Below are 230686 nucleotides of genomic sequence, written 5' to 3' on the forward strand. Positions count from 1 at the left end.
ATTACCCGTAGATTTATTGCCTAATTATGGCACTCGACAGTGCAACTACGGTTGTCTCTTTGTGAACGTTTTTATCGATTTTTTATAAGCATTACGCTTTGAGCTATAAGCTTTATGCTTATGGCCTACAGCTAAAAGCTAATACCAATTTTAGGGTGGTTTTAGCAGAGGGGCTCACCTGTTCCCATTCCGAACACAGAAGTTAAGCCCTCTAGCGCCGATGGTACTGCGAAAGCGGGAGAGTAGGTCGCCGCCAGTTTTTTTAAACCTCATACATTTATTTGTATGAGGTTTTTTTGTGCTTGGAAATGAGAGGAAAGAACCACGAGTACAGGAGACAGAGGAAAGTAAGAAACAAAGGTAAAAAAGAGCTAAGGATTATATTAGTAAATAAATGCGCGATAAACTTGATACTGCTTTATTCTGGAATTGAAAATACTAAAATCCAAAAAAAAAAGCCTTTTAGCAGCGAATTTTTTCATTGAATCGAAGATATAAGAATTTGGTGGAATTTGTCATAACCTGCTGCGTTTACTTTTCTCAATTTAATGTTTTAAGCAAAAAGCAAAAAATCAGCTTTTTAGCAGCGAATATTTTTCCTACGGAAAATCATGCCGAATGTTTTATATAAGAAGCGGCAGCCAGACTTCTAGCCCCGATGGTAGCGGCATCCCCCGGCGAGGCCGTGTCCGAAGCCGGGGATATAGCGGACAGCGGGTTGTAATCTTCTACGAAGCGGAAAATGTGGTTGCTCCTAAAATCTGCTCAAAACGCCCCAATGGATCTTCGTGTCACTGAATTTTATTGGATTTCCAAATTGGTTGCCGTTCGAGATTTGAAAACTCATCAAGCCGATTGGTAAAACGAAATTAAAGCCCAGACCGAAACTGTAAATTTTTGGTTTCAGATTCAGGCTTCGGTTTTGGAACTCACCGTACTGCCCGAAAACATCGAAAAACGCCTGGTTTCCCACTAAATATCGGTATTCCGCCGTGCCGTAATAATAAAGGTCTGCAAACAGCGATTTTTCATTAAAGCCCCGAAAAGAATTCCAGCCGCCGAAGCGCAACAGCTCGTTGGCTGCAAAACCGTTTTTCGAATTCAAGAAAGCTCCTTCAGCATTTAGATTTAAATAATGATTGTCCTTTAGGTGAAAATTTCGCTCAGCCGAAACAAGAAAATGTGCCTGTGCACCAGCCAATTTTTCGCCGCCATATTTCGCTGAAACATAATCTGCTTCAAATTCTAGCCGCGATTTGTACAAAAACAAATCTATATCCGTCGGTTCCTGAAACTGATACCAAAGTCCAATCCCGTTTTTATTAAAATCTTTTCCTTGAACGTAGGTGGAATCAATGACAGTAGAAGTTTCAAAAGTACCACGAACGCCGATTTTCTGGTTATTTTTGAAATTCAAATAAAATGCTGGTGTCAGTTTTACTGTTGCGTAGGTGGAATCCTGACGGAAAATATTTAGCTTAAAATCTACGCCAATATTGCTTTTGAAAAGATAAGGAACATCGGTTTGCAAATCGAAAGTCTGTCCTTTGTCGGGATTTCTTTGCCAGAAAATATTTATGGTTTCAAAAGCGTTGAAAATATTTCTGAGATTTAAATTTAAGCTGCCATTAAAGGTAAATTTTTCGCTTTTGTCATTTCCAAAACCGATAACACCATCAAAGCTGTTGGATTTCTTCTTCTGTAAAAACAGGTAAATGTCTGTAGAGTCTTTGGTGAAAAGTGTTTGCGGTGGTTTTTCCAGCGTGAAAAATTCGTGGTTTTGCAGAGAACGGTTTAAATCAGAAAGTATTTTTTCATCGTAAACCTTACCAACATAATCATTTTCTAAATTTTTCACAAAGCGAGACGGCACATTTTCGTAGCCTTTCAGTACAATTTTATCAACTTTTCGCTGCGAATTTTTTAAAACAGAAATTTCCACCGCCGGAAAACCGTTTTCCATTCCCCGGAATTTCGATTTTACCCGATTAAAAATATAGCCCTTTTTTCGGTAATTTTCGCTGAATTCTTTTTTTAAAGAATCAAGGTTTTTAGTGAAAAATTCATTTTTAAGTTTTAAATCAGCTTGAATTTCTGGCGAAACCGAAACAAAAGCTTCATTAAAATTCTTGCCTTTATCGAAATATATTTCGGTATGATTTGATTCTTTTTTTACGTTTACAACTTTGGTAAAATAAAAATTATTTTGGGCTAAAGAGTCCAGGAAATTCACCGCAGCAGCTGAATCTTTAACCACAATTGTTTTCTGCGTTTGTACGTCAAGGAGCCGGAATTCCTTATTTTGCGCTTGAAGATAAGCACAGAAAAAAAGCACGAAAAAAGGCAGAATTTTTTTCAAAAAGCAGGTATTTTTACAAAACGGAAAATTGGCAATTTTAGTCGGTTTTGCGCGGAATTTTTTATCTTTATAAAATTAACTTTTTTAATTGAAAACGCGGTATTTTGGCGGCTGATCATTGTAAATGTATGAAGAAAATCGGTTTGTTTTTTGGCAGTTTTAATCCCATCCATATTGGTCATTTGATTTTGGCGAATTACATCCTTGAAAACACGGATATGGATGAACTGTGGTTTGTGGTGAGTCCGCAAAATCCTTTCAAGGAAAAGAAATCCTTGCTGAAAGATCATAACCGTTTGGATATGGTACAGCTGGCGGTAAAAAATTACCCGAAAATGCGCGCTTCAAATATCGAGTTTTCTCTGCCAATTCCGAGTTATACGATAGACACGCTGTCATATTTAAAGGAAAAGCATCCGGATTATAATTTTGCTTTAATTATGGGCGAAGACAATCTGAAAAGTTTAAGCAAATGGAAGAATGCGGAAACAATGATTGAAAATTATCAGATTATCGTATATCCGCGGCTTACCAGCGGTTTACCGGAAAACGCGCCTGTTCACCCGAATATCTCTTTAATTAAGGCTCCGATCATCGAACTTTCTGCCACCGAAATCCGAAATATGCTGAAAGACGGGAAAAATGTGCGACCGATGTTGCCGCCGGAAGTTTTCGAATATCTGGACGGCAGCAACTTTTACCGCTAAGGGTTTCTGGTGTGCTGATTTTTAATTTCTTAAGTTTGCACTTCAAGCTAAAACTGCTTTTTCTTATGAACTTTATCGAGAATTTTTTTGCCAAATATAGCCGCGAGCAGCTCATCAAATGGTTTAAACAGATTTGTGTTGCGGAAGCTATTTCCTGCTTTTTGCTGTATTGCGTCGCGATGGTGTGGAAGCGTTACGACCAGGATGGACTTTTGCCAACCATATTCATTATTATCGTAGGAAACATTCACGGATTGTTTTTCACGCTGTATTTATTTTTGATTATTGAAGCGCGAAAAATATATTCCTGGGATGATGAAGACACAGTTTTCGCTGTTCTAGCGGCATTCTTTCCATTTGCAACGATTTGGGTTGATAAAAAATTAGCACGTTTTAACCGCGAATAAATTCCAACTAAATTATATTTAAAAATATTTGCCGCTAAAAGCGGCTTTTTTTTGGTCTTATGTTACAGCAATTACCTTAAAAAATTCCGCTTGTTTCCTGGTTTTTTCTCAAAATGGCCTTTTTGGACAACTACATTTTGTTAAAACCTTCAGCAAAAAGCATAATTTTTTGACCGTTATTTCACCCAATTTTTCCTTTTTTCATTTTTGTTTAAAATTTAATTAAGTGATAAACAATTACTTAATTAAATTAAAAACATTTTATTACTACTTTGTATTGCATAATACTAAAAGTTTTATATATCTTTGCAATGTAAGATTCAAGAAAACTAATACCTGAAAGATAGAAGGAAGCAAAACTTATAACCAAATCGCAAAAACTAATACCACCGCTTCCTTCTTCTTTTTTTTTAAACTAAAACCATGAAAAAACTTATTATTTCACTTTCGTTGCTTACAGGTTTTGTCGCCTTTGCACAACAAAACCCGAAAAAAGACACCGTAAAAACCGAAAATATAAAGGAAATTACGATGACCAAAAAGATCTTCAAAAAAGAAAGCGACCGTTTTGTTTTCGATGTGGCAGCTTCGCCGCAGGCGAAAGGAAATACCGCATTTGGTCTTTTGAAAGAAACTCCACTTGTTTCGTCAACCGATGATAAAACATTGAAAATTGCCGGAAAATCTAATGCTGTAATTTTCATCGACGGTCGTGTAACCCAAATGGATGCGGAATCTTTGGTTGCTTTCCTGAAAAATACGCCTGCTGAAAACATACAGAAAATCGAGGTGATTACCGTGCCCGGAAGTGAATATAAAGTGGAATCTTCCGACGGAATCATCAATATCGTGCTGAAAAAGAAAAGCAGCAACGGGCTGAACGGAAATCTACGCCTAAATAACGAGCAAAATTATCACAATGCAGCGGCCGCCGGCATCAGCTTGAATTACCGCAAAGACAAACTTGGTGTAAACGCCAATTTTAACGGCAGCGAAAACATCCGCGAGCAATATTATATTTTGCGAAACGGAAATGCTTCTGCCGCAAACAGAACTGAAGGAAACCTTACCGACCCCAACCAAAATCTTGGCGGTTATTTGAATCTGGATTACCAAATTAATGACAATAACAGTGTGGGACTTACTTTCAATTCGCGCGCGAACAGAAGTTACGGTTCCAAAGCAAATCTTTTCAATACAAATACGGATCTTACCAGCGGTGAAACCGATTATTCTTTAACCAAAAGCGAAGAAAATGCACGTTCTTACAACAATTCCCTCAACTTAAATTACGAATTGAAAACCGATACTTTAGGAAGTAAATTAAATTTAAATGCCGCCGGTTTGCTGTACCGTAGATTCCAGACTTCAGAAAACTTTACCATTTTAGCCGATAAAAACCAAAACCAGGTTGAAAATTTATTGAAGATAATGCAGGCGCAGCCGCAGCTTATCGACAATTTTTCTGCAACTGCAGATTATATTCAGAAATTTAAAAAAGATTTCACAGTATCCGTCGGTGGAAATTTTAACAATACGAAAACTGATAACGACACGAAATACAATTCTTTTGATTACAGAAGCGGAAATTCTGCAAGTATGCCGAATCATTTTCTTTACGATGAAAGTATTTTCGGTGGTTACGTTACGGTGGACAAAGTATTTTCACCAAAATTTTCAGCGAAAGCCGGCGCCCGCTATGAGCTGACTACGAGCGAAGGTAGATCTGATAACGCGCAGGACGAAAATCTGCGAAACATTAAACGTGATTACGACAAACTTTTGCCATATTTAAGTCTTAATTACACCATCAACGAAAAAAATACACTTTCTTACGCTTTTTCCAGCAGAATGAGAAGACCAAGTTTTTGGGAGCTAAATCCGGTAAAAAATGTGCTGACGGAATTTAATTATATCCAGAACAACCCGTTTGTAAAAGCTTCTTCGGTTTACACGCACGAGCTGACGTACATGTTTAAAAACTCTTATTTTCTGATTTTAAACCACAGTTTAACCAAAGACCAAATCACGCAGGTGCCTTTACAGGGTGTAATTGATGGGAAAAACCAGCTCCGGTACATCCGCACAAATTTCGGTGACAAGCAGGAAATGAGCGCAATGATCGGTATGCAGAAAAGCTTTTTCAAAGGTTATCTGACTTCCAATTTCAACATCGGCGTTCAAAGAAATGTTAATGACGGAAATCTGGACACAGATCCACTAACCGGCGATGTTTTCCCGATGTATGAAAACCATATTGCGTCCAACAGCTTGCTGATCCAAACTAATAATAATATTCGCCTTGATGAAAAAAAGACCTGGTTTTTGGGAGTAAATTATTTTTATGTGGATAAGCAGCAAATAGAACTCGGTCAGCTGAACAGTTTGATGAGTTTAGATTTGAACCTGAAAAAACTGTGGAATGAGTGGACCTTTTCGTTGGGTGTTAATGATGTTTTGAAAACCAATAAAGTGGTTATCGAAGATTTGCAAAGCAATGGAAACTACAATTTCATCGACCAAAACCAGTATAACCAAGGCGTGGAACTTACCATCGTATATAATTTCGGAAACCAAAAGGTGAAAAAAGTACGAAACATTGAAAGCGCCGACAAAGACATTAAATCCAGAACTAATTAAATTATTTCCCTTTATTTAACTAAATTTTTTTCGCAAAAAAACCCTTAGAATTTTCTAAGGGTTTTTCGTTATTTTAAAAAAAATGGTCAATTCTTCGGCAAAAAAACTTCTGCCAACATGCAGCGTGCGCTTCCGCCGCCGTTAATTTCAATCGTACTCAAATCTGAATAGATGATTTCGCAATACTTTTCAATTTTCGCGATTTGCTGCGGTGTTAAGGATTTATACGCGGTTTCGCTCATCACCAAAAACTGTTTCCCCTCGATATTTTTCACCTGAAGCATATTTCCGGCAAATTGCTGCATTTGATCTTCAGAAATTTCAATCAGCTCTTTATTGGTTGTTTTAATGATTTCCTGCACTTTTTCACGCTCCATTTCATTGTCGATGCAGTCCAGGCAAATTACAACAAACTGTTCTGCGACACACATCATGACATTGGTATGATAAATCGGAAAACGCTCATTTTCAACGTTTTGATAGGAATGAAAAATTACCGGCTTATAGTCGTATTTTTTGCAAAATTCCCGGAACAGTTCCTCGTCAAGACGCAAAGAAACCGAGCCGTACGCGATTCGGTAATCGTGATCGAAAATCATGCTTCCGGTTCCTTCCAGAAATTTATTTTCGTTTTCAGCAGAAGACCTGTCATCGATTTCGGTAATGACAAAATTTTCGTCTTTTACAGCTTCCAAAACTTCTTTACGTCTTTCAACGCGGCGGTTTGGTGCAAACATCGGGTACAGCGCCACGCGGCCGTCCTGGTGAAAACTCACCCAGTTATTTGGGAAAATAGAGTCCGGCGAATGCGGTTCCAAAGTATCTTTTACCACAATAACATTCACGCCTTTTTCGCGGAGTTTTTCGGCAAAAGCATTAAATTCTTCCAAAGCTTTCTGCTGTGTAGAATCGTTCTCGAAATTTACCTGGAAATAATTATTTTCGGCGGTTTCAGAATTAAAACCAAAAGCAACTGGTTCGATCATCAAAACCGTATCGGTTGTCTGCATAAATATTTTAATTTTGAGCAAATTTAACATTTCAAAATGACTGGGCTCCATCCGTTTTGCAATATTTTGCGTAAATTAGTTAAATTCAAAAAAATGCCACAAAAAGCAGGGAATTTTTAGAAATCGAAGTTCAAAAAATTACCTGAAAAAGCACGGAATTTTTAAAGATGTAAACTTAAAAAATTACTGGAAATGCAGCGAATTTTCCGAAAGCTAAATTGAAAAAATTACCCGTTTAAACCCCGAAAAAATGCTGGAAATTGCCTGCTTTGAAATTACTTCCGCGGAAATCGCGCTTCAGTCCATGGCGGACAGAATTGAATTCTGTGCTGATATTTCGCGCGGTGGCACCACACCCGATTTTTATGAATTTCTGCATTTAAAGAAAACGTATTCCACACCAATTTATGTGATGATTCGCCCGAAAGGGGGCAATTTTTATTACACCGCGCACGAATTTTTGCAGATGAAAAACAGCATCATCAGTTTCAAAGAAGGTGGCGCCGACGGGTTGGTTTTCGGGATTCTGGACGCGCACAACGAGATCGATGAAAGGAAAAACCGCGAATTGCTGGAACTTGCGGGCGATACGCCGTGTACTTTTCACCGCGCTTTTGACCGGACTTCAGATCTGGAAAAATCCATCGAAACTTTAATTAAACTCGGTTTCCGAACGGTACTGACTTCAGGTGGAAAAAAAACAGCCTTGGAAGGGCAAGAAAATCTAAAGAATCTTATCGAGAAATATCAGCATAAAATCGAAATTTTAATCGGCGGCGGCGTGCGTTCGGAAAATCTCGCGGAAATCCGAAAATTTACGGGCGGCATGAGTTTTCATTCCTCCGCGATTTTGAAATACGATTCTTTTGTTTCCGCGGAAGAAATCAGCAGGTTGAAGCAGCTTTCTTCTTAATTATTCGCGTACAAGCGGCAAAGTGGAGCATCTTAAAAGTCCGCCCATTTTAGAAATTTCGCGATACGGGATTTCTTCAACCGTCATTCCCCATTCTTCGCGCAAATGCTTATTCATTCGCGTAAATGCTTTGTCGGAAACCACAACTTCCGGCGAAATAGAAAAAATATTGGGGCACATTTCGAACATTTCTTCATCGGTTACGTGGAAGCAATTTTCTTCACCGAAAATATCCAGAATCAACATGTAGTCGCTTTCGTCCACAAAACCATCTTTGTAGATAATGCATTTGTCCTTACCAACCGGATTAAAAGTGCAGTCCAAATGCAGAATTCCCTGGTAAGGTTCGCGGTCATTTTTTTTGAGTTCAAAATCGAGAATTCGTTTTTTCGGGAAATATTCCTTTAAAATTTCAATGGCGTATTCGTTTGTCCGCGCGGTTTTGAAATTGCGGTAATCCTGAGAGAAGCACGTTCCAATGAACAGGAAATCGTTCCAGACAATGACGTCGCCGCCTTCAACATGCGCGGTGTCCGGCAAATTAATGATGTCGCGCCATTTTACTTTTTCAAAAATTTTCCTATAGGCGTCCTGCTCATCAGCGCGGTCTGCAATTACGTTTGAAATAATCATTTTATCATCAATCACAAAAGCAACGTCGCGCGCAAAAACCTGGTTGTAATCCGGAATTACTTCGGGTTGAAAAACCTGGACATTGTATTTTCTCAGCACTTTTTCAAACTCCGACATTTCGTAAATAATCTCTTTTTCTGAGGGATAAATTCCGTTCAGAATAGAATGATAAGATTTTGCATCGTAACTATCATCAATAATTGGGACGGCGCCCAAGGATTTGGGTTGCCCTAGAACAACAGATTTCAGCGTGCCGGTTTCATTCTTTATATTGAGTTTCATCGAAATAAATTTGGATTTTGGTAATAAATTTTTTCTGCCAAGATGGTCCCAAATATACTAAGAATAGCGGCGTGGCACAAATGAGCTGAAAATATTTCAAAGCAGTTGTGACGAGAACTTCGATAAACTCTTAAAGAACATTTAAAATCCCTCAATTCCTGTTAAATAATGGTTAAAGTTGAAACAAAGGATTTTTTCCATATACTCATTTAGCATTAAATTTGTTAACCTTACAGGGAAAATTACATTCAAACAATTAAATGACAATGAAAAATACTTTTAAAAAACTGATTCCGTATGCTTTGGTTGGTGTAATGTCTGGTGCCACCACAGTTGGCGCACTTACTTACTTTAATGAAGCCAACGGGAATTCAGATTTCTCTTATTTTGCTCCGAAAAATTCCAATGCTCAATATGCTGCTTTCAACATGACAGGCGTGGGCGATGATTTCGTAAAAGCTGCCAAAATGACAGTTCCGGCGGTGGTGAGCATTAAAAATTTCTCCGCTGCAAAGGCTCGTGGAAGCGAGCAGGATTTATTCGACTTGTTTTTCGGTAATCCAAGACCGCAGCAGCAAACTCCACCACCGAACATGCCGACAGGTATGGGTTCGGGAGTTATTATTTCGCCAGACGGATACATTATTTCAAACAACCACGTGATTGCGGGTGCTAATAAACTGGAAGTTGTACTTTCTAACAAGAAATCTTATGTCGCAACGTTGGTGGGAACTGATCCGACAACAGACATCGCGCTTTTGAAAATTGAAGAAAAAGGTTTGCCTTATTTAAATTTCGCAAATTCCGATAATGTTGATGTTGGTCAGTGGGTGCTTGCAGTTGGAAACCCGATGGGATTAAATTCTACCGTTACGGCAGGTATTGTTTCTGCGAAAGGCAGAAGTATTGATTTGCTGAGCCAAAATTCCAGAACACCAATTGAAAGTTTTATCCAAACGGATGCTGCCATTAATCCTGGAAACTCCGGTGGTGCATTGGTAAATCCGAATGGTGAATTAATTGGAATTAACTCCGCTATTTCATCAAAAACAGGTTATTATGAAGGTTACGGATTTGCAGTGCCAGCGAATTTGGCCAGAAAAGTGGTAGAAGATATTAAGAAATTTGGTCTCGTACAGCGCGGATTTTTAGGTGTGCTTTCACTGGATTTATCGGACTCGCAGGCAGTTGCAGCTTATAACAGAGAGAAAAAAACCAATCTGAAAGAAGGTAACGGCGTTTACCTCATCGAAGTGGTAGAAAAGGGCGGTGCAGAACTGGCAGGATTAAGAAATGGTGACATCATTACCCAGGTTGATAATACACCGGTTTCAAGTTATTTCGACCTTTCTTATGCTGTAGGCAGCAAAAGACCTGGTGATAAAGTTCTCGTAACTTATATTAGAAATGGTAAAACCAATACCGTAAACGTAACTTTGCGTGACCAGCAGGGTGGAACGGCGCTGAGAAGTAAAGCTGATTTATCCGTTACCGAAAAAATCGGTGCTGAGTTTGAACCTTTAAGCGAAAAGTACAAGACCAGTTACGGCCTGAACAGCGGCGTCATTGCAAAAAATGTTCAAAGTGGAAGCGAAATGGCAAACATCGGTGTTGTAGATAATTATATTGTAATTGAGGTGAACGGCAAACCTGTAAATTCGCAGAAAGATATCGAAAAGCAGCTTCAGTCTTACAAAGGAAATGTACAGATAAAGTACGTAGACGAATATGGTAGAATTACCACTCGCGGTTTTAAAATGCCGTAGAGATAAAATATTCTTAAAACTAAAACGCAACAGTTATCTGTTGCGTTTTTTTATTTTAGTTTGAGCTTACGTTCGCGGCGTTTTTTCCGGTTATAAATAACTTCGGTAATTTTTCCACCAATCCAAGAAAAAGGAAAAAACGTAAGGAATATGAGAATTTTATAAAAAGTAGGGTGATACGGGAAAATAATAATATCAAGCATCGCCATAAATAACAGGATAAAACCGATTAAAATCGCATAAGCTACTTTCGCGTACTTTACGATAATTGCAGTAACCACGCCACCAACCGTTGCAGCAATTCCCGAAGATATCAGTAAAGCCACAAAAAAGTACGGTTTATGCTCCATTTTTTCCAGCAAAGATTTCCAGTGCTGAAAAGGCGCAAATTCGTCGTACGTGATCCACGCAGAATTCAGGCGGATGCCGATAGAGATTAATAATCCCGCAACAGCCAGCCCAGTGAGAACTGCAAATGTATTCCGAAGGAAATTCATTTAAAATTGATGTGCGATCATCGAAATTTCAATTTCTACATTTCTCGGAAGGCAGGAAACCTGAACTGTTTCGCGCGCCGGGTAATTGTCAGCATCAAGGTATGAAGCGTAAATTTCATTCATTGCTGCAAAATCATCCATATTTTTCAAAAAAATCGTAGATTTTACTACATTTTTAAAGCTAAGCCCGGCTTCGGTTAAAATGAATTCCAGATTTTTCATCACCTGATGTGTCGCCTTCTCAATTCCTTCTTCAATCTTTCCCGATTCGTTATTAAAGGGTATTTGCCCCGAAACATAAAGGATTCCGTTTATTAAATTGGCTTGAGAATAAGGCCCGATTGCCGCCGGCGCTTTATCAGTTGATATAATTTTTTTCATTTTTCTTTAGGCTTTTGGCAAATATAAAACTTATGTTTTATTAAATAAAATTAAAAAGGTGCGTTTGGTTGTGTAAAGCTGCGGTCTTTGTATTTCAGCGCATCACGTAGAATATTGGCTTTAATGCCGATAAAGAAATCATACACTTTGTATTGTCCGTAAGGAATCCAATTGAAGTTGATGGTGAAACTTCGTTGATCGCGCGAGAAGCCGATTTGCGTATTCGCAATTTCTTTGGTGATGATATCGTAATAAAGATTTCCGGTTAAATTCCAGTACGGTGTCAGGCGGATGCTACCATCTAAACCAAGCGACGCCACGTTATTCCCGAAACGGGTTAAACTTCTAGTATAGCCGTATTGCGCATTGATGTTTAAAGACCACGGCTGCAGAAACCGCGCATAGTTGTCCTCATCAAAATAGTAGCTTTCATTACGGATTTCTCCTTTCTTTTTGTACTTTTTTGCGGGTTCTTCGCGTTCACCAAAAATCGCTTCACTCAGCGGATAAGAAAGCTGCGCATTAAAGCCCTGAATGCTGAAATGTCCGAATCTTTCCGTCCGTATGCCCGTATCTTCACCTGGAGCAAATACAATCTGATAAGGTTCTAAGGTTAAACTCGTGTTCAGATTCAGTTTTTCAAACAAAGTAGTTTGCCCGTTGAAACTGAAAATTGACCATTTGTATTTTGGTGCTGCAAAATTATAGCTGGTGTTGAAAGTAAGACTTTCGAATATTTTTAATTTTTTAACGCCTGTAGAGTCCTTTTTTGACTTTATTTTCATCTCCAGATTATTGTTGATGGAAAAGTTCAAGGCTTGCACAAGTCCGGAGTTTGGTGAACCTACAATTCCGCGGTCAAAAATCGAGTAGGGCGTCATTTCACCTCTGTCGCTGTAATAATTTTTATAATATCCAAAAGACGGCGCAGAAAAATCCGGTGAATAACTGAAGCTGATCTGCGGCGTCATCATGTGACGGATTGCCTGAATTTTTGCATCTTTTTTAAAGTTCAGCATTCCGTATAAAACCGTCTGCAAACTCGCGCTGGTGGAAAATGAAGAATAACCTGCGATTTTATTATTTAAAACATCAACCACTTTATTACTGAGCGGATTGTAACTTCGGGTTAAAGTTTTGGTCGTTAAAGCATTATCAATATTTGCTGATACCGAAAAAGTGAAATACTTCGCAAGCGTGGTATTGGTGCCTAATGAGATATTGTTTTTAAGTCCGGTCTGCATTTTATCCCACATCGCTTTGGTGAAAAGTTCGCCCTCATCGGTCTGCACGTAATTATTTAAATTTAATCCGGTATTTACCGTAATATTTTCCAAAAGTCCCTGGCGGATTCCGTTTTTAGGTTTGAAAAGATAAAACTGGTTAATCGCTACATTCAAAACCGGTAATTTCAGATCAGCTAAACCGGTAGAAAAATTTTGGGAGTAAGAGGAAGTTCCAGTAATTGTAACCGGCAGCGTCAAAAATCTTTTAACAATACTTATTGATGAATTCTGCTGCGCGTTGAGGTTATTCTGGTTAAAAGCGTAATTATTATTTACGGTATTGTTGTAAAATTTACTGCTTACCACATCCACCGACGCGGAAAATGTTAGAAACGGATTGGCTTTAGAATCCTGCTGATGACGCCAGGCAATTCGATAGGTTCCGGTTTTCGAATAATCGCTTAAACCTTTGATGCCACGCACCGTGGTACCGATGTCTGCAGAAAAATTACCGGTATATTTATAGTTTTTTTTGTAATTAACTTCAGGCCGCAGATTCCAGCTTCCTTTGGTGTAAATGTCCGCCAGAATTTTCACATCGAAATGTTCACCAATCGGCTGATAATATCCGAGGGAATTCAGATAAAAGCCAACGTCTTCGCGCTCGCCAAAACTTGGAATTAAAATTCCGGCGCTTCTTTTATCCGAAAAAGGCAAAATAGCAAACGGCATAATAAGCGGCGTTGGAACCTGCTCTATATAAAGCTGAATTGGCCCGGTAATTACCTGCGATTTATTTTGACCTTTAATCAGCTTAATATTTGGCGCCAATAGATAATAATCGGCGATGGTATCTTTTTTCTTGATGAAATATTCGTCGGTTGTATATTTCCCGCGGCGCATAAAAAAAACCGAATCGTTATACTTTTTGGTTTTTTCAGCAACTATTACCCCTTCACTTTCCTCGGTTCGGGCATTGAAAGCAATTGCCTGACGCGTTTTAATATTATAAGTAAACTCGTCGTATTCGTAGGTTTTTCCACCCTGAACGGCAATAGCAGGTTTGGTGATTTTTCCCAAAGAATCAATCTCACCACGCGCGAAAACGAGTGATTTGTTCCAGTCAATTGAAATATAGTCAGCGGAAATGCTTAAATCCTGATAATTTACCTGCGCATTTTTGTTCAGGTAAGTCATCTTTTTCGGGATGTCGTTTCGTATTCTATCCGCCTTGGTTTTCACCACGGCTTCCAGTTGCTCTTTGGGCAAAACAATGGTGTCCTGCCTTGCAATGGTATCATTAACTATCTTATTTCCAGCCAAATTTTGAGCCCCAAGATGTGCTAAAAAATTGTTAAAAATTAGGATAATTAAAATTAGTGGTATATTTTTGAAGCCAGTTTTGACCAAAGTGCTTGATATAAGTTGGCGTCAAAATTAATATAATTTTTAAAATTTACAGATGATTACGTATAGTTTTTCGTTTAAAAAATATTTCCCCTTATTTTTCTGTTTTTTCTTTTTTCTCCCTCAAGCCCAAAAAAAATTCACCCTCGTACTGGACGCCGGACACGGCGGAAGCGATCACGGCGCAAACCGCTATTATAGCGAAACCGGCACGCTACGTGAAAAAGATGTGACCTTAGCAGTGGTGCTGAAATTAGGCAGAATGCTTGAAAAAAATAAAGACTTTAAAATAATTTACACCCGAAAAATTGATGAATATCCGTCGCTGACGGCGCGCACAACGCTTGCAAACCGCAGCAAAGCAGATTTATTCCTTTCAGTTCACTGCAATGCCAACGAAAGAACTTCGCCGTACGGAACCGAAACTTTTGTGCAGGGACCCGACCAGAACAAAACCAACCTGGAAGTTGCAAAAGCTGAAAACGACGTAATTTATCTCGACGAAAAAGACCGAGAAACCTTCGCTTCTTACGACCCAAAATCCATGGAATCGCTGATTGCGCTAAAAATTCAGCAAAGTAAATATCTCGAAAGCAGTTTGCTTATTGGGAGTTTCATAGAAAATAATTTTGAAAAGAAAGACAAACGTTTGTCCCGTGGTGTAAAACAGCAAAATTTGCACGTTTTAAGGCTGAATGCGATGCCTTCGGTACTTATAGAAACCGGTTTCATCAGTAATCATGACGAAGCGATGTATTTGGCTTCTGATAAAGGTCAGGACGAGATCGCGGAAAGTATTTACGATGCGATCATCAGTTATAAAAAAGCAATAGACAGAAACGGCGGCGGTTATAATGAACCGAAAATTGTAGAAAAACCTGCCGAAAAGCCGTTAAAAAATGATTTCCGGATTTTGCTGATGTCTTCACCGATGAAATATAACAGCGGAGATCCTGCGCTGAAAGGTTTGAATTACGTTCTTCCAATCAAAGAAAACAACCTGTACAAATATTATTACAGCGTCACCAATCTCGCTTCGGTACGCGATAATAACCTGGAAACAGCGAAAGATGCCGGCTTCAAAAACGCGACTTCCATTTCATTTGTTCCGAACCAGCGGCTGGGAATTGGCTCTTATACGCTGGAAGTGGCTGTAAGCAACCAAAAGCTCAGCGCAAATTCTTACCTGTTAAATACATTAAAAAATGTAACCCGTGTTAAGGAAAATGGTAAGTTTTATTATACCTACGGGAAATTTGCAACTTTGGAGGAAGCGGTGAAAACGCAGAAAGAACTGGAGGAAAAGGGAGTTAAAAATACCACGATCCAAAAACTTTCCAAATAAAGCCGAAAGAGTGTTGCAGGTTTAAAACATAATTAATATTTTTGCAGTCCTCAAAGCAAAGGCCTATTCGTCTAGTGGTAAGGACTCAAGATTTTCAGTCTTGCGACAGGGGTTCGATTCCCCTATAGGCTACAAAACTGAAATTTTGAAAAGTTTGTAAATAATATTTTGTAATCAAAAAAAGATTTTATATCTTTGCACCCAAGTTTTTAGAAAGATATGGCAAATCATAAATCAGCTCTGAAAAGAATCAGACAAAGCGAAAAGAAAAGATTAAGAAACAGATACTATCACAAGACTGCAAGAACAGCTTTGAAAGTATTCAGAAGTGAGGAGGATAAAGCTGCTGCCGCATTACAGTTGCCATCAGTAATTTCTTTGTTGGATAAATTGGTGAAGAAAAACATCATCCACAAGAACAAAGCTGCCAACTTGAAAAGCAAATTGACTAAGCACGTTAATAATTTAGCGTAAACAATATACAAGACGCACTGGCCCGTTCGTCTATCGGTTAGGACCTCAGGTTTTCATCCTGGTAAGAGGGGTTCGACTCCCCTACGGGCTACTTAACTTCCGAAATTAATTTTTCGGAAGTTTTTTTGTGTGCTATAAAGCGTAGAACTTAGAGTGTAAAGCAAGGAAAAAGTGCTAATTCTTTGCTGGAAAAAATTCCGTGCTAAAAGGGCATTTTTTTTTCGTTTTTCAATTATGCCGTTATATTTTCGGTTTCCTGCAGTGATTTCAGCTTTTCCATTTCCTTCTCCTTTTCTTTTTCGTAAAGTTTTGCAGCGCTCCATTTCGCGTGACGCGACGGTTTTATGGAATAACCTTTCTTCAGCGAATAAATTTTGGTGAATTCTGCCCCGAAAAATATCAGCATACAGGAATAATTAATCCACATCATAATCAGGATGATGGTTCCCGCTTTCCCAAAGGTCGACGTAGGCTTTAATTCTGCGAAATATAAACCAAGCAGAAATTTACCGATGGTGAACAGAACGGCGGTTAGAATCGCGCCCGTCCACACCGCTTTCCAGGAAATTTCCACATCAGGCAAAACTTTAAACATAAACGCGAAAACGGCGACAACCAAAAGGAAGCCCAGCACATAATCTATAACTTCCATTAAAAGATAGGTTTCAAGCCCGAGTTTCATCGTAATAAAATTATTCAGTAAACTGATGAGCGACGTCAGAATCATCGTAATCATCAGCAAAAAACCAATCACCAAAATCATCCCGAGTGAATTTGCGCGGTCAAGCAGAAATTTAATTAAAGCTTTTCTCGGCGCGGCTTCCACGTCCCAAAGTGTATTCAACGATCTTTGAAGGTGAAAGAAAATGGTTGTAGCACCGTACACCAATGAAAATATTCCCACGATTTTCATGAAAATATTTTCTTTGTCAATCAGCGCGCTTGCAATCATTTCTTCAATACTTTTAGCCGCGTCAGAACCCATCATTCCGCTGATCTGGTCTCCAATCTGCCCACGAATGGCTTCCTGACCGAAAAAATATCCCGCAATCCAAATGATGATAATCAAAAGTCCGGGAATGGAAAATATAGCGTAATACGCCAAACTAGCGGAATCGCTGGTTGCGTTGCTTTTGTTCCATTCGGTGAAGGTTTCCTTTAAAGAATCCCAGAAAAAACTTATATTTTTCATCTTTTTAATGTTTTAGAACCGAAAGCTGAGGTTCTGAATTGATAAATTTTCAGCTCACAGAGATTATTGAAGCAAAAATCGCGGCAAAGGCGTTGCCAAAATTGAAGTCGATATTATTTGAAAAAAATATTTTTAAAGTTTAAGTTTAGAAAATTCAAAAAAAAATGCCTTTAAAGCAGGTAGAATTTGCAAAGCGCAACGAGCTGTTAAACGATTTTGATGCTAAATCTGCTTATATTTGTAAAAAGCTAAAAATGAAAATTTTAATAGTAAACGGCCCGAATTTAAATCTTTTGGGCACGCGCGAACCCGATATTTACGGAAATGTTTCGATGGAAGAATATTTAAATCAGCTTGAAAACAAATTTCCGGAACACGAAATTTCCTACTACCAATCCAATATTGAAGGTGAGCTCATCGACCGTTTGCAAAAAGATGATTTTGAAGCTTTAATCATTAATCCGGGCGCTTTTACGCATTATTCTTACGCGATTGCAGATTGTCTGAAAAACATTTCGCGGCAAAAAATCGAGGTTCACATCAGCAATATTTATCAGCGCGAAGAATTTCGTCAGAAATCTGTAACGGCGGTCAATTCAAACGGAATTATCAGCGGTTTTGGACTAAAAGGGTATACGCTTGCGATTTTAAGTTTAAATTCAAATTAAAAAAATTGGTCATGAAAACGGCATTTTTTTTCATTTTAGCTTTTTCATTTTTCTTTCCTTTTTCGGGAAGTTCGCAAACAAAAGATCCGCGCTATCAGCCGAAAGAGTATGTGGAAATCACACATCCGGATTGGAGCAAAAATGCCACGATCTACGAAGCAAATATCCGCCAATACACGCCCGAAGGAACTTTTAAAGCTTTTGAAAGTCATTTGCCACGGCTGAAAAATATGGGTGTGGACATCATTTGGCTCATGCCGATTCATCCGATCGGTGAACTGAACCGCAAAGGAAAACTGGGTAGCTATTACTCGGTAAAAGATTTTAAAGCCATTAATCCTGAATTCGGAACGATGAAAGACTTTCAGCATTTGGTGGATAAAATTCATTCGCTGGGAATGTACGTCATCATCGATTGGGTTGGCAATCATTCCGCCTGGGACAATCCTTTAGCAAAAGAGCATCCGGAGTGGTATACGAAAACGCGCGAAGGCAAATTTCAGCCAACGCCGTGGTATGACTGGGATGATGTCATCGATTTTGATTACGACAATCCGGACCTGCGAAAATATATGACCGATGCGCTGAAATTTTGGGTGAAAGAAACCAATATCGACGGTTACCGCGCCGATGTTGCCGGTTTTATGCCGGTAGATTTCTGGGAAAATGCGCGCGCAGAATTGGATCAGATCAAGCCGGTTTTTATGTTGGCGGAATGGGAAAGCCGCGATTTGTACAAAAAATCGTTTGACATGACGTATTCCTGGTCTTTGTGGAATGAAATGAAAGTCGCCGTGAACCAGCAAAAATTAGGTGGTTTGGTGGAATATCTTGCGCACGATGTAAGCACGGTTCCGCGTAATGCGTATCGAATGACATTTACTGATAATCATGACAAAAATTCCTGGGAAGGAAATCCGTATCTGAATTTTGGACCAGGCTTAAAAACTGCAATCGTTATGACCGGCGTGGTGAACGGAATGCCGCTTTGCTACAGCGGTCAGGAAGCGGGTTTGAATAGAAGTCTGAAGTTTTTCGAAAAAGATCCGATTGAATGGAAGCAAGAAGAAAACGGTGAAATCTTCACAAAACTATTCCATTTAAAACACAAAAATAAGGCGCTTTGGAACGGAAAATTTGGTGGTGAAATGATTCGCGTGGTGAATGATCATCAGGACCAGATTATTTCTTTTTACCGAGAAATGGAAAAAGATGCCGTTTTGCCGGTATTAAATTTTTCCGACAAAACGATGGAAGTAAATTTAAACACCATTTATTTTCAGGGAAAATATAAAGAACTTTTTACCGGTAAAATCTATAATATTTCCGGAAATACCACTTTGAAGCTGGAACCGTGGGCATATTTGGTTTTGGTGAAGGAAAACTAACCGAATTAATTTGGATCTTCATCGTACTCGTTCCATTTCGTTTCATCGAAAGAGTTGGTGTCTTCCGCGAGTAATTCGGCTTCGCGGCTAAGATATTGGCTCATCGTGAAACTTACTTTATCTTTTACTTGCTCTTTTGCCAATTTTTTTGTCATCGCAATGTCGATCATGGTAAATCTCTTCCCGAGTCGTCGCGCAGCATAAGCGCGCATTCCCGTGGCTTGTAAAATATCCACCGCCATATTTACAGCAGTTCCCAAAGTTTCGCGGTAAATATGATCTACACCGTTATTGATGAAATCATAAGCATCAAGCCGGTTTTTCGCACGCACAAATATCTGAAGCTGGGGGAAATGCTCTCGGGAATAGTTTAAAATTGCTTTATTTTTTTCTGGGTTATCCAGGCATAAAATAAGAAGGTCTGCGGTTTCCGCTCCAGCGGATCGCAAAATTCCAGGTTTGGAAGCATCGCCGAAATAAACTTTGAAACCATTGGACCGCAGCAAATTCACACGTTCCGCATCATTATCCAAAATTGTTGCGCCAATACCGTTTACACGTAAAAGCCTGCCAACCGTACTTCCGAAATGCCCGAAACCAACAATAATGATTTTGTGTTTGATTTCTGGTGTTTCAAGTTCTTCCGGACTTTGTATAGCTTTATTCGTGTGTGGTTCAATAAATTTTTCGTTGATAATTAGTAGAATCGGAGTAATACACATAGAAATGGCGGTGATTGCCATAAGCTGAGCTTTCAGCTTCGGATCAACAATATATAAGTCCGATGAATAGTTGATGAGTACGAAAGCAAATTCACCTACCTGCGAAAGTCCTAAAGCCACAAGAAAGTTTTGATTCATTTTAAGCTTAAAAAACTTTCCGACACCGAATAAAACCCCAAATTTCACCAACAAAACCACGGCAGTTACGGTGAAAATAAACATCGGGTCCTGCATGATGACAAAAAAGTTAATTGTGGAACCGACGCTTACAAAAAATACCGCCAATAAAACGCCTTTAAACGGATCAAGCTGACTTTCCAGCTCGTGCCGGAATTCGCTTGTCGCCAGCATGACGCCCGCGATAAAAGCGCCAAGTGCGGCGCTTAAACCTACGGCATTCATCAGTTCTGAAACACCGATAACCAGGAATAGTGAAGTTGCGGTAAGAAGTTCATTCATTCCGGAACGCGAAACATAGCGTAAAAACGGAACGAAAGTATATCTGCTCAAAAAAATGAGCGCTATAATTCCGATTACAATTGAAAATGGCTGGAGCCAGTCAGGGAGGAGCTGAATGAGCTGTTGATTTTCGGTGTCTTTTGAAGTCTTGGCAATTACCGGTAATAAAGCTAAAAGCGGGATTACCGCCATATCCTGAAATAAAAGAATGGAAAATGACGCTTCACCAACATCGGTATGAAGTGTATTTTTCTCTTTTAAAGTCTGTAAAACAATCGCGCTGGACGACATTGCAAAACATATGGCCGCGACCAGCGCCTGATCGGTGCGCCAACCCGCAAAATAGAAGATCGGGAAAAGTATAGCGATGGTGAAAATCATTTGGCTGAAACCCATACCGAGAATTTTCTTCCGAATAATCCAGAATTTTTTCGGTTCAATTTCCAGACCCACCAAAAATAAAAGCATAACGACACCAAACTCTGTTGCATGCATGATATCATCGGAATCGCTGCCAGTTAGCTTAAAACCAAACGGGCCGATGATTATTCCACCCAGAATAAAGCCGATTACAGAACTTAACCCCAATTTCCGCACCAGCGGAACCATAACGATAGCCGCACCTAAAAAAATCAGGGCTGTTTGCGCTAAAGATTCGTTATTCATCTCGGGTTAAACTTTGTTTTATTTGTTTGGTCATATCCGCCAACTCTGGCTCTTCAAGGTCATCAGCGTTATATATAGAGATGATTTCTTTAACTTTAATACCTGTTACGGACAGTGAGAGAATCAGTGGTTTCATCAATTCCTCAACGGTGGTTTTGTATAAACCATCGGGGTGGTAACAATCTTCCGCAGCGCCCATCGTAACGACGATTATCGCATCTTTGTTCATCAATGGATGATCACTTTCTGCTTTCCAGCTCATGTCGAAAACCTCATCGATCCACAACCGAAGTAATGGTGGTAAACCAAACCAAATTAAAGGAAAATGAAAAATAAGGCGTTCAAATTCACGAATTCTTTTCCGTTCCCGGAACGTTGCGATGTGAAAATCCGGATATTCTTCATACAAATCCCGGAAAACCAGTTGCTCGGAATTCTCGTATGCTTTGATCAGCGCTACATTGGTGGTAGAATATTCAAAGTACGGATGCGCGAATATGACAAGCGTTTTTTTCACAAATAGGCTAATTGTTCGAAATTACAAAAAAAACGAAAAAAAGTACGTTTTATGCAGATAATGTTTTTATTTTTGGAGATATGAAGGTTATACAAGTGGCTTCAGCATCTACGATACGGGAATTTCTGGACTTTCCGGCAACCTTATTTTCGGGCGACAAAAAATACATCCGACCTTTGGATCAGGATATCGAAGCGGTTTTTGATCCAAAAAAAAATAAGTTTTTCAAACTTGGCATTTGCGAACGTTTCATCTTTAAAAATGGAAGCGAAAAAATTTTAGGAAAAATTGCCGTTTTTACCAGTAAAAAATATAAGCAGAGTCAGCCGACCGGCGGAATTGGTTTTTTCGACTGCGTTAATGACCAGCAAACCGCAAATTTTATTTTTGATTTTGCTAAAAACTGGCTTCAGGAAAAAGGAATGGAAGCGATGGATGGCCCGATAAATTTCGGAGAACGCGATAAATTCTGGGGTTTGCTAATTGAAGGATTTTCCGAGCCGCTGTACGCGATGAATTATAATGCGCCGTATTACAAAGAGCTTTTTGAAAATTATGGTTTCGAAATTTATTTCAACCAGTTGTGCTTTGGCCGAAAAGTGCACGGTCCGGTTGCGGAAAATTTCATGGAAATACACGCGCGCGTTTCGCGGAACAAAAAAATCAGCGCCAGACCTTTGAAAGTGAAACACCTGGAAAAATTTGCGAAAGATTTTACCGAAATTTATAATCAGGCGTGGGCCAGTCACGGTGAAGGAAAACAACTCACCGAAGCGCAAACTTTAAAACTTTTTACCACGCTAAAGCCGGTAATTAATGAACATATTTCGTGGTTTATCTACGAAGGTCAAAAACCAATTGCTTTTTGGATGAATATTCCGGACTTGAACCAATGGTTTAAATACTTCAATGGTAAGTTTGGCATAATCCAAAAATTAGCCTTTTTAGTGCTGAAAAAACTGAAAAAAAATAGGAAAATGGTCGGTTTGGTTTTTGGAGTAATTCCCGAATGGCAGGGACGCGGCATCGATGGATTTATGATTTGGGAAGGCACCAAGCATTTCCGCAAAACCACGGATTTCGAAGATTATGAAATGCAGTGGATTGGAGATTTTAACCCGAAAATGATGAAAATCGCTGAAAATCTGGACACCACGGTGACTCGAAAATTAGCAACTTACCGTTATCTTTTTGACCGTACGAAAGAATTTCAGCGGCACAAAATTTTATAAAAATTACCGGCTATTTTAGAGAAATTTTACGTCTCTGATGTTGAGGTAATACGTCACATTCCCTTTCCAGTGGTTTTCTTCTGCGGTAAAAGCCATGTCGAAACTTCTTTTTCGGAATTCATCAGCATATTTTCCCAATTTAAAACCAATGCATTCAATATTTCTGCCCGACGATTCCTGTCGGATGAAAAATTTGACATGGGAATTATCTTTGCCCATTGTTTTTACATAACCAGCAACTTTTTGGTTTTTCAGGACCAAATTCGGTTTCATATTGTGCGGACCAAATGGCGCAAGCTTTCGGTGAAAATTGAAAAAATCCTTGTTTAAATCTTCAATTTCTACCACAGAATCAATGGTGATGCTGGGCTCGATCTGATGTTCCCTAATTTTTTCACAAACAACCTGCTCAAATTTCTGCTTAAAAGCTTCGAATTTAGCTTTTTCCATTGAAAGTCCTGCAGCAGCCGGATGTCCGCCGAATTTCAGAAACAAATCTGAGCAGCATTCCAGCGCGTGGTGAACATCAAAATCAGCAACTGAACGTGCCGATGCCACCATTTCGCCATTATTACCATCGGTGAAAACCAAAGTCGGTTTGTAATGCGATTCAATCAATCGTGAAGCGACAATTCCGATTACACCTTTATTCCAGCCGGGACCGTAAACAATGGTAGAACGGTTGGTAATCTGACCCGAAGTTTCTACCTGTAAAAGCGCCTCGGTGGTGCTGCTCATATCCATTTCGCGGCGCGAATCATTCAGGCTTAAAATATCACCCACGATTTGATGTGCGTGTTTCAGGTTGTCGGAAACCATTAATTCCACCGCGGCTCTTCCGTGTGAAATTCTACCAGCCGCATTTATTTTTGGAGCGATTTCAAAAACAATATTTGAAATTTCGAAAGTTGCCAGTTTATCTTCTGGAATAAGCAACCGCAAACCGATGTTTCGGGTTTTTCGTAAAACTTTTAAACCCTGTTTTGCCAACACGCGGTTTTCACCACTCATTGAAACGATGTCGGCCGCAATGGAGATGGCGAGCAAATCGGTAAGTTCAAAAAGTTCAGCTTCCGGAATTTTGTAAATGCTGTTCAAGCCCTGACAAAGTTTAAAACCAACGCCGCAACCCGAAAGTTCCTTGAACGGATAACGGCAATCTTTACGTTTCGGATCTAAAACTGCAATCGCATCGGGAATTATTTCGCCTGGTAGATGATGATCACAAATAATGAAATCAACATCGAGGCTTTTTGCGTATTCAATTTTATCGATGGCTTTTATGCCGCAATCGAGCGCGATAATGAGGGAAAAACCATTGTTTTTCGCAAAATCAATTCCTTCGGTGGAAATTCCGTAGCCTTCTATATTTCGGTCCGGAATATAATAATCGAGGTATTTCTTTTCAACAATTTTGCTGAGGTAAAGATACATCAGCGCAACGGCGGTGGTTCCGTCAACATCATAATCTCCGTAAACCAGGATTTTCTCACCGTTTTCTATCGCGGTTGCAATTCGGTCCACGGCAACCTGCATATCCTTCATTAAAAAAGGATTGTGAATATCGCCGAGGTTTGGTTTAAAAAATTCGCGTGCTTTCTGATAATTGTCTATTCCGCGCAGAACCAGAATCTTGGATTCAAAGGTTCCGAAACCCAATGAGGAGCTGATACTGTCTACAATATCTTCATTTGGCTCGGGTGTAAAAATCCATTTTTGACTCATAATCTTACAAAAATAGGAAAAAATATCAGGTTATTTCGGGCAATTTTTCAGTGTTTTCTAGTTTAAAAAGTCGATAAGAAAAGCGTAAGCAAATGCTCATTTTCGGTAAAAAATTAGCTGCTTTATTGCCGTTTTTTTCCGATTTTGCAATAAAAATTTCATTAATGAAAAATAAAATCTGAAATTTTTTAACCTGGCTTTCAATGCTTTACATATTATTTTAAAAAATATTCTGCATTCCGAAATCTGAATTAAAAAGCTGCTCGTAATTATTTTATACAATCATTAATCATAAAAATCATTATTATGCAGAAAACAATTACTGTATCGAACAAAGGAGCGACTTTGGATACAAGCAGAAGAAATTTTTTGAAATTAAGCGGAATAGGACTCGCGGTCGCAGGTTTGGCTGTGGTGGGCTGTAGAGATGACAACATGGATATGCCGATGAACCAAAATGTATTCGATCTTGGGAAAGGCGATGTGGGTGTTTTAAATTATGCCTACGCGTTGGAACAGCTGGAAGCCGATTTTTACACCAAAGTAGTCAACAGTTTCTACGGTGGAATTTCTACGGTTGAAAAGCAACTTTTTACGGATATTTATAACCATGAGGTTATTCACCGTGATTTCTTTAAAGCTGCAATTACAGCGGCTGGCGCAACACCAACACCAACGCTGGAATTCAAATACGACGGAGTTGATTTCAAAAGCAGAAGTTCCATTCTCGCGACTGCAAAAGCTTTGGAAGATACAGGAGTTGCCGCATATAATGGTGCTGGTAAGTACATTACAAATTTAGATTACTTGGTTATTGCCGGGAAAATTGTTTCAGTAGAGGCGCGTCACGCTTCAGCGATCAGAGATTTGATCAGCCCCGGAACCGGTGCGTTTTCCGGTGACGATGTGGTAGACGCCAACGGTTTGGACATTGCCAAAGAGCCGAAAGATATTGTAATGGCGGCGGGCGGTTTCTTTAAAACACCGTTCACGTGGAAAGAACAGGGCATCGGTTAAGCACTTTACATCAATTTTAACTTAAATAACAGCAATATGAACTTACTCAATATATTAGATAAATTATCAGACGATCAATTTTTCACTAAAATGACCTCGAGGTCAGAAGGTCTTTCAGATATCGCCAATTTCGGACGAAAAGCCGCAATAGCGAGTATTCCTTTAGGATTAGGCTCTTTTATGGCGACGGATTCTAAAGCAGCAAAAACCACGGTAGCAAGCACATCTTCGGCAGCTTCCGCTTTAACCGACGCGTTACAACTGGCGCTTGTTTTAGAATATCTGGAAGATGAATATTACAGAACCGGCTTAGCAAGTACAGGATTAATTCCGACAGCTGATCGTGTAGTTTTTCAGCAAATCAGCAAACACGAAACAGCGCATGTCGCGTTTTTAAAAGCTGCCATTTCTTCACTCGGAACAACACCGGGCGCAAAACCAAAATTCGATTTTACCGCGGGCGGAAATTTCCAACCGTTTACGGATTATAAGACATTTATGATTTTGGCGCAGGCTTTTGAAGATACGGGAGTTCGTGCTTATAAAGGTCAGGCGGGAAATGTTGCATCAAATAAAGCAATTTTGCAGGCAGCGTTGCAAATCCATTCCGTTGAAGCAAGACACGCGTCACAAGTTCGCAGAATGCGGATGAACAAAGGCTGGATAGAACTGAAAGACGGCGGAAATATGCCGGCAGCCACAGATGCTGTTTATGCAGGCGAAGAAAATGTCATCCAGGCTGGTTATAATACTTCGACGAAATTTGGCGCGGCGGCAGGTTCGGCATCGTTCGATGAAACTTTAAGCGGAAGCGATTCAGCAGCAATTGCGGGATTATTCATCGCTTAAGTAGCAAATAAATTTTTTCTCATTCTATATATTTTGGTTAGGAAGACTTTGATTTTATCAAAGTCTTCCTGCAAAAAAAAACCGCCTTATTTGGCGGTTTTTTTTCATTTTATAAAATCGGTCGGTTAATACATTTGTTGCTGTAATTCCTTCACTTTTTTATCAGACAAATATTCGTCATAAGTCATTTCACGATCGATAATTCCTTTTGGAGTTAATTCAATAATGCGGTTACAGACCGTTTGCAGCATTTCGTGGTCATGTGAAGCAAGCAAGATATTTCCTTTAAAATTAACCAACGAGTTATTCAACGTGGTAATACTCTCAAGGTCAAGGTGGTTGGTCGGCTCATCTAAAAGCAAAACGTTCGCGCGCTGCAACATCATTCGGCTGAACATACAACGCATTTTTTCACCTCCGGAAAGTACGGTACAGGATTTTAAAGCTTCGTCGCCCGAAAATAACATTTTACCTAAAAAGCCGCGCATATATTCTTCGTGGCGTTCTTCATCATTTTTGGTAAACTGCCGAAGCCAATCAACCAAATTGATGTTTTCCTGGAAAAAACTCGCATTATCCAAAGGCATATACGATTGGTTGGTGGTAATTCCCCAATTGAAGGTTCCTTTGTCGGCTTCCGTATTGCCGCTTAAAATCTGGAAAAATTCCGTGATAGCTAAACTGTTTTTAGAAATAACCGCTACTTTGTCGCCTTTTTTCAGATTTAAATCGATATTGGAAAAAAGAAGTTCACCGTCTTTTGTTTTTTCAAGATTTTTAACCTCTAAAATCTGGTCGCCAGCTTCGCGTTCTGTATCGAAAATAATTGCAGGGTAACGTCTGGAAGAAGGTTTGATGTCTTCGATGTTAAGCTTGTCAATCATCTTTTTACGCGCCGTTGCCTGTTTTGCTTTTGCAACGTTGGAGGAGAATCTCGCGATGAAGTCCTGAAGTTCTTTCTTTTTGTCCTCTGCTTTTTTATTTGCCTGCTGTCTTTGTCTTGTAGCCAACTGCGAAGCCTGATACCAGAAAGAGTAGTTTCCGGTGTATAAGTTTAGTTTAGAATAATCTAAATCTCCGATGTGCGTACACACCGTATCCAGGAAGTGACGGTCGTGAGAAACAACGATTACTGTATTTTCGTAGGTCGAAAGGAAGTCTTCTAACCACGCAATGGTTTCAATGTCCAAATCATTGGTAGGCTCATCGAGAATAAGCACGTCGGGATTTCCAAATAAAGCCTGGGCAAGAAGCACTTTTACTTTGTTTTGGTTTTCCAGTTCGCCCATCATTTGGTAGTGCATTTCATCTTTGATACCAACGTTGGAAAGCATCGTCATCGCGTCGGACTCTGAGTTCCAGCCGCCCATTTCATCATAAATAACACCGAGTTCGCCTGCTTTTATACCATCTTCATCCGAAAAATCTTCTTTAGCATAAAGCGCATCCATTTCGGTTTTAATCTCGAACAATTTTTTATTTCCCCGTAAAACCGTTTCCAACACGGTAAAATTATCATAAGCGAAGTGATCCTGCTCTAAAACGGACATTCTTTTTCCCGGTTCAAGGGAAATTGAGCCCGTTGTAGGGTCTTGCTGACCGGTAAGAATTTTTAGGAAAGTAGATTTACCGGCACCATTTGCGCCGATAATACCGTAACAATTTCCCTTACTAAACATAATATTTACATCGTCAAAAAGCACTCTTTTGCCGAATTGTAAAGATAAATTAGATACTGTTAACATATAGTTTTGTAAATTTGGTGCAAAATTACGAAAACAAATTGGGTTTATAGCATTGCTTAATAGGTGCTGAAATTTTACCTGTTTTGGACCAATTTTTGACTGCCAAAAATTAATAGTTTCGTGTTAAAATTTTATAAAATTTAACGAAAAATTAAAAATGAAAAAATCATCAAAATGAAAATTGAAAAATCGATCGCTATTTACAACAAAAGAGCCCGCTTCGAATTTGAGATTTTTGATGAAATCGAAGCAGGCATGGTACTTACAGGCACAGAAATAAAATCTTTGCGCTCTTCAAAAGCAAGCATTACTGAATCCTTTTGCCAGTTTATTGACGGTGAATTGTATATCATAAATATGACAATTGACGAGTATAAATTGGGAACATATTACAACCACAAAACAAAAAGGGAACGGAAGTTGCTGTTGCACAAACGAGAATTACAGAAGCTGGAAAAGAAGCTAAAGGATGTTGGAAATACCATTATTCCTTTAAAACTTTATATCAATGACAAGGGGAAAGCCAAAGTTCTTATCGCCCTTGGCCGCGGTAAAAAACTCTATGATAAACGCGAAAGCATAAAAGATAGAGAAAACCGAAGAAATTTAGACAGATTATTAAAGAAAAGTTAAATAAAGCCTACAAATCTTTGTTTATAAAGAAAATTTATATTTATTTTGCATTATCAATTATTTAATCATTTAATTCTATGAAAAATCTAAAATTAGGAATTTCAGCATTGGCACTAACTGTTGCCTCTACTGTGTTCGCTCAGACTACCAACAACCCGTGGTTAATCGGAGTTGGTGCTCATGGGGTAAACCACGCTGCGGCTGGAGGAAAAGTTGGAGATGTTGTCTCAACTGCTTTCGGTGGTGGAGATCAAGGTCAGTTGTACAATATCAACAATTTTACAATTACACCTCCACTTTCCAAGTTAACTGTTGCTAGAAACCTGAACCAATACTTGGTTCTTGATTGGCAAACTTCTGTTGGAAATATTGACAATACGAGAATTGGTATGGGAAAAGAATTTTTCCTAATGACTGGTCTTGGTTTGCAATTCAAATTCAACGGACTTTGGGACGAAGAATCTTGGTTTGACCCATATTTAAGAGTTGGTGCTAACTATTTGAGACACGACTACTCAGGAGCTATGAACGCTGTTGACGAAGACGGTCAAAACATTGGAGCGAACCACTTTGCTTTAGCAACTGGTTTAGGATCTAACTTCTGGATCACTAAAGGTTTCGGTATTGGTGTTCAGGGTGATTACGTTTCTACTCCAGGAGACAAATCTACTGTAGCTAACTTCTTCCAGGCATCTGCTTCATTATTGTTCAGATTCGGAAACATGGATAGAGATAAAGACGGAATTTTAGATAAAGATGACAGATGTCCTGATACACCAGGTTTAGCTGAATTCCAAGGTTGTCCAGATACTGATGGTGACGGAGTTCCAGATATCGACGATCAATGTCCAGATGTTGCAGGACCAGTTGAAAACAACGGTTGTCCTTGGCCAGATACTGACGGTGATGGTGTAGTTGATAAAGATGATGCTTGTCCAGAAGTTGCTGGTCCAGCTGAAAACAACGGATGTCCTTGGCCAGATACTGATGGCGACGGAGTGTTAGATAAAGATGACGCTTGTCCTACAGTTCCAGGTCTTGCACAATATAACGGTTGTCCAAAACCAAAATCAGTTACTGCTTCTGAAGTAGAAGGAGAATTGAAAAACATCTATTTCGATTTCGATAAAGCTACAATTAAAGCTGAGTCAGGTCCAAGATTAGATGCTGCTGCAACCCTTATCAAAACTGACGGTGGTAACTACTTACTAGAAGGCCAAACTGATAAAAAAGGTGCCGAAGCTTATAACCTTTCATTGTCAAGAAGAAGAGCTGCTGCTGTAGTATCTGCTTTAGACAGCAGAGGTGTAGAAGCAAACGCTCTTAAATCAATTGGTGTTGGTGAAGCTAAAGCTGTAGTTCCTGAAACTGCTTCTAACGAAGAAAGACAACAAGACAGAAAAGTTGTTGTTAGAGCAATCGAAGATGCTGCAGAATGGGCTACTTACCAAAAATCTGATGTACCAGCTGCAAAAAAGAAAAAATAATCAATTATTTTTCTAAATAAATGACGCTCCCTGCAGAGGGAGCGTTTTTTATTGCCATATTTTATTATTTTTGCACACACAAAATAAACATTACGATGGGACGCGCATTCGAATACAGAAAAGCTTCAAAAATGGCCCGCTGGGACAAGATGGCCAAAACGTTTTCAAAGATCGGGAAAGATATCGCTCTGGCGGTAAAAGCCGGCGGTCCGGATCCTGACTCCAATCCAGCATTACGACGTTGCATCCAGAATGCGAAAGGCGCCAATATGCCGAAAGACAATGTAGAACGCGCCATTAAAAAAGCCAGCGGTGCAGATGCTGAGAGCTATGAAGAAATTACCTATGAAGGTTACGGCCAGGGTGGTGTTGCTTTTTTTGTAGAATGTACCACCAACAACCCAACGCGCACCGTAGCAAACGTGCGTGCGGTCTTCAATAAGTTTGATGGAAATCTCGGTAAAAACGGTGAACTCGCTTTTATTTTCGACAGGAAAGGTGTTTTTTCTCTGGACCGTTCACAAATTAAAACCGAGTGGGATGATTTCGAGATGGAAATGATCGACGGCGGCGCTGAAGAAATTGATCACGATGATGAAGAAGTTTTTATCACCACCGCTTTTGAAGATTTTGGAACACTTTCACACAAACTTCATGAGCTTGGAATTGAACCGAAAAGCGCCGAAGTTCAGCGAATTCCGAATAATACCAAAGAAGTATCTGAAGAGCAGTTTAAAATAAATATGAAAATGCTGGAGCGTTTCGAGGAAGATGATGACGTACAGAACGTTTACCACAATATGGAAATCACCGATGAGTTGATGGCTTCCATTTAAGCCATACTCATCAGTTTAGAAATTCAAAAAAAAGCCACTTTTAACGGCAAATTTTTTATAATTAAAAGACCAAAACAAACTAATGTTTTGGTCTTTATTTTTTTTCCGTGCTAAAAGCAGGTTTTTTTTAATTATATCTATAAAAGCTGCCGCAAATGTTCTTCATCAAATTCAAAAAATGCCGCTTTTAACGGCAATTTTTTTTAATCAATAGAACAAAACAAAGTAATGTTTTGGTCTTTATTTTTTTAGGTGCTAAAAGCAGGTTTTTTTTTAATTCTAGCTATAAAAGCTGCGGCAGGCGTTCTTCATCAAAATCAAAAAAAAGCCGCTTTAAACGGCAAATTTTTATAATCAAAAAAACCAAAACAAATTGATGTTTTGGTCTTTATTTTTCGGTGCTAAAAGCTGCTTTTATTTTAAAATACCAACTTCCAATGAGCTGTCGCCAAATATTTTAATGAAAGCTTTGGTGTAATCTTCTTTCGTCGCGAAGTTCGGATTATCCAAAAACTTCTGCGGATTCACAGCAAATAAAGGGAACCAAGTGCTTGAAATCTGAATTTGAATTCGGTGACCTTTTTTAAAGGTGTGCAAAACATCCTGCAGTTTCACATCAACCGAAGTGTTTTGGTTTGGTACCATAGCTTCAGGTTTTTCACGGGAGTTTCTAAATCTCGCCGGCATAATTTCGCTTCTCACCATTTGATGATAATTGCCGTAAACAACACCGTCTTTTTTCTGCGCCGGAACAAAATCCGGTGGATAAACATCGATTAATTTTACAGCGAAATCCGCGTCCGTGGAAGTGGAAGCCACTTTTAGTTTAGCTAAAATTTCTCCCGCGAAAGTCATGTCTTCTGTTAAAACATCGGTGGTGAAAGTAAGCACGTCTGGTCTGCCGACCGCGAAACGCTGGTCTTCGCTCATATAATTTCTCGGCGTAAAACCGTTGAAATCTTTCAGATTTTCAGAGCTGATCACCGGATTATTCGGGTCGCTGAAATATTCCGAAACACTTGCAGAAGCTTTATCTCTCAACGTTCCATCAGCAAGATAAAACTGTATTTTCTGTACATTATTCGGCGGATAAGCGGCAAATTCTTTCCATTCCATTTTACCGGTATCAAATAATGATGCTTCCGGTAAACCAGCGTCAATTTTAGAATTTTCCTTCAAATAGTGGCGAAAAAATGGTGTTTCCAAATTTCTTTGATAATAAGTCGCGATGCTGTCGCCGAAGTAGATTTCATTATGAAAATGCTTTCCGGTTTCACGCGCCCAGGCGCCGTGCGAAAAAGGTCCCATTACCAAAGTGTTTTTAGCTTTGGGGCTGGTTTTTTCGATGGTTTTGTAAATATTCAGCGGACCGGATAAATCTTCAGCATCAAACCAACCACCGACGGTCATTACCGCGTGTGTCACATTTTTCAGGTGTGGTAATAAACTTCTCTTTTGCCAGAATTCATCGTAATTCGGGTGGTTCATAATTTCAGTCATGAAGAAATTATTTTTGTAATATTTCTCGTAACCGTCTTTTAAAGTTCCCATGTCACGGTAAAACTGCAAACCGTCTTCAGAAGTCTGTTTTACGAAAGTATCCATATACCAGGCTTTATCTTCGGGTTTTGTTTTCTGAATTCCGAAAACCGGAAAAGTGCGGAAATAACCCAACATAAATTTTCCGTTGTGCAGAAAGTCGTCATTCCAGAAATCCGAAATCGGTGCCTGCGGCGAAGAGGCAACCAGCGCGGGGTGATCAGATAAAATTCCAGCTGCAGTATAAAATCCTGGATAAGAAGTTCCGTATTGCCCAACTTTACCATTATTGTTCGCGAAGTTTTTCAGCAACCACGCGATGGTGTCGTAAGTGTCGGTGCTTTCGTCCACATCTTTTTTGGTTTTATGATCAACCTGCGGTGTCATGTTGGTGAAAGTTCCTTCGCTCATGTATCGCCCGCGAACATCCTGATACACAAAGATGTACTTATCTTTCATCAGGTATTGGTTCGGGCCGAGACCGCTGCGGTATTCGTTTTCACCATACGGCGCCACGCTATAACACGTGCGCTGCATCAGGAACGGATATTTGTTGTTTTTGGAAATATCTTTTGGGACGTAAACCGAAGTAAAAAGTTTTATACCGTCGCGCATCGGAATGTAAACTTCTTTTTTGGTGTAATTTTCTCTAATAAAAGTATTGTCGGGCCGTTTTTGAGAAAAGGCCGTCACAAAATAAAAAGCCAGTAAAATCTGGAATATTTTTTTCATAGAATTTATTTTGAACGAATTTAGCAAAAAATCTGAGAAATTCTTACCAATTTATACCGAATGGAATTATTTGAACATCAACCCGATCCGCACGCCAATTTATTGCCATACGACGGAACCGTGAATTATTACGGTAAAATTTTATCCGTCGAAGAAGCCACAAATTTTTTCGAAAAATTAATGCAAAACGCCGCCTGGAAAAATGATGAGGTGATGATGTTCGGTAAACACATAGTCACCAGCCGAAAAATCGCTTGGTACGCCGATGCTGAAATGGATTACACTTATTCTCAAATTAAAAAAACCGCCACCGTTTGGTTGCCGGAACTTTTAGACCTGAAAAATAAGGTGGAAGAGCTGACGGGTGAAAAATTCAATTCCTGCCTTTTGAATTTATACCACGACGGTAGCGAAGGACTTGGCTACCACAGCGATTCCGAAGGCGACATCACTAAAAACAGTGCGATTGCTTCCCTAAGTTTAGGTGCCGCGCGGAAATTTGTTTTCAAGCATAAAACAACGAAAGAGCGGCTGGAATTTATTCTGGGAAACGGCAGTTTACTGCTGATGAAAGGTGAAACCCAAAGACATTGGCTACACAGTTTGCCACCATCAAAAAAGATTCATTCGCCACGCATAAATTTAACTTTCCGCTCACGAAATCCTACCAATTAAAAAACGTAAAAATTGGTCAGAATCGCCCCGAAAATTTATCAATTTCGAAAAAAATTCCTTAAACTTTAAGAAAATTTTATAATACTTTAAGGATTTAAAGGCTTATTAATTGTTAAATTTGAGAATAATTATTAACGTTAAACATTAAAACTATGAAAAAGACACTTGCTCTTGCCGCTTTGGCGCTTACGATTTCTATGGGTTCTGTTTCCTGCGAAAAGAAAGTAACCGACGCTGAACTTCAGACTCAGGCGACCACTGTAGTGACTTCTAACCCCAACGCTTCTGTGGAAGTTAAGGACGGTACCGCACATTTAAGCGGAACTTTCGAAGATCAGGCATCCAAAGACAATATGATCGCTTCGCTTAAAGCCATTCCAGGTATTAAAGATGTAATGGATATGTCCACCGTTGCCGCAACGCCACCACCGCCTGTGGTAGATACCGTCAGCGCCGTTGACCCGATGGTGAAACAGAAAGTTGATGACGCGCTGAAAGATTTCCCTTCCGTAAAAGCTGAAGTGGTGAACGGCGAACTTACCTTGACCGGAAATGTTTCTCCGGCACAAGCACGAAAGATTAAGGAATCTGTAGATGCACTACAGGCCGGCAAAATAAACTATAACTATACAGTAAAATAGAGATTATGAGTACATTACAGGATAAATACGCCAGTGTAATAGCGGCTGCCCAAAATGCAGGAATTTCCCATTTGCGCGTGGCGGAACAGAACGGCATTCTTTACGTTTCCGGCTACGCGGCCAACAGCGCCGCAAAAGATGCAGTATGGAACGCTCTAGGCACCATCGATTCGAACTATTCAGCCTCAGACATTAATTTAGATGTTCAGGTCAATGGCTTGGCTTCCGGCTCCACGTTAACGGTCAATACCGAGTCTTCTAATTTGAATATTCGTCAGCAACCATCCACCGACGCTGCGGTAATCGGCAAAGCCGCCAAAGGTGAAACCGTAACTTTAGTAGAACAGACTTCCGATGAATGGTGGAAAGTTCGCACTTCCGATGGTGAAGAAGGTTACGCCTACGCGCGCTATCTGCATTCTTAAAAGATTTTTGCAAAAAAGAAAAATTCCCTGTTTTAACGGGGAATTTTTTTTGGGGCCATCCCGCCAGAAAATTCTCCCATGCTTTTCCTCACCAATTTTTCTGCCGGGACCGCGCTTTCCGTTGCAATCTTTTGCCGCGGCGCAGCCGCGGCAAAAGGATTTCCACTTCAATCGCTTGTCCACGCAGAAATAACCCCAATTTTTGGCAAAAAAACATATATTTGTATTCTTACATTTAATAACTCCTTATGAAAGGTCAAAACAAACTGTTCATCGCCATTATCGTCGCTTTAATCATAGGTGTGATTATGGGTGGTGTCGTCCATACCCAATATCCGGATAGTGCTCCCGGCTTTGCAAAAAACATTAAGCTTTTAGGCACAATGTTCATCCGTTTGGTGCAGATGATTATTGCGCCGCTGGTATTCACCACTTTGGTGGTTGGTATTGCAAAGATGAGCGACATGAAAATGATTGGACGTGTAGGTTCCAAAGCAATGCTTTGGTTTATTACCGCATCTTTGGTTTCACTTTTCATCGGACTTGTATTTGTAAACTGGCTGGAGCCGGGCTTGGTAATGCAGCTGGAGAAACCTGCAGCAGATGCAGCGGGCGAGGTTTTGGCTACAAGCCAGGGATTGTCTTTAGAACAGTTTGTAAACCATATTATTCCGAAAAGTTTATTCGAAGCTTTCGCCACAAACGAAGTGCTTCAGATTGTGGTGTTTTCAATTATGTTCGGTATTGCTTTAGCAAATATGGGCGAAGAATACACCAAGCCCATTGTCCGCGCTTTGGATATTTGCGCACATGCGATCCTTAAAATGGTGGGCTACATCATGTGGTTTGCTCCATTAGGCGTTTTAGGTGCAATTGCAGCGACCGTTGCAACCAATGGTTTTGAAATATTTAAAGTATACGCGATTTACCTCCGGGATTTCTTCTTTGCGCTGGCGGTTTTATGGTTAGTACTGTGTATTGTAGGATATTTAATTCTCGGCAACCGTTTGTTTGAACTGATGCGCAGGATTAAAGCACCGTTACTCATCGCTTTTTCCACGACAAGTTCCGAAGCTGTTTTCCCGAAATTGGTAGAAGAGCTGGAAAGATTTGGCTGTAACAACAGAATTGTTTCGTTTATTTTGCCGCTTGGCTATTCCTTTAACCTGGACGGAAGTATGATGTATATGACTTTCGCAGCGATTTTCATCGCGCAGATATATGGTATTGATATGTCCATCGGTCAGCAGGTTATAATGCTTTTGGTATTGATGCTTACTTCAAAAGGAATTGCGGGCGTGCCTCGCGCGAGTTTGGTCATCATTGTCGCGACGTGTACCATGTTTGGTATTCCGCCAGAAGGTATCGCACTGATTTTACCAATCGATCATTTCTGCGATATGGGAAGATCCATGACCAACGTTTTAGGTAACGCTTTGGCAACTTCAGCAGTTTCGAAATGGGAAGGTCAGCTCGAAAATCACGGCGGGGATTTATAACACAGATCAGCTGAGAATATAGAAAAAACCGGTTAAAAACCGGTTTTTTTTCATTTTTGCCAATTGGTATTTATTTTAAATTATTCATCACATCTTGTGATGCTTTCAGATGTTTCTCCAAAATCGGTACTGTTTTCGAGGCGAATGATTTTAAATTGCCATCTCCACCAGCATCTGCCTGCTTTTTAAAGGCAGCAATATCTTTTTTATGATCAGTCACCAAAAAGTCAACATATGCCTTATCGAAATCAGCGCCCTTTGTGGCTTGCATATCATTGTATTTTTGCTGCATATCAGCTTTTAGCGTATTTGGTAAATCGTAACCGGCGCTTGTTGCCCAACTTTTAAGCTCATCGTTGGCTTTGGTGTGATCATCTACCATCATTTTGCCGAGCGATTTTACTTCCTGCTGAGTGCTGTTGGTTTCTGCCAACACCCCCAACATCACTTCCATCATTCCGCCCGTAGCAGCTTCATTGGCGAACATTTTATCCTGTTCTGTAAGCGTTTCATTGGTAGTGCCAGTCATCGTTGAATCTGTCATCATCATAGTTGAGTCGGCAGGCATGGTCATTATACTATCCGTCGTGGATGTGGTTTGCGTGTTTTCGTTTTTGTTACAGGCCATCAGCGCCGCAGCGCACAAGACCGAAAGCATTGCATTTTTCATAATAGTAATATTTTAAGATTAAACTGAGTTTAGCAGTCTGTCTATCAGAAAGTTGTGAAACATCAAGAATTTTGCCAATTCAACGGCTAATTTTTAATTTTAATAACTGTGCAATAAGTATTTAAGCATAACTTTATCTACAAAGTAACCGTGATGTAGATTTAACACAAACATTTATCATAAATTTTAATCATTCTAAATAAGAAAATATTGCTTAAATTTGACCATCAATTTTTTATAAAGAATTATGTTGACGAAAGCAAAAGTTCAGGATTTCCTGAAAGAGATAGAAGTAGATGATTTGGTGCACAATTTCCAGGTGATGGGAAATGATGTGTATATCGATATGACCGCGCATTCACCGGCAATGCACGAAAAGAAAAAGCTGGAAGCTGCCATGAAACAGGCGTTCGCTTCGCAGTTTGGTGAGGAAGTGGTTTTGAAACTGAAAATTGCCTCTCCGGAACCGTCGGAAGTTCAGCAAAATCAAATTAAAGGAAAACAAATTCCGGGCATCCAGAATATTATCGCAATTGCTTCCGGAAAAGGTGGCGTTGGGAAATCTACCGTTGCAGCAAATCTTGCGGTAACTTTAGCAACAATGGGTTTTAAAGTCGGTATTTTAGATGCAGATATTTACGGACCATCAATTCCAACGATGTTGGATACGGAAGGTTCAAAACCGATTACCGTGGAAGTTGACGGAAAATCACTGATGAAACCGGTAGAAAATTACGGGGTAAAAATGCTTTCAATCGGATATTTTTCCGGTGCAAACCAGGCGGTTGTTTGGCGTGGCCCGATGGCTTCTAAGGCATTAAACCAAATGATTCGGGACGCAGCATGGGGTGAACTTGATTTCCTTTTAATCGATTTGCCGCCGGGAACAGGCGATATTCATTTATCAATTATTCAGGAAGTTCCGGTAACCGGCGCGGTAATCGTAAGTACGCCACAACACGTTGCCCTTGCTGATGTAAGAAAAGGAATCGCAATGTTTCAGATGGAAAGCATCAACATTCCGGTTTTAGGTTTAATTGAAAATATGTCGTATTTTACTCCGGAAGAATTGCCGGAAAATAAATATTATATTTTCGGGAACCAGGGCGCGCAGTTTTTAGCTGAAGATTTAGGAATTCCTGTTTTAGGTGAAATTCCTTTGGTACAAAGTATCCGCGAATCCGGTGACGTTGGCAGACCGGCAGCTTTGCAGGAAAATTCTGTAGTTGCAAAAATTTATCATGAAACTACCCAGAAAATGGTAGAAAGCCTAGTAGAACGGAATAAAAACATGCCGGCGACCGAAGCGGTAAAAATTACCACAATGGCAGGCTGTTCACCAAAAAACAAAAAAAACGCCTAAAAAACACCTTTTATTCTTCGAATAAAGAATGAATCTCAAACGATGGAAAAACAATTAACACAGGAAGAAACGGTAACCAAAGTACTGTTGGCACTGGAAAGTATACGTCCGTTTTTGAATAAAGACGGCGGCGATATCGAACTGATCGATGTGCGCGAACACACCGTATTGGTAAAACTCCACGGCAACTGCAACGGCTGCCCGATGAGTTTTTCTACAATGAAACTTGGTGTGGAAAATACCGTGAAGCAATTTGCGCCGGAAATCACCGAGGTGCTTGCAGTAGAATAAAAATATTCCACCAAAAAATTAAAACGGGCAATTGTCCGTTTTTTTTATCTCCGCTTCGGCAAGACGGTAATTATGCGTAATTTCGCATAGTCTAAAATTTTGACGTTGAAATTAATTATTTTAGCACTTTAAACTAATGATTATATGATTGCCATTATAGACGGCGGTTCTACGAAATGTGACTGGGTTATCCTGGATAATTCCGGGAAACTTCACCTGCGGACTACAACTTTAGGCTTTAATCCAAATATTATCAATCCGGATTTTATCGGAAAAGAAATCGATCGCAATGAAGACCTTTTTTTCCTAAAAAATTATATCGAAAAGCTGTTCTTTTATGGTTCTGGTTGCGGCACCGCTGCGAATGCAAAAAAGGTGAATGACGAATTTGTAACCTCTTTTCCGCAAGCGGAAATTCGGGTGAAAGAAGATATGACCGCCGCGGCCTATGCGGCTTACGACGGTGAACCCGGTATGGTTTGCATTCTGGGAACCGGTTCTAATTCCTGCTTTTTTGATGGTGAAAAAATCCGTATTGATTTGCCTTCTTTAGGTTTCCTTATCGGTGACGAAGGAAGCGGCAGCGCTTTGGGAAAACATCTATTGCGCAGGTTTTTCATGAAAAAATTGCCCGTCGATTTGGAAAAGCAATTCAAAGAAAAATACCAGCTAACCATCGACGACGCCATTAAAAATATGTACCATAATCCTCGCGCCAATGCGTATCTGGGCGACTTCAACAAATTTATCGCTGAAAGAAAAGAGCATCCCTACTTTCAGAATATGGTTTTCGATGAAATGAAAAACTTTTTGGATTACCAGGTTTTACCATATCCGGAAGCACGGGAAGTAAATATAAATTTTATGGGTTATATTGCCTTTATTTATGAAGATATCCTGCGTTCTGCAGCAGCTGAACTCAATTTAAAAATCGGCAGAGTCGTACAAAAACCTATAGAAAGTCTGGTAGACTATCACAAAAAATACATTCTAAATCTGGACTAATTTCGGTCCGGAAGAACTTTAATAATATTTAGGTATTTGAGGAAAATTGCCTCAAAATACCGCTAAAAAATCAAGTCATGTCCACTACAAACAATCGAGACGAGCGCAATTTCAGACAAGCCGCTTTAGATTATCACAGCAATGAACCGAAGGGGAAAATTGAAGTAATTCCCTCTAAACCACATTCTTCGCAGCGCGATCTGTCGCTGGCATATTCGCCCGGAGTTGCTATCCCGTGTCTCGAAATTGAAAAAGATCCGAAACTCGCATATGAGTACACCGGAAAAGGAAATCTTGTTGCTGTAATCTCCAATGGAACTGCGGTTTTAGGTTTGGGCGACATCGGTGCTGAAGCTTCAAAACCGGTCATGGAAGGTAAAGGATTGCTTTTTAAAATTTTTGCGGACATCAATGTTTTTGATATTGAAATCAACGAAAAAGATCCCGACAAATTCATCGAAATTGTAAAAGGTATTGCGCCAACTTTTGGTGGAATTAACCTTGAAGATATTAAAGCGCCTGAAGCTTTTTACATCGAGCAGCGTTTGAAGGAAGAGCTTAATATTCCGCTGATGCACGACGATCAGCACGGAACAGCGATTATTTCTGCTGCAGCTTTGGTTAACGCACTTGAAATTGCAGATAAAAAAATCGATGAGATAAAAATGGTGGTAAACGGTGCCGGCGCCGCTGCAATTGCATGTACAAAGCTGTATGTTCAGCTTGGCCTTCGCATAGAAAATATTTTAATGTGCGATTCCAAAGGCGTTATCAATCAGCGTCGCGAAAACCTGACCCCAGAAAAACTAGATTTTGTTGCTAATACGGACCGAAATACTTTAGCTGAAGCCTTGAAAGGTGCGGACGTATTCATTGGTCTTTCCAAAGGAAATATTATGACGCCGGAAATGCTGATGCAAATGGCAGAAAATCCGATCGTTTTCGGTTTGGCAAATCCAGACCCGGAAATTGAATACGATGTTGCGATGTCGACCAGACCCGACACCATTATGGCAACCGGTCGAAGCGACTATCCTAACCAGGTAAATAATGTTTTAGGTTTCCCGTACATTTTCCGCGGCGCTTTAGACGTACAGGCAACCGGAATTAATGAAGCCATGAAATTGGCCGCAGTTCATGCGATTGCTAAACTAGCGAAAGAGCCAGTTCCGGAAGCTGTAATTCTCGCGTACAGTTTAAAAGGTTTGAATTTCGGACGCGAATATTTTATTCCAAAACCGTTTGATAACCGTTTAATTACAAGAGTTTCTGTTGCGGTAGCAAAAGCGGCAATGGAAAGCGGAATTGCCGGTAAACCCATCGAAAATTTTGACGAGTATGAAAATGCTTTGCTGGATCGAATGGGTCGCGACGAAAAACTCATCCGCATGATGCAAAATCGTGCGCGGTCGAATCCCAAACGCGTTACGCTAGGAAATGCGGAAGAATATAATGTGTTAAAAGCTGCTCAGATTCTCGTTGAAGAAGGTATTGCGCACCCGATTTTATTAGGTGAAAAGAAATACATTCAGCAGCAGATGAAAAAATTCGGTATTGAGCTGAACGTACCGATTATTGATCCAATGGACGATGATCAGGCAGAAAACCGTCTGGAGTACCGGGAAACACTCTGGAAAATGCGCCAGCGCAAAGGCATGAATGAATATAAAGCAAAAAGATATGTACGGCAGCGTGATTATTTCGGTCCCTTAATGCTTCATCATAATGACACCGACGCTTTAATTGTTGGTTTTTCGAAAAATTATGCGTCTACGATTAAACCTATTTTGAAAATCGTGGAAAAAGAAAAGGGTGTAGATAAAATTTCCTCCATGATGATGATTATGACGGAGAAGAAGCCCATTTTCTTTGCGGATACTTCCATTAATCAAAACCCAACAGCTGAAGATTTGGTGAATATAGCACGAATGTCTGAGATGACTGTGCGAACGTTTGCTGTAGAACCGCGAATAGCGATGTTGTCTTTTGAAAACTTTTCCAGCCGTTCGGAAACCTCAAAAAAAGTGGCTAAAGCAGTTTCTATCTTGCACGAAAAATTTCCCAAAATGATTGTGGATGGTGAAATTCAACCTGATTTTGCCTTGGATAGCGACCATCTTTCTGATTATCCTTTTTCAAAATTGGGAACAACGCCGGCGAACGTTTTTGTCTTTCCGAATTTAGAAAGTGCAAATATTTCCTATAAAATTATCCGTGGTTTAAAAGTAGCGCAAGTCGTTGGACCAATTTTAATGGGCTTGAAAAAACCAGTTCACGTCCTGCAAATGCGCGCCAGTGTCGATGAAATCGTGAATCTGGCAACAATAGCTGTTTTGGATGCGCAGCGCCGTGAAGAATCAAAAGCGTAATTATTAATTTTTAAAAATGATATATTCGCTTAAAGGAATTGTTCAGCAACTTAACCCAACTTCCGTCGTCGTTGATGTAAACGGTGTGGGTTATTTTGTTGGCATCAGTCTGCAAACCTCAGAAAAATTGGTCTTAGGAAAGGAAACTTTTTTAAACATCCAGCAAATCATCCGCGAAGATGCAAACCTGCTTTTTGGTTTTGATACCATCGCTGAAAAAGAGCTGTTTAATTTGCTGATCAGCGTGAATGGGGTTGGGCCGGTCTCGGCTTTAATCATGCTTTCATCGCTGTCTTTGCAGGAGATTGCTACCGGCATCCTATCAAACAACAGCATGATGCTGCAAAAGGTAAAAGGAATTGGTGCCAAGACTGCAGAGCGTATTATCGTGGAACTGAAAGATAAAATGCAAAAATTTGCCGTTTCAGCCGGTAATTTTTCACCGGCCGTAAATAATAAAGTGAAGGAGGAATCGTTATCAGCTTTAGAAGTTTTGGGTATTTCAAAAAAAATGAGCGAGAAAATTGCCGACCGTATTTTAAAGCAAAACCCGGACTTGACGGTAGAAGACCTGATAAAACAAATATTAAAAAATATTTAACATTTGGGAAGAAAAAGATTAATTCAACAGCGTTTTTTAGGTTTTCTACTTACGTTTTTTTCTCTTACGTCGGTTTTCGCGCAGGTTAAACCCAGCGATAGTGCCAGCGTACGACAGGATTTTTCTTTGCCCAATCCCACCCGCTACGAAGCATTTTATGATGTTTCCAGCGGCATGTACATTCTTTATCCCAAAATCGGTAATATGGTGGTGGGAAATCCCGTTTCCATGACGTCTGCAGAATACCAAAAGTATATGCTGACCAACGAAATAAGCGAATATTACCGTGAAAAATCATCAATTAATGATTTAGGTTATAGGAAAGATCAGACGGAAGCCATAAAAAAAGGTTTACTACCATCTGTAAAGGTTAAAAACAAACTTTTTGAAACCTTATTTGGCGGCAATAAGATTGAAATTATTCCGCAAGGGTTCGCTTCCTTTGACATTGGAGGTCTTTACCAAAAAATAGATAATCCGTTAATTTTGCCCCAAAACAGGACCAATTTTGCTATTGATATTCAGCAGCGAATCCAGTTGGGAATGATTGGTAAAGTAGGTGAAAATCTACAGTTAAAAGCCAATTACGATACCCAAAGCGGTTTTGCTTTTGAAAACCGCATGAACCTCATCTGGCAGGCAAAAGGAACCTGGCGCGATTTACAGACCAAAGGTTTAAATAACCCAACTGGCAGCGGCGAAGATAAAATCATCAAGCGCGTGGAATTCGGAAATGTAAATATGCCGCTTTCCACTAGTTTAATTCGCGGTTCCGAATCGCTTTTTGGACTAAAGACGGAGTTTCAGCTGGGGAAAACCTACGGAACTTTGGTGTTTTCGCAACAGCAAGGTGAAGCCCGAAACATCATTGCTCAGGGCGGTGGCGTTATGAACACTTTTAAGTTCAACGCGGTAGATTATGAAGATAATCAGCACTATTTTCTGGGACATTTTTTCTTAAATACTTACGACAAAGCGCTTCTTAATTACCCCCAGATCAATTCCCGTGTGAATATCAGCCGCATTGAAGCCTGGGTTTTAGATCAGGGTTCCGGAAATCTTCAGGACCAAAAAGGAATTCTTGGGATTCGGGATTTAGGTGATGGCACGTCAGGTTTTCCGGATAATTCACAAAATAATTTATACCAAAGCATCGTCAGTTTAGGTCCGGCAATTCGCGACGTAAATACCGCCTACAATGCTATAAATGGTAAATCTTTCCCGAACGCAAACGGTTCAGCAGAAAATTACGTGGACGGTGAGCAATTTATCTTCAACCGTAAAGCAAGAAAATTAAATCAAAACGAATTTACTTATCATCCGCAGTTAGGTTACGTTTCACTGAACCAAAGACTTAATGACAACCAGCTTTTGGCAGTTTCGTACAGTTATACTTTAAATGGTGACAATAAAGTTTATAAAGTTGGTGAATTTTCGGAGGAAAGTCCGGTGCTCATCACCAAAGTTCTGAAACCGAACAGCACCGTGAAAACTTCATCGCCAATGTGGGATTTGATGATGAAGAACATTTATTCATTAAATACCAATCAGATTAATCCAGACGGATTTTTACTCAACGTGTATTACCGCGATCCTCAAACAGGCGGAAAGGTAAATTATTTGCCAACAACTGTTAACGCGCCCGACCCTCAGGTTAATCCTAATTTACTGAAACTCTTCAACTGGGACCGTTTAAATATGAATAACGATTTGCAGGAAGGTTCAGGTGAAACAGGCGACGGCATTTTCGATTATGTTCCCGGCATTACGGTGAGTTCCGAAAACGGACGCGTAATTTTCACTAAAGCCAAACCTTTCGGCGCTTATCTGGAAAGTGTATTGGGAAAAGACGATCCGAATTTCGTTTTTAATGACCTTTACAATCAGCAAAAGCAGGTCGCTTCGCAGAACAATCTTGCGTTGCGATATACCATGGAAGGCCGTTATAAAGGCAGCCAGGGTTCGGGCATTTCATTAGGAGCGATTAACGTGCCGCAAGGTTCTGTAAAAGTTACCGCCAACGGCGTACAGCTTCAGGAGGGTATTGATTATACCGTCGATTATATGCTGGGAACGGTAAACATTATCAATGAAACCGTAAAGCAGTCGGGGCAGGCGATCAATATTTCATTGGAAAATCAGCTGACTTTCAATACCCAAAGAAAAAGATTCCTGGGTTTAAATCTCGAAAGAAGATTTAATGAACATTTAACCGTCGGTGCTACGGTGGTAAATTATGCCGAAACGCCGCTAACCCAAAAGGTAAATTTTGGTCAGGAAGCTGTGAATAATACAATGGCTGGCTTCAATATTTTGTATAACAACGAATTGCCTTTTTTAACCCGCTTAACCGATAAAATTCCGTTTGTAAATACCGAAGCACCATCGAATTTGAACTTTATGGCTGAAGGAGCCTATTTAATTCCGGGTCAAAATAAAGGAATTGGCGACCAGTCTTATATCGATGATTTTGAACAAAGTACCTCAAAAATTTCGCTGAAAGAACCTGCGATGTGGAGTTTGGCTTCAAAACCGGAAAAAAATCCGGAACCTATTTTTTCTACCGGTAATCTCAATGATAATTTATCTTTTGGAAATGGACGTGGTTTGTTAAGCTGGTACAATATTGATCCGAGATTTTATGGAATAGGAGGAAAAGCGCCGAGTGGAATTAATGCCGAAGCCGTATCAAATCACGCGTCCCGACGTGTGAAAACATCTGAACTGTTCAACAGCCGCGATTTCGTTGCCGGTGAACAACTGTATACCAACACGTTCGACCTTACTTATTTCCCGACGGAAAGGGGACCATATAATGTAAATCCAGCTTCTGAAACTACGCAGCAGCGCTGGGCGGGGTTAATGAGACCTATTTCGGTGTCCAATTTCACCAATTCAAATATCGAATATGTGGAGTTCTGGATGATGGATCCTTACGCAGACGGAAATCCGTTAGGTGCAACACCAAAACTTCTTTTACAATTGGGAAATGTTTCCGAAGACTTGCTGAAAGATGGTAAACTTATGTACGAAAACGGCTTGCCAACACCTGCCGTTCCTGCAAATACCACGACTACAAATTGGGGTGTTCAACCGAATCAATTCCCGGTGCTTTATGCATTTTCTTCGGAAGGTGCAGAGCGTACGGCGCAGGATTTAGGTTATGACGGTCTTGATGCTGCGGGAGAAACAGCCAAGTTCGCGACCAATTTTATTAATCCGGTTACCAATAATTCGGATCCGGCGTCGGATGATTTCGTATTTTATTTATCAGACCAGTTTCAAGGAAATCAAGCGGGTTCTGTAACCCAACGCTATAAATACTTCCGTGGTCCTGAAGGTAATTCGCAAAGCAATTCTCTGGAAGTTGCCACACAAACTCCGGATGCTGAAGATGTAAACCGCGATTACAACCTGGACCAAAGCGAAAACTATAACCAGTACACCATTAATCTCGATAAAAATAACCTGCAATTAGGGCAAAATTTTATTGTTGATGTTAAAGAAGTGGAAAGTAAATTTCAAAACGGACAAACCGGAACCAACAAATGGTATTTATTCCGTGTGCCGGTGGCGCAATATGATTATGATGCCGGCGAAGCAGATCCTTCCATTCTGAATAATGTACGGTTCGCAAGAATGCTGCTTACTGGATTCGACCAAACTTCTACGCTTCGTTTTGGAACTTTGGATTTGGTTCGAAGCGATTGGCGAAAATATACCAAAAACATCGCGACAAATGCTTCTGATACTGAAGGAATTGAGCTGGTAACCGACCAGAATTTAGATGTCGGAAGTGTAAATTTGGAAGAAAACGGTTTAAGCCAACCGCCTTATGTTCTGCCTCCGGGAATTGACCGTCAGGTTTTGAGCGGAAATGCCGGTGTACAGAGACAGAATGAAGCTTCTTTATATTTAAAAGCGGCGCCTTTAGAAAAAAATTCTTCGCGCGGAGTTTTTAAAAATGTGGCTTTGGATATGCGTCGTTACAAAAAGCTGGAGCTTTTCGTTCACGCTGAAGATTTAAAAGATGTTACTTCTTCGAACTACGATGAAGACGCTAAATTTTTCATCCGTTTTGGTAGTGATGCAACCGACAATTATTACGAGTATGAAGCTTCGCTGAAATATACTTCAAAAAATGCACGTTCACCGCTGGAAATTTGGCCTTCGGAAAATAATGTAGATTTAGAAATCCAGGATTTTGTGGATGCAAAACTGCGCCGCGACCAAAACTATCCGACCGAAATAGAACTTCGCCGCGAAGATGTGGAATACGGTTCACTTGATCCTAACAAAAAAATATATATCAAAGGTCGCCCGAGTTTAGGCAACGTAACGACCATTATGTTGGGTGTGCGCAATAAAAATTCCGTTGTTTCCAAAGAAGTGGTGCTATGGGTTAATGAAATCCGTCTTTCTGAAATTGAAAATAAAGGCGGTTATGCTGGGAATGCAAGTGTGAATTTTAACCTTGGTGATTTTGCTTTGGTTAATGCCAACGCTTCTTATTCAACCATTGGTTTTGGAGGTATTACCGAAAAACCCGCGGAAAGAGCCCAGTCTACATTAGCTGCTTATAACATCAATACGACCGTGAACGTGGATAAATTTTTACCGGAAAAATTTGGTTTAAAGGTGCCGGTAAATTATTCCTACACGCAAACGATTGAAGATCCGAAATACAATCCGCTGGATAATGATGTAACTTTTGAAAAAGCACCAAATAAAGAAGAGCTGAAAACCGTTGCACGAACTTACACGCAGCAACGCAGCATTGGCGTGGTAAATATGCGAAAGGAACGAATGAATCCTAATAAAAAACCGCGCTTTTATGACGTAGAAAATCTATCGGTGACCGCGATTTATAACGATGATTATTTCCGCGATGTTTATACCAAAAAGAATTACCGCCAATATCTGAAAGGTTATATCGACTATAATTATTCCTTCAAACCTTGGGTTTTAAGACCATTTAATAAACTGGTCAGCGACACGGCAAAATCGTACAAATATTTACGCTGGATTAAGGAAGTAAACTTTAATCCGGTTCCGACGAGACTTTCTTTCAGAACAGAAATCGACCGAAATTATAATGAGCTGGAATTCAGAAATATCGATGCAATTCTTGGCGGAAATGCGGCGCAGGATTTCGACGTAATCAAAAACCGGAATTTCTATTTTGGCTGGCAATATGGTATTGGTTTTAATTTTACCAAATCGCTCAAACTCGATATAAATTCCGCCATGCGGACTTTAAACGACAATCTGAGTGTCTATAATATGAACACAAAATCGATTTTCGCTGATCCTTTCCGAGCTGGTCGACCAGTTTTGTACAATCACCGCGTTCAGCTGAGTTATCGTTTGCCTTTTGAATATTTGCCTTATTTGGACTTTATTAATGCCGAACTAGGTTATGGTTTTACCTATAACTGGAACGCGCGCAGCACTGTACTTACAAATTTCAGAAATCCGGACACTGGACGTGAAGAAAGTTTGGGTAGTATCGGTCAAAATACCAATAATATTATTGCGACAGCAGCGGTAGATGTTCCAAAATTTTTCGGAAAATTTAAATATTTCCAGGCAATTAGTTCCACAATGCAAAAACGCCGTCAGGAAATCGATTCACTGAACAATGTTTATAATTTAGCCTGGCAGAAGAAAAACAAAAAGCGAAATTTCAAAAATTACAGATTCAAAAATAAATTAAATCCAATGCAGGCGGTTGCTTACGCATTAACCTCCGTGAAGCAGCTGGATATTTCTTACAACGAAAACAACGGAACTGTTTTACCTGGTTTATTGGCAGCGCCAAACTGGTACGGATATGGCCAAAATATCGGCGGACCAACTGTTGGTTTCCTTGTAGGTTCTCAGGCAGACATTAGACGAACAGTGATTGAAAACGGTTGGATTTCGGATTCCAATTATATGAACGATCCTTATTCGCAGCTGAAAAATCAAAACTTCCTCGCGAACGTCCAGATTATGCCGGTAAACGATTTCCGGATCGATATTAATTTCCTGAAAAATTACAACAGCAATTTCATTCAGGGCGGTTATAATGTAGATGCAGATTCCGATCCTAATAATGGTTTTCAGTTCTCCTTTGGCAGCGATTTAATCACCTATTCCAAAACGGCGTGGACCTTCGGAACTTCGTTTGTAGACGGCCGTACGATTTACGAAAATATGATCTCAAATGCCCGGGAAATTTCTCAGCAATTCGGTGGACCGCTTGATGCTAATGGCTTTACAGACGGACATTCATTAGCAAACGCTTACGTTTTGGTTCCGGCTTTTCAGGCAGCTGTTGAAGGTAAGTCGGCGGGTGGTCCGCTGGACAATCCGAAAAAATCCGGTTTCCCATTACCGAACTGGCGTGTGACTTATTCCGGTTTAAAAAATATTCCGCTTATAAACAGCCAATTTTCCAAATTTGATATTTTGCACGGTTACACTTCCACGTACACCGCCGCGGGAATCCAGTCCAGCATTGATTATTACAATGTTCAGAACAACGGTACTGACAACCGCGACGCGTTTGGCGATTTTTACAATCCTTACACGTTTTCGCAGGTTGGCTATGTGGAAGCTTTTGCGCCGCTGATCGGTGCTGATGTAACGATGCGAAATAATATGCAGTTCCGTGCGCAGTACAACACCGACCGTTTGTTTATGCTCGGTTTGATAAATCATACGCTGACAGAAGATATCGGGAAAGAATATATCCTCGGTTTTGGGTATATTTTGAAGGATTTAAAATTGAAGCTGAACTTCAAAGGAAAACAGCGCAACATTAAAAGTGACCTAAATGTTCGTGGCGATTTTGCTTTAAGAGACAGCCAAACCAGAATTACCAATATTTTGCAGGACGATTCTCAGGTAACGGGCGGCCAGCGGATGCTGAGCTTAAAACTTTCCGCAGATTATAATATGTCGCAGAATTTCAACATCCGGTTTTTCTACGACCAGCTGATGACGAAATATAAAATTTCTACGGCGTTTCCGCTTTCAACAGTACGTGCGGGACTTACAGCGACATTTACTTTCGGTGGCACCGGTGGGTTTTAATTTGGTTAAAAAATTCCCTGCTAAATGACCATTTTTTTCCGATTTGAAAACCTGAATAAAAAATCATTTGGTTTAAAAATTCGCTGCTAAATGACCGTTTTTTCTGATTTTAAAAAAAGCAGAATTAAAGTGATTTAATCTGAAAAAAATCCGGGCTATTTAAGCCTTTTTTCCTGAATTGAAAAAACATGAAATTAAATCCTTAATTTTGCTTTCATTATAACATTTTATGGATCAGGATATCGACTTTGACGACGATGTGTTCACCGGAAAAGAACATACACCGCTTCGCGCAGATGCTTTTGATAAATTACCGGCGGAAAAAATTCAGCTTATTCAGCAACATTTCCATGAAATTATGGAAACGCTTGGTCTGGATATGACCGATGATTCGCTGAAAGATTCCCCAAGACGCGTGGCAAAAATGTATGTAAACGAAATTTTCGGCGGTCTTCTGCCCGAAAATAAACCGCGGATTTCCACTTTTTCCAATAAATACAAATACCGCCAAATGCTTGTGGAAAAAGACATCACCGTATATTCTTTCTGCGAGCACCATTTTTTACCGATTATCGGCAAAGCGCACGTGGCGTATATTTCAAACGGCGAAGTGATCGGTCTTTCAAAAATCAACCGCATTGTGGATTATTATTCGAAACGTCCGCAAGTTCAGGAAAGGCTGACGATGCAAATTGTGGATGCGCTGAAAGATGCTTTAGGTACCAAAGATGTAGCGTGTATCATTGAAGCAAAACATTTGTGCGTGAACTGTCGCGGCATTAAAGATACTGCAAGCTCCACCACAACCGCCGAGCTTAGCGGCCTTTTCCGAACCAATCCGATTACGCGTCAGGAATTCTTGCACTACGTAGGAAACCACGCAAAACTGGACTAATTTCAAACTTAAAACAATGAATTTAAAAATATACAATTCCCTTTCCGGTGAAAAAGAAATTTTCACGCCTATTCACGAAAACAGCGTCGGGATGTATGTTTGCGGCCCTACCGTGTACAGCAATGTGCATTTGGGAAATGTACGAACTTTCATGTCTTTTGATTTTATTTACCGCACTTTGGTGCACCTTGGTTACAAAGTTCGGTACGTGCGAAATATTACGGATGCCGGACATTTGACAGACGACGGCGATGTTGATAATGACCGTTTCGTAAAGCAATCGCGCCTGGAAAAACTGGAGCCGATGGAAATCGTACAGAAATATACCGTAGATTTTCATAAAGTTTTAGAGATATTCAATTTACTTCCGCCAACGATCGAACCGACTGCGACGGGACATATTTTAGAGCAAATCGAATTGACGCAGAAACTTTTAGATAAAGGTTTTGCGTATCAAAGGAACGGTTCCGTTTATTTCGATGTCTTGGAATACAACCGCCGCGGTTTAAATTATGGTGAACTTTCCCGTAGAAATATTGAAGAACTTTTTGTAAACACGCGCGACCTCGACGGACAAAGCGAAAAGAAAAATCCGCAGGATTTTGCCTTGTGGAAAGCCGCTTCGCCTGCACATATTATGCGCTGGAATTCGCCGTGGGGTGAAGGTTTTCCGGGCTGGCATCTGGAATGTACAGCCATGTCAACTAAATATTTAGGTGAAAGATTTGATATTCATGGTGGTGGAATGGATTTGAAATTTCCACATCACGAATGTGAAGTTGCCCAGGGAAAAGCCTGCAATGGTGTAGAACCTGTTAATTACTGGATGCACGCAAACATGCTGACGATGAACGGTCAGCGCATGAGTAAATCTACCGGGAATTATATTTTACCGATGGAATTGGTTTCCGGAAGCAACGACTTTTTCGAAAAAGCTTTTCATCCGACTATCGTGCGTTTCAATTTTATGCAGGCGCATTACCGCAGCGTTTTGGATATTTCCAATGAGGCCATGATCGCAAGTGAGAAAGGATTTCAGCGTTTGATGGAAGCGCTGAAGGTGCTTTCAAATACAACTTTTTCCAGTGCTGAGGTTTCCAGTTTTGATGTTGAAGCCTGGAGAGAAAAATGTTATGCTGCGTTAACTGACGATTTTAATTCACCGATTTTAATAGCACATCTTTTTGAATCTGCTAATTTCATTTTTAAATTAAAAGAAGGAAAAGAAAGTATTTCCGCTCAGGATTTAGAAGAATTGAAAACCTTGCTGAAAAGCTTTATTTTCGATGTTTTAGGCTTGCAGAATATCGAGGAAAATAACAATGAAAAGCTTGACCAGACTTTACAGGTTTTAATTGAACTCAGAAATCAGGCGCGTAAAGCCAAAAATTTCGATCTTTCAGACCAAATCCGTGATCGTTTGCTTGCCGAAGGAATTGAGCTTAAAGACGGAAGAGACGGCACAACGTATTCGATATCATAAGGTTATCTGAAGCATTTTATTTTTTTTGAAAAAAATGCCCAAATAGCAGCTAAAATTTTTATTAAATAAAACCTCCGAAGAAATTTCTTCGGAGGTTTTTTTATTTCACCTGGCGGAAATGTTTAATCAAACATTTTTTCGTATCAGTTTGTATTGGTTCTGTAATAAAATGATTATCAATAGTTAAACTGAAAAATATCACCTTTAAAGCAGCTAAAATTTGGTATTCATTCTTGAAAAATTTGCTAAATTGCAGTCATTAAAAAATAAATTTGATGAAACTTTATCTTAATATAAATTTCCAGACGAAAGTTGGTGAAAATCTGCAACTTCTGGTTTTAAATGACGGAATTGAAGAGAAAATTTATCACCTTAATTATACCGATAATGGAAACTGGACAGGTGAAATAGATTTTTTTTCGAAAACCATTTCATATAAATATCGGGTTACCGGCCAGCACGGCAATATTATTAATGAAGAATATTCGGTGCACTATCTGGCTTTTCCGCATAATTATGATGAGTTTGTAATTTATGATTCCTGGAACGCCAAAAATTTCCCGGAGAATTACCTGAACAATAAAATTCTTAAGAATAAGCTTCAAAGCTTTACACCCGGTAAAGTTAGCGCGCTAAAAAAACACACCCATCTTTTCCGCCTGGAAGCGCCGGTGTATAATCCGGACTGGCAGATTGTCATGCTGGGAAACTGCGAAGTGCTGGGTAATTGGCAATATTTGAAAACTTTGCCGATGAATCAGACAGATTTCGGAATCTGGGAAGTCGCTGTGGTATTGCCGCAAAACCACATGATCGAATATAAATACGGTTTGATGAACATCGAGACCGGCGAAGTTTTCGGTGTGGAATACGGCCCGAACCGTTGGGCTTTGCCGAACGCTGAAAACAATGCACTTCAAATAAAATCCGATCATTATTTCCGTTTCAAGTCGCATGAAATGTACCATGCCGCCGGAGTTGCGGTGCCGGTTTTTTCGTTACGAACCGAAAATGGTTTTGGTGTTGGTGAATTTCCCGATTTAAAAAATCTGGCAGATTGGGCGAAAGAAACCAATCTTTCGATTTTGCAGATTCTACCGATTAACGACACGACTGCGAATTATTCGTGGACCGATTCTTATCCATATGCGGCGATTTCGGTGTATGCGCTTCACCCGCAATATTTGTCGGTTGAAAAACTAGATTTTCCTATACCGAATGATTTAGTTGAAGAATATAAAGCAGAAAAAGATGCTTTGAATGAACTTTCGCTCATCGATTATGAAAAAGTAATTTCCGGAAAATGGAAATATTTAAAAGCAATTTTTGCCGGCAATTTTGACCAAATTTTAAAAGACAGAAATTTTAAGAAATTCCTGAAAGAAAATGAAGAATGGCTTTTACCGTATTCAGCTTTCTGCGTTTTACGCGATAGATATCAAACGCCGAACTTCAATGAATGGAAAACGCACCGAAAATTTATTTTTGGTAAAGTTTCGCCGTTCTTTTCACCAAAAAACAAAGATTTTGCTGCTGCCATGTTGCAAGCCTGGGTTCAGTACCAACTTCATCTGCAGCTAAAAGACGCTATAGATTATACACACCGCTTGGGAATTTCGGTTAAAGGTGATTTGCCGATCGGTATTTACCGCTATTCCGTGGAAGCTTGGGCCGAACCGGAACTTTTCGGTATGGATTTTCAGGCGGGCGCACCGCCGGATCAGTTTACTGAACTCGGTCAAAACTGGGAATTTCCGACCTACAACTGGGAAGCGATGAAAGCCGACGGTTACCGCTGGTGGAAAAACCGCTTCAAAGCGCTGGAGCAATATTTCGATGCGATGCGCATCGACCATATTTTAGGATTTTTCCGAATCTGGAGAATGCCGATGAGCGCGACCCAAGGAATTTTGGGATATTTTTATCCTGCTGTTCCGGTTAAAATTGAAGAATTTCACGCGCGGGATATTCATTTTGATTATGAAAGATTTTGCAAGCCGTTCATTAACGACCAGATTTTGTGGGATTATTTCGGCGAGGAACGCGATGATGTTCAGGAGCATTTCCTGAATAACCATTTCGATGGAACTTACACTTTCAAAGAAGAATTTGATACCCAGCGAAAACTTGCTGATTACTTTAAAACAAGATCCTTTAACGGGGCAGAAGAACCACTGCTTTCTTTAGCTGCGAACGTATTGTTTTTACAGGAAGCGCTCGGCAATGATCAATATGTTTATCATCCACGCTTTAATGTGGAGAAAACAGATTCTTATAAATACCTAAACGACAGCGAAAAGTGGAAAATTTCCGAATTATACCGGGATTATTTCTTCCACCGACAGGACGGACTTTGGTATCAGCAGGGAATGGAAAAACTTCCGGTCATACTGAATTCTACCGATATGCTGATTTGCGGTGAAGATTTAGGTTTGGTTCCGGATTGCGTTCCCGAGGTGATGGACCGTCTGGGAATTACCGCTTTGAAAGTGCAGAGAATGCCCGCCGATGATTCGCTGTGGTACGATCCGCAAAATGCGACTTATATGAATGTGGTGACGGCGAGTTCGCACGACAGTTCTACCTTGCGGCAGTGGTGGCAGGAAGACCGTGAATTGACGCAAAAGTATTTTCAGCATCAGCTGGGGCAATACGGTACCGCGCCATGGCATCTGGAATGTGAGCTGGCGGAAATGATAATGCTTCAGCATTTGTACAACAACGCGATGCTGGCAATTTTTCCGATTCAAGAGTTTTTAGCAACCGATAATAAGCTGAAAAACCCGAATATGGAAGAAGAACGTATTAACCAACCGGCCGTTTTCCCGCATTACTGGCGCTATAGAATGCATCTGAACATAGAAGATATGGTAGCAGAGTCAGATTTCAATAAAAAAATAGCGTACTGGATTTCTGATTCAAATAGAATTTAAAAATAGTTCCCAAAAATAGCAGCTATATAAATCGCTAAAAAATAGCGTTTTAGCCCGGAATAAACAGAAGTTGAATCACTGCATTTAACTTCTGTTTTATTTTTATATCAAATAACCAGCTAATACAAAAAGCAGCTGATTATTTTTATACTGAATTTAATTATCACTGAAAATTATGGCACGTTTTTTAATTATTAGTTAAAGAATCAATACATAAATTGAAATTGAAATGAAAAAAATTATACTAGGTTTATCTGTGTTTGCAATGACATTGGTTTCCGCTCAAAATTATCCCGATTATTACCCGAACAGCAGCTATGGAAATGGCAACTACTACGGCGATGACGATGATGCGTTTTATTTCCCGGACGATTATTACTACGAATATCCGAGTGATTATTACAATAATGACCTGTACAGAAATTATTACAGCGACTACCGAAGCAGCATTAATAATGTAAACTGGAACCGCTTCTTTTCGATGTACCGACTTTCACCGTGGCAAATTCAGCAAATTATGATGTTGAACGACAGTTTTTCTTCATTCAGCGCGTGGAATTCTTACTACCGATATAACCCAGACAGATGGTATTACGACCGCTTCTATGCTTTGCAGAGAATTTTGGGACCGAATTTGTTTGTCGTTTTTCAGAACAGTTATTATAACGGGTACAACCCGGTAATTTATTACCAGAATTATAACCAAAGACACTACGCCAGAAATATTTACGTAGTACCGAGATACAGAAGTGTAAATGTGAATGTTTACCGTGTGGACCGAAACAATTATCACCAGAATAATTCGCGCAGAAATATTGGTTTTGAACAGCCGTCGCGCACCGGACAAACACAAACAGTTACTCCGAACCGCAACAGTGGTTTTAGAAATGACACCAATGAAAGTGCTTCACGTACAAGAACAAATACTTTTAAGTCTGAAACTGTGAAACCAAATGCATCCGCAAGAACTGATGCAGGAACAAGATCAAATTCCACAAGGAGACCGGCAGAAATGCCTTCGAATTCAGGATTTAGATCAGAAACAGCACAGCCAGACAGATCTATGCGAAATGCAACCCAACCTCGCAGAATGGAAAATTATTCCGGCAGTTCCACCCAGGACGCCGGCGCAGGAACCAGAAATTCCAGCGTAAGAAACTCGGGAGGCCGATTAACTTCCCGATAATTTTAGATTTTTAATGTTAATAATGATGGGAGAGCAGTTTAATTTTAAACTGCTCTTTTTTTAGCCGCTAAAAGCACTTTTTTTTCGATTTTGGCTTCGATGTTAAATTCAGAAAAAAAGCCCTGAAATGTGGGTAATTTTTATTTAACATAATTTTATGAAGAGCAGCTTTAACTCTCGGATTTATCTGGCATCAAAACCATATAAATCAACAATAGCAATATATACAAAATGAAAAAATTAATCTTAAGTGCTGCATTTTTAGCAGTTGGAACATTTGCCTTTGCACAACAAAACGGTCAGATGGCTAAAAAAGATCAGCAAACCATGGAACAGAAAAAAGCTGATCATTTCAAAAAAATGCAAACCGAGTTAAATCTTACTGAAACACAGGTTGCGCAGCTGAAAACGCTTCATGAAAAAAGAATGGCGGAAAGAAAAATGGAGGCACCACAAAGACAGGCGGAAAGAAAAGCCAAAATGGAAAAGATGAAAGCCGAACGCGCAGAACATCAGGCTGAAATGAAAAAAATTCTTTCTCCGGACCAATACCAAAAATGGATGGCAAGCAACCAGGAAAAAATGCAGAAGAAGCGCCAAATGATGCACAAAAAAGGTGATATGATGAAAAAGCACCAAATGCAAAAAGCGCAGTAAAAATAGTTCTTCATAGTTTTATTTTTTTAATGTTAGAGCGGAATTTATTTCCGCTTTTTTGCTGCCTTTTTTTTATTATATTTGAGAAAGAAGTAAAATTATGATAAGTACAAAAGTCGCTGAACTTTTAAATCAGCAAATTACCAATGAACAGTTCGCCGCCCAATATTACCTTGCAATGTCCGCATGGTTTTACGCGCGGGATTTAGACGGGATAGGAAATTATTTCCGCGTGCAAAGTAAAGAAGAGCTGATGCATGCCGACAAGATTTTCGACTACTTAAATGACGTGGGCGCCGCTATCGAAATGGGAACAATTGAGAAGCCGCCACACGAATTTGTGAACGCGGTCGAGATTTTCGAGAAAGCGTTTGCACATGAAAAACTGGTGACAAAAAGCATTTTTAATATTCTGAAAAATGCCAATGACGAAGGCGATTTCGCTACGGTGACGTTCCTTCAGTGGTTTGTAACCGAACAGATTGAAGAAGAGGCCAACGCTTCGCAGCTGGTTTCCAAGATAAAAATGGTTTCCGACAATCCGTCCGCGCTTTATCTTTTCGATCAGGAACTGGCGCAACGCACTTTTCAGCCTGAAGCCGGAAATTAAATTCACCTAAAAAATTTATATATGAATAAATTTTACCTGCTGTTTTGTGCTTTTTTTTCGATTTACAGTAGCGCTCAGGAGTATGCTGTTTCATCAATTCCACAAAACCTTCTTACGAACGCGAACGCCGTAGTCCGCGAACAGTCACAAGATTACATTTTGAAATCTGTGAACGAAATGACCATCACGAAAAAACAGGTGATAACGATTCTGAGCGCGGCGGGTGATCCATTTGCTACAGTTTACATTCCATATAATCCTACGACGAAAATCAGCAATATAAAAGTTGAAATGTTTGACGAAACCGGAAAGCTCAGCAAAACATTTTCGAAAAAAGACTTTTCAGATTATACGAACAATCCAAGTGCTGGCTTGTACACGGATGACCGTGTTTTGGTACTTCGGCCGGTTTCGCCAAAATATCCTTTTACATTAAAAACAACTTACGAAACCAGCACATCCAACACCATTTATTTAAGCAATTTCTCCCCTGTACGAAGCTATAATATGGCGGTGGAGAAAAGCAACTTCAGCGTTACGAATTTGTCGGGAATTACAATCAGAACGAAAAAGAGCGACAAACCTTTAGCTAAAGTTTCAGAAAATAAGCAAGGTAACGTCTGGAAATACTCTTATCAGAATATCAGCGCGTTTGCACCTGAAGATTTATCACCAAGTATTGATTATTTAGTGCCAGGAGTGGAGTTTTCACCGGAAAAATTCACCTTAGCAGGTAAACAGGGTGATTTAACAGATTGGAACAGCTTCGGTAAATGGTATTTTAATGATCTCATAACGCCGGTTTCGCAAATTACACCTGAAATTAAAGCGGAAGTTGCGGCACTGAATTTATCCGGCTCAACTTCGGAAAAAGTAAAAACACTGTATCAGTACATGCAGAACAAAACGCGCTATGTTTTGATTTCCATGGGAATCGGCGGTTGGCAACCGATGCCGGCGGCGGAAGTTAGTAAAAAAGGCTACGGCGATTGTAAAGCGCTTACCAATTATATGCGGACTTTGCTTACTGCCGCAGGAATTCCGTCGTATTATTCAGTGATTTACAGTGATGATTCTGTGATCAGTTTTGATAAAGATTTTCCTAAATTAGACGGAAATCACGTGGTTTTGATGGTCCCTACCGAAAAGGAGCAAATTTGGTTAGAAAATACTTCGCAACGCGTTGCGTATAATCACCTTAATTATTCTTCCTATAACCGAAATGTTTTGGCTGTGGATGAAACTGGGATTAAAATAATTGATACACCTGTTTATAAACCGGAACACAGCAAGGAATTGATGGTCGCAAAAGTAAAACTTGCAGAAGACGGCTCCATAATTTCGGATGCAAACTTTCAGTTCACCGGTGGTCAATATGACCACAATCTGAGTTTAATGACTTTAAAAACAGATGAACTTAAAGATGCACTGAAAAGCCGGCATTTCAATTTACAGATTGATGACCTAGCCATGCAAAACCTTGCCAACAACCGCGACGATGCAAAAATCAGTTATGATCTGAACCTGAAAGCGAAAAGTTTTGCTAAAAAATTGGGTGATGATTTGTTTTTCCCGGCAATGCCGTTCTACCTGCCGGTTTCTTTCACCACCAACACCGAGAGAATGCTTCCATTCGAAACTGCTTTTCCGTTTCAGGACGATTACGAAATAGAGTTTACGGCGCCAGCAGGTTATAAATTTGCGGATTTGCCGGCAACTTCAGATTTTTCCACGGAGTTCGGTTCTTATTCTCTGACCTATAAAATGGAGGGTGAAAAATTGCTGGTCCGAAGAATTTTAACCATTAAAAAGGGTATTTATCCGAAAGAAAAATTTAAAGATTATGTAGACTTCCGGAAAAAAACCGCAACTAAAGACAATACAAAAATTTTAATTTCCAAAATATGATTAAAAAATTACCCCTTTTAATTGGATGTTTTTTTGCGAGCATCCTTTATTCCCAACATAAATTTTTAAACGACCCGAAAATTTCTGCTGCAGATCTGCAAAAAACAAAATCTGAAATTGATGCCGACGCACCGGCAGAAATACTGTACCGTTCCGTTCATTTTATTGTTGATTATGACGGAAGCTTGAAGCAGGAAATTGTAAGCCGCGTTAAAATTTACAATAAAGACAATGCCGGAGAATACCTGGATTATGAAATCCCTGTTTTCAACAACGGAAAAGGTGATTCGGAGAAGCTCATCGACCTGAAAGTTGTAACTTACAACTGGGAGAATGATAAAATTACACCGACTAAAATTACGCGTGACGAAAAATTTAAATCTAAAGAAGATAAAAATTACACCATCACCAAATTTGCCTTTGCGAACGTAAAAAACGGTTCTGTGGTAGAGTATTCCTACACAATTTTCAGCCCTTTTTTAAATTCAACACCACGAACTATAATTGAATCGAAAATTCCAACGCGTTATGTAGAGTTTGTTTTTGACCACGCACTGCCGATTGGATATTCCATTAATTACAAAGGAAGTGTAGCACCTAAACACCGCGATGCCGGTCATAAAACGCTGTATGGAAACCAGTTTCAGACACACCGTTACGCTTACGAAGATCTGCCGGCTTTCAAGGATGAGCGATATGTTTTAAACAATGATAATTATAAGACGGGTGTTAGAGCAGAACTGAATTCCACGTTGTTTAACAACATATTCAAGTCGTATTCAATTTCGTGGAAGGATATCCAGAAACGCCTGTATGACCACGACGATTTCGGCGAGCAGCTGAAAAAAGAGAGTTTAGTTAAAAACCTGTCACCGAATGAAATTGCTGCAATGTCCACCAAAGTGGAAAAAGCTGCTGCTGTTTTAAAATTTGTTCAGAACAATTATACCTGGAATAAAGAAGATGAAGCTTTTACTGATAAAGGCATCAAAAATTTAATCACCACAAAAATCGGTAATACCGCAGAAATTAATTTGTTGCTGACAATGCTTTTGAGGAATGTTGGTTTAAATGCGGATCCTGTGGTGCTTTCCACCATTAATCGTGGGAAACTTACCACTTATAATCCGTCTATTTCACAGCTTAATTTTGTTTTAGCGTCATTTGACGACAATGGGAAATTTTATCTTTTAGACGGTACTTCAAAACTGACGGAGCTTAATATGGTTTCGCCGCGCGCCCTTAACGAATCGGGAATCATCATGTCGAAAGACGATGCAAAACTCATCAACGTTCTTTACCCCGAAGTTAGCAAAACCATACTTTCCATCGACGCTAAATTAAATCCTGACGGTACTGTTGAAGGGAGATTTGCCGACCTCGATACCAAATTGTATGCGATGATCGCCAATGAAGCCTTTACGGATGACCAAAAAACCTATTCGAAAAACTATCAGGATGAGTACAGGTTTCCGTTCACCAATTTAAAACATCAGCTGCACGAAAATAACGATTTCGAAACCACTTTCGATTTTTCCGCCGACAGTTTTGTGGATCATATCGGAAATAAAATGGTCTTTAACCCACTTTTATTTCTTTATTCCCAAAACCACAGCTACAACCAAACAGAACCGCGAAGATCAGCAATTGAGTTTTATTCGGCGTTTGACCGTGTGAAAAAAGTAACGATTACACTTCCGGATGGATACAAGTTTGAAAATGTTCCGAAATCGAAGAAAATCCGTACCGAAGACAGCGCGATACAATACACTTATCTTGTAACTCAGAAAGAGAACAAGCTGACCATTGAAACCACCGTGCAGATTGATGATTCATCGTTTCCGGCTGACTATTATCCGTTTTTCAAGCAGATTTACGACAACGTAACCAAGCTTGAATCGCAGGTAGTCACCGCGGTGAAAAAATAAAATAATTTAAAAAAAAGACTGGTTTTTCCTTGCAAAACCGGTCTTTTTTTTAAACATAAATAATTGCTGTTTCCGCAACCTGATGACCTAAAATTTCCAGCACAGCGCGGTATTCGTCAATTTGTTTCTGATGTTTTTCCTGCACATCGCCGGTTTTAAAATCAATGATGATGAAACCCTTTTCGGTAGAAATTAACCGGTCCGGACGATAAATTTTCGATTTTCCTTCAGCCGAAAGCATGATGTCTTTTTCATTAATCACCACCTGCTCCGGCAAAAAATACCGGGCGTAATCGGGGTTTTTTATGATTTTATAAATCCGTTCCGCGATATCTGCTTTTTCTTCACTGGTAATTGTTCCGTCTAAAAGGTAAGTTTCCAGCGTTTTTTCAACATCATTTTCAGCATTTATTTTTGCTAAAACTTCGTGCGTGAAAATTCCGGTGCGTACTTTTTCGATTCTGTTCTGGTAGTTTTTGGACGGCGTTGCAATTTTTATCGCATTTGGATTTTTCTCCTCGTTATTCCGGAAACTGATCGGCTGCGTGGTAAACTGCTCTTTTTGTGCCGTTTTATGCTTGCGTAAACCGTTTTCAGAAACTGGGTAAAAATCAAAAGATGTCAGTTCTTCCAACATTTCATTTCTCGGAATTTCATCTTTTAAGAAATCAAAAATTTCGAGGTAATTGGAGTTTTTTCCACCTTTTTCTACATAAAGAAAAAGCTGCTCTGCAGCGCGCGTGGTCGCTACATATTGCAGACAGAAATCATCAATTTTTTGCTGATACGAATTTTTGGCGTTAAAAGCGGAGATTTCTTCATCGTAAATTACAAGTTCATCCGAAAATAATTTTACGTTTACCGACGACAGTTTTTCTTCGGCGTTGGTATCAAACCAATAGCTGCTTTTTTTGCTCGGCGCTTTGTTGCGCATCGGCAGCAAAACCACCGGAAATTCCAAACCTTTCGATTTGTGAATGGTCATAATTTGTACGGCATCCACATTTTCTGACGCCTGAATTGTGGTTTTTTGCGCTTCTTCGTCCCAGAATTTTAAAAATTCTTTCAGTGTAGAACCAGCGTTTTGCGAATAAGCGTACAGCATTTCGAGGTAATTGAAAAGAAAATCGGTTTCCTTGCCTTCCACCGAAAATTCCTTTAAAAAGTGTTCGATGAAATTATAGAGATTAAGCTGCAATAATCCATCAGCGCTTAGGTTGAGGTTGAGTTTTTCCGAGATAAACTGCTCGATTTTTTCTTTTTTGCCCAAAGCCAAAATTTCGCTCATTTCGTGCGTAAAATCTTCGATTTTAATTCTGCCCAAAACATTGAGGTAGTATAACATTTTTACGGCAAACTGCAGGTTTTTCGGGTTTTCGTGCCAGCGCAGAAATTCCGTTAAAGCTAGCAATGTTACCGAAAGATTTAAGGTTAAACCTGACTCAGAAATGGTTTTGATGAAAACTTCTTCTCCATTGTAAGTCACTTTCAGATTTCCCAAATGTTGCGAATAGCTGAAAATATCGAAGTTTCCGCGGCACAGAATCGTGATATCTGAAAACCGAAAACCTTGATCCAAACACATTTGAATGTCGTTTTTCATTAATTCCGAAACGGCTTCATAATCTGTGGCTTTGTTACCGGTATTTTCCAACATATTAATGCGCACGCGACCTTCCACGGAAGATTTTGCGATTTGCTGTGAACCCGGACCGAAAATTTTCTGATGCTCCGGCTCCGTAAACTGCGACATATACAGGTAAAGCTGATTGTTGAAATCTACGATATTTTTCGCGCTGCGGTAATTGTATTCCAGGTTTTCAACTTTTGCTGAAGCCGCGGAATTGTCGGAATTATTAATGATATCCAGCATCAGCTGAGAATCGCCGCCACGAAAACGGTAAATACTCTGTTTCGGATCGCCCACCAGCGTAAAACTCATATTTTCCTGAGAATTTGCGTGGTCGCGCAGCGGAATCAAATTTTGCCATTGCAGGAAGGAAGTGTCCTGAAATTCATCGAAGAAATAATGGCTGAATTTCGTCCCGATTTTTTCATAAATAAATGCCGTAGGTTCTTCACGAAGATTTTCGTGAATCATAATATTGAACTTGGAAAGTAAAACCAAATCATTTTCAAGCTCTATTTCCGCGAGTTTATCCTGAATATCTTTGTTTACTTTCAACGGCAAAAGTGCTTCTAAAATTTTGGTTTTTTTCTCGATTTCAACGTAATTGGCGATAATTTTTTGCCGCTCAAAGAGCAAAAAATCCAGAATTTCTAAAATCTCAGACTGTTTTGCTTTTCCCTTTGCGGAAGCACCTTTCCTGATTCTTTCAATGCAGTTTTCCTCTTCCTGAAGGGTTGTGTAAAGCTTTTGTTTGTTGCTTAATGTTTTAAAAAAGAAGCCGCCAATACCGTTTGCACCTCCGGCGAAATCAGCAATCTCGATGTTTTTTTCTTCGAGCAAATTGAGCACATTTTTCGCAATTTCTAAAGATTCTTGCCGCAATTCGCGGATATTTTCCCGAAGTTTCTTTTTGGATTTTTCATACAAATCCCAATCAAAATCTTTGTTTTGTTTCAGCTGAAAATAATGTTTGTCTTGCACATATTCTTTCGCCGATTTATAAAGCGTTTGGTTCAAGTTCAAACGGTCATTGTTATCGAGCGAATAATTAACAAAATCCATAAAGGCGTGCGAAATATTATTTTCCTGGCCGATGTCTTCTAACATTTTATCGACTGCTTCAATTAGAAAAGGTTCGGCATTAATTTCTAAAGCGAAATTTTGAGCGAGACCCAATTCCTGAGAAAAACTGCGCACGAGTTTCGCGTTGAATTTATCGATGGTTCCAATGTTTAAAGTAGAGTAGTGGTGTAGCACATAATCCAACATTTTTCTGGAACGCAGGTGAAGATCGTCCAACGAGATTTTAAAACCATCTTTTTCGAGCTTTAACTGGATATTTTTTAAATCATCATTAGCAAGATAATTTTCCGCCGAGAAATCTTTTAACCAACTGATGATGCGGTGCTTCATTTCATTCGCGGCTTTGTTGGTAAAGGTAAGCGCGAGAATATTTTGGATTTTATCAGCTTGAGCGGGATGTTTTAGACAAATGGCGAGAAGGTTCTGCACCAGCGCGTAGGTTTTTCCGGAGCCGGCAGAAGCGTAAATAACTTTATAATCGGGATTCATTTAATTCTAGGAATAGATTTTAAAAATACTAAAATAATTTGTCAATTCAATAAAAAATCATACTTTTGCAATCCAAAATGAGATGTAAACTATGTTAATAATCCCGGTAAAAGATGGTGAATCCATCGACAGAGCGTTAAAAAAATACAAAAGAAAATTCGACAAAACAGGAACTATCAGAGCTCTTAGAAGTCGTCAACAATTCAACAAACCTTCTGTTGTAAACAGACAGGCGAAATTGAAAGCTGCCCACAAGCAGAGAAATATTAGCCGCGACGAGCAGGCATAATTAAATTTTCTTTCTGAAAATATTCAAATCACTTTTCAAATACATATATTTGAGGAGTGATTTTTTATTGCTTACAGGGGTATGATTGAGCGATTTTTGGACTTTATTGCAGTGGAACGGCGCTACTCGCCACATACCATAACCAGCTACCGTAAAGATCTTTCAGACTTTACGGACTTTCTCCTGAAAACCGAAGCGCATCAGGAAACCACGAAAGTGGACAAAAAAATCATCCGCAATTTTATGTCGGAATTAAGTTCCACAGGAATTGCAAAACGCAGCATTAACCGGAAGCTTTCGACGCTTCGGAGCTATTATTTATTTCTTTTGAAAGTGGGTGAAATTGAAATTTCGCCGCTGGAAAGCATCCAATCATTAAAATTTTACGCTGAAAAGCAAATCCCCTTTTCGGAAGATGAAATGCGCACATTGGAAACTTTGGAAAAAGCACCAAAAGACGGCGATTTTTTGAAAGAACTCATCATCGAAACACTTTACCAAACCGGTATGCGGCGCGCAGAACTTACATCATTGCTTCTAAATGATGTTGATTTCAGCAAAAACGAAATTAAGGTCATTGGAAAGGGGAATAAATCGCGCATCATTCCGGTATCGGAAAAACTCTTAGCAAATTTTAAGAAATATTTAACCATCAGGAAACCGTTGACGGAGAGCGAGATGTATTTTTTCGTGGGTAAAAAGGGTAAAAAACTAAATGACAAGTTTGTCTATTCTGCGGTTAATTCCTACCTTAGTCAGGTGTCTGTAAAAGCGAAAAAAAGCCCCCACATCCTGCGACATAGTTTTGCAACACATGTTTTGGATAACGGCGCGGAGATTTCGAAAGTGAAAAAACTCATGGGACACTCGTCATTGGCTTCCACGCAGGTGTACACCAATGCGAATATCGAACAATTAAAAAAAGTGTTTAACAGTGCCCATCCGCGGGCGAAAAAAAATCTAGATTATGAAAATTAACGTTCAGTCAATCGGTTTGACTCCACATGCACCATTAGAAGAATATTTAGACAAAAAACTCAATAAGTTAGAAACTTTTTACGACAAAATCCACGGCTGCACGGTTTTTCTAAAAGTGGAAAATACGGGCGAAAAGGCCAATAAAACGGCAGAGATTAAACTGGAGGTTCCGGGCGATGATATCATGGTAAAGAAAACTACAACCACATTTGAAGAGAGTATAGACCTGTGTGCTGAAGCTGCTAAAAAGCTGCTAATCAAGAAAAAAGAATTGGCTTAAAAAAAATTGTAAAAAAATATTAAATAATATTTGTAGATTTAAAAAAAACTCCCTTATATTTGCACTCGCAAAAAGAGATAAGAAGTTCTTTAAAAATCTTTGCCTCCGTAGCTCAGCTGGCTAGAGCAGCTGATTTGTAATCAGCAGGTCGTGGGTTCGAGTCCCTCTGGAGGCTCTGTTTTATAAAATATTGGGGAGATTCCAGAGTGGCCAAATGGATCAGACTGTAACTCTGCTGTCTTACGACTTCGTAGGTTCGAATCCTACTCTCCCCACGTTTTATAAAATACCTTGCAAATCTTAAAATTTATTTTAAATTTGCGCACCGTTTACCAACGTTTTTGGAAACAAAAATGCGGAAGTAGCTCAGTTGGTAGAGCGTCAGCCTTCCAAGCTGAATGTCGCGAGTTCGACCCTCGTCTTCCGCTCTAAATCACAACCAGTACAGCGGCTTGTGATTTTTTTTTAAAATTTCGCCGACTTAGCTCAGGGGTAGAGCGTTTCCTTGGTAAGGAAGAGGTCGTGAGTTCAAATCTCATAGTTGGCTCTAAAAAAAATCTCTCTGTTTAGGGGGATTTTTTTTATTTTCAATAATGAAAAATTCGACAAAATTTTCGAGGTTAAAATGGCAAATTTTTCCTTTTTAAAAGAAATTGAAGTTTTTATAAAAATTCGCCGAGATTTTCAGAAATAAATATTTTTCTGTAAATTTGCAGTCCGGTATTTTAGCTAATATCTAACGCAGTGTAAATCAATATCTTTGGTGGTGGCTTTTTTTTATCGAAAAAAGTTTTCAATATTTAAAAAATCACTATATTTGCGCACTGAAAAAAGGAATAATTAATTAATAAATAATTTATATCATGGCAAAGGAAACGTTTAATCGTAACAAACCACACTTGAACATTGGTACCATCGGTCACGTAGACCATGGTAAAACTACACTTACTGCTGCAATCAGCAAGGTGTTATCTGACAAAGGATTCGGAACTGCAAGAGATTTCTCTTCTATTGATTCTGCTCCGGAAGAAAAAGAAAGAGGTATTACTATCAATACTTCACACATTGAATATGAAACTGCGAACAGACACTACGCTCACGTAGATTGCCCTGGTCACGCGGATTATGTAAAAAACATGGTAACTGGTGCTGCGCAGATGGACGGTGCTATCCTTGTAGTAGCTGCTACTGACGGACCAATGCCACAAACAAGAGAGCATATCTTACTTTGTCGTCAGGTAAACGTACCTAACGTATTGGTATTTATGAATAAAGTTGACATGGTTGACGATGCTGAGTTGTTAGAACTTGTAGAAATGGAAGTAAGAGACCTTCTTTCTTCTTATGACTATGATGGTGATAACACTCCAGTAATCCAAGGTTCTGCTTTAGGTGGTCTTAACGGTGAGCCAAAATGGGTAGAAAAAATCGAAGAATTGATGGAAGCTGTTGATACTTGGATTGAACTTCCTACAAGAGATGTTGACAAAACTTTCTTGATGCCAATCGAAGACGTATTCTCTATTACAGGTCGTGGTACTGTTGCTACTGGTAGAATTGAAGCAGGTGTAATTAACACTGGTGATCCTGTAGACATCGTAGGTATGGGTGATGAAAAACTTACTTCTACCATTACAGGTGTTGAAATGTTCAGAAAAATCCTTGACAGAGGAGAAGCTGGTGATAACGTAGGTCTATTGTTGAGAGGTATTGAAAAAACCGACATCAAGAGAGGTATGGTTATCGCTAAAAAAGACTCTGTAAAACCACACAAAAAATTCAAAGCTGAGGTTTATATCTTGTCTAAAGAAGAAGGTGGTCGTCACACTCCATTCCACAACAAATACCGTCCACAGTTCTATGTAAGAACTACAGACGTTACAGGTGAGATCTTCTTGCCAGAAGGTGTAGAAATGGTAATGCCAGGAGATAACATTTCTATCACTGTAGAATTGTTACAGCCAATCGCTCTTAACGTAGGTCTTAGATTTGCGATCAGAGAAGGTGGTAGAACAGTTGGTGCAGGTCAGGTAACTGAAATCTTAGATTAATTTCTAATTAAATATTAAAGTTCCGTAGGGATTCTTACGGAACTTTTTTTAATCTACGGGCATCGTCCAATGGTAGGATACCGGTCTCCAAAACCGTTGATCAGGGTTCGAGTCCTTGTGCCCGTGCAAATAAAAGATAATGAGTTTAGTAGATTTTATTAAAGGTTCTTATACCGAATTTAAAGACAAAGTTGAATGGCCAAAATGGCCAGAGTTGCAGTCGTCTACGATTGTAGTTACCATTGCTACCATTATTTTAGCGCTTTTTACTTTTGGTGTAGATTCATTGTTCAGTAAATCTATTGCGAATACCATCTCGCTCTTTATCAATCTGTTCAATTAAAATTATTTTCCCAAAATGAGTGACTTGAAGTGGTACGTACTGAAATCCATCAGCGGACAGGAAAATAAGGTGAAAGCCTATATTGAGAACGAAATGAAACACCACGGTTTCGAAGATTACGTTACTCAGGTGGTCATTCCTATGGAAAAAGTGATCCAGATAAGAAATGGTAAAAAAGTACCGAAAGAAAAACCATACTACCCAGGTTATTTGATGGTTGAGGCCAATTTAGTTGGTGAAATCCCACACATCATTAAAAATATTCCAGGTGTAATTTCATTTTTAAGTTCTACTAAAGGCGGCGATCCTGTGCCGATGCGTAAATCTGAGGTGAACAGAATGTTGGGTAGAATGGATGAATTGTCTGAATTCGCCATGGAAACAGCAATTCCGTTCGTGGTTGGTGAAAACGTAAAAGTAATCGACGGACCATTCAATGGTTTCAACGGAACAGTAGAAAAACTACACGAAGAGAAAAAGAAAATCGAAGTATCCGTAATGATCTTCGGCAGAAAAACACCGATGGAACTCAGCTTTATGCAGGTAGAAAAAGTTTAACAGCTTTTTTCAAATAATAAATTAAAAGTCAACTTTCCCGAGTTGACTTTTTCTTTTTTAATTATCAATGGTAATTTATTGAAGTTAATTTTTAAACTCCAAAATTCCTTGCTTTAAAGGCAAATTTTCTCATTTTCCTTTTTTCAAAAAAAACACCGTTTTAGCACCGAAAAAATTCCTTTCGATATTGTAAAAAATTTCCTGCTTTAACGGCAAATTTTTCTGTTTTAAATTTTCAGAAAAAAACATCCTTTTAGCACCGAAAATTTCCCACCATGAAAATCATTTGAAAAAAATTCCTTGCTTTAACGGCAAATTTTTCTCTTTAAGCCCACGACGCGTTATTACGACACAACTATAATTTTTACCTGTTTATTTTAACTATAAACTGATCACTTTCCCCTGTCAACTTTCCACTGAGTAAAATTCTTTCTAAAAATCAAGACCTTACCACTTGTGTAATTAAAATTTATTCTTAATTTTGCAGTCCGAAATGTAGAGTAGTGATATGAGAACCTGCTCTGCAGATTTATAAATGCTTCCACATTCATAAATTACTTAATTTTTTAAAAAGAAAAAATGGCTAAAAAAGTCTTTAAAATGGTGAAGCTCCAAGTAAAAGGAGGAGCGGCAAACCCATCTCCACCGGTAGGTCCAGCTTTGGGTTCTGCAGGGGTGAACATTATGGAGTTTTGTAAGCAATTTAACGGAAGAACTCAAGATAAGCCTGGGCAAGTTTTACCTGTAGTTATTACAGTTTTCGAAGACAAATCTTTTGAATTCGTTATTAAAACTCCTCCAGCTGCTATTCAGCTTTTAGATGCTTCTAAGCAAAAGAAAGGTTCTGGTGAACCTAACCGCGCGAAAGTAGGAAGTGTATCTTGGGATCAGGTTAAAAAAATTGCAGAAGACAAGATGACTGATCTTAACTGCTTTACATTAGATTCTGCAATGACAATGATTGCAGGAACTGCCCGTTCTATGGGATTGAGAGTAACAGGAACTAAACCAACTAACGCTTAAAACCACAGAAAATGGCAAAATTAACTAAAAAGCAAAAGGAAGCTTTAAGCAAAATAGAAAAAAACAAAATTTACAGTCTTGACGAAGCTTCGGCTTTGGTGAAAGAAGTAAACTTTGCAAAATTTGACGCATCTGTTGACTTGGCTGTTAGATTGGGTGTAGATCCAAGAAAAGCAAACCAAATGGTAAGAGGCGTAGTTTCTCTTCCACACGGTACAGGTAAAGATGTAAAAGTACTTGCTCTTGTAACTCCAGACAAAGAAGCTGAAGCTACCGCAGCAGGTGCGGATTATGTAGGTCTTGACGAATATTTACAGAAAATAAAAGAAGGTTGGACGGATGTTGACGTTATCGTGACTATGCCTGCTGTAATGGGGAAATTAGGCCCGTTAGGTAGAATTTTAGGTCCACGTGGTTTGATGCCGAACCCAAAATCAGGAACTGTTACCATGGATATTGGTAAAGCAGTCTCTGAAGTAAAATCAGGTAAAATTGATTTTAAAGTTGATAAATACGGTATTATCCACGCAGGAATTGGTAAAGTATCTTTCGAGCCGGCTCAAATTAAAGAAAATGCAGCTGAATTAATTCAGACATTGATGAAATTGAAGCCAACTGCCTCTAAAGGTGTTTATGTAAGAAGCATCTACTTGTCTTCTACCATGAGTCCAGGTATTGCAATTGATACTAAATCTGTAAACTAATAATCTGTAAGACAATGACAAAAGAAGATAAAGTATTAGTAATACAAGAATTGAAAGACGCATTACAGGACGCGAAAGTGGTTTATGTAGCAAGTCTTGAAGGAATGAATGCTGCTGCAACTTCTGAATTCAGAAGACAGGCATTCAAGCAGAATATTACAGTAAAGGTTGTAAAAAACACTTTGTTACAGAAAGCTTTGGAGCAAATTGAAGGAGTAGATTACTCTGAAATGTTCCCAACTTTCGTAGGTAACTCCGCTTTGATGATTTCTGAAACAGCAAACGCTCCGGCTAAGTTGATTCAGGGATTCAGAAAAAAAGCTGAAATTCCTGCCTTAAAATCTGCTTATTTACAGGAAACTTTCTATGTAGGCGACGAAAACTTAGACGCTTTAGTAAGCATCAAGTCAAGAGAAGAAATGATTGGTGAAATTATCACATTGCTTCAGTCTCCACTTAGAAATGTACTTTCTGCGCTTCAGAACAAAGACGAAGCAACAGGATCTTCAGAAGAAGCTGCTCCAGCAACAGAAGAAGCACCGGCAGAAGAAACTCCAGCTGCAGAAGCTGCTCCAGAAGCAAGCACTGACGCTACAGATGCACCAAGTGCAGAGTAATTAGACTCAAAAAAAAATCAAAATAAATCGTTCAACAATTAAAACATTATTAAAATGTCAGATTTAAAAAACTTAGCGGAAACGCTTGTAAACTTAACCGTAAAAGACGTAAACGAATTAGCTGCTATTCTTAAAGAAGAGTACGGTATTGAGCCTGCTGCTGTTGCTGTTGCTGCCGGAGGTGGTGCTGCTGCTGAAGCTGTTGAAGAAAAAACAGAATTCGATGTAGTCTTGAAAGCTGCAGGTGCTTCTAAATTAGCAGTTGTAAAATTAGTTAAAGATTTAACTGGTGCAGGTCTTAAAGAAGCTAAAGATATGGTAGATTCAGCTCCGACTGCTATCAAAGAAGGCATCTCTAAAGACGAAGCTGAAGCTTTAAAAAAACAATTAGAAGAAGCTGGTGCTGAAGTAGAATTGAAATAATTCTTAAAGCAACTTTATAAAAAAACCGCCTATTTGGGCGGTTTTTTTTGTTTTTAAATCATTGATGAAAACTGAAAAATTAGCTGCAATAACGGCAAATTTTTCCGTTTTCTAAAATTGAAAAAAATGCCCGAAAAGCTCAATATTTTTCAGTTAAATATTTCCAGTAACGCTTCGGCAACGATTGCACATGAAGTTTTAAATTTTTCCGTTCCGGAATATTGGTTTTGAAGAAATAACGCTGCCAAAGTTTTTGATAGTTCATTTCCTCTTCGTGCAAAAGGCTTCCCGTTTTTTTCAACTGAAAATTTTCGTCGAAGTTTGGTTCAAAAAACTGCGCCTCTTCTAAATCATAAAAAACACCGTAACCGCGCCGAATATCGTAAATCATCCATTTCTGGTCCTGATAACGGTTTTTAAAATGGCTGATGATTAATGGTAAAACATTGAAATCCGGTTCAATCTTCGCAAAGTAAACTTCGTCCTGCAACTTTTCAAATCTTATGAAAGCATGCATCCGGTGCACTTCGCGGCTCATCGATTTGGTGATTTTGGCAATTTCCATCATATCCGGATGCGCAAAATTATTCAGTATATTTTCCTTAGGAAATTCCAGCGAAAGCGCAACCGCTGAAAGGATAAGTCTTTCCGCATGTTCCTTTTCTGAAAGGTAAACGCGCAGCAGTTGTGAAACGCCTTTTTTGCCCAGATTTGCCTCTAATTTTTGCAGAACGCGTTTTGCTTTTTTTTCATTGGTGATGACTTCATGCGTTTCCGAAAAAATCGATTCGGTTTGATGATTTTTTTTAGAAATAATTTCCGCAGGTTCGAACTTATATTCGTAAACTTCAAAAACTGCCGTGAAAAGGCCTTCGAAACTTCCGTCGTACAAAAGCGTCGTCATTTAAAAAAGCGTCAGTTGTTCCGAAAACGGATTCTGGAATTTTGATTTCATACCTTGCAAAATGATCTTCCGGAAGTTGAAATCATCGATGTATTTATTGAAGATATTTTGTGATTCAAATTCGATAAAATATTTGGCGCGGTTCGTCGCCACGCCCATTTTTTGCAAATGACCCAAATTCAGTTTCTGAAAAGTTCGCGCGCTTAAAATTTTAAACATTGATTTTCGCCCAATTCCGGGAACGCGTAATATCATTTCTTTCGTCGCGGTATTGATGTTCACCGGAAATTGCTCGCGGTTTCGCAGCGCCCACGCGAGTTTCGGATCAACTTCCAAATCCAGGAAAGGATTGCTTTTTTCTAAAATTTCATCGGCTTTAAAGCCATAAAATCGCATCAACCAATCGGCCTGATACAGCCGGTTTTCCCGCAACATCGGCACCTGCGAATCGATGGAAGGCAATCTTATATCTTCCAGCATCGGCACATAACCGGAATAATAGACGCGTTTCAGCTTGAAATTCTGGTAGAAATGATCCGCGACTTTAATGATTTTCAAATCGGTTTCGTCCGTCGCGCCTACAATCATTTGCGTAGATTGTCCGGCAGGAGCAAATTTTGGGACATTTTTGAAGATTTTTTTCTCTTCTTTATAAAGGATGAGTTCATTTTTAATGTAACCCATCGGTTTAATCATCTGGTCGTGCGATTTTTCGGGTGCTAATAGTTTCAAACCTTTTGTGGTCGGAATTTCCAGATTAATGGAAAGTCGGTCAGCGTACAAACCGGCTTCTTTCATGAGTTCATCACTAGCGCCGGGAATGGATTTCAGGTGAATATAACCGTTGAAATTGTGTTCTGTACGCAGTTTTTTCGCAACGCGGACCAATCTTTCCATCGTGGTGTCCGCATCTTTGAAAATTCCGGAGCTTAAAAACAAACCTTCGATGTAATTCCGCCGGTAAAAATTGATCGTTAAATCCACCACTTCTTCTACGGTAAAAGCGGCTCTTTTAATATCGTTAGATTTTCGGGAAACGCAGTAGGCGCAATCGTAAATGCAGTGATTGGTCAGCAGGATTTTTAGCAGGGAAACGCAGCGGCCGTCTTCGGTGTAAGAATGGCAAATTCCGGTGGCGTGACTGTCGCCCAAACCGCCTTTGGTATTTTTCCGGTTACCGCCGCTGGAAGAGCAGGAAACATCATATTTCGCGGCATCAGCCAGGATTTCGAGTTTTTCTTGCAGGCGGGGAAAATTCATAAATTTTGCGGTTTTGGAGCGTAAATTTACGAAGGAAAAAAACGGTGACAAAAATTTTAATACTTATTTAACATAATAATTTAAACATTGATAATCAGGTATTTAGCGTAAATTTTTTCCGTACTGTTTGGGCATTTTTTTCCAAAATTCTGCATTCATCGACTTTTAAAAATCAATTATTATTTTTGAAGTTTTAGTGAAAAATTTAACTTAAATTTATAACTTCGTAGCTGTTCTACAATTAGACAATATTTGCCAATCCCGCAAATAAAATGTATCTTTGCACTCTATTTTGGCGCAAATAATTATACATCAGACCTTAATTAATTGATTTTCAACTCTTTCATTTTTTGGAAGAGGATTTTCCGTTTTCTATAGTCAGCAAATAATAATTTAGCCGAAATACAGTGAAAATATTTTGCATTACGTCGTGAAAAGATATACCGATGTTGCAGTTAGAGAGAGCTTCGAGGAACTGTGAGTGATAATTCTACTGATTGCGCCAAAAATCACCTGTTAAATCACCCTTTTTTCCTGTTTTTCTTTCTGATATTTTGAAACAAAATATTTTTTAACCCTCATTCTTTAATTTTTTTATGAGTAAATCTAAAGCAGTCGCTAAAGCTCAGGCTAATCAAAGAATCAATTTCTCCGAAGCAAAAGGGAAAATTGTGACTCCTGACTTTTTGGACATTCAGATCCAATCTTTCAAAGATTTTTTCCAGTTGGATACCCTTCCGGAGCAAAGACTCAATGAATCTTTGTACAAAACCTTTCAAGAAAATTTCCCAATTACCGATTCCCGAAACAACTTCGTTTTGGAGTTTTTGGATTATTTGGTTGATTCCCCAAGATACTCGATCGACGAGTGTGTAGAAAGAGGTTTAACTTATTCAGTTCCTCTAAAAGCGAGATTAAAACTGTACTGTACAGACCCGGAACATGAAGATTTCCAGACTGTTGTACAGGACGTTTATTTAGGACCGGTGCCATATATGACGCCTTCCGGTTCATTTATCATCAACGGTGCAGAGCGTGTTATTGTAACACAGTTACACCGTTCGCCGGGTGTTTTCTTTGGTCAGACTTATCACGCCAACGGAACAAAATTGTATTATTCCCGTATTATCCCTTTCAAAGGATCTTGGATGGAATTTACAACCGACATTAATAATGTGATGTTTGCGTACATCGACCGTAAGAAAAAATTGCCTTTAACAACATTGTTAAGAGCGATTGGTTACGAGTCTGATAAAGATATCCTTCAGATTTTCGACCTTGCAGAAGAAGTTAAGGTTTCTAAAGCAGCTTTGAAAAAAGTAGAAGGCAGAGTACTTGCTGCGAGAGTTTTGAACACCTGGTTCGAAGATTTCGTGGATGAAGACACTGGTGAAGTAGTTTCTATCGAAAGAAACGAGATCATCTTAGACCGTGAAACTGTTCTTGAAAAAGAACACATCGATATGATTATGGATTCTGGTGTGAAATCAATTTTGATTCACAAAGAAAATGCAAACGAATTTTCTATCATCCAGAATACTTTACAAAAAGATCCAACCAACTCCGAAAAAGAAGCGGTGGAATATATTTACCGTCAGTTGCGTAATGCAGATCCGCCAGATGAGGAAACTGCACGTGGAATTATTGAAAAATTATTCTTCTCTGAGCAGCGTTACTCTTTAGGTGAAGTTGGGCGTTACCGACTAAATAAAAAATTAAACCTGAATATCCCGGAAAAAACTGAAGTTTTAACGAAAGAGGATATTATCGCAATTGTACGTCACCTTATCGAATTGGTGAATGCAAAAGCGGAAGTAGATGATATTGACCACTTGTCAAACCGACGTATTAAAACCGTTGGTGAGCAATTATCAGGTCAGTTCAGCGTAGGTCTTTCCAGAATTGCAAGAACCATCAGAGAGAGAATGAACGTTAGAGATAACGAAATCTTTACTCCAATTGATTTGGTGAATGCGAAAACTTTAACTTCTGTGATCAACTCGTTCTTCGGAACCAACCAGTTGTCACAGTTTATGGATCAAACCAATCCATTATCCGAGATCACGCACAAGCGTAGACTCTCGGCTTTAGGACCTGGTGGACTTTCAAGAGAAAGAGCAGGTTTTGAGGTACGTGACGTTCACCATACACACTACGGAAGAATTTGCCCTATTGAAACTCCAGAGGGACCAAACATTGGTTTGATTTCATCTTTAGGTATTTATGCGAAAATCAACAGTCTTGGTTTCATCGAAACTCCTTATAGAAAAGTAGAAAACGGTAAAGTTGACTTGAAGACTGCACCAGTTTACTTAAATGCGGAAGATGAAGAAGATCGTGTAATTGCGCAGGCGAATATCGAGATGAAAGACGACGGAACCATCAGCACTGACCGTGTGATTGCACGTTTGGATGGTGATTATCCGGTTGTTGAGCCGCAACAGGTTGACTTGATCGATGTTGCACCGAACCAGATTTCCGGTATTTCTGCGTCATTAATTCCTTTCTTGGAGCATGATGATGCGAACCGAGCGTTGATGGGATCGAATATGATGCGTCAGGCCGTTCCGTTATTAAAACCGGAAGCACCAATTGTTGGAACAGGTTTGGAAAAACAGGTTGCTACAGATTCACGTGTTTTAATCAATGCTGAAGGAACTGGTGTTGTAGAATATGTGGATGCAAATAAGATCACCATTAAGTATGACAGAACTGAAGATCAGGATCTCGTATCTTTTGATTCAGGAACTAAAACATATAAATTAACCAAATTCCGTAAAACCAACCAGAGTACAACCATCACCTTGAGACCAAACGTAAGAGTAGGCGACAAAGTAGAAAAAGGTCAGGTTCTTTGTGACGGTTATGCGACAGAAAATGGAGAATTAGCGATCGGTAGAAACCTTACTGTAGCATTTATGCCGTGGAAAGGGTACAACTTCGAGGATGCGATTGTAATTAACGAAAAAGTAGTGCGTGAAGACTGGTTTACTTCAATTCACGTTGATGAATATTCACTGGAAGTCCGTGATACCAAATTAGGTATGGAAGAATTAACTGCGGATATCCCGAACGTTTCCGAAGAAGCCACTAAAGATCTTGACGAAAACGGTATGATTAGAATCGGTGCTGATGTGAAGCCTGGTGATATTATGATTGGAAAGATTACTCCAAAAGGAGAATCAGATCCAACACCGGAAGAAAAACTTTTGCGCGCGATCTTTGGTGACAAAGCAGGAGATGTAAAAGATGCTTCGTTGAAAGCGGATTCTTCTTTAAGAGGAGTTGTTATCAACAAAAAACTGTTCTCCAGAAACATCAAAGACAAAAAGAAAAGATCCGAAGAGAAATTGAAACTTGAGGAAATCGAAAATACGTACAAAGCGAAATTCGATGAATTAAGAAATACACTTCTTGAAAAACTAGGAACTTTAGTTAACGGTAAAACTTCACAAGGCGTAAATAACGACCTTAACGAAGAAATTATCGGTAAAGGCGTGAAGTTTACTACAAAACTTCTACAATCTGTTGAAGATTATGTAAACGTAAGCGGCGCGGACTGGACTGTAGATGCAGAGCGTAACAGCTTGGTAAAACAGTTGATCCATAACTATAAGATTAAATATAACGACATTCAGGGGATTAAAAACCGTGAGAAGTTCGCAATTTCAATTGGTGATGAGCTTCCTGCAGGTATCATTAAACTTGCCAAAGTTTATGTTGCTAAAAAACGTAAACTGAACGTAGGTGATAAAATGGCGGGTCGTCACGGTAACAAAGGGATCGTTTCCAGAATTGTACGTGAAGAAGATATGCCATTCTTAGAAGATGGAACTCCGGTAGATATCGTTTTGAATCCACTTGGTGTACCTTCCCGTATGAATATTGGTCAGATTTATGAGACCGTTTTAGGCTGGGCAGGTCAGAAATTAGGATTAAAATTTGCAACGCCGATTTTCGACGGAGCAAGTTTAGACCAGATTACAGAGTATACCGACCAGGCAGGTTTACCAAAATATGGCAGCACTTACCTTTATGACGGAGGAACAGGTGAAAGATTCGCGCAGCCGGCAACGGTTGGAATTATTTACATGTTGAAACTTGGTCACATGGTAGATGATAAAATGCACGCACGTTCTATCGGACCTTACTCATTGATTACGCAGCAGCCGTTAGGTGGTAAAGCGCAGTTCGGTGGACAAAGATTTGGTGAGATGGAGGTTTGGGCATTGGAAGCGTTTGGCGCTTCAAATATCCTTCGTGAAATCCTGACCGTGAAGTCGGATGACGTGATTGGTAGAGCTAAAACTTACGAAGCAATTGCAAAAGGTGAAGCAATGCCTGAACCAGGTATTCCGGAATCCTTCAATGTATTGTTACATGAGTTACAGGGTCTTGGTCTTGATGTAAGACTTGAGGAATAATTTTAAATTTTAAATTCAAATTTTTCGGCCTTTTAGCCCGGAAAAAATCTAAAATCTAAAATCTACAATCTAAAATCTAAGAAATGTCAAACAAAAATAAAACAAGTAATTTTACAAAAATTACGATTGGACTTGCTTCTCCGGAAATCATTTTGCAGGATTCCCGCGGTGAAGTTTTAAAGCCCGAAACTATTAACTACCGTACGCACAAGCCGGAAAGAGATGGTCTTTTCTGTGAGAAAATCTTCGGTCCTGTTAAGGATTATGAGTGTGCGTGTGGTAAATACAAAAGAATCCGATACAAAGGAATCGTTTGTGACCGTTGTGGTGTAGAAGTTACAGAGAAAAAAGTTCGTAGAGAAAGAATCGGCCATATTGGTTTGGTTGTTCCTGTAGCGCACATCTGGTATTTCCGTTCTTTGCCGAATAAAATCGGATATCTTTTAGGATTGCCGTCTAAGAAATTAGACATGATCATCTATTACGAAAGATATGTCGTAATTCAGCAGGGTATGGCGAAAAAAGCCGACGGCGCTGACTTTGATGACAAAGAATTCTTAACTGAAGAAGAATATCTGGATGTTTTGGAAACTTTACCACCGGATAATCAATATTTAGATGATTCGGACCCGAATAAATTCATCGCCAAAATGGGTGCTGAAGCGGTTGAAGAATTATTGAAAAGAATTGATTTAGATGCATTGTCGTTCGATTTACGTCACAAAGCACACAACGAATCTTCAAAACAAAGAAGAACTGAAGCCTTAAAAAGATTAAACGTTGTTGAAGCCTTGAGAGGTGCAAACACACGTATGGTCAACCGTCCCGAATGGATGATTATGAGAGTGCTTCCGGTTATTCCACCCGAATTGAGACCTTTGGTTCCATTGGATGGTGGTCGTTTTGCGACTTCAGATTTAAATGACCTTTACCGTCGTGTAATCATCAGAAACAACCGTTTGAAGAGACTTTTAGAGATTAAAGCTCCGGAAGTAATTCTTCGAAACGAAAAAAGAATGTTGCAGGAATCGGTGGATTCACTTTTTGATAATACCAGAAAATCTTCTGCTGTAAAATCAGAATCCAACAGACCGTTGAAATCACTTTCTGATTCACTAAAAGGTAAGCAAGGTCGTTTCCGTCAAAATTTATTAGGAAAACGTGTGGATTATTCTGCGCGTTCGGTAATCGTCGTAGGTCCAAACTTACAGTTACACGAATGTGGAATTCCAAAAGATATGGCAGCGGAACTTTACAAACCGTTCATCATCAGAAAACTGATTGAAAGAGGAATTGTAAAAACCGTAAAATCTGCCAAAAGAATCATCGACAGGAAAGAACCTGTTGTTTATGACATCCTAGAAGGCGTAATGAAAGGTCACCCAGTACTTTTAAACCGGGCACCTACGCTTCACAGATTAGGAATCCAGGCCTTCCAACCAAAAATGATTGAAGGAAAAGCGATTCAACTTCACCCGTTGGTAACAACGGCATTTAATGCCGATTTCGATGGTGACCAGATGGCTGTTCACTTACCTTTAGGTCCGGAAGCTATATTAGAAGCACAGCTTTTAATGCTTGGTTCCCAGAATATCTTGAACCCTGCAAATGGTTCACCGATTACCGTTCCTTCTCAGGACATGGTTTTGGGTCTGTATTTTATGACCAAAGAATTATCTTCAACTGATGATATGAAAGTGAAAGGTGAAGGCCTTGCTTTCTATTCTCCGGAAGAAGTAGAAATCGCTTATGCTGAAGGACAGGTGTCTTTAAATGCAAAGGTAAGATGTAGAGTTCCTGTGAAAGAAGAAGGAGAATTGGTAACACGACTTACCGAAACTACGGTGGGTAGAGTTTTATTCAACCAGATTGTACCGAAAGAAGTTGGTTTTGTAAATGAACTTTTAACCAAGAAATCATTGCGAAATGTAATTGGTAGAATCTTGGCCGATACTGATTTCCCGACAACTGTACGCTTCCTGGATGATATGAAAGACTTAGGTTACTCCAATGCATTCAAAGGTGGTCTCTCATTTAGTTTAGGAGATATCGTAATTCCGGAAGAAAAGAAAAGCATGATCGCTACCGCTGTGGAAACAGTTGATGAGATCAAGGCCAACTATAACATGGGATTGATTACCGATACCGAAAGATACAACCAGGTAATTGACGTTTGGACCAATACCAACGCCGGATTAACCGAGATGATCATGAGCAGAATGAAAACCGACCAAGGTGGGTTCAATTCCGTGTACATGATGCTTGATTCCGGTGCAAGGGGTTCCAAAGAGCAAATCCGTCAGCTTTCCGGTATGCGTGGATTGATGGCAAAACCGCAAAAAGCGGGCTCTACAGGGGCAGAAATTATTGAAAACCCAATTGTGGCCAACTTTAAAGAAGGTCTGTCAATTTTGGAATACTTTATCTCCACTCACGGTGCTCGTAAAGGTTTAGCAGATACCGCTTTGAAAACTGCCGATGCGGGTTACCTGACCAGAAGATTGGTAGATGTGGCGCAGGACGTTATCATTACAGAAAACGACTGTGGTACTTTACGAGGAACAGAAATTACACCGCTTAAGAAAAACGATGAGATTGTTGAAAGACTTTCTGAAAGAATCTTAGGTAGAGTTTCTTTACATAATGTTTACGATCCCGAAACCGACGAAATTATTTTGGAAGCTGATCAATTAATTGATGAAGCAATCGCCAAAAAAATCGAAGCTGCGGGTATCGATATCGTAGAAGTTCGTTCGCCATTGACTTGTGAAGCGAAAAAAGGAATATGTGCCGCTTGTTACGGTAGAAACTTAGCAACCGGAAAACCAATTCACATGGGTGAAGCGGTAGGTGTTATCGCAGCACAATCCATCGGTGAGCCGGGAACTCAGTTAACATTGAGAACCTTCCACCAAGGGGGAACTGCAGGAAATATCTCCGAAAATCCTTCCATCGTTGCAAGACGTGATGGTATCGTAGAAATGGACGAAATCCGTACCGTAACTTCCGAAAACGAAGAAGGTAAAAAAGCGGAAATCGTAGTTTCACGTTCGACAGAATTCCGTTTGGTAGCAGACAATGCTGCCAGAACGCCATTAATGGTTGCGAATATTCCTTATGGATCTGAGTTGGCTGTAAAACCGGGTGACAAAGTGAAAAAAGGTGATTTAATCTGTAAGTGGGATCCGTATAACGCGGTAATTATTGCAGAATCTGCAGGTAAAATCGAGTACGAAGATATTATCCAAGGGGTTTCCTTCCAGTTGGAAATTGATGAGCAGACTGGTTTTGAAGAGAAAGTAATTTCTGAATCTAGAAACAAGAAAGCCGTACCAACTTTGAAAGTTGTAGACTCTAAAGGTGTTGAACAAAAAGCTTATAACCTACCGGTTGGCGCTCACATTATGGTAAATGATGGTGAGAAGATTAAAGCAGGTAAAGTAATGATCAAGATCCCAAGAAAATCAGCAAAATCAGGGGATATCACCGGTGGTCTTCCTCGTGTTACCGAATTGTTCGAAGCGAGAAATCCTTCCAACCCGGCGGTAGTTACAGAAATCGATGGTGTAGTATCTTATGGAAAAATCAAAAGAGGTAACCGCGAGTTGATCGTAGAAGCTAAAACCGGAGAAATCTCCAAATATTTGGTGAAACTTTCCAACCAGATTCTGGTACAGGAAAATGACTTCGTGAGAGCTGGTTCGCCACTTTCTGATGGATCTACCACACCGGATGACATCTTGAAAATCAAAGGACCAACTGCCGTTCAGGAATATTTGGTTAATGAAATTCAGGAGGTTTACCGACTTCAAGGGGTGAAAATCGATGACAAACACTTTGAAATTATTGTTCGTCAGATGATGACCAAAGTTTCAATTGTAGATGGTGGAGATACTCAGTTTCTCGAAGGTGCTTTAGAGCACAAAGGTGATTTCTTAGAAGAAAACAACCGCGTTTTCGGCCTTAAAGTAGTTGTTGAAGCTGGCGATTCGAAAGAATTTAAACCAGGTCAGATGATTACTGCAAGAGAACTTAGAGACGAAAATTCTAAACTGAAACGTGAAGATTTAGCCTTGGTAGAAGTTCGTGAAGCTTTATCAGCAACGGCAACTCCTGTTTTACAGGGGATTACCAGAGCCGCGCTTCAAACCAAATCGTTCATGTCGGCGGCTTCCTTCCAGGAAACTACCAAAGTTTTGAATGAAGCAGCAGTTTCCGGAAAAGTAGATTACCTGAGCGGTCTGAAAGAAAATGTAATTGTAGGACACAGAATTCCTGCAGGTACAGGTCTGAAAGATTATCAAAATGTAATCGTAGGTTCTAAAAAAGAATTCGAAGACATCAATTAAAATAAGACAAAAAGACATCAGATTTCAGAATTTTAATTTCTGAAGTCTGATTTCTGAAGTCTACAATCTAAAATTAAAAATTTAAAATATTTCAAAAAATGGACAACCAAGATCAAAACCAAAATCAAGATCAGAACAACATTAACATTAACTTAAACGAAATGGTTGCACAGGGCGTATATTGCAACCTTGCGTTGGTGAATAATTCACCTTCAGAATTCGTTTTGGATTTTATCCAGATGATGCCCGGAGTTCAGCAGGCAAACGTAAGATCAAGAGTAATTCTTGCTCCATTGCACGCAAAAAGAGTATTGGCAGCTTTGCAGCAAAACATCGCGAACTACGAGCAGCAGTTTGGTGAAATCAAAGAAGTTGAACCTTTCGTATTAGGTCAAAATAACGTACAGGCGTAATTAGTTTCCACGTTTTTTCAAACTAAATCCCGGTTCAGTAATGTACCGGGATTTTTCATTTGTGTTTTTGAGAGAAGCTCACAGCAAGCTGTTTTTGAGAAATTTTTTCTCCATCATTTGTGTACCTGCAAATATACATTCAATTAAGGTAAAGTTTTTGTACATTGCTGTACATTATTAACTGCCGGCAAGTGACACAAATAGAAATGTTAAATTCATGAATCGGAATACAGACGCACTTCTTCAGCTCCGTCTAAATGTAATTGATCAGTTTGGGAAGCAGATCGTAACTGCCACCGACTGCGAAAATCTTGCAGCTATTCTTGCAGAAAAACTTAAGACCAATATCAGTGCCCAAACTTTGCGGCGGTTTTTTGGATTGATTAAAGCATCTTCACAACCAAGCCTCTATACATTGGATATCCTGGCGAAATTTTGCGGATTTACCGATTTTCATCACTTTGCAGATTTTAAGACAAACAGCGAGCTGGAATTATTCTTCGGTTCTGCCGAAGATTCAGGAAATGATTATTGGCTTAAAAGTGAGCAACTTTGCAGGCAAATAGCTGATTCGCCCTTTCACCTTGCCACCATCCATCACCGAATGATGCCTTTTCCATTAGTTAGAAAATATTTCATGGAAAATCACCCGATGCGCGACATGCTTGGGACCGTGTATTCGCAATACTTCATGTCTTACCTTAAATTCAACCAAACAAACGAAGCCCGAATTTTTGCATATGGTTTCCTCTACCAAAGTGCTTTTTTACAAGGAAATCAGGAACTTATGCACCTTTTTTTTCAAAAAGTAAAGGAGACAGAACTTTCGCCGGAAGTGTTTGTAATTCCCGCCGGACTGAAATTCGGAATAACACTTCATTATGCCGATTATATCGGTGATGAAATTCTGTTCACTAAAACGTATTCAGCAATGAAAGCCAGTCGCGAACTATATATTTCCGCTTCAAAATCCTCTGTCTGCAGTTTTGAATACACGGTTCTTGAATCGCTGATTTTTACGGAACGTAAAAGTGAAATACGGTTATTACTCGAAAACAACACTTTCCAAAGCAGTGCTCAGCAAAATTTTATTCCGTCTCAAAGGAAATTAACACACGATGAGGTTTGGAAAATTCTCTCTGCAGTCGGCTATCACAAAATCGGCGACGAAGAAACTGCCAAAAAATTTGCAGAGCGTGTAAATCTGGAAAATCTCGGTTTTGGCTGGCAAAAATATTATTCAATAATCTATTACTTCCTGCTGCTTGAAATTGTAGAATTAAAAGAAAAGTCCAAAATTCTTAAAAAACTGCATCATCTAATTTCGGAAACGCATTTCACGCACTTTGAAGAAAAACTATCGTTATACAATTCGAAGAAGCAACAGTTTGCTGGAACCAACCAAGTTGAACCTTTAATGGGTAAAAACATTTAGTACAGCTTTTTTTAATCAATCCTGTTTCATTTAAAGGAATTGGGACTTTTTCCGGGCTAAAACCTCATTTTTTTATAAAATTCCCTACTTTAGAAAAATGAAATAAATTTATTCTAGCATGAAAAAAATAATTCAACTCTTTCTATTTCTATTCAGCGCAAATACTTTTTTTCCTGCTTCGCAGCCCTTTTTTCAGAAAACAGAACAGCTTATTTTAAAAGTCAAAGTTATCGGAATTAAAGACGGCGACACCGTTGAGGTTTTATATTATCAGCTTCCAATCGTCGTGCGGCTTGAACACATCGATGCGCCTGAAAAAAAACAGGCTTTTGGTTTTGTTTCAAAGCAAAAACTCGCTGAACTTGCTTTCGGAAAAACAGTAACATTAGTGAGCACCGGAAAAAAAGGAAATTACGATGCGCGCGGCCGCATAATCGCGGAAATTTATTTGAATGAAAAAACCTGCCTTAACAAAGAAATGCTGAAAGCAGGTTTAGCCTGGCATTATAAAAAATATTCCTTGAATCTGGAATATGCAAAGCTGGAACTTTTAGCACGCAGAAATAAAGTCGGTTTGTGGTCCGAAAAATCTCCCGTCGCGCCCTGGGAATACCGGAAATAATTTCAAAAAAATATCGCCTTAAAAGACGATATTTTTTATTTTTCTATAGCTGCACCATTTCGGTGACTTCCACATCATAGCCGCCTACCAAAGGTTTTTGGTGAATATTCTGCGAAATCACACGGAATTTATTAATTCCTAAATTTTTCAAAATCTGCGTTCCAATTCCGTAATCATGAAAATTCGAGGCTAAAGTCGGTCTTTTTTCCTGACCGTCCTGGAAGTCCAAAAACTGCTGAAGTTTGCGCATCGTGTTTTCTGAATTCGAAACGTTGTTGATGAAAATAATCGCGCCTTTTCCTTCAGCATTGATCATCGAAGTTACTTTTTCCAGCAAAGGTTTTTCACCACTTGTCAACCGGCTTAACACATCAAAATATGAATTTGAAGCCTGTACGCGCACTAAAATCGGTTCGTTTTCTGCCCATTTTCCTTTTGTTAAAGCAAAATGAATTTGGTCTGTACTTGTTTCTTTAAAAGCGAAAAAATCAAATTCGCCATAGAAAGTTTTTACTTTTCTTTCCTCGATACGTGCGATTAAATCGCCTTTTTTCAGCTGATATTCAATTAAATCTTCGATGGAAACCAGTTTCAGGTCATGTTTTTTCGCCAGCGCGTACAGTTCCGGCAGTCTCGCCATGGAACCGTCATCATTCATGATTTCGCAAATCACGCCGCCTTCCTGCAAGCCCGCAAGTTTAGTTAAATCAATGGCAGCTTCGGTGTGACCGGCCCTTTTTAAAACGCCGCCTTTTTTTGCGCGTAACGGAAAAATATGTCCCGGTCGCATAAAATCCGCCGGTTTTGTATTCGGATCCATTAAAGCTAAAATCGTTTTGCTGCGGTCGCTCGCGGAAATTCCGGTAGAAACGCCTTCACCCAACAAATCTACGGAAACGGTAAAAGCGGTTTCTTTCGGATCGGAGCTGCGCGTCACCATAATATCGAGGCCAAGTTCGTCGCATCTTTTTTCCGGAAGCGGCGTACAGATGAGACCGCGACCATGAATTGTCATGAAATTGATGATTTCCGGCGTCGTCAGTTCTGCAGCAGAAAGAAAATCTCCTTCATTTTCTCTGTTTTCATCATCAACTACGATGATGATTTTTCCGTTTTTTAGATCTTCAATCGCTTCAGCAATCGTATTTAATTGAATGTCTGACATTTTACTTTTAGATTTTTGCAAAGATACTGAGATTTAGCGCAATCGACAATTGAAATACGGCTTTTGCTAAAAGCGAAAAATTTGTTCTTTTAACGCCCAATTTTTCTGTTTGATAAAAGTCAAAAATTTGTTCTTTTAATGCCCAATTTTTCGAATTTACTGAACGGAAAAATTTGCCGCTAAAATGCCTAAAAAATTTCTTTTACCACTTCGCTGAAAATCTCGTACGATCTTAAACGCGCTTGCTGCTCGTAGATGTGTGACGTAATCATCATTTCATCCACACCGAAAGCGGCTTGAAACTGCTGCATTTCATTTTTAATTTTTTCCGGACCGCCCACGAAACTGTAGCGCAACATGCGCAGAACGTGTGTTTTTTCCATGTAATTCCAGACTTTTTCAATGTCGTCAACCGGCGGTGAATACGGTTTTCTGTCATTTCTAATGATATTCAGAAAAGCCTGATAAAGTGTAGTTGAAAGTTTTTTGGCTTCGGCGTCGGTCTCCGCGGCAATTCCGTTTACACACGCTATAATATATGGTGTCGGGAATTTTTCACTTGGCTGATAGTTTTGGCGGTAAATTTCAAAAGCGGCTTCCATCATATCCGGCGCAAAATGTCCGGCAAAAGCATAAGGTAAGCCCATTTCGGCAGCCAGCCACGCGCTGTCGGTGCTGGAACCTAAAATATAAATCGGGATATCACAGCCTTCACCCGGAATTGCGCGGACCAGGCTTTCCGAATTTTCCGTGGAAAAATACCTTTGCAACTCCTGAATTTGATGCGGAAAATGCTGATTGATATTCTGCGGATTTCTACCCAGCGCTTTTGCCGTTAAACCGTCGGTTCCCGGCGCGCGACCAACGCCCAAATCAATTCTGTGCGGAAAAAGACTTTCCAAAGTCCCGAACTGTTCTGCAATGACGAGCGAGCTGTGGTTCGGCAACATGATACCGCCGGAACCTACGCGGATTTTTTTCGTTCCGTTTGCGATAAATCCGATTAATACTGAGGTTGCGGAGCTTGCAATGCTCGCCATATTATGATGTTCTGCCAGCCAGAAGCGTCTGTAATTAAGATTTTCCACCTTTCTGGCAAGTTCTAAACTGTCATTAAATGTATCGTGTATCGTTTTATTCTGCTTTACCGGCGCTAAATCCAGTACAGAAAGTTCAAATTTTTTCATAAAAAGTAAGTTACCAAAATAGTTTTAAAATTTCCGGAAATTCTGCCTATCATTGTGATTGATTTTTTCGAGCAGAAATGGCAAATTTTTTCGTTTTATCAATTTTCCGCAATTTTGCGTTACAAAAAATAAACCTAATGAAGTATTTGTTTTCGATTTTATGGATTTTTACCGGTTTTGCTGTATCCGCACAAAGCTTAAATTCAGAAAAAGTGGCGCCGACGATATTTCCGAAAATAAAATCATCAGTGCTGATTCCCGTTCAGATTCCGCTCGCTGAAATTTCGAATATCATTAATGCTTCCACGCCGAACTTGCTTTTCGAGGATAATTCATTTACGGATAACGACAACGATCAGTTTAAAGTAAAAGTCTGGAAAACACGACCAATTCGATTGGTTGGCGGAACTGAACAGAACCTTTTAATAGAAGTTCCACTGAAGATTTGGGCGGAAAAAGGAATCGGAAAATTTGGGCTGTATAACTACCAAAATACCACTTTTGAAACGGTGATGTATTTCAGCACGCAAATTAATTTTCAAAATAACTGGACGGTCGCCACCAAAACTTCACAGCGCGGATTCAAATGGGTGACGAAGCCGGTGTTGGATTACGGTAAAATTAAATTACCGCTAACGTCTTTAATTGAAAGCACTTTGCAGAAACAGCAGGCTGAATTTTCTAAAACCATCGATGAAATGTTGGCGGAACAGCTGAATTTTCAAAAATATGCCGTTTTAGCTTGGAATAATTTTGCACAGCCCTTTAATATTTCGGAAGAATATGATACTTGGTTAAAAGTTTCACCTTTAAATATCAACATCTCGCCGCTGGTTTTTTACCGGGACCGGCTGGATTTTGGAATCGGTATTGAAACGTATTCAGAAACTTTTACCGGCGAAAAACCTGCCGCTTCACCGCTATTGAAAACTGTGGCAAACTTCAAAAAAGTGCCCGAATTGCCGCAAAAATTTGTGCTCCAAACCACCGCAAATATTCCGCTGAAAGAAGCTGAAGAAATTGCCGAAAAAATGTTTCTCGGAAAAGAATTTGATTTCCGCGAAGGAAAATCAAAAATCGTGGTTGATGACGTGAAAATTTCCAGCGTGGAAAACCGCATAATTATGGAAATATCAACGAGCGGTGCTTTAGAAGGAATTTCTACCATTTCCGGAATTCCGGTTTATGACGCGGAAAAAAGGAAAATTACGCTTTCGGAAACGACGTATAAATTATCGACCAAAAATATTTTACATAAAGCTGCAGCATTGCTTTTTAAAGGTAAAATCGTTCATCTAATCGAGACGGAATATGGGATTCCGACCGCTACGATTGAAGATGAGGCGAGAAAAAGCATCGAAGAAGCCTTTAACAAAGAATATTACAAAGGTGTGAAACTCACCGGAAAAGTCTTCGGATTAAAACCTTCCAAAATTCTGCTGAACGGCGAAGTGCTGACGGTTGTTATCGACACCGAAGCGAAACTTGTGTTGAAAATTAGCGGTTTCTAATTTAGACAGAATTAATTTCGGCAATTTTAATAAATTTTCTATATTTGCAAACCCAAATGGTTCTTTGGCCGAGTGGTTAGGCAGTGGTCTGCAACACCATCTACAGCGGTTCGAATCCGCTAGGAACCTCAAAACCCTATTATCTTTTTACGAAGATTTTAGGGTTTTTTATTTTAAGGTGGATTTTGACGCTGCCTGTAAACGTTATTTAAATTTCTAAATTTGTTCAATCCGTAAATTTATTATATGAATAATTATTTCAACCTTCAGGACGGCGAAGAGCAAAAAGAAAAAGTGCTGGCAAATGTGCAGAACAGCATTGTTTTCTCGGGCTCAAATGTTTGGGTTTTAGCCTGTGCTATTGTCATCGCTTCTGTAGGTCTGAATTTAAACTCTACTGCGGTGGTTATTGGCGCGATGCTTATTTCCCCGCTTATGGGACCGATTGTTGGTGCCGGTTTCGCGTTGGCAATGTTCGATTTTAAGTTACTGCGGAAGTCTTTAAAAAATCTCTTGGTATCAACTCTTGTAGGTCTGTTGTTTTCCTCGCTTTATTTCTTTCTGACGCCTTTCAAAGAAGCCCAATCGGAAATTTTGGCCCGTACAGCGCCTAATATTTATGATGTGATCATCGCCTTTTTTGGCGGATTAGTCGGCGTAATTGCTGTAACACGGGTTGAAAAGGGGAATCCAATTCCCGGCGTTGCTATTGCGACAGCGCTCATGCCGCCGCTCTGTACTGCCGGTTATGGTCTGGCAACGGGTAATTTTTCCTTCTTTGGTGGTGCTCTTTTCTTATATGCCATCAATTGCGTTTTTATATGTATCGCGACCTATCTCATCGCTAAATATTTAAAATATCCCGCCGTAGGATTTGTGGATGCAGCCCGCGAAAAAAAAGTACGGAACTGGATTACTTTTATTACCGTTTCCATGATTGTTCCAAGTATTTTCTTTGCGTATAAATTTATTCAGGAACAGCGTTTTAAAGAAAAAGTTTCAGAATACGTTCAAAAAGAATTTGAAAGAAAGAACAACACCATTGTTTACCAAAAAACAACTTATTCTGCCACCGGACAGCGCACCATTGAGCTCGCATTTCTCAACAGGAAATTTACCGCGAAAGAAATCGCAGACGAAAATAAGAAGTTGGAGGCGCTGGGTTTACCAAATACCCGCTTGATTATTCGCCAGGACAGCGCATTTCTTGCCGAAGCCTCCACAAAAAAAATTGCGAATAATGAAATTGAAAATGATTTTTCGAATGTCATTGCTGAGTTAAACGCTTCTGTTGACCGCTATTCTTTCAAAACCGATAACTTATTCAACGAAACCAAGGCGATATTTCCCGAGCTCAGCACCATTTCAGTGGCTAAACAGGAAATTTTCCTTAAAAAAGATTCAACACAAATTATTCCGGTGGCGCTTTATCAAAGTGAAAATGATCTGTCAGATGAGCGAAAAACGCTTCTCGCCGATTGGTTAAAAACAAAATTAAAGGTTGATACGCTGGAAATTTACCGCCGACCTTGATTTTTGAAAGCGGTTAAAAATTTGACTGTAACAGGTTTTAATACATTTTAAATAAATTAACATTTCCTTAACGCTACATTGGTTCCAATTTTGGCATTAGGCTATAACAATCTGAAAATGATTCTTAATTTATAAAAAGTACGTTATGGAAACTATAATTCAAACACCATCAATATTCAAAAAGTTATTTTTAACAGGTTCGCTTTCAGTGCTGATGTTAGCAGCCTGTACAAAGGACAATAAAGTAGCTGAAAAATCTGTAGAGCAACAGAAAATGGAATTCCAGGCAAGACAGCTGGAAATTGAAAAACAGAAATTAGCGATTGAAAAGGAAAAAATCGCCTACGAAACACAGAAAAAACAGGACAGTATTGCTGAAGTCGAAAAAGCGCGTGCTGCCGCTCCAAGACCTCAGGTCATCCGGGAAACCAAAACAGTTTACGTAAACAACACACCGCGACAATCGTCTTCTTCTGGTAATTATTCCAATGACGGCGCTGGTACTACTCAAGCTGCACAACCACAGGGAATGAGTAAAGCTGCTAAAGGTGCTATTATCGGTACCGTTGGTGGTGCTGCAGCCGGTGCGATTATCAGTAAGAAAAACCGTGCTTTAGGTGCCGTAATTGGTGGTGTTGCAGGTGGTGCAACAGGTTATACCATCGGTAGATCGCAGGATAGAAAAGACGGTAGAGTACAACCCCGATAATATTTACATATTTTAATTAAAAGATTGCTTATTTTTAAGCAATCTTTTTTTATGTTTTATATTTTATTGATGCTGATTATACTGCTGCCTGCCTTGGCGGGAATTGGCGCTTTTTCAGCTAAAATTTTTAAAATAACCGATCTTGGTTTGTCACTCACTATTTTAACCGGTGTTTTTTGCTGTACCATACTATGGACCGTGCTCGCGTTCTTTTTTCCACTGAATGTTTATGTGGAAATTCTAACCATAATTATCGGGATTTTTTTCTTTTTTCATTTAAAAAATTACCTGCTTTTTTGGCGATTTTTTTCTAAAAATGCAATTTCTTTTTTGGTGATTTCGTGCATCACCATTTTTTTTGGTTCCTATTATCCGTTTATTTTAGATCATTTCGGATATTACGTTCCGTCAATCAAATGGCTTTCGGAAGTTGGTTTAGTAAAAGGAATTTGTAATTTGGATTTGATGCTTGGGCAGATGTCGCTGTGGCACGTTTTCCAGGCAGGTTTTTCGCATTTTGCAGATCCATTTTTGCGCATCAATGTTTTGGTTTTAATCATCTACACCATTTACATTTTCGATAAAAAATTCTGGGTTCATTTGGCATTTTTTCCGGTTTTGTATTTATTGGTTCAGTCGCCAAGTCCGGATTTGCCGGTAATTGTGTTCTCGCTGATTATTTTAAATGAAATTTTTACCTCAAATAAAAATGCAGGCTTTTTGCTGGCTTATTCGGTTTTCGTTTTTGCTATAAAACCCACAGTTTTGTGGTTGCCGCTTTTTACTTTTTTGTACTCTTTTTTTATTTTAAAAGGTAAGCTGAAAAGCTTGTATTTCGCTGTGGCTGTAATGCTTTTGTTTTTATTTAAAAACCTTTGGACTTTCGGATTTCCAATATTTCCCGCACAATTTTTAGATTTTGGTCTTGCATGGAAACCAAATGATGAATTACTGAAAAATTCTGCAGAAGTCGCGGTTCGGAAAACATTCGATACAAAATATTCCTATGCTGAAATTCAGCACTTTTCAAATTGGGAATATTTTAAAAAGTGGCTGTTTTTAGGCGGAATAAAAGGTAATATTCATATTTTGTTTGTTCTGAGTTTGAGTGGATTTTTTGTTTTCGCTTTTCTTAAAAAATCGAGGTTAGTCTGGTTTCTTTTTATTTCAGTTTTAATTAAAAGTGTGGCGGTTTTTATTTTTTCGGCGCAGTATCGTTTTTTTATCGAAGTATTTTTTGTGCTCTTTTTTGTGCTTTTTTTCGAATTATTATCGAAAAAATTTGCACTGTTCATTTATGGCGCACTATCCATTTTTGTTTTTGCATTTCTCACTTTTCCATCATTGCCGAAGAGCTATTTCCCAAGTTTTAAGCTCGGAAATTACATCACGGGTTTTGATGCAAACCAGTTTTACAAACCATCTTATTTTGCTTTAAAAAAATATAAAACACATCAAATCGGCAACCTTAAATTCAACGTGGTGGATGGTTATATTTATAATTTTGAAACACCAATTCCCACAATTTCTCCGCAATATATCTATGAAGATTTAGAAGCCGGCATTTTCCCGCAGCTCAAAGGCAAAACCGTAAAAAATGGTTTTATATGGCGGAAAATTTCTCCGGAAGAAAAAGAAAAATTGCGAATTATACTCCAAGATTTTGAGTAAATAAATCTTTTCTATCATGCTGAAAGTGCTTAAAAATGCCAATTTATCTCCTTAACTTTGTGAAATGTTCAACTTAGGAAATTTTCTCACGCTTTCTACCTTTGGTGAAAGTCACGGCGCTGCGTACGGCGGCATCATTACCAATTTTCCCGCGGGTTTAGAAATCGATTTAGAAAAAGTTCAGCAGCAGCTGGACCGTCGGCGTCCGGGGCAAAGTGCCATCGTTACACAGCGAAAAGAAAGCGATGAGGTAAAATTCCTCTCGGGAATTTTCGAAGGAAAAACCACAGGAACGCCAATTGGTTTCCAGATTGAGAATGAAGACCAAAAATCGAAAGATTACAACCATATTGCTCAGGCTGCTCGTCCGAGCCACGCAGATTTTACCTACGACCAGAAATTTGGCATTCGCGATTATCGTGGTGGCGGCAAATCTTCAGCGCGCGAAACCGTAAACTGGGTGGTTGCCGGAAGCATGGCGCGACAACTTCTGCCTGAAAATGTAGAAATTTCAGCTTATGTTTCATCGGTTGGTGAAATTTTTTGTGAAAAACCGTATCAGGACCTCGATTTTTCTAAAATCGATTCCAACGAAGTGCGCTGTCCCGACGAAGAAACGGCCGAGCGCATGATTGCAAAGATAAAAGAGATAAAAAAAGAAGGCAACACCATCGGCGGCACGATAACGTGCGTAATTAAAAATTTGCCCATTGGAATTGGTGAACCGGTTTTTGGCAAACTTCAGGCTGAACTCGCCAAATCAATGCTGAATATCAACGCCTGCAAAGGTTTTGAATATGGCAGCGGATTTTGCGGTGCAAAAATGACCGGCATAGAGCACAACGATCTTTTTAATGCTAATTTTACCACCAAAACCAATCTTTCTGGTGGAATACAGGGCGGAATTTCAAACGGAATGGATGTTTATTTCCGCGTAGCTTTCAAACCTGTGGCGACAATTTTACGCCCTCAGGAAAGCTTCGATAAAGACGGAAATCCGATTATAATTGAGGGAAAAGGCCGTCACGATGCATGCGTTTTGCCACGCGCTGTACCGATTGTTGAGAATTTAGCAGCTTTTGTGCTCGCTGATTTGTTTTTGATCAATAAACTACGTAAATTCTCTGTGTGACAATAATCACATGCAAGTGCTATTAATTTCCGGAAATTTGGTAAAAATTTAAAATAATGAATTCAACAACAGTAGACCAAAAAAACAATACATTTCAAAACCTCCAAAATTACTGGCTTGATGCCCTGACTTTCGAAGAATACATGGCTGTTGCCGTGCAAAGAGCGACCAACAATATAATCGAAAACGATCCGTATCAGGAATATTACGATTTGGGTTTGCAGCGTACGAACAGAACGCTGAAAACTTTAAAATTAGATGCAGAGCAGCTTGAAAGAGCACAGGCAAAAAATTTTAACGGCAAAATCCTTATTATTTCTGAACCCTGGTGTGGCGACGCGAGCGCAACAGTGCCGGCAGTTGCCAAATTTTTCGAAGCTTTGGGAAATGATGTTCGTGTATTTCTGCGCGATCAGGACACCTCTCTAATCGATCATTTTCTAACCAACGACACACAGTCTATTCCAAAAGTGATTGTTTTAGATGAAAACTTCAACGTCACCGCAAACTGGGGGCCACGTCCTCAATTCGGAAATGATTTGCTGAAAAAATTCAAAGAAAATCCGGAAACGTATCCGCGCGAGGTTTTCTACAATGATTTGCAGGTGTATTATTCCCGAAACAAAGGAAAAGACGCCGTCGAAGAAATTATCACTTTGCTTTAAACTAAAAATTAATGAACTTTTTAAGGAAAAATGGCTTTTTTATCGTCGCCATGGCTTTCGTGGCGATTCTCTACCTTTTCCCGTCGGTAAAACTGAAACTGAAAGATTTGTTTTTTCCAATTGCCGAGATTGAAAATGCAATTACTTTAAGCGACGAAGATTACGATATTCAGCTGAAAGGAATTAACGTTCCCGATACCAATCTGAAAACTTTGAAAGGCGACAAGCTGGTTTTCCTGAATTTCTGGGGAACCTGGTGTCCACCTTGTCGTGAAGAATGGCCGACGATTGAAAAGCTGTATCAGTCCAGAAAGAATGATGTAGATTTCGTGCTGATAGCCATGCAGGACAAAGAAGAAGATGTGGTGGAGTTTATGAAAAAAAACAATTACACCACTCCCGTTTACATTGCGCAAAGCCCAATTACCAATCATGTTTTGCCCAAAGTTTTTCCAACCACTTTTTTGCTGGATAAAAACGGCAGAATTTTGCTGAAAGAAGACGGTACGAAAGACTGGAATTCCAAATCAGTCCACGAGTTTATCGACAATGTAACCAAATAAATTAACGAATATTTACGAATTCATGGTATAGTATTTGCGAAATACTTGGCGTTTAAAAATACACAAACAAAGATGAAATTATCAAAAATTCAGTTGGCCAGAGAGGCATTTAAGCACAAAGGATTTATCTCGAAAATCCCGGTTATCGTGCGGATGATAAAATCTGCCACCAAAAAAGGCGGTTACAAGCCTCATTTCAAAAACGTAATTGTTCCCGGCCTGGTGCTCGTATATTTAATATCCCCGATAGACTTTCTTCCAGACTTTATCCCTGTAATCGGCGTTTTAGATGATATTGCGCTCCTCGCATTTGCAATTCCGCTGCTGATTACCGAAGCCGAAAAGTTTGTCGCTTGGGAAGCTTCCCGAACCGAAGACAAAGTAATAGACGCCGAGATTATTCATTAAAAAATAAAAATTCCGCTTATTTAAGCGTTTTTTTTTGAAGCAACAAGATTTGTCAGGTGCTCGAAAGGTACAACCCGCTTTCCGTTACTCCCGAACTTTCGGGATCCACTCCAATCGGGGCTAGAAGTCCGGGTTTTCCTTCTTTCAAAAATTGGCCGTTTTAATTCGAAAAAAAACAGGAAATTTGCAGCGTGAAAACTCTCATCTCTATTGTCGGCACCACCGGAATTGGTAAAACAAAACTCGCCATCGATTTAGCAAAATATTTCGAAACCGAAATTATTTCCTGCGATTCGCGGCAATTTTTTCGTGAAATGAAAATCGGAACGGCCACGCCGTCCGCTGAGGAATTAGCTGCAGCTCCACATCATTTTATCGATAATCTTTCGATTCAGGATTATTATTCGATCGGGCAATATGAAAAAGACGCTTTGGAGAAATTAAACCAACTTTTCCAGACAAAAGATATTGTCATTTTAGTCGGCGGAAGCATGATGTACGAAAAAGCTGTGATCGACGGACTTCACGAGCTTCCCGAGGCAAATCCGGAAAATCAGGCCAAATTAGAGCAAATTTTTGCTGACGACGGTATTGAAAAACTTCAGAATATCCTTTCTGATTTTGACCCCGAATATTTCGCGAAAGTAGATATTGAAAATCCGCGCCGCCTTTTCCGCGCGATCGATATCATTTGGCAAACCGGGAAAACTTATACCGAAAACATTTCCGCACAAAGAAAAAACCGCGACTTCAACGTCATTAGAATCGGAATTGAAGCGCCGCGCGAAATCATTTACGACCGAATCAACCGTCGCGTCGACCAAATGCTGGAAAATGGTTTGCTGAAAGAAGCAGAATCTTTAATTCCATTTAAAAATCTAACCGCTTTGCAAACCGTTGGTTATTCTGAACTTTTTAAATATTTCGACAAAACCTGGACTCTAGATTTCGCCGTCGAAGAAATCAAAAAAAATTCCAGAAGATTTGCAAAACGCCAGCTCACCTGGTACCGCAAAGAAGAAAACATCAATTGGGTAAATTTTGAAAATTCCCTCGCGGAATCCTTATCTTTGCTTCAGACTTTAAACCTCAAAAAATAAAACCATGTCAGATACACTTTCAAATATGCTCAAACTCGGGACAAAAGCTCCTTTTTTCGAACTTCCGAATCCGTCGCAAAGCAACGAAATTCAGTCGCTTGAAGATTTAAAAGGTGAAAAAGGAACTTTGGTATTTTTTATGTGTAACCATTGTCCGTTCGTTCTTCACGTCATCGATAAACTGGCGGAACTTTACGAAGATTATCAGGAACAGGGCATTGAATTTATCGCCATTAATTCAAATAATGCCGAAAAATATCCGGCTGATTCACCGGAAAAAATGATCGAATTTCAACACGAAAGAAAATTTGATTTTCCGTATTTATATGATGAAAGTCAAGCAGTTGCAAAAGCGTACGACGCTGCCTGCACGCCGGACTTTTACTTTTTTGATGAAAAACTGGATTTGGTTTACCGCGGCCAAATGGACGATTCGCGGCCGGGAAATAACAAAGAAATTACCGGCGAAGATTTGGTAATCGCCTTTGAAAATCTTTTGGCTGGTGCGCCGCAGGAAGATTTCCAAAAACCAAGCATGGGCTGCAGTATTAAATGGAAATAGCTTTAAAAAATTCAAAAAATTGCCCCTAAAACGGCGATTTTTTTATTTTAAAAAGAGCATAGAATTAAAATTTTGCCCCAAATAACCCGGAATTTTTTAAATTTAAAATAAAAGACAAAGCATAAACTTTGTCTTTTTTATTACCTGAAAAACGGATTATAACTTTTTTCAAAACCAATTGTTGTCGGATTTCCGTGACCGTTGAAAACCTGAGTTTCCGGATCAAGCACAAAAAGTTTATCGGAAATGCTTTTTAACAATTGTTCCGCATCACCTTTATACAGATCGGTTCGGCCGATGCTTCCTTCGAAAAGCACGTCGCCGGAAACCAGAAATTTTTGCTCTTCAGAGTGAAATGTAATGCTTCCCGGCGAATGTCCCGGAACATGAAGAATATTAAATTCGTCACTTCCGAGGCTGATTTTTTCGCTTTCTTGCAAATATGATATTTCACCTTCAAAAGGCTTAAAGAAAAACCCAAAACGATTCGCGTCCATCGGATTTCGGTCCAGGATTTCTTTTTCAATTTCATGCATCAAAACCGGAACTTGGTACAAATCATACATTTTCTGCAAACCCAAAACGTGGTCGATATGTGCGTGCGTCAATAAAATATTCTGAATTTTCAGCTCTTTTTCCTCGATAAATTTCTTTAAAACTTCCGTTTCCTTTTCCGCGAAATTTCCCGGATCAATGATAAACGCCTGCTTTTTATCATTAAAAACAACGTACGTATTTTCAGAAAACGGATTGAAAACAAAAGACTGAATCTGCAACATAAAACTGGATTTTCTACAAAGTTAAACGCTAAATTCAAATTAAAAAATTCTGCACGCTACAATAACTTTCGCTTTCTGCTGTTTAGCAAATATCACCAAAAATATAACTGCTTAAAATTATTTATCTTCGTACAATGAAATTTTTCCACCTTTTTTTATTGCTTTTTGGGTCGCTTTTATTTGCGCAGGATATCCGCAGCATACAGCTTTTCAATCCGCAAACAAACGACGAAACGGGGGTCATTGGTTTTAATGAACAGTTGATTTTACGTTTTGATGATTTTTCGAATTCCAGCACGATTTACCGCTACATGATAAAGCATTTCGACAGAAATTGGCAGGAAGACAACCTTTTTTTTACAGAATTTGCCAACGGCAGTTTAAACGGCTTAATCGACCAGTTTCAGTATTCATTCAACACTTTGCAACCGTATACGCATTATTCTTTAACCTTTCCGAACGAAAAAATTCAGCCTAAAATCTCCGGAAATTTCAAATTGATTGTTTACCAGAATTCTCCGGAAAAACCACTTTTTACCAAGAGATTTTCTGTGGTGGAAAACGGCGCAAATGTCGCGCTGAATATTTCCCGGACTTCCGACATCAGAAATAAAATGGTGAACCAAAGGGTGGAAGTGCAGGCAATTGGTAACGGTTCTTCGATGAATTCAAACCTCAATTCGCTTTCCATCAACGTGCTTCAAAATAACAATTATGAAACCGGAATTTACAATCAGAAACCCAGCTCAACGTTAGGAAATAAGGTGCTTTTTCAGCAAATGAATTTGGCTTTTCCGGGAAATAATGAGTTCTATTATTTCGATAACAAAAACATGAATCAGCCGTTCGATATGGTGGCGCAAACCGAAACGCTGGAAGGTGTAAATTACACGTATCTGCATCCAGTTTGGGCTTTTCCGCTGAATTACCAATATCAGCCGGACGTGAACGGTGCTTTTTATTTCCGACGAAATGATCTTGGCATCGAAAGAAACGCCGACAAAGAAGCCGATTATTCCTGGGTTTATTTTGCCTTGGATTCTGAAAAAACCGACAAAGAAATATTCGTTTTAGGAGCTTTCAATGACTATCTGCCGAGCAAGGAAAACCAAATGTTCTACGATGAAGTTTCAAAAAAATACCTCGCAAAAATCTATTTAAAACAAGGTTTTTACAATTATATTTTGGCCACAAAAAATCCCGATAATTCGCTAAATTTTGGCGAAATCAACGGTAATTTCTGGCAAACCGAAAATTTGTATCAGGCTTTTCTGTATTACACGCCTTTCGGCAGAAACTACGATGGTTTGCTGGGCTACGGAGAATTTCGCGCGGCAAGAAACTAAAAATTCGGGGCAAATCACCCCGAATTTTTTAATTTTCTAAATGCAAATATTTGGCTCTTTCAGACCAAATAAAATTCATTAAGTTTTTCTTCACACAAAGTTTTCACCACTTCAATCCAGCGGTCTTCATCGTTCAAACAGGGAATATAGTGGAAATTTTCACCACCTCCGTGTAGAAACTGCTCTTTGCCTTCCACGGAAATTTCTTCCAGCGTTTCCAAACAATCCGACACAAAAGCCGGACAAACAATCGCCAGATTTTTTATGCCTTTTTTGCCCAAACTTTCCAGGGTTTCATCGGTGTATGGCTCCATCCATTTGTCGTTTCCCAAACGCGACTGGAAGGTTACCATCACTTTTTCTTTCGGTAAATCCAGTTTTTTAATAACTTCTTCGGTCACTTTAAAACACTGGTGACGATAGCAAAACTGATGACTCGGGTTTTGATCGCGCGAACAGCAATCGTTTAGGTTACAGGTATTTGTAGGATCGGTTTTATAAATATGCCGCTCCGGCACGCCGTGATAGGAGAATTGCAGCGCATCGAAATTTTTCGGAAGTTTTTCACGGATACTTTCCGCGAGACAATCAATATAAATTTCGCGGTTATAAAACGGCTGAATATAATTGATCTTAATGTCGGGGAAATGTTTTTTGCGAACTTCCTCGGCTTTGTCGATCACCGTTTCCGTCGTGCTCATCGCGTACTGCGGATAAAGCGGGAAAAGCACAATTTCGGTCACGCCTTGGTCGGTAAGTTTGCGGATTCCCGTTTCTATGCTGGGTTCCGCATAGCGCATCCCAATTTCTACCGGCACTTTGACCATTTTTTCGAGTTTTTTCTTAATCCTTTCGGTGATGAAAATCAGCGGAGAACCTTCGTCCGTCCACACGGTTTTGTAGGCTTCCGCAGATTTCTTCGGTCGCGTGTTCAAAATGATGCCGCGCACCAGCAAAGTCCGGAAAAACCAGCGGTAATCAATCACTTTCTCATCCATTAAAAACTCATCCAGATACTCCTTTACATCCTCAACTTTCGTCGATTTCGGAGACCCGAGGTTCACAAGTAAAATTCCTTTTTTAGACATTTATTTTTTTATTTGGGCGCCTTTTTCCGCCTTCCACTCCCGCTTTTTTATAATTTCCGCTCCGCTTCAATTATAAAAAGAGCTCCGTTCAAGTCGGGGCGCAGCACACATTTTATTTAAAAATTACCGGCTTTTTTGGCAAATTTTTCCACTTTCCAATTCCCACCATCAGCTATCAACCGTCAACTGATCTAACCATTCACCGCTTCCACTTTTTCCACCAGTTCAGGTACAAACTGTTTCAAAAGATTTTCAATTCCGCCTTTCAGCGTCGCGGTAGAACTTGGGCAGCCGGAACACGCGCCTTGTAAAAGCATTTTCGCGGTTTTGGTTTCCGCGTCGTATTCCATCAAAGAAATTTTTCCGCCGTCACCAGCTACTGCCGGAGCTACATATTCATCCAAAATATCAGAAATTTTCTGTTCCGTTTCGGTGTATTCGCGTTTTGCTACGGTCGCTGCGGCTGGACTTTCATGTTTTTGCGCTGCAGTTTTCGAAACTTCACCACCATTTTGCAGGTAATTCGCTACGAAATCGCGCACGGTCACCATTACTTCGTGCCATTCTACGGACACATTTTTGGTCACCGCCACGAAATTATCGGAAATGAAAACTTCTCTCGCGAAGTTGAATTCACCAAAAATGGCTTGTGCCAACGGCACTTCAGCAGCTTCCCTCGGAGATTTCACTTCGATAAAACCGTCAAGCAAAGGTTTGCTGGACACAAATTTCATGACCATCGGATTCGGCGTCATTTCAGCGTACACCAAATATTCCTCAGAATTTTTTTGCTGGTAAATGCGTGGATTTTGGTGTAATTCATCTTCGATGATATGCTGTAACGGTTCCGCGACATTTTCCCAGTCCACGCCGTCCTGTTTTGCCACCGCGATAAAATTTGCGGTGATAAAGATGCGTTCAACGAAAGGATATTTAAAAAGTTCGCGTGCTAAAGGTATTTCTGTAAAGTCTGAATCGCGGTCGAGTTCCAAAGAGCCGGGAATCAGGTTGTAATCTGCTACAAACTTCATCACTTTTGGATTCTCAGTTGGTTCTATAATAATTTGTCTCATTTAATTTGCTTAAATTTGAGTACAAAAATAGGGATTTAGAAGTTAGAAGCCGGCGGTTGAAATTAGATTTTATCAATTCGACATATATTTCTAAAATTCTAAAAATACCCAGTTTGAAACCAATTTATTATATTAACACATTTTGAAATTCCCAAATTGAATTATGGCAATTGTAAAAGAACTTTTAGGTAAAAAACCGGTAATCGGTGCTGATACTTTTTTAGCGGAAACCGCAACCATAATCGGCGACGTCACCATGGGAACGGAATGCAGCATTTGGTATAACGCCGTGGTTCGCGGCGATGTGCATTACATCAAAATGGGTGATAAGGTGAATGTTCAGGACAATGTGATGTTGCACTGCACTTATGAAAAATTCCCGCTGAATATAGGCAATAATGTTTCGATTGGTCACAATGCTATTGTTCACGGCTGCACGATTCATGACAATGTGCTGATCGGTATGGGCGCCATTGTGATGGATGATTGCTTGGTTGAAAGCAACTCCATTGTTGGTGCTGGTTCTGTGGTTACGCAGGGTACGCACATTAAATCCGGTGAAGTTTGGGCTGGCGCACCGGCGAGAAAAATCAAAGATATTTCCGCGGATTTGCTGGAAGGTGAAGTCAACCGTATTGCAAACAATTACGTGAAATATTCTTCCTGGTATAAAGACCCGGAAAAATACCCTGCTATTTAGGCAATTTTTTACTGAACAACTTCAACATCACTTTTAACCAAAACCGCTTTGCCGTTTTCGCAGCGAATTCCGGCTGGTGGCGGTACCATTGCGCAGTCAGACATCAGCTGATATTTTTTGTTAAATTCATCCTGGCGCGCCGTAAAAGTTTTTATTTTTTCCAAAATTTCGTCTTCCATTTTAATGGGATACGCGATGTAAGAACTCGGTCCACCACAAGGTTTTGCACCAATAGGAGATGAGCGCCATTCTGCTGGATCAGTACAAATTTCAATTCCCGCTAATGAATCAATTTCTTTTACTAAAACCGCCAGTCTTTCACGATCAAGCTGCTGGCTGTAATTGTTTTCAGGTTTCAGGGCGATGTCTTTTGGCAAAGTTTCCGGCGCTTTATCACCTTTTTTTGCTTTACAGGAAAAAAGTGTAAAAATGACGAGTGGAATATAAATAAGGTGTTTCATGGTTTTCAGTTGGTGTAAAAAACAAAAATAGCAATTTTTCAATTAAACTAAAACGCGGCTTTTGCTTCGGAGAGTCGGGGCAATTTGCTTAAATTTGGCACATGAATGAATCGCTGTTTAATTTAGCTGAACACACGAACCGCACTATTTTTCTTACCGGAAAAGCCGGAACCGGAAAAACCACTTTCCTGAATGATTTTGTAAAAAAAACACAGAAAAAACACATCGTGGTTGCACCAACCGGAATTGCGGCGATCAACGCGGGCGGCGTTACCATTCATTCCATGTTTGGGTTGCCGCTGCGGACATTTATTCCGACAACCGACCGGATCGACAGTAATTTGGGAAATAATATTGCCGATTTAATGCAGCATTTCAAATACCGGAAAGACAAGTTGAAGCTGTTGCGCGAAATAGAAATCATTATTATCGATGAAGTTTCCATGTTACGCGCTGATGTGCTTGATATGATGGATTTTTCACTGCGCTCCGTCCGTAGAAATCAGCAAAAATTCGGCGGTGTTCAGATGCTTTTTATCGGAGATTTGTACCAGCTTCCCCCGGTGGTTCGCGACGAACATTTTTTATCTAAATATTATAAATCACCGTTTTTCTTTGAAAGTTATGCTTTGAAAGAAATGCCGTTGATCACAATAGAACTTACCACCGTTTACCGCCAGAAAGATGAAAAGTTTCTGGACATTCTAAACGACATCCGCGATGGTGAAGTTGGTGACATCGATTTTGAAACACTGAATTCCAGATATTTACCCGATTTCGAACCGACAGACGAACCTTATGTTTATTTGACTTCGCATAACCGGATGGCGGACGAAATTAACCAGAAAAAGCTGCAGGAACTGAAAGGAAAACCGTATTTCTATTCCGCGGATATTACCGGAAATTTCAATGAAAACCAATATCCGAATGAAGAGGAACTTCAGCTGAAAGTCGGCGCACAGGTCATGTTTATTCGAAATGATGCCAGCGCAGATAAAAAATATTTTAACGGAAAACTCGCGGAAATCATGAGTTTAGACGAAAAGGAAATCACCGTTCTCATTGATGGTGATGACGAAGTTTTCACCTTAAAAAAGGAAACCTGGGAGCAAAAAAAATACGGTTTGGATGCCCAAAAAAATATTACTGAAAATGTGTTGGGGAGCTTTCAGCAATATCCGATCCGGCTCGCCTGGGCGGTAACAATTCACAAATCGCAGGGTTTAACTTTCGACAGGTTGATTATTGATGCCGGAAAATCCTTTGCTTCCGGTCAGGTTTATGTGGCGCTTTCGCGCTGTCGCACGCTGGAAGGAATTGTTTTAAAATCGAAAATCACTCCGAATGTTATTTTCGCGGACCGCCGCGTTTCGCAATTTCAGGATGAAACCAATGCAAATGAGAAAGTGGAAGAAATTCTGCAGGCTGAAAAATATGATTACAGCATTAAAAAAGTCATCCGAAGTCTGGATTGTTTGTGGTTCCGGCATTCGCTTGAAACCTGGTATCAATCCACAAAAACCAGCAAAGCACTCGACAAAAATAAAGCGACTTATCTCTACCAAACTTTAAAACCGAAGATTGAAAATTTCGCTGCGGTTTACCAGAAATTTGAAAAAATTATGGTTCAGAAGAACCAAAAATTTATTCAGGGCGAGGAAGATTGGGCTGAAATCGAAACAAAAGCAAAAGGCGCCGTTAATTTCTTTTTTACGAAAGTGAATTTGGAAATTTTTCAACCGCTTTTGGACTTTTATTCTGAAAATAAAGGCACAAAAGGTTTGAAACAGTATAATGAAGATTTTCGCGTTTTTCTCGATGATCTCGAGGATTATCTGAATGATTTAAAAAAAGTTCACCTTCTGGAAAAACCACTTTTCAATACCGAAAACAACGTTGCTATTTCGACAAAAGTAGCTAAGATTCCGTCGCACATCCTGACTTTTCAGCTTTTTGAAAGCGGAAAAACCATTCCGGAAGTGGCGAAAGAACGCGGTCTGGTTCCGGAAACCATTTATGGACATTTAGCAAAATTCGCGGAGCAGGGTTTACTCGATGTTTCCAGGATTTTTGCCAAAGAAAAGATCAAAATTTTCGAAAATGAATTCAAACAAAACCAGTTCGACTCGCTGAACGAATGGAAAAAAGCGTTACCTAATGACTTTGAGTTTAATGAAATCCGTTTGCTACTGAATCACTTTTTACACAAAAGTGGTCAGTAGTCAGTAAATCAGTAGTCAGTAATCAGTCGAATTTTTTACCGTTTTATCACGATTTTTTTCATTGGTTCCTGCGGCTTTTTGTTCTGGAACTTTTTAATCAAATTGTAAAAAACCAGAAAACCAAAGACAAAAATGCAGATTCTCGAAAGCAAATCACCGGCTCGCGTGTAGAAAGTCTGATGTTCGTACAGATTTATTTTCGCAAAAAGCGTCGTTTTATCGCCATAAAAAGTATCAGCCACCACATCGCCTCTCGCATTGATGTGCGCTGAAATTCCACTGTTTGCCGCGCGGGCAATTTCCCGTCGCGTTTCTATCGCGCGCATTCGTGAGTACGCCATCAGCTGCTTGTGGCCCTGCGTTTCGCCCCACCAGGAATCGTTGGTCATAATGGCGAGAAAATTCGCACCTTTTTTCACATAATCAGTTACGAATTCGCCGTAGATGCTTTCGTAGCAAATGATTGGCGCTAATTTTCCTTCATTAAAAGGGTTTGAAAATGCTTTTCTTTCAGCATCTACGCCCAGAGACGCTGTAGTTCCGCCCAAATTCAGCATTGCGTCACCCAAAAGTGGTTTTAAAACATTGATATACGGGAAAATTTCCACGCCGGGAACCAATTTTCCTTTATGGTAAACTTCCACTTTTTGATTCGGAATAATCTGCACCGCAGAATTATAACTGTCTACAAAAATTTCCTGCGAAGTTTGGTACGCGGTATTTGATTTCTGATTTGCGTCAGGATAAAAACGGTGCGAAGAAATGCCCGTCGCGAAAACGGAGTTTGGATGTTTGGTTAAAAATGACTTCACTGTATTTAAAAGTTCGCTGTCTTCAAATCCGGTTTCGGAAATGGAACCAAATCCAGGAATAGATGTTTCTGGACCGATATAATAATCGATTTTTCCTTTCGAGTTTTCTTCTGCTAAAGTGAGCAAATCGTTTAAAATTGTCAAACTGTCTTTGGAATATTTTTCGGTGTACGGGTTTAATTCCGGCTGAAGCATGAGCACGTTTACCGACCCGCTGGACTTTAAATCGATATTTTGGTATTTAACGCTGGAAATCAGCATGGGCAACAAAATTCCGGCTGCTAAAATTGCAGAATTAAGAATTAAAGATTTGCGTTTTCTGCCGGCTTCCCAGATTCTCAATGTGTAAAATGCGTAAACATTCACCAATAATATCCAGAAACTCCCACCGGTAGCGCCCAACGTATCGTACCACTGAATAATTTTCGGGTAATCGGCGAAGACGTTTCCTAAATTCAACCACGGCCATGTAAGTTCCCAGCTTAGATGAATTTTCTCAAAAACCATCCAAATTGCCACGAAAAAAACCAAACCGAAGTACGTTCCCTGCGAGTTTTTGTACCAATGGTAACATTGAAAAATAAAAGCATAAAACAAAGAATTCAGCACCACGGGAACAACAACTGCGAATAAAGAATTTGAACCATCCGGGTTTTTAGCGCCGTAAAGCCAACCTGTGGTGACGATATTCCAAATAATAAAAGCAAGATAGGAAAGCCCGAAAATCGTGAGACTTTTTTTCTTGAGGTTTGAAAACTTTGAAATGTCATGCTCCAGAATCAGAAGCGGAACGAGCGCAATAAAAATGAAAAACGGGATGCCATAAGTAGGCCAGGAAATGCTCAGCAAAACGGCTGAGAGTAAAGAAAGGATAATATATTTCATTGGTATTTTACGAATTGTATTGGTTTTCAAAGTTAAGATTACTTCGCGGGAAAACCTTAAAATTGAAGCAAATAAAAATCCGAAAAAAATGCTCGTGACGCAAGCAAAAAATAAAAAAAAGCGGTTATTTCCGCTTTTTATTTTTAATTTCTAAAATTTATAAAATGAAAAAATTACCGGTTTTAGCGGCAAATTTTTTTAAAATTCATTTTCAATCTGAATGCTGACGCCATGCATTTCGCCTTTCATCGGCGGGTTTGTTTTGGTTATTTTTATTTTTATGAATTTCACGTGCGAAAATTTCAGTTTGATGTTTTTCAAAATTCTGCCCGCAACATGTTCCATCAATTTGGAATTGATTTTCATTTCCTGGTGAATGATGCCGTTGATTTCAGCATAATTAATGGTATCTGCCAAGTCATCAGTGCCGACCGCTTTCCAAAGATCGGCGTGAACTTCGACATTCAAAATATAATAGGTGCCCAGAATGGTTTCTTCGGGTAAAACGCCATGATACGCGAAAATTTTCAGGTCTTCGATAAATATTTTTGAAGTCATTTACAAACATTTAAAAAATTAAAAAATTGCCTGATTTAACGTCTTATTTTTCATCTCCATCCTTCAACCTATGCGTTAGCCAGCAATAGGGATGGAAGTGGAAATCCCGGACCCGCTGCGGCGGGGAGGAATTGAAACGGACAGCCCGGCTTTTTTTTGCGAAGAGCAAAGAAAGGCAAAAAAGATTGCCCAAAAAATTTGCCCTTTTAAGCCCGAATTTTTATTTGATGGTGGTGGAAAGTTCCAGCATTTTTTCGATGGGCTTCAATGCTTTGAGGCGAAGTTCTTCGTCCATCGTAATTTCCGGAAGTTCATATTTCATGCATAAATAAAGCTTTTCAAGCGTGTTTCTCTTCATGTAAAAACATTCGGAGCAGTTGCAGGATTCGTCGAAAACCAGCGCGGGCATGAGTTTTTTGTGTGGCGCGCGTTTTTTCATTTCGTGTAAAATGCCTTCTTCGGTGGCGACGATAAATTCCTGTGCATCATCTTTTTCCACGAAATTCAACAGTGCGGAAGTGGAACCGACGAAATGTGCGAGATCCAGCACGGCGCTTTCGCTTTCCGGGTGCGCGATGAGTTTGGCGTGTGGATTTTCTGCGAGTTGCTGCGCGATTCTTTCCATGGAGAACGCCTCGTGCACGATGCAGGTGCCGTCCCACAAAATCATATCGCGGCCGGTTTTTTTCATGAGAAATCTACCGAGATTTTTGTCCGGTGCGAAAATAATCGGTCGGTCCGTCGGTAACGACCGGATGATGGTTTCGGCATTTGAGCTGGTGACGATAATATCGGATTCTGCCTTTGTTTCTGCGTTACAGTTGATGTAAGTTGCGATGAGCGCGTCGGGATGTTTGGCGCGCATGGCACGTAAACCTTCACCGCTACAGCCATCTGCAAGCGAACAACCGGCTTGCGTGTCCGGAAGTACGACTTTTTTGCTCGGATTTAAAATTTTCGCGGCTTCTGCCATAAAATGGACGCCACAAAAAGCGATCATATCTGCATCGGTATCTTTTGCGGCGCGCGCGAGCTGAAGCGAATCGCCAAGATAATCTGCAATATCCTGGATTGCCGGCGGCTGGTAATAATGTGCCAGAATAACGGCGTTTTTTTCTTTTTTGAGGTCCAGAATCGCCTGCACCAAATCGTCGCCTTGCGGAATGATGAGGTCATCAATTTTCAGAAATCCGCGAACGGGAAGATTTGCTTTGGCTTTATTTAAATTTTCGGTGCTCATGGTATTTAAAAATTTTTCGGATTTGGATGAATAAATTGATAGTTGAAATCGCGGATTAATTTTTCCGAAGAAATTATTCGCTGCTTCTCTTTGCTTTTTTTGGTTTTTTCCGGATTTAAGATCTCAGCAATTGTTGGATGTTCCGGCGCCACCAAATTATAGGTTTCACCTTTTCTTTCGGAATTGATGAAAAGTTCGACGACTGCTAAAATATCTTCGTAATGAATATAATTTGCGGCTTTATCTGGGTTTTCTGGCTCGCGGTTTTTGTAGATGTTTTTAAGCGAACGGTCGTCGCCCATCAAGCCACCCAAACGCAAAATATTCGTCTGTGGATATTGATTTCTGACCAAAGTTTCCGCTGCGCTGATGTCTGTCCGTAAATTTCCGGTGTTTTCTTCGGTGAAAACTTCTTTTTCCTGCGGATAAATCCCAGTGGAGCTGAAAAGTAAAGTTTTCGGGAATTGAGTTTCGAGTGTTTGAAAACCTTCAAACCAGGAATTGCGGGAAATCGGCATGCTGAAAATGGCCATATCAACGGAATCCAAAACGCTGAAATCCGGATTTTGTGCAAAATTTAACAAATGAACTTCACTCGCGACTTTTTGCAAAGGCAAAATTTTGTCCGCCGAAGTAGTGGTGGCGATGAGGTGGTAATTTTTTTTAGTCAGATAGTCTGCCAGTTTACTGCCAACCCAACCTGCACCTATTATTGCTATTCTCATGAGTTCAGAAAATTTTGCAGCAGTTGCTCTACTTTATGTTTTGCGACTTCCAGTTGGTCGTTTACTACAATTTCATCGAAGTCGTCTTTGAAGGAAATTTCTTCCGTCGCTTTTTCCACACGCATTTTTATGGTTTCCATATCGTCGGTTCCGCGCGCGATTAAGCGAAGTTCCAGATCTGCGACGGACGGCGGCATGATGAAAACGGAAAGTGCTTTTTCGCCGAAATATTTTTTCAAGGAAATTCCGCCCTGCACATCCACATCGAAAATTACGGTTTTTCCGGCGGCCCAAATTCTTTCCACTTCGGATTTTAAAGTTCCGTAAAATTTATCGGTATAAACTTCTTCAAATTCCACAAAAGCATTTTCACCGATTTTCCGGCGGAAAACTTCGGAGGTGATAAAATGATAATCGATGCCGTTTTCTTCAGTTCCTCTTGCAGCGCGCGTTGTACACGAAATGGAAAAGGCTAGCTCCGGAAAGCGCGAAAGGCAATGTTTAACCAAAGTTGTTTTTCCACTGCCGGAAGGTGCTGAAAATATGATTACTTTTTCTTTCAAACGGTATTTTTTAATTAAAATCTATTTTATGTAAAACGAAAAAAAATGCCTTTAAAGCACGTTTAAAGTTTGTTCTTTCACTTTTTCCAGGTCGTCTTTCATCATCACCACGAGTTTCTGGATTTCTGCGTGGCTGGCTTTTGAACCCAATGTATTGATTTCGCGCCCAATTTCCTGCGAAATAAAACCGAGTTTCTTCCCGTTGAAATTTTCCTGCTGCATGACTTCCTTATAATATTTAAGGTGTTGCGCGAGCCGAACTTTTTCTTCAGCGATATCCAGTTTTTCGGTGTAGTAGGCCATTTCCTGGTAAAAACGCGTTTCATCAAGCTGGTCAAATTCGCTGAGCGATTTTCGGTAACGTTCTTTTACACCTTCCATCCGGATTCCTTCATAAGGTTCCACCTGCGAGAGATAAGATTCGATATTATCAATATTTCTCGTGAGCTCATCCTGTAAAATTTTACCCTCTGTTTGGCGGAATTTTCCGAAATTTTCTAAAGCTTCTTCTACAAGCTTCACAAGGAAATTCCATTCTTCTTCGGTTAAATCTTCAGATTTTGAAGAAATGGCGTCCGGCATGCGGATCGCCATTTTCAGATATTCAAATTCTGGCCCGTCTGCGGCTATTTTTTTCAGTTCTGCCATGTAAGATTTTACCAAAGTTTCGTTCACTGTGGTTTCAGAAACTTCACTCAGCGATTCTACGTTGACGTAGCAATCTACTTTTCCGCGCTGTACACGGTCATTCAATAATTTGCGGAGATCGTATTCTTTTTCCTTGTAACGAAACGGAATTTTTATGTTGAGGTCAAATGATTTGCTGTTCAGCGATTTCAAGTCTACGGTAATCTTTTTACCTTCGAAAACGCCTTCACTTCGGCCAAAGCCGGTCATTGATAAAATCATGGAAATTCTTTATTAGACAAAGATAATTATTTCCAACCGTCTGCGCTTAGTAAGCGTCCTGAAAACTTTCCGCAGTTACGGAAAAGATTATTTTATATATTTGCACTTATTAAATAAAGACTCAAAAATATGCTAAAATCGCTTTTCCATTGGAAAGTTCTGGTTAATTTGCTGGTAGCGGCAGCAGTTTTCGTAGGATTGGTTTGGCTTACTTTCCGGTGGTTGGAAGTCCATACCAATCATGGCAAAGAAATTCCGGTGCCGAACGTGATGAACCGTTCTGTACACGAAGCGATTAAGATTCTGGACGATTCCGGTTTGGAATATGAGGTAGATAGCTTTAAATATGACCCAAAATACAGACCTTTTCAGGTTTTACAGATTTATCCTTCGGCGGGTTCACGCGTAAAAGACGGCAGAACCATCGTTTTGAAAGTGAATCCAAGAACGTACGCGCAGGTTTCCGTGCCGGATGTTCTAGACCGTTATAAAGGCCTAGCTTTCCGTCAGTTAGAACAGGTTGGTTTGAAAGTGGGCGATACGATTTATGAACCAAGCATTCAGCGCGATGCGGTTTTAAGGCTTATTTATAACGGAAATTCCATAAAACCGGGCGCTTTACTGCCACGTTTTTCTTCGGTTGACTTGGTTATTGGCGCTGGTCCGCAGCGAAATATTACCATACCAAATGTAGTTGGGCTGACGGTGCAGGAAGCGAAAGCGATTATTAAACAAAATCTTTTCGAAGTTGGTCTTGTAGAATATGAAGATGGCGTGGGAGATGAATCGGATATTGTCTATTTCCAGGATCCGGCGCCGGGCGATGTACGTGACCAGGGAATGCAGATGGATATTTGGGCGAGTAAAAAAACTCCCGCTGAAATGGGCAGAAAAATTTCGGAACTTACGTCGATGTACCGAATTAAAATTGATATGAACGCACCCGTTTATATTGACGAGGGAGCGGATTATATTCCGCCGGCACCACAAAGACGGGAACCTTCACAGGAGGTTCCAAGACCAACGATTCCTGCGGAAACAACACCGAAAGTGGAGACGCCGAAGCCTTCTACTGAAACAAAGCCGAAAGCAACAGACACTAAAACTACGACGCCAAAAACTTCGCCACCGAAAACCGAAGAAAAATCAAAAGCCAAAAAAGTGGTGGTGGAGTAATAAAAATTCCTTAAAGATTCTAAAGCTTCAACGGAAATGTTGGAGCTTTTCTTTACAATAATGATGACAGACGAACACGAAAACTTCCCAGATGAAGAATTAATAGGTCCCGAAACCGAAGCGGAAGCCGAAGGACTTTTTGAACATCTTTCGCTAAAAGTTGATAAAGGCCAGGCGCCACTGCGAATTGATAAATATTTGCAGATATTCCGGCAGAATTCTTCGCGGAATAAAATTTCCCAGACTTGCCGTGCAGGAAATGTCGTGGTAAACGGCAGTTCGGTAAAACAAAATTATAAGGTAAAACCAGGTGATGAAATTTCGGTGCTGTTAACGCATCCGCCGCGCCAAAATCTGATAATTCCACAGGATATTCCGATCAATATTGTTTATGAAGATGATGATGTGGTTGTGGTGGACAAAGACCCCGGCATGGTGGTTCATCCCGGACATGGAAATTATGACGGAACGCTGGTAAACGCGTTAGCTTACCATTTTGAAAAAAACGGAGTAAAATCTGATTTGGACCGCGTGGGACTTGTGCACCGCATTGATAAAGATACTTCCGGACTTTTAGTTATTGCAAAAACCGAATATGCATTGAGTTTTCTTGCTAAACAGTTTTTTGACCGAACTACGAAAAGACTTTATTGGGCTTTTGTGTGGGGAAATCTGGAAGAAGATTCAGGAACGATTACCGGAAATATTGGGCGCCACCTGAAAAACCGAATGCAGATGGCGGTTTTCGAAGACGGAAGTTTTGGCAAGCACGCCGTAACACATTATAAAGTTTTGGAGCGTTTCCGTTATATGACCTGGGTGGAATGTAAGCTTGAAACCGGCCGAACGCACCAAATCCGTGCACATTTTAAGCATATTGGTCATACATTGTTTAATGACGAACGATATGAAGGACACCAGATTTTAAAAGGAATCAATCTGCCGAAATACAAGCATTTCATCAAAAATGTTTTTGAAGTTTTGCCGCGTCATGCGCTGCACGCGCATACCTTAGGGTTTATTCACCCTACCACAAAAAAAGAAATGTATTTCGAAAGTCCCATGCCTAAAGACATGGAAGACGCTTTACAAAAATGGCGCAAATATTTAGAATCCTAAGTCACCAAACTTTTTTATATTTGATGAAAATTCAGCCTTTTAGCATGAAAAAATTTGGTTTTTTATTTTTCACCCTCGTTTTTTTCGCGACCGGAAAAAGCCAGGAAACCCTGCCGTATTACCAGCAATATTTGTTAGACGGGGATTTTCTATTCAATCCGGCGCTTTACGGAAAAACTGATGATGTGGTTTTGAACTTAAATTACCAGAAACAGTTTTCAAATTTCGAGCAATCGCCAAACGTACAATCCATCGGGCTTAATGCCAATGTTTTCGACCGTGTAGGAGCGGGTTTGTCATTTTTTAAGGATCAAAACGGTCCAATTTCATCAACCGGGATTTCTGCAGGTGCGTCATATTTTATTCCTTTGGATGATGACGGCGAACGTGCAAACCAGTTCTCTTTCGGTACCAACGTCAATTTTTATAATATGAATTTTGACTTGAGTATGCTGAATCCAGCCGAACCTGGAGATCCACTCTTAACCGCGGATTCCATTTTTCTCATTTATGCTAATCTCGGACTTGCCGTAACTTACCACAATTTTTTCGGTGGAGTTTCCATCAACGATATTGCTTTGAGCAACGACATCCCAATTGTCAACGGAATCGAGCCGGAACCAACGAAATATTTATTAAACGCGGGTTACGATTATTACTTAAGCGACGGTTTTTATATCAGTCCTTCGGTTTTGCTTAATTTAAATACCAATTCTTCGCGCTTTGTAGATATTAATTTGATGGCGACCGCCGAATCCGATGAAAATTCATTTTCGGCTGGTGCAAGTTTCCGCAGTGGGCTTAATAAATATGGTAACCAAACTCTAGCACTTTCGCCGGTGGTTAAAGCCACCGTAAACCGGTTCTTTTTCGGTGCGAGCTATAATTTTGGTATGTCGGATATTCAGCAATACGCAGGCAGCAGTTTTATGATCAGCATCGGTTATAAATTCGATAATTTCATCAATTCCAGAGGGTATCGTTATTAAAAATTTGCCGCTATTCGGGCATTTTTTTTCGATTTTCTAAAGTTTAAATTTCAGCCTTGATTTACCTTCACATTCCGTTCTGCAAACAGAAATGCAGTTACTGCAATTTTCATTTTTCCACTTCTTTAAAATATAAGGAAGAAATGGTTGCCGCGCTGAAAATGGAAATTTTTCTAAGAAAAAACGAGCTTGAAAACCAGAATTTAAAATCTCTGTATTTTGGCGGCGGAACGCCGTCGCTTTTAAGTGTTGATGAATTACAATCGCTAATCGATGAGGTTTTGAAGTATTTTTCATTCAATGAAAAAATAGAAATAACGCTTGAAGCCAATCCCGATGATTTGGATGGAAATTTTCTGAAAGCTTTAGCAAAAACGCCTTTTAACCGGCTTTCGATTGGGACACAAAGCTTTTTTAATGAAGATCTTCAGTTGATGAACCGCGCGCACGATGCCGGCGAAGCTGAAGATTCCATAAAAAGGGCACAGGATTTTGGTTTTGAAAATATCAGCATCGATTTAATTTACGGTTCACCCACTTCCAATCTGGAGATCTGGAAGAAAAACCTCGTAAAAACCATCGAACTTCAGGTTCCGCACATTTCTTCTTACGCTTTGACCGTTGAACCGAAAACCGCTTTAAATGCCTGGATTTCTCAGGGAAAAGTCGCGGCACCAAAAGAAACCGACCAGAATCAGGAATTTTTTTTCATGACCGAATTTCTGAAAAAAAACGGTTTTGAACATTACGAAATTTCCAATTTTGGAAAGCCAGGGTTTCATTCAAAACATAATTCCGCGTACTGGAAATATGGCGAATACTTGGGAATCGGCCCGTCCGCACATTCCTATAACGGACGAAACGAAAGAAGCTGGAATGTGGTAAATAATCAGCAATACATACAGACTGTAAATCAAAATAAGCTGGCAAAAGAAACCGAAATTTTAAGCGAAAAGGACCAGTATAACGAAATTTTGATGATCGGTTTGCGGACAAGCTGGGGCGTAGATTTAATTTCGTTAAAGGAAAAGATCAGCCCGGAATTATGGGAATATTTTCAAAATGTCATTCAGGAAAAACTACAGTCCGGACTTTTAGAAATTTGCGAAAATCACCTCAGAATACCGGAAAAAAACTGGTTTTTAGCCGACGGAATTGCGAGCGATTTGTTTTATGTGAATTAAACCTGAATTTATTTGCCGCTTTTTGGGCATTTTTTTTCATTTTTAAATAGTGCCTTTCCATGCTTTTGTTGCACATCATCAAATCATCACATTATCGCATCAATGTAAATTCGTATTTTTGCAAAAATTCTTACGCTTGAAAACTCCTGATTTCAGTCATCTCTCGGCAGACCAGCCTATTGGTATTTTCGATTCCGGTGTCGGCGGGCTGACCATCGCAAAAGAAATTAAACGCCTTTTACCACAGGAAAATCTGATTTATTTCGGCGACACGAAGCATCTGCCGTACGGTGAAAAATCGCGTGAAGCGATTATTGGCTATTCCACAAAAATTACCTCTTTTTTGCTGGAAAAAAACTGTAAAGCGATTGTTATCGCGTGCAATTCGGCGACCGCCAATGCGCTGAAAGAAGTTCTGGAACTGGTGAATCAGAAAGTTCCGGTCATCGATGTCATCAATCCGGTGGCGGAAAAAGTGTCGTATGAAATTCACAACAATGTCGGCGTGATCGCGACAAAAGCTACGGTTTCATCAGGTCTGTACAGGAAGACCATACGCAAGCACAATAAATTCATCAAGGTTGATGAGCTGGCGACGCCGCTTTTGGTTCCGGCGATTGAGGAAGGCTTTAAAAATCACCCGATTACGCATGCAATTGTTTATAATTATCTGAGCAACAGCAAGTTGAAAAATATTGAAACTTTAATTTTGGGCTGTACACATTATCCGCTTTTGCTGAATGAAATCAAGCAGTTTTACGGAAACCGCGTGCGTGTCATTGATTCGCCGAGTATTGTGGCGAACCAATTGAAAGTAATTCTGGAAAAACACCGTTTGCTGAACAAAGATAATAACGAAGCAACTTACCAGTTTTATCTTTCGGATATAACCAAAAATTTCGAGAAAATATCCCGAAAATTTTTTGGAAACTCCATCGATCTGGAGCTGAAAGTTCTTTAAAAAAAAGTTATTCAGCTGTAATTTCTGCAGTTTCGGGCGCAGTTTCATTAGCTTTAAAAAAAGAAAAGCTCACGTTCCCATACTTTCTGGTATCCAGTAAATTGGGATGTTGCAGCAAATTTCGGCTTTGATGTTCCAGCACGAAAATTCCGTCTTCTTTCAGATAATTATTGTTTAACACCAGCGAGAGCAATTCCTGGTATTTTTTATCGTCGGTATCAAACGGCGGATCAGCAACAATTAAATCAAAGGTTTTCCGGTTGCGGTTTTTCTTCAAATAATCATAAACATCAGCACGCTGCAGGCTGACCTGCAAGCTCATATCCAGCTCCGCAGCGGTAGAATTAATGAAAGCCGCATGTTTTACGTTCATCTCCACGGAAGTAATATCCTGGCAGGCGCGAGAGGCAAATTCCAGACTTAGGGAACCGATGCCGGCGAATAGATCCAGCACAGAAATCGAAGCGAAATCAATGCGGTAGCGGTTTTCAAGGATGCTGAACAGCGCTTCTTTAGCGAAATCGGTGGTTGGTCTTACCGTAAAATTTTTCGGTGCGGAAATTCGTTTGGCTTTCCACTGGCCGCTTATAATTCGATACATCGGATTTAGTTGATAGTTGTCAGTAATCAGTTGTCAGTAATCAGTTGTCAGTGACAGTGAGTAGTTTAAAGGTTTTAAAACGATAATGCTTTCGATTAATTGTAAAAGCTAAAAAATTTAATCATTAGTAATTAACCATTAACCATTCACAATTAACCATTCACAATTAATAGCTATTTAAGAATAAAATTCTTTTGCGGAATATTGTCGAAATTTATTTTGAGCTTTTTGACGAATTTTTTTAATTCTGAAATAAAAGTTTCATTTTCAGTCGTTTCGCCGTACACGAAAAACTGGGTTTCATCAATTCCGAAACCAATTTTGCTTAAGGTAAACATGATGAAATACAAAAAATCTACTTCGGAATTTACATCTAAATTATTGTAAAGTATAATTTTTTTATGATCAAACGCGAAAAATTCGCATTGCTGATGATACAAATTGATGTGAATTTCTTTCTGATTTTTCACCGAAATCCGGTTCAAAAATTCTTCACCTGAAAAATTAAATTTCGTCGGGATTGCCAGAGATTTTATCTGCTGATAGAAAACTTTCGGGAAAGCATAATAGAACTGAACACCAAATTTTTTGTTCAGCGCCAACATCAATTCTTCGTTTTCTTTGTCAACAGGCGCGTTGAAGGCAATTAAATAAAAACCAAAATCGTGTTGTGAAAAACCTTCGGGCATCATCGTGAAATGATTGAGCGCCGAAATGACATTTATTTCTTTAAATTTTTGCAGCTTTAAAATCCGCGTGAGCTGATCTGCACAAAATTCTTCCGGATTTTCGTCACCGCAAAGCAATATTTCTTCTTTCAGCACGTTTTTTTGCCGGTGAATCTGGTATTGGATGCCGCCTTTGGTAAAAAGTAGTTTGAGATTTTCCATGTTTAGAGCCACAAATTTATTAAAATTAATCGGCTTTCGAAATTCCGGATTTGAAGCGAGCTGAGCAATGTCATTGCGAATGCTGAATGAGATTTTATATCTTTGTCAGGAAATTAATTTTCAAAGAGATAAGCCGGAAAATTTCGATTTTGGAAAATGAAATTTCAATAATTTAAATATGAAAAAAAATGCCATTTTAAGCGGTAATTTTTTCATTAATTTAAACCAGAAAAATTAAATAAAATACGATATGAAGAAATTAATTATGATTTTTATGCTGATGTTTTCCGTGACGATTTTCGCGCAGAAAATTCAGAATCAAACGGTGGACGCGGCGTGCGGAATGTGCATGTTTAAAGTAAAAACCGATAAAGGTTGCGCAATGGCGGTGAAAATCGACGGCAAAATTTACCACGTTGACGGTCTTGACAAAAAGACTTTTGGTGACGCTCACGCTGCCGATGGTTACTGCAAAATCTTGAAAAAAGCGGTGGTGAGCGGCGAAATTAAAAAAGATAAATTTTACGCGACCAGCTTTAAATACGTGAATTAATTCCGAATTTTTTGCCCAAATAGCAGCGAAAAAATTATTTTAACGAAAATAAACCAATACTGTACCAGACTGATGGTGCAGTATTTCTTTGTTATGAAACTCCAGATTGGTCTGGCTTTCCAGCACGTCGTGAACCATTTGCTGCAGCACGCCGTCGCCAATTCCGTGGATGATTTCGAGGCGTTTTAAATTATGTTCGCGGCAGAAATCCAGGGTTTTCAGGAGTTTTTCTTTTTGCAAAAATAACCGCTCAAAAGCATCTATTTTTTCGGAATTCTTTTCAAAGTTTTCAAAATGTAAATCCAGAACTAAAGGATTTTTGTGATGCTTTTTTGATTTTGGTTTTGAAGTTTCTTCTTTCTGAACGGTTTGAAAATGCTTGTAAATTTCGGGATTTTGAAGCACGATTTCGTTTTCAGTAAATTCATGCGAAAAACCGTGTTCGTCCTCCACGATAATTTTTTTGCCGTTAAAAGCCGTAATTTTTCCTTTTACATTATCATCGATCACCGAAACTTTATCACCAATATTCATAAGTGCAAATTTAGCTTTTTGGAAAATCATTAAAACATTTAATTTTAAAATGAAAAAAAATGCCGGAAAAGGAGGATGTTTTTTAAACTAATTTGGTTCAGATTTTAATGAAATGTAATTTCAAAAAAAATGCTCAAATACATCGATATTTCTTTAATATTAATTTTCAGTGCAAAAAAATAAGATTTTGAATGCGCACGGAAATCTTCCCGAAAATTTCCATAAATTTGAATTTCAGAGAAATTGATATTAAAATAAAAAATATTAGATAAAGAATGGATCCTATTTTTGACCTTATTGAGCAGGAAAGACAGCGACAAACGCATGGAGTGGAGCTGATTGCGTCGGAAAATTTTGTGTCGGAAAACGTGATGAAGGCTGTAGGCAGCGTTTTGACCAATAAATATGCGGAAGGTTATCCTGGCAGACGTTATTATGGCGGATGCGAAGTCGTGGACGAGGTGGAGAATCTGGCTATTGATCGTGCGAAAGAACTTTTCGGTGTGGATTATGCGAATGTTCAGCCGCATTCTGGATCGCAGGCGAATGCTGCGATTTATCTTTCGATCATGAAACCTGGTGATAAAATGTTGGGTCTGGATCTTTCGATGGGCGGACATTTAACGCACGGTTCTTTCGTGAATTTTTCGGGAATTCAGTACGATGCGCATTTTTATGGCGTGGAAAGAGAAAGCGGATTGATCGATTACGAGGCGATGCGCCAAAAAGCGCTGGAAGTAAAACCGAAAATGATTATTGCTGGTTATTCGGCATATTCCCGTGATTTGGACTTTCAAAAATTCCGAGAAGTTGCGGATGAAGTAGGTGCTACTTTGTGGGCAGATATTGCGCATCCTGCAGGTTTGATTGCGAAAGGTCTGTTGAGTTCTCCGTTTGAGCATTGTCATGTGGTGACAACTACGACGCACAAAACGTTGCGTGGGCCGCGCGGCGGACTGATTATGATGGGCAAAGATTTCGAAAATACCTACGGCCACAAAACGCCGAAAGGAGATATTAAAATGATGAGCCAAGTTCTGGACAGTGCCGTTTTTCCGGGAATTCAGGGCGGTCCGTTGGAACATGTGATTGCCGGAAAAGCGGTTGCTTTTGCTGAAGCGCTTGATGACCGGTTTTTGGTTTATATGAAGCAGGTTGTTGCGAATGCGCGCGCCTTGGCGAAAGCAATGATCGACAATGGTTTTGATATTGTGAGCGGTGGAACGGATAATCATTTGATGTTGGTGGACCTTCGAAATAAAAACGTAAACGGAAAAGAAACTGAGAAAGCCTTGGTGAAAGCGGATATTACGTGTAACAAAAATATGGTGCCTTTTGATGATAAATCCGCGTTTACGACTTCCGGAATCCGCTTGGGTACCGCTGCAATTACCACGCGTGGATTGAAAGAAGCTGATATGGAAGTGCTTGCAGGTTTGATCAACGATGTGGTGATGAACATCAATGATGAAAATACTATTAATGATGTACGGAAAAAGGTAAATCAGATGATGGAAGGAAAAGCCTTGTTTAATTTTTAAAAAAAGTTGCTGATAATTTTGAAATTTTATTTTAAATTTGATAAGAAGTAAGCATTTTTTTAATTTAATTTTAGCATAACTGTTTGGAACACAAGTCTTACACGTTTTTGGAAATCAAACAGAAGATGGTTAATTACTGTGTTTATCAGGACCGATGCCATCAGGAAGTTGAGCAGAAAATGCGTGATTTTTTACTGGTGCTCGAGGCAAAGGAGGAAATTCTGCTTTATCTGATGCGGGAAAATTATCTGAATGAAGAAAGGTTTACGCGCAGTTATATACGAGGTAAGTTTTATATTAAATCCTGGGGACGGAATAAAATCCGTAATCATTTGAAATTTAAAGGTGTACCAGAAAAGTTGATTAATAAAAGTTTTGATGAAATCGATGATACCGATTATGAAAACACATTAAAAAAACTCTGGCACGATTATTATTGCAAGCAGAAAGGTTTTCAGGAATACCAGAAAAAGTCAAGAACGATTAAGTATCTTTTAGGAAAGGGCTTTGAATATGAAGTTATTCAGCAAACCCTAAGTGAAATTGGAAAATAAATTCATATATTTTAAAGAATAATTTCTGATTATTTTTATTTAAACTTATGGGCAACATAAATATAATATATAAAAAACGAATTAGTATATGATTGTCTTTCTGAGCCTTTGCGAGTCATTCAAATTACAAAAAACTTTCCAGTTCAAAAATTTTTAATTAATTTGCGGGATATTTCTAAAAACTGGGAACACATACTATTGAAAAAAACTACTTATGAAAAAAATAAATTTAATAATTGCACTCGTGCTTTTTATAACCTTAAGCGCTCAGAACTCTGGTGAAACCAGATTTGGTGTAACCGGCAATTTTCATAGAGGATCAATCGTAAATGTACATGACGAATCAGTTGGGCGTTATGGTGGTACCCTGGGGGTACTGGCAGAAATTCCAATGTTACGAAGTGATGTTACGGGCGGGGAATGGCTTTTCTTTGTTCCGATGGTGGAATACAGCATGCAGGGAGAAGTTGCAAAAGCAGATGTAGGTAGATATGGTCGTCAAAAATTCCTCCATGATTATATTGGAGCACAGTTCTATGTGAAATATTTTTTCCACCCGAATAATAATTTAAGTGATTATTTTGTTTTTTTAGGGCCACGTGTTGAGTTCCTTGTGAGAGAAGATAGACAGGTCAGTGAATTATACGATATAGACTATTTTAAGTATAATAATGACGATGAGTTGAATAAAATTGGAATTGGCTTATCGGTAGGTGCTGGTGCACGTGTAACCGATGACTTGGAAGCTGTAATAAGGTTTGACCGCGGATTTTCCAAAGTTTATCCCAACAATACCAATGGGGTAACCTATAACCGACAGTTAAGCGTTGGGGTTAATTATTATATAAGAAATAATAGATAGGTGAATCTTTAGGAGTTTAAAAACTTCCAAATTTTTATTCTGAGTCGAAAAACACAAAAATGAAGAAATACGTAACGGTATTTATTATATTCGCTATTTTTATACATTCCTGCAAACCCAAAGAAAACATTGTTTACCTTTCGAATGATAATTTCGAGCAGGAAGTTTCGAAAGCAAAATATGAAGGCCTCCATATTCAGGAAGGCGATCGATTGCAAATCTTGGTATCTGCATTAGACGAAATTGCAGTACGGCCCTTTAATATTTCTACGATGTCCAGAACAAGTTCTGCTAGTTCTGGGGATGCGGGTACAAATCAAGTGATAAGTCCAGCTGAATACATGGTTACCTCTGAAGGAACCATTACCTTTCCCGTTTTAGGGATTATTTATTGCGAAGGCATGACCAAGAAACAGTTGCAGCAGGATTTGGAAAACCGTTTACTTCGTTATCTTACAGATCCCATGGTTACCGTAACCCTGGCCAATTTTAATTTCAGCGTTTTGGGTGAAGTGAAAAGCCCGGGCCAGAAGACCAGTACCACCGAAAAACTCAATATTTTCCAGGCATTGGCTCTTGCTGGTGATGCCACGTATGATGCTAACAGAACCAACGTGAAATTGATTCGCTATTCTGAGCAGGATGAAAAAGATAAAATCGTCTCCTTAGACCTTTCTGAAGCTTCTATTGTGAACTCACCGTATTACTACATCCAGCAAAATGATATTCTCTATGTAGAACCGGACAAAAATAAACAGGTAGCGGTTAAAACCAATTCAGCCGTCGATCAGTGGATAAGATATGGGGGTGTCGCCCTTGGTCTTGTCACCTTAATTCTTACCTTAACCCGATAATACTGGCTATGGAACTTCTGGAAAATTCTTCACCTTCAAAGCCGGTACAGCCTATCAATCTTAAAAAGGAAATAGGAAAATATTTCCGCTATTGGCCTTGGTTTCTTTTAAGCATGGCTTTATTTTATGCTGCTGCAAAAACTTATCTGCGCTACGCAGAACCCCAATATTATACAACAACTTCACTTAAACTTCAGGAAACCAAAGGAAACAGTACTGCTGCCCTCAGTGATCTTAAAACGTTGGGGGTAGGAATAAGTGGTGATACAGAATTGCAAGGTGAAACGACCATTATTGTTTCAAAACCAATCCTAACTGAAGTTGTAAAAAATCTTGGCCTAAATGTTAGTTTTTTTAGTATTGGAACCATCAAAGAAATTGAACTTTATGATGACTCCCCTTTAAATGGTAAGATTATTTCTCTCGACAATCCGGCTAGATTCCACGAAAACAGCTTCATCGTAACACCTGTCGGTAGAAATTCTTATAAACTTAGCGATTCCGACAAAGTTTACCGCTTTGGCAGTCCCGTCAGGTTAAACTTTGGAATAGTACAACTAGATGCCAAACCTGGCGTTGCTTTAAATTCACCTTTAAAGGTCGTTTTTCGCTCCCTGGGAAATGCAATCGGTAATCTGGAAAATAGAATCAGCGTTTCATTACCTCCTGAAAAAGGTTTGCTTATGGAACTTTCCTTTGTAGGTCCTACTCCTCAAAAATCTGAAGATATATTAAACGAGCTTTCTAAACAGTATATTATTGACGGGATTAACGATAAAAATCAGGAGGCCCAGAACACTCAAAACTTTATCAATGATCGTCTGGCCATTATTACTGATGATCTGTCTGGTATTGAAGGCGAAAAAGAAACATTCAAACGAACCAACCAGATTACGGATTTGGAAGCTCAGGCGGGTATTTCCCTGACAAATGTTGAAGAAAATACAAAAGCCATTCTTACCAATACCATGCAGCTGGATTTAATAAATTCAGTTTTAGCTGCTAGCGCAGGAAACCAACTTATCCCTTCCGGAATGGGCCTTCCCGCAGGTTCTGAAACTGCCATTTCTGAATATAACAATCTTGTTATTAACCGGAACAGGGTTTTGAAACAGGCAACGCCTGAAAATCCTGCCGTAATCGAAATGAATAAGCAGATCGCTTCTCTAAAGAATCTCATCCGTCAGAATTTGATGGAATCAAAAGAAACATTGCAGCTCCAAGTGGCTCAGGCAAAAGGACAACTTAATATCGCGAAAGGTAACATTAGCAAATTTCCAACCCAAGAAAAGATATTTCGCGGTATTGATCGACAGCAAAATTTAAAGGAACAACTCTATCTTTATCTTTTACAAAAAAGGGAAGAAAACGCTATAACACTTGCTGTTACAGCACCTAAAGCTAAAATTGTCAATCCTGCTTATACCACTGGTGTGGTTTCGCCGAATAGCACTCAAATTGTCTACGGTGCTTTAGCTGCAGGTTTTTTACTTCCTCTTTTATTTCTCGTAGGAGCAAATGTTTTGGATACACGGGTACATTCCAAGCTTCATATTTTGAACCAAATACCTGAAGCGTCTGTTGTCGCGGAAATTCCTTTCCATAAAGAAGAAAATTCGATGGTACACCCGAATGATTTTTCAGTTTTCGCCGAATCCTTCCGTATATTAGCGTCCAATCTTAAATATATGCTGCGTGCTAAAGAGCAGTCACACGGCGGCGTAATTCTGGTGACTTCCTCCGTGAAAGGCGAAGGAAAGACCACCATTTCAATGAACTTAGCGTTAACGCTTGCTGGTAAAAACAAAGTTATCGTGGTAGGCGCGGACATTAGAAATCCACAACTGCATCGTTTCATTTCAGGTGAAAATATTGGTTTAACCGATTTTCTGGTCTCTGAAGATACTGATCCCAATTCTTTTATCATACCTTCTAAAGTAAATGACAACCTGGATGTTTTTTTTAGTGGACAAATAGCTCCAAATCCTAACGACCTTTTGGATATGACCAAGTTCGATAACCTTATTGACTATCTAAAAGGTCGCTACGATTATGTCGTACTTGATTCCGCGCCAGTGATGCTCGTGAGTGATACTTTACATCTAGTTGAAAATTCAGATGTCGTACTTTACGCCGTAAAATCAGATTTTACTGAAAAAGAGATGATAACTTTCGCTGATGGCTTCCAAAAGGAAAATGGAATCAAAAACTTAGCATTTGTTCTCAACGGCGTAAAACCAGAAAATACCCGTTATGGTAAAAGATACGGTTATGGCTATTATTCTTACACTCACGAAGAAAAACTGCCTTGGTATAGAAAATATTTGTAAGTTCCATAGATGGGCAGCCTGAGACAAACAAAAACGGTTCTTGCCACCAAATTTCACCTGCCCTACTATTTGTACAAGCAGCTGGGAAACAAATTCTGGATTGTTCTGCTCCTTAACTCCCTACTTGTTTTTTTGGATGGCATAGGTATCGCAATGTTTGTACCTCTGCTTCAGTTGACCGAATCAAATGCCTCACGAGGTGACACACCAAATGAGGTAATGGTTAAGCTCCAAACGCTTTTCCAGTCCGTTTCTGTTGAGCTTACGCTTACTAATATACTCCTCCTAATTTTTCTCCTCTTTACTGCCAAAGCGCTCCTTTATTTTGGATCTCAATTTTATCAGAATAAAATCATGATGAACTTTGTGCATGCCATGAGATACCGAAACAACGAGGCATTGCGCACGCTCTCGTACAAAAGTTTTTTAAAAAAAACTTTTGGTGAATTTCACCGTACACTGGCGGAAGAACCCGGACATGTACAACAAGCTGCAGGTTCTTATATTGATACGCTTAAAAACATTCTGGTGGTCCTTATTTATCTGTCACTTTCTACATTTTTCGATTTTAGGTTTACTGTACTAGTCATAGTGTGCGGTGGGGTATTTTACTGCATCTACTACTTCATTAATAAAAAAATTAAAATATTTTCGAGAGAAATTACAGCCATCACGCAGAAACACTCAAGTTATACGGCAGAAAAAATTTATAATTTCAAATACCTGAAAGCGACGGGTGCGCTCAATTTTTTTGTGACGAGGATGGAAAAGTTCGATGAATTCGTCTACTCCAAGTTTTACAAAATGGCACAACTGAATATATTCAGCAATGTCATCCGGGAACCTGTTCTTATTTATATGATTTGTATCCTGATTTTGATCCAGGTACGCATTTTAGGAGAATCGATGGCTTCCATGGTTGTCGTCCTTCTTCTTTTTTACCGAACAATTGGTTATATTTTATCTGTTCAGGGTGCCTGGAGCAGTTTCTTGCGGAATACTGGTGCTGTGGAAAACATGAGAAATTTTGAACATTACCTTGCCGTTAGCAGGGAGTCTTTTTCAGGCGAAAGAAAAATAAACCATATTGAAGAGTTGCGTCTTCAAAATGTTTCTTTACATTTTGACAATCAACCTGTGCTGACCAATATAAACCTACATGTTCCAAACCGCAAAATTCTTGCATTGGTCGGTGAGAGTGGCAGCGGAAAATCAACCCTTGTTAATATTTTGTGTGGACTCTATCTACCTGATAAAGGAAAATTTATAGTAAACGGAAATTCGGTTCAGGACCTGGATTTAGATTCTTTTCAAAAAAGAATCGGCTACATCACTCAGGATTCTACCATTTTTGCGGGTACCATTTATGAAAATGTAACCCTTTGGCAGGAAAAGACGCCTGACACTTTGAACAAATTTTGGCTAGCCATTAGGAGCAGCCATTTGGAAGAGTTTACAAACTCATTGCCTGAGCAAGAAAATACTATTCTTGGTCATAATGGTATAAACCTCAGCGGCGGACAAAAACAACGAATTTGTATCGCACGTGAGCTTTTTAAAGAGGTCGATCTTCTCGTAATGGATGAAGCGACCTCTGCTTTAGACGCACAGACTGAAAGTGACATCCAGAAAAGCATCGAGGAGGTCGGCGGCAAGATGACGGTCATCATTGTGGCGCATCGTCTCGCTACCATTCGTGCAGCACATCATATTGTTCTCCTCGAAAAAGGCCAGATTACGGCATCCGGAAATTTTGCAGACCTAAAAGAGCAGTCGGCTTACTTTGCCAAAGTAGCTTCACTTCAGGGACTTTAAATTGTCTTAAATTTTACTTATCTTTATTAATGTAAGTTCTTGCCTTTAAGGGGAGGAGCTGACCTGCTCATATGTCATGACCAACATAAATCTTAAATCCAATGGAAATAAGCCCTAAAATATCCCTCCTTATTGCCCATTATAATTCCGGTGTCTATTTTGAAAAGGCTTTCGAAAGTCTCTTACGCCAAAGCGAATTAGCCTGGGAAGCCATTATTGTGGACGATGCCTCAACGGATGGCAGTCTGGACCTGGTAAAATCTTTGATTAAGGAGGACCCCAGGTTTAAACTTTTTGAAAATAAGACGAACCTGGAAACTGCAAGCACTCTTAAAAAAGCCATTGAGTTATCTTCCGCTCCCCTCTTCGCCCGCCTGGATCCCGATGATACTTTGGAGCCCCATGCACTGGAAAAATCAATCAGAGCGCACGAAAAATATCAAAAAGTAGGTTTGGTATACTCCAACCATCTTGTCTGTGATGAAAATCTTAAAATAAAATGGGTTCATCAAGCAAAACCAGTGGATGATCTAACAAGCGAAAACTCTTTTCTTTATGATAATGAAATTTCCCAGTTTGCCTCTTTTAAAAGAGCCTTCTATGATCGCACATCCGGCGTCGATACATTTAATAAACGTGCAGAGGATGTGGACATGTACCTTAAAATGTGTGAGGTGGCACCTGTTTTTCATCTGAATGAGACGCTTTATAACTACAGAATACGACCTGGAAGTCGCCGGCAGTTCGACAATGCAGATAGGGCGAAATTCTGGTATTGGGTGGCACTTATAAAAATGGCAGAGCGCCGTAATTTAAATATTGAAGATTTTTTTGTGAAGCACTGCGCCAGGAGAAGTGAACTGCAGGCTTATATTGATAGGGAAGCACGCCTCAGGAAAATTGTTAATGGTAATATTTTCTTCAAGTCGGCATTGAGTGTTGGCCAAAAATTGAGGCTTTTCGATTTTAAAAAATACCTGGATAATTAACAAGCGATGCACCCGGAGATTTCAATATTATTAGCCAATTTTAATAATGGACATTTTTTCAAAGAAGCCTTCGACAGCCTTCTGCACCAAACCTTTAAAAATTGGGAAGCAATAATTATCGATGATTGTTCAACCGATAATTCGGTGGAGGTAATCCAAAACTTAATTAAAGGTGATGACCGTTTTCTTTTTTTTAAGAATGAGGTAAATAAAGGCTATCAGGAGACTATTGTTCGCGCAGTATCACTTTCACGTGCAGAAATCTTTGGCCGCTTGGATCCCGATGACACATTATCCCCTGATGCTATCGAAATATCAATGAATGCACACCGAAAAAATCCTGAGGTTGGCCTGGTTTATTCGGACCTTGCTGTTCGCGGTAAAGAGATGGAGTTTTGGTGGAAACACAGCAGCAAACAAATTGATCATCTGGACGAAAAATATTATAATTTAAATGGCGAGATTTCACCCTTTGCAACTTTTAAGAAATCTGTCTATAACCGAACTTCAGGTCTTGACCCCTGGATTCGCAGAGCTGAAGATAAAGATATTTACATGAAAATGTGTGAGGCTGCCCCTGTGATATATATTCCGCGGATGCTTTACAATTACCGACAGGTAGAAGGAAGTCTTTCAACAAATTCGAATGAACTGAAAGCCATTTTTTGGCATTGGGTAGCTCTTACCAGGATGATGGATCGACGTAAAATTAACCTTGAGGATATTTTTGTTGAAAAATTTGTTGATCGGCAGCGTGTGAATGATTCCGTTCGGGAGAGAGAACAACAAATCAAATGGCTTAAGAATAACTGGTTTGGACGCTTATTGGGTAAAACATGGGGTAAGAATTTTTAAAAATATTATGGAACATACGGTTAAAATATCAGTCCTTATCGCCAATTACAACAACGGTCATTTTTTTGAGGAAGCTTACCATAGTCTGGTGAACCAAACTTTTACGCAGTGGGAAGCCGTTGTAATTGATGATGCCTCTACAGACAATTCCGCAAAAATTATTCAGAATCTTATTCGTGGAGACAAACGCTTTCGATTCTATCAAAATAAAAAAAACAAAGGTTATCAGCGTACTGTCACCCGCGCTATTATGCTGTCGCAAGCCGAAATCTTTGGCCGTCTAGATCCAGATGATGTTCTTTACCCCAAAGCGCTGGAACTGTCTCTAAAAGAACATGAAAATCATCCAGAAGTGGGGTTGGTCTATTCAGATGTCTCCATATGTGATGAAAATCTTCGCATTTTATATCATCATGAGAGCTTCCAGATTGAATCTCTAAATGAAAAATATTACTTACTAGCAGGGGAAATTGGGGCCTTTGCCACTTTTAAAAAAGAAATTTACCACCGCGCTGGCGGTATAGACCCGTGCATAAAAAGAGCAGAGGATATTGATCTCTACATTAGGATGTGCGAAACAGCGCCGGTAAAAAGGATTCCGGAGCCCTTATATTATTACCGTATTTTAAAGAACAGCCTTTCTAAAGGAGAGAATGGGGAACGGTCCTATTTTTGGCATTTTGTTTCCCTCATTAACATGGCCGAACGGCGAAACTTAAATATTGAAGATCTGTTTGTAGAACATTTTATAGAAAGAGAAGAAATAATTCCCTACAGAATTCGCCGAAATAATCTGATTAAACTGGTTAAAAACAGTAGAATGCTTACAAAAATATGGCTTAAAACCGGCCGGGAGCTTTAAAAGTATGGTGCCTAAAATATCAATAATAATTGGCAATTATAATAACGGTCACTATTTTATTGACGCGCATCGAAGTCTGGTGGAACAAACTTTTACGGAGTGGGAAGCCATTGTGATTGATGATGCCTCTACAGATGATTCCGTCTCAGTCATTCAGCAACTTATTTCGGGAGAAAGCCGCTTCAGGTTTTACCAAAATCCGGAAAACAGAGGATATCAGCGAACCGTAATTCGAGGGATTGAACTTGCACAGGCCGATATTTTTGGTCGGCTGGATCCGGATGACGTTCTTTATCCCAAAGCTTTGGAACTCTCCATAGAAGAACATTTGAAATATCCGGAAGTTGGCCTGGTTTATACTGATTTAACGGTGTGCGATGAAAGTCTCAGTGTCTTATACCACCACGAAAGTGTTCAAATTACCGACTTGAATGAGAAATATTTTCTCCTTGCGGGTGAAGTCGGTGCTTTTGCAACCTTTAAGAAACATTTTTATCAGAAAGCCGGCGGCTTCGACCCATCGGTAAAACGGGCTGAGGACATTGATATTTATATGAGGATGTGTGAAGTCGCGCCCGTAAAACGTCTTCCGCTGGCTTTATATTACTACCGTTTTCACAATACCAGCCTCTCAAAAATGGGTAATGGAGACCGCGCTTATTTTTGGCACTGGACGGCACTCATTAAAATGAGTGAACGCAGAGATCTAAATATTGAAGACACTTTTATAGAGCATGTTGCCTCGCGAGCTGAATTGGATTCATTCAGGAACAGAGTGAGTTCCCTTAAAAACTGGGTCGATAAAAATTACCTCCTCTCATTTTTAACAAATATTGCGGCCCGTTTCGGTTTTGATTATAAGAAAATGTAAGCGAAGATCAGGCGCATAATATCATACATAGCCTCTTTGCTTAGCGACTCCCAGGCATTATTCTTAATGGCTTTACATCTTACAATTTAGTTTGTTTAATTAATAAAATTTAATTCCTATATTTGTTTATAAGCGCTTCATTATCATAGGTCTTTCAGAATTAAAAAAAGGGATTCAAACATCCAGTCATTCTAAAATATCGCATGTGATGGATCGCTCCTAACACAAAATGATCGAAAATGAAAAAAAATTACTCTTTGCAGAAAGATCTGCAGTATAATGCTGTGCACCCCATTCTCAATTTAAGATTTGACAATTTGACGAAGGTGCTATGCCTTCTAGCTATCAAAAGGCAGGCTCTTATTCTTTAACGGAATTTAAATCCTAGTTATGGAAAAAGTTTCCGTCATTATCCCTATTTTTAATGCCGCCGCAACCTTGCACCGTTGCCTTGATTCTGTGCTCGCACAGGATCATACGTACTGGGAGCTCCTCCTTGTCGACGATGGTTCTACCGATGAATCGGCAGAGATATGCCGTACCTATGCTGCAGGTGACAGCAGGATTCGGTGTATCGAAAACGTAAATTCCGGTCCGTCAGTGGCGCGTAATCTGGGTCTGCAGAAGGCCACAGGTGATTATGTGTGTTTTGTGGATGCTGATGACTATGCACGGCGTGATTACATTTCAAAATTGTTGCTCCCTTTCCGCACCCTGCCCGTTCAAATGTCTGTCAGTGGCTATTACGAGGTTTCCCACCGGAATCCTTCTCCACGTCCAATTCACGATTTAAAAGCGATTAAAGATTTGTGTGTAGTTGAATCCTCTTTTTTTCAGCAGAAAGTGCCCTACGGTACCACCGGTGTCATTTGTGGCAAAATGTTTCTGGGGGAAGTCATCAGGACGCACAATTTGAAATTTAAATGCGATTTATTTCTCCAGGAAGATCTTATTTTTATATTAAAATATGCAAATATGATCACCAATGTCGCAATAATAGATGATTACCTGTATTATTATGACCGTTCCAATCCAAACAGTTTGAGTGCGGTGCGCGACGAAAAACTTTTAAAAAATTCCTTCCGCGCTGCGGAATATATAAGCCAAATATACAAACATGATGATGCTTCACTTATTCTAACATCACACCGCAGGTCAGCCATGCTGACGTTTTTTGATCACATAGCTGTAAAAGAAATTCCGGTCAGCGAAAAAAGAGAGGTGATAAGAAAGCAGTACCTCCGTCACCATCAGAAACTGACCTCCTTGCCTTGGGATTCATCAGGGATGAAGTTTACCCTTTTTCTTTTACATTATAATTTTGTGTACCTCTATATTATCTTCCGCAAAATACTGCGAAAAGAAAGGCGAATACGAGGGGTAATTTAAGAGCTTTTGTTTTTACGGTCAATTCCCGTCGAATAATTGAAGGATGAAGAGAAAATATTTAACTTTAGAGACTTAAATAAGGTAAAATTGATAATTAAAATTTCCGCCTTCTTCTGTCCTAAATTTTGAAATAATGAATACGTCTTCAGTTCCCGTTAGTGTCGTAATTATGACCCACCGCCACGAAAAATTTATAACTGAGGCTCTGGAAGGGGTTTTCCTACAACACTATGAGGGGCCACTGCAGGTAATTATTGTCAATGATGCTTCACCCGATGAAACGCATGAAATTATAGTGAACTTCTTAAAAAAAGAGCTTCCCCGCAATATCACCGTGGAGTACACGCGCCATGAGGAAAACAAAGGCATGATGGCAAATTTTGCCTGGGCTTTAAGGCAGACACGGGGTAAGTATACGGCATTTTGTGAAGGTGACGATTATTGGACAGATCCTCTTAAACTCCAACACCAGGTTGATTTTTTGGAAAATCATGCGGACTATTCTTTGGTATTTTCCAATACACGGATATTTCCAGAAACTAGCTGGACACATGCAGATATGGAAATGGAAATAGTGACTGAGGATCGACAATACCTACCGGAAGAAATTTTCGAGAAGTGGATAGTTCCTTTAAATACGGTGCTGTTCCGCAACGATTTAGAGGCTAAATTTTATGATCTCATTCTACACAATAAAAACCTTCTTTTTGGTGATATCGTTTTACTGCTTCATCTGGCTGAAAAAGGAAAAATTTTTGGTATGGCTGCATATACGGCGGTTTATCGGCGACATACAGGCAATGTAACTTCAAGTACTCAAAGCCACAACAGGCGGAATAAATTTAACCATTTGCAAGCGGTTATAAGAGCTTTCGGCAGTCGATATAAAACGCCCTTGGTTAAGAAGACGCTGGGTCGATATTCTAGATCCATAGCCACTCAATCTTATCACCAAGGTAGTTTCTCTGATGTGGCGAAATATCTTTATTGGGCTTTCCGGTATAATTTTAAAGAGGCGGCTCGACTGCTAAGAAATAATGTGCGACAACAAAAATCTTCAAACACGTCCACGCTTTAAAAGGAAGTCACTTGATTGCAACAAAAAAAATAGCTTTCAATTCTATTTCATCTACAGTTTATAAACACTATTTTTGCACTGATTTTTACATATGTTCTATAAGGTATTAATTTCGGATAAATTCAAAACAATTTCTCGACCTGGCAAAAAGGGATTCGTTCTAAATTTTTCCTCTTCCTTACTGGAAAACAAAAAAGGTCGAAAAATATAAAATCATAAGTCAGTAATTTCATGAAAAAAATACTCATTACCGGCGGCGCCGGCTTTATCGGCTCCAATTTGTGCGAATACTTTATTAACCAGGGCGCTCAGGTGACCTGTCTGGATAACTTTTCCACAGGCTTTCATCATAATATCGACCAATTAAAAACGAATCCCAACTTTAAACTCATTGAAGGTGATATCCGTAATTTTGAAACCTGCAAAAAAGCCGCTGAAGGACAGGATTATATTTTACACCAGGCGGCTCTTGGTTCGGTTCCACGGTCGATTAATGATCCTATTACGAGCAACGACGTCAATGTAGGCGGATTCCTCAATATGCTCGTGGCGGCGCGTGATGCGAAGGTCGAACGTTTTGTCTACGCGGCGAGTTCCTCAACTTATGGCGATTCAGAAGCTTTGCCAAAAATAGAAGATGTCATTGGTAAGCCACTTTCTCCCTATGCCATTACCAAATATGTGAATGAGCTCTATGCAGATGTTTTCAGCAAGACTTATGGTCTTGAAACGATCGGTCTGCGCTACTTCAATGTTTTCGGTCGCCGCCAAAACCCAGAGGGTGCCTACGCCGCGGTCATTCCTAAGTTTGTCATCCAGCTTATGAACCACGAAAGCCCTGTAATTAATGGTACAGGGGATTTTTCTCGTGATTTTACCTATATCGATAATGTAATTCAAATGAACTCGCTTGCCCTCTCTTCTGAGAATCCAAAGGCGGTCAATACGGTATACAACACTGCGGTTGGCGACCGTACCACTTTAAATATGCTGATTGAATATCTTAAGGAATTTTTATCGCTATACGATCCGGAAATTTCCGGGATTGAAAGCATCCATGGCCCTAATCGTGTGGGTGACATTCCGCACTCATTGGCTTCCGTGGAAAAGGCAAAACAACTTCTCGGGTATCATCCTTCTCATGATATTAAATCCGGTCTGAAAGAAGCGGTGAGTTGGTATTGGGATAATCTAAGATAAATATTGAAGAAGTTTACGTCCAGAAATAATAGTGACGCAGCTTTTAGCGAAAAGATGTTGAAGAAAATCGCAATGCTCTATCAGATTATTAGAAACAGTGGCAAACAGTGCAGATTTTTTGCCTGCTAAATCACTGTTTTTTCTGTTTTTCATTTATCCTCTGACTTAACCCATTTAACATAATAATTTTAAAAAAAAGGAAACAAATAGCACGAAAAATTTGATTAAAAAAAAATATGCGTACTTTTGCACCACTTTTAAAACAAGTTTACTTCATTTTTTTTGAATGAGTACTTGTAAACAGCAATACTGATGAAATACAAAATCGCAATAATTGGCTTAGGATATGTAGGCCTGCCTTTAGCCCGTCTCTTCGCCACCAAATATCCGGTCGTCGGCTTCGATATTAACCGAAAAAGAGTGGAGGAGCTGAATAATGGACATGATGATACTTTGGAAGTTTCCGACGATTTATTGACATCTGCTCTTGTTAATTCAAATCCGACATTCGACCAAAAAGGACTTTTTTGTTCCAGTGAGATGCAGGATATAGCAGATGCCAACATTTATATAATTACAGTCCCAACACCGGTGGATAAAAATAACCGCCCTGTGCTTACACCTTTAATAAAAGCAAGTGAAACGGTAGGGCAGGTTTTGAAAAAGAGAGATATCGTAGTTTACGAATCCACCGTTTACCCTGGTGCAACCGAGGAAGATTGCATTCCTGTCGTAGAAAAAACCTCCGGTCTCGTATTTAACGAGGATTTCTTCGCCGGTTATTCTCCGGAACGCATCAATCCGGGCGATAAGGAACATACCGTTGAAAAAATACTAAAAGTCACGGCTGGATCCACCCCAGAAATTGGAAAAATTGTTGATGCTTTATACAAATCGGTAATTACCGCCGGAACGCATTTGGCACCGAGCATTAAAGTGGCAGAAGCTGCAAAAGTCATTGAAAACTCCCAGCGAGACATCAATATTGCTTTTGTGAACGAACTTGCTAAGATTTTTAACTTGATGGACATCAATACCCATGACGTCTTAGAAGCTGCGGGCACCAAATGGAATTTCCTTCCTTTTAAACCTGGATTGGTGGGCGGACACTGCATCGGTGTCGACCCTTATTACCTGGCACAAAAAGCACAGGAATACGGCTACCACCCTGAAATTATTTTAGCAGGCAGACGGTTAAATGATTCTATGGGACAATATGTGGCGTCTCAAGTCGTAAAAAGCATGATTAGGAAAAACATTAATGTTAATGGAGCAAAAGTCCTCATGCTCGGTATTACTTTTAAGGAAAACTGCCCCGATGTTCGAAACACCAAGATCGTTGACGTTGTGTCTGCATTGAAAGATTACGGCATGGAAGTAACCATTTATGATCCCTGGGCGAATCCTGCAGAAGTGCTGCATGAATATGGCGTGACATGTCATTCTTACCTTGGCGAAGGACAAAAGTATGATGCCGTAGTTTTAGGAGTTGCGCACAACGAATTTTTAAAGTTAGATATCAATTCTTTAAAAAGTGAAAATTCGCTGGTGTTCGATGTAAAAGGGATATTGAAAAATGCAGATGCCACTCTATAGTAGTGTCGTCAGTATTAATTTTTCTCAACTAGAAGCTATTTTCGTAAGACTAGCTCGTCTATGAATTTATGTCATTAAAAAAGCAAGCCGTTTCCGGGCTGATCTGGACCTTTTTTGAACAGTTTGGTAGCGCTCTAGTTTCGTTCGCTATTAGTGTTTTACTCGCCAGGTTATTACAGCCATCAGATTTTGGTGTGATTGCACTTTTCCATGTAGTTACGGGCTTAGCCACAGTAATTATCGGTGGAGGTCTGGCAAGTAGTTTAATAAGAACAAACCTTGCAGATGAAAAGGATTATTCCACGGTTTTTATATTTAATATTGCATCAAGTTTTGTGCTGTATATTATAATCTATTTAACTGCGCCGTTTGTAGCAATGTTTTATAAATTAGAAATACTAACGAATATAATAAGGGTATACTGCATTATTTTAATTATTAATGCTTTTGTTACGGTTCAGAAAACTCATTTTATAAAAGAATTAAATTTTAAAATGGCATTTAAAATTCAATTGCCCTCACTTATTGTTGGTGGTGGTACAGGTGTTTTTTTAGCATACATAGGATTTGGAGTTTGGTCCTTAGTATATTCTGCAATTATACAAAGTTTAGTTTTTATGCTTCAGCACTGGTTTTATAGTGATTGGCGACCTAAAGTTATATTTGATAGGGAAAAATTTAAATACCATTTTAATTATGGATATAAAATTACCCTTGCAGCTATTCTGGAAATTCTTTTCAGCAACGTATATACTATTATTATTGGAAAGTACTTTTCAATACAACAGTTGGGTTATTATAATAGGGCGGATTCTTTAAAACAATTACCAGTTAGCAATTTATCTACTGCGCTCAATAAAGTGAGCTTTCCTTTGTTTGCAAAAATCAGTCATGATAATGTAAAATTAAAAGAAGTTTATCAGAAAATGATGGGTGTTGTAATATTTGTTATTGCACCGGTTTTAGCGTTAATGGTCGTTGCCGCAGAACCATTAATTCGGTTTCTGCTAACCGAAAAATGGCTGCCTGCCGTACCCTATTTTAAAATTCTATCTATTGCAGGGTTACTATATCCAATTAATGCCTACAATATGAATGTATTAAAGGTTAAGGGAAAAACAGATCTTTTTCTAAAATTAGAGATTATAAAAAAAATTCTAACCGTCGCTGTAGTATTTATTGCTTTAAAATTTGGTATTTATGGTTTGCTGTGGGGACAGGTATTTCTGTCAGTATTAGCATTATTTGTTAATTCTTTTTACACCGGAAAAATTTTAAAATATAATGTCTGGGCGCAAATTAACGATTTAGTGAAACCAATGTTTTTGGCAACTTTAGTAGGGGGATTGCTTTATTTAATAGATCAGATTTTATTATCAGATTTAAATGATCTTTTTAGACTGATTTTACTTACAGCAACTTACACGAGTATATACGGTGGCATCGCTTTCCTCTTTAAGTTCAAAGAAATAAGATTTATTAAAGAATTAATTGAGAAATGATCTGATCCAGCAAATATTTTTTACAATGACCACAGCTATCAGATGTTATATTTCTGACAAATTTTAATAGAAAAAGTTCATTAAAAAGGTATGTGAGCGTGGATGTAGTAATGCAATTTTCCTTGATTATAATCGTAAATAATCATATGCCGGTTGTAAACATAAGTGTTTGAAATTAATTAAAAAAAATTAGTGTTATGAAACCAAAAATTATAAATTTACCTAAGATCATTGATCCGCGAGGTAATCTATCATTTTTTGAGTACCCTAATCAGCTTCCTTTTGAAATCGCTCGCACGTATTGGATTTACGATGTGCCGGGGGGGGAATCACGAGGTAGCCATGCGTTTAAAGAACAACAGGAGTATATTATTGCACTCTCTGGAAGTTTTGATATTGTTTTGAATGACGGAGAAAAGGAAGAGCGTTTTACCTTAAACCGTTCCTATTATGGTTTATATATTCCTAAAATGCTTTGGCGTACAATTGAGAATTTTTCAACCAACTCACTGGCATTGATTGTTTCAGATAAAAATTTTGATGCAAACGACTACATTAGAGATTTTAGAGAATTTAAAAAGGTTAGAAATGGGAAATAACCCCAACGTTTTTGAATGTTCCGTTGTGGATCTGGCAAAAATAAATTTCAATGAGGGTAATCTTACGGTTATTGAAAATAACTCCAAATTTCCTTTTGCAGTAAAGCGGGTATTTTATTTATATGATATTGCGGGCGGTGAAAGTCGTGGCGCGCATGCGCATAAGGAATGCCACCAATTTCTTATTGCTGCATCAGGAAGTTTTGAGGTATCATTAGATGATGGTAAATTTAAAAGACAGGTTTTCTTGAACCGGCCTGATGTAGGGCTGCATGTTCCGCCTGGCGTCTGGGCTTCTGAAGTTAATTTTTCTTCAGGTGCAATCTGTTTAGTTTTGGCTTCGCATACCTATAATGAAGCGGACTACCTTAGAAACTACGATGATTTTTTAAATTATATTGATGAGTGAAATTCATCATTTATCTGACGTCACTCTCAAAATATAGGACAAAAAGCTATCGTCTGGCAATATACGATTATTTTAAAAGACGCGGTGATTGGTGACAATTGCAACATCAATTGTCAAGTATTCATTGAGAATGATGTTATTATCGGTGATAATTTAACCATTAAACCCGGCGTACAAGTTTGGGATGGCTTAAGAATTGAAGATAATGTTTTTATTGAACCTAATGTAACATTTACCAATGATCGATATCCTCGTTCAAAACAGCATTTTGTTGATTTTCAAAAAACGTTCATTAAAAGAGGTGCTAGTATTGGCGCAAATGCAACAGTCTAAGGTGGATTTATCATTGGAGAAAATGCCCTTATTGGAGCAGGAAGTGTGGTAACTAAAGATGTTACACCAAATGAATTATGGATCGGTAATCCTGCAAAAAAAATTAGAAATATATAAATATGATTAAGTTTTTAGATTTACAGAAAATAAATTTAGTTCATCAACAGGAAATTGAAGAAAAACTTATCCAAGTTTTCCGCAGTGGTTGGTACCTACTAGGTAATGAAGTTAAAAACTTTGAAACCAGTTTAGTCAACTATGTGGGTTCACCACATGCAATTGGCGTAGCAAATGGTTTAGATGCTCTTCGATTAATTTTTAGAGCTTATTTGGAAATTGAACAATTAAAAGAAGGAGATGAGGTCATTGTTCCTGCCAATACATATATCGCTTCGATTCTAGCCGTTACCGATAATCGGTTAAAACCTGTATTTGCAGAGCCAGAGATTCGAAATTATAATCTCAATATTTCGAAAATTGAAGCGTTAATCACGCCGAAAACAAAAGCCATCATGGTAGTGCATTTATACGGGCAGGTTTGCTGGTCACAAGAATTGGAAACTTTGGCAAAAAAATACAATTTAAAAATTATTGAAGACAATGCCCAGTCGATAGGTGCAGAATGGAATGGCATTAAATCTGGAAATTTAGGAGATGCGGCGGGTTTTAGTTTTTACCCAGGTAAAAATTTAGGCGCTTTAGGAGATAGTGGAGCGGTAACTTGTAAGGATTCGCTTTTGGCTAAGACCATTCGGACTTTAGCTAATTACGGCTCACAGGAAAAATATGTGAATGAATTTCAAGGCTTGAATAGCCGCTTGGATGAAATACAGGCAGCAGTTCTAGATATCAAAATGAAATACATCGATTCTGAAAATGACAGAAGGCGGGATATTGCAGAAAAGTATATTTCAAACATTACGAATTCGAAAATTATTTTACCCCTATTGCCAACGGCGTCCAAAGAACATGTTTGGCATCTTTTCGTTATCAGGACCGACAAAAGAGATGAATTGCAAAAATATCTTTTAGAGAATAGAGTGCAGACATTAATTCATTACCCCATTCCTCCCCATAAACAGAAGGCATATACATATTACAATCATCTTAGTTTTCCCGTTACGGAGCTAATTCATAATGAAGTTTTAAGTTTACCAATAAGCCCAGTAATGGATATTGATGAGGTGCAAAGAGTCATTAAGATGGTAAATGAATTTTAACTTTTACGGAATTAAAGTATCTAATTCGTTATGGAGAAAATTTTACAAACGGTTTGCATAGCGGGGAAAAATAATATCGCTGTTAATATTGCTAAACATATTCTTGTCAACTACAAAGAAATTGAGCTTGTCGCAATCTTTAATATAAATGATACTGGGGAAAATACCTTCCAGAGGTCTTTCAAACGATTCTGTGCGCAAAATAATATTAAAGAGGTATCATTAGATATGATTTGTGACGATAGTAATTTATTATTTCTGAGTCTAGAATATGATAAGATTATCAGGCCACAATTCTTCGCCAGTGATCGGTTGTTCAATATTCACTTTTCGGCTTTACCTAAATATAAAGGGATGTACACTTCAGCTTTACCAATTTTACATGGAGAGCAAGAATCTGGCGTCACTTTACACAAAATAGAGCGAGGAATAGATACAGGAGACATTGTTTGCCAACACATTTTTAAAATTGATCCTCAATTAAATGCTGAAGCGTTGTACCTCCTTTATATAAATTATGGAACTGAATTAATTTTAAATAAATTAAATGAATTAATTGCAAATACCTGCTCTGCTCTGCCGCAACCTGCTTTTGATTCTACTTATTTCTCTAAAAAAGTTATCGATTACAATAATATTAAAATTAATTTGTTTAGTACCGCCAGCCAAATTCTCCGACAAGTTAACGCTTTTGCATTTCCTCAATACCAATTACCTGAGATTAATAGCGTGAAAGTTTATAAAGCGAAAATTTCTGAAGAGAAAAGTATGCACAAGTGGGGATTTGTCGAAGAAGAGAACGATTTTTATTTTAAGATCGCCACAATGGACTATGATGTTTTTTTATTCAAAGACCGTCGTGAAAAATTGTTTGAAATTGCAGAACATGGAAATATTGACGCTTTTAATAAATTTTACTGTAGTGGTTATGATATCCGGCAGCGTTCCCAAAGGGGTTGGGATATCGCTATAATTGCAGCTTATTACGGTAAATTTGAATTTCTTGATTATTTAGTTCGTAATATAGGTTGGGATATAAACACTTATAATAATAACGGTACTACTTTATCGATGTACATCATGACCGAGGTCTCAAAATCTGATAATGTACTTTATTTAAAAAAATTCATTACTGAAAATCAGATTGATGTAAATCATGTTGATTTTGATGGAGTATCACTGATGACATATGCGAAGAAATACGGAAATAATAACGTAATAGAATTATTGAATAGTTTTAGCAATCGGATTTCTGAAATTACCTAAAATATTGATAACCGATCATAATCTAATGGAAAGAGAGAATTAAATAGGTAGCAAAAAAACTAGAATATTTATTTAAAATACCTGTTTAAAAAAAATCTAATATTAATGGAAAATTACCGCAAAAAAATTTAATTTCCACTCTGTGCCATTAATTTTTAGAAGGAATTGGATAAAATGTTAACTATAGATAAAATTTGTATGATGTATAAAATAAGATTAAAAATAAATTAAATTTATAGAAAATTGAAAGACGCCTTAGTGACAATAATTGTAATAACTTACAACTCTGAAAAATACGTTTTGGAAACGCTTGAAAGTGCACGAGACCAGACCTACCAGAATATTGAACTTGTTATTGCGGATGACGGGTCCACCGATAACACTATTGAAATATGCAGAAAGTGGTTATTAGACAATAAACAAAGATTTTTAGGATCTAAAATAGTTACCACACCAGTGAATACCGGAATTTCCGCGAATTGCAACAGAGGATTGCAGGCATCGTCCGGCGATTGGATTAAGTTTATAGCCGGAGATGATATGTTGCGCACTCATTGTATTCGGACCTATATAGATTATATAGCGGCTCACTCCGATTGCAATTTTCTACATTCAAAAGTTCAGAAATATATGGAAGTCTTTTCTGAAGAGACTATAATACCAAAAAAAAATACTGAAAAACTGCAGCTTAATCGCAATGATATTTCTGCGGAAGAACAATTCCAGATATTATTGCGATTTAATGGAGTGAACGCTCCATCGACTTTTATTTCTAAAAAAGTGTTCGAGATTGTTGGAAATTTTAACGAATGTTTTAAAATGTGGGAAGATAGACCGATGTGGTTAGCGATAACAAACGGAGGGATAAGATTGGATTTTATGGATACAATAACGGTAAACTATCGTGTCCATATGGATTCAGCGACTTTTTATAGAAGACCCAATACTATTTTTACGGACTCCCAAATTCAGAAAGAAATGTTTTTATTAAAATACTCTAGGAATTTTGGTCTGATAGAAAGAGTATTGAAATGGATAAATTTTAAAAGAAAAATACTCTTTCAAAAAATAGGTTTAAATAATTCATCTAATTTTGCAAAACGGCTCAATTTACTAACAGGATTTATACTGGATTATAGTATTGCAAGGATTAACGAAAAGTATAAATAAGGTCAATAATTGGCATTTAACTTAAACTTTATTTATTCCATATTCGTGAATCATCGAGTATGTTTACAACTATAATGCATTAATGACGCAAAAGCACCTTGTCATTATTGCGTAAAGATTAAATATTAAAAATTTCGTTAAACGTACGATGAACTAAATTCTATTTGGGGGATAGGAAGTTCGCCAACATTTATAATATAAATGAAATGCATTTTGGACACTACATATTTTAAATATAAAAGCAATGAAAATAGGTATACAAAGTAGTACAAAAGGATTTTGTAAAAAATGGATTGAATATTGTGAAGATAACGATATTCATTATAAGCTTATAAATGTTTATCAAAATAATGTAATTGACCAATTAAAAGATTGTGACGCTTTTATGTGGCATCATGATCATTTAAGCAAAAAAGATAATCAACTCGCAAAGCGCATGCTTACTGCTTTGGAGCATTCGGGAAAAGTATGTTTTCCCTCTATTTATGAAAATTGGCATTATGACGATAAACTTGCCCAAAAATATTTGTTGGAAGCGATTAATGCGCCTCTCATTCCTTCTTATTTATTTTATGAAAAACGAAGCTTTAGATTGGGCTAGGGCGAGTACATTTCCTAAAATCTTTAAATTGACTGGAGGTGCCGGTTCCAGCAATGTTAAGTTGATCAAAAACCAACAGCAAGCTAATGAAATTATTCGGAAAGCGTTTGGAAAAGGTCATAGTATTTTTGACCAAAGAAAATATATTCTTCAAGAAGGTATTTCAAAATATCGAAAAAATAAATCTGTGATTTCTTTATTTAAAAGTTTTTACCGTTCATTAAAACCTGTAAATAAAGATTGGGTTAATCATATAGAAAAAGACTATGTGTACTTTCAGGAATTTATGCCTGGTAATGATTATGACAGCAGAATAATTGTAGTGAATCAAAATAAAGTATTTGGTTACAAAAGATTTAATAGGGAAAAAGATTTTAGAGCTTCTGGGAGTGGTAATTTTGAACATTATCACCCTCAAAATGTAGATGAAAGAGTATTGAAGATTGCTTTGGAAATAGCTCGAAAGCTTAAAATGAATAGTGTTGCGTATGATTTTATTTACGATAAAGATGATCAACCTATTATTATTGAAATAACTTTCGCATACGGTACGAAAGGTGCCAACAAAAGTCCAGGTTATTGGGATGAGAATTTGGAATGGCATGACGGAATTTTGGATAAATTCCCATATTGGATGGTCGAACAGATTATAAAAAAAGTTAACAATAGAAAGTAAGGCATGCAAATCAAAACAATCACCTGTCATGAAGTATATAATCACGGGGCTACACTGCAGGAATACGCTTTGCTTAAGCATCTAAATAAGTTGGGACATGATGCGGAAGTGATTCATTATAAACCACCGTATCTTTCCGCTCATTTCAACCTTACAGCTATAGGTAATTCTAAGTTCAACCTACCTCTCATTAAAGAATTGTATGTCCTGGTAAAACTCCCTAAAAGGGTTAGAATGCTGAAACGTAAAAAAGCCTTTGATGCATTTCATAGCAAATATATTCCTACAGCAAAGCAATTATATACTTCGAACGAAGAATTGAAGAATGATTTACCCAATGCAGATGCTTTTATTTGTGGTAGTGACCAAATTTGGAACTCTTTTTTCCAAAACGGAAAAGATCCGGCATTTTATCTCAATTTCGTGCCGGATGAAAAATTGAAAATCTCTTATGCTGCTTCCTTCGCTATTGATGAATTAGAAAATGAAGTAAAACCTTTGGTACGGGATAATGTAAAACGTTTAAATGCGGTTGGAGTACGGGAAACTTCAGGAATCCGTATATTAAATGATTTAGGAATCACCGCGGCAACACAGGTTCTTGATCCTGTTTTTTTATTGGATAAAGACCATTGGGAAAAATTTACTTTCCCCATAAAAGAAAAATTTATATTTGTTTATGATTTTGACTCTAATCCGTTAATCAAAGAAATCGCCTTAAAACTTCAGAAAGAAAACGGTTACGCCATTTACTCTGTTAACTCAAATGTGGATTATGCCGACAAAAATTTCTATTTAGAAGGGCCAGAGACATTTTTAAGTCTCGTCTCGCAATCTCAATTAAATATTACCAACTCTTTCCATTCCGTGGCATTTTCTTTAATTTTTAATCAGCAGCTGGTGGTTGTAAATCGGGAGGAAAAAATCAATACGCGTATGCGGGATTTACTAGGGTTGTTTGATTTGGATGACTATCTGATTTCCAGTTACCAGGATTTCACATTATGGAAAAAAATAGATTACAGTGTATCCAATCCATTTATTCAGCAAAAGATAGAGGAGTCTAAACAGTTCTTAATTCAATCATTACGATAATGATTAAAATACTTTTTTTTATCGAGTCGCTTGAACATGGTGGTGCTGAGAAGAGTCTTGTAACTTTACTGAAGCATTTAGATTTTTCCAAATATGAAATTGAAATCTCTACGATAAAAAAAGAAGGGGCACTGAAAAATCAACTGCCTCCCGAGGTAACTTTTACCCATATGAAATTTAATTTTAGTATGATTAGCAAATTAAAATTTCAATTATATAAAAAATTTTTAACAAAACGCCACAATGCCCAGTACTTTTGGAAAGCGTATCAAAGTGATATACCAGCTTCCCAAAAGACCTATGATGTCGCGGTAGGGTGGGGACAAGGGTTCGCCACCTATTACGTTGCTGAAAAGGTTCCTGCAAAAAAGAAAATCGCTTGGGTAAATACCAATTATGATGAAGCAGGCTATATATTTTCCCACGATGAACCGCTCTATTCCACTTATGATAAAATTAATGGAGTTTCCTCTTTTGCAGTGGATATAATGCGAAATTATATCGATGGTGATAAATTGATACAGATTAATAATATAATTGATGAGGCCGAGGTTCTTGCAAAAAGTAAATTAAAATGTCCAATAGAATTTGATAATACTATATTTAATATTGTTTCAGTTGGGAGATTAGCTAAACCAAAAGCTTTCGAAATCAGTTTACAGGCCGCCAAATTATTGAAAGATCGAAAGGTGAAATTTCAGTGGTATATTGTTGGTGATGGCTCGGAAAGAGAATTTTTAGAAACTTTGCGAAGAGATTTATCAGTAGAAAATGAAATTACTTTTGTAGGATTTGATACAAATCCCTACACATATATGCAACAGGCTGATCTATATGTTCAAACCTCTCGCTTTGAAGGTTTGGGCCGCACTTTAATTGAAGCTGCAATTTTGAAAAAACCAATTGTGGTCACAGATTTTGATACGGCTTTTTCTTTAGTAGATCAATACAAAACAGGGATTATTACTCAAAAGGACCCTGCTGCCGTCGCTGACGCAATTTATAAATTATATGAAAATAGACACCTCTATTTAAAAATGGTATCAGCTCTCGACTCCAGGGCTGAAAATAGGGCAGATTCAGTAACCAAAAAGTTCGATGATCTAATTGTAGATTTATGCGAAAAATAAAACTTCTCTACATTACGAACGGCATTAACGGCGCAGGCGGCCTCGAGCGGGTGCTCTCTATAAAAGGCTCTTACCTCGCGGAGAATTATAATTATGAGGTCACCATTCTATCCTTAAATGATAATCACCAAAATCCGTTTTATATCTTCAGTAACCGGATTAAAATGCATTCGATTTCCGTTAAAGGCAATCCAATTCAATATCTTTCCGCCTATAAAAAAGGCGTACAAAATATAGTGACGGAATTGCACCCTGATATTATTTCGGTTTGCGACGACGGTTTAAAAGGGTTTTTTGTTCCAAGTCTAATCAAAACACCTGCAAAAATTATTTATGAACGGCATGCCTCCATTCGATTAAATACAGGTAAAGGAATAATTGGTAAGATTTCGGCCTGGATAATGAAAAAACAATCATCCAAATTCGATCGGTTCGTCGTCTTAACTCCCACCAACATCAACGAATGGTCAGGCAGTAATATTATTGCCATTCCCAATCCGCTGAGTTTTAATCCCACGGCGAGCAGCTCCCTGGATCAGAGGAAAATAATTGTGGTGGGTTCTCATTCTTACCATAAAGGATTTGATAGTTTAGTCGAAATTTGGAAAAATATAGAATTAAAATTTCCCAAATGGGAATTACATGTGTACGGGAAAATAGATGAGGATCAGACCTATGTTAAACAGGCTGAAGCTTTACATCTCCAGCATGTTCATTTCCATAATCCGGTGAAAGATATTCAAAAAGAATATTTAAACTCCTCCATCATGCTGTTGCCTTCCCGGTCGGAAGGATTCGGCATGGTGCTGATTGAGGCGATGGCCTGTGGCGTTCCCTGTATTTCTTTTGACTGTCCTTCAGGGCCCAGAGATATTATCACAGACGGCGAAGATGGTTTTATTATTGAAGATCAACACAAATTTGCTTTTGAACAGGCAGTTGAAAAGCTCATTAAAGATGACCAGCTGCGGAAAAAATTGGGCGCTCAGGCAAAAATTAATGCGCAGGAATATACAGTTAATCTGATAGTAGAAAGATGGAATAATCTCTTTCAATCTCTTCTAAACAAGCAGAGTAATCAACTCCAATAAAAAATCTCTATTTTTGCCGAAGTTAATTTAAAATCTACCTCACCTGATGAATATCCTTATTAGTACTGACCAAATTTATCTGCATGGCGGCATCGAAAAAGTAATGGCAACAAAGGTGAATTATTGGGCAAACCTGCCGGACACTAAGGTATTTATTGTCACCACAGAGCAGCGGGAAAATGCGCCCTGTTATGTTTTGGATTATAAAGTAAAGTTGATCGATTTAAATATCAATTACGACCGGTCAAAATCTTATTTTTCTGCGCATAACCTGAAAAAGTCCTTATCTCATTTCCGCAGACAGAAGAAACTATTTAAAGAATTAGAACCTGATGTTATTATCTCGCCCAATATTAATTTCGACCATTACTGGTTGCCCTTTATTAAAGAAAAATCAAAGCTTATTAAAGAACGCCACTCCTCTAGATATCAGGAAGCTGATAGACGAAAAAGTGCCTCATTTTTAAAAGGAATAAAATTCAGGCTGGATGACTGGATCGATTCCCGCTACGATCATATTGTGGTGCTCAATGAAGATGAAAAAAAATATGTAAAGTCAGATAATGCGGTGGTGATTCCCAATCCGGTAGCATTAACTGATCTTCGGGCAGATCTTTCTAAAAAACAGGTGATTGCAGCGGGTCGATTATCTCCGGTGAAAGGATTTGATGACTTAATAAATGCCTGGGCGGAGGTACACGCAGAATTTCCGGACTGGCAGCTGCACTTTTACGGTCAGGATTATTTGGGTACGCAGGCACAGCTGCAAAAGCAAATAGAGGTGCGGGGCTTAAATCGGTCAGTTTTTTTTAAGGGAAATGTGGATAATCTGCCTGAAACTATGACCCACTACAGTATTTATGCAATGACGTCGGAGACGGAATGCTTTCCTATGGTTTTACTAGAAGCTTTGTCGGTGGGGCTACCGGTAGTTTCTTATGATTCTCCACATGGACCGAAAAACATTCTTCTAAATGAGCAAGATTCTTTTCTCATTCCTTACAAAAAAATTGATATTTTTGCAGTGCACTTGAAAAAGCTTATAGCAGATGAGCGACTTCGCCGAAAATTTGGGCAGGAAGCAATCAAAAATGTACAAAGGTTTGATCTGTTAAATGTAATGAAGAAGTGGGAAATTGTTTTTCATTAACCCTAATTTAATTTATATTTTTGTTCGACTGGATACCCTTACCATTATATACTCCCACTTACTTTAATACTTTATTGTTGGTGGCATTACTTATTTTACTTCATGCCTCTCAGTATGATATAAGAGATCGAACAAGTATCGATTTTTTTAATATCACAGGTTATTTTTTGGTTGTTTTAATAATTTTGTTTATTGGATTACGACCTATTAGTGGTCGTTATTTTGGTGATACATCCACATACAATCAAATATATAGTTTAATGGAGAGTGGCCAAGAGGTGGAAATACGAAAAGATTTTGTATTCAATTACTTTATGAAATTCTGTTCTAATTTTATAAATATACATGGTTTCTTTCTACTGGTTAGTATTATTTATGTAACGCCCTGTTTGTTGTTTTCGAAAAAATATTTTGGACAATACTGGTTCTTTGCCTTCTTTATGTTTATCGCTTCCTATTCTTTTTGGTCATATGGTACAAATGGTCTACGAAATGGTTTGGGTACAGCATTTTTCATTCTTGGTCTCTATTTTTATAACAGAAAGAGAGTAATGTATATTTTCTTCGCAACAGGTTATTTTATGCATGCTTCAATACTAATACCGATTGCAGCATTTCTCGTTTCTGGATTTTATAAAAACCCAAAAGCTTACTTTTATATTTGGCTGGCAAGTATACCACTTTCTCTTGCGGGAGGAAGTGCATGGATCTCATTTTTTGGTTCTCTCGGCATAGCTGAAGATAGAACGGCAGGTTATCTTACTGACGCGGAAATAAATCTTGAACAATTTTCACAAACTGGTTTTCGATGGGATTTTTTGCTGTACAGTGCGTCTGCCGTTTTTGCAGGGTGGTACTTTATTTTTAAGAAGAATATCACTGATAGGTTTTATATACATCTTTTTGGCATATTTTGTATTTCCAATGCCTTTTGGATTCTTGTTATTACAGCTGCTTTTAGCAACAGATTTGCCTACCTCTCTTGGTTTTTAATGCCGGCTGTTATTGCCTATCCCATGTTTCGATATAAAATCTGGAATGATCAGTACAAAATATTTGCACTTATTTTATTCGCCTATTTTATGTTTACTTACTTCATGAATGTTATCAAATAATGAAAAGAATTACCGTTTTCACTCCAACGTACAACAGGGCATATCTCCTACCACGACTCTATGAGAGTTTGTGTAACCAAACGTCAAAAGATTTCCTTTGGCTCGTGATCGACGATGGTTCTTCTGATGATACCGGAAAACTCATTCAAAAATGGCAATCTGAGAAAAGAATTGAAATTCAATACCATTATAAAAAAAATGGCGGCATGCATACGGGTCATAATGCAGCCTACAAAGTCATTGCTACGGAATTGAATGTTTGTATCGATTCTGATGATTATATGCCGGATGATGGTGTTGACAAAATTCTTACATGCTGGTCGAATATAAAAAATAAAGACAAAATATCTGGAATAGTCGGGTTAGATGCAACTGCCAACGGACAAGTTCTTGGCAGTAGAATGCCGGCAGACATTACGCAGGGATCATACCACGACCTTTACACAAAATACAAGGCTACAGGTGATAAAAAATTTGTTCTTAGAACTGCAGAAGTTAAAAGATTCCCTCTTTATCCCGAGTACAAAAATGAAAAGCTGGTACCCTTAGGTATTTTATATATAATGATGGGTGAAAAAAAACCATTTGTTTTTTTAGATGATGTACTGTGTATTGTGGAATATCAGGAAGGTGGATCTTCAAATACTATATTTAAACAATACATGCAATCTCCCAGAGGTTTTGCCTATGCCCGACGTATTGGTAAAAAATACAGTGATAATTTGTTTCGAAATCTGATCCAATCCATGCATATCGGCGTATCTGCAATATTTGCAAATGATTTATCCCTACTCCTCAGTGGTCCTAAACTTTATCAAAACTTATTGATGTTCCCTTTTGCTATACTATTGGCTATTTTTATAAAGTTAAAATAATATGAAAAAAATTTATAACCGATATATTCGTATAATCGAAAATTTTCTAGGCCAAAATCAGTATTTGAAAATGTGGGTTGCGGAGCATTATGCGCTACGGAAAAAAAGAAATTTGACCAAAAATGTGAGATGGAGCAAAGATCAGGAAAAAGAGTTTAAAAGTTTTTGGAAAGACAATTATAAAGTTATCAATAGTGATGGGGTAAAATTTTTTCAGGCGTTTAATGATCAGTTCAATGCTGAGTACATTCCAGACTATCTCTATGCTACTGAAATAGAATCAAAATTTAATTCTTATCTCTATTCAAAAATTTATAGCGATAAAGGCTTGCTGGATATATTATATAAAAATAAAACCAAAGCACTTACTCCCAAAACTATCCTTTTAAATAGCGAGGGAATATTGTATAATTCCGAGCGCCACATTATAAGCAAAGAAGAAGCGAAAGATATTTTATCATCAGTAGAGTCCGCCGTCATAAAACCTACCGTTGGTGGTAATTCAGGAAAGGGAGTGATTGTAGGTACATTTAATAAGGACGGATTCGATACAAATGAAGATTTTAGCATTTTTTCCCTATTATCTCAAGAGCAGAAAAATTTTATTGTGCAGGAAAAGATTACACAATCTGATGAGCTAAACAAACTTTATCCCAATTCGATTAATACATTTAGAGTAATAACCTTTGTTGCCGACTCGGCAGTTCATTTAGCTCCTATAAGTTTACGGTTAGGAAGTGGTGGGAATGTCATCGATAATATCCATGCAGGCGGCTTAGTAGTCGGATTAGATGAAAAAGGTGAGTTGATGAAATACGCTTTTCAACTGGGATACTCCAATACGAAAAGAAGATTCACCGAACATCCTGATACCAAGGTAAGCTTTCAAAATTTTAGAATATCTGGACTATCAGATGTAATAAATTCTGCTAAAAGACTGCACGAATTTACACCCAATGCTAAAATAATTTCTTGGGATTTTACAATAAATGAAAAATATCAGCCGATTCTAGTTGAAGCTAATTTTTTAGGACAGTCAATTTGGTTCAGTCAAATAACTTCGGGTGAAAGTATTTTTCGGAAATATACGTCGTCAATTTTGAAACAACTGTAAATGGAGTTGATAAGAGTATTACAAGTAGTCGTAAATATGAATTCAGGCGGCATCGAAAATATGTTGATGAATTTATATAGGGAGATGGATAAAAGTAAAATTCAGTTTGATTTTCTCCTTCATTCAGAAAGCAAAAGTTTCTTTGAAGATGAAATCGTAGCACTTGGTGGTAAAATACATCGGATAAAGCCGCTGCGAATTCATAATTTAATGAGTTATCAATCAGATCTGGCTGAATTTTTTCAACAAAATTCTTATAAAATTGTTCATTCTCATATTTCAGTATGGAGCTATATTGTTTTAAATGTAGCAAAAAAAAGTGATGTACCAATTAGAATTGCCCATTCACATGAGGCCCATGATTCCATATGGGATCACCGCTTACATCGTGTTCCTTTAATATTCTCTCTAAAAAAAGTAATTAATAGACCCCTAACGCACCGATTTGCATGTGGTCAGGCAGCTGGAAAATGGCTTTATGGTAGGGAGAATTTTAATGTGATAAATAATGCAATTGATGCGAAAAGATTTACTTTTACAAAAGAGGATTCTGTATCGATTAAAGAATCGATGAATCTAAAAAATAAATTTGTATTTGGCAATGTGGGAAGGTTTAATACCCAAAAAAATCATTCTTTTTTGCTGGAGGTTTTTAAAGAGCTTCTCGCAAAAATTCCAAATGCATACCTGCTTTTAGTGGGAGAAGGCACACTGAAAGAATCTATGGAAAAATATATTAATGAAAATAATTTAAGTGATCATGTTATGTTTTTGGGAGTGAGGAGAGACGTAGATAAGATTCTTCTTGCAATGGATTATATTTTAATGCCGTCTCTTTTTGAGGGATTGCCAGTGTCACTCGTTGAAGCACAGGCGAGTGGTATCAAAGTGTTTGCATCCGACAAAATCTCATCCGAAACCGATTTTACCGGTCTGGTTGACTTTATTAGTATTGAAAATAAAAATATATGGGTTGATCATATTTGTAAAAATTTGGAATATGACCGAGAAGATACTTTTATAAAAGTGGTTAATGCCAATTACGATGTTAAAGCGAATGCCGCTGTTTTGACGAAAATTTATGTGGATGCAGTAACTAATAGTGAAAGTAATGAAAGATAAAATTTTTCGCCTAATCCCCGTTTTTATTCAGGAATTATTGATTGCGATCTTTAACTATAAAGCTTATAAGTTAAGGTATGGTTCGAAATACAAAGAATACCGCAAACTTTTTCGTAAGAACCGAACCTTGACGAGAGGTGAATTAACAAAATTTCAGTCTCGCCGTTTTGACAAGATTTTAAAATTTGCAAAGGAAAATACCAAGTATTACCTGGAATTTCAAACAGTAAAAATTCAAAACCTCGTTACGCTGCCTCTTCTTTCCAAAGAAAATCTTCGCAAGGACACCACTGACTTCTTCACAATTTCTAAAAAAGCAGGCATCGTTTCAAAAACGGGTGGGACTACAGGGAAATCATTAGAGATTCTGTTCACACCAGATAATATGCAGGAACGTTTTGCTATGCTTGATGATTTTCGGTCCAGGTTCGGATATGAACTGGGCAAGAAGACTGCATGGTTCAGTGGCAAGAGCTTGCTCACAGAGCGGGATTTGAAAAAAAACAGATTTTGGAAAACAGACCACTGGCACAAGGTGCGATATTATTCAACCTTTCATATCAGTCAGAGGTATCTGAAATATTATGTAGAAGACTTGATAAGGTATCAACCTGAATTTTTGGTTGGTTTTCCGTCCACCATTCTTGAAATTGCAAAATATGGTGCTGAAAATGGCTATCAGTTTCCGGAAAATACAACTAAAGCTATTTTTCCCACCGCAGAATCCATCAATGAAGACATGCGGAGCATTATTGAAAGTTTCTTTAAAACAAAAATGTATAACCAATATGCTTCCTCGGAAGGAGCACCCTTTATTTTTGAATGTTCCGAAGGGAGATTACATTTGGAATTGCAAAGTGGTATTTTTGAAGTATTGGATGATAATGATCAACCAGCAAAATCTGGTCGATTGATCGTCACTTCTTTTACCACAGAAGGTACGCCCCTAATCCGTTACGATATTGGCGATTCGATTTCGCTAGAAAACGAAGAAAAATATTGTACTTGCGGCAATAACAATCCGCTTGTGAAAGAAATTTTAGGGCGTATTGATGATTTTGTTTATTCCCCCGAAAATGGGAAAATTAATTTGGGAAACGTTTCCAACACGCTTAAAGATACGCACGGTATTAAAAAGTTTCAGGTCATTCAGGATGAATTAAATAAAATTAAAATCTTACTCATCATTGATCAAGCAGTTTATTCTGAAAAAACTGAACGCACTTTTCTTCACAACTGGCGCGATAGGGTGGGTGCCAATATGACGATCGACCTGGAGTATGTTGGAGAGATTCCCGGTGAAAAGAGCGGAAAATTCAGAATGGTGAAGAATAATATTAAGCATCTAATTTCTTAATATTTTTCTTTCCCTTCCTGTCCCTTCCCTTCTCTATTGAAAAAATCAATTACCGTTAAAGGTGCTTTATATACATCTTTCAAATAATAAATATCTCATTTCTTGAAAAAACTCCTCCGCCTCACCACCGTTCCCATTTCCCTTGACAAACTTTTAGGAAAGCAACTGTCTTTTATGAGTCAATACTATGAGGTAACGGCCATATCCGCCGATGCACCAGAACTTGCGCGTGTGGCGAATAAATATGGTGTGAAGCATCATCATATTGAAATGACCCGTCAGATTTCGCCACTTCGGGATGTAAAAGCCCTCTGGCAGTTTTACCGTTACTGTAAGGCAGAAAAACCTTTCATCGTGCATTCGCATACCCCAAAAGCAGGAATTGTCGGAATGCTCGGTGCTAAACTTGCCGGGGTGCCCAACCGTCTTCATACCGTAGCAGGTTTGCCGCTCATGGAAGCTACTGGCGTCAAAAGAACAGTCCTCAATTTTGTGGAGAAGCTTACCTACGCCTGCGCCACCAAAGTTTACCCAAACTCACAGGGGCTTTATGAATTTATACTTAAAGAAAAGTTTGCGGAGCCTTCTAAATTGAAAGTTCTGGGGAAGGGCAGCAGCAACGGTATCGATACGGCTTTTTTCAGTCGATCTCAAGTCCCGGAAAAGCAACTGCAGGAACTCCGACAGTCTTTGAGTATTCTTCCTGACGATTTTGTATTTATATTTGTCGGCCGCCTCGTGGGCGATAAAGGGATCAATGAACTGGTGCACGCTTTTAAGGAAACCAACCTTCCTCAAACAAAACTTCTGCTTGTAGGCCCTCTGGAAACTGACCTGGATGCTTTACTTCCGGAAACATTAAAAGAAATCGAAAATATCAAATCAATCATCAGCGCCGGATATCAGGATGATGTCCGACCATATTTTGCCATCAGCGATGCCCTTGTATTTCCGTCGTATCGTGAAGGTTTTCCCAATGTGGTCTTACAGGCCGGCGCCATGGAACTTCCAGCTATTGTTTCTGACATTAATGGTTGTAACGAAATAATAATCAATGGAGAAAACGGTCTAATTATTCCCCCAAAAAATGTAGACGAGCTCAAAGACGCCATGTTGAAATTGCTTAATGATAAAGAACTGTACAATAAACTTAAAAAAAATACCCGTCCGAGAATCGTTAAAAATTACGAACAGTCTGTGGTATGGCAGGCAATTTTGGAAGAATATAAAACATTATAAATGGATAACAAAATACTTTTTCTCCCTGGCTTAAATGGAATTAGAGCATTTGCCGCAATGGGAGTCTTACTCTCTCATATAAATTTATCATTAAATAATTTTGGCCTTAAAAATGCCTCTTTTTTTGGATATTCTGCTAATGGTAAGCAAAAAGGATATGTTCTTGGGGAGCATGGAGTGACAATGTTTTTTGTATTAAGTGGCTTTTTGATTTCTTTTCTATTATTGAACGAATACAAAAAAATTAATACGATTAAGGTTAAGGAATTCTATATAAGGAGAATTTTACGGATTTGGCCCCTGTATTTTTTGTATATAATTTTAGTGGGCATCTGCTACTATTTATTTTTAAATCTAAGCTTTAATTATAATCTAGTTTATTATTTGTTTTTTGCAGCTAATGTCCCATTTGTAAATGAGGTTGCTTTACCCGCTATGGATCATCTGTGGTCAATTGCCGTAGAAGAACAATTTTATCTATTTTGGCCCTTTCTTTTTGTATTCTTGGTGAAAAACGGTAAATTCAGTACCTATCTCATAGGTGGTATTATATTTCTCTCCATTTTCAGAATTTTCATATGGTATATTGCTCCTTTCTCGATAACTGCTTTGTATTCAGTAGTCAACAGATTCGACTGTATGTTCTTTGGAGCAATGGGTGCATACGCTCTCTATAAAAATTTTCGAATAATTGATTTGCTGGGTAGCAGATTAAATCAATTATTTTGCTTAATAATATTAGCATTGCTGATATTAAATAAATTCTGGTTTATAAACTCAATTATAGAAATTTTTATTGTAGAATATATAACCTTGGGATTAATAATTGGACAAATAAAGGTTAAAAACAGGATAATAAATCTTGAAAATAAACCATTAAATTATTTAGGTAAAATATCTTTTGGTGTTTACGTATATCATCCTCTAATAATTCTTATATCTTCACATTTTATTAAATATAATAATCAGATCAACGGAGTTTGGTTTTTAATTTTTATTTTTTTCATTGTGATTAGCGCAACACTTGTGGTATCTCATCTGAGCTTTTTTTATTTTGAGAAGAAATTCTTAAAATTAAAACATAGGTTCTCGATTGTTAAATCAACTAACGACCCACAAGGTAAATAACCACACTAAATAATTAAAATTATTTTGCAAAAGTAAAATGTATTTTCTTTGAGTTAAAAGAATTAAGTATATAAGGTATGCATATTTATAGAAATCATATTAAAAGATTCATCGACTTCCTTGCTGCCTTGCTTGGACTCATTTTGCTCAGCCCATTTTTTTTATTCGTGATGATCGGCCTTTTTTTTGCGAACAAGGGCAAACCCTTCTTTTTTCAGCTTCGGCCGGGCAAAAATGAAAAACTTTTTAAAATCGTCAAGTTTAAAACAATGACAGATGAGAAAGACTCCCACGGAAATTTATTGCCAGATGAAAAACGCCTGACCAAACTCGGTCAGTTTGTACGCAAAACATCCTTAGATGAAATTCCGCAACTTATCAATGTTTTGAAAGGTGATATGAGTCTTATCGGACCGCGCCCGTTGTTACCGCAATATCTGCCGCTTTATAATGCTTTACAGCGCCGTCGCCATGAGGTCCGTCCTGGAATTACCGGCTGGGCACAGGTCAACGGACGGAATGCTATTTCCTGGGAAGAAAAGTTTAATTTTGATGTCTGGTATGTGGAAAATGTCTCCTTTTTTCTCGATATAAAAATACTCTTTTTAACGGCGAAAAAAGTAGTGGTCCGAGAGGGAATTTCGGCTTCAGGTGAAGCGACCATCACTCCTTTTAAAGGTTCAAACATTGAGTGAAATTATGGAAAAGGTAATCATTATTGGCGGTGGCGGACATGCAAAAGTACTTATCGATTGCATTGAAAGCGAAAATAAGTTTGAGATCATTTCCGTGCTGGATGATAATCCGGATTTGCATGAAATCTTAAATTATAAGGTTCTGCGCCGTACTGAATTAAAATCTCAGAATAACGTAAAAATCATCTTGGGGATCGGTAATAATATCACCCGAAAAAAAATTGCAGAGGAATCAGCAGCCGATTATATTACAGCTGTTCATCCTTCCGCTATAATTTCGAAATATGCTAAAATAGGCAAGGGTACCGTAATTTTCGCCGGAGCCGTAGTGAACGCTGGTGCTGTAGTCGGCGATCATTGCATCATCAATACTGGGGCGATCATAGAACATGACTGCATTATCGAAGATTTTGTACATATCTCACCAAATGTCGCATTGAGCGGCGGCGTCAGGATTTGTAGCGGCACGCATGTCGGAATCGGGGCTAATGTTATCCAGAATATAACTATAGGTTCCAATGTCACCATAGGCTCCGGCGCTGTCGTAATCGCCGATATACCAGATAACTGCACCGCTGTTGGCATTCCCGCAAAACCCATAAAATCCCACTGAATACTTGCTCCTAAAACGCCTCTTTGATCTTGTTTTTTCCCTCCTCGGACTTTTACTTTTAAGTCCGCTTCTTTTTTTTATGGCCTTGCTTGCCGCCTGGGATACCAATTCAAATGGTTTTTTTCATCAGGAAAGAGTCGGGCAGTATGGCAAATTTTTTAATATTATCAAACTGCGCAGTATGGATGCAAAGACCCATTCCATTTCTTCCTTTGGCAGATTTCTGCGGAAATCGAAAATCGATGAGTTGCCGCAACTTTTTAATGTGCTGATTGGCGATATGAGTTTTGTAGGACCGCGACCGGATATTCCGGGTTATTATGATTTTTTGACGGGTGAAAAGCGCAAAATTTTAGAATTAAAACCGGGCCTGACGTCCGAAGCGAGTCTGAAATATTATGATGAAGATGCTCTTCTCGCGCAGCAGGAAGATCCTTTGCGCTACAATGACACGATACTTTTTCCGGACAAAGTGCGCATGAATCTGGAATATTATTACAATCGCAGTTTTCTAGGTGATTTAAAAATTATCGCGAAAACTTTTTTCCGGCAATTTTAGCCCTTTTTTTGCCAAATTTTTCATTTCATCTTTTCCTTAAAAATGAAAGATGAAGTATTTTAAAATACAAAATGAAAATCTCACACAAACAACTCCCGAATTTCCTCCACAGTAACTTTACCGAAATATGCCGTTAAATCAATACTTTTTAGCAGATTTTCTATTTCAGAAACGTCATGCTTTTTGCCGATAAGCTGGCTTTCGAAATCTTCAATAGGCTGCGAGGCGAAAAAATCACCGAAAATCTTGGCTTTCTCAATGATGCCGTGCACCACATCGAGGTGAATTTCAATAAATCCAGCCGGAATCTTAACTGCTTTTTGAAAATTATACTGCGGCGAAAAACCAAAATTCCAGTCCCAGGTCTCGTATTTTTCTTTTTGAAGTTTTTCAATTCCTGCAATATCTTCCGGCGTTAAAGTGTATTTTTCTGCCTGCGGATTGTTTTCCAGGATTTCTTCGCGCAACCAATCTTTCAATTGCTCGGTCGTGGTTTCTGCTGGTAAATACTCGATGAGGTTCGTCACGCGCGAGCGCGTTGATTTGATGGCTTTATCAATGAATTTTAGCGGATTTACCTTCAACGCATCAGCTAAAACTTCCATTTCAGAGTCCAGCAAAATGGTGCCGTGCTGGATCATTTTTCCGTGTCTTGCAAGTTTCGCGTTGCCACTGAATTTCTTGCCGTCCACCAGCAGATCATTTCGCCCTTTCAGTTCTGCCGGCACACCCAGCTTATTCAGCATGGTAAGAACGGGTTTTGTAAAAACCGAAAAATCGCCGAAATCATTCTGACCCAACAGCGTGTGGAAAGAAAAATTCAGGTTTCCCAGATCGTGATACACCGTGCCGCCTCCAGACATGCGCCGCACAACTTTAATTTCCTTTTCGCGCACATAATCCAGATTGATTTCCGCCAGGGTGTTCTGAAATTTTCCCACGATGATCGAAGGCGCGTTTACATAAAGCAGAAAAATATCTTCCGTGGGGAAATGCGTGAGCAGATATTCTTCGGAAGCGATGTTGAAATACGCATTGGTAGAAGGCGAGTCGATGAGAAGCATAAAAAAGATTTTTCCCAAAATTACAGCATTTTTGTGTCATATTTTTTCCGTGTGTTGCGCTTTTTCTGAACAGTGAAAAAAATTGCCACCAAAAGGCAAAAAAATTCATTTTGTATTTTAGGCGCTTTCGGTAAAAAGCAAAAAATAGGGCAAATAGCACCGAATTTTTCTCTGGCGCTGATAGACTTTTAAACATTATAAATTGCAAGCTGAAAGTCATTTGCAGAAAAAAATGCTGTTTGAACGGCAAAAATTTGAGTTTACCTTTTAAAATTGTAACTTATTGTAAGGGATATTAAAGTCGATGATAAAACATTCAAGGTAAATGTAACGATTGCAGATTCACAAAAAAATGTTAATTTAAGGTCGAATTTTTCAGGTATCTTAGCAATGAATGATTTCTAAATATCTCATTTTCTTTAGATAGAATATAAAATTTAACAGTTTGTCTTCGGAAAAATTTTAGTTTGTAAATTATTTTAATGTAACTTTACGCCAATTATTACGCTGTTTTCTGACCAGTATTCTTGAGCTATTCCGCGTGCAAACTCCAACACGCCTGCAAATGGAGATTCATCCGTAAACAAGGTAATAATCTTAGCATTTTTTTGAAATTATTAACAGTTAACAATTAAGTAAAAAACACAAGGATTAAAGGTTCTTTCAGGTAAAGTTATAATTTGTAAAGCACAGGAGTACTTTATAATGGAAAACAGAACTGAAAGGTTTTTAATTAAATCTCTAAAAAAAATTTATTATGAAAGTAAAATTACTTACTAAAAGTTTAATGCTCCTCTTAATGACATTTTTTATGTCGTTCGGCATGGCAGAACTACCCGCCGGGCCAAAGGGTGAAATTACAAATCTTGTAGTGTCCGGACCTATTTGCGCTGGCGGTACAGTTGCGGTTACTTTTACTGCACAAAACGGTAACGGTGTACCGGAATATTTTACAAGCGGTACTATTTTCCGACCGTATATTAGTGAAGTGGGTGGTGCAGGAACATTCACCGCATTGCCGATATTTACTATAGCAACTTTGCCCGCAGATGGTTCTAATCAAGTCATATATAACCTGACCGCACAGATTAGCATACCCTCAGGGTTAACGGCTGGTCAATACAAGATATCTTTAGGATCTGGCGGACCTGGTTCAGCTTCAGCTGATTATCCTTATATCATTGGAACACAAAGTCCCGCTAACACAACCATTCTTTCTGGTACATTTACAGTAACGGATCCACCAAAAGGCGGCACCATAACGCCAGCAAATACAGCTATTTGTTCAGGTGGAAATAGTGGGCCGTTAACCGTATCCGGTAATATAGGCACTGTAGTACGTTGGGAAAAAACAGTAAGCCCTTATACAACATGGGTTACGGCTGATAATACTACTACCAGTAACACGTTTACCTCTGGTACAATTACTCAGACAACTCGTTATAGAGCGGTAATTAGTAATGGCAGTTGTGAAACTTTCAGTTCGGTTGCAGAAATAAGAGTAAAACCTTCTGTAGTAATTACAAAGCAACCCGTTTCAAGTTCTTATTGTCAGGGTAGCACCCCGCCAACTTTGTCAGTTGAGGCAACCGGAGAAGGCGTAAAGTACCAATGGTATAGCAATACGACAGCAAATAATTTCGGCGGCACGCTAATTAGCGGCGCAACCAATGCTCAATTTGCAGTGCAACCATCTGGTACAACTCCACGGTATTTTTATGTAGTTGTGTCTGATACATGTGCACAACCACAAACTTCTGATGTTGTTACTGTAACAGCGTTTTCGCCACCGGTTATCAACACGCAGCCAGTTTCTCCGGGATCATATTGTGGAAATTCACCGGCGACTACTTTAAGTGTAAGTGCGACAGGTGCAGGAACTTTAACTTATCAGTGGTATAGCAATACTACTAATAGTACTACAAATGCTACGCTAATTCCGAATGCCACTTCTGCAACGTATACAACACCGGCTGCGACAAACCAAACCGTATATTACTTTGTGACAGTCACTGGACAATGCTCATCTACAAACTCTAATATTGTAGAAGTAGGAGTGGGCGCTGAAAACGTTTGGAACGGCTCAACGTGGAGCAAAACAGGAAACGACCCAAATATGCCAGGTTACACTGCGGTGATCAGAGGTGCATATAATGCTGCTGTTCGCGGCAATATCAACGCTTGTAATATTACGGTTGATCCTAGTTACACCTTAACAATTGGTGCTAATAGCAGTGCTACAGTTCAAAACGCTATTGTAAATAACGGAGAATTGATCGTTGAAAGTGATGGTAATCTTAAACAGATTAACCCAAGTGTGGTAAACTCGACGTCTATTAAGGTTAAACGCGCTTTCACTCTTACAGATGCTAGACAGGAATTTATCTTCCTTTCTTCGCCTGTAAAAGGGCAGAATATGTTTAATATTTTCGGGGACACTCAGGGAAAAATTCCTTACGTATTGGTATACAATGAAGCCACCGATTATTTTGTGAATGCTAAAGAAGCAGATTGGGCTATTCCAGGACGTGGTTTTGCCATTCAGGAACCGGCAATACCCGCGATAAATCCTACGAATAGCGCTACGGCAACTTACACCGGAATTCCTAACAATGGATCGCAAACAGTTGCTTTGCCGTTCAAGGAACAGTATTATGGTTTTAATGTTGTAGGAAACCCATATCCTTCGAATATTGATTTGCTTAAATTATATGCCGCTAATGAAGATAACATTGATTCCGATTTCAAATTTTGGGATAAAACGGTAAATAATATCTATGAGCAGCAAGGTGCAGACTATACACAGAATGCTTATGCAATTTATAACGCCTTTTCAGGGGCAGGTTTAAAGGCACCGGGTTATTCGACTACAGTTGGTACAAAAACACCAACAAATATTGTAAAAGTTGATCAGGCATTTATGATTCAGGCCTCGAAAGTAGGACAAATTGTTTTCAACAACGATATAAGAACAGTTGAGAATACAGGTGAATTCTTTGGTAAAGAAGTGGGTCGCGATATTTATTATCTAGAAATGACTACACCTGCTGGTACGGGTATGCAAAACGCCATCGCTTATATGCCTGAAGTCGGAACTACGGCTTTTGGTAAAGAAGACAGTGAAGTTCTGGGCTATAATGCGTCAGATGCTTTATACAGTATTTTAGATGATGTGAACGTGGTGATTAATGGCCGTGGCGCTTTCAGAGCAGATGACGTTATCAAATTGGGAACTGCGCATTTCAACAAGGGTTCGCACACCATCAGAGCGATTGACCTGCAAGGGATTTTTGCTACCGGACAGGCGATTTACCTGAAAGATAAAGTAACCAATATCATTACTGATATTTCTAAAAAAGCATACACTTTTGATGCTGCAGAAGGCGAATCAAACAACCGTTTCGAAATCGTTTACCAATCTGAAGCGCTTGCAACCGACAACGTAACAAAAGGCGGTCTGGTAGTTTACAAAGAAGGAAACAGTTTCTTCGTACGCGGCGGCAAAAAAATGCGCACCGTAGAAGTTTATGATGCAACAGGCAGAATGGTGAAAACATCGCCTGCGTCTTCGGATAACTTAGAGATTGTTGCTGACTCATTTACGCGCGGACTTTATGTCTTGAAAGTGAAATATGACGATGGAACAGTACAGACTAAAAAAGTACTTAAATAATTTTTAAACCCTCTTCGGAGGGTTTTTTTTGAAATGTATTTTGAAAAAAAAGCGGCTTAAAAGCCGTTTTTTTTGTTTTTCCTGAAGTCAATATTTTAAAAAATATGCCCTTTTTACAGCATAAATTTAAATGGTAATATTTCATCATCTTTTTCACAATTAAACGATTGTTTCATTATTATTAATGATGAATTATATTAAATAAACATATATCGTTAAAAAAAATGTAAAAAAGGGCTAAAACACCCTGTTTTTTCATAATGGTAATTCTTTAGTTTTGCTTTCAAATATTATAAGATGAAAACATTACTACTTACGAGCTATACCTTTCTAACAGAATCCGTTGTAAAACGCAAAAAGAAGTTCCTTTGCCTTCATTTATTTCTGCTCCTGCTGGCGCCGGTTGAGTGTTACAAGGCTGAAACTATTTTGACCCAACCAACCTCCTTCTCCCTAAATGATTACCGCACTATAGGCGGCAACGGCCAGCTTTGGTCTAATCCTTTAATTTGGCAAAAATTCAACGGTACATCCTGGAACGCAGCTGGCGCTGATGGACTTCCACCTGCTACAGCTTCTGTTTATATCTTTGGCTACGTCGATACCAGCGGAACGCGTACTGCCGACAAAATATTCGTGGAGGCGAACGCAACTTTAACTGTTTCGGAAGCAACGGTCTCTACCACGCAGACATTAGTGAAATCGGGTGGTGTACTGAAATTAAATGCTTCTTTCACCAACAGGGGAAGTTTTGAACTTGAAAACAACGCCACGCTTTTCATTAATTATTCCGGCGCGAGTGGCACCGCACCGCTTTGGGATGGAAGTGAAAAATTCAACGCCGGCTCTACGGTACATATTCAGACCTGGAATTATACCGCAGCTAATCCTGCGAATCGTGTGGTGCAGAATCCGAGTCAGATCACACCGAATGCGGACGGTTATTATTTTGGAAACCTTGTAGTTTACGCAACGTCCACCGCGGCTTTCTATTTAATAAAAGGTGATCAGGAAGTGAATCTTTGCCAAAATGATTTTACGCTGACCGGTACGGGCAAAAATGTAGTTTTAATGGATGGTTCTGCGACAGTTCGCATTGCTGGTAATTTCTATGTAAACGGTTCGCAATTAAGCCTGGCTGCCACAGCTTTAGGAACTCCGACCGTTTTTGTTGGTGGAAATCTTTCCGTGCTTTCGGGAATTCTTGATTTAAACCAAAGCAAATCTGACCAGGCTGTATCTACTTTGAATCTCCGGGGAAATCTTTTCGTGGCTTCCGGCGCCCTAATAACAAGTACGGATAACAACAGCAAATTTATTTTCAGCGGAACTGGTGATGGTGTTGCTTCCGCACAAACAGTTGATGTTTTCGACAGTTCAAATGCAGGCAACAGCTACATCGATTTTATGGTCAATTCCGGCGCTTATCTGAAATTAGTGAACAGGAATTTTGGTTTGGGTACCAATTCCTCTCTGGTTCTCAGCAGTGGTGCAACGCTGGATTTCAGTTTTAAAGATGCGGTGGCGCTTAACGTGGTGCGGTCTACGACTACTGGCGGCGGTGCAACATCGCTTCAGATGTTCGAGGCGCAGGCGGGAAGTACTTTAAAAATATCTTCACCCGAAGGAATTATTGCAGGAAGCACTGTTTATACGGGGAATGTGCAAGTAGGTGCGGCAAAAGCAACCAGAATTTTCAGTCCTGGCGCGAATTATATCTACGTGGGTAAAGCCAGCGCGCAGCAAGTGGCAAGTACGGGTGCAGATCAGCTTTCAGGGAACGGTTTCCCCGCCCGTTTTCTTTCCGGAAATATTTTAATCGATCTGGATACCAAATCTTCAGGGAATGATGACGTAAGTTTTATGGCGCAGGGCCTCCATAAGTTAATGTCTACCGGCACATTGAAAATTTTGAAGGGAAAAGTTATCGACAAAGCTGGAAATGGTTTTGAGGATGAAAGTGGTGAAAACGGGAATTTTATGATGATAGACGGTCGGTATCAGACCTTGCGGAGCGGCACACAACCTCCATGCGGCGGAATTTATACGCTCAGTGGCGGTATAATTGAATTTGCCGGTGATGCGGATCTAATCATCCGCGATAAATCCTATTTAAATGTAGAAGTCTCCGGCTCGAATGTGTCAATCGGTGCAGCTGCGAAAGGTTTAGAGTTAATGCCGAACGGAAAATTTACGGTCAAAAAGAATGCAACGCTTAAAATCGGGAATGCTGAGGGTTTTAGTGGCGGTGAAAAAACAGCAATTAATAAGACCAATAATCCGGCGATTGTTTTAGAAGATTTTTCCACCATCGAATATAACAAGGCCGCAAATCAGACCATAACACCTTTTAATCCGTTAACCAGTGACGAAAGCAATGTTTCGACAGGCGGGTATTATAACCTGAAAATTTCAGGTAACAATGGGAATTTGGAAAATGGCACCGCAAAAAGATTGTCGGGGACTAATGCAGTTTACGTCCGGAATGATGTTGAAGTGGCCACAGCTGCACGTTTAATTATTGAGGCTGGACAAACGCTGACGGTTCGGAACGCAATTGCAAACTACGGCGGCTCACCGACCAACTTCATTGTAGAAAGTGACGGGAATTTGGTACAACTTAATGCTGCCGAAAACATTACACCAATTTCCGTGCGCAGGATGCATACACTTTCTAGTGAACGGAAAGAATTTATGTTTCTTAGCTCGCCAGTGAAAAATCAACATATGAAATATATTTTCGGAAACACGCCTTCCAATATTCCGTACGTAACTGTTTATAATGAAAAGACCGATTACTTCGTCTATGCCAAAGAAAGCGATTATAAAATACCCGCAAAAGGATTTAGCATCCAGGAGCCAGTTAAAACATATGCCGATAATGTTGCTGAAAGCCTTGCTTATAATGAAGCAGAATATAAAGGAATTCCGAATAATGGTAATATCGACTTGCCTCTGGCGTGGACCGACCTTAATCATGGGTATAATGTCGCAGGGAATCCTTATCCTTCTGATATGGATATAGTTGCTTTGTATAATAATTCGGTGTCAAATAACAATATTGATCCTACCTTTTATTTTTGGGATAATACCGTGAATGATATTTATACGCAAATGGGCAGCGATTACAGTGGTTACAGTTATGCACTGTTTAATACTGCCGCGGGACCCGCTGGGTATGGAATAGCCGCTCCAGGCCGGAAAGAAAAAGAAGGTGATGTAGCAGGGACAAAGATTCCCAGCCGTTATGTAAAAGTTTCACAAGGTTTTATGATTCGTGCGTTAGATGCCAATGCATCTTTGAAATTCAATAATACCATGCGAAAAAAATCCCCTAATAACACAGAATTTTTTGGGAAATCATCAGCCACTGATAGTTTTCGTCTGGAAATGACTTCCTCTGGCGGAGTACAACTTCAAAACGGATTTGTCTATTTCGAAGCTGGAACTAATGACCTTGGAAAAGAAGACAGTTTCCTGCCAAATACTGAAGCGTCTGACGCTGTTTTTAGTCTTGTGGAAAATGAAAAACTGGTAATCAATGGAAAAGGTCGTTTTACTGCTGATGATAAAATCGCGTTGGGAACCAAACACTTCGCTGCGGGGAAATATACCTTCAAAACGCGTCATAAAGAGGGTGTTTTCACCAGAGACCAACCGATTTATTTAATCGACAAACATCTGAAATCAGTAACTAATCTTAGTAAAGAACCTTATGAATTTTTCAGTGATGAAGGCCAGTTTCTGGATCGGTTTGAACTCGTTTACCGTTTAGAAAAAACATTAGGTACTGGCGAGAAAGAAAAATCTGGTTTACTTATTTATAAAGATGGACAGGAAATGATAGCACGCCTTTCCACTGAAAAAATTAAGATACTAGAGGTTTTTGATATCACTGGGCGAAGTATTTATAAAAAGGAAGATTTAACGAATGAAATTCGCTTTAACATAAGTTCCTTAGTTAAAGGCATATATATTGTAAAAGTAGTAGCAGGTGCTGGTAAGATATTTTCTAAAAAAATCAGAAATGATTAAGGAAATAATCAAAATTTAAATTAATGTTATATATTTGTAAAAAATAAAATGATGCGTACATTCTTAATAATCTTCTCACTTTTCGTTTCTACGGTAATGTTTAGCCAAGCCAGTACGAATCCGTTTGCAGGTGAAAATACAAATACTACTTCCGGAAATCGATACTCTAGTCCTCAAGGATTAAAACCGAGCGATGATAAAATTCAAGCTCTTGGGAGACCTGAAAATCCTGGTGAAAATCCTCCGGGTGGTGGAAAAGGAAGAGGTGGGAACCCGGCTAAGCCGTTGCCCATAGATGATTATATACCTGTTTTTCTTGTGGTAGCTGTTGCTATAATTGTTTATAAAGGCCGAACACTTTCAAAGTTGCATGCTTAATTGGTAGAGAATCGTTTTTTACTCCTTTTCACTTGACGGTAAAATATCAAGCCTAATTTCCTACAAATAAATAATGAAAGAAAAAATTTGGTTGTCGTCTCCACATATGGGAGGACGGGAGATGAAATATATACAAGACGCTTTCGCTGAAAACTGGATTGCGCCTTTGGGTCCTAATGTAAATGGATTAGAAAATGATCTCGAAAAATTTTTAGGTCAGGACTTACATGTTGCAGCGCTCAGTTCCGGAACTGCTGCACTTCACTTATCACTTATCTTACTGGGAGTTGAGCCTGGCGATTACGTAATCTGTCAAAGTTTAACATTTTCCGCTTCAGCTAACCCTATCGCTTATATTGGTGCAAAGCCAATTTTCGTGGATAGTGAAAAAGAGACGTGGAATCTTTGTCCAAACGCCGTTGAAGAAGCCATAAAATTTGGTATCGCCGAAGGCAAAAAGCCCAAAGCGATCATCGCTGTTGCTTTATACGGCATTTCTTATAAAGTTGATGAAATTACCGCGTTATCAAAAAAATATGACATTCCTGTAATTGAAGATAGCGCCGAAGCACTCGGTAGTATGTATAAAAATCAGAAATGTGGCACCTTTGGTGATTTAGGGGTATTGAGTTTTAATGGAAATAAAATTATAACGACCTCCGGTGGTGGCGCATTGACCTTAAAGGATAGGGAATTTAAAAAGAAAGCAGTCTTTCTCTCCACCCAGGCAAAAGATGATGCGCCACATTACGAGCATACGAGTATTGGGTACAACTACCGCATGAGTAACATCTGTGCCGGCATCGGGCGAGGCCAAATGGAGGTTTTAGAAGAAAGGGTTGCGCAACGCCGTGCCATGCATGCCTATTATAAGGGTCTTTTCAAAGATAATCCTCACGTTACACTGCACGAAGAGCCAAACGAAGATTATTTCGCGAACTACTGGCTGAGTGTTGTACAAATCAATCCGACTTCGCCGGTAACGGTCGCGGAAATGATACACCGCTTCCAGCAGGAAAATATTGAAACCCGCCCAATTTGGAAGCCGATGCACTTACAGCCGATATTTCATGATGAAGCATATTTTGGGGGTCAGTTAGCCGAAAAATTATTTAATAATGGTCTGTGTTTACCTTCCGGGTCTAACTTAAGTGACGCGGACCGAAATAGGATAGCACAAGTTGTTCATCAAATATTTGCTTAAATCTCCCAATTTAATTTACTTATATAGAATTGCCAAAAAACACATTAATAACCAAAGCTTCTCACTGATCAAAACTACGACCAGGTTTTAAAATTTTTAATTGTTTTTCTTAATGAGCATTCGTAAACGCATTCACGACAAAATATACAGCGGAGACAACTTAGTAAACATTTCTGATATCAGGTATTTACCCCGCTGGGTAATTCTTGTTTTGGACGTCTGCATTTTAGCGGTAGCAATATATTTTTCTTGCTATATAATTGAACGGCTTACTTTTGGGGCAGAAGACGTCTTTTACAATGATGTGCATATGTACCTGCTCATTATTTCTATTGCCGTCTTTTTTATGTTTACGTTTCGCACCTATGCGGGAATTATTCGGCACTCTACTTTTATAGATTTATTTAAGCTTTTTCTAGCTATTTTTTCCACCACGCTTGTGGTAGGTTTGGTTACTTTCGGATATTTTCTCCTGGAAGGTCAGCGGCTCATCTATATGTCTATTCCGTTTCTTGTACTTTTTTCCGCAAGTTCTTTTATCCTGCTATTTCTTTTCAGATTATCAGTTAAAGAATTCTTTCATATCGTTCGGGAGTTTCGTCGTAGCAGTACGAAGAAACGAATCCTCGTGCTTGGCATCAGCGAACAGTCTGTTGCAATTGCACGTGCAGTTCTGGACAATCCAAACCTTCCGTACCAAATTGCGGGTTTTGTCACACAACGTACCGATTCTAAAAGAGCAAGCCTTTTGGGAAAACCAATTTATAGCCGTGACCGCATCGAAAACAGCACAAAACAAGCATTAGTTATCGATGGTATTTTGCTGATGAAAGAAATGCTCAGCAAAGAGGAAATGAATTCCTGGGTAAACCTTTTTTTAGAAAAGGACCTCCAAATTTTTAAAGCTCCGACTTTACAAAAACTCCGAAACAATGAAGACGGAAATTTAAAGGCGCTTCAGATTGAAGATTTACTGAACCGTAAACCGATAAAAATCGAAAACGAAGATGTAAAAAAACGACATTTCGGAAAAACAATCTTGGTAACAGGTGGCGCCGGTTCCATCGGTAGTGAAATTGTGCGTCAGGTTGCGTTGTTTGAACCTGAACTGATCGTAGTTCTCGACCAGGCAGAAACTCCTTTGTATGAAATTGAGCTGGAAATGCGCGAAACCTATCCGATGCTTGCTTTCAAATTCGTATTAGCAGATATTTCGAATAAGCACCGCATAGAACCATTGTTTCAGAAATACCATTTTTCAATGGTTTATCACGCGGCAGCTTATAAACATGTTCCGCTGATTGAAGAGAATCCACACGAAGCGATTTTGGTAAATATTTTAGGAACAAAAAACCTTTGTACTTTAGCATCGCAATACAAGGTGAACCGTTTTGTAATGGTTTCCACCGACAAAGCGGTAAAGCCAACCAATGTAATGGGAGCCAGCAAACGTACTGCAGAGTTGCTGGTACAGGCACTTCAGAATACGAAAAACAACGAAACTAAATTTATTACCACCAGATTTGGAAATGTTTTAGGATCGAACGGGTCGGTTATTCCACATTTTAAAAGGCAAATTGAAAACGGAGGTCCGGTTACGATCACGCATCCCGAAATCGTACGTTATTTTATGACGATTCCTGAAGCTTGCGACTTGGTTTTACAGGCTGGAACCATGGGGCAAGGTGGTGAAATTTTCGTTTTCGATATGGGCGAACCTGTAAAAATCATCGATTTAGCAACCAGAATGATCAAGCTTTCCGGCTATGAGCCAAATATTGACATTAAAATTATTTACACAGGTTTACGACCGGGCGAAAAGCTTTATGAAGAACTGTTAAGCGACGACGCGAAGACAATGCCGACGCATCACGAAAAAATCATGATTTCCAAAGATCCGACCATGGAATTTGCCACAATTGACCGATTTTCAAACCAAATTATCCGCGCTACAATGCGGAGAGAAAAAGTGGAGGTTGTACAAATTTTAAAAGACATTGTGCCAGACTATAAGAGCAATAATTCAATTTACGAAGTATTGGACAAGTAATTTAGAATTGTATATTTGCATAAATTGGTAAATTTAATGATGAACAGGAAATTTTGGTTGCTATTTAGCGGTATTTTACTCTTTTTACATTCATGCAAAACAAGGGATAAAGCAGATGATCTGAATTATATGCAGAATGCAGAACAAATTGCTACTGCAGCTGCCTCCTCGCAACTTAACACTGTTCAAAAAGGTGATCAACTGGTTATTTTCGTGACAGCGAAAAATATGGAGGTGGTAAAACCCTTCAACCAGGCTTATTATTCCTCGCAGAATTCTATTTCTACTACACCTTCAAGCTCAAATTCTACCGAAAAAACCTATCTGGTTAATTCCGAAGGAGATATTGATTTTCCGATTCTGGGTGCCATCAATACCACCGATAAAACTTTAGAGGAAGTAAAAAACGATCTTACGCAGCGAATCACTGCATACGTTAAAAATCCTACTGTAACGGTGCGTTTGGCAAACTTCAAGGTTACTGTACTTGGAGAGGTAACCCGCCCAGGACAATACTCGCTGCCGGAAGTAAATCCTACTTTGTTAAGCGCGATTGGTATTGCAGGTGATCTTACCATGTACGGTAAGCGAGAAGATATTTTAATTGTTCGAAATGTAGACGGCCAGCCAACAAAAGAAAGACTGAATTTATTAGATGCTAATTTTGTTAATTCTCCTTATTTTTATTTAAAACAAGGCGACGTAATTTATGTTTCTTCCAATGAAACAAAAGCAAAAATTGCACGTCAGGACCCGAACACAAGCATCTATCTTGCGGTAGCAGGTACAATCATCGGTCTTGCAGGTATTTTCATTACGATTTTCAAAAAATAAATAATGAGTCAGAGCACAAACCCCGACGTGGATGCTTCGGATGATATCAACATTAATGAACTTATAAAGCCTTATACGCGCCGCTGGCCCTGGTTTTTGCTTTCTGTACTTCTGATGGTTCTGGTGACTTATATTTACCTGAAAATCACCGAGCCTTCTTACCAAATTGAATCCACCGTTCTTATAAAAGATGCCAAAAAATCTCCCAGCAGTGGGCTAGGTGCGCTCTCGGACCTGTCGGCGTTCGGTAATATGGCAACTAACAGCATTGAAAACGAAATTGAAGTTTTCAAATCCAAAAAGCTTCTGAAAGATGCATTGTCGCGTTTAGGTTTGCAAACTACGCTTTACGCTGAAAAAAACTTCCGCAAAACTGAATTGTATGGTGAAACCGCGCCAATAATCATTCAGGTAATTAACGAAAAACAGTACGAAGAGCCGGTAAAAAATCCTGTCGAAATTACTTTGGAAGGTGACAAAATTACCCTTACTTCGCCGGAAATTTCTGCACCGATTGTTACCACTTTTAACAGGACAATCAGCTTGCCATATGCCAATATTTTAATTCGGAAAAATATGGCTGCAGAGCCGTCAAAAATTAAAGATTTAGGTAAAATGTTTTTCACCTATGAAACTTTGGAAGCGGCGGTAAACAGGTTTCAGGAAAATATGGTGGTTGACTTGGTGGACAAAGATGCGACTGTCATCGGTTTATCAATGAAATATCCGGTAAAGGAAAAAGCGAAAAATCTGCTCAATAAGCTGATAGAATCTTATAATAACGATGCGACAAACGATAAAAATTCTGAGTCTAAAAAAACAAAGGATTTTATCGATGACCGTATCGCGATCATCGCGAATGAATTAGGCGACGTTGAGTCTCAGAAAGAAAACTTCAAACGTGCGAATAACATTACTGATATTTCCACCGAAGCTTCTTTAAACCTGGAAACTTCCGCAAAAGGCCGTCAAAAACTTTTAGAAGCTGAAACGGAATTAAGTCTGACTAACGATCTGATTTCTTATATGTCGAGATTGGGAAGTAACCAAACTTTGCCATCAAGCGTCGGCTTGAGCAACCCAACGGCTTCTGTGAACATTAATGCTTATAACCAGTTGATTTTAGAGCGCAACAGTCTTTTGGAAAACGCTACGCCGCAAAACCCGGTGATTGGTGATCTCACGAAGCAAATTAATAATCTGCGCGCTTCTGTAATGGACGCTTTGGTGAAATCGCGCACAGGATTGCAAACTTCCATTAATGAAATTCAGGCGGAGCAGAATTCCATTTCCGCGAAGATTTCGAAAGTACCGGCGCAGGAAAAAATGTTCCGGAGTATTGAAAGACAGCAGCAAATAAAGGAAAATCTCTATTTAATTCTTTTAGAAAAAAGGGAAGAAACAGCCATAAATTTAGCAATGACTGCGCCTAAAGCCCGGGTTCTGGACGCGGCGTATGCTTCTGAAAAACCGGTTGCTCCGAAAAAAATGCTGATTTTAGGTGGTGCAGTAGCACTTGGTCTTTTACTTCCGTTCGCATTTATTTATGTAAAAGAACTTTTGGATAATAAGATCCGCTCGAAACACGACCTTGAAAAACTTTCTTCAACGCCTGTGGTGGGTGAATTGCCACGCGTTTTAAAAGGCCAGAGCGAAATTGTACAATTGAACGATCTTTCACCGATGTCGGAAGCTTTCAGAATTCTTATTACCAATATGAATTTTATGCTGCCGAAAAAAGAAAAGGGAAAAGTGGTTTTTGTTACTTCCACCATTAAAGGTGAAGGTAAAACTTTCACATCTGTAAACCTGGCGCTGACACTTGCATCGTCGCGAAATAAAGTGGTGATTATTGGTGCAGATATCCGGAATCCACAGCTTCAAAGGTATAACCCAGAAAGAAAAGGATTGGACGGCTTAACCGAATTTCTTTACAATCCCGACGAAAAGATAGAGGACATCATCCACGTTTCTACCTTCAATCCGCATTTGGATATAATTTATTCCGGAAGTATTCCGCCAAATCCGACTGAATTATTATCGAACGGCCGTTACGAAGATCTTGTTGATCAGCTGAAACCTCACTACGATTACATTATTATCGACACCGCGCCGTTGATGCTTGTTACTGATACCTTACTTTCAGCTGATATGGCTGATGCGACCATTTATGTCACCCGTTCAGGCTTTACCGAAAAGCCACTGATTGATTTCGCCAATAAGCAAGTTGCCACTAAAAAAATCAAAAACGTTGGTTTTGTTTTAAATGACGTTGATAAAAACCATTTCGGCTACGGCAACAAGTACGGTTATGGTTACCAGGCGGAAGAAAAGGGATTTTTTGACCGCTTAAAGAGCAAATTTTAAGAAATTTCTTAAAGTTTTCTTTATCATTTTAGTTTTAATTTTTTTTCTTTGTCAAGGGAAATCGCTGCGAATTATGAAACCAACGCTTATCAATTTACCAAAAATAGTGGATCCACGCGGGAATCTTTCATTTTTCGAGAATAGCCATCAGATACCGTTTGAAATTAAGCGTACTTATTGGATTTATGACGTTCCCGGCGGTGAAAAAAGAGGAAGCCACGCGTTTAAAGAACAGCAGGAATTTATTGTCGCTCTGTCTGGAAGTTTTGATGTGGTGATTAATGACGGAAATGAAGAGCAGTGTTTTACACTGAACCGTTCGTATCACGGTTTGTATATACCACGAATGTACTGGCGAACTTTACAAAATTTTTCTACCAATTCTTTGGCGCTCATTGTTTCCGACAAATCATATTCTGAGTATGATTACATCCGGAATTTTGATGATTTTAAAAGGTTGAAATATGAAAAATAAATCTGTTTTTGACTGTTCTGTCGTTCATTTAGGAAAAATAAATTTTGCGGAGGGTAATTTAACTGTGGTAGAGAATTCTTCGGATTTCCCGTTTGAAGTGCAACGCGTTTTTTATTTATATGATATTGCGGGTGGTGAAAGCCGCGGCTCGCACGCACATGCGGAATGTCACCAGTTTTTAATTGCCGCTTCCGGAAGCTTTGAAGTTTCACTGGACGATGGTAAGTTTAAAAGGCAGGTTTTTTTAAACCGCCCGGATTTTGGTCTTCATATTCCGCCTGGTATCTGGGCTTCCGAACTTAATTTTTCCTCCGGTGCAATTTGTTTGGTTTTAGCCTCCACAACTTTTGATGAAGCGGATTATATCCGTGATTATGAAACATTTTTAAAAAATATTAATGAGTAAAATCCATCCATTGGCTGAAGTACAGTCCTCATCCGTTGGTGAAGGTACTTATGTCTGGCAATTTTCAGTTATTTTAAAAGAGGCAGTTATTGGCGCGAATTGCAACATTAATTGTCATGTTTTTATTGAAAATGATGTGGTGATCGGCAATAATGTCACGGTTAAACCTGGCGTTCAAATTTGGGACGGCTTAAGGATTGAAGACAATGTTTTCATCGGACCCAATGTAACTTTTACCAACGATCATTTCCCGCGTTCTAAGCAATATCAGGAGAATGTTTTACAGACAAATATTAAAAAAGGTGCAAGTATTGGCGCGAATTCCACAATTTTAGGTGGTATTACAATTGGCGAAGACTCATTAATTGGTGCCGGAAGTGTCGTGACGAAAGACGTTCCTGCAAACGAATTGTGGCTGGGCAATCCTGCACGTAAAGTAAAAAATATTATTGATGATAAAATTTCTTGATTTACAGGCGATAAATCTTGTTCACCAAAAGGAAATTGAAGATAAACTACTGGAAGTTTTCCGAAGCGGCTGGTATCTTTTGGGAAATGAAGTCAAGATTTTCGAGGCTAAACTGGCAAATTTTATCGGAACTTCACACGCGATAGGCGTGGCCAACGGCTTGGATGCTTTGAGGCTCATTCTTCGCGCTTATATCGAAAACGGTGTGATGCAAAAAGGGGACGAAATTATCGTGCCGGCAAACACCTACATCGCATCCATATTGGCGATTTCCGATAATGGCTTGGTTCCGGTTTTGGTTGAGCCATCGCCCGAAACTTTCAATATCGATGTTTCTGAGATCGAGAAGAAAATTACCCCGAAAACTCGCGGAATTTTAATAGTTCATCTTTACGGTAGAGCCATCTGGTCTGAGGAATTACAAAAAATTGCCGCAAACAACGGCTTAAAAATAATTGAAGACAACGCCCAGGCCATCGGTGCGAGCTGGAACAGCATTAAAACCGGAAATCTTGGCGATGCGGCTGCCTTCAGTTTTTACCCTGGAAAAAATTTAGGTGCTTTGGGTGACGCTGGAGCTGTTACAACCAACGATGAAAGTCTTGCGGATACCATTCGTGCTGTTGCTAATTACGGTTCCAAAGAAAAATACGTTAATCTTTATCAAGGTTTGAATTCCCGTTTGGATGAAATTCAAGCCGCAGTTCTTTCCGTAAAAATTGAATATATCGACGCGGAAAATGGGCGGCGCCGTGAAATTGCAGAGAAATATCTGGCCGGAATAAAAAACCCGAAGCTGGTATTACCGGAAAATCCCTCGGATAAAAACGAACACGTTTGGCATCTTTTCGTGATCCAAACTACGGAACGGGAAAAACTTCAGAAATATCTTCTCGAAAAAGGTGTTCAAACGTTGATCCATTATCCTATACCGCCACACCAGCAGGCGGCCTACAGTGATTGGAACGAATTATCTTTTCCCATTACGGAAAAAATTCACCAAGAAGTTTTAAGCCTGCCGATTTCACCTGTTTTAACCGATGAGGAAGTTGAAAGTGTAGTTGCTGCGCTCAATGATTTTTAAATGATTAAAAAAGCTAAGAATCTGCTACAAACCGACCTGGTAAAAGTTTTCTCATTAACAGGTTTATCTACGGTAATTAAGCTTTTAACAAGTTATATTACTGTGAAAGTGGTGGCAGCTTTGGTTGGTCCGGGCGGCATCGCACTGATCGGGCAACTCCAAAATTGTACGGCAATTTTTACCACATTTGGTTCAGGAGGCATCAATAATGGTGTCATCCGCTATGTTTCAGAGCATAAAACTGATGAATCTTCATTCAAAAAATACGTGCAGAGTGGCTTAAAAATAACCATTTATTTGTCGCTTTTTTCAGGTTTTTTACTGGTTTTTCTCAGCTCATATCTCAGCCAGTGGATTTTGCTAGATGCGCAATACTATTACGTTTTCATTTTTCTGGGCATCAGTCTGCTTTTTTTGTCTTTAAACAATTTTTTACTTTCGATACTCAATGGTTTACAGGAGTTTCGAAAGTTTGTCATCATAAATATTATCACCAGTATAATCGGTCTCTTACTGACGGTTTTTTTGGTCATTAATTTCAAACTAGAAGGTGCACTGATCGCGACCGTCACTTATCAAAGCGTTGTTTTTTTTGGAACAATTCTTTTTTTAAAAAAAATTGAGTGGTTCAGCAAAGCCTTTTTGTGGGGTAAAATGAATCGTGAAATTGTAAGAAAATATTTTTCGTATTCGTTGATGGCGGTGGTTTCGGCGGCTACCGTTCCTGTTTCACAGCTTTTGGTTCGCGGTCATTTAATACAGAAATTTACTGTAGAAAATGCGGGCTTTTGGGAGGGCATGAACCGTATTTCCGGTTTATATTTAATGTTATTTACGACATCGTTCAGTGTTTATTACCTTCCGAAATTATCTGAAATAAAGACCCAAAATTTATTACGCAAAGAAATTTTGACGACTTACAAAATCATAACACCCATAATTATTGGCAGCTTATTAGGCATTTTTTTGCTAAAAGATTTGGTAATAAATATACTTTTTACCAGTGAATTTTACCCGATGAAAAATTTATTTTTTTGGCAGTTATTGGGCGATTTTTTTAAAATTATGAGCTGGATTCTTGCTTTTCTAATGGTTGCAAAATCGATGACTAAAATGTACATTATAACGGAAATTTTATTTTCGCTTCTTTTAGTTGGCTTGTCCTATTATTTTATCGATAAAAACGGCGTAATTGGGGCGACGCAATCTTACTGTTTAAATTATTTTATTTATTTTGTGGTGATGGTTATCATTTTTAGAAAACTATTATTTAAACCTCATTTAAAATCAGCTGCTTTATGAGAATTATCATTCCACTTGTCGGAACATTTGGGAAAGCGGGTGGCTGGCGTGTAATTTCCGAACTTGCGAACCATTGGATTGATGCAGGTCATGAAGTGGTTTTCTTTTCGCATATTAAATCTGAAGGACCTTACTTTCCAACCAAAGCGAAAACTTTTTATTTTGATAATTCAGGAAAACTGTTTGATAGCTTTAATGCAATTCATCCGAAAAATTTTTTAGGACCTTTCGGAATTCGCAGAACTTTAAGAAAAATTTTGGATAATGAAAAGGCGGATGTGGTTTTGGCAACGCACTGTTTAACCGCGCAACCTGTGAAATATTCCACCATCAAGGCCAAAAAATTTTATTATGTGCAGGCCTATGAACCGGAATATTATTATAAAAACGACATTAAAAGCCGAGTATATAAGCAGATCAGCATTAATTCCTACCATTTAGGTCTGGACATCATCGTGAATGCGCCAATGTATCTAAATTACAAAGATATTAAAGCCGATAAGTTTGTTTTTCCGGGCGTAGATTTCAGTATTTTTAAGCCGGAAGAAAAGAAAAAAAATGGTAAAATAATTTTGGGAACCATCGGCAGGCTTGAAGCATACAAAGGAACTTCCTATGTGGTGGACGCTTTCAGATTACTGCGACAGGAATTAGGCGAAAAAGTAGAACTTCATATCGCTTTCGGTGATGAATCGCTGAAGAACGAAGATGGAGTGGTCTTGATAGTACCACAAGGCGACCGTGAATTGGCTGAATATTATAACAGTCTTTCGATGTATATCTGCGGCGGACTGGTCCAGCTGGACGCTGTGCATTATCCGGTAATCGAATCGATGGCGTGTAAAATTCCAGTGATTACAACCGGTTATTTGCCATCCAGTGACGAAAATTCCTGGAAAGTTCCTATTAAAAATACAGACGCAATTAAAGCAAAAGTGTATGAAATTCTTGAAGATGGCGTAGCGGCAAATAAGAAAGTGGAGCGCGCATTTCTTGATGTACAGCAGTTTGAAAACAAAACTGTTGCTGAGAAAATGTTAAACTATTTCCAGGATTAAATGGTTATAAGTATAGTTTTCGGTTTTATTTTACTCGCGTTTATCGCGATATTCCAACCGGTTGCTAAATTTGAAAAATACGTGGTTATTTTTTTCGGCCTTGTAATGGCACTTTTTGCGGGTTTTCGGGAAGACAGCTATGATTATATCATCTACGAACTGCTTTACGAAAATTATGAGGAAGTGAGCGTGGAACCGTCCTTTAAAGCCATTTCTTATCTCGTTTCCCATCTTACGGACAACATCCGGTATCTCTTTCTAATCTTCGCCTTTTTGGGCGTTGCTGTAAAGCTTACAGCGATCTCTACTTTAAGCAAATTTGTTTTACTGTCGCTCGCGGTGTACGCCAGCAATTTTTATCTGTTGCACGAAATGACGCAGATTCGTGCAGGCGTGGCGGCTGGATTTTTACTCCTTTCCATAAAACCTAATGTAGAGCGCGATCTAAGGAAGTTCTTAATTTTTGCGGTGCTGGGTTTCCTTTTCCATTATTCTGCCATTCTTATTCTTCCGCTGTGGTTTTTGCCGAAAAAAATTAATGTCAGAGTTCTCGCACTATCAATTTTATTTGGTTATGCATCCTATTTTATAGGTTTAGATTTTGTGAAAATTATCCCAATCCCGGGTATTCAGGAAAAAATAGAAATTTATATGAGTATGCAGGAAGTGAATGATGATAAAATTAACGTATTCGGGTATTTATACCTACTGCGTATTGCTGTTTTTTATGTTTTGCTTTTCAATTATAAAAAATTGGCGCAGAAAAGCGAATATTTTCCGCTGCTTATCACTATCTACGCCATATCGCTCACGCTTTTTACGGTTTTCGGCAGCATTCCGGCTTTTTCCAGCCGTCTTAGCGAACTTTTCGGTGTGGTAGAAATTATTCTGATTCCGCTTTTGGCCTACCTTTTCAGACTCCGCATTTTAGGCCGGTTAGCGGTCGTTTTGGTCGCGCTCGTATTTTTACTCATCAACCTTTATTACGTTGAATTAATTATCGACTAATGATTGCCGCAGTTACCGTTCTATATAATCCGAAAGTGGATGTTTTGGAAAATCTCAAAAGTTATTTGCACAAGGTTGATAAGGTTTTCCTTGTAGATAATTCGGACACGTCCAACCAGGAAATGTTTTCGGAATTGAAAAATCCGGCACAAATCGAATATATTTCCAACCATGAAAATTTAGGCATTGCCACCGCTTTAAATACTGGTTGCAAAGCTGCGCTAAAAGACGGTTTTAAATGGGTCTTGACGATGGATCAGGACAGCAAAATCATGGAACTTCCGGAAGCTTTTCGCCATAAACTCGATGAAAAGAACAAAACTGCTTTATATTACCCAACTTATATCATTAATGGCGAACCGTACAAATATCACATCTGCGAAAACGGGAAACCGCTCGTGGTGATGACTTCCGGCAACTTTATCGATTTAGAAGCTTTTTCTGTCGTCGGTGGTTTTGATGATAAACTGTTCATCGATTATGTAGACTTTGATTATTGTTTAAAACTGAAAAATTACGGCTTTGAGCTCGAAAAAATTGAAGGATATAAAATCGCACATGAACTTGGGAAATCAACCGTAATGCAGAACTTTTTATTTAAAGTTTTATTGACAAATCATCCGGTTTTGCGCCGGTATTACATTACGCGGAACAAACTTTATATGCTTAAGAAGTATAAAAATGTCACTGCATTTTATGACAAAGAAAAATTTACCCTGCTGAAGGAAATTGCTAAAATTATCCTTTTTGAACAAGGGAAGTTTCAAAAGCTCAATGCCATGTACACAGCGTATCAGGATTTTAAAATGAATAATTTCGGTAAAAAGCAATGAAAAATTCAGTGTGTATCGCGACTTATAATGGTGAAAAATATATCCGCGAACAAATTGCGTCGATTTTACCTCAGCTTCAGGCAGGTGATGAAATCATTATTTCTGATGACCATTCCACCGACCAAACTTTGGAAATCATAAAATCTTTTAAAGACAACCGGTTAAAAATTGTTTTTAATGAAACTGAAAAAGGTTATACCAATAATTTCGAAAACGCCATAAAACACGCGTCGGGCGATTTTATTTACCTTTCCGACCAGGATGACGTTTGGCTTCCAAATAAAGTTGCGGTTTATTCGCAGGAGTTTCAGAACTATGATTTTCTCGCCAGCAATGCAAAAATCGTCGGTGAAAACTTAGAAAGTACTGATAATCAAACCTATTTTGATCTGCGTGGAACAAGCAGTGGGTTTTTAAGTGATTTAATAAAAGCAAAAAGTTTGGGTTGCTGCATGGCTTTTAACCGAAAAGTTTTGACGAAAATTTTGCCTTTCCCGAAAAATAAAGACCTTTGTCCTCACGACCTTTGGATTTTGCTGATGTCAGAGTTTTACTTTAAGTCAAAAATCATAAAAGAACCTTTAATTTTATACCGAAGACATGAGCAAACTGCTTCTACGGGCGGAAAACATACCAACAACACCCTGCTTTTTATGCTGAAATTCAGATTGTATGCGCTCTTCCAAGTTTTAACCAGAATGTAAAAATATGCTTGAAAATTACGGTTTTTTTGGTTCTTTTAGGATGTTCATCAATTTAGTGCGAACAAAGCTTACTTTTAAAGACGCACGAATAATACGCTTTCCCATTGATATCCGCGGAAAAAAATTCATTCAGATTTCCAAAGGTTTTACCACGGGCGTTGGCTGCAGAATTGAAGCTTATCCGCGAAATAAGGAAAAAACCTTGTTTATCGGCGAAAATTTTCAGATGAATGATTACGTACACATCACCGCCACGCAAAAAGTAATAATCGGAAAAAATGTGCTTTTGGCAAGCAAAATTTATATTTCAGATTCTTCTCACGGCAATTATGCCGGCGACGAAAAGGACAGTAGCCCGAATTCCGCTCCAATGGAAAGAGTGGTGGTTACCAAACCGGTAACTATCGAAGATAATGTCTGGCTTGGCGAGTTTGTTTCGGTGCTGCCCGGTGTCACCATTGGAAAAGGAAGCATCATCGGTGCAAATTCTGTGGTTTCCAAAAGCATTCCACCTTATGTCATCGCGGTAGGTTCGCCGGCAAAAGCCATTAAAAAATATAATTTCCAGTCCCAAAGATGGGAGAAAATTTAATTATGAAAAATATACTCATTACCGGCGGTGCGGGTTTTATAGGCTCAAATTTAGCTTTGAAATTACTTTCGAAAGGTTATCACGTTACCGTTTTAGACAACCTTTCGCCGCAAATCCACGGTGAAAATCCTATGGAAAATTCACCACTTTTTCTCAGCATCAAAGATTACGTAAAATTCATTCATGGAACCGTAACTAGCGTCGATGATTGGAAACAAGCCCTTGAAGGACAGGATGCCATCGTGCATTACGCCGCAGAAACCGGCACCGGACAATCAATGTATGAAGTGCAAAAATATGTGGATGTCAACATCACCGGAACTTCATTAATGCTGGATTTTTTGGTGAATGGCGATTACCAAATTCAGAAAGTGATCGTTGCATCTTCACGTTCTATTTATGGTGAAGGAAAATATCTCAGCAAGGAATGGGGAGCAGTTTACCCTAAACACCGACTTTCGGAGGATATGGATCAGGGAAACTTTGAACCCACTTTTCCAAATTCCTCGGCACTCGAAGTTGCCGCCACGGACGAAAATTCAAAAATTCATCCGTCTTCCGTTTATGGAATTACGAAACAGAATCAGGAACAAATGGTGCTTACGGTTTGTCCAACCATCGGTATTGCGGGTGTCGCCTTCCGATACCAAAATGTTTACGGACCGGGGCAATCGTTAAAAAATCCGTACACCGGAATTCTTTCTATTTTCTCAACGCAAATAAAAAACGGGAATCCCATCACCATTTTTGAAGACGGAAAAGAAAGCCGTGATTTTGTTTTCATTGACGATGTGGTAGATGCTACAATTTTAGGTTTAGAAAAAAATGAGGCAAATAACGAGGTATTTAATGTTGGAACCGGCATAGCGACGGATGTGATGACCGTGGCAAAGGAACTTTCTAAAAATTATGGTGTGGAAGTTCCACTTAATATTTCGGGAAATTACCGTTTGGGCGATATCCGCCACAATTTTGCTGATCTTACTAAGATTAAAACTGTGCTGGGTTTTGAGCCGAAAGTCAGCTTTGAACAAGGTCTGAAAAAGTTCACAGCCTGGGTAAATACGCAGGAAATCCAGAAAGATCAATTCGGGAAATCCATCGAAGAAATGAAATCCAAAGGTTTGTTTAAATAAAGCCTTTTACCAAAGAAACAGCCTGTGCTACTAAAAGAAAAAATATCCGGAAAAAAAGTACTTTTTTTCTCTGTGCAAACTTTTAACATCGAAAAGGAGATCAAAAATAAGCTCGAGGAAAATGGTGCGCTCGTCACTTATTTTGATGAAAGACCTTCGAACAGCAATTTTGCGAAAGGCATTATCCGCTTAAAGCGCGGCGTTTATCAGAAAAAAATTGACCGTTATTACGACCAAATTTTAAAAAATTTAGAAAAAGTAAAATTTGATTTTTTGTTTGTGAACCGCGGCGAAGTGATTACTGCAGGCTTTCTTCAAAAATTTAAAAAGCAGCAGCCGCAGTGCGAGATGATTTTCTTCACCTGGGATTCTTTCACAAATCACGCGCATCCTACCACGATTCTAAAATATTTTGACAAAAGATTTACTTTCGATTTGGAAGATGCGGAAAAATATCAAATCGGTTTCAGACCGCTGTTCTATCTCGACCCGTACAAAGAAATCCGCGGAAAGAATACCGGAAGTTTCGACTTTGATTTGCTGTTTTTGGGTACGGCGCATTCCGACCGGTATTTGATAAGTTCGCGCATAAAGGAGTGGTGCAGCAAAAATAATTTGAAAATGTTCACCTATTATTACATGCACAGCAAGGCGGTTTTTCTGTTTCAGAAAATTTTCGATAAAAGCTTCAAAAAATTTGATTATAAAAAATTAAGCTTTAAAAGCCTGAAAACCGCGGAAATTATTACGCTTTATAAGAATTCAAAGGTAATTCTGGACATCAATCATCCAGGGCAAAAGGGTCTAACGATGCGAACTTTTGAAGCCATTGGCGCGGGTAAAAAAATGATAACCACCAACGCCGAAATCAAAAAATACCCCTTTTATTCGCCGAAAATTTTCCACGTTATTGACAGAAATGCGATTCATCTCAGTAAAGAATTTTTTGCTGAAGATGCGCCGGCTCTTTCAGAGGAGATGTATTGCCGGTGTTCCATTGAAGGTTGGCTCAGTGACTTGTTTTTGAAATCGGAAAGTAATGACTGGAAAACCCTGATGACGCAAGAATGAAAAATATATTTATCACCGGAAAAGAGGGTTTCGTTGGAAAAAATCTGGCTTCATACCTCTCGGAAAACCAATTTTGTGTAAAGCGAATTTCGCTCCGAAATTCCTGGGAATATCCTGACTCTTCAGATGCAGTCATTCATCTGGCGGGAATCGCGCATGATCTGGCTAAAACTGCGGACGATGAAATTTATTTTAAAATTAATCGCGATTTAACCATTCAACTTTTCAATGAGTTTTTGAAATCATCAACTAAGGATTTTTTCTATTTCAGCTCCGTGAAAGCTGCCGCCGATAGCGTTGAAGGTCATTTAGATGAAAATTTCGCTGCAAATCCTGCGACTCCTTATGGTAAATCAAAGCGTGCAGCTGAAGAATACTTGCTTGCTCAAACATTGCCGGAAGGCAAGCGGGTATTTATTATTCGCCCCTGTATGATTCACGGGCCTGGAAATAAGGGTAACTTGAACTTGCTCTATAAAATTGTAAAAAAGGGAATTCCCTGGCCGCTGGCAGCGTTTGAAAACCAAAGGTCATTTTTAAGCATCGACAATCTGAATTTTTTAATTATAAAGATGATCCAAAATGCGGATATTCCCTCGGGAATTTATAATTTCGCGGATGATCAAAATTTATCAACAACAGAGGTGGTGAAAATTATCGGAGATTCAAGTGGAAGGGGCGTGAAACTATGGGAAATCCATGCGTCTTTAATTAAAAATTTGGCCAAAATAGGCGATATTTTTTCTTTGCCGCTAAATTCTGAGCGTCTGGAAAAACTGACCGAAAATTATATTGTTTCTAATCAAAAAATAAAAAATGCCCTGCAGATTGATCACCTGCCGGTAACTGCAGAACAAGGTTTACGGAAAACCATCAAAAGTTTTCAAAAATAATGGAGTACCTCATAGTCACCGGGATTTTATTCGTGCTGTTGCAGCTTTATTTCAGGATCGCAACCCGGTTTAATATCATCGATCAACCCAATCATCGGACCTCACATTTTTACACCACGGTTCGTGGGGGTGGAATTATTTTTCCCATTGCATATCTTCTTTTTATTGGCGCTGAAATGTATTTAAGTCCCGAAACCATGCAGCAAGGCAAAGGTGAACCCAATTTCTTTATTTTTGGTGCCGGATTTTTAATCCTAACCATGCTAAGCTTTGTCGATGATTTAACAGATCTTTCCACAAAAACACGTTTGCTTTTTCATATAATTTCGGTATCGCTGCTGCTGTACTTTTTAAATGGATTTTCCCTGTTGCCTGTTCTTGCAATTCCGTTCGTATATATATTGTTTATCGGCATCTTAAACGCCTATAATTTCATGGACGGCATTAACGGAATTTCCGGCATCTACAGCTTTTTCCTGCTCACTTCATTGTGGTACGTCAATCAGCAGATTATACCTTTCGTAGTTGAGGATTTTATTGTTTATCCCACATTAGCGTGTTTGGTTTTTCTATTTTTTAATTTCAGAAAAAGAGCAAAATGCTTCCTCGGTGACGTCGGAAGTATAGGTCTCGCATTCTGGATTATCTCATTAATTTCTTTGCTCATCATCAAAACCGGTGATTTTAAATGGCTGCTTTTCCTTAGCCTATATGGTGTTGATACGGTGATGACGATTATTGAAAGGATCCGCCGCAAAGAAAATATCCTGGAAGCTCATCGTCGGCATTTGTACCAACTTTTTGTTAATGAAAAGAAGCAATCACATTTAGCAATTAGCTTGCTTTATGGCTTCATTCAGCTGTCGATGAATATTTTCGTAATATTATCACCACTGCCAAACTGGATTATTTATATAGTTATATTGGTGCCAACCACAGTGCTTTATATTTTTATAAAGCTAAATATTTTGAAGAAAGTCCGTAACCACGAAGCTTGATGAAAATAAAAAATACACCATTACAGGATTGCTATATCATTGAACCCACCATTTTTAACGATGAAAGAGGATATTTTTTCGAAAAATATAATGAGAAGAGGTTCAAGGATTTAACCGGTTTAAACGGGCATTTCGTTCAGGATAATATTTCCAGATCTACCTACGGCGTTTTACGCGGATTGCATTTACAAAAAGGTGAACACGCACAGGCAAAACTTGTTTCGTGCTTGGAAGGCGCCGTTTGGGATGTTGCTGTAGATTTACGCCAGAATTCACCAACCTTCGGTAAATGGTTTGGCGTAGAACTTTCCGCGGAAAATAAATTGCAGTTTTACGTTCCGCGAGGTTTCGGGCATGGTTTTTCGGTCATTTCCGAAACAGCAGTTTTTGCCTACAAATGCGACAATTATTACAATAAAGAATCAGAAGGTGGTGTAATTTACAGCGATGAAGAATTGAATATCGACTGGAAATTACCTCAGGCAGATATCGTGCTTTCAGACAAAGATAAAATTCAACCTATCTTTGCAGCGCGAAATTTTTAGAATTACAATTATGAAAAATATAATTATTACCGGTGGCGCCGGCTTTATTGGATCTCACGTCGTGCGTGAATTTGTGAAAAATCACCCCGAAACACGCATTATAAATTTGGACGCGTTAACCTACGCCGGAAATCTGGAGAATTTAAAAGACATCGAAAACGAACCCAATTACGTTTTCGAAAAAGCCGACATCACCAATGTTGAGGAATTACGCAGTGTTTTCGAGAAATATAATCCCGACGCAATCGTGCATTTAGCGGCTGAAAGTCACGTGGATCGAAGCATTACAGACCCGAACGCTTTTATCAATACCAATGTAATCGGCACCGCGAACTTATTGAATTTAGCCCGCGAATTCTGGACTTTAAATCCCGATCATCAACACGGAAATTTCCCTGATGAAACGCGAAAAAATTTATTCTATCACGTCTCAACTGATGAGGTTTACGGAAGTTTAGGTGAAACCGGCTTTTTCCTGGAAACTACCGCGTATGATCCCCAATCACCATATTCTGCGAGCAAAGCAGCTTCCGACCATTTGGTGCGCGCGTATGGTAACACGTATGGAATGCCTTTCATTTTGTCAAACTGTTCAAATAACTACGGACCGAATCATTTCCCGGAAAAATTAATTCCGCTTTGTATTTCAAATATCATCAATGAAAAGCCGCTTCCAATCTACGGTGACGGAAAATACACGCGCGACTGGCTCTACGTAATCGATCACGCCAAAGCAATTCATCAGATATTTTATGAAGCAAAAACCGGTGAGACCTATAACATCGGTGGTTTTAATGAATGGCAGAACATTGATTTGGTGAAAGAACTCATCAAGCAAATGGATGAAAAACTTGGCAAACCAGCCGGATATTCTGAAAAATTGATCACTTACGTGAAAGACCGTCCGGGACATGACAAGCGTTACGCCATTGATGCTACGAAATTAAACCGCGATTTGGGCTGGAAACCCAGCGTAACCTTTGAACAGGGATTAGGAAAAACCATCGATTGGTTCCTCGAAAACAAAGAATGGCTGGACCATGTGACCAGCGGAGATTACCAGAAATATTACGAAAAGCAATACAACTAATATGAAAGGAATTATTCTTGCTGGCGGCTCAGGTACACGCCTTTATCCTTTAACCATCGCAGTAAGCAAGCAACTGATGCCGGTTTACGACAAACCGATGATTTATTATCCGCTTTCTACCTTACTTTTGGCGGGAATTAAAGATATTTTAATCATTACGACACCACACGATCAGGAAGGTTTTATCAAACTTTTGGGCGACGGTTCTTCCATTGGCTGTACTATTCAGTATAAAGTTCAGCCAAGTCCGGACGGGCTGGCGCAGGCCTTTATTTTGGGTGAAGAATTTATTGGTGATGATTCTGTGGCATTAGTGCTTGGCGATAATATTTTTTATGGAACCGGTTTGGCTCAGCTGCTGGAAAGCAAAGCTGCAGTAAAAGGTGGTTGCGTTTTTGCTTATCAGGTTTCTGATCCCGAAAGATATGGTGTGGTGGAGTTTGATGAAAATCTAAAAGCGATTTCTATTGAAGAAAAACCCGAAAATCCAAAATCAAATTTTGCCGTTCCAGGACTGTATTTTTACGATAATTCAGTGGTGGAATATGCTAAAAATTTAAAACCTTCGGTACGCGGAGAACTCGAAATTACCGATATAAACCGCATTTATCTTGAGAAAGGTGAGCTCGAAGTCGGCGTCATGTCGCGCGGAACAGCCTGGCTCGACACCGGAACTTTCGATTCTCTGCACGAAGCCTCGGAATTTGTCAAGGTTCTGGAAAAAAGACAGGGTTTTAAAATTTCCTGCATCGAGGAAATCGCTTATAAAAAAGGCTTTATCGACAAAGAACATCTGTTGGAATCCGCCAAAAAATATGGTAAAAGCGGGTACGGCGATTATCTGAAAAAGCTGGTTGAATAAAAATTAGAAAATTAAAAAAAAGCATCTTTTAGGTGCTTTTTTTAGTTTAAAACTTTCTGCTTAATAAGTCGTGCAGTAACTTTTGAGCATTAAACCAAACAATTTTAAAGTACCGAATTTGTGGTGCTAAACCTGGTATTAATTTTTAACCAAAGTGCTATTGATGCTTTAAATTATATTTTTAAAAAATTCCGAACTAAAACACCTGATTTTTTCAAAATTTAAAAAACAGCATGATTTATCTGAATAATTTTTCGCTTTTATATCCTTATCTTTGCGCCCAATAAATTTTATAATGCGCACAAAATCAGTCGGAAAAAAGAAAATAAATATTGTAACCTTAGGATGTTCCAAGAACGTCTATGACTCTGAAGTCCTCATGGGTCAGCTTCAGGCAAACGGAAAGGAAGTCGTTCACGAAGATAAAGGTGATATTGTGGTCATCAACACTTGTGGATTTATCGATAATGCGAAAGAAGAAAGCATCAATACCATTTTAGAATTTGTAGAAGCTAAAAACCGCGGTGAAGTAGAAAAAGTTTTCGTAACCGGATGTCTTTCCGAACGTTATAAGCCGGATTTGGTGCGCGAAATTCCCGATGTGGACCAATATTTCGGTACTCGCGATTTACCTCTTTTGCTAAAACAGCTCGGCGCAGATTATAAACACGAATTGGTGGGCGAACGCATGACAACCACACCAAAACATTACGCATATCTGAAGATTGCGGAAGGTTGCGACCGACCGTGCAGCTTTTGTGCGATTCCTTTAATGCGTGGTAAAAATATTTCAACACCAATTGAAAATCTCGTCATTGAAGCTGAAAAACTGGCAAAAAAAGGCGTTAAAGAACTTATTTTAATCGCGCAGGATCTGACATATTATGGTTTGGATATTTATAAAAAACGTGCGCTTGGCGATTTGCTTCTACGTCTCGTAAAAGTGGACGGAATCGAATGGATTCGTCTGCATTACGCTTTTCCCTCAGGCTTTCCGGAAGACGTGCTGGAAATCATTAAAAATGAACCAAAGGTTTGTAATTATATTGATATCCCGTTGCAGCACATCAATTCGGACATTTTGAAAGACATGAAACGCGGCACAACCAATGAAAAAACCAATGCTTTACTCGCGAAATTCCGCGAAAAAGTTCCCGATATGGCGATCCGCACCACGCTGATCGTTGGTTTTCCAGGCGAAACTAGAGAAAAATTCGAGGAAATGAGAGAGTGGGTGCGTGAGCAGAGATTCGACCGTTTGGGCTGTTTCACTTATTCGCACGAAGAAAATACCACTGCATACGTTTTAGAAGACAATGTGCCTCAGGAAGAAAAAGAGGCCCGCGTGGAAGAAATTATGGAGCTACAGTCGCAGATTTCCTGGGAAAAAAATCAGGAAAAAATCGGCAAAATTTTCCGTTGTATTTTCGACCGTAAAGAAGGAAATTATTTCGTTGGCCGGACCGAATTTGATTCGCCGGATGTAGATAATACCGTTTTGGTTTCTGCAAAAAATACCTATTTATCACTCGGAGAATTTGCGGATGTGAAAATTACAGCCGCCGAAGAATTCGATTTATACGGCGAACTCGTTTAAAAATTAGCAGTTAAAACGGCATTTTTTACCGATTTAGCAAAGACAAATTATATAAAAACACCACTGGAAATTCCGGTGGTGTTTTTTATGCTTAAAATGCTGGAAGTCAGCATTAAATCTGTGTTTTTCGGTAGGTGCTATGCAGTGTTTAGTTAATAATATTAACATTTAGACCCTGATTTTAACACAATTTAAGAATCTGTGGGAAATCGCGATACAACGGCGTTCGCGGGTATCGTTAACAAATAATTAACAATTCTTTAACGCAGTTTAACACTTGAATAGTTGCGTAATTCAATTTCGGAATAAATTTGCAGAGTCAAAACCAATAAAAATAATTCAAAATGATAAAAAGAGGAATACTCCTGATCATCATGATGATTTCAACATTTGGTATTTATTCTTTCACCAAGTTTAATGCCAATGATGCCAAAACAAGTTTTGCATCGTTCTACCATGATAAGTTTAACGGTAGAAAAACAGCCAGCGGAGAAATTTTCAATAACCGAAAACTTACCGCAGCGCACCGCACGCTTCCTTTCGGAACACTTGTAGAAGTAACCAACCTGAGAACCGGCAAAAGTGTCGAAGTTAGAATTAACGACCGTGGACCTTTCCATTCATCCCGCTCGTTAGATCTTTCAAAAGCAGCGTTTGATTCCATAGGAAATACCGCCCGCGGTACAATGCCTGTAGAATATGAAATTATCAGTTACGATTTATAATCGAAATTGTAGAAATAGAAAGCCGCCTGGTATTGTACCGGACGGCTTTTTTTTGGTGTTTTATTTTTCGGGCGACTTTTCCGCCCTCCGTTCCCGCTTCCGCCACGGCGGAGAGCTCCACTCAGGTCGGGTCGCGGTGTACGCCATTTAGCAAAAATTTGCCGTTAAAACAGCTAATTTTTTGCTTTTAGCTAGTTCAAGCAAAGACGAGATCAAATCAGAAAAATATGCCGTTAAAGCAGCTAATTTTTTAAGAAAATTCCACCATTACAGGACAGTGGTCAGAATGCATCGCCTCTTTTAAAATAACTGCACGCGAAAGTCTTTCGCCCAAAGTGGTGGACACAAAATTATAGTCCAAACGCCAGCCTTTGTTCCGCGCCCGCGAATTCTGGCGATAACTCCACCACGAATAATGGTCCGGCTCGTCATTATAATGCCGGAAACTGTCGATCAGTTCACATTCATCAATAAATTGCGTGAGCCATTCTCTTTCCATCGGTAAAAATCCCGAAACGTTTTTCAAACCAACCGGATTGTGAATGTCGATTTCTTTGTGGCAGATATTGAAATCGCCGCAAATCACCAGATTCGGCAGCGTTTTTTTTAGGTCTTTAATATAATTCAGAAAATCAAAACAGAACTGCATTTTAAAATCCAGCCGCTCGATATTTGAAGCTGACGGGACATATACGGAAATCACGGAAAATTCCTCGAAATCAGCCCGAATAATTCTACCTTCAGAATCATAATGTTCAATTCCGCAGCCGTATTCAACATGTTTTGGTTTCACCTTTGACGCGATTCCAACACCGGAATAACCTTTGCGCTGCGCGCTGTGCCAGTAGCTGTAATAACCCACTTTTTCCAGGCTTTCAATATCAATCTGGTCGTTACCGGCTTTACTTTCTTGAATGCAGATGACGTCCGGATCTGCCATTTGCAGCCAGCCCAAAAAATCTTTGGTAAAGGCGGCCCGAATTCCGTTGACGTTATAAGAGATGATTCTCATCAGATTTTTAATTTTTGCAAAAATACAATATGTTTATGGTTTGGTAAAAACGGCTTTTTAGGCAAAAAAAAGCGGGAAAAATCAAAGATTTTTCCCGCCTCGGAACCCAAACTAAATAAACTATGAAAAACTATTTGGGCTCCATTACGCAAATCGGTATGATGCACTCTTCCAGAGAAATGCCGCCGTGCTGATAGGTTTCTTTATAATAATTTACAAAATGGTTGTAATTTTTCGGGTAAGCCAAAAAAGTGTTGTTTTTCGCGAAAATATATTTCGAACTGAGATTTCCTTTTGGTAGAAAAAGTTTTTCCGGGTTTGAAATTGCCCAGACATCATTTTTCTCGTAGGTTAAACTTCGTCCGGTTTTATAGCGGATGTTGGTAGAAGTTTCTCGGTCGCCAACAACTTTGCTCGGTTTTTTCACGTAAATCGTTCCGTGGTCGGTGGTTAAAATCAGTTTGAAACCGCTTTCTGCAGCTGTTTTAATGATTTTCAGCAATGAAGAATTTTCAAACCAATTGTACGTCAGCGAACGGAAGGTTTTATCATCTCGAATTAATTGATTGACAATGACATTATCGGTTTTTGCGTGCGATAAAATATCGATGAAATTGTACACAATAACGATCAAATCGTTGTTTTTATGCTGATTGAAATCTTCCAGAATTTTCTTTTCGAAATCTGAATTTAGGATTTTCAGGTATTTCATGCTTTTTCCGGATAAGCCCAATCTTTTCATCTGATCTTCCAGAAAGTCGCGCTCGTGCTCATTTTTATTTCCTTCTTCGTTGTCATTAAACCAAAATTCCGGGAATCTTTTTTCAATTTCAGAAGGCATTAAGCCGGCGAAAAAGGAATTCCGCGCGTATTGCGTGGCGGTAGGCAAGATGCTGTAATAATAATCTTCCGAGGTTTTTTGGTAAAATTTAGTAAAAAGAGGCTCAATAACTTTCCACTGGTCGTAACGCAAATTGTCTACCATCAGCAAAAGCACTTTTTCTTTTTCCATTTCCGGTTTCACCTTGTCTTTAAATAAAGTGTGGCTCATCATCGGTTTGTCGGAAGAGTGCAGCCAGTCTTCGTAATTATTTTCAATGAATTTAGAAAACTGAATATTGGCTTCTTCTTTTTGAGATTGCAGAAGATCCGAAAATTCACTGTCGAAAACTTTATCGAATTTTATTTCCCAGTTCAGAATTTTCTTATAATATTCTGCCCATTCCTGGTAGGTTTTCAGGTAAGAAAGCTCCATGGATAGATTGCGGAATTCCTGCTGATATTCCAATATCGTTTTCTGTTCCACCAAAGTTTCTTCCTGAAGATTTTTTTTCAAAGACAATAAAACCTGATTGGGATTGACGGGTTTCAGAATATAATCAGCGATTTGTGAACCAATCGCCTGTTCCATAATCAGTTCCTCTTCATTTTTGGTCACCATCACAATTTTTATGGCCGAGTCGATGTTTTTAATCATCGGGATGGCTTCCAAACCGGAAATTCCGGGCATATTTTCATCCAAAAGCGCGAGCTGAAAATTTTCTTTTTCAATCATTTCCAGCGCTTCGTTTACGTTATTTACAGGCGAAATTTGGTAGCCTTTGTTTTCTAAAAATACAATATGAGGTTTTAGTAAATCTACTTCATCATCAATCCAAATAAGTTTTGACATACATTTTTTTGTTTATTAATTTAAAGGAAACCGCGTAAGTCACTTATTTAAAGCAATTCGCTTTGGTCTCGCCGTCAAAAATACAACCATAAAATGCCAACTTTTCTTTAAAACCACGTTAAACTTGCGTTAATTTTTTTAAAAAATTCCGGCCTTTTAGCGGCTTTTTTTTGATTTTTATTAATGATGACTTTATCTTTTATTAAAGCCATTAGTTAAAAGCTTCAAAAACAAATATGTAAATTTGTGCCGTTCCAGCGGCAAATTTTTCGCTTTTGAAGGCAGCTTATGACCAATAAATTTAAAATCATCAACGATCCGGTTCACGGGTTTATCAATATTCCGCACGAAATTCTTTTCGATGTTATCGAGCATCCGTATTTTCAGCGTTTGCGTAGGATTTCCCAGACAGGACTTTTAAACCTGATTTTTCCCGGCGCCACGCACACGCGTTTCCACCACGCTCTGGGCGCGATGCATCTCATGTTTACCGCGCTGGAAACTTTAAAACTGAAAGGTGTCGCGATTTCTAAAGACGAAGAAAAAGGTGCGATGTTGGCGATTTTATTGCACGACGTAGGTCACGGACCGTTCTCGCACGCGCTGGAAAATATGTTGATGGATGATTGGCATCACGAAAAACTCTCCTTATTATTAATGCGGAAAATGAATGAGGAATTTAATGGCCAGCTTTCCACTGCAATTGAAATGTTTCAGGGAAAATATCACCGCAAATTCTTCAACCAGCTTATTTCCTCGCAGCTTGATGTGGACCGTCTGGATTATTTAAAGCGAGACAGCTTTTACACCGGTGTTTCCGAAGGTAGTGTGAATACACAGCGCATTATTTCCATGATGAATGTTTCACAGGATGAGTTGGTGATTGATGCGAAAGGAATTTATTCCATCGAAAATTTTCTCACCGCCCGCATGTTCATGTACTGGCAGGTGTATTACCACAAAACCGCTGCAATTGCAGAATTTCTCTTGGTGAAAATTTTAGCGCGCGCAAAAGTTTTGGTTTCACAGGGTGAAAATCTGCCGGCATCGGAAAATCTGAGTTATTTCCTCAATAAAAATAAATTTGAATGCGCGACCGCCGAAGATTTACAGCGCTTCACGGAACTTGATGACAATGATGTGATTCAGGCCATGAAATTTTGGTCGAAGAATGAGGATATTATTCTTTCTTATCTGTGCAAATGTGTCATTCAGCGAAATTTTCCGCGAACCATTATTTCTTCGCAGCCTTTTTCTGCGGAATTCATACAGGAAAAAATTAATCTCACGGACGAAAAATATGGTTCTGGCGCCGGCGCTGAGTTGGTGAATCAGCTTGCGCGGCACCTTTTACCTTATAATCAGGAAGAGCAACCGATATTTCTATTGCAGAAAAACGGTGAAAAAATCCGTTTGGACCACTCAGAAAATCAGATTCTGTCTTCGTTCATCAGCCAGCAAAACACGAAATATATTTTGGCTTTTCCGCGCGAAATTTAATTTAGAAAAATTCGGTGCTTTAAGGGCAAATTTTTTCACTTTTTAGCGCTAACCATTTGGTGTCATAGATTTTTCACGTAATTTATTTGACTATAATCGCCTCCGCTGGAAATCCATAAAAATCATAAAAAGATATAAAATATTTCATAATTTCCTATCTTTGCCGGATATGGAGTTTACCGCGTCGCAGATTGCAAGTTTTATTAATGGTCGGATTATCGGAGATGACCAAACCATCATCACGGGAGTGGCGCCCATAGAAAGTGCGGAAGAAGGACATCTTTCCTTTGTCGCACAGGCGCGATTTGTAGATTACCTGCGCGATGCGAAATGCGCGGTAATTATAGTTTCCGAAAAATTATTAACCGATATCCCGTACAAACCCACGATTATCGCGGTAGAAGATGCTTATCTTTCCTTTCAGATTTTAATGAATCTGTACCAGGAAATGCAGGGCCGCAAATCCGGTATTGAAGATGGTGCTGTTTTTCATGAAAGTGCAACGATTGGCGAAAATGTCTACATCGGCGCTTTTACCTGCGTGAGCGAAAAGGTAAAAATTGGTGCCGGAAGCCAGATATATCCGCAGGTTTTTATTGGTAAAAACGTGAAGATCGGTAAAAACTGTGTTCTGTACAGTGGCGTTCGCGTTTACGATTATTGTGTAATCGGCGACAACTGTATCGTACATTCAAACACCGTGATCGGTTCTGATGGTTTTGGGTTTCAGCCGACAAAAGATGGTTATCAGAAAATTCCACAATTGGGGAATGTAATTTTAGAAGATAACGTGGAAATTGGCAGCAACTGCAGCATTGACCGCGGAACGCTCGGTTCGACGATTATCGGACAGGGCACCAAAATCGATAATCTCATCCAGATTGCACACAACGTAAAAATCGGAAAACATAATGTTATAGCGGCGCAAGCTGGTATTGCTGGTTCTACGGTGATTGGCGACTGGAACCAAATTGGTGGTCAGGCCGGTATTGTGGGTCACATCAACATCGGAAACCAGGTAAAAATACAGGGACAAAGCGGCGTAAATTCTTCCGCAAAAGATGGCGAAATATTGTACGGTTCCCCAGCGATCAATGCGGGCGAATACCGACGAAATTACGTGCATTTCCGCAATTTTACCGATATTGTAAAACGTATAAATAATCTTGAGAAAAACTCAAAAGATAATACTAATGAGTGATAAGCAAAAAACTTTAAATGAAGAGGTTTCCCTTTCCGGGATCGGACTTCATACCGGTCGCGAAGTGACCCTGACCATGAAACCTGCAAAAGAAAATACAGGTTTCGTTTTTATTAGGACAGATCTTGAAGGCCGGCCGCATATTGAAGCAGATGTGAATTATGTGACGACGACTGAGCGGGGAACAACTTTAGAAAAACTGGGCGTTCGAATACATACCTGTGAACATCTTTTAGCAGCATTAGTTGGTTGCGACATTGATAACGCGATCTTGGAAATGAACAGCGCAGAGCCGCCAATTTTAGACGGCTCTTCTAAATTTTTCGTGGAAGCTATCGAAAAAGCCGGAATTGTAGAGCAATCTTGCGCGCGAGAATATTTAATTGTTAAAGAAGTGCTCAGCTACAGCGATCCTGCAACAGGTTCAGAAATTACAATTATACCTTCAGATTCTTACGAAGTGACGACTATGGTGGATTTTGGAACTAAAGTTTTAGGAACTCAAAACGCAACACTTAAAGATATTTCGGAGTTTAAAGATGAAATTTCTGCGGCTCGTACTTTCAGTTTTCTGCACGAGCTAGAAATGCTTCTGGATGCCGGATTGATTAAAGGTGGTGATATTTCAAACGCTATCGTTTATGTTGATAAAGAATTAACTCAGGAAACTTCTGAGAAATTAAAAAAAGCCTTCGGAAAAGATGAAGTTTCAATTCGTCCGAATGGAATCTTAGACAACCTGACTTTAAATTACCCGAACGAAGCAGCGCGTCACAAACTTTTAGATGTGATTGGTGATTTGGCTTTAGTAGGTGTGAAAATAAAAGGTAAAGTAATTGCCAACAAACCCGGTCATTTTGTGAACACTCAGTTTGCGAAAAAACTGAACAGACAGTGGAAATTACAGAAAAAGAAAAATGTTCCGGATATTGACATCAATAAAGAACCGGTTTACGACATTAACGGAATTATGCGTTTGATGCCGCACCGTCCACCATTTTTATTGATTGATAAAATTTTAGAACTTTCTGATTCTCACGTTGTCGGTCTAAAAAATGTGACGATGAATGAACCTTATTTCGTAGGTCACTTTCCGAAAGAACCGGTAATGCCAGGTGTTCTTCAGGTAGAAGCTTTGGCGCAGACAGGTGGAATCCTGGTTTTGGCCAGTGTTCCTGATCCTGAAAATTATTCAACTTATTTCATTAAAATTGATAAAGTAAAATTCAAGAAAAAAGTGGTACCTGGTGACACCATGGTATTTAAAATAGAACTGATTTCGCCTATCAGAAGAGGTATTGTACATATGCAGGGCTTCGGTTATGTTGGCGACAGCGTTGTCGTAGAAGCAGAACTGATGGCTCAGGTAGCTAAAAATAAACCGGACTAAATGATTCACCAATTAGCTGCCGTAGACAAACGTGCAATTGTTCATAAAAACGTGACTATCGAACCTTTCACCACCATCGCGGGCGATGTGGAAATAGGCGAGGGCACATGGATAGGTCCGAACGTGACCATTATGGATGGTGCAAGAATTGGCAAAAACTGCCGCATTTTTCCGGGCACTGTTATTTCTGCCATCCCGCAAGACTTAAAATTCGATGGTGAAGATACTCAGGTGATTATTGGTGATGGTACAACTTTGCGCGAATGCGTGACAGTTAACCGCGGTACCAAAGCTTCAGGTCAAACCATTCTCGGTAAAGACTGCCTTATTATGGCAACATCTCATATTGCACACGACTGCATCCTTGGAAATAATGTAATTATTGTGAACGGCTGTGGCATTGCGGGACACGTGGAGATTGGTGATTATACGGTTATGGGCGGCCTTTCAGCTGTGCATCAATTTGGTAAAATTGGGAAACATGTCATGATTTCCGGTGGAACTTTAGTTCGAAAAGATATTCCGCCTTACGTAAAAGTAGCGCGTGAACCCATGACTTATGCCGGAATTAATTCCATCGGTCTTCGCAGACGTGGTTTTAACAATGAGAAAATTTTCGAAATTCAGAAAATTTACCGCGCTATTTTTCAGATGAAAATGAACGTTTCTCAAGCGGCAAGTTACATTGAAAAAGAAATGTTACCAACCGTAGAACGCGACGAAATTCTGGAATTTATCCGCAATTCTCCACGCGGCATCGTTAAAGGTTACGGAACCGGAAAAGATTAAAACAATAAAAAAATAAACAACAACCGTTAAGCAATAATCTTAACTTTTTATCCAAAGATTTAAATGGCAACAAGCAACGATATTAAAAAAGGAATGTGTATCGAATATAGCAACGATATCTTCAAAATTATTGAATTTTTACACGTAAAACCAGGCAAAGGACCAGCTTTCGTAAGAACAAAAATGAAATCGGTGACCAACGGAAAAGTTTTGGACAATACTTTTTCTGCGGGACACAAAATTGACGAAGTAAAGGTAACAACGCGCAAATTCCAGTATTTATACGAAGATGACAACGGCTTCCACTTTATGAATAATGAGGATTTTTCTCAGATTTATTTAGACAAGGAAATGATTGAAAACGCACAGTTTATGAAAGCTGGTGAGGAAGTTACTATCATTTTAAAAGAAGCTGATGAATCGCCGTTGTCTGCGGAAATTCCGCCAACAGTATACCTTGATGTTATCGAAGCTGATCCGGGCGTAAAAGGAAATACAGCGACAAATGCCTTAAAAAATGCGATTGTAGAAACCGGCGCGCGCGTAATGGTTCCTTTATTCATCGAGGCTGGTGACAAAATTAAAGTAAACACCGAAGACGGTTCTTATTTGGAAAGAGTAAAATAATGCCGTTTTAGCGGCGAATTTTTTTGGGCAGCTTTTTCCGCCTTCCGCTCCCAATCTTTTGCTCGTTCCTCGCAAAAGGATTTCCGCTCAAGTCGGGCTGCAAAATCCGCAATAAATATTTATAAAATGACATTTGCACAACCTCAAACGCTGCAATCAATTGCTGAATTAATCGGCGCCAAAATGATAGGCGACCCGGATTTTCCGGTGCTCGGTACCAATGAAATTCACCGGGTAAAAAGTGGAGATATTGTATTTGTAAATCACCCGAAATATTACGAAAAAGCCTTAAAATCTGCGGCGACCATCATTTTGATCGACCAAAATGTGGAATGTCCCGAAGGCAAAGCGCTTTTGGTTTCCGATGATCCGTTTGGCGATTTCAATAAAATCAATCAGCATTTCACTAAAATCACCAATTTTGGTGAAACTCTGCATGAACTTGAAGTTGGTGAAAACACACAGATTCATCCATCAGTCGTTATCGGAAATAATGTGAAAATTGGCAGCAACTGCATCATTTTTCCCAATGTTGTGATTGGTGACCGCACAGAAATTGGCGATAATGTCACCATTCAATCAAACACTGTTTTGGGTGGAGACGCCTTTTATTACCGGAAAAAAGACGGAAATTTTGACCGTTTAATTTCGGTGGGAAATGTGGTGATTGCTGATAATGTTGAAATTGGAAATAACTGTACCATTGATCGTGGAGTTACCGATTCTACAGTAATTGGCGAAGGTTCGGTTTTAGATAATCAAATCCAGATCGGCCACGATACCGTCATTGGAAAAAAATGCCTGATTGCGTCCCAAACCGGCATTGCCGGCTGCTGCATCATCGAAGATGAGGTGACGATTTGGGGACAGGTTGGTATGGCGTCTGGCGTTCGTGTGGAATCCGGAACGGTACTTTTAGCAAAATGCGGCGTAAACCGCGATTTAAAAAAAGGAACTTATTTCGGACCGATTGCAGAAGAATTCAAGCAGTATTTGCGCAAGGAAATCAAACTCAAAAATTTGAAATAACGCCTGCTGTTCCTCTTTAATTCAATATTTATTGAGTAATTTTGTAAGCATTAAAAAATAAATAAATTTAAAAAATAAAAAATGTCAGTATTAGTAAACAAAGATTCTAAAGTAATCGTACAGGGATTTACCGGAAACGAAGGAACTTTCCACGCAGGTCAGATGATTGAATACGGAACCAACGTTGTAGGCGGTGTAACTCCGGGAAAAGGTGGTTCTGAACATTTGGGAAAACCTGTTTTCAACACGGTAGCTGATGCTGTAGAAAAAGCGGGAGCCAACGTAAGTATTATTTTCGTTCCGCCTGCGTTTGCTGCAGACGCCATCATGGAAGCTGCTGAAGCTGGAATCAAAGTAATCGCATGTATTACCGAAGGAATTCCTGTTGCTGATATGGTAAAAGTTAAAGAATATTTAGCCGGCACAAGCTCACGATTAATCGGACCGAACTGCCCGGGAATTATTACTTCTGACGAAGCAAAAATCGGTATTATGCCAGGTTTCGTTTTCAAAAAAGGTAAAGTAGGTATCGTTTCCAAATCCGGAACTTTAACTTACGAAGCTGCTGACCAGGTGGTGAAAGCCGGTTACGGAGTTTCTACTGCGATCGGTATTGGTGGTGACCCAATCATCGGAACTACAACCAAAGAAGCTTTGGAATTATTCATCAACGATCCGGAAACTGAAGCGGTTGTTATGATTGGTGAAATCGGTGGTAACCTTGAAGCTGAAGCTGCGCGTTGGTATAAAGAATCAGGTTCTACTAAACCAGTTGTAGGTTTCATCGCCGGACAAACTGCGCCAAAAGGCCGCACAATGGGTCACGCGGGAGCAATCGTTGGTGGTGATGATGATACCGCACAGGCGAAAATGGCAATCATGAGAGAAAACGGAATCAACGTTGTGGATTCTCCGGCTGAAATCGGTTCTACTGTAGCGAAAGTTTTAGGATAAGACACAAAAAACACAAGTGGTATGAAAAAAATTCTTTTAACTTCAGCCTTGGTCGCTTCCGTTGCTTTATCGGCGCAAATCGATTTAAGCAGCACGCGTTTCGGTATTACGGGCGGTGGAACGTATTCGCGGATTACCAATGCACACAATCCCTCCGGAGCGTTATTTTCCGGTTATGGTGGCGTTTTGGCACTGATTCCGATTGACAGCCGCGACCAGTTTTACCTGCAACCCGGCGTGGAATATTTGGGCGCTGGTGAAACCGGTAAAAACAAAGATTTCAAAGGTGCAAGCGGTTACGACGCGATTTATGCGAATAATTACATTAGTGTTCCGTTGTATTTCAAAGGATTTTTCTCCGAAGCTGAATCAGAATTTTTTGCCCTTGCAGGCCCGAAATTTAATTTTTTAGTCAGCCAGAAAGTTTCAGATGTGCCGGCTTCACGGCCATATTATGGCATTGAAGAGCTGCCGCAATATCCGGGCGTAAACGGCAAGGCCAGCAGCTTTAATATGGCACTGGGCTTCGGACTTGGTTTTTCCTACCTCCGAAAATTGGAGATTACAGCGCGCTATGATCTGGGACTTTCCAATACCTACAAAGGTTTGATGAACGAGCCGGGAACGGATCCAAGTATCGCGAAGAAAAAAACCGAACAGGTTGTAAGCGCCGGAGTAAGCTATATATTTAATTAAAATTAAAATTAAAATTAAAATTAAAAATTCCATCAAATCATTTTGATGGAATTTTCTATTTTGGGAAAATTGGGCGTTTTAGCGGCATATTTTTTCGAAATTATGAAATAGTTTTGATGCTAAAACATTTAACTACAACATTGAAAACATTTACGCTCGCTTCGCTCGCGCTTTTCTACTTCGAAAAAGTTGCCCTTTTAGCGACATATTTTTAAAAAAAACTTTGTCAAAGTTTTGAACTTTGACAAAGTGATGCGTCAAAACATTTTGCTGAAACTTTGATAACATTTGCGCTCACTTCGCTCGCGGTTTTCTACTTCGAAAAAATTGCCGTTTTAGCGGCATATTTTTAAAAAAACTTTGTCAAAGTTTTGAACTTTGTCAAAGTGATGCGTCAAAACATTTGCTGAAACTTTGAAAATATTGGCGCTCGCTTCGCTCGCGCGTTATCTTCTTATGAAAAATTTGCCGTTAAGAGAGCAAATTTTTTTAGCTTATAAAAACATTCAGAAAATTCATTTTCAGTTTACAATAACCTTTTGTATATTTCCCCATAGTAAAGTTTGCTTTATAACCACATTCTGAAATACACGATCACTGCTTATTATTATGATAAAAATATTTTTTATTTCAATATTCCTTTTTCCAGTTCTTAGTACTGCGCAAGTATGTAAGTGTAGATGATTTACGATCTAATTTTAGAGTGCAGGAATATACCTTAAAAACGGCTAAATTATATGAATTCAATAGTGAAGTAAAGATTTATAATGTATTTTTTTCCGAAACTGTAATTCTGCTTTTTTCCGTCCTTCCAGATTTGGAATCTGCGGAAAATTGGGTAAAAATACAGGAATCTGCTTTCAAAGATAAATTAGTTTCAAAAAGTAAAATTCGGTCGCTAGCTTTCAATTGGTTGGGGGATAATAGACCGAGCAATAAGACTTTCGAGTATAATTTATTAAAAAAAGAAAACGATGAATTTTATGTGTCAAAAGTATGTTTAACGGAGTTATTCCAAGTTCAAAAAACAAAATATCCCATCGTACTTTCGTATGGCGTAATTAATATTAATGAACAGCGGTTAAAAATAAAAGGAATGAAAACACTTTTTTAGCGACAATTCCCTAACGCTGATTTCTTTTTGGACCCTAGAAATAATTCTCGTGTAAATAATCTTGATAACTCATATTTGAAAAAATATTACCTATCAAAAGTCTTAAAAATAAAGAATCAACATGCATATCAATTTTGGACATTAGATGATTGGAATGTATGGGATGGATATAATATCAAAAGAGGAATTGATCGATTTGTTTATACAGAAAAGTTTGGGATAATCGGCGGCTCCTATGATTTTTATTTTGAGCTTAAGCCAAAAAATTCTTCGAATAGTTATTATACGGCGGGCGAAAATTTGCTATGGGATAATATTTGCCATGAAAAAGTAATGATTGCTGAGGAATTGAAGTAATTAAACTAAAAATTTTTTTTTGCAAAAATATGCCATTTTAGCGGCATATTTTGCAAGAAAATTCTCGACAAGGTTGCACTAAAAAATCTCTCTAGACCTTTGAAAATATTGGCGCGAGCGAAGCGAGCGCCGAAAAATCCATCAATAAAAAATTCCACCAATCAATTTTGGTGGAATTGTTATTTTAAAAAAATATGCCGCTAAAAGGCCATATTTTTTAGCTTCTGATCCATTTCCAAAGTTCTTTTGCACTGGCTTTATTTCCATACATCAAAATCCCAACGCGGTACACTTTCGCCGCGATAAAGACCATTAACAACGTCGAAAGCAAGAGCAAAAGTACAGAAACCAAAATCTGCCACACCGGAACACCAAACGGAATCCGCGCAATCATCGCCACCGGCGACGTAAACGGAATCATCGAAAGCCAGAAACCCAGCGGACCTTCCGGATTATTCATAATCGTAAAGCTGCCGTACATTCCCAACATGAGCGGAATTATGGCAAATAAAGTAAACTGCTGCGTTTCCGTTTCGTTGTCGACTGCCGAGCCAATTGCCGCGTACATAGAGCTGTAAAAAATATAACCCAACAAAAAGAAAACGATGAAAACCGCGATAATAAGCGGGAAATTCATGTCGAGTAAAATGTGAGAAATTTCGCCTGCAGTTTGCTTAAAATCGAATTTGTCAATCATCTCTGCTGACTGTTCACCACCAGGAATTTGGTTTTTCATCGCGCTAAAGCCGGTGTTTAGTGAAATTGCACCTAAAACCGCCATCGTAATCCAAATGCTGAACTGCGTTAACGCCACCAAAGTAACACCTAAAATTTTTCCCATCATCAGCTCAAAAGGTTTTACCGAGGAAATAATGATTTCTACGACGCGGTTGTTTTTTTCCTCCAGAACGCTGCGCATCACGCGGACGCCGTAAATGATGATAAACATGAAAACTGCGTACATCAGCACCAGCGCGAGGCCCGATTTTACACCGAAAGACAGGTCACTGTCGGTGCTTTTATTATCGACGACATTTTTGGTGTTCAGCTCGAAATTCTTTTCCAGATCCGTCATTTGACTTTCGGAAATGCCGAGCGTTTTTATTTTTTCTGTTCTGATGATTTTTGCTAAATCTGAGGCGACAGTTGTTTTCGTATCAAAACCAATTTTTTTGTTGATCAGCAGTTTTGTGTCTTTTTGTAACTGCTCATAATTGTTATTTTGCAGCGCCGGAATCACCAGTAAACCTTCAATTCCGTCCATGTCTTTCAGTGTACTTTCCAGCGATTTTTCATTTTCCGCGGGTACAAAGACATATTTTATCTGCGAATTTCCTTTCAGTTTAGTTACAAAAAGTCCGCTTTTATCAATTACATTGAAAGTGCTTGAACTTTCATTTGCTTTAAACATAAACGCAATCAAAAGACCGAAACCAATCATCAAAAGCGGGCCCAGAAGCGTAAGAATAACGAAAGATTTTTTCTTAACCTGCGTTAAATATTCTCTTTTCGTAATCAGAAATATATTTCTCATGGATTTTTTTTGTTGGATGGCTTAAAGTACAATTTCCGAGTTTTGGTTTCCGCTTACGGCATTGATGAACACTTCGTTCATACTCGGAATTTTCTCGTCAAAAGACCGTATTTTTCCGACTTTCATTAACTCATTTAAAAGCAAATGCTGGTCACGGTCGTTTTTCAAATCAAAAGAAATCAGCTCATTTTCTGTAGAAAAATGCTGAATATCAAACTGGTTTTTAAACTGCTCAAATTGCTCCAGATTCACTTCAGCAAGGGTAACATTAAAGATATTTTTCTTGAATTGTTCGCGTACGTCGAATACTTTTCCGTCCAGCACTTTTTTTGCCTGGTTAATGAGCGCCACGTAATCGCACATCTCCTCCACACTTTCCATGCGGTGCGTGGAAAGGATAATGGTGGTGCCGTTTTTCTTTAAATTTAAAATTTGGTCTTTGATGAGATTGGCGTTCACCGGATCGAAACCCGAAAATGGTTCATCCAGAATCAGCAGTTTCGGTCGGTGCAAAACCGTCACTACAAACTGTATTTTCTGCGCCATTCCTTTGGAGAGTTCACTCAGCTTTTTCTTCCACCACTGGTCGATTTCCAGCTGTTCAAACCAAAATTTTGCCTGCTGCAGGGCATCATTTTTAGACATTCCTTTCAGCTCACCAAAATATAAAATTTGGTCGCCAACACTCATATTTTTGTACAGACCGCGTTCTTCCGGCATATAACCGATCTGGCGAATGTGCTCCGGATTCAGCTTTTGATTATTGATAAAAACTTCGCCGAAATCGGCCTGCGTAATCTGGTTGATGATTCTGATGAAAGTGGTTTTTCCGGCTCCGTTCGGACCGAGAAGTCCATAAATGCTCGCCTCCGGAACATTGATGGAAAAATGGGAAAGGGCAAGTTTTTTTCCGGCGTTGTAGGTTTTGGTTACATTTTCAGCTTTCAGCATCGATTCAATTTAACTGAATTAGTCCTTTAAGTAGGATAAAAGTTACGGAATTGCGAATTAATTTAGTTTTAATTATTGGCAGCAATTTTTACAAATTTTCCCTTACGAAAGTTTCACAATAATTTTTGATTTCTTGCCTTACTTTTCTAAACTCTTCTTTAATTTCTTCCTTCGTGCCTGTTGCTTTTGCGGGATCCGAAAAATTGTAATGAAATTTCACAGCTTTTGTGGGGAAGAAAGGGCAACGTTCTTTGGCGTGGTCGCAAACGGTAATTACAAAATCAAAATCGATGTCCCGGTATTCATCAATGTTGTTTGAAGTGTGATTTGAAATGTCAATTCCGTCCTCTTTCATGGTCGCGATTGCCTGGGGATTTACACCGTGCGTTTCGATTCCGGCGCTATAAATTTCGGCTTTTTCGCCGGCAAAAAATTTTAAATATCCTTCCGCAATCTGACTTCTGCAACTGTTTCCGGTGCAAAGTACTAAAATGTTTTTTTTCATTTTGAATAAAATTTTTGTTTGAGATATAGACTTATTTTGACCAAAAGTATTAATACCGGAACTTCTACCAACGGACCGATAACGCCTACAAATGCCTGCGGCGAATGAATGCCAAATACAGAAATTGCCACGGCTATTGCCAGTTCAAAATTATTTCCGGTGGCAGTAAATGAGATGGAAGCGTTTTTATCGTAAGGAATATTCATTGATTTATTAATGAAAAAACTCACGAAAAACATTAATATAAAATAGATGATTAAAGGAATCGCGACTTTTAAAACATCCATTGGCAATTCTATAATTTTATCGCCTTTCAGACTGAACATCAATACGATAGTAAACAACAGAGCGTATAAGGTAATGGGTGATATTTTAGGAATAAACTGATGATTGTACCAATTTTTTCCTTTGTGTTTTACTAGAAAATATCTTGTTAAAAAGCCCGCTAAAAATGGAATTCCCAGGTAAATCAAGACACTTTCCGTAACATCGCGCATTGGAACAGAAACATTGAAATTTCCTAATCCTAATTTTTGCGGCAATACATTGATGAATAACCACACAAAAAAGCTGTAGGAAAAGATCTGAAAAATGCTGTTCAAAGCTACCAAAAGTGCGGCATATTCGCGGTTTCCTTTCGCCAAATCGTTCCAAACAATAACCATTGCGATGCATCTTGCCAAACCAATGAGAATTAATCCAATCATATAATCGGGTTCGTCTCGCAAGAAAATTAGGGCCAAAATAAACATCAAAACAGGGCCAATAATCCAGTTTAACAGTAACGAAATTGATAATACTTTTTTGTCTTTCAAGGCCATTGGCAATAAAGAATAATCCACTTTTGCTAAAGGTGGATACATCATCAAAATCAATCCGATTGCTAAAGGAATATTGGTCGTCCCGAGAGAAATTGCATTGATGTAATGAGGAATATCCGGAAGAAAATATCCTAAACCTACACCGATTGCCATTGCAAGAAATATCCAGAGCGTGAGATATCGGTCGAGAAACTTGAGTTTTGATTGCATATTCAAAGTTTAGCAACAACCGGAGTTTGGTGCACAAGAATTTTGATTAGCCTTTAATTCTACCAAATTTTTCTTTTGTTCCGGAACAAAAGTTCCGTTTTCTAACTGAAATTCAACATTTTCTAACGTTGGTAAAATCTGTTTTACATCTGCTAATTTCATCTCGTGATATTTTTGGTTAAAATTTAATAGGTAATATTGCGATATAGGAAACAAAAGTTTAACAGCATTTGGCCTGGGAAACAGTTTGTATAATTTTCGAGAAATAAGTATTTAAGATTTCAATCGTTTTTTCATCGATGCAGTAACAGACTGAATTTCCATCAATGTTTCCTTTAATGATTCCTGCATTTTTCAGTTCCTTTAAATGTTGCGAAACGGTGGGTTGAGCTAATGGAAGTTCATTCACAATATCGCCACAGATACATTCGTTTACTTTCATTAAATATTCAATAATGGCGATTCTTGCAGGATGCCCAAGCGCTTTTGCGATGGTAGCCATTTGGTTTTGTTGTTCCGTAAAATGTTCTGTTTTAGTAGCTCCCATAATCTTATAGTGTTTAATATTGCAATATTACGATAATTATGCTTTTGTATCATATTCTTTCTGTTAAAAACCAAAAATTACCTCATTTAGCTGGAAAAAAATTTGGTAAAAATTGCTGGTAGCTTTAATCTTAAGTCTAATGTTAGAAGAAACAGAAAGAATTGCTGGATTTTTAAAAATAAAAAAAACGGCCTTTTAGCAAGTGATTTTTCGAAAATTTGAAAAAATTTTTATGCGTCGAAGCTGTATTGGGAATAAAACTGATCTGCTTTTTCAATGACCTCGTCCATTTCTTCCAAAGTAAAAACCTCTAAAAACTGGCGCCGGAAATCTTTAAAATGCGGAATTCCACGGAAATAATTGCTGTAATGCTGGCGCATTTCTATTAAACCCAATCTTTCACCTTTCCAGTCTTTGCTCCATTCCGCGTGTTGACGAACAGCTTCAAGCCTTTGCGTAATCGTAGGTTCCGGTAAAATTTCACCCGTCGCGAAAAAATGTTTCACTTCATTAAAAATCCAGGGATAACCGATGGCGCCACGCCCGATCATAATGCCGTCGCAGTCGAATTTATTTTTGTATTCCCACGCTTTTTGCGCAGAATCGATGTCACCGTTTCCGAAAATCGGAATTTCGATATTGGGATTATTTTTTACTTGGTGAATGTAATTCCAGTCGGCGTCGCCTTTGTACATTTGGGCGCGTGTTCTGGCGTGAATGGTCAGCGCTTTTACACCAACTTCCTGCAGCCTTTCCGCAACTTCCATAATATTGATGCTTTCCGTATCCCAACCCAAACGCGTTTTTACGGTAACCGGCAAATGTGTTGAATTTACAACAGCTTTCGTGAGGCGAATCATTAAATCAATATCTTTCAAAACTCCGGCGCCTGCGCCTTTGCACACCACTTTTTTCACCGGACATCCAAAATTAATGTCTACAATGTCAGGATTTACCGTTTCCACAATTTTTGCGGAAAGTGCCATGGCTTCTTCATCACCACCGAAAATCTGAATTCCGACCGGTCTTTCATAATCGAAAATATCGAGTTTTTTGCGGCTTTTCATCGCATCGCGAATCAAACCTTCCGAAGAAATAAATTCCGAATACATCATATCTGCGCCGTGCATTTTGCACAGTTTACGGAAAGGCGGATCCGAAACGTCTTCCATTGGCGCAAGTAACAACGGAAATTCTGGCAGCTCTATATTGCCGATTTTTATCATGGTGCAAAGGTACTGGAAAAAGTAAAAAGGAAAAAGCAGAATTCGGCCCAAAAAATTTCCCGTTAAAGCAGGTAATTTTTTCGATTTAGCTTTTAATCAAAATCGTGGTGCGTGTCGTCTTTTGAATTTTTGTAGACAAACCACATTCCGATGGTAAGTCCGATAACGCCGGCAACCGCTGTCATCAGGGCGCGCTCCAGTTTGTCTGGCTGATCGTTTCCGATGTAATTAAAAAGAAATAAGATAATGAAAGTGATTGCCGCAATGACAGCAAATTTTTTAGATTTTATATTCATGATTTTAATTTATAGGCAATCATTACGCCGCCGCGGTAGATCAGCCATTCTCCGCTTCGGTTGTAATTTCTCGTCGGGTCTGTATCGTACCGGATTCCCAATTTTTTGTGCATTCCTTTGTAGAAACTCTGCACATTTCCGCCGCCCAAAAACAAATCCATATTCCAACGGTCGTTGAACTGAAACTGGTAGCCCGCCGTCGCGCCGAACATCGTGGAAAAACCAACTTGGTAAAGATCGGAAGCAATATAAACCGGCGAGTCGGGTGTGTACTGATAAGGGCCGTCGCTCCAGTAGTTCCATTTTTGCATGATGTAGCGCGAAGCGGCAATATTGGCGCCGAGATACCAGTTTTTAAAAGCTTCTTTAAAATAGTGTCGCGCATCTAATCCCACAATATAAATTTGCATGGGTCTTCCGTTGAAAGATTTCCAGGGTGAAATAAGCAAATCTGCCTGAAGGGTAACTTTGTCTTTTAACTGATATTCCGCGCCGGCATTAAGAATTCCGACAGGCAGAAAAAGCGCATTTGCTTTAAAATAAATTTGCGGTGACTGCGTGGAATCTGAAATTTGAGCTTTAGAAAGGAAAGAAATAAACACAGCGAAAACGAGGGGAAAAATTTTCAAAGCAGGATTATTTTAAGCTTTGTAAAAGTTCGGTTGCCATGCTCGCGTCTTTTCCCTGGCTTTCAGAAAGGTTTTTTGAAAGCTCGGCGTAAGTTTTTGCTTCAGTTATTTTGCCGTTTTTTGCGTAAATTCTTGCGAGAATATAAGTGTTTTCCGGTGTTTCACCTTTCATCACCGATTTTTCCGCCCATTCCTGAGCTTTTTTCAGTGATTCTTTATTTTCCACGTGCTGTGCGAAATTCCACGCTGGTTGTAGCAATTCCTGCGGATCGAAATCTTCAGAATTTTTATAATAAGTGAGAGCCGCTTTTTCGTATTCGGGGAAATTTCCGACATTTTCATAATAAATGACTTTCATTCTGGCCAAAGCAGTTTCCGCATCTTTTTGTCCGATGAGCGGCACGGCGTTTTTGTAAAAATAAGCATCGTCGATGAGACCTGTTTTTTGGTTTAATGAATTTTCCATGACTTTTGAAATCTTAATATTCGCATCGAACTGCTTATAAATTTCTTCCGATAGAATTTTGGAAATTTGGTCTTTTTTAGCCCTAAAAATCTGGTAATTCGGATCTGCTGGAGATTTTAAAAAGTACAGAAGCAAACCAACTTCGTCGCGCGTAAATTCCTCAGATTTTTTATTTGCAAAATATCTTTCAGAACCTTTTTTCGCGAGTTCATAATCGCTTTCCGCGTAGCGTTTCATAAAATTCAACAAAAAATCCGGGTCTTTTTCACCTTTTATAAAAAGCTCTTTCATCGAAGAATCGGTGAGTTTCGGATTGTTGGCTTCTTTGCCGATGGTTAAAAAATCTTCTTCGCCCATATAACCGAAGTTTTGCATCACCAAATCGCCGTCGCCATTTAGAAAGAGAAAAGAAGGGTAGGAGCGCACGGAATATTTTGCGGCGATGTCGCGACCTTCACCTTTTTCCATATCAATACGCGCATTGATGAAATTCGCATCGTAATAAGCTTTCACCGCCGGAAGTGTGAAAATGTTTTTTTCCATTAATTTACACGGCCCGCACCACGAAGCGTACGCATCTAAAAAAACCAGTTTTTTTTCTTTTTTAGCTTTGGCTAAAATTTCTTTAAAAGAACCGCTTTCAAAAGAGATTGACTGCTGCGAAAACGTAAACAAAAAGGACAGTAAAAAGAGCGTCGAAAATATTTTTTTCATAACCTAAAATTCGGTGCAAAGATAATTAAAATAAAAAGGTGGTTTTTCCGGTAAAAATTAAAACCGAAAAATTCGGTGCTCTTTGACCTGATTTTTTGCTTTTTGTTAAAAGAAGAAAAAATGCCGTTTTTACCCCAAAAAAAACCTTTCGGCAAAGTAGAAATTGACCGGAATTTTGGTGTTGAGCTAAATCGCAAACAAATGCCGTTTTACCTCAGAAAAAATCCTTTTCCGGAGAGCAGAAAAGGATTTTAAATTTATTCCGGTTTGTAGCCGTCTTTTAAAGTTACCGTGCGATTGAAAACCGGCTTTTCCGGCGTGGAATCGCGGTCTTTAGTGAAATATCCAATTCTCTGGAACTGATACGGATGACCGATTTCAGCATCTGCTAAGCTTGGTTCCGCGAAACCTTGCACGAATTTTAAGCTGTCCGGATTAATAAACTCCATAAAGTCGGTTTCTTTTTCCGCATCGGGTTGTGGTGTGGTAAACAAACGGTCATAAATTCTGACTTCAATTGGCAACGCGTGCGCCGCAGAAACCCAGTGAAGTGTACCTTTTACTTTTCTTAAGCTTTCTTCGGTACCGGAGCCGGATTTACTTTTCGGATCGTAGGTCGCGTATATTGTCTGGATTTCACCATTTTCATCCTTATCAACGCTTTCAGCTTTAATGATATAAGCTGATTTCAGGCGCACTTCGCCACCCAATTTCAGACGGAAGAATTTTTTATTGCCTTCTTCTTTAAAATCTTCTCTTTCGATAAAAATTTCCCGTGAAAACGGGACTTTTCTGCTTCCTGCATTTTCATCTTCCGGATTATTTTCGGTTTCTAACCATTCTTCTTCATTTTCCGGATAGTTGGTAATCACCAATTTCACAGGATCTACAACTGCCATGACGCGCGTTGCAACTTTATTTAAATCTTCGCGCACGAAGAATTCCAAAAGCTGAATGTCTATCAGATTTTCGCGTTTTGCAACGCCAACTCTTTCAATAAAATTTTTAATGGAAGTGGGCGTAAAACCTAATCTGCGCATTCCGGAAATGGTCGGCATTCGCGGATCATCCCAGCCGGTAACAGCTTTTTCTGCCACCAAACGCTGTAATTTTCTTTTTGAAGTAATCATGTATGAAACATTCATCCGCGCGAATTCGCGTTGCTTATTTCGCGTGGTATTTTCTTCGTAAACCTGGTCAAGGTACCAGTTGTATAAAGGACGGTGATTTTCAAATTCCAAAGAGCACAATGAATGCGAAATTTGCTCAATATAATCGGATTCGCCATGCGCCCAGTCGTACATTGGATAAATTTTCCATTTGTCGCCGGTGCGGTGATGTGGTCGCTTCAAAATTCGGTACATCACCGGATCACGCATATTCATGTTGGGTGAGGTCATGTCTATTTTGGCGCGGAGAGACATGGCGCCTTCCTCAAATTCGCCTTTTTTCATTTTTTCGAAAAGTTCCAGGCTTTCTTGAACAGGACGGTTTCGGAATGGAGATTCAACTCCGTTTTCAAACGGATTTTTCCGCTGTTCAGTAATCACTTCCGAAGGTTGTTCATCCACATACGCTTTTCCGTCTATAATCATTTGAACAGCCCAATCGTATAGCTGGTCGAAATAATCCGAAGCATACAATTCCTGATCATATTTAAAACCCAGCCATTCTATATCTGCTTTAATGGAATCCACAAATTCCTGTTCTTCTTTTTCAGGGTTGGTATCATCAAAACGAAGATTAACCGGCGCGCCGTATTTTTCGCCCAGACCAAAATTAATGCAGATCGCTTTGGTGTGACCTACATGTAAATATCCATTGGGTTCCGGCGGAAAGCGGAAACGGAGTTTATCTTGAGGCAAGCCGGCGGCGAGGTCATCTTCTATAATTTGTTCAATGAAATTGAGGGATTTTTTTTCGTCGTCCATAGGATTGTTCATGACGCAAATTTAGTTAAAAGAGCGGAATAGAAAAAAGGTTTGAGGTCTGCCAAATACATGCAGGTAGCAATCATTGATAATTTTTTATTTTTACCGAAAATGCATGCATATATCAGATATGGTTATTTTTCCATAGAAAAATGTTATTTTCCTAATGGATGCGAATTAAGCATTTTGTTTTTTTTCTTGAAAAAAAATGCATTAAAAAAGCAATTAAAAAAATAAAAAACGTAATTTGCCCCCGAAAAAAAATAAAGGTAGGAGTAAAATCCTGCGGTAAAAAAACACAGATGAAGAGGAGGTTAACGAACAGAAAAATTACTGTACAAGATGGCGAAGAAAGTATTTTTTTTATATACCATATTGCTTTTCACCTTTCAGGTTTCGGCACAACAAACTAATACCGCACCCAAGATTACCGATTCCCGCGGAAATCAAGAGGCGAAAATCGATTGTAATTATCCGCTGACGGGCAATTGCCTTGAGCTTCAGGTGAAAGATGTTCCGGTGTTATCCGAGACCACTTCCTATAATGTTTCCTCGATTCCATATTCACCGCCCGCCCCGTATAATTCCGGCACAAAACTGAATGCTGGTCAGGTGGCTGATGATAGGTTTACCGATCAAATTTCTTTACCTTTTGGTTTCTGTTATTTCGGAAACAGTTATAATCAGGTGGTGGTTGGTAACAATGGGGTAGTAAGTTTCGATGCAGTACCAGTTGGCAGCCAAAATTATCCGAATGTTGTTAATAGTAACCCAAGTAAAACGTTACCTCAGAATAGTATTTTTGGCATTTATCAGGATCTTATCTTTTCTAAAAATGAAGATTCCGAAATTTATTACCAAACTATAGGCTCAGCACCAGCCAGAAAATTTATCGTAAGTTTTTATCGCGGAACAATTTGGGGCTGCGAAGGTTACACTTCAACTACTCAAATTGTACTTTCTGAAGGAACAAATACAGTTGAAATTTTTGTAGAAAATAAACCTGCACCTTGTAACGGGGCGAAATTTAAAAATTCGCTGTTGGGAATCATTAATTCCGATGGTTCTCTTGGTTATTCTCCGCCGAATAGAAATACGGGTATATGGAGTGCACAAAAGGAAGCATGGAAATTTACTCCTGCTGGATCACCGGTGGTGCCGACACTTTCCTGGTACAATTCCGCCAATGAAAAAATTGGAAATGGCGAAAAAATATCGGTTTGCCCGGTTAAAAATGAGATTTATACCGTAAAAATTGAATATCCCGTTTGCGGCACCATTGCCAATATATTACAGGATGAATTTCCTGTAACTTTTGCCGCAAATTTTCCGGTTTTAAAAGATTACACCAACGTTTTTTGCGGCGCAGCTTCTCAGGTTGTGAACTTAGATGATTATGCTAAAAATCTTACCACACAAGATCCAACTAAATTTAAATTTAGTTTTCATCCGACACTGCTGGATGCACAAAATGGCACTAATCCTTTGGCGAAAACCTACACGGTGGGCAATTCTCCCGTATATGTGCGCGCTGAAAATAAAGATGACGCAAGTTGTTTTCAGACTGCTGTTTTAAGTCTATCACTTATAGCCACCAGTATTCTTACCGATACTGTTTCGTTATGTGATATTAATAATGACGGAGTGGAAAGCAATGTGGATCTTAGCATTTTAGATCAGCAGCTTTTCACTTTGCCAATTGACGGCACACTGCGCTATTTTCTCTCCAGATCCGACGCGGAAAATAATACCAACCAAGTCACCAAAACTACTTTAAACAATAGCACGCAACTCTTTGTAAAGTACGAAAGTTCAACTTGCTCAAATATTTTCGGGCCTATAAGGGTAAATTTTTTACAATCACCGCCAATTCCGGCTCCGGTGAGTTATCCGCCAATTACTATTTGTGATGAGCTCAGTGATGGTGCGGAACCTTTCGATTTTCTTTCAAATTTAGGGCCATTAATAAGAGCCGGTGGAGCCAATGCCAGTGCAACCTTAACTTTTTATGAAAACCAAAATGATGCTTACGCCGGTTTGCCATCTAATTTGAAAACCATTCATGAAGGTCAATATCCAATTTACGTGCGGGTACAAAATCCAGGCGACATTTGTTTCAGTATTGCAGTGGTGAATTTGGATGTAACTTTTAACAAAGTCTTAGCGGAAAATGCTGCGATTGATGTGTGTTTTAATGGAACTTCAATGGTTGTTCCTGTAGATTTAGATGTAGAAAGTAAAAAGATGCTGGCGCCAGATCAGCCAGGTATCACCACTGCATATTTTGTGAAGTTCGCTGATGCTGTAAACAATATCAATGCAATTCCCGCTTTGCAAAATGTAACCATTAACGGAAGTTTTGAAACTAAAATTTTTTACGTTCGTTTCACGGACCAGACCGGTTGTTATGCTTTGAAAACATTAGAACTGAATCTTATTAAAATAGTGGTGAAACCCGAAGCGGTGGTGTGTGATGTTGGACTTGACGGCCAGGAAACCGTGATTTTGACCAATTTAGAGCCACAAATTATCGGGTCACAAAAGGTCAATGAAGTCACATACTATATTAATGAAACAGATGCACAAAATAAAACTAACCCGCAAACATCACTGCTCGTAAGCAGTGGTGGTGAAAAAATATGGGTAAGGGTGGAGTCTGCGTGTGCTACCCAAATTCAGGCAATAAATATTACTTTGGGTGAAACGCCCGTAGTTGTTTCCAGCGTAGCGCCGACAATTGCTGATATTTGCGACAATAATAATGACGGAAAAGAACCCTTTGATATCACCCAATTTGAACGTTCAATCTTTACCGGTACGACAACGGTAAAATTTCAGTATTATACGGCTTATAACTCCGCAACGAACACCCTTTCAGGATATATTGCCGATCCAAAAGCTTTTCCTGTAAAAGGCAGTACAATAGTGTACGCCAAGGTCATAAATGCCGGCGAATGTTTTTCAGTAAGCACCTTAAATTTGAACATTAAGTTCAAACCGGTAATTGTTTTAAATCAAAAAATTGCTCCACTACAAAAATGCGACTTTCAAAACGATGCAAATGAAACCTTCGAGCTAAAAGATGCCATACCACAGTTATTTGAAGCGGCAAAAAATACATATTCCCTCAATGATCTTACTGTAAGATACTATAAAACCAAAGCTAATGCAGAAGCCGGGATAAATCCAATTCCGTCCACCTATAATACCAGTGCGAATGGAACAATAACGCTATGGGCAAGATTCACCTCCAACTCACAATCTTGCTATTCGGTCGCACCGATTAATTTGTTGATTGCTTATCCTCCAAAGGCACAAAGCATTGAAATTACAGGTTTATGTGATAATAATCTAGATGGTTTATTTGAAGCGGATTTAACACAGTACACAAGTCAAATTATTTTGGGTAACAGCGTGAATTTGCAGCAATACACTTTCAAATTTTTTAAAACTGAAAACGAGGCTAATAATTTAGCGAGTGCGCCCATTGCAAATCCCGCTTCTTACTCTTTTCCTTCCACACTTACCCGACTTTGGGTTCGTGTAGAAAATGCGCCGGGTTGTTTTGACGTGGTACCAGTAGAGCTAAAATACGGTAAGAAAGTTCCGTTGAAGTCCGGGCAATCGGCCATTAATGTTTGTGACGCTAATAACGACAACAATGAAGTTGTCGATTTAACTCAGCTGCAAAATGCTATTTACGGACAGACAGCAACTTTCGAATATTTCGAAAGCTTGGCAGATTTATATGCTGGAAACAAAATTTCCACACCAGCAGCTTATTCATTAAGTGGTAATGCTAAAAAAATCTTCGTAAAGGTGCACGCTTCAGGTTATTGTGCAGAGAAAACAGAAATTACAGTTAATCTGAAAAAAACGCCCATGTTTACGATTCCAGATCAATATTTCTGCCTTCAGGAACCTGCGAATATCCAACCTAATTTTTCTGGTTTAAATATAACAAAATTTGAGTGGGTCGATGCTTCCGGAAAAGTTGTTTCAACTTCCGATAAATTATTAGATGTGAAAACAGGCGGGCGCTACAAAATCAATGTAACTTCTGCGAACGGCTGTACGTTCTCAACTGAATTCAATGTAAAACCCTTCGAAGTGCCAATTATAAACAGTGTTGTTCTGAATGGTAAAATTTTCACCGTCAATGCGTCTGGCGATAAACCGATTTTATATTCTTCCGATGGTGTAAAATTCCAAACCAGCAACCTTTTCAATGCCGATAATTTACCGTTTGGCGTAAACACTTTTTATGTCAAATTTGCAAATTCTGCGTGTCTTGGCGAGCCGAAAAATGGTTTGAAACTTCAAAATGCGTTCACGCCAAATTCAGACGGGATCAACGATACCTGGCTGATCGACCAGCTTGATTTGTTCAATGGTGAAAAATTAAACCTGAAAATTTACAACAGGTACCAGGAAAAAATATACGAGCAGGAAAGTGCTACCCGCCTTGAATGGGATGGTAAAACCTTATCACGCGTCGTAGCCACCGATTCCTATTGGTATGTGCTTACGTTGCCGGACGGCAAGGTTTACACCGGCTGGGTTTTGCTGAAAAACAGAGATTAACCGATTAATTTAAAAAAAATTGCCCATTTAGCACCCAAAATTTCGGTTCATTATCTTTGCAATATGAAAGTATATGATATTGTAATTATAGGTGGCGGACCGATCGGTTTGAATTGCGCGCTCGAAGCCGAAAAAGCCGGCCTTTCTTATTTGATTATTGAAAAAGGAACCATCGTAAATTCACTCTACAATTATCCGCTGTACATGACGTTTTTTTCTACCGCGGATAAACTGGAAATTGCAGATATTCCATTCATTTCCACCGCGCCCAAACCCGGCAGGAGAGAAGCACTGGAATATTATCAGGGAATTGCACGCCAGCGAAAAATCAATATCAATCTCTACGAGGAAGTTTTAGAAATCAGCAAAACCGAAAAATTTGCCGTTAAAACGACCAAAAATTCCTATTTAGCTAAAAACGTACTTATCGCTACCGGCTTTTACGACATTCCCAATTTAATGGAGGTAAAAGGCGAAAATTTGCCCAAAGTGCGCCATTATTACTCTGAACCTTATCCCTACGCAAACCAGAAAGTGGCGGTTATCGGTTCCAGCAATTCCGCTGTTGATGCCGCGCTGGAAACCTATAGAAAAGGTGCTCAGGTTACCATGATTATCCGGCATGCAGAAATTTCAAAAAGCGTTAAATACTGGGTGAAACCAGACATAATTAACCGCATTACCGAAGGAAGCATCAAAGCATTTTTTAACGCTGAAGTGCTGGAAATTACGCCGCAAACCATCATTTTTAAAGACGAAAACCAGCAAGTTCATGAGATTGAAAATGATTTTGTTTTGGCAATGACCGGCTATTTACCAAATTTTGAATTTCTGAAAGATTCCGGAATTGAGCTTCAGGACGAATGCCTGAAACCGCTTTACGACGAAACCACGATGGAATCCAATGTTTCTGGTTTATATCTTGCCGGGGTGGTTTGCGGCGGAAAAGACACGCATCTTTGGTTTATCGAAAATTCGCGCATTCATGCTGAAATAATTGTGAAAAATATCGTGGCTAAAAATTCTCAGGAGTAAAATTTAGCGCATCATCAGCTCATCGCCATGAAGAACCAAACGCGTCTCCAAGTTATTTGTAAACAGTCCACCGGTTCCCAAACCTTGCGGAATTTTCGGTTTTTTGGTGAAAGTGTACTGCGCAATCGCGTTTAAACCGATGTTACTTTCCAGCGCCGAAGTTATCCACCAGCCGATTTTTAAGTTTTCAGCAAAAGAAATCCATTCATCGGTTCCGGAAAATCCGCCAACGAGCGAAGGTTTTAAAATAATGTATTGTGGTTTTATTTGGGTTAAAAGTTCCTTTTTTTTCTCGAAATCCAGAATTCCAATCAGTTCTTCGTCCAGCGCAATCGGTGTCTGCGTGTTTCGGCAAAGTTCTGCCATATGTTCAATTTGCCCTGCTTTTATCGGTTGTTCGATGGAATGCACATCCAAATCATGAAGTTCGCGAAGCACAGTTTTGGCTTCATCGAACGTAAAACCTCCATTCGCATCAACACGCAATTCCAAATCATCAATTGAAAATTTTTGCCGCAATTCTTTTAAAATTTTCTTTTCTTCATTCCAGTCAGTTCCAATTTTCAGCTTAAGGCAAGTAAAACCATCTTCAAGTTTTTCTTCGATTTGCTTTTTCATGAAATCGGTGTCGCCCATCCAAATCAAACCGTTGATTTTTATGGAATCATAACCTTCGGAAAAATCGCTCGGAAAATAAAGGTCTTCACCGTTTTTTAAATTCAGCATCGCCTGTTCATAACCAAACCAAATTGATGGAAAATGTAAAAGTTCTTTGCGAAGGATTTTTTTATTTTCATTAATGTTTTCGCACAGCCATTGCAGCATTTCCTCATATTCCGGAATATCTTCGTAGCTCAAACCGCGGAAAAGTGCACATTCACCGATTCCGGTTTTGCCATCTTCAGAAATTTCGAAAAAAAAGGTCTCTTTAGCCGTTAAAATTCCGCGCGAAGTTCCGCTCGCCTGTTTAAGATCTAACGTATGAGGTTTGTAGGTCGCTGTTTTCATAAAAAAAGTCAGAGCACGCTCTGACCGGGTTTTAGTTAATTTTGATATTTAATTCTCCGCAGCTGCAGCCATAAATTCTTCTGCTTTTTCTACCATTTCGCGATTGCCACAGAAAAAAGGTACACGCTGATGCAGTTCGGTAGGCTCGATTTCCATAATTCTTTCGAAACCGTTGGTGCATTTTCCGCCTGCCTGTTCCGCCAGAAAAGCCATCGGATTGCATTCGTACAACAGACGCAGTTTTCCGTTTGGCGATTGTGATGTTGATGGATAAATATAAATTCCGCCTTTAATCATGTTCCGGTGAAAATCCGAAACCAGGCTTCCGATATATCTCGAAGTGTACGGCCGGTCATCTTCCTCACGCTGGCAATATTTGATATAATTTTTTACGCCTTGCGGGAATTTGATATAATTTCCTTCATTAATGGAGTAAATCTTTCCGGTCTTCGGAAATTCCATGTTTGCATGAGAAAGGTAGTAAGTTCCCAAGCTTGGGTCTAAAGTAAAGCCGTTTACGCCGTTTCCGGTGGTATAAACAATCATTGTGGACGAACCGTAAACCACATAACCTGCGGCCGCCTGGTTCACCCCTTTCTGTAAAAAATCCTCGATTCCGACCGGCGAACCAGGTTCAGTAACGCGGCGGTAAATTGAAAAAATAGTTCCTACAGAAACATTCACATCAATGTTCGATGAGCCATCCAGTGGATCGATTAAAACCACATATTTGCTTAAATGCGCGTTGGAACCGCATTTCACTTCAATATAATCGTCGTTCTCCTCCGATGCAATTCCACAAACGACTTCCCGCTGAGATAGAGCTTCGATGAAAATTTCATTAGCTAATACGTCTAATTTTTGCTGTTCTTCACCCTGAATATTTTCACTGCCAACTTTTCCAATAATATTGGCGATACCGGCTTTGTTCACTTCGCGGTTCACCACTTTCGATGCTAACCGGATCGCACTGAGCAGGCGGGAAAGTTCGCCCGTAGAATACATGAAATCTTCTTGCTTGTCGATGATAAACTCACCAAGGGTTTGGAACGACTGTTCTGACATTTTTTTTACTTTTTGGGTTTTTACAAATCTCGGAAAATTCTTTGGATTTTCGTCTAAAACATTTGCGAAATTACCGGCTAAAAGCACCAAAAATTCTGTTTTAAATTAAATAAAATTGGTGAAAACCGCCGTTTTTTTTATTCGTTCTAAATTGATAATTTTGACAGCTGAAATCTGCGCTTTTCAGCAGGTTAAAAATTATACTAACTATTTGAAATTGAACGTTCTAAATGAAAATATTTAAGTTTGGTGGTGCATCGGTAAAAGATGCTGAAGGAGTAAAAAATGTGGCGGTGGTCTTGGGAACTCAGGGTTTTCAAAAATGTCTGGTTGTCGTTTCGGCAATGGGAAAAACCACCAACGCGCTGGAAAAAGTGGTAGAAGATTATTTCGCGAAACAGGATTACCAAAATAAGCTGGAAGAAATAAAGCAAAACCATCTTCAGATCGCAACAGCTCTTTTTGCCCCAAATCATCAGGTTTTTAACAGAATTAATGAATTTTTCGACGAAGCAACTTCTTTCCTACAGCGAAACAAATCTCCTCATTACAACTTTGTGTACGATCAGGTGGTGAGCTGTGGCGAAATGGTTTCATCGGTTATTTTAAGCGAATATTTGCAGGAAATCGGTTTCCCGAATTTTTGGTGTGATGCGCGCGAATATTTAAAAACCGACAGCAATTACCGCGAAGGAACGATAAATTGGGATGAAACCGAAGAACGGGTTAAAACTTTAAGCACCGAAGAATGTTACGTAACTCAAGGTTTTATCGGTTCAGATGAAAACAGTTTTACAGTAACTCTCGGCCGCGAAGGCTCGGATTATTCGGCGGCAATTTTCGCTTATTGTTTGAATGCAGAAGCTTTAACGATTTGGAAAGACGTTCCGGGTGTGATGACCGGCGATCCGCGAAAATTTCAAAATGTTTCGTTGCTTGAAAATATTTCCTACGAAGAAGCCATTGAAATGGCATATTACGGCGCATCGGTAATTCACCCGAAAACTTTGCAGCCGCTGAAACAGAAAAATATTCCGTTTTATGTGAAATCTTTTTTAGAGCCCACAAAAAAAGGTACAAAAGTCGGCGCAAATCTGGAAAAAAACAATCAGGAATCCTTTATTTTAAAGGAAAATCAGCATTTACTGCGCGTCGCGACCCGTGATTTTTCATTTATTGCTGAAGAACATTTAAGTCTGATTTTTTCGTTGCTTGCGAAGCATAAAATTAAGATTTCCCTCATGCAGAATTCGGCAATTTCTCTGGATCTTTGCCTTGAAGATACGTACCACATGATCGATCTTTTGGTGAATGATCTTACCGAAGGTTTTCAAACTGAACTTGTGCGCAACGTTTCATTATACACCATTCGAAATGCTAAAATAGAAGAAGCGCCGAAACTTTACCCGAACAAAAATATCTTGTTGGAGCAGATTTCGCAGAAAATTTTGCAGGTCGTCATTAATTAACCGTTTATGAGTCTTATTTCGAAAACAGATTTAATCAAAGCTTCCGGCCTCAGCAAGCTCGGAATTTTGAGCAGTCCCATAGCTTCTGCCGTAATGCGTGTAGCCAAGATCGACGAAGTTAACCGCATGTACGACTTTTTGAAAGACAAAAAAGGAAAAGATTTTTTCGATTCCTTCGTACGCTATCGGGAACTGAAATATATTGTTTTTGAAGAAGATCTGGCGCGAATTCCGAAAACCGGACCGTTTATTTTGGTATCAAACCATCCGCTCGGTGCTATTGACGGTATTTTAATGACCAAGATTTTAAGCGAAATACGACCGGATTTTAAAATTATGGGTAATTTCCTTCTGGAAAAAATCGAACCTATGAAACCGTACGTCATTCCGGTAAACCCGTTTGAAAACCGGAAAGTGCTTCGGAACAGTTCTACTGGCATGCGCGAAACGCTGAAACATCTGGAAAGTGGCGGCTGCGTGGGAATTTTTCCGGCTGGTGAAGTTTCCAATAAGAATAATAAATTCAATGAGATCCGCGATAAAAAGTGGGAATTACCTGTTTTAAAATTAATTAAAATTGCGAAAGTTCCCGTTGTACCCATGTATTTTCATGCCAAAAACAGTCAGCTTTTCTACCGATTGGGGAAACTTCATCCGGATTTGCAGACACTTTTGCTTCCGGCTGAAATGATGAACAAGCGCGAAAAACCCATCCGCATCCGTTTTGGAAAGCCGGTGTCGGTAAAATTTTTAATGGATCACGATTCTGTGGAAGAAATGGGCGAATTTCTGCAGAAGAAAATCTACATGCTGAAATCCTATTACGAAAAACGGAAATCACTTGCCGAACGTTTAAATATTCCCAATTTAAAACTCAATTTTCCTATTCACAAAGAAGGGAATATAGTCCAGAATATAATTGATGAAACGCCTGCGGAAAATATTCTTCTGGAAATAAAAGCCCTTCAAAAGGCAGAAAAAATGCTTTTCCGAAATGGAAATTATGAAATATTTTTTGCGCAGTATGCCGAAATACCGTCAATTATGCGGGAAATAGGGCGCCAGCGTGAACTTACTTTTAGAAAAATAGGCGAGGGCAGCAATTTGCCTTTCGATTTGGATGAATATGATGAACATTATCACCATCTTTTCCTTTGGGACAGCGCGGCAGAAAAGTTAGTCGGTGCTTACCGAATGGCTTTGGGCGCTGAAGTGATGAAAAAATTTGGACTAGACGGTTTTTACACCAGTTCGCTTTTCGAATTTGATCCGGAATTACAGCCATTTTTCCGCAAAGTCATCGAAATGGGAAGAGCCTATATTTCCGCAGAATATCAGCAGAAACCTTTGCCGCTTTTTCTTTTGTGGCGCGGTATTGTACATGTTTGTTTGCGAAATCCGGATCATAAATTTTTAATGGGCGGCGTGAGTATTTCCGATAAATTTTCGGAGTTTTCAAAATCATTGATGATTGAATTTATGCGCTCTAATTATTACGATTCCGCGGTGGCGCAATATATTCACCCGAAACATGAATTTAAGGTTCACTTAAAAGAACGCGATAAGCACTTGTTTTTCGATGAAGTAGAATCAGATTTGAATAAGCTCGACCGGATTATTGACGATTTGGAACCGGAAATGCGTTTGCCGGTGCTTATTAAAAAATATATTAAGCAAAATGCAAAAGTTATTTCGTTTAATGTTGACCCGAGCTTTAACGACGCTATTGACGGCCTGATGTACATCCGCATCAGCGAATTACCGGAAAGCACAATTAAGCCGGTTTTGGAAGAAATGAGTGAACATATCCGCCGCGAGGAAAATAAAGTTCCTGATAATCAATAAACTTGGTGTTTCCGAGAAAAATATGCAAAAATCATTTGTGTAGTATGTATAAAGATGCTATTTTTGCACCACTCAATTAACGGAAGGTCTCTTAGCTCAGTTGGTAGAGCAATGGATTGAAAATCCATGTGTCCCTGGTTCGATTCCTGGAGAGACCACTTTCAATGATAAGCGTTCAGTTTTTAACTGAACGCTTTTTTTTGAATTAAATTTGTCTAACGGTAGCTTTTCGATTTCGAAAAATTTGCCGTTTTAACCCCATATTTTTCGGTGCAATCCATATTTCAAAATTCGCCGCTATTTGCCACTTTTTTTACTTTCATTAAATTTACAGGAATAGCGATAATTTGACTTCTGAATTTATTTGCCGCTATTCTGGCAAAAAATTGCGATTTGCTTAAATAGGATTTTTACGCGGCAAGCAAATTGAAGCTTCGCATTCCAACCAAATTATTTTCAATGGAACACCAACATACCTACGATTCCAAAGGCCGACAAATCTGCTGTACCGAAGAAGAAAAAATCTACAAAAAAGCCGGTGCAGAGGAGCTTTTGGATAGAAAAGCAATTCCCACACACACCGACCACGACGGGCATGATCATGATGGACACGACCACAGCACAACAGAAGAAAGTAGCTGGCAAATGTTTTTACCAAGTATCATTTCGCTGGTTTTGCTCTTGGCTGCGCTGTATTTTGAACATTTTCTAAAACCCGATTGGTTTACCGGCTGGGTGAGGATTGTCTGGTATGTTGTCGCCTATTTGCCGGTCGGGTTGCCGGTGCTGAAAGAAGCTTGGCGCAGTATTTTGCAGGGCGGATTTTTTTCGGAGTTTTTCCTGATGAGTTTGGCGACACTCGGTGCTTTTGCGATCGGCGAATATCCTGAAGGTGTCGCCGTGATGCTCTTTTATTCCGTTGGTGAAGTTTTTCAAACTTTAGCAGTTTCCCGCGCGCAGGCAAACATTAAAACGTTACTTGATCAGCGTCCCGACGAAGTGACCGTGCTACGAAATAATAAACCGGAAACAATTAAAGCTGAAAGAGTGGAAATTGATGAAATTATTCAGCTGAAACCTGGTGAAAAAATAGGTTTAGATGGTGAACTGCTTTCCGATAAAGCTGCTTTTAATACCGCAGCTTTAACCGGTGAAAGTAAACCTGACACCAAGCTGAAAGGCGAAACCGTGCTTGCGGGAATGATTAACCTCAATACTGTGGTGGAGGTGAAAGTTACCACCGCCTACACCGACAGCAAACTCAGCAAAATTCTGGAAATGGTGCAAAATGCCACCAGCAAAAAAGCTCCAACGGAACTTTTTATCCGCAAGTTTGCCAAAATTTACACGCCCATTGTGGTTTTTTTAGCCATCGGAATTACCTTATTTCCTTACTTTTTCGTCGAAAATTATATTTTTGCAGACTGGCTTTACCGCGCGCTGATTTTTCTGGTAATTTCCTGCCCCTGCGCTTTGGTCATCAGCATTCCGCTCGGATATTTTGGTGGAATTGGTGCCGCCAGTAAAAACGGAATTTTATTTAAAGGCAGTAATTTTTTAGATGTTCTTGCCAATATTCAAAATGTGGTAATGGATAAAACCGGAACAATGACCGAAGGTGTTTTTAAAGTTCAGGAAGTACATTTCCATCCGGCTTTTAACCAGACCGAAATTTTAGAAATGGTCAATGCGGTGGAAAGCAAAAGCACGCATCCGGTCGCGACGGCGATTCACGAATACGTTGGTGAAGTCAACACCGATTTAAATGTCGAAAACATTGAAGAAATTCCCGGTCATGGCTTAAAAGCTAAAATAAATGGTAAAGAATTGCTTGTCGGAAATTTTAAACTGCTCGATAAATTCGACATAAAATACGACAGCTATATTACCGAAATCGCTTATACTTTAATTGCTGTTGCTTACGGTGGAAAATACGTTGGCTATTTAACGGTTGCGGACAGTATTAAAGAAGATGCGCAGCTAACCATTGACAAACTGAAATCTTTAGGTGTAAAAACTACCATGTTAAGCGGTGATAAAAATTCCGTCGTGCAGTTTGTGGCGAAAAAGCTCGGAATTGAAAATGCTTTCGGCGATTTACTTCCCGAAGATAAAGTGCAAAAAATAGAGGAAATAAAGGCAAAAAAACAAAGCGTAGCTTTTGTTGGCGACGGTGTGAATGACGCGCCGGTCGTTGCTTTAAGTGATGTCGGTTTGGCGATGGGCGGTCTAGGTAGCGATGCTACCGTAGAAACTGCTGATGTCGTTATTCAGGATGACCGGCCAAGCAAAATTCCAATGGCTATCAACATCGGAAAACAAACCCGCAAAATTGTCTGGCAGAATATTTTCCTCGCCTTTGCGGTTAAAGCAGTGGTGCTGATATTGGGAGCCGGCGGCCTGGCAACGATGTGGGAAGCAGTTTTCGCGGATGTCGGCGTGGCTTTGTTGGCAATCTTAAATGCAGTTCGCATTCAACGAATGAAATTTTAGCAGCTGTTTAGCCCTTTTTTTATATTCTTTCCAGTTCGTCGCCGCTGATCTGGGTTTTAAAAGTTCCGTAATTCACTGAAACCTTACCGTTTTTCTCGATTTTTTCTATTGTGCCGACACTTGTAGAACCCGGAATTCGCACGCGTTGTCCAACTTTCATCCACACCGCGCGCTCTTTTTGGCGTTTATCTTCGAGCTTTTCGGTCGCGGCAACAATTTTTTCCTGTACGTCGGTCTTTTTCAGCTGCTGCGTAATTTTTCGCTTTACAATCTGCAACTTTTTGTTTTCATCTTTGTCAGAACCTAGCTTGCGGAACTTTTCCTGCTCCAGAATTTTCACAAAGTCCGCAACCACCAGTTTCCGAGATTTTCCTTTCACATAAGAATCGATAAAACCTTCGATTTTATTCCCAAACTGCAGTTTTCGGTGCTCATCTTCATAAAGTTTCTGAAAATTATAGAGTTTTTGCTGAAGCTGCTCGTTCAGTTTTTCCAGATTTTCCTTTTTATTTTGAGTAGAATCTCTTTTTTCGGCTAAATCGGTCTTAATTTTTTCAACTTCAAATTTTTCCTGCTGTAATTTTACAATGGTTTTATCCAGGTTTACAATATCGTGTTCCACTTTTTTCTTCGCCGATTCAATGATGAATTTCGGGATTTTATTTTTCTCCGCAACTTCGAAGGTGAAAGAACTTCCGGCTTGGCCAACTTCCAGTTTATAAAGCGGCTCCAGCGAGTTTTCATCAAAAAGCATCGCAGCATTTGTCGCGTGTGGCAAATGTTCGATCACCAATTTGATGTTGGTGTAATGCGTGGTGATGATGGAAAAACTTTTTTTCTCGTAGAAAAATTCCAGAAAACTTTCCGCTAAGGCGCCGCCTAATTCCGGGTCGGAACCGGTTCCGAACTCATCGATGAGCAAAAGCGTTTTCGAATTGGCTTCTTTGATGATTTTCGCCATTTTTTTCAGGCGCGAAGAATACGTGGAAAGATGATTTTCAATGGATTGATTGTCGCCAATATCCGTCATCAGCTTTTCGAAGAAAAACATTTCTGATTTCGGATGAACCGGCACCAGAATTCCGCTCTGAATCATCAGCTGCAATAAACCGACGGTTTTCAGCGTAATGGATTTTCCGCCGGCATTCGGTCCGGAAATACATAAAATCCGGTTTTGTTCGGTTAAAGTTAAGGTTTGCGGAAATATTTTTTTCTTTTCAACTTGGTTTCGGATCAGCAACAAAGGATGGAAAGCATTTACCAAACGCATCGTGCGGTGACGGTTTATTTTTGGTAAAACTCCACCGATTTTCTCCGCGAATTTTGCTTTTGCGCGCGTGAGATCAAGATCGAAAATATAATTTTGATAATCTTCGAGCTGTGGTGCAAATTCTGAAATTTCTGTCGTTAACTTCCGTAAAATTTTATCGACTTCTTTTTTTTCTTCTTCAATATCTTCGCGCAGTTTAAACTGATGTTTTACCACCGATTCCGGCTGAATGTAGGTGATGGAGCCGGTTTTGGAAATTCCCAGAACGCGTCCCGGAACCCGTTTTTTATAACCGGATTTTACCGCCAAAACCCGCTGGTCGTCCATGATGCTTTCGCGGATGTCATCCAGATAATCGGTTGACGAAAGAGCCGTAAGCGCGCGGTTGAAATTTTCCTGAATGGCCTTTCTCGCAGTTGAAATTTCGGCGCGCAAGGTTTTTAAAATTGGCGACGAATCACTTTTCACTTCACCAAAACGGTTGAAAACCTTATCGATTTTTTCGACGATTTCCTTGCGGTATTCTAAATCTTTAACATCATTTTTTAAATGGAAAAAAAGTTGCTCGTAAGCAGGGAAAAATTTCTGCAGCCGCGCAATTTGCTCGGTCAGACTTTTAATTTTTAAAAAAGAGGCGTTTTCGAGCCGAAAATTTTCAATCACCATCAGCTTGAGTTCCGCTTCAATATCTTCATATTCATTGAAAGGGATCGCGTTGTCACTTTCAAAACTGGCGAGATATTCCGCTGTTTTTTTGAGTGAAAGCTCGGCTTCTTCAAGCTCAAAAGGCTTAATCGCTTCAATTCTTTCAGCGATTTTTTTCGAGTACGCAAACGGCGAAATTTCCGCTAAAAGTTCCGGAAATTCTAGTTCGTCTAAATCATCTTTTTGTATATGCACACGCAAATTTAAAGAGATATTTTGATATTGTGCTAATTTTGTAGTTTCGGAGTTGGAAACCAAACGCGCTAAATCATAGATTAGTTTTCAACTTTATTTTTTACCAATCAAAAATACAGCACCATGACCTGGACCGAAGTTCTTGCCCCGATAAAAAATTCCGAATATTTTGAAAGTCTCTGGCAAAATGTGAAAACGGAGTATAATTCTGCCAAAGTTTTTCCGCCAAAAAAAGAGATTTTCCGCGCTTTGGATCTCACACCTTTCGATGAGGTAAGAGTGGTGATTATCGGTCAGGATCCGTATCATAATGATAATCAGGCAAATGGATTGAGTTTTTCAGTTTCCGAAGAAGTTTCGGCACCGCCGTCACTGAAAAATATTTTCACCGAATTGAAGTCAGATCTAGGTATTGAACGACAAAAAACCGATCTCGAAGATTGGGCAAGGCAAGGTGTTTTGCTTTTAAATTCCTCGCTTACAGTGCGTGCGCATTCACCAAATTCACACAAAGATTTGGGTTGGGAAAAGTTCACCAATTTTATCATTAAAGAGATTTCGGAAAAAAAAGAAAACGTGGTTTTTGTTTTGTGGGGCGCTTTTGCGCAGAAAAAAGAGGAATTAATCGATACTTCAAAACATTTTATAATAAAATCTGCGCATCCGTCGCCATTTTCTGTACACCGTGGTTTTTACGGCAGCAAACCTTTTTCGAAAGTTAATAACTATTTAAAATCGAAAAATATCAAGCCAATTTCGTGGTAAGTTATTTTGAAAAATTTGGCCTATTTTGCCCCGATTTTTTCTATTTGAAGTTTAATTTTATAATGACCTTTCAAAGCTTCAAAATTTTTCGCTGAAGTGGTTTTGGGTGAAACTTCAACCAAAGAAATTAGATATCCATTAAATTGTTTTGAATTGGAAAACCCTTTTTTCGCGTCATTTATGGTGCTTAATTCCATTGTAAAAGGGCGGGTATAAATTCCGGTAAGTTCAATTTCAGCTTTTGCATTTCCCTGCCAAATGCATTTTACATCTTTGGGGCAGCGGCTGTCTTCCAGCATTTTTTTAAAGGTGATATTCATTTCAAATTCTTCGAAAAACCGGTTCTCACCTTCATTTAAATAAATAAAAGCGGAATCTTGCACAGCAAATTCTTCAGAAAAATTGGCAGCATTTTCGGCATTTTTTTTCGAATTACCGAACTGCGCCGAATCAGTTTTTAGCTGCTTTTCGACTGGATTTTCTTCATTTTCCGAAGTGGTTTTGGTTTGCTTTTCACAGGTTTGAGCCGACAAAAGCGTCATTAAACCAAAGGCAATTTTGAGGAACATTTCTTTAGTTTTTGTAAATATCAATTACAACTACCAAAAGCATTGCCACGCCAACAATAAAATTGAAACCTGTGCCGTAAATGAACCCGATCAAGGCACCTTTCGTACTGTTAAAAGCTTTCTTTTTGTCTGTAGAATCGTGCAGCAGTTCACCGATAAAAACGCCCAGAAACATTCCGATTAGAAAACCAAACGGGATGGGAATAAAAAACATTCCGACTAAAGTTCCAACAATCGATCCAACGCTGCCCCAACGCGTTCCACCATACTTTCTATTCGTTCGTGCTGGAATTACGTAATTCAAAACCGCGGAAAGCGCTGTAAGCACGACAAAAATCCAGATGTAAACCATGGAAATCGGTGCATCGGTCCCGAATTTATAAATTAATAGTCCGCACAAACTGAGAAAAAGTCCTGGTAAAACCGGTAAAAAAGTTCCAATAATCCCGAGAACCAATAAAATAATACTCACAAGCGTGATTAATGCAGCATCCATGATAACTAAATTTTGTTAAATGTACTTATAAATCAGGGAAAGACAAACGGATTTCTTATTTTTGCTGCAATGAACAAAGAACTGGCGGACACTAAAGACTTTTTGCAGAATATAAGCGACTATATTCATTTTTTTGTACGGGAAAATGTGCCTGATACTTTTGTTTTGCTTTCGCAGATTTTCCTGAAATTTCTCTTTTTTCTCGCCATAATTTATGTGGTTGATTTCCTGATTAAACTGGTCATCAACACCATTTTCAAGCTCTTCTTCGATAAAGAAAAATATCCTGTTTTAAAGTCCATTTATTCCGCGAGAATCACCAATTCCATCGCGCATATTGGCGCTTTGCTCTTTGGCAGTTACGCGCTTTTTTCAATTTTTTATCGTCACCCGAAAAGCCATATTTTTCTGGAAAGACTAATTGGACTTCTGATTGTCATCGTCATCGCGCAACTTTTGCTGCGCAGTGTAACTGCGACCAGGAATTATTTCATTATCAAAAAGGATTATTACAAAATTATTGCCCTCAATGCGGTTTCGCAAACCATTAATATTTTCGGGATTTTCGTATGTTCTGTGATCGCAA

General features: G+C 39.1%; 196 protein-coding genes, 9 tRNA genes, 1 rRNA gene and 2 pseudogenes (1 of these 208 cut by a window edge). 158 read left to right on the forward strand and 50 right to left on the reverse strand.

Going from position 1 to position 230686, the window contains the following annotated elements:
• The first annotated feature begins 151 nt into the window (after nt 1–151).
• Nucleotides 152–259: ribosomal RNA gene (rrf, locus tag OA84_RS04060) — 5S ribosomal RNA — on the forward strand.
• A gap of 495 nt (nt 260–754) precedes the next feature.
• On the opposite strand, the gene OA84_RS04065 is transcribed toward rrf, so the two are convergent.
• A complete protein-coding gene (locus OA84_RS04065; RefSeq protein ID WP_039342852.1) occupies nt 755–2359 on the reverse strand; it encodes a BamA/TamA family outer membrane protein in 1605 nt (534 codons plus the stop codon).
• 128 nt (nt 2360–2487) lie between these two features.
• Here OA84_RS04065 and nadD point away from each other — a divergent pair, with 128 nt between their 5' ends.
• From nadD to OA84_RS04085, 3 genes are all read left to right on the forward strand, one after another.
• Nucleotides 2488–3066 (forward strand): nicotinate (nicotinamide) nucleotide adenylyltransferase, encoded by a 579-nt coding sequence (nadD, locus tag OA84_RS04070; RefSeq protein ID WP_039342854.1) that lies wholly within the window; start codon nt 2488–2490, stop codon nt 3064–3066.
• 65 nt (nt 3067–3131) lie between these two features.
• Nucleotides 3132–3473, forward strand: coding sequence for a DUF3817 domain-containing protein (locus OA84_RS04075; RefSeq protein WP_039342855.1), 342 nt, complete (start codon nt 3132–3134; stop codon nt 3471–3473).
• A gap of 423 nt (nt 3474–3896) precedes the next feature.
• Nucleotides 3897–6113, forward strand: coding sequence for a TonB-dependent receptor domain-containing protein (locus tag OA84_RS04085; protein WP_039342859.1), 2217 nt, complete (start codon nt 3897–3899; stop codon nt 6111–6113).
• 86 nt (nt 6114–6199) lie between these two features.
• Here OA84_RS04085 and ctlX read toward each other — a convergent pair whose 3' ends face one another.
• Nucleotides 6200–7123 (reverse strand): citrulline utilization hydrolase CtlX, encoded by a 924-nt coding sequence (ctlX, locus tag OA84_RS04090; RefSeq protein ID WP_039345637.1) that lies wholly within the window; start codon nt 7121–7123, stop codon nt 6200–6202.
• A 250-nt stretch (nt 7124–7373) separates the two neighbouring features.
• On the opposite strand from ctlX, the gene OA84_RS04095 reads away from it, so the two are divergent.
• Nucleotides 7374–8036 carry a copper homeostasis protein CutC gene (locus OA84_RS04095; RefSeq protein ID WP_039342860.1) on the forward strand — a complete coding sequence of 221 codons (663 nt, stop codon included), beginning with the start codon at nt 7374–7376 and terminating at the stop codon, nt 8034–8036.
• On the opposite strand, the gene OA84_RS04100 is transcribed toward OA84_RS04095, so the two are convergent.
• Nucleotides 8037–8951: a dimethylarginine dimethylaminohydrolase family protein gene (locus tag OA84_RS04100; protein ID WP_039342862.1), complete on the reverse strand. Its 915-nt coding sequence runs from the start codon at nt 8949–8951 to the stop codon at nt 8037–8039.
• Between the two features lie 266 nt (nt 8952–9217).
• Here OA84_RS04100 and OA84_RS04105 point away from each other — a divergent pair, with 266 nt between their 5' ends.
• The gene (locus tag OA84_RS04105; protein WP_039345640.1) at nt 9218–10717 is read left to right on the forward strand and encodes a trypsin-like peptidase domain-containing protein; all 1500 of its coding nucleotides are present in this window, start codon (nt 9218–9220) and stop codon (nt 10715–10717) included.
• 50 nt (nt 10718–10767) lie between these two features.
• On the opposite strand, the gene OA84_RS04110 is transcribed toward OA84_RS04105, so the two are convergent.
• From OA84_RS04110 to OA84_RS04120, 3 genes are read right to left on the reverse strand one after another with little or no spacing between them, the layout of a single operon-like run.
• Nucleotides 10768–11214 carry a hypothetical protein gene (locus tag OA84_RS04110; RefSeq protein ID WP_039342865.1) on the reverse strand — a complete coding sequence of 149 codons (447 nt, stop codon included), beginning with the start codon at nt 11212–11214 and terminating at the stop codon, nt 10768–10770.
• Nucleotides 11215–11595, reverse strand: a complete 381-nt coding sequence (locus tag OA84_RS04115) for a RidA family protein (protein WP_039342868.1) — start codon at nt 11593–11595, stop codon at nt 11215–11217.
• Nucleotides 11596–11645: 50 nt separating this feature from the next.
• A complete protein-coding gene (locus tag OA84_RS04120; RefSeq protein ID WP_156965037.1) occupies nt 11646–14231 on the reverse strand; it encodes a putative LPS assembly protein LptD in 2586 nt (861 codons plus the stop codon).
• Between the two features lie 52 nt (nt 14232–14283).
• On the opposite strand from OA84_RS04120, the gene OA84_RS04125 reads away from it, so the two are divergent.
• From OA84_RS04125 to OA84_RS04140, 4 genes are all read left to right on the forward strand, one after another.
• Nucleotides 14284–15573 carry an N-acetylmuramoyl-L-alanine amidase family protein gene (locus OA84_RS04125; RefSeq protein WP_039342872.1) on the forward strand — a complete coding sequence of 430 codons (1290 nt, stop codon included), beginning with the start codon at nt 14284–14286 and terminating at the stop codon, nt 15571–15573.
• A gap of 60 nt (nt 15574–15633) precedes the next feature.
• Nucleotides 15634–15705: transfer RNA gene (locus tag OA84_RS04130), tRNA-Glu, on the forward strand.
• An 87-nt stretch (nt 15706–15792) separates the two neighbouring features.
• Nucleotides 15793–16047, forward strand: coding sequence for a 30S ribosomal protein S20 (gene rpsT, locus OA84_RS04135; protein WP_039342874.1), 255 nt, complete (start codon nt 15793–15795; stop codon nt 16045–16047).
• 19 nt (nt 16048–16066) lie between these two features.
• Nucleotides 16067–16138 (forward strand) — tRNA-Glu (locus tag OA84_RS04140).
• 141 nt (nt 16139–16279) lie between these two features.
• Here OA84_RS04140 and OA84_RS04145 read toward each other — a convergent pair.
• Nucleotides 16280–17239: a YihY/virulence factor BrkB family protein gene (locus OA84_RS04145; RefSeq protein ID WP_039342878.1), complete on the reverse strand. Its 960-nt coding sequence runs from the start codon at nt 17237–17239 to the stop codon at nt 16280–16282.
• Between the two features lie 254 nt (nt 17240–17493).
• On the opposite strand from OA84_RS04145, the gene OA84_RS04150 reads away from it, so the two are divergent.
• Entirely contained in the window at nt 17494–17907 is a 414-nt protein-coding gene (locus tag OA84_RS04150; RefSeq protein WP_039345643.1) for a type II 3-dehydroquinate dehydratase, read from the forward strand.
• Nucleotides 17908–17918: 11 nt separating this feature from the next.
• The gene (locus OA84_RS04155; protein ID WP_039342881.1) at nt 17919–19295 is read left to right on the forward strand and encodes an alpha-amylase family glycosyl hydrolase; all 1377 of its coding nucleotides are present in this window, start codon (nt 17919–17921) and stop codon (nt 19293–19295) included.
• A 5-nt stretch (nt 19296–19300) separates the two neighbouring features.
• Here the strand turns inward: OA84_RS04155 and OA84_RS04160 are convergent, their stop codons facing one another.
• Together OA84_RS04160 and OA84_RS04165 are read right to left on the reverse strand one after the other, a co-directional pair.
• Nucleotides 19301–21142, reverse strand: coding sequence for a monovalent cation:proton antiporter-2 (CPA2) family protein (locus OA84_RS04160; RefSeq protein WP_039342883.1), 1842 nt, complete (start codon nt 21140–21142; stop codon nt 19301–19303).
• A complete protein-coding gene (locus OA84_RS04165; protein WP_039342888.1) occupies nt 21135–21659 on the reverse strand; it encodes an NAD(P)H-dependent oxidoreductase in 525 nt (174 codons plus the stop codon). The genes OA84_RS04160 and OA84_RS04165 overlap by 8 nt, the downstream gene beginning before the upstream one ends.
• Nucleotides 21660–21739: 80 nt before the next feature.
• Here OA84_RS04165 and OA84_RS04170 point away from each other — a divergent pair, with 80 nt between their 5' ends.
• Entirely contained in the window at nt 21740–22891 is a 1152-nt protein-coding gene (locus OA84_RS04170) for a hypothetical protein (RefSeq protein ID WP_039345646.1), read from the forward strand.
• Between the two features lie 15 nt (nt 22892–22906).
• Here the strand turns inward: OA84_RS04170 and recJ are convergent, their stop codons facing one another.
• A complete protein-coding gene (gene recJ / locus OA84_RS04175; protein ID WP_039342891.1) occupies nt 22907–24616 on the reverse strand; it encodes a single-stranded-DNA-specific exonuclease RecJ in 1710 nt (569 codons plus the stop codon).
• Between the two features lie 306 nt (nt 24617–24922).
• Between recJ and OA84_RS04180 the strand changes: the two genes are divergently transcribed.
• Nucleotides 24923–25633 (forward strand): ferritin-like domain-containing protein, encoded by a 711-nt coding sequence (locus OA84_RS04180; RefSeq protein ID WP_039342894.1) that lies wholly within the window; start codon nt 24923–24925, stop codon nt 25631–25633.
• A 36-nt stretch (nt 25634–25669) separates the two neighbouring features.
• Nucleotides 25670–26482 (forward strand): ferritin-like domain-containing protein, encoded by an 813-nt coding sequence (locus OA84_RS04185; RefSeq protein WP_039342895.1) that lies wholly within the window; start codon nt 25670–25672, stop codon nt 26480–26482.
• A gap of 125 nt (nt 26483–26607) precedes the next feature.
• Here the strand turns inward: OA84_RS04185 and OA84_RS04190 are convergent, their stop codons facing one another.
• Nucleotides 26608–28227: an ABC-F family ATP-binding cassette domain-containing protein gene (locus OA84_RS04190; RefSeq protein WP_039342899.1), complete on the reverse strand. Its 1620-nt coding sequence runs from the start codon at nt 28225–28227 to the stop codon at nt 26608–26610.
• 174 nt (nt 28228–28401) lie between these two features.
• Here OA84_RS04190 and smpB point away from each other — a divergent pair, with 174 nt between their 5' ends.
• The 3 genes from smpB (at nt 28402) to OA84_RS04205 (ending at nt 31183) form a co-directional block, all read left to right on the forward strand.
• A complete protein-coding gene (smpB, locus tag OA84_RS04195; RefSeq protein ID WP_039342900.1) occupies nt 28402–28860 on the forward strand; it encodes an SsrA-binding protein SmpB in 459 nt (152 codons plus the stop codon).
• Between the two features lie 77 nt (nt 28861–28937).
• The gene (locus tag OA84_RS04200) at nt 28938–30347 is read left to right on the forward strand and encodes an OmpA family protein (protein WP_039342902.1); all 1410 of its coding nucleotides are present in this window, start codon (nt 28938–28940) and stop codon (nt 30345–30347) included.
• Between the two features lie 95 nt (nt 30348–30442).
• Nucleotides 30443–31183: a YebC/PmpR family DNA-binding transcriptional regulator gene (locus OA84_RS04205; protein WP_039342903.1), complete on the forward strand. Its 741-nt coding sequence runs from the start codon at nt 30443–30445 to the stop codon at nt 31181–31183.
• 414 nt (nt 31184–31597) lie between these two features.
• On the opposite strand, the gene OA84_RS04210 is transcribed toward OA84_RS04205, so the two are convergent.
• A complete protein-coding gene (locus OA84_RS04210) occupies nt 31598–33454 on the reverse strand; it encodes a CocE/NonD family hydrolase (protein ID WP_039342911.1) in 1857 nt (618 codons plus the stop codon).
• Between the two features lie 60 nt (nt 33455–33514).
• Between OA84_RS04210 and OA84_RS04215 the strand changes: the two genes are divergently transcribed.
• The 4 genes from OA84_RS04215 (at nt 33515) to OA84_RS04230 (ending at nt 36694) form a co-directional block, all read left to right on the forward strand.
• Nucleotides 33515–34129: an alpha-ketoglutarate-dependent dioxygenase AlkB family protein gene (locus OA84_RS04215; protein WP_039342930.1), complete on the forward strand. Its 615-nt coding sequence runs from the start codon at nt 33515–33517 to the stop codon at nt 34127–34129.
• Between the two features lie 152 nt (nt 34130–34281).
• Nucleotides 34282–34770: a BON domain-containing protein gene (locus OA84_RS04220; protein WP_039342932.1), complete on the forward strand. Its 489-nt coding sequence runs from the start codon at nt 34282–34284 to the stop codon at nt 34768–34770.
• Nucleotides 34771–34775: 5 nt separating this feature from the next.
• On the forward strand, nt 34776–35195 hold the full coding sequence (locus tag OA84_RS04225; protein ID WP_039342934.1) for an SH3 domain-containing protein: 420 nt from the start codon (nt 34776–34778) through the stop codon (nt 35193–35195).
• A gap of 248 nt (nt 35196–35443) precedes the next feature.
• Complete coding sequence (locus OA84_RS04230; RefSeq protein ID WP_039342936.1) at nt 35444–36694, forward strand: dicarboxylate/amino acid:cation symporter; 1251 nt, start codon at nt 35444–35446, stop codon at nt 36692–36694.
• 70 nt (nt 36695–36764) lie between these two features.
• On the opposite strand, the gene OA84_RS04235 is transcribed toward OA84_RS04230, so the two are convergent.
• Entirely contained in the window at nt 36765–37364 is a 600-nt protein-coding gene (locus OA84_RS04235) for a DUF4142 domain-containing protein (RefSeq protein WP_039342963.1), read from the reverse strand.
• A gap of 247 nt (nt 37365–37611) precedes the next feature.
• Here OA84_RS04235 and OA84_RS04240 point away from each other — a divergent pair, with 247 nt between their 5' ends.
• The 14 genes from OA84_RS04240 (at nt 37612) to OA84_RS04305 (ending at nt 61673) form a co-directional block, all read left to right on the forward strand.
• On the forward strand, nt 37612–38727 hold the full coding sequence (locus OA84_RS04240) for an Mrp/NBP35 family ATP-binding protein (RefSeq protein WP_039342978.1): 1116 nt from the start codon (nt 37612–37614) through the stop codon (nt 38725–38727).
• Between the two features lie 42 nt (nt 38728–38769).
• Nucleotides 38770–39018 (forward strand): NifU family protein, encoded by a 249-nt coding sequence (locus OA84_RS04245; protein ID WP_052252107.1) that lies wholly within the window; start codon nt 38770–38772, stop codon nt 39016–39018.
• Between the two features lie 144 nt (nt 39019–39162).
• The gene (locus tag OA84_RS04250) at nt 39163–40023 is read left to right on the forward strand and encodes a BadF/BadG/BcrA/BcrD ATPase family protein (RefSeq protein WP_039342984.1); all 861 of its coding nucleotides are present in this window, start codon (nt 39163–39165) and stop codon (nt 40021–40023) included.
• Between the two features lie 77 nt (nt 40024–40100).
• Entirely contained in the window at nt 40101–42392 is a 2292-nt protein-coding gene (locus tag OA84_RS04255) for an NADP-dependent malic enzyme (RefSeq protein ID WP_039342986.1), read from the forward strand.
• 16 nt (nt 42393–42408) lie between these two features.
• The gene (ruvA, locus tag OA84_RS04260) at nt 42409–42993 is read left to right on the forward strand and encodes a Holliday junction branch migration protein RuvA (protein WP_039342990.1); all 585 of its coding nucleotides are present in this window, start codon (nt 42409–42411) and stop codon (nt 42991–42993) included.
• Between the two features lie 21 nt (nt 42994–43014).
• Nucleotides 43015–50073 (forward strand): T9SS outer membrane translocon Sov/SprA, encoded by a 7059-nt coding sequence (gene sov / locus OA84_RS04265; RefSeq protein ID WP_039345653.1) that lies wholly within the window; start codon nt 43015–43017, stop codon nt 50071–50073.
• 229 nt (nt 50074–50302) lie between these two features.
• Complete coding sequence (folE, locus tag OA84_RS04270) at nt 50303–50968, forward strand: GTP cyclohydrolase I FolE (RefSeq protein WP_039342993.1); 666 nt, start codon at nt 50303–50305, stop codon at nt 50966–50968.
• Nucleotides 50969–50984: 16 nt separating this feature from the next.
• Nucleotides 50985–52451 carry a cysteine--tRNA ligase gene (gene cysS, locus OA84_RS04275; RefSeq protein WP_039342997.1) on the forward strand — a complete coding sequence of 489 codons (1467 nt, stop codon included), beginning with the start codon at nt 50985–50987 and terminating at the stop codon, nt 52449–52451.
• Between the two features lie 275 nt (nt 52452–52726).
• Nucleotides 52727–55384 carry a 4-alpha-glucanotransferase gene (locus OA84_RS04280; RefSeq protein WP_039343000.1) on the forward strand — a complete coding sequence of 886 codons (2658 nt, stop codon included), beginning with the start codon at nt 52727–52729 and terminating at the stop codon, nt 55382–55384.
• Between the two features lie 229 nt (nt 55385–55613).
• A complete protein-coding gene (locus tag OA84_RS11155) occupies nt 55614–56570 on the forward strand; it encodes a hypothetical protein (RefSeq protein WP_156965038.1) in 957 nt (318 codons plus the stop codon).
• Nucleotides 56571–56801: 231 nt separating this feature from the next.
• Nucleotides 56802–57227 (forward strand): hypothetical protein, encoded by a 426-nt coding sequence (locus OA84_RS04290; RefSeq protein WP_039343003.1) that lies wholly within the window; start codon nt 56802–56804, stop codon nt 57225–57227.
• A gap of 100 nt (nt 57228–57327) precedes the next feature.
• Nucleotides 57328–57837, forward strand: coding sequence for a ferritin (locus OA84_RS04295; protein WP_039343005.1), 510 nt, complete (start codon nt 57328–57330; stop codon nt 57835–57837).
• Nucleotides 57838–57858: 21 nt separating this feature from the next.
• The gene (locus OA84_RS04300) at nt 57859–59745 is read left to right on the forward strand and encodes a DUF3857 domain-containing protein (protein WP_039343008.1); all 1887 of its coding nucleotides are present in this window, start codon (nt 57859–57861) and stop codon (nt 59743–59745) included.
• Complete coding sequence (locus OA84_RS04305; protein WP_052252111.1) at nt 59742–61673, forward strand: transglutaminase domain-containing protein; 1932 nt, start codon at nt 59742–59744, stop codon at nt 61671–61673. Before OA84_RS04300 ends, OA84_RS04305 begins: the two co-directional genes overlap by 4 nt.
• A 49-nt stretch (nt 61674–61722) precedes the next feature.
• Here OA84_RS04305 and OA84_RS04310 read toward each other — a convergent pair whose 3' ends face one another.
• Nucleotides 61723–64875, reverse strand: a complete 3153-nt coding sequence (locus OA84_RS04310; RefSeq protein ID WP_039343010.1) for a UvrD-helicase domain-containing protein — start codon at nt 64873–64875, stop codon at nt 61723–61725.
• Nucleotides 64876–64966: 91 nt separating this feature from the next.
• On the opposite strand from OA84_RS04310, the gene rpsU reads away from it, so the two are divergent.
• The 15 genes from rpsU to rplL all read left to right on the forward strand — a co-directional run bounded on the left by rpsU (nt 64967) and on the right by rplL (nt 72141).
• Nucleotides 64967–65164 (forward strand): 30S ribosomal protein S21, encoded by a 198-nt coding sequence (gene rpsU / locus OA84_RS04315; RefSeq protein ID WP_039343013.1) that lies wholly within the window; start codon nt 64967–64969, stop codon nt 65162–65164.
• Nucleotides 65165–65245: 81 nt separating this feature from the next.
• Complete coding sequence (locus OA84_RS04320) at nt 65246–66142, forward strand: tyrosine-type recombinase/integrase (protein WP_039343016.1); 897 nt, start codon at nt 65246–65248, stop codon at nt 66140–66142.
• Nucleotides 66132–66422 carry an HPF/RaiA family ribosome-associated protein gene (locus OA84_RS04325; RefSeq protein WP_039343019.1) on the forward strand — a complete coding sequence of 97 codons (291 nt, stop codon included), beginning with the start codon at nt 66132–66134 and terminating at the stop codon, nt 66420–66422. The genes OA84_RS04320 and OA84_RS04325 overlap by 11 nt, the downstream gene beginning before the upstream one ends.
• Nucleotides 66423–66523: 101 nt before the next feature.
• Nucleotides 66524–66597, forward strand: a tRNA-Thr gene (locus OA84_RS04330).
• Nucleotides 66598–66614: 17 nt separating this feature from the next.
• Nucleotides 66615–66697: transfer RNA gene (locus OA84_RS04335), tRNA-Tyr, on the forward strand.
• Nucleotides 66698–66777: 80 nt separating this feature from the next.
• Nucleotides 66778–66850 (forward strand) — tRNA-Gly (locus tag OA84_RS04340).
• 47 nt (nt 66851–66897) lie between these two features.
• Nucleotides 66898–66969, forward strand: a tRNA-Thr gene (locus tag OA84_RS04345).
• Nucleotides 66970–67285: 316 nt separating this feature from the next.
• Entirely contained in the window at nt 67286–68473 is a 1188-nt protein-coding gene (gene tuf, locus OA84_RS04350) for an elongation factor Tu (protein WP_039343021.1), read from the forward strand.
• 55 nt (nt 68474–68528) lie between these two features.
• Nucleotides 68529–68599 (forward strand) — tRNA-Trp (locus OA84_RS04355).
• Between the two features lie 13 nt (nt 68600–68612).
• Nucleotides 68613–68816, forward strand: a complete 204-nt coding sequence (gene secE, locus OA84_RS04360) for a preprotein translocase subunit SecE (protein ID WP_039343023.1) — start codon at nt 68613–68615, stop codon at nt 68814–68816.
• Between the two features lie 15 nt (nt 68817–68831).
• Nucleotides 68832–69374: a transcription termination/antitermination protein NusG gene (gene nusG, locus OA84_RS04365; protein WP_039343026.1), complete on the forward strand. Its 543-nt coding sequence runs from the start codon at nt 68832–68834 to the stop codon at nt 69372–69374.
• 579 nt (nt 69375–69953) lie between these two features.
• Complete coding sequence (rplK, locus tag OA84_RS04370) at nt 69954–70397, forward strand: 50S ribosomal protein L11 (RefSeq protein ID WP_039343029.1); 444 nt, start codon at nt 69954–69956, stop codon at nt 70395–70397.
• Nucleotides 70398–70408: 11 nt separating this feature from the next.
• Entirely contained in the window at nt 70409–71101 is a 693-nt protein-coding gene (rplA, locus tag OA84_RS04375) for a 50S ribosomal protein L1 (protein WP_039343032.1), read from the forward strand.
• Between the two features lie 14 nt (nt 71102–71115).
• Nucleotides 71116–71718 (forward strand): 50S ribosomal protein L10, encoded by a 603-nt coding sequence (rplJ, locus tag OA84_RS04380; RefSeq protein WP_039343036.1) that lies wholly within the window; start codon nt 71116–71118, stop codon nt 71716–71718.
• Between the two features lie 54 nt (nt 71719–71772).
• Nucleotides 71773–72141 carry a 50S ribosomal protein L7/L12 gene (gene rplL, locus OA84_RS04385; protein ID WP_039343041.1) on the forward strand — a complete coding sequence of 123 codons (369 nt, stop codon included), beginning with the start codon at nt 71773–71775 and terminating at the stop codon, nt 72139–72141.
• A gap of 139 nt (nt 72142–72280) precedes the next feature.
• Here the strand turns inward: rplL and OA84_RS04390 are convergent, their stop codons facing one another.
• Both OA84_RS04390 and OA84_RS04395 read right to left on the reverse strand, forming a co-directional pair.
• Entirely contained in the window at nt 72281–73045 is a 765-nt protein-coding gene (locus tag OA84_RS04390) for a TIGR03915 family putative DNA repair protein (protein ID WP_039343044.1), read from the reverse strand.
• Entirely contained in the window at nt 73046–74305 is a 1260-nt protein-coding gene (locus OA84_RS04395; RefSeq protein WP_039345666.1) for a putative DNA modification/repair radical SAM protein, read from the reverse strand.
• A 596-nt stretch (nt 74306–74901) separates the two neighbouring features.
• Here OA84_RS04395 and rpoB point away from each other — a divergent pair.
• The 5 genes from rpoB to OA84_RS04420 all read left to right on the forward strand — a co-directional run bounded on the left by rpoB (nt 74902) and on the right by OA84_RS04420 (nt 85548).
• Nucleotides 74902–78729, forward strand: a complete 3828-nt coding sequence (gene rpoB / locus OA84_RS04400; RefSeq protein WP_039343046.1) for a DNA-directed RNA polymerase subunit beta — start codon at nt 74902–74904, stop codon at nt 78727–78729.
• A gap of 83 nt (nt 78730–78812) precedes the next feature.
• The gene (rpoC, locus tag OA84_RS04405) at nt 78813–83078 is read left to right on the forward strand and encodes a DNA-directed RNA polymerase subunit beta' (protein ID WP_039343048.1); all 4266 of its coding nucleotides are present in this window, start codon (nt 78813–78815) and stop codon (nt 83076–83078) included.
• A gap of 98 nt (nt 83079–83176) precedes the next feature.
• The gene (locus OA84_RS04410) at nt 83177–83491 is read left to right on the forward strand and encodes a DUF3467 domain-containing protein (RefSeq protein ID WP_039343049.1); all 315 of its coding nucleotides are present in this window, start codon (nt 83177–83179) and stop codon (nt 83489–83491) included.
• 217 nt (nt 83492–83708) lie between these two features.
• Nucleotides 83709–84926: a hypothetical protein gene (locus OA84_RS04415; RefSeq protein WP_039343051.1), complete on the forward strand. Its 1218-nt coding sequence runs from the start codon at nt 83709–83711 to the stop codon at nt 84924–84926.
• A gap of 118 nt (nt 84927–85044) precedes the next feature.
• Complete coding sequence (locus OA84_RS04420) at nt 85045–85548, forward strand: thermonuclease family protein (protein ID WP_039343053.1); 504 nt, start codon at nt 85045–85047, stop codon at nt 85546–85548.
• Between the two features lie 43 nt (nt 85549–85591).
• Here OA84_RS04420 and ribB read toward each other — a convergent pair whose 3' ends face one another.
• Both ribB and OA84_RS04430 read right to left on the reverse strand, forming a co-directional pair.
• The gene (gene ribB, locus OA84_RS04425; RefSeq protein ID WP_039343055.1) at nt 85592–86713 is read right to left on the reverse strand and encodes a 3,4-dihydroxy-2-butanone-4-phosphate synthase; all 1122 of its coding nucleotides are present in this window, start codon (nt 86711–86713) and stop codon (nt 85592–85594) included.
• Nucleotides 86714–86901: 188 nt separating this feature from the next.
• Nucleotides 86902–87900 (reverse strand): LLM class flavin-dependent oxidoreductase, encoded by a 999-nt coding sequence (locus OA84_RS04430; protein WP_039343058.1) that lies wholly within the window; start codon nt 87898–87900, stop codon nt 86902–86904.
• Nucleotides 87901–88037: 137 nt separating this feature from the next.
• Between OA84_RS04430 and OA84_RS04435 the strand changes: the two genes are divergently transcribed.
• From OA84_RS04435 to OA84_RS04485, 11 genes are all read left to right on the forward strand, one after another.
• A complete protein-coding gene (locus tag OA84_RS04435; protein WP_052252177.1) occupies nt 88038–89411 on the forward strand; it encodes a DUF4403 family protein in 1374 nt (457 codons plus the stop codon).
• Nucleotides 89412–89469: 58 nt separating this feature from the next.
• A tRNA-Cys gene (locus tag OA84_RS04440) sits at nt 89470–89540 on the forward strand.
• Between the two features lie 117 nt (nt 89541–89657).
• Nucleotides 89658–90944 (forward strand): DUF389 domain-containing protein, encoded by a 1287-nt coding sequence (locus OA84_RS04445; RefSeq protein WP_039343062.1) that lies wholly within the window; start codon nt 89658–89660, stop codon nt 90942–90944.
• A 145-nt stretch (nt 90945–91089) separates the two neighbouring features.
• Nucleotides 91090–91653 (forward strand): YMGG-like glycine zipper-containing protein, encoded by a 564-nt coding sequence (locus OA84_RS04450; protein WP_039343065.1) that lies wholly within the window; start codon nt 91090–91092, stop codon nt 91651–91653.
• Between the two features lie 51 nt (nt 91654–91704).
• Nucleotides 91705–93324, forward strand: a complete 1620-nt coding sequence (locus OA84_RS04455; protein ID WP_039343068.1) for an LIC_10190 family membrane protein — start codon at nt 91705–91707, stop codon at nt 93322–93324.
• A 64-nt stretch (nt 93325–93388) separates the two neighbouring features.
• Complete coding sequence (gene aroC, locus OA84_RS04460) at nt 93389–94456, forward strand: chorismate synthase (protein WP_039343071.1); 1068 nt, start codon at nt 93389–93391, stop codon at nt 94454–94456.
• 56 nt (nt 94457–94512) lie between these two features.
• Nucleotides 94513–95121, forward strand: coding sequence for a thioredoxin family protein (locus OA84_RS04465; protein ID WP_052252112.1), 609 nt, complete (start codon nt 94513–94515; stop codon nt 95119–95121).
• 11 nt (nt 95122–95132) lie between these two features.
• A complete protein-coding gene (locus OA84_RS04470) occupies nt 95133–95684 on the forward strand; it encodes a TlpA family protein disulfide reductase (RefSeq protein WP_039343073.1) in 552 nt (183 codons plus the stop codon).
• Nucleotides 95685–95756: 72 nt separating this feature from the next.
• Entirely contained in the window at nt 95757–96092 is a 336-nt protein-coding gene (locus OA84_RS04475) for a YkvA family protein (protein WP_039343076.1), read from the forward strand.
• Between the two features lie 191 nt (nt 96093–96283).
• Nucleotides 96284–97192, forward strand: a complete 909-nt coding sequence (miaA, locus tag OA84_RS04480; protein ID WP_039343079.1) for a tRNA (adenosine(37)-N6)-dimethylallyltransferase MiaA — start codon at nt 96284–96286, stop codon at nt 97190–97192.
• Between the two features lie 4 nt (nt 97193–97196).
• Entirely contained in the window at nt 97197–97754 is a 558-nt protein-coding gene (locus OA84_RS04485; RefSeq protein ID WP_039343082.1) for a thioredoxin family protein, read from the forward strand.
• A gap of 140 nt (nt 97755–97894) precedes the next feature.
• Here the strand turns inward: OA84_RS04485 and OA84_RS04490 are convergent, their stop codons facing one another.
• Nucleotides 97895–98533, reverse strand: coding sequence for an MBL fold metallo-hydrolase (locus OA84_RS04490; RefSeq protein ID WP_039343084.1), 639 nt, complete (start codon nt 98531–98533; stop codon nt 97895–97897).
• Between the two features lie 134 nt (nt 98534–98667).
• Here OA84_RS04490 and OA84_RS04495 point away from each other — a divergent pair, with 134 nt between their 5' ends.
• On the forward strand, nt 98668–99879 hold the full coding sequence (locus tag OA84_RS04495; RefSeq protein ID WP_039343086.1) for a type IX secretion system plug protein: 1212 nt from the start codon (nt 98668–98670) through the stop codon (nt 99877–99879).
• A gap of 59 nt (nt 99880–99938) precedes the next feature.
• Here OA84_RS04495 and hemH read toward each other — a convergent pair whose 3' ends face one another.
• Together hemH and OA84_RS04505 are read right to left on the reverse strand one after the other, a co-directional pair.
• Nucleotides 99939–100967 (reverse strand): ferrochelatase, encoded by a 1029-nt coding sequence (hemH, locus tag OA84_RS04500; protein ID WP_039343088.1) that lies wholly within the window; start codon nt 100965–100967, stop codon nt 99939–99941.
• 191 nt (nt 100968–101158) lie between these two features.
• On the reverse strand, nt 101159–102040 hold the full coding sequence (locus OA84_RS04505) for a NifU family protein (RefSeq protein WP_039343091.1): 882 nt from the start codon (nt 102038–102040) through the stop codon (nt 101159–101161).
• A gap of 163 nt (nt 102041–102203) precedes the next feature.
• Here OA84_RS04505 and OA84_RS04510 point away from each other — a divergent pair, with 163 nt between their 5' ends.
• A complete protein-coding gene (locus OA84_RS04510; RefSeq protein ID WP_039343094.1) occupies nt 102204–102740 on the forward strand; it encodes a gamma carbonic anhydrase family protein in 537 nt (178 codons plus the stop codon).
• 8 nt (nt 102741–102748) lie between these two features.
• Here the strand turns inward: OA84_RS04510 and OA84_RS04515 are convergent, their stop codons facing one another.
• Nucleotides 102749–103201, reverse strand: coding sequence for a hypothetical protein (locus OA84_RS04515; protein WP_052252113.1), 453 nt, complete (start codon nt 103199–103201; stop codon nt 102749–102751).
• Between the two features lie 101 nt (nt 103202–103302).
• Here OA84_RS04515 and OA84_RS04520 point away from each other — a divergent pair, with 101 nt between their 5' ends.
• Nucleotides 103303–105423, forward strand: coding sequence for a helix-turn-helix domain-containing protein (locus OA84_RS04520; protein WP_039343098.1), 2121 nt, complete (start codon nt 103303–103305; stop codon nt 105421–105423).
• A 35-nt stretch (nt 105424–105458) separates the two neighbouring features.
• Here OA84_RS04520 and lnt read toward each other — a convergent pair whose 3' ends face one another.
• The 6 genes from lnt to OA84_RS04550 form a co-directional block, all read right to left on the reverse strand.
• Nucleotides 105459–107120 (reverse strand): apolipoprotein N-acyltransferase, encoded by a 1662-nt coding sequence (gene lnt, locus OA84_RS04525; protein WP_039343101.1) that lies wholly within the window; start codon nt 107118–107120, stop codon nt 105459–105461.
• Between the two features lie 198 nt (nt 107121–107318).
• A complete protein-coding gene (folB, locus tag OA84_RS04530) occupies nt 107319–107678 on the reverse strand; it encodes a dihydroneopterin aldolase (RefSeq protein ID WP_039343104.1) in 360 nt (119 codons plus the stop codon).
• A gap of 220 nt (nt 107679–107898) precedes the next feature.
• Nucleotides 107899–108918: a quinolinate synthase NadA gene (gene nadA, locus OA84_RS04535; RefSeq protein ID WP_039343106.1), complete on the reverse strand. Its 1020-nt coding sequence runs from the start codon at nt 108916–108918 to the stop codon at nt 107899–107901.
• 5 nt (nt 108919–108923) lie between these two features.
• On the reverse strand, nt 108924–109643 hold the full coding sequence (locus OA84_RS04540) for a Rossmann-fold NAD(P)-binding domain-containing protein (protein WP_039343109.1): 720 nt from the start codon (nt 109641–109643) through the stop codon (nt 108924–108926).
• Nucleotides 109640–110206, reverse strand: a complete 567-nt coding sequence (gene gmk, locus OA84_RS04545; RefSeq protein ID WP_039343112.1) for a guanylate kinase — start codon at nt 110204–110206, stop codon at nt 109640–109642. The genes OA84_RS04540 and gmk overlap by 4 nt, the downstream gene beginning before the upstream one ends.
• 51 nt (nt 110207–110257) lie before the next feature.
• A complete protein-coding gene (locus tag OA84_RS04550; RefSeq protein ID WP_039343115.1) occupies nt 110258–111115 on the reverse strand; it encodes a YicC/YloC family endoribonuclease in 858 nt (285 codons plus the stop codon).
• A 129-nt stretch (nt 111116–111244) separates the two neighbouring features.
• On the opposite strand from OA84_RS04550, the gene OA84_RS04555 reads away from it, so the two are divergent.
• From OA84_RS04555 to murI, 5 genes are all read left to right on the forward strand, one after another.
• Nucleotides 111245–112291: a PASTA domain-containing protein gene (locus OA84_RS04555; protein ID WP_039343118.1), complete on the forward strand. Its 1047-nt coding sequence runs from the start codon at nt 111245–111247 to the stop codon at nt 112289–112291.
• 63 nt (nt 112292–112354) lie between these two features.
• A complete protein-coding gene (locus OA84_RS04560; RefSeq protein ID WP_394332716.1) occupies nt 112355–113410 on the forward strand; it encodes an RluA family pseudouridine synthase in 1056 nt (351 codons plus the stop codon).
• 44 nt (nt 113411–113454) lie between these two features.
• On the forward strand, nt 113455–114399 hold the full coding sequence (locus OA84_RS04565; protein ID WP_039345677.1) for a PorP/SprF family type IX secretion system membrane protein: 945 nt from the start codon (nt 113455–113457) through the stop codon (nt 114397–114399).
• Between the two features lie 56 nt (nt 114400–114455).
• The gene (gene hemW / locus OA84_RS04570) at nt 114456–115583 is read left to right on the forward strand and encodes a radical SAM family heme chaperone HemW (protein ID WP_084060842.1); all 1128 of its coding nucleotides are present in this window, start codon (nt 114456–114458) and stop codon (nt 115581–115583) included.
• A gap of 136 nt (nt 115584–115719) precedes the next feature.
• Nucleotides 115720–116544, forward strand: a complete 825-nt coding sequence (gene murI, locus OA84_RS04575) for a glutamate racemase (RefSeq protein ID WP_039343123.1) — start codon at nt 115720–115722, stop codon at nt 116542–116544.
• 7 nt (nt 116545–116551) lie between these two features.
• Here the strand turns inward: murI and OA84_RS04580 are convergent, their stop codons facing one another.
• The gene (locus OA84_RS04580; protein ID WP_039343126.1) at nt 116552–117145 is read right to left on the reverse strand and encodes an RsmD family RNA methyltransferase; all 594 of its coding nucleotides are present in this window, start codon (nt 117143–117145) and stop codon (nt 116552–116554) included.
• A 173-nt stretch (nt 117146–117318) separates the two neighbouring features.
• Nucleotides 117319–118035 (reverse strand): DUF3822 family protein, encoded by a 717-nt coding sequence (locus tag OA84_RS04585; protein ID WP_039343128.1) that lies wholly within the window; start codon nt 118033–118035, stop codon nt 117319–117321.
• A gap of 250 nt (nt 118036–118285) precedes the next feature.
• Here OA84_RS04585 and OA84_RS04590 point away from each other — a divergent pair, with 250 nt between their 5' ends.
• Nucleotides 118286–118588, forward strand: coding sequence for a DUF6370 family protein (locus OA84_RS04590; protein WP_039343130.1), 303 nt, complete (start codon nt 118286–118288; stop codon nt 118586–118588).
• 39 nt (nt 118589–118627) lie between these two features.
• Here the strand turns inward: OA84_RS04590 and OA84_RS04595 are convergent, their stop codons facing one another.
• Nucleotides 118628–119152 (reverse strand): Smr/MutS family protein, encoded by a 525-nt coding sequence (locus OA84_RS04595; protein WP_233701820.1) that lies wholly within the window; start codon nt 119150–119152, stop codon nt 118628–118630.
• Nucleotides 119153–119397: 245 nt separating this feature from the next.
• Between OA84_RS04595 and glyA the strand changes: the two genes are divergently transcribed.
• From glyA to OA84_RS04775, 38 genes and pseudogenes are all read left to right on the forward strand, one after another.
• Entirely contained in the window at nt 119398–120663 is a 1266-nt protein-coding gene (glyA, locus tag OA84_RS04600; RefSeq protein WP_039343132.1) for a serine hydroxymethyltransferase, read from the forward strand.
• Between the two features lie 125 nt (nt 120664–120788).
• Nucleotides 120789–121217 carry a regulatory protein RecX gene (locus OA84_RS04605; protein WP_039343134.1) on the forward strand — a complete coding sequence of 143 codons (429 nt, stop codon included), beginning with the start codon at nt 120789–120791 and terminating at the stop codon, nt 121215–121217.
• 214 nt (nt 121218–121431) lie between these two features.
• A complete protein-coding gene (locus OA84_RS04610; RefSeq protein WP_039343136.1) occupies nt 121432–122079 on the forward strand; it encodes an outer membrane beta-barrel protein in 648 nt (215 codons plus the stop codon).
• Between the two features lie 59 nt (nt 122080–122138).
• On the forward strand, nt 122139–122933 hold the full coding sequence (locus tag OA84_RS04615; protein ID WP_039343148.1) for a polysaccharide biosynthesis/export family protein: 795 nt from the start codon (nt 122139–122141) through the stop codon (nt 122931–122933).
• Nucleotides 122934–122941: 8 nt separating this feature from the next.
• Nucleotides 122942–125263: a GumC family protein gene (locus tag OA84_RS04620; RefSeq protein ID WP_052252114.1), complete on the forward strand. Its 2322-nt coding sequence runs from the start codon at nt 122942–122944 to the stop codon at nt 125261–125263.
• A gap of 219 nt (nt 125264–125482) precedes the next feature.
• The gene (locus tag OA84_RS04625; RefSeq protein WP_233701836.1) at nt 125483–127078 is read left to right on the forward strand and encodes an ABC transporter ATP-binding protein; all 1596 of its coding nucleotides are present in this window, start codon (nt 125483–125485) and stop codon (nt 127076–127078) included.
• A 101-nt stretch (nt 127079–127179) separates the two neighbouring features.
• Complete coding sequence (locus OA84_RS04630; RefSeq protein ID WP_039343152.1) at nt 127180–128067, forward strand: glycosyltransferase; 888 nt, start codon at nt 127180–127182, stop codon at nt 128065–128067.
• Nucleotides 128068–128073: 6 nt separating this feature from the next.
• Nucleotides 128074–128922, forward strand: coding sequence for a glycosyltransferase family 2 protein (locus tag OA84_RS04635; RefSeq protein ID WP_039343155.1), 849 nt, complete (start codon nt 128074–128076; stop codon nt 128920–128922).
• Nucleotides 128923–128929: 7 nt separating this feature from the next.
• Nucleotides 128930–129784 carry a glycosyltransferase family 2 protein gene (locus tag OA84_RS04640; RefSeq protein ID WP_039343158.1) on the forward strand — a complete coding sequence of 285 codons (855 nt, stop codon included), beginning with the start codon at nt 128930–128932 and terminating at the stop codon, nt 129782–129784.
• Nucleotides 129785–129788: 4 nt separating this feature from the next.
• Nucleotides 129789–130655 (forward strand): glycosyltransferase family 2 protein, encoded by an 867-nt coding sequence (locus OA84_RS04645; RefSeq protein ID WP_039343161.1) that lies wholly within the window; start codon nt 129789–129791, stop codon nt 130653–130655.
• A 390-nt stretch (nt 130656–131045) separates the two neighbouring features.
• Nucleotides 131046–132044 carry a glycosyltransferase family 2 protein gene (locus tag OA84_RS11160; protein WP_052252115.1) on the forward strand — a complete coding sequence of 333 codons (999 nt, stop codon included), beginning with the start codon at nt 131046–131048 and terminating at the stop codon, nt 132042–132044.
• A 133-nt stretch (nt 132045–132177) separates the two neighbouring features.
• On the forward strand, nt 132178–133122 hold the full coding sequence (locus OA84_RS11165) for a glycosyltransferase (protein ID WP_052252116.1): 945 nt from the start codon (nt 132178–132180) through the stop codon (nt 133120–133122).
• Nucleotides 133123–133353: 231 nt separating this feature from the next.
• Nucleotides 133354–134322 (forward strand): SDR family oxidoreductase, encoded by a 969-nt coding sequence (locus tag OA84_RS04660; protein WP_039343164.1) that lies wholly within the window; start codon nt 133354–133356, stop codon nt 134320–134322.
• Nucleotides 134323–134634: 312 nt separating this feature from the next.
• Nucleotides 134635–135918 carry a nucleotide sugar dehydrogenase gene (locus OA84_RS04665; protein ID WP_039343167.1) on the forward strand — a complete coding sequence of 428 codons (1284 nt, stop codon included), beginning with the start codon at nt 134635–134637 and terminating at the stop codon, nt 135916–135918.
• A 68-nt stretch (nt 135919–135986) separates the two neighbouring features.
• Nucleotides 135987–137420 carry a lipopolysaccharide biosynthesis protein gene (locus OA84_RS04670; protein WP_039343169.1) on the forward strand — a complete coding sequence of 478 codons (1434 nt, stop codon included), beginning with the start codon at nt 135987–135989 and terminating at the stop codon, nt 137418–137420.
• Between the two features lie 197 nt (nt 137421–137617).
• Nucleotides 137618–138019 carry a sugar 3,4-ketoisomerase gene (locus tag OA84_RS04675; RefSeq protein WP_039343174.1) on the forward strand — a complete coding sequence of 134 codons (402 nt, stop codon included), beginning with the start codon at nt 137618–137620 and terminating at the stop codon, nt 138017–138019.
• Nucleotides 138009–138428: a sugar 3,4-ketoisomerase gene (locus OA84_RS04680; RefSeq protein WP_039343177.1), complete on the forward strand. Its 420-nt coding sequence runs from the start codon at nt 138009–138011 to the stop codon at nt 138426–138428. Before OA84_RS04675 ends, OA84_RS04680 begins: the two co-directional genes overlap by 11 nt.
• 84 nt (nt 138429–138512) lie before the next feature.
• A pseudogene (locus OA84_RS11540) lies at nt 138513–138617 on the forward strand (N-acetyltransferase); the annotation flags it as partial.
• 49 nt (nt 138618–138666) lie between these two features.
• Nucleotides 138667–138813, forward strand: coding sequence for a hypothetical protein (locus OA84_RS11545; RefSeq protein WP_233701821.1), 147 nt, complete (start codon nt 138667–138669; stop codon nt 138811–138813).
• Between the two features lie 67 nt (nt 138814–138880).
• On the forward strand, nt 138881–139981 hold the full coding sequence (locus tag OA84_RS04690) for a DegT/DnrJ/EryC1/StrS family aminotransferase (protein WP_039343180.1): 1101 nt from the start codon (nt 138881–138883) through the stop codon (nt 139979–139981).
• A 30-nt stretch (nt 139982–140011) separates the two neighbouring features.
• Nucleotides 140012–141247 carry a formyltransferase family protein gene (locus tag OA84_RS04695; RefSeq protein WP_052252117.1) on the forward strand — a complete coding sequence of 412 codons (1236 nt, stop codon included), beginning with the start codon at nt 140012–140014 and terminating at the stop codon, nt 141245–141247.
• 243 nt (nt 141248–141490) lie between these two features.
• Nucleotides 141491–142417, forward strand: coding sequence for a glycosyltransferase family 2 protein (locus tag OA84_RS04700; RefSeq protein WP_052252118.1), 927 nt, complete (start codon nt 141491–141493; stop codon nt 142415–142417).
• Between the two features lie 244 nt (nt 142418–142661).
• Entirely contained in the window at nt 142662–143018 is a 357-nt protein-coding gene (locus tag OA84_RS11485; protein ID WP_052252119.1) for a hypothetical protein, read from the forward strand.
• Complete coding sequence (locus OA84_RS04705) at nt 142990–143694, forward strand: ATP-grasp domain-containing protein (RefSeq protein ID WP_052252120.1); 705 nt, start codon at nt 142990–142992, stop codon at nt 143692–143694. The genes OA84_RS11485 and OA84_RS04705 overlap by 29 nt, the downstream gene beginning before the upstream one ends.
• Nucleotides 143695–143697: 3 nt before the next feature.
• Complete coding sequence (locus OA84_RS04710) at nt 143698–144789, forward strand: polysaccharide pyruvyl transferase family protein (protein WP_039343182.1); 1092 nt, start codon at nt 143698–143700, stop codon at nt 144787–144789.
• Nucleotides 144789–145919 carry a glycosyltransferase gene (locus OA84_RS04715; protein ID WP_039343185.1) on the forward strand — a complete coding sequence of 377 codons (1131 nt, stop codon included), beginning with the start codon at nt 144789–144791 and terminating at the stop codon, nt 145917–145919. Before OA84_RS04710 ends, OA84_RS04715 begins: the two co-directional genes overlap by 1 nt.
• Nucleotides 145907–147010 carry a glycosyltransferase family 4 protein gene (locus OA84_RS04720; protein WP_052252121.1) on the forward strand — a complete coding sequence of 368 codons (1104 nt, stop codon included), beginning with the start codon at nt 145907–145909 and terminating at the stop codon, nt 147008–147010. The genes OA84_RS04715 and OA84_RS04720 overlap by 13 nt, the downstream gene beginning before the upstream one ends.
• Nucleotides 147011–147056: 46 nt before the next feature.
• A complete protein-coding gene (locus OA84_RS04725; protein WP_039343188.1) occupies nt 147057–148160 on the forward strand; it encodes a glycosyltransferase in 1104 nt (367 codons plus the stop codon).
• A 20-nt stretch (nt 148161–148180) separates the two neighbouring features.
• Nucleotides 148181–149275, forward strand: a complete 1095-nt coding sequence (locus OA84_RS04730) for an EpsG family protein (RefSeq protein ID WP_039343190.1) — start codon at nt 148181–148183, stop codon at nt 149273–149275.
• A complete protein-coding gene (locus OA84_RS04735) occupies nt 149275–150150 on the forward strand; it encodes a glycosyltransferase family 2 protein (protein WP_039343193.1) in 876 nt (291 codons plus the stop codon). The genes OA84_RS04730 and OA84_RS04735 overlap by 1 nt, the downstream gene beginning before the upstream one ends.
• Nucleotide 150151: 1 nt before the next feature.
• The gene (locus OA84_RS04740) at nt 150152–151264 is read left to right on the forward strand and encodes a sugar-transfer associated ATP-grasp domain-containing protein (RefSeq protein WP_039343197.1); all 1113 of its coding nucleotides are present in this window, start codon (nt 150152–150154) and stop codon (nt 151262–151264) included.
• Nucleotides 151265–152386, forward strand: coding sequence for a glycosyltransferase family 1 protein (locus OA84_RS04745; protein WP_039343200.1), 1122 nt, complete (start codon nt 151265–151267; stop codon nt 152384–152386).
• Nucleotides 152376–153743, forward strand: coding sequence for a phenylacetate--CoA ligase family protein (locus tag OA84_RS04750; RefSeq protein WP_039343202.1), 1368 nt, complete (start codon nt 152376–152378; stop codon nt 153741–153743). The genes OA84_RS04745 and OA84_RS04750 overlap by 11 nt, the downstream gene beginning before the upstream one ends.
• A gap of 102 nt (nt 153744–153845) precedes the next feature.
• Nucleotides 153846–154982, forward strand: a complete 1137-nt coding sequence (locus OA84_RS04755; RefSeq protein WP_039343205.1) for a glycosyltransferase family 4 protein — start codon at nt 153846–153848, stop codon at nt 154980–154982.
• Entirely contained in the window at nt 154983–156110 is a 1128-nt protein-coding gene (locus tag OA84_RS04760) for an acyltransferase family protein (protein WP_039343207.1), read from the forward strand. It abuts the gene before it with no gap.
• An 83-nt stretch (nt 156111–156193) separates the two neighbouring features.
• A complete protein-coding gene (locus OA84_RS04765) occupies nt 156194–156805 on the forward strand; it encodes a sugar transferase (protein ID WP_039345700.1) in 612 nt (203 codons plus the stop codon).
• A gap of 4 nt (nt 156806–156809) precedes the next feature.
• Nucleotides 156810–157418 (forward strand): acetyltransferase, encoded by a 609-nt coding sequence (locus tag OA84_RS04770; RefSeq protein WP_039343210.1) that lies wholly within the window; start codon nt 156810–156812, stop codon nt 157416–157418.
• Nucleotides 157419–157422: 4 nt separating this feature from the next.
• Nucleotides 157423–157977, forward strand: a complete 555-nt coding sequence (locus OA84_RS04775; protein WP_039343212.1) for a sugar transferase — start codon at nt 157423–157425, stop codon at nt 157975–157977.
• Nucleotides 157978–158057: 80 nt separating this feature from the next.
• Here the strand turns inward: OA84_RS04775 and OA84_RS04780 are convergent, their stop codons facing one another.
• Nucleotides 158058–159041 (reverse strand): lipoate--protein ligase, encoded by a 984-nt coding sequence (locus tag OA84_RS04780; RefSeq protein WP_039343214.1) that lies wholly within the window; start codon nt 159039–159041, stop codon nt 158058–158060.
• Between the two features lie 1573 nt (nt 159042–160614).
• On the opposite strand from OA84_RS04780, the gene OA84_RS04785 reads away from it, so the two are divergent.
• From OA84_RS04785 to OA84_RS04910, 26 genes are all read left to right on the forward strand, one after another.
• The gene (locus tag OA84_RS04785) at nt 160615–162714 is read left to right on the forward strand and encodes an Ig-like domain-containing protein (protein ID WP_169743480.1); all 2100 of its coding nucleotides are present in this window, start codon (nt 160615–160617) and stop codon (nt 162712–162714) included.
• A 297-nt stretch (nt 162715–163011) separates the two neighbouring features.
• Nucleotides 163012–166749 (forward strand): T9SS type A sorting domain-containing protein, encoded by a 3738-nt coding sequence (locus OA84_RS04790; protein WP_039343219.1) that lies wholly within the window; start codon nt 163012–163014, stop codon nt 166747–166749.
• 48 nt (nt 166750–166797) lie between these two features.
• Nucleotides 166798–167127 carry a hypothetical protein gene (locus OA84_RS04795; RefSeq protein WP_039343222.1) on the forward strand — a complete coding sequence of 110 codons (330 nt, stop codon included), beginning with the start codon at nt 166798–166800 and terminating at the stop codon, nt 167125–167127.
• A 73-nt stretch (nt 167128–167200) separates the two neighbouring features.
• Complete coding sequence (locus OA84_RS04800) at nt 167201–168331, forward strand: DegT/DnrJ/EryC1/StrS family aminotransferase (RefSeq protein ID WP_039343226.1); 1131 nt, start codon at nt 167201–167203, stop codon at nt 168329–168331.
• A gap of 112 nt (nt 168332–168443) precedes the next feature.
• The gene (locus OA84_RS04805; protein WP_039343228.1) at nt 168444–170381 is read left to right on the forward strand and encodes a nucleoside-diphosphate sugar epimerase/dehydratase; all 1938 of its coding nucleotides are present in this window, start codon (nt 168444–168446) and stop codon (nt 170379–170381) included.
• A 129-nt stretch (nt 170382–170510) separates the two neighbouring features.
• The gene (locus OA84_RS04810) at nt 170511–171215 is read left to right on the forward strand and encodes a polysaccharide biosynthesis/export family protein (protein WP_233701822.1); all 705 of its coding nucleotides are present in this window, start codon (nt 170511–170513) and stop codon (nt 171213–171215) included.
• A gap of 3 nt (nt 171216–171218) precedes the next feature.
• Nucleotides 171219–173582, forward strand: coding sequence for a GumC family protein (locus OA84_RS04815; protein WP_039343230.1), 2364 nt, complete (start codon nt 171219–171221; stop codon nt 173580–173582).
• A gap of 73 nt (nt 173583–173655) precedes the next feature.
• Entirely contained in the window at nt 173656–174057 is a 402-nt protein-coding gene (locus OA84_RS04820; protein WP_039343258.1) for a sugar 3,4-ketoisomerase, read from the forward strand.
• Nucleotides 174047–174463 (forward strand): sugar 3,4-ketoisomerase, encoded by a 417-nt coding sequence (locus tag OA84_RS04825; protein ID WP_039343260.1) that lies wholly within the window; start codon nt 174047–174049, stop codon nt 174461–174463. Before OA84_RS04820 ends, OA84_RS04825 begins: the two co-directional genes overlap by 11 nt.
• On the forward strand, nt 174456–174932 hold the full coding sequence (locus tag OA84_RS04830; protein ID WP_039343262.1) for an acyltransferase: 477 nt from the start codon (nt 174456–174458) through the stop codon (nt 174930–174932). The genes OA84_RS04825 and OA84_RS04830 overlap by 8 nt, the downstream gene beginning before the upstream one ends.
• Nucleotides 174916–176016 (forward strand): DegT/DnrJ/EryC1/StrS family aminotransferase, encoded by a 1101-nt coding sequence (locus tag OA84_RS04835; protein ID WP_084060853.1) that lies wholly within the window; start codon nt 174916–174918, stop codon nt 176014–176016. Before OA84_RS04830 ends, OA84_RS04835 begins: the two co-directional genes overlap by 17 nt.
• The gene (locus OA84_RS04840; RefSeq protein ID WP_039343264.1) at nt 176017–177318 is read left to right on the forward strand and encodes an O-antigen translocase; all 1302 of its coding nucleotides are present in this window, start codon (nt 176017–176019) and stop codon (nt 177316–177318) included. It begins immediately after the preceding gene.
• Complete coding sequence (locus OA84_RS04845; RefSeq protein WP_039343265.1) at nt 177315–178376, forward strand: glycosyltransferase family 4 protein; 1062 nt, start codon at nt 177315–177317, stop codon at nt 178374–178376. The genes OA84_RS04840 and OA84_RS04845 overlap by 4 nt, the downstream gene beginning before the upstream one ends.
• Entirely contained in the window at nt 178377–179384 is a 1008-nt protein-coding gene (locus OA84_RS04850) for an EpsG family protein (RefSeq protein ID WP_039343266.1), read from the forward strand. It begins immediately after the preceding gene.
• Nucleotides 179384–180217, forward strand: a complete 834-nt coding sequence (locus OA84_RS04855; RefSeq protein WP_039343268.1) for a glycosyltransferase family 2 protein — start codon at nt 179384–179386, stop codon at nt 180215–180217. The genes OA84_RS04850 and OA84_RS04855 overlap by 1 nt, the downstream gene beginning before the upstream one ends.
• Nucleotides 180214–180921, forward strand: coding sequence for a glycosyltransferase (locus OA84_RS04860; RefSeq protein WP_039343271.1), 708 nt, complete (start codon nt 180214–180216; stop codon nt 180919–180921). Before OA84_RS04855 ends, OA84_RS04860 begins: the two co-directional genes overlap by 4 nt.
• A 4-nt stretch (nt 180922–180925) precedes the next feature.
• Nucleotides 180926–181513 carry a DapH/DapD/GlmU-related protein gene (locus OA84_RS04865; RefSeq protein WP_039343274.1) on the forward strand — a complete coding sequence of 196 codons (588 nt, stop codon included), beginning with the start codon at nt 180926–180928 and terminating at the stop codon, nt 181511–181513.
• Nucleotides 181514–181515: 2 nt separating this feature from the next.
• Nucleotides 181516–182649 carry an NAD-dependent epimerase/dehydratase family protein gene (locus tag OA84_RS04870; protein ID WP_039345706.1) on the forward strand — a complete coding sequence of 378 codons (1134 nt, stop codon included), beginning with the start codon at nt 181516–181518 and terminating at the stop codon, nt 182647–182649.
• A gap of 72 nt (nt 182650–182721) precedes the next feature.
• On the forward strand, nt 182722–183720 hold the full coding sequence (locus OA84_RS04875) for a CgeB family protein (RefSeq protein ID WP_221399749.1): 999 nt from the start codon (nt 182722–182724) through the stop codon (nt 183718–183720).
• Nucleotides 183717–184613, forward strand: a complete 897-nt coding sequence (locus OA84_RS04880; protein WP_039343279.1) for an NAD-dependent epimerase/dehydratase family protein — start codon at nt 183717–183719, stop codon at nt 184611–184613. Before OA84_RS04875 ends, OA84_RS04880 begins: the two co-directional genes overlap by 4 nt.
• Nucleotides 184613–185611 carry an MraY family glycosyltransferase gene (locus OA84_RS04885; RefSeq protein ID WP_039343283.1) on the forward strand — a complete coding sequence of 333 codons (999 nt, stop codon included), beginning with the start codon at nt 184613–184615 and terminating at the stop codon, nt 185609–185611. The genes OA84_RS04880 and OA84_RS04885 overlap by 1 nt, the downstream gene beginning before the upstream one ends.
• Nucleotides 185611–186156, forward strand: a complete 546-nt coding sequence (gene rfbC / locus OA84_RS04890) for a dTDP-4-dehydrorhamnose 3,5-epimerase (protein ID WP_039343285.1) — start codon at nt 185611–185613, stop codon at nt 186154–186156. Before OA84_RS04885 ends, rfbC begins: the two co-directional genes overlap by 1 nt.
• 10 nt (nt 186157–186166) lie before the next feature.
• Nucleotides 186167–187246 (forward strand): dTDP-glucose 4,6-dehydratase, encoded by a 1080-nt coding sequence (gene rfbB, locus OA84_RS04895; protein ID WP_039343287.1) that lies wholly within the window; start codon nt 186167–186169, stop codon nt 187244–187246.
• A gap of 1 nt (nt 187247) precedes the next feature.
• On the forward strand, nt 187248–188108 hold the full coding sequence (gene rfbA / locus OA84_RS04900) for a glucose-1-phosphate thymidylyltransferase RfbA (RefSeq protein WP_039343290.1): 861 nt from the start codon (nt 187248–187250) through the stop codon (nt 188106–188108).
• A 295-nt stretch (nt 188109–188403) separates the two neighbouring features.
• The gene (gene rimO / locus OA84_RS04905) at nt 188404–189705 is read left to right on the forward strand and encodes a 30S ribosomal protein S12 methylthiotransferase RimO (protein WP_039343292.1); all 1302 of its coding nucleotides are present in this window, start codon (nt 188404–188406) and stop codon (nt 189703–189705) included.
• Between the two features lie 344 nt (nt 189706–190049).
• Nucleotides 190050–190430 (forward strand): septal ring lytic transglycosylase RlpA family protein, encoded by a 381-nt coding sequence (locus OA84_RS04910; RefSeq protein WP_039343294.1) that lies wholly within the window; start codon nt 190050–190052, stop codon nt 190428–190430.
• A 250-nt stretch (nt 190431–190680) separates the two neighbouring features.
• Here the strand turns inward: OA84_RS04910 and OA84_RS04915 are convergent, their stop codons facing one another.
• Both OA84_RS04915 and porX read right to left on the reverse strand, forming a co-directional pair.
• Nucleotides 190681–191442 carry an exodeoxyribonuclease III gene (locus OA84_RS04915; RefSeq protein ID WP_039343297.1) on the reverse strand — a complete coding sequence of 254 codons (762 nt, stop codon included), beginning with the start codon at nt 191440–191442 and terminating at the stop codon, nt 190681–190683.
• Nucleotides 191443–191572: 130 nt separating this feature from the next.
• On the reverse strand, nt 191573–193114 hold the full coding sequence (gene porX / locus OA84_RS04920; RefSeq protein WP_039343299.1) for a T9SS response regulator signal transducer PorX: 1542 nt from the start codon (nt 193112–193114) through the stop codon (nt 191573–191575).
• 288 nt (nt 193115–193402) lie between these two features.
• On the opposite strand from porX, the gene OA84_RS04925 reads away from it, so the two are divergent.
• The 10 genes from OA84_RS04925 (at nt 193403) to OA84_RS11180 (ending at nt 202771) form a co-directional block, all read left to right on the forward strand.
• Entirely contained in the window at nt 193403–194614 is a 1212-nt protein-coding gene (locus OA84_RS04925) for an HD domain-containing protein (RefSeq protein WP_039343301.1), read from the forward strand.
• Between the two features lie 169 nt (nt 194615–194783).
• The gene (gene lpxD, locus OA84_RS04930) at nt 194784–195815 is read left to right on the forward strand and encodes a UDP-3-O-(3-hydroxymyristoyl)glucosamine N-acyltransferase (RefSeq protein WP_039343304.1); all 1032 of its coding nucleotides are present in this window, start codon (nt 194784–194786) and stop codon (nt 195813–195815) included.
• Nucleotides 195808–197205: a bifunctional UDP-3-O-[3-hydroxymyristoyl] N-acetylglucosamine deacetylase/3-hydroxyacyl-ACP dehydratase gene (locus OA84_RS04935; protein ID WP_039343306.1), complete on the forward strand. Its 1398-nt coding sequence runs from the start codon at nt 195808–195810 to the stop codon at nt 197203–197205. The genes lpxD and OA84_RS04935 overlap by 8 nt, the downstream gene beginning before the upstream one ends.
• Nucleotides 197206–197994 (forward strand): acyl-ACP--UDP-N-acetylglucosamine O-acyltransferase, encoded by a 789-nt coding sequence (gene lpxA / locus OA84_RS04940; protein WP_039343311.1) that lies wholly within the window; start codon nt 197206–197208, stop codon nt 197992–197994. It begins immediately after the preceding gene.
• 63 nt (nt 197995–198057) lie between these two features.
• Nucleotides 198058–198621 carry an elongation factor P gene (efp, locus tag OA84_RS04945; RefSeq protein ID WP_039343313.1) on the forward strand — a complete coding sequence of 188 codons (564 nt, stop codon included), beginning with the start codon at nt 198058–198060 and terminating at the stop codon, nt 198619–198621.
• Between the two features lie 126 nt (nt 198622–198747).
• Nucleotides 198748–199650, forward strand: a complete 903-nt coding sequence (locus tag OA84_RS04950) for an LpxD N-terminal domain-containing protein (protein WP_039343316.1) — start codon at nt 198748–198750, stop codon at nt 199648–199650.
• A gap of 81 nt (nt 199651–199731) precedes the next feature.
• Entirely contained in the window at nt 199732–200604 is an 873-nt protein-coding gene (gene sucD, locus OA84_RS04955; RefSeq protein WP_039343318.1) for a succinate--CoA ligase subunit alpha, read from the forward strand.
• A 21-nt stretch (nt 200605–200625) separates the two neighbouring features.
• Nucleotides 200626–201300, forward strand: a complete 675-nt coding sequence (locus tag OA84_RS04960) for a porin family protein (RefSeq protein ID WP_039343322.1) — start codon at nt 200626–200628, stop codon at nt 201298–201300.
• Nucleotides 201301–202003: 703 nt separating this feature from the next.
• Complete coding sequence (locus OA84_RS11175; protein WP_052252123.1) at nt 202004–202414, forward strand: hypothetical protein; 411 nt, start codon at nt 202004–202006, stop codon at nt 202412–202414.
• A 75-nt stretch (nt 202415–202489) separates the two neighbouring features.
• Entirely contained in the window at nt 202490–202771 is a 282-nt protein-coding gene (locus tag OA84_RS11180) for a hypothetical protein (protein ID WP_156965039.1), read from the forward strand.
• Between the two features lie 217 nt (nt 202772–202988).
• Here the strand turns inward: OA84_RS11180 and OA84_RS04970 are convergent, their stop codons facing one another.
• From OA84_RS04970 to OA84_RS05015, 11 genes and pseudogenes are all read right to left on the reverse strand, one after another.
• On the reverse strand, nt 202989–204305 hold the full coding sequence (locus tag OA84_RS04970) for an ABC transporter permease (protein ID WP_039343324.1): 1317 nt from the start codon (nt 204303–204305) through the stop codon (nt 202989–202991).
• A gap of 21 nt (nt 204306–204326) precedes the next feature.
• Complete coding sequence (locus tag OA84_RS04975) at nt 204327–205256, reverse strand: ABC transporter ATP-binding protein (protein WP_039343327.1); 930 nt, start codon at nt 205254–205256, stop codon at nt 204327–204329.
• Between the two features lie 88 nt (nt 205257–205344).
• Nucleotides 205345–205761 carry an arsenate reductase ArsC gene (locus OA84_RS04980; protein WP_039343330.1) on the reverse strand — a complete coding sequence of 139 codons (417 nt, stop codon included), beginning with the start codon at nt 205759–205761 and terminating at the stop codon, nt 205345–205347.
• Nucleotides 205758–206792 (reverse strand): ACR3 family arsenite efflux transporter, encoded by a 1035-nt coding sequence (gene arsB / locus OA84_RS04985; RefSeq protein WP_039343332.1) that lies wholly within the window; start codon nt 206790–206792, stop codon nt 205758–205760. The genes OA84_RS04980 and arsB overlap by 4 nt, the downstream gene beginning before the upstream one ends.
• A 78-nt stretch (nt 206793–206870) precedes the next feature.
• A pseudogene (locus tag OA84_RS11625) lies at nt 206871–206954 on the reverse strand (DUF6428 family protein); the annotation flags it as partial.
• A 58-nt stretch (nt 206955–207012) separates the two neighbouring features.
• Entirely contained in the window at nt 207013–207339 is a 327-nt protein-coding gene (locus tag OA84_RS04990; RefSeq protein WP_039343335.1) for an ArsR/SmtB family transcription factor, read from the reverse strand.
• A gap of 230 nt (nt 207340–207569) precedes the next feature.
• Entirely contained in the window at nt 207570–208565 is a 996-nt protein-coding gene (dusB, locus tag OA84_RS04995) for a tRNA dihydrouridine synthase DusB (RefSeq protein WP_039343339.1), read from the reverse strand.
• Nucleotides 208566–208657: 92 nt separating this feature from the next.
• Nucleotides 208658–208861 carry a hypothetical protein gene (locus OA84_RS05000; RefSeq protein WP_039343342.1) on the reverse strand — a complete coding sequence of 68 codons (204 nt, stop codon included), beginning with the start codon at nt 208859–208861 and terminating at the stop codon, nt 208658–208660.
• On the reverse strand, nt 208858–209490 hold the full coding sequence (locus OA84_RS05005) for a DUF3575 domain-containing protein (protein ID WP_039343346.1): 633 nt from the start codon (nt 209488–209490) through the stop codon (nt 208858–208860). Before OA84_RS05005 ends, OA84_RS05000 begins: the two co-directional genes overlap by 4 nt.
• Nucleotides 209491–209497: 7 nt before the next feature.
• Nucleotides 209498–210670 (reverse strand): thioredoxin family protein, encoded by a 1173-nt coding sequence (locus OA84_RS05010; RefSeq protein ID WP_039343349.1) that lies wholly within the window; start codon nt 210668–210670, stop codon nt 209498–209500.
• A 257-nt stretch (nt 210671–210927) separates the two neighbouring features.
• Complete coding sequence (locus OA84_RS05015; RefSeq protein ID WP_039343352.1) at nt 210928–212601, reverse strand: glutamine--tRNA ligase/YqeY domain fusion protein; 1674 nt, start codon at nt 212599–212601, stop codon at nt 210928–210930.
• A gap of 342 nt (nt 212602–212943) precedes the next feature.
• On the opposite strand from OA84_RS05015, the gene OA84_RS05020 reads away from it, so the two are divergent.
• Complete coding sequence (locus OA84_RS05020; RefSeq protein WP_084060855.1) at nt 212944–217185, forward strand: T9SS type B sorting domain-containing protein; 4242 nt, start codon at nt 212944–212946, stop codon at nt 217183–217185.
• A 63-nt stretch (nt 217186–217248) separates the two neighbouring features.
• Nucleotides 217249–218220 carry a YpdA family putative bacillithiol disulfide reductase gene (locus tag OA84_RS05025; RefSeq protein ID WP_039343358.1) on the forward strand — a complete coding sequence of 324 codons (972 nt, stop codon included), beginning with the start codon at nt 217249–217251 and terminating at the stop codon, nt 218218–218220.
• Between the two features lie 3 nt (nt 218221–218223).
• Here OA84_RS05025 and OA84_RS05030 read toward each other — a convergent pair whose 3' ends face one another.
• Both OA84_RS05030 and fbp read right to left on the reverse strand, forming a co-directional pair.
• A complete protein-coding gene (locus OA84_RS05030; protein ID WP_039343360.1) occupies nt 218224–219228 on the reverse strand; it encodes an o-succinylbenzoate synthase in 1005 nt (334 codons plus the stop codon).
• 48 nt (nt 219229–219276) lie between these two features.
• A complete protein-coding gene (gene fbp, locus OA84_RS05035) occupies nt 219277–220293 on the reverse strand; it encodes a class 1 fructose-bisphosphatase (protein ID WP_039345709.1) in 1017 nt (338 codons plus the stop codon).
• A 230-nt stretch (nt 220294–220523) separates the two neighbouring features.
• Between fbp and OA84_RS05040 the strand changes: the two genes are divergently transcribed.
• The 4 genes from OA84_RS05040 to OA84_RS05055 all read left to right on the forward strand — a co-directional run bounded on the left by OA84_RS05040 (nt 220524) and on the right by OA84_RS05055 (nt 226100).
• Entirely contained in the window at nt 220524–221762 is a 1239-nt protein-coding gene (locus OA84_RS05040) for an aspartate kinase (RefSeq protein ID WP_039343363.1), read from the forward strand.
• Nucleotides 221763–221768: 6 nt separating this feature from the next.
• Nucleotides 221769–223607: a lysophospholipid acyltransferase family protein gene (locus OA84_RS05045; RefSeq protein ID WP_039343367.1), complete on the forward strand. Its 1839-nt coding sequence runs from the start codon at nt 221769–221771 to the stop codon at nt 223605–223607.
• An 85-nt stretch (nt 223608–223692) separates the two neighbouring features.
• Nucleotides 223693–223765: transfer RNA gene (locus OA84_RS05050), tRNA-Phe, on the forward strand.
• Nucleotides 223766–224066: 301 nt separating this feature from the next.
• Nucleotides 224067–226100 carry a heavy metal translocating P-type ATPase gene (locus OA84_RS05055; protein WP_039343369.1) on the forward strand — a complete coding sequence of 678 codons (2034 nt, stop codon included), beginning with the start codon at nt 224067–224069 and terminating at the stop codon, nt 226098–226100.
• Between the two features lie 19 nt (nt 226101–226119).
• Here the strand turns inward: OA84_RS05055 and OA84_RS05060 are convergent, their stop codons facing one another.
• A complete protein-coding gene (locus OA84_RS05060) occupies nt 226120–228270 on the reverse strand; it encodes an endonuclease MutS2 (protein ID WP_039345712.1) in 2151 nt (716 codons plus the stop codon).
• A 123-nt stretch (nt 228271–228393) separates the two neighbouring features.
• Between OA84_RS05060 and OA84_RS05065 the strand changes: the two genes are divergently transcribed.
• A complete protein-coding gene (locus OA84_RS05065; protein WP_039343372.1) occupies nt 228394–229035 on the forward strand; it encodes a uracil-DNA glycosylase in 642 nt (213 codons plus the stop codon).
• Nucleotides 229036–229055: 20 nt separating this feature from the next.
• Here the strand turns inward: OA84_RS05065 and OA84_RS11185 are convergent, their stop codons facing one another.
• Together OA84_RS11185 and OA84_RS05075 are read right to left on the reverse strand one after the other, a co-directional pair.
• The gene (locus OA84_RS11185) at nt 229056–229604 is read right to left on the reverse strand and encodes a hypothetical protein (protein ID WP_052252125.1); all 549 of its coding nucleotides are present in this window, start codon (nt 229602–229604) and stop codon (nt 229056–229058) included.
• A 4-nt stretch (nt 229605–229608) separates the two neighbouring features.
• Complete coding sequence (locus OA84_RS05075; protein ID WP_039343375.1) at nt 229609–230100, reverse strand: DUF456 domain-containing protein; 492 nt, start codon at nt 230098–230100, stop codon at nt 229609–229611.
• A gap of 69 nt (nt 230101–230169) precedes the next feature.
• Between OA84_RS05075 and OA84_RS05080 the strand changes: the two genes are divergently transcribed.
• Nucleotides 230170–230686, forward strand: the 5' end (the start) of a protein-coding gene (locus tag OA84_RS05080; protein WP_039343378.1) for a mechanosensitive ion channel family protein. The gene runs 743 nt beyond the window's last position; 517 of the gene's 1260 nt are visible here — the first part of the coding sequence; its start codon is at nt 230170–230172; the stop codon falls past the right edge of the window.

The organism is Kaistella solincola, assembly GCF_000812875.1.
Lineage (GTDB): Bacteria > Bacteroidota > Bacteroidia > Flavobacteriales > Weeksellaceae > Kaistella > Kaistella solincola.

Coding starts and splice junctions, on each gene's coding strand:
- nadD (WP_039342854.1), top strand. CDS start 2,488: ATGAAGAAAATCGGTTTGTTTTTTGGCAGTTTTAATCCCATCCATATT.
- OA84_RS04075 (WP_039342855.1), top strand. CDS start 3,132: ATGAACTTTATCGAGAATTTTTTTGCCAAATATAGCCGCGAGCAGCTC.
- OA84_RS04085 (WP_039342859.1), top strand. CDS start 3,897: ATGAAAAAACTTATTATTTCACTTTCGTTGCTTACAGGTTTTGTCGCC.
- ctlX (WP_039345637.1), bottom strand. CDS start 7,123: ATGCAGACAACCGATACGGTTTTGATGATCGAACCAGTTGCTTTTGGT.
- OA84_RS04095 (WP_039342860.1), top strand. CDS start 7,374: ATGCTGGAAATTGCCTGCTTTGAAATTACTTCCGCGGAAATCGCGCTT.
- OA84_RS04100 (WP_039342862.1), bottom strand. CDS start 8,951: ATGAAACTCAATATAAAGAATGAAACCGGCACGCTGAAATCTGTTGTT.
- OA84_RS04105 (WP_039345640.1), top strand. CDS start 9,218: ATGAAAAATACTTTTAAAAAACTGATTCCGTATGCTTTGGTTGGTGTA.
- OA84_RS04110 (WP_039342865.1), bottom strand. CDS start 11,214: ATGAATTTCCTTCGGAATACATTTGCAGTTCTCACTGGGCTGGCTGTT.
- OA84_RS04115 (WP_039342868.1), bottom strand. CDS start 11,595: ATGAAAAAAATTATATCAACTGATAAAGCGCCGGCGGCAATCGGGCCT.
- OA84_RS04125 (WP_039342872.1), top strand. CDS start 14,284: ATGATTACGTATAGTTTTTCGTTTAAAAAATATTTCCCCTTATTTTTC.
- rpsT (WP_039342874.1), top strand. CDS start 15,793: ATGGCAAATCATAAATCAGCTCTGAAAAGAATCAGACAAAGCGAAAAG.
- OA84_RS04145 (WP_039342878.1), bottom strand. CDS start 17,239: ATGAAAAATATAAGTTTTTTCTGGGATTCTTTAAAGGAAACCTTCACC.
- OA84_RS04150 (WP_039345643.1), top strand. CDS start 17,494: ATGAAAATTTTAATAGTAAACGGCCCGAATTTAAATCTTTTGGGCACG.
- OA84_RS04155 (WP_039342881.1), top strand. CDS start 17,919: ATGAAAACGGCATTTTTTTTCATTTTAGCTTTTTCATTTTTCTTTCCT.
- OA84_RS04160 (WP_039342883.1), bottom strand. CDS start 21,142: ATGAATAACGAATCTTTAGCGCAAACAGCCCTGATTTTTTTAGGTGCG.
- OA84_RS04170 (WP_039345646.1), top strand. CDS start 21,740: ATGAAGGTTATACAAGTGGCTTCAGCATCTACGATACGGGAATTTCTG.
- recJ (WP_039342891.1), bottom strand. CDS start 24,616: ATGAGTCAAAAATGGATTTTTACACCCGAGCCAAATGAAGATATTGTA.
- OA84_RS04180 (WP_039342894.1), top strand. CDS start 24,923: ATGCAGAAAACAATTACTGTATCGAACAAAGGAGCGACTTTGGATACA.
- OA84_RS04185 (WP_039342895.1), top strand. CDS start 25,670: ATGAACTTACTCAATATATTAGATAAATTATCAGACGATCAATTTTTC.
- OA84_RS04190 (WP_039342899.1), bottom strand. CDS start 28,227: ATGTTAACAGTATCTAATTTATCTTTACAATTCGGCAAAAGAGTGCTT.
- smpB (WP_039342900.1), top strand. CDS start 28,402: ATGAAAATTGAAAAATCGATCGCTATTTACAACAAAAGAGCCCGCTTC.
- OA84_RS04200 (WP_039342902.1), top strand. CDS start 28,938: ATGAAAAATCTAAAATTAGGAATTTCAGCATTGGCACTAACTGTTGCC.
- OA84_RS04205 (WP_039342903.1), top strand. CDS start 30,443: ATGGGACGCGCATTCGAATACAGAAAAGCTTCAAAAATGGCCCGCTGG.
- OA84_RS04210 (WP_039342911.1), bottom strand. CDS start 33,454: ATGAAAAAAATATTCCAGATTTTACTGGCTTTTTATTTTGTGACGGCC.
- OA84_RS04215 (WP_039342930.1), top strand. CDS start 33,515: ATGGAATTATTTGAACATCAACCCGATCCGCACGCCAATTTATTGCCA.
- OA84_RS04220 (WP_039342932.1), top strand. CDS start 34,282: ATGAAAAAGACACTTGCTCTTGCCGCTTTGGCGCTTACGATTTCTATG.
- OA84_RS04225 (WP_039342934.1), top strand. CDS start 34,776: ATGAGTACATTACAGGATAAATACGCCAGTGTAATAGCGGCTGCCCAA.
- OA84_RS04230 (WP_039342936.1), top strand. CDS start 35,444: ATGAAAGGTCAAAACAAACTGTTCATCGCCATTATCGTCGCTTTAATC.
- OA84_RS04235 (WP_039342963.1), bottom strand. CDS start 37,364: ATGAAAAATGCAATGCTTTCGGTCTTGTGCGCTGCGGCGCTGATGGCC.
- OA84_RS04240 (WP_039342978.1), top strand. CDS start 37,612: ATGTTGACGAAAGCAAAAGTTCAGGATTTCCTGAAAGAGATAGAAGTA.
- OA84_RS04245 (WP_052252107.1), top strand. CDS start 38,770: ATGGAAAAACAATTAACACAGGAAGAAACGGTAACCAAAGTACTGTTG.
- OA84_RS04250 (WP_039342984.1), top strand. CDS start 39,163: ATGATTGCCATTATAGACGGCGGTTCTACGAAATGTGACTGGGTTATC.
- OA84_RS04255 (WP_039342986.1), top strand. CDS start 40,101: ATGTCCACTACAAACAATCGAGACGAGCGCAATTTCAGACAAGCCGCT.
- ruvA (WP_039342990.1), top strand. CDS start 42,409: ATGATATATTCGCTTAAAGGAATTGTTCAGCAACTTAACCCAACTTCC.
- folE (WP_039342993.1), top strand. CDS start 50,303: ATGGATCAGGATATCGACTTTGACGACGATGTGTTCACCGGAAAAGAA.
- cysS (WP_039342997.1), top strand. CDS start 50,985: ATGAATTTAAAAATATACAATTCCCTTTCCGGTGAAAAAGAAATTTTC.
- OA84_RS04280 (WP_039343000.1), top strand. CDS start 52,727: ATGAAACTTTATCTTAATATAAATTTCCAGACGAAAGTTGGTGAAAAT.
- OA84_RS11155 (WP_156965038.1), top strand. CDS start 55,614: ATGAAAAAAATTATACTAGGTTTATCTGTGTTTGCAATGACATTGGTT.
- OA84_RS04290 (WP_039343003.1), top strand. CDS start 56,802: ATGAAAAAATTAATCTTAAGTGCTGCATTTTTAGCAGTTGGAACATTT.
- OA84_RS04295 (WP_039343005.1), top strand. CDS start 57,328: ATGATAAGTACAAAAGTCGCTGAACTTTTAAATCAGCAAATTACCAAT.
- OA84_RS04300 (WP_039343008.1), top strand. CDS start 57,859: ATGAATAAATTTTACCTGCTGTTTTGTGCTTTTTTTTCGATTTACAGT.
- OA84_RS04305 (WP_052252111.1), top strand. CDS start 59,742: ATGATTAAAAAATTACCCCTTTTAATTGGATGTTTTTTTGCGAGCATC.
- OA84_RS04310 (WP_039343010.1), bottom strand. CDS start 64,875: ATGAATCCCGATTATAAAGTTATTTACGCTTCTGCCGGCTCCGGAAAA.
- rpsU (WP_039343013.1), top strand. CDS start 64,967: ATGTTAATAATCCCGGTAAAAGATGGTGAATCCATCGACAGAGCGTTA.
- OA84_RS04320 (WP_039343016.1), top strand. CDS start 65,246: ATGATTGAGCGATTTTTGGACTTTATTGCAGTGGAACGGCGCTACTCG.
- OA84_RS04325 (WP_039343019.1), top strand. CDS start 66,132: ATGAAAATTAACGTTCAGTCAATCGGTTTGACTCCACATGCACCATTA.
- tuf (WP_039343021.1), top strand. CDS start 67,286: ATGGCAAAGGAAACGTTTAATCGTAACAAACCACACTTGAACATTGGT.
- secE (WP_039343023.1), top strand. CDS start 68,613: ATGAGTTTAGTAGATTTTATTAAAGGTTCTTATACCGAATTTAAAGAC.
- nusG (WP_039343026.1), top strand. CDS start 68,832: ATGAGTGACTTGAAGTGGTACGTACTGAAATCCATCAGCGGACAGGAA.
- rplK (WP_039343029.1), top strand. CDS start 69,954: ATGGCTAAAAAAGTCTTTAAAATGGTGAAGCTCCAAGTAAAAGGAGGA.
- rplA (WP_039343032.1), top strand. CDS start 70,409: ATGGCAAAATTAACTAAAAAGCAAAAGGAAGCTTTAAGCAAAATAGAA.
- rplJ (WP_039343036.1), top strand. CDS start 71,116: ATGACAAAAGAAGATAAAGTATTAGTAATACAAGAATTGAAAGACGCA.
- rplL (WP_039343041.1), top strand. CDS start 71,773: ATGTCAGATTTAAAAAACTTAGCGGAAACGCTTGTAAACTTAACCGTA.
- OA84_RS04390 (WP_039343044.1), bottom strand. CDS start 73,045: ATGACGACGCTTTTGTACGACGGAAGTTTCGAAGGCCTTTTCACGGCA.
- OA84_RS04395 (WP_039345666.1), bottom strand. CDS start 74,305: ATGAATTTTCCCCGCCTGCAAGAAAAACTCGAAATCCTGGCTGATGCC.
- rpoB (WP_039343046.1), top strand. CDS start 74,902: ATGAGTAAATCTAAAGCAGTCGCTAAAGCTCAGGCTAATCAAAGAATC.
- rpoC (WP_039343048.1), top strand. CDS start 78,813: ATGTCAAACAAAAATAAAACAAGTAATTTTACAAAAATTACGATTGGA.
- OA84_RS04410 (WP_039343049.1), top strand. CDS start 83,177: ATGGACAACCAAGATCAAAACCAAAATCAAGATCAGAACAACATTAAC.
- OA84_RS04415 (WP_039343051.1), top strand. CDS start 83,709: ATGAATCGGAATACAGACGCACTTCTTCAGCTCCGTCTAAATGTAATT.
- OA84_RS04420 (WP_039343053.1), top strand. CDS start 85,045: ATGAAAAAAATAATTCAACTCTTTCTATTTCTATTCAGCGCAAATACT.
- ribB (WP_039343055.1), bottom strand. CDS start 86,713: ATGTCAGACATTCAATTAAATACGATTGCTGAAGCGATTGAAGATCTA.
- OA84_RS04430 (WP_039343058.1), bottom strand. CDS start 87,900: ATGAAAAAATTTGAACTTTCTGTACTGGATTTAGCGCCGGTAAAGCAG.
- OA84_RS04435 (WP_052252177.1), top strand. CDS start 88,038: ATGAAGTATTTGTTTTCGATTTTATGGATTTTTACCGGTTTTGCTGTA.
- OA84_RS04445 (WP_039343062.1), top strand. CDS start 89,658: ATGAATAATTATTTCAACCTTCAGGACGGCGAAGAGCAAAAAGAAAAA.
- OA84_RS04450 (WP_039343065.1), top strand. CDS start 91,090: ATGGAAACTATAATTCAAACACCATCAATATTCAAAAAGTTATTTTTA.
- OA84_RS04455 (WP_039343068.1), top strand. CDS start 91,705: ATGTTTTATATTTTATTGATGCTGATTATACTGCTGCCTGCCTTGGCG.
- aroC (WP_039343071.1), top strand. CDS start 93,389: ATGTTCAACTTAGGAAATTTTCTCACGCTTTCTACCTTTGGTGAAAGT.
- OA84_RS04465 (WP_052252112.1), top strand. CDS start 94,513: ATGAATTCAACAACAGTAGACCAAAAAAACAATACATTTCAAAACCTC.
- OA84_RS04470 (WP_039343073.1), top strand. CDS start 95,133: ATGAACTTTTTAAGGAAAAATGGCTTTTTTATCGTCGCCATGGCTTTC.
- OA84_RS04475 (WP_039343076.1), top strand. CDS start 95,757: ATGAAATTATCAAAAATTCAGTTGGCCAGAGAGGCATTTAAGCACAAA.
- OA84_RS04485 (WP_039343082.1), top strand. CDS start 97,197: ATGTCAGATACACTTTCAAATATGCTCAAACTCGGGACAAAAGCTCCT.
- OA84_RS04490 (WP_039343084.1), bottom strand. CDS start 98,533: ATGTTGCAGATTCAGTCTTTTGTTTTCAATCCGTTTTCTGAAAATACG.
- OA84_RS04495 (WP_039343086.1), top strand. CDS start 98,668: ATGAAATTTTTCCACCTTTTTTTATTGCTTTTTGGGTCGCTTTTATTT.
- hemH (WP_039343088.1), bottom strand. CDS start 100,967: ATGTCTAAAAAAGGAATTTTACTTGTGAACCTCGGGTCTCCGAAATCG.
- OA84_RS04505 (WP_039343091.1), bottom strand. CDS start 102,040: ATGAGACAAATTATTATAGAACCAACTGAGAATCCAAAAGTGATGAAG.
- OA84_RS04510 (WP_039343094.1), top strand. CDS start 102,204: ATGGCAATTGTAAAAGAACTTTTAGGTAAAAAACCGGTAATCGGTGCT.
- OA84_RS04515 (WP_052252113.1), bottom strand. CDS start 103,201: ATGAAACACCTTATTTATATTCCACTCGTCATTTTTACACTTTTTTCC.
- OA84_RS04520 (WP_039343098.1), top strand. CDS start 103,303: ATGAATGAATCGCTGTTTAATTTAGCTGAACACACGAACCGCACTATT.
- lnt (WP_039343101.1), bottom strand. CDS start 107,120: ATGAAATATATTATCCTTTCTTTACTCTCAGCCGTTTTGCTGAGCATT.
- folB (WP_039343104.1), bottom strand. CDS start 107,678: ATGACTTCAAAAATATTTATCGAAGACCTGAAAATTTTCGCGTATCAT.
- nadA (WP_039343106.1), bottom strand. CDS start 108,918: ATGAGCACCGAAAATTTAAATAAAGCCAAAGCAAATCTTCCCGTTCGC.
- OA84_RS04540 (WP_039343109.1), bottom strand. CDS start 109,643: ATGAGAATAGCAATAATAGGTGCAGGTTGGGTTGGCAGTAAACTGGCA.
- OA84_RS04550 (WP_039343115.1), bottom strand. CDS start 111,115: ATGATTTTATCAATGACCGGCTTTGGCCGAAGTGAAGGCGTTTTCGAA.
- OA84_RS04555 (WP_039343118.1), top strand. CDS start 111,245: ATGCTAAAATCGCTTTTCCATTGGAAAGTTCTGGTTAATTTGCTGGTA.
- OA84_RS04560 (WP_394332716.1), top strand. CDS start 112,355: ATGACAGACGAACACGAAAACTTCCCAGATGAAGAATTAATAGGTCCC.
- OA84_RS04565 (WP_039345677.1), top strand. CDS start 113,455: ATGAAAAAATTTGGTTTTTTATTTTTCACCCTCGTTTTTTTCGCGACC.
- OA84_RS04580 (WP_039343126.1), bottom strand. CDS start 117,145: ATGTATCGAATTATAAGCGGCCAGTGGAAAGCCAAACGAATTTCCGCA.
- OA84_RS04585 (WP_039343128.1), bottom strand. CDS start 118,035: ATGGAAAATCTCAAACTACTTTTTACCAAAGGCGGCATCCAATACCAG.
- OA84_RS04590 (WP_039343130.1), top strand. CDS start 118,286: ATGAAGAAATTAATTATGATTTTTATGCTGATGTTTTCCGTGACGATT.
- OA84_RS04595 (WP_233701820.1), bottom strand. CDS start 119,152: ATGATTTTCCAAAAAGCTAAATTTGCACTTATGAATATTGGTGATAAA.
- glyA (WP_039343132.1), top strand. CDS start 119,398: ATGGATCCTATTTTTGACCTTATTGAGCAGGAAAGACAGCGACAAACG.
- OA84_RS04605 (WP_039343134.1), top strand. CDS start 120,789: ATGGTTAATTACTGTGTTTATCAGGACCGATGCCATCAGGAAGTTGAG.
- OA84_RS04610 (WP_039343136.1), top strand. CDS start 121,432: ATGAAAAAAATAAATTTAATAATTGCACTCGTGCTTTTTATAACCTTA.
- OA84_RS04615 (WP_039343148.1), top strand. CDS start 122,139: ATGAAGAAATACGTAACGGTATTTATTATATTCGCTATTTTTATACAT.
- OA84_RS04620 (WP_052252114.1), top strand. CDS start 122,942: ATGGAACTTCTGGAAAATTCTTCACCTTCAAAGCCGGTACAGCCTATC.
- OA84_RS04625 (WP_233701836.1), top strand. CDS start 125,483: ATGGTTAAGCTCCAAACGCTTTTCCAGTCCGTTTCTGTTGAGCTTACG.
- OA84_RS04630 (WP_039343152.1), top strand. CDS start 127,180: ATGGAAATAAGCCCTAAAATATCCCTCCTTATTGCCCATTATAATTCC.
- OA84_RS04635 (WP_039343155.1), top strand. CDS start 128,074: ATGCACCCGGAGATTTCAATATTATTAGCCAATTTTAATAATGGACAT.
- OA84_RS04640 (WP_039343158.1), top strand. CDS start 128,930: ATGGAACATACGGTTAAAATATCAGTCCTTATCGCCAATTACAACAAC.
- OA84_RS04645 (WP_039343161.1), top strand. CDS start 129,789: ATGGTGCCTAAAATATCAATAATAATTGGCAATTATAATAACGGTCAC.
- OA84_RS11160 (WP_052252115.1), top strand. CDS start 131,046: ATGGAAAAAGTTTCCGTCATTATCCCTATTTTTAATGCCGCCGCAACC.
- OA84_RS11165 (WP_052252116.1), top strand. CDS start 132,178: ATGAATACGTCTTCAGTTCCCGTTAGTGTCGTAATTATGACCCACCGC.
- OA84_RS04660 (WP_039343164.1), top strand. CDS start 133,354: ATGAAAAAAATACTCATTACCGGCGGCGCCGGCTTTATCGGCTCCAAT.
- OA84_RS04665 (WP_039343167.1), top strand. CDS start 134,635: ATGAAATACAAAATCGCAATAATTGGCTTAGGATATGTAGGCCTGCCT.
- OA84_RS04670 (WP_039343169.1), top strand. CDS start 135,987: ATGTCATTAAAAAAGCAAGCCGTTTCCGGGCTGATCTGGACCTTTTTT.
- OA84_RS04675 (WP_039343174.1), top strand. CDS start 137,618: ATGAAACCAAAAATTATAAATTTACCTAAGATCATTGATCCGCGAGGT.
- OA84_RS04680 (WP_039343177.1), top strand. CDS start 138,009: ATGGGAAATAACCCCAACGTTTTTGAATGTTCCGTTGTGGATCTGGCA.
- OA84_RS11545 (WP_233701821.1), top strand. CDS start 138,667: ATGATCGATATCCTCGTTCAAAACAGCATTTTGTTGATTTTCAAAAAA.
- OA84_RS04690 (WP_039343180.1), top strand. CDS start 138,881: ATGATTAAGTTTTTAGATTTACAGAAAATAAATTTAGTTCATCAACAG.
- OA84_RS04695 (WP_052252117.1), top strand. CDS start 140,012: ATGGAGAAAATTTTACAAACGGTTTGCATAGCGGGGAAAAATAATATC.
- OA84_RS11485 (WP_052252119.1), top strand. CDS start 142,662: ATGAAAATAGGTATACAAAGTAGTACAAAAGGATTTTGTAAAAAATGG.
- OA84_RS04705 (WP_052252120.1), top strand. CDS start 142,990: ATGAAAAACGAAGCTTTAGATTGGGCTAGGGCGAGTACATTTCCTAAA.
- OA84_RS04710 (WP_039343182.1), top strand. CDS start 143,698: ATGCAAATCAAAACAATCACCTGTCATGAAGTATATAATCACGGGGCT.
- OA84_RS04715 (WP_039343185.1), top strand. CDS start 144,789: ATGATTAAAATACTTTTTTTTATCGAGTCGCTTGAACATGGTGGTGCT.
- OA84_RS04720 (WP_052252121.1), top strand. CDS start 145,907: ATGCGAAAAATAAAACTTCTCTACATTACGAACGGCATTAACGGCGCA.
- OA84_RS04725 (WP_039343188.1), top strand. CDS start 147,057: ATGAATATCCTTATTAGTACTGACCAAATTTATCTGCATGGCGGCATC.
- OA84_RS04735 (WP_039343193.1), top strand. CDS start 149,275: ATGAAAAGAATTACCGTTTTCACTCCAACGTACAACAGGGCATATCTC.
- OA84_RS04740 (WP_039343197.1), top strand. CDS start 150,152: ATGAAAAAAATTTATAACCGATATATTCGTATAATCGAAAATTTTCTA.
- OA84_RS04745 (WP_039343200.1), top strand. CDS start 151,265: ATGGAGTTGATAAGAGTATTACAAGTAGTCGTAAATATGAATTCAGGC.
- OA84_RS04750 (WP_039343202.1), top strand. CDS start 152,376: ATGAAAGATAAAATTTTTCGCCTAATCCCCGTTTTTATTCAGGAATTA.
- OA84_RS04760 (WP_039343207.1), top strand. CDS start 154,983: ATGGATAACAAAATACTTTTTCTCCCTGGCTTAAATGGAATTAGAGCA.
- OA84_RS04770 (WP_039343210.1), top strand. CDS start 156,810: ATGGAAAAGGTAATCATTATTGGCGGTGGCGGACATGCAAAAGTACTT.
- OA84_RS04780 (WP_039343214.1), bottom strand. CDS start 159,041: ATGCTTCTCATCGACTCGCCTTCTACCAATGCGTATTTCAACATCGCT.
- OA84_RS04790 (WP_039343219.1), top strand. CDS start 163,012: ATGAAAACATTACTACTTACGAGCTATACCTTTCTAACAGAATCCGTT.
- OA84_RS04795 (WP_039343222.1), top strand. CDS start 166,798: ATGATGCGTACATTCTTAATAATCTTCTCACTTTTCGTTTCTACGGTA.
- OA84_RS04800 (WP_039343226.1), top strand. CDS start 167,201: ATGAAAGAAAAAATTTGGTTGTCGTCTCCACATATGGGAGGACGGGAG.
- OA84_RS04805 (WP_039343228.1), top strand. CDS start 168,444: ATGAGCATTCGTAAACGCATTCACGACAAAATATACAGCGGAGACAAC.
- OA84_RS04810 (WP_233701822.1), top strand. CDS start 170,511: ATGCAGAATGCAGAACAAATTGCTACTGCAGCTGCCTCCTCGCAACTT.
- OA84_RS04815 (WP_039343230.1), top strand. CDS start 171,219: ATGAGTCAGAGCACAAACCCCGACGTGGATGCTTCGGATGATATCAAC.
- OA84_RS04820 (WP_039343258.1), top strand. CDS start 173,656: ATGAAACCAACGCTTATCAATTTACCAAAAATAGTGGATCCACGCGGG.
- OA84_RS04825 (WP_039343260.1), top strand. CDS start 174,047: ATGAAAAATAAATCTGTTTTTGACTGTTCTGTCGTTCATTTAGGAAAA.
- OA84_RS04830 (WP_039343262.1), top strand. CDS start 174,456: ATGAGTAAAATCCATCCATTGGCTGAAGTACAGTCCTCATCCGTTGGT.
- OA84_RS04835 (WP_084060853.1), top strand. CDS start 174,916: ATGATAAAATTTCTTGATTTACAGGCGATAAATCTTGTTCACCAAAAG.
- OA84_RS04840 (WP_039343264.1), top strand. CDS start 176,017: ATGATTAAAAAAGCTAAGAATCTGCTACAAACCGACCTGGTAAAAGTT.
- OA84_RS04845 (WP_039343265.1), top strand. CDS start 177,315: ATGAGAATTATCATTCCACTTGTCGGAACATTTGGGAAAGCGGGTGGC.
- OA84_RS04850 (WP_039343266.1), top strand. CDS start 178,377: ATGGTTATAAGTATAGTTTTCGGTTTTATTTTACTCGCGTTTATCGCG.
- OA84_RS04855 (WP_039343268.1), top strand. CDS start 179,384: ATGATTGCCGCAGTTACCGTTCTATATAATCCGAAAGTGGATGTTTTG.
- OA84_RS04860 (WP_039343271.1), top strand. CDS start 180,214: ATGAAAAATTCAGTGTGTATCGCGACTTATAATGGTGAAAAATATATC.
- OA84_RS04865 (WP_039343274.1), top strand. CDS start 180,926: ATGCTTGAAAATTACGGTTTTTTTGGTTCTTTTAGGATGTTCATCAAT.
- OA84_RS04870 (WP_039345706.1), top strand. CDS start 181,516: ATGAAAAATATACTCATTACCGGCGGTGCGGGTTTTATAGGCTCAAAT.
- OA84_RS04880 (WP_039343279.1), top strand. CDS start 183,717: ATGAAAAATATATTTATCACCGGAAAAGAGGGTTTCGTTGGAAAAAAT.
- OA84_RS04885 (WP_039343283.1), top strand. CDS start 184,613: ATGGAGTACCTCATAGTCACCGGGATTTTATTCGTGCTGTTGCAGCTT.
- rfbC (WP_039343285.1), top strand. CDS start 185,611: ATGAAAATAAAAAATACACCATTACAGGATTGCTATATCATTGAACCC.
- rfbB (WP_039343287.1), top strand. CDS start 186,167: ATGAAAAATATAATTATTACCGGTGGCGCCGGCTTTATTGGATCTCAC.
- rfbA (WP_039343290.1), top strand. CDS start 187,248: ATGAAAGGAATTATTCTTGCTGGCGGCTCAGGTACACGCCTTTATCCT.
- rimO (WP_039343292.1), top strand. CDS start 188,404: ATGCGCACAAAATCAGTCGGAAAAAAGAAAATAAATATTGTAACCTTA.
- OA84_RS04910 (WP_039343294.1), top strand. CDS start 190,050: ATGATAAAAAGAGGAATACTCCTGATCATCATGATGATTTCAACATTT.
- OA84_RS04915 (WP_039343297.1), bottom strand. CDS start 191,442: ATGAGAATCATCTCTTATAACGTCAACGGAATTCGGGCCGCCTTTACC.
- porX (WP_039343299.1), bottom strand. CDS start 193,114: ATGTCAAAACTTATTTGGATTGATGATGAAGTAGATTTACTAAAACCT.
- OA84_RS04925 (WP_039343301.1), top strand. CDS start 193,403: ATGACCAATAAATTTAAAATCATCAACGATCCGGTTCACGGGTTTATC.
- lpxD (WP_039343304.1), top strand. CDS start 194,784: ATGGAGTTTACCGCGTCGCAGATTGCAAGTTTTATTAATGGTCGGATT.
- OA84_RS04935 (WP_039343306.1), top strand. CDS start 195,808: ATGAGTGATAAGCAAAAAACTTTAAATGAAGAGGTTTCCCTTTCCGGG.
- lpxA (WP_039343311.1), top strand. CDS start 197,206: ATGATTCACCAATTAGCTGCCGTAGACAAACGTGCAATTGTTCATAAA.
- efp (WP_039343313.1), top strand. CDS start 198,058: ATGGCAACAAGCAACGATATTAAAAAAGGAATGTGTATCGAATATAGC.
- OA84_RS04950 (WP_039343316.1), top strand. CDS start 198,748: ATGACATTTGCACAACCTCAAACGCTGCAATCAATTGCTGAATTAATC.
- sucD (WP_039343318.1), top strand. CDS start 199,732: ATGTCAGTATTAGTAAACAAAGATTCTAAAGTAATCGTACAGGGATTT.
- OA84_RS04960 (WP_039343322.1), top strand. CDS start 200,626: ATGAAAAAAATTCTTTTAACTTCAGCCTTGGTCGCTTCCGTTGCTTTA.
- OA84_RS04970 (WP_039343324.1), bottom strand. CDS start 204,305: ATGAGAAATATATTTCTGATTACGAAAAGAGAATATTTAACGCAGGTT.
- OA84_RS04975 (WP_039343327.1), bottom strand. CDS start 205,256: ATGCTGAAAGCTGAAAATGTAACCAAAACCTACAACGCCGGAAAAAAA.
- OA84_RS04980 (WP_039343330.1), bottom strand. CDS start 205,761: ATGAAAAAAAACATTTTAGTACTTTGCACCGGAAACAGTTGCAGAAGT.
- arsB (WP_039343332.1), bottom strand. CDS start 206,792: ATGCAATCAAAACTCAAGTTTCTCGACCGATATCTCACGCTCTGGATA.
- OA84_RS04990 (WP_039343335.1), bottom strand. CDS start 207,339: ATGGGAGCTACTAAAACAGAACATTTTACGGAACAACAAAACCAAATG.
- dusB (WP_039343339.1), bottom strand. CDS start 208,565: ATGATAAAAATCGGCAATATAGAGCTGCCAGAATTTCCGTTGTTACTT.
- OA84_RS05000 (WP_039343342.1), bottom strand. CDS start 208,861: ATGAATATAAAATCTAAAAAATTTGCTGTCATTGCGGCAATCACTTTC.
- OA84_RS05010 (WP_039343349.1), bottom strand. CDS start 210,670: ATGAAAAAAATATTTTCGACGCTCTTTTTACTGTCCTTTTTGTTTACG.
- OA84_RS05015 (WP_039343352.1), bottom strand. CDS start 212,601: ATGGACGACGAAAAAAAATCCCTCAATTTCATTGAACAAATTATAGAA.
- OA84_RS05020 (WP_084060855.1), top strand. CDS start 212,944: ATGGCGAAGAAAGTATTTTTTTTATATACCATATTGCTTTTCACCTTT.
- OA84_RS05025 (WP_039343358.1), top strand. CDS start 217,249: ATGAAAGTATATGATATTGTAATTATAGGTGGCGGACCGATCGGTTTG.
- OA84_RS05030 (WP_039343360.1), bottom strand. CDS start 219,228: ATGAAAACAGCGACCTACAAACCTCATACGTTAGATCTTAAACAGGCG.
- fbp (WP_039345709.1), bottom strand. CDS start 220,293: ATGTCAGAACAGTCGTTCCAAACCCTTGGTGAGTTTATCATCGACAAG.
- OA84_RS05040 (WP_039343363.1), top strand. CDS start 220,524: ATGAAAATATTTAAGTTTGGTGGTGCATCGGTAAAAGATGCTGAAGGA.
- OA84_RS05045 (WP_039343367.1), top strand. CDS start 221,769: ATGAGTCTTATTTCGAAAACAGATTTAATCAAAGCTTCCGGCCTCAGC.
- OA84_RS05055 (WP_039343369.1), top strand. CDS start 224,067: ATGGAACACCAACATACCTACGATTCCAAAGGCCGACAAATCTGCTGT.
- OA84_RS05065 (WP_039343372.1), top strand. CDS start 228,394: ATGACCTGGACCGAAGTTCTTGCCCCGATAAAAAATTCCGAATATTTT.
- OA84_RS11185 (WP_052252125.1), bottom strand. CDS start 229,604: ATGTTCCTCAAAATTGCCTTTGGTTTAATGACGCTTTTGTCGGCTCAA.
- OA84_RS05075 (WP_039343375.1), bottom strand. CDS start 230,100: ATGGATGCTGCATTAATCACGCTTGTGAGTATTATTTTATTGGTTCTC.